A 230,686-nucleotide genomic window follows, 5' to 3' on the forward strand; every position below is an offset into this window, starting at 1 on the left:
CACGTCACCCGCACCCGCGACAAGGGACGCCAGCTGTACCAGCTCAAGGCGGTCAGCGAATCTCACGCTGCGTAGCCGTCTCACCGTCTCGTCTCACCGTCTCACCACCCGCGTACGCGCCCGCGTATGGGCGCTATTTGGCGCACCCGTGAGACGCGTGAGACGCCCGCGTAACCCGCCCCGCCCGTATACGCAACGTGACCACACGGAGGTTACGCATGACCGCGCTCACCCCACGCACCACTAAGCACATTGGACAGACAGCACCTGATCAGACTGTGCCATGGGCGGGCGGGCACCCGCCGTGGTGCGCACGCGATCACCGCTGCACCGCCGCGCACATCACCGGGGGCGAGCACGTCTCCGAACCGGAACGCTGGAAAACCAGCCACGGCACCCTGATCGCCACCCGTTACCACAACGCCCGTGGCGGCTGGGTCGAAATCCGCACCGTCACCGCGCTAGACCCACACGAGCCCATCGCCCAAGCACAGTGCCGCCACCTCATCGCCGTCACCCACACCGTTTTCGACCGCGTACTCCGACCAGGAAAGGACACCAACCACGCATGAGCGACACCAACACNGGCGCCGTNGCACTCCTGGACGCCGCCCNNCACCTANCAGCCGCCGACCTCCGCCCCGTCACCGCATGGCATCTGGACACGCAGCTATGCGGGCTGAGCCAAGGCGCGGAAGCGTTCGCTAAGGCGACTTACCGCTACGCCGAAAACCTCGGCACCGGCATCGATCCGCGCGTGATCTACCACATCGAAGATGCGGCCGAATGCTTCTACGCCGCAAGCGCGGCGTTCCAGTTCGCCGCGAAAAACCTGCGCACCGTCTACGCCGCGCACTTCGAGGCCGCCGAATCCGGGGTACGCCAGCCACGCCCAAACGGCTTCTTCGCAGCCAAGGCGCGCGCTGGTCAAGCAGCAAGCCACACAGCGAACACGGCTAGCTACCCCACGCGGGAGCAGCTGGCCGCGATGACCCTCAAGCAGCTCAAAGACGTAGCCACCGCCTACGGCTACGACGGTTTGAAAGGCACGAAAGCCGACATGGCCCAGCAACTCCATGGGCATTTCACGTTGCGCCGCAACCTGCACAGCCTGCGCTCATCCGACCTAAGGACACAGCTGTGACTGAAACCGCCAGGCCAAACCGGCCGCTTCTGGACGCCGCACACGCCCTATCGGCGTCCGGCCTCACCCCGCACACCGCATGGGAGCTAATCGGGCAGCTGCAAGGCCTCGCCAGCGGCATGAACGCGATAGCCACCGCCGCAGAGGACTACATTGCTGCGCTCAGCGAAGAGAACCTCGACGACCGGGTGCTTGAGTACCTGCCCGGCGCGGTCCTTGAGATCTTCAACGCCTCTATCGCGTTACAGGAAGCCCGCAACACCTTCGAAACCCTCTACACCGCACACCTGGCCACCGCTGAATCCGGCGTACGCCAGCCCACACCGCCCGGATTCTTCGGACAGCCAGGCCAGGCCACCGCTGCGATCAGCTCTGCACGAAGCGCGGCAAGCGGGCTGCCCGCCGATTTCCCTACCCCACAACAAGTTCAGGCGATGACGCTCAAGCATCTGCGCGAGGTCAGCCGAAACATCGGCTTCGCACCCGGTAACCAGAACAAGGCCGACCTCATCGCCAACCTTGAGGCCTACCGCTTCAGCCGCTCACCCGCCGCCCGCCGCACCAGTGCCACGGTCACCGCTGGACGGATGTCGGACAAACCGCTGCTACCCAACGCATGGGAGTTCCCCACGAGCGGCAGCGATATCTGCTTCCACGAAGACGGAGAGATCGGCCAGGCCCTAGCCGCTATGGGCCACGACCGCCGACTCGACATTGATGGCGAGCCGCTGGCAAACGTCATTGGCCGTATCGCCACCGGCCCCGTCAAAGGCCACACCAGCAGCCAAGAAGCACTAGACCAGCTCAAAGGGCTGCGTAACCGGCTGCCCGAAAGCACCCGCGCCCGCAGGGTCATGGACGAATGCATCCAACGGCTCGACGCACCAAACAGCCCCGTGCCGGACGTGCCCGCTGTAACCCCGGAACCGTTGCGGCAACTCATGAAAGACCTGCACGCCATCCCGTGCGTACGGCGTGAACCAGCACGCGAACAGGAACGCCTGCAGGCCATCCTCAGCGATTTTGAGCACGGACAGACCCGCAACTACCGGCTGATCAGCAGCGTGCGGAACCTGACCGGGTTCCGGCACGAGCTTGAAGAGGGATGGTTTGACATCCGCCGCGCCGTCACCAAAGCCGTTGCCGCGCTTGAAGAAGCCCTAGAGAAGAACCGGCGTTCGCTGATCGCGCCGGACCGCAACCAGACCTGACCCGGCTCGCGCCGGTCCCACACACGAAGAGCTGAAAGGGGGCACCTGCGGTGCACTCACTTAAGGCGGCTGCGCTTCGCTACGCCGCCGAATGGCCAGTCTTCATTCTCGGCCGTAACAAACGGCCCGTAGCCAACTGCCCGCCGTGCCGCGCCGCAGACCCCAAACAGCACGATCCACAGGGCTGCCGGTGCCTTACCTGCCACGGGTTTTACGCCGCGACCCGCGACCCGAAAGCCATCGTGCGCATGCTCGCGATGGAGCCAAACGGCATGCTCGCCATCCGCACCGGAGCACCTTCAGGGCTGGTGGTGGTCGATGTAGACCCCCGCAACGGAGGCAGTCAAACCATCAAAACACTGGTAGCACAAGGACTCTTACCGCCTACCCGGTTTGCCGCGACCGGCTCCGGCGGCCTGCACCTGTACTACCGCCACCCCGGCCCGCACACGAAGATCCCTTCCGGGCCAAACGTTCTCGGCCCCGGCATCGACATCAAAGCCGATGGTGGATACGTCATCGCGCCACCCTCGATCCACCCGCACACGCGGCAGCCGTATGTGTGGGCTGATGAGTCCACACCTGTTAGTGAGATGCCCCTCGCGCTGCGCACGGCACTGACTCCAGCAGTCACCGCGGCGAACCCGGCACTCGCCCCAGCTCCCAAGCCCAGATTGGCCCGCGCCGGGGGCATCTCATCACCGGCCGCCCTGCTCGAAGCGCACCTGGCGACCGTGCGCAACGCACCGGAAGGCAAGCGCCGCACCACGCTCTACGGCGCAAGCCGTGGGGTCGCACGCATGGCCGCCAGCGGGGCAATCAGCCCCGCCGACGCACAAGCTGCCCTCATGGCAGTGGGGCTGGCCGCAGGCCAGACCGAACGAGACTCCCGCGCCGCGATCAGCGGCGGCTTCCGAGACGAAGGAGTAACCCTATGACCCGAAAGCCACCGCCCGATGTAGATGGTGCCGAACTGCTCGACCGGGTACACGCCGCGATCCTGCGGTATGTGGTCCTGCCCAACCCGGAGTCGGCCGATGCGGTCACGTTGTGGATCGCCGCGACCCACGCCCAGGCGGCCTGGCAGTACGCGCCGCGCCTGGTGATCCGCGCGCCGGAAAAGCGGTGCGGCAAGTCGCGTTTGCTGGATGTGGTGGATGCGGCCAGTTTCAACCCGATGATGACGGTCAACACCAGCACCGCCGCGATCTACCGCATGATCGGCCAAGGTGATCCGCTGACCCTGCTCATTGATGAGGCAGACACCATCTTCACCAAACCCGGGGACAACGACGATCTGCGCGGCATCCTCAACGCCGGGCACCAGCGCGGCAAACCGGTACGCCGCTACGACGCCAACACCAAAGAAGTCGAGTGCCTCGAAACCTTCTGTATGGCCGCGATGGCCGGTATCGGCATGATGCCCGACACCATCGAGGACCGGGCCGCCATCATCCGCATGCGCCGCCGCGCCAAAGGCGAAAAGGTCGCCCCGTGGCGGATCAAACGCGACCGCCCGATCTTGGTCAAGCTCGGCAGAGAACTCACCGCCTGGCTAGCCGGGCACCTCGCCGAACTGGAGGACTACGAACCGGAAATGCCGGTCGAGGACCGGGCCGCCGACACCTGGGAACCACTGATCGCGGTAGCGGACATCGCTGGCGGACTGTGGCCCGCACGGGCACGGCGAGCCGCTGTCTTCCTTACCGGGGAGGCAGAAAGCGTCTCCATGAACACCGACCGCACAAGGCTTCTGGCTGACTGCCGCACCGCGTTCGGCGCAGACGACATGCTGCCCACCGCCACGCTAATCGACCGGCTCAAAGCAGACCCGGAAGCACCATGGGCAGACCTCACCCCGATCAAACTCGCCACCGCTTTGCGCGAGTTCGATATCAGCAGCACCACCATCCGGTTTCCCTCACCGATCGGGCAAGCCAAGGGCTACCGGGGCGCCGATTTCGGCGACGCCTGGAGCCGCTACTGCCCGCCCGAAGACGACTCACCCCCGGGTAACCCGTACCAGCCGTACCAGCCGTACCAGCCCAGCTCACAGGCGGTACGGCTGGAAAACTGGTACGGCTCAAGCCGTACCACTCAAGATCCCGTACCAGGGCTGACCAGCATTGATACGGCTGGTACGGCTGGTACGGCTACCCCCCTGGTTCCGGGACAGGGACACAAAAACGGCTACCCGAAACTGCGTCTCGTCGGCCCCACCGAATAGCCCGATCGACCATCCAAATCAGACAGTGAACGCCTGTATCCGGGACCGCGCCTAAGTTCCCGTCACGGATGGCGCAGATCTTGGCTTGGAAACGCTCTCAGCGGGTCACCGCAGGCCACCTCAAACGGCCCTGGCGCAAGGCCGCAATCGTGCGCCAGGGCCACTCCCAAACCTCAATCCAGGCAAAGGAGTAGCGCCATCATGGCAAGCGCAACCCAGACCCGAGATCGCCCGGCAGGAAGTCGTCCAAAAACGACACTCAGCCGCACATATATGACCATCGAAGAACTCTGCGCGGATCTCGGGATCTCCCGCTCCACCTATTACGACTGGAGAACCAAAAAGAAGTCGCCCCCGTCAATCAAGCTTCCCAACGGGGAGCTGCGGATTCGCCGGATCGATTACGAACTCTGGCTCGAAACCCTTGCGGAGAGTGCAGCGTGAGCAAAACCAGCTTTGACGTGCAGATATGGAAGACCGACGTCTACCGAGGCAAGACCAAAACAACCTACTGGGTCCAGTGGGCCGTTGCGGGACAACGGCATAAGGAGAAGTTTAAGACCAGTGCCCTTGCGGAGAGCTTCCGCTCTGAGCTGCTGACAGCTGCCCGCAAGGGTGAAGCATTCTATGTGGACAGTGGACTCCCGCTATCCATGCAGCGAGCAGCGGTCGACCTCAACTGGTACGCGTTCGCCTGCAAGTTTGTTGATACGAAATGGGATGGTGCGGCGGGCACGACCCGCCGCACGGTTGCAGAGGCGCTGACTCGGGTGACCGTGAGGATGTTCACCACAGACAAGGGCAAGCCCGATGAAAAGCTTATCCGGCACGCCTTGAATCGCTGGGCGTTCAACAAGGTCAAACGGGACTCGGCCAGCTGTCCGGCAAATGTCGTGAGCACTATTCGCTGGATCGAGAGGAACACCCGCAAGGTGTCCGCAATCAGCATGCCAGAGGTGTTAAGGGGAGTCCTGGACGGGCTGACTAAGAACCTCGACGGAAGCCCAACAGCATCTAGCGTGGTCAGTCGTCACCGGAAGATCCTCAATACCGCAGTTGAGTACGCCGTACGCGAGCTGAAAGCCTTGTCAGCAAACCCGATTCCGGCGCTCAAGTGGACAGCGCCGAAGGTGAGCCACACGGTGGACCGGCGATCAGTTGCCAATCCGACGCAGGCTCGTACCCTCCTCAGGGCCGTACGCCACTACGGACGGATCGGCCCAAGGGTAGAGGCATTCTTCGGATGCCTCTACTTCGCCGCCTTGCGGCCGGAGGAGGCAGTGAGCCTGGCTAAACACAACCTCTCTCTACCTGCTGACGGGTGGGGTGAGCTGTACCTGGAAGTTGCAGAGCCGTTCGCGGGCAAGGAATGGACCGACAACGGAAAGAACCGCGACCGGCGCCAGCTCAAGCAACGCGCGGTAGGAGAGGTCCGCACCGTGCCGTGCCCGCCCGAGCTGACCGCGCTGCTCCATCAGCACATGAAAACCTTCGGAACTACCTCAGACGGCCGGTTGTTCCGGGGCGAGCGAAACCAAGAAGAGCTGCCGAAGGGCACGATCAATCGGGCATGGCGGGAGGCGCGTAAAGCGACTTTCGCCCCGGCCGTGCTCGCCTCGCCCTTGGCTGCGACCCCTTACGACCTGCGGCACGCAGCTGTCTCGACGTGGCTCAACGCGGGCGTTCCGCCAGCTGACGTTGCTAAGTGGGCTGGCCACTCGGTAGAGATCCTGCTCAAGACCTACGCGAAGTGTCTAGACGGGGGCGCCGAGTTACTGCGAAAGCGCGTTCAGGACGCGCTGGGCAACGGTCCCGGGCCATCAGTCGCTATTGAACGATGACGTGGGTTTGCCAGGACCGTCTTGCAGCAATGCTTCTCGGCCCGGTTCGCTGTCGCCGCGTTCGGCGCAGGTGCCGCGCTTGGCTTCGGCTTCGCCTTTGCACTCTCCACACCGTCCCGAATGGACGAGATTGACGCAGTGCTTGCCGGGCGTGCAGGACATGGCCGCTTACGTCGTGACTCGCCCGAGGATGTCGGGGGCGTTGCCAATGTGGATGGAACCGTGTCACCGTGATCAAGAAACTTTCATGTTCAACATCTTGGGGGTAGACGTTGTCGAGCTTCATTACCAATGACAGCGGCATGAGCCAGCTGAACGCACAGCTCAATGCGAAGTTCCGCTTGCTCTCGCAGGATGTAGCTCTCGTTGTGGCGCGGGGGAGCCACAAGACCGAGGTGCAGTTGGTGGTTGACGTAATGTCCGCTGCGAGGCGGCGCTCGGTTCCGATGACCCGCGACGGTGCGGTAAAGCTGGTCCGCCAGTACCGCAAGCCGCGGCGATAAGTGGAGATGCCCGCTCTGTCCAATGTGGACGGAGCGGGCTTCCATGCCGGCTCAACGGGATGCCCTAGCGGCAGTGGCATCGAGCATTCTGCGATGCGCTTGCGCGGTCGCGGCAGACTCGCATGCGGTCGACCGGATCGGCGGTGATTGTGCTGCAAGTTTGTTCCTGCACAGCGCTGCGAAGGAATGGAACCCTGGCAAAGTAGACCGGGTGCGCGACGGCGTCGACGGGCCGTTGCTTGCCCAGAGAGTGCGTATTCGCACGCTGCGGCGAATCCTCCAAGGCGTGGCGGGTGAATTGGTTTGTGCCACGGGATAATGTCTCGCCACAGAACGCTCCTATTTAGAGGGCAGCTGAGGCTGGGGAGCAGGCGCCAGTTGTGAAGACGAAGGCGACCGCCGATCGTGGTCAGCCGGAGGCAGTGGCGAGGCATGCGGTGTAAACGCGTTATACCGGCGCATGCCTGCGGCCCACCACTCCGGCAAGAGTGGTGGGCCCGTGGTTTTTCGGGACAGAGTTACAACTTCGCTTTCACGAGTCCTTAGAACAGTTGCAGCTGGACAACCGTCTTTTCCTCGGGGTCCATCAGGCACACGGAATAACCCTCTTCGATCATTTTCTGCAGGTAGGCATACAGCTGCAGCGACCGGTTGATGGCCTCGGTTTTCGTATCGTGAGTGATCGCGGCTACCTCATCGAGCGCGGCGACTGCACGCGGCACCAGGTTGACTGTGACCTTGGTTAGCTGGCCGCCAGTCTTTGTGCCTTCGTTGCCGTTCGCCGAGGGAGGCGGGGTTTCCGGATGTAGCTCCTCTGCATTGCGTCGTTTGGCTTCAGCAGGTGTAGCCAGCATGGATGGGTGTCCTTTCAGGTGCACTCCGTGGTTGCGACGCAGCACTACAGCGTCGGGAGTGCAACCGCGATATCCAGCATCCGCAGCGTCGCGATTCGCTGTGGCGATCGGTATCTGGATCCGCAGTTACGGCGGGCAGGGTTGTCTCGTTGTGGGATCTCCTGGCAGAACCCAGGTTGGCCGCCCGGGTGCTGCCTTGGCTGCTCATGCTGTGGCCACATCGTGAGCAGCGTGGCGGCTGATCCCCGGTTCCAGCCGGGGGTAAGCCGCATGTCGGTCTCGTTTCGGTCTAGACACTCTTGATCTGTTAGCTCGGTATGGGTAATTGCCGTACCTAACGCGAGCGTCGAACTGGTTATTTGTAGCTACTACGGTAACACGTGTCAACTGCTTGACGCGGTGCGGTGGCGAAAGCAACACGGCGGCGCGCCGAAACCCTGTTGCCTGTCGTCGGGTTTCCGTCTGGTACGGTCTTCACGAAATACCTCTGAAAGCTGTATCTGAGTGCGCCTAGAAAATGTACCGGCCACAACGACGGTCGAGGAGAATACCCTTCGTTTCTTGGGCGAAAGGATTTATGCCCATGCAACCGGTTAACCCCGGTAGGTCGGGTGGCGACCCGGTCCAGATGGACCTGACAGCCACCGAGATCCAGCCGGATCCGTCGGTCCGCGACGGGGGGAAAGCGGCGCTCGTCGTAGCTTGGGGGAAGAGGTTCTTCCTGCGCTATGACAACAGCACGATCCCGCCGTCGACGGCGGTAATCATCTTTGGGTTGGCGTTTACAGCCTTCGTGACGTTGACAGGCGTCGCGGTCGCGAGCTTCAGCCCCGACGCATGGCCCGCTTACGCCGTGCTCTTCTCCCTAGCCGGCATCATCGCCGCGGTCACGCTCTTCGTGACACTCAGGATGATGAAGGCAGAAGAGCGTGCCGGTAGGCGGCTTGAGGTGAACGAGCGGCGCGTCATCGCCGTGGAAATGCCGAAGCGCAGGCGTGAGCCAAAACGCAGAGGCGGACGCCGTAAGGGCGGCCGATAGCGGCCGTGCGGCCTGAGGTCTCGCTGAGACTTCAGGCCGCCGCTGCGGCCCGAGGTTCTTGGCGAACACCCGCTTCATTGTTTCCTCCGCATCGGATGGCCGAATGGAGAATCGGTACGTCCTCGGTAAAACCGGCCGGTGATCACCAGGATTAGCCGGACACAGCCGGACACATGAATTAAGCCCCGCTAGCCGTTTTGGCTGGCCGGTGGCTTCATCTTGCCTGTTCAGTAGATTTCTCGGATTGGTGCCCCCGGCAGGATTCGAACCTGCGCCCCCGCCTCCGGAGGGCGGTGCTCTATCCCCTGAGCTACGGGGGCTCAGCGACCGGGAAAGACTATCAGCCCGGTCGACCGAAGCCGAAATGGGTTACCCGGTCTTGCGGGGGAGCTTTTTCTGCAACTCCTGCATATAGGTGATTTCGGCCTGCTGGTTCGCCTTCATGGTGCTGGCCAGGGCGACCACGTCTGGGTCGTTGGAGAGTTTCAGCACACCGTCGACCATGTGGACGCCGCCGAGGTGGTGTTTGATCATCATCTCGAGGAAGAGCCGGTCGACTTCGGTGCCGGTGGCCTTCTCGAGGGCGTCCATCTCGGCTTGGGTCGCCATGCCGGGCATGAGGCCGTTTTCGAGGGAGCCCATGCCAGCTGGCATCCATGACATCGCGGCCTGAGTGCTGTTTTGGCCGAGACCCCACTGCTCGAGCCACTGGTTCATGCGGCCGATCTGGCCTTGCTGGGTGAGCGCGATGTCGCCACCCATGACGCGGATCTCGCCGTCGAAGCCGTGCTGGTAGGCGATCATGCCCATGGCCACGGCCTGGGCGTGATGCATGGCCATGTCGCGGGCGAAGCCTGCCTCGGCTGAGGTGTCGCCAGGGTTGTTGTCCCGGGTAAGAACTAGACCCGCGGTCAGCCCTAGCACCAGCCCGGCGACCAGGAAGATCGCCAGGCCGGGCCACGAACGCGGGTCTAGTTTATTGCTGCTGGCCACCGAACTTCGCCTGGATCTGCTCTTCGGTCAGCGGCTTGTCGCCGACCGCGGTCACACCGCCACCACAGGTGGCGTTGGGCTCCTTGGTGGCGTTCTTAGCCAGGGCATTGATGAAGTCTGTGATGCGGCCGTCGTTGGGGTCGTCGAGCTTGAGCTGGTATCCCCAAGCCTGCAGGGAGACGGCTTTGTCGAGGCCGGGGTAGGGGCTGAGCATCGTGTAACCCTTGCCCGTGACCTGCTTCTTCAGCGCTTCGACCTGATCGGCCGGAAGGTCGGGGCGGTAAGCCACCCACACGGCGCCGTGCTCAAGGCTGTGCATGGCGTGTTCCTTCGGAATCTGCTCCGTGTAGATGTTGCCCATGCACTGCTGCCAGATCGGGGTGTGGTCACCACCCACCGGCGGAGACTGCTCGTAAGCGAGCGGCCCATAGATGTGGCAGCTCGTTTCCTTGCACTTGACGTCAAAAGTCTGAACGCCGTCAACCCGTGAGATCTTGGTCTGCCACGGGACGGAAGCGCCGTCGGGACCCCAGGCGGCCCAGACACCCCAGCCGACGATCACGACGAAGATCACGCCGACAGCGGCGAACATCGCGATCGGGCCCCAGTTGCGATCCTGGGAGACCTTGACCGGTGCGATCGGTTTGCGAGGGCCGCCGGTGCTCTTGCCCTTGCCACTAGGGGTGGCCGGCTTAGCGCCTGGTTTGGCCGCGGGCTTGCCGGTGACCTTCACCGAGCCGGGGCTCTTCTCATCGCCGCTTGGCGTGCTGATGCTCATGGTTGTCGTCCGTCACATCGAGGGGTGTGGGTACGTCCGTTACCGGGCGCAGAGACGCAGTCTACCCCGCTTTATCATGGCGAGGTGACTCCGGAGAATCTCGCTGACGCCGTCCTGTCTGCCGCCCGCACGGTATTTACCGCCAGAGATCTTGACCTGGCGGCCCTGCCGCAGGCAGCGACAGTCGAGCGTCCGCGCAATCCTGAGCACGGAGATTACGCGACAAATCTTGCGATGCAAGTGTGGAAGAAGGCCGGTGCCGCCAATCCACGGGACCTAGCTGCGGCAATAGCCGAAGAACTCAGCAAAGTCACAGGTGTCGCATCGGTGGAGATCGCTGGACCGGGCTTCCTGAACATCCGCGTGGAGGCGTCGGCCGCGGGCCAGCTCGCCCATACAGTCGTGACGCAAGGCTCGAGCTATGGCCACTCCACGAGCCTGAGCAACATCAAGATGAACCTTGAGTTCGTCTCCGCGAACCCCACCGGCCCCATTCACCTCGGCGGCGTGCGCTGGGCGGCGGTCGGTGACGCGCTGGCGCGGGTGCTCAAAGCCGCCGGCGCTGACGTGACGACGGAGTACTACTTCAACGATGCCGGCGGTCAGATCGACCGGTTCGCACGGTCACTTCTGGCGGCTGCCAACAATGAGCCCGCCCCCGAAGACGGCTACGGCGGTGCCTACATCAACGAGATCGCCGCCACGATCATGGCGAACCACCCGGGCGCGAGTGACCAGGAGACTTTCCGCCGCGAGGGCGTGGAGTTGATGTTCCAGCAGATCAAAGAATCGCTCAACGAGTTCGGCACGCACTTCGACGTGTATTTCAACGAGAAGGATCTGCACACGAAGGGCGAGCTCGACCTGGCGCTGAACCGCTTGGAAAAGCAGGGTCACCTGGAGCACAAGGATGGCGCGGTTTGGCTGCGCACCACCGACTTCGGCGACGACAAGGATCGCGTGCTGCGCAAGAGCGACGGCGACTGGACTTATTTCGCGGCTGACTGTGCGTATTACCTCGACAAGCGGGAACGCGGCGCCGACAAGGTCGTCATCATGCTTGGCGCCGATCACCACGGTTACGTGGGCCGGATGCGGGCGATGGCCGCGTGCTTCGGCGACGACCCCGACACGAACCTTGAGATCCTCATTGGACAGATGGTCAACCTGGTACGAGACGGTCAGCCGCTGCGCATGAGCAAGCGCGCGGGCACGGTCGTGACGATGGAAGACATCGTCGAGGCGATCGGTGTGGACGCGAGCCGCTATGCCCTAGCGCGCTACAGCAGTGACTCCCCGATCGACATCGACATCGAACTGTGGACACGGGCCACTAAGGACAATCCCGTTTACTACGTGCAATACGTTGCCGCGCGGACAGCTGGTGTCGCGCGTAACGCCAAGGACGTGGACCTCACACGCGACACCCATGCGTTTGATCCCGCGAAGCTCTCCCATCCCAAGGAGCTGGACCTGCTCAAGCGGCTCGGTGACTATCCAGCCGTGGTTGAGAAGGCCGCCAAACTGCGCGAGCCACACCACATCGCCCGGTACCTGGAAGACCTCTCCGGGGACTACCACCGCTTCTATGAAAACTGCCGGGTGCTGCCCTACGGCGACGAGACGATCAGTGAGACTCACGTCGCTCGCCTATGGCTCAACGACGCCACACGGACCGTCATGGTCAACGGCCTCGGGCTCCTCGGCGTATCTGCCCCTGAAAGGATGTAAGAGGTTCCATGGCCGGGCGCGCGCACGAAGCCGGAGCTATTCACGGTGACTTTGGGTATCGAGGGCCGGCTTGGCTGCGTACCCCCATTGATGTCAATGCTCTTTTGAAGTCTTTATGGCCCCTCACTGTCCACAAAGGATCCGATGGGGTACTGGAAGCCGGTGGCGTGAAAGCCACTGAGCTGAAGGAACAGTTCGGCACGCCTGCTTACATCTTCGACGAGGACGACTTCCGGGCCAGGTGCCGCGCGTTCAAAGCGGCATTCAAGGGCGCCGACGTTTACTACGCCGGAAAAGCGTTCCTGTGTAAGGCGATTGTGCGCATCCTCGTTGAGGAAGGCTTGAGCCTGGATGTGTGCACGGGCGGTGAACTGAGCACGGCTCTGCAAGCCGGGATGGAACCTCAGCGCATTGGCTTCCACGGCAACAACAAGTCGATGGCCGAACTCCAAAGGGCCGTCGACGCAGGAATAGGCCGCATCATCGTCGACTCCTTCGATGAAATCGAGCGACTCTACAAAATAGGTAAGAACGTCGACGTCATGGTCCGGGTGACCGTTGGCGTCGAGGCGCACACGCACGAGTTCATCGCGACCGCGCACGAGGATCAGAAGTTCGGCTTCGGCTTGGCCGATGGCACCGCGTTCAAGGCGGCCGCGAAGATCATCCGTGACGGCAAGCTGACCCTCAAAGGCTTCCACTCACACATCGGCTCGCAGATCTTTGACGCCTCGGGCTTTGAGATCAGTGCGCGGCGTCTGCTCAAGCTGCACAAGCAGGTCAAGGACGAGCTGGGCGTCGAGCTGCCCGAGATGGATCTCGGCGGCGGTTTCGGCATCGCCTACACCAGCCAGGACGACCCGTCCCCGGCTGACGATCTCGCCCGGCGCATGTTCAAGATCGTTAAAGATGAGTGCGACGCCCTGCAGCTGAATGTTCCGCACCTGAGCGTCGAGCCAGGCCGGGCGATCGTTGGGCCGTCCATGTTCACGCTCTACGAGGTCGGCACGGTCAAGCCGCTCGATGGCATCCGCACTTATGTCAGCGTCGATGGAGGCATGAGCGACAACATCCGCACCGCGCTCTACGACGCTTCCTACTCGGCGACGATCGCCTCCCGGACGAGTGATGCTGATCCCATGCTCGCCCGCGTGGTGGGAAAACATTGTGAGTCCGGGGACGTGGTAGTGAAGGATGAATTCCTGCCCGCCGACACTAAAACAGGAGATCTTCTTGCGGTCCCCGGCACCGGTGCCTATTGCCGGAGCATGGCCAGCAATTACAACCATGTGCCGAGGCCACCGGTGATCGCGGTACGAGACGGGCAAGCACGCGTGATTGTCCGCAGGGAGACCGAAGACGACCTCCTTGCGCTAGATGTGGGGTGAGCATGGCTCTCAAAGTTGCGTTGCTCGGGTGCGGCACGGTGGGCGCCGAGGTGGTCAGGCTTCTGCATGAGCAGGCTGGCGATCTCGAAGCGCGCATTGGTGCGCCGGTGGAGCTGGTCGGGATCGCCGTGCGGCGGCCCAACCGTGTCCGGCCCGGGGTCCCCACGGAGCTGCTGACGACGGATGCCCTTGGCCTGGTCAAGCGCGACGACGTGGATGTGGTCATCGAGGTCGTCGGAGGCATCGAGCCAGCCCGAACCTGGCTCGTCGAGGCTCTGCGTAATGGCAAGAGCGTCATCACTGGCAACAAGGCCTTGCTCGCTGAGGACGGCGGAACGCTGCACGACGCCGCGGCCGAAGGCGGAGCGGACCTCTACTACGAAGCCGCCGTCGCTGGCGCTATCCCACTTCTGCGCCCGCTGCGCGAATCGCTGCACGGCGACCGCATTCAGCAGGTCACCGGAATCGTCAACGGAACGACCAACTTCATTCTGTCCGCAATGGACAGCACGGGTGCCGGCTACAGCGAAGCCCTTGATGAGGCAACGGTTCTCGGCTACGCCGAGCCAGACCCGACCGCCGATGTGGAGGGCTTCGACGCCGCGGCCAAGGCCGCGATCCTTGCGTCCCTTGCTTTCCACACGCGAGTACGAGCAGAGGACGTCTACCGCGAAGGCATCACCGAGGTGTCGGCCAATGACGTGGCCAGCGCCAAGGCGATGGGCTGCATCATCAAGCTCTTGTGCATCGCGGCCCGCACGGAAGATGGCGGCATCTCGGTGCGTGTGCACCCGGCGATGATCCCGCGCTCGCATCCCCTGGCCAGCGTTGGTGATGCGTTCAATGCCGTGTTCGTGGAAGCCGAAGCGGCCGGGCAGCTGATGTTCTACGGCCGTGGCGCCGGTGGTGCCCCCACAGCGAGTGCCGTGCTCGGCGACCTCGTCGCCGTCGGCCGCAACCGGCTGGCCGGTGTGCGGTCGGCCAGCGAATCGGTTTACGCCGACTTGCCTGTCCGCCCTATGGGATTGGTGCGCACCCGCTACCACATCTCTCTGGACGTAGCGGATCGTGCAGGTGTGCTGGCAGCAGTGGCAGGCGTATTCGCCAAACACGATGTCTCGATCGCGACCGTGAATCAATCCGGTCGCGGTGACGATGCGGTCCTTGTCATCGTTACCCACGCGGCAGCAGACTCGGCTCTTGCGGCGACGGTTTCGGAATTGAGGTCACTCGACTTCGTCCGGTCCATCGCGAGCGTTTTACGCGTTGAAGGAGATTGACCATGTGGCGTGGATTGATTGAAGAGTTCCGGGACCGGCTTCCGGTCAGCCCATCCACGCCTGTGGTCACGCTTCACGAAGGCAATACGCCGCTCGTGCCCGCGCCTGCGCTGAGCGACCGCACGGGCTGCGAAGTCTGGCTCAAAGTCGAAGGCGCCAACCCCACGGGATCGTTCAAGGACCGGGGCATGACGGTCGCCGTGTCCAAGGCGGTCGAGCACGGGGCCAAGGCCATCATCTGCGCCTCGACCGGCAACACGTCAGCTTCGGCGGCGGCTTACGCGGCGCGCGCTGGCATCACCTGTGCCGTGCTGGTGCCGCAGGGCAAAATCGCGCTCGGCAAGCTGGCCCAGGCCCTTGTTCACGGGGCGAAACTGCTGCAAGTGAGCGGAAACTTCGACGACTGCCTCGGGCTGGCGGGCAAGCTGTCCCAGGACTATCCGGTCGCCCTCGTGAATTCGGTGAATATCGACCGGCTGCACGGCCAGAAGACAGCCGCGTTCGAAATCGTTGCGGCCCTGGGGGATGCGCCCGACATTCACTGCCTGCCCGTTGGCAACGCAGGAAACATCACCGCGTACTGGATGGGCTATCAAGAAGACGGCAAGGCCCCGCGGATGTTTGGCTTCCAGGCGGCCGGCTCGGCACCGATCGTCAACGGAGCTGTTGTCACCGAACCGTCCACGATCGCGACCGCGATCCGCATCGGCAACCCGGCATCGTGGACGAAGGCACTCGACGCCCGCGATCAGTCCAACGGCATCATCGACGCCGTGACGGACCGGGATATCCTTGCCGCATATAGGATTCTGGCTCGCGAGGTCGGCGTCTTCGTGGAGCTGGGCTCGGCAGCCAGTGTGGCTGGATTGCTGCAAAGTTCCGCGAACGGAAAGCTGGCCCGCGGTCAGCGCGTCGTCTGCACGGTCACCGGACACGGCCTGAAGGACCCGGAGTGGGCGATCTCAACCGCCCCGGCCCCACAGACCATCTCCCTCGACCCGCTCGCCGCCGCCCGCGCGCTGAACCTAGCCTGACGCGCAGTCATACATCGACGGCTTAACGCTGCCAACACATTCGGCGTCCAGTCCTTCGAGCAGGTCTTTGTCATAAACCAGGACAGCGAACTGCTCGAAGTCCTTACGGATGACGGGATTGCCGAACTGCTTGAGGGCAGTGTCCACGTCACCGATCGCCGGACGGGTCGTGTCGATGACGATGAACCGCGCGTCAAACTTCGCCGCGTCGTACCAGTCGGCTCGTGACTCCCACCGCAACCCACGGATCGTGTCGCCACCCGTCACCGGAGCGACAGTCACTTTTCCTTGGGAGATAAGCGTTAGGTCATTGGCGTTCCAATAGCCACCGAGCCCGTGATGCAGACCCTGACCGTCGAGCCACGCGACGAGTTCCCGTTTCGGTTCGTCCCAAGGCTTTCCCGTCGTGTGCCAAACGAACACGCCACCAAAGAAAACAAGAAGTGTGGCCAGGGCAATCTGTGGACGCTTGGTGGCAAAGAGGTGGTCGGCCACGATGCGGCCCGCGAGCGCGGCGCCCATCGGCAGCACAACGGCGACCTGGCGGGCCGACATCAGATCCGTGGGCAACGTGGAGGCGACGAAGGCGCCGAGGTTCACGCCGATGGCGATGGCGAGCACTTGGTTCACCCGATCGCCAAAAGGCTGACGCAGCAAGGAAACGAGCGCCATCCCGAGCGCGATAACGGCCAGGCCCAGCCCGCCGAGCCGGAGCACCCCGACCACGACGTCGACCGGATGGCTCAGATCCGGAAGGTACCCTCCGTAGTTGACCGCGGTGACCTCACCGAGCAGTTTGAGGTGCCCAAGCCACTTGCCCGGGCTGGCGAAGTGCGTTGGCGGCGAGTGCGCGATGAAACCGCCAGCGGCTTCAATACCTTTCAGCACACCCTGTCCAATCGGGACAGACAGCGCGGCGGCAAGTACCAGCCGCGCGTCGGTCCCGAACCACTCCCGCTTACGCACCGTTCGATAAAGAGTCACAAGACCAAGGGGGAGTACTCCGATGAAAAGCACCAGCGGATCGCCGATCTGACCCCAGACAAGTGCCAGGCCCACGGCAACGGGCATCCATCGCTTCTCCTGCGCCCGGTCCAGCAGGAGCCACGTGACCAGCAATGGCACCGCGGTGCCCAGGTGGTTCGGCCCGCCGAAGGCGACCAGGTAACCCGCGCCCGGCATGGGCAGCAGGACGATCGCGGCGGCAAGGCCCATGCGGGCCAACGCTTTGCGGCCCGTCGCGTCACCTTTGGCCAGCGCCACGGTCAGCACGACCAGCAACGTGTAAGTGAGCGCACAGGCGATCCGGAACACATCCTCGTTGAGCCCGTGCACGAGCGTGATGAGCAGATACTCGATCAGCTCTGTCGAGTAGAACGACACATCCGTGACCGTCCACCCCCGAAGGATCGGGTTGCCGTGCCACATCTCCCACGCTTGCAGGGCGTTGCTGGCCCCGTCGGCGTTGATCGGCATGGTCTTAGCCATCTGGAAGTAGCCAACGAAGGTGGCGATGGCTGCGGCGAGGATCAGGGCCGCGCGCGTGGGGGACTTCACGCGATCTTTTTTACCAGGTGCCGGAGGTGTAGCGTACGCATGTGCTTTCGGTCCTTACCCGGAACAAGGACTTCCGGCGTCTCTATTTCTCGCAATTGATCGTCTTCGGCGCTGACTGGTTTGTCATGGTGCCGCTCCTCATCCTGCTCAACGACCTGACCCACAAGGGAATCTGGGGTGGGCTCGTCCTGAGTGTCGAGACCGGTGTCGTGGCGCTGCTGCTGCCCTACGCGGGAACGATCGCTGACCGTTTCGACCGGAAACACATCCTGATCACGACTAACCTCGCTGCCCTGCTGGCCGTGGGAGGTCTGTTCTTCGTGCGCGGCCCAGCGGCCGGTCCCGTCGCTTTGCTCGCTGTCGCTTCGCTCGCCGTCGCCAAAGCGTTCTACTCGCCGGCGTCCAGTTCAGCGGTGCCGAACATGGTCGATCCCCCTGACCTGTCCAACGCGATGGCCGTGGCCGGCACCACGTGGGGCACGATGACCATCGTTGGCTCCTCCGTCGGTGGACTGCTCACGGCCTGGCTGTCGCCCTATTTCTGTTTCGGCATCGTGGGCTTCGCCCTCATCTCGTCAGCCCTGCTGACTTGGGGCATCAAGCGGCCTATGCAGGAAATGGTTGGCCCCCAATCACGCCCAGCCTTCGCGGCGATCAAAGAAGGTTTGCTCTATCTGCAAGGCCAGCCCCGTCTTCGGGCCCTGATCACGGTCAAGTCAGCGGTTGGCCTGGGCAACGGTGTGCTGACTGTTTTCCCGATCCTGGCTATCGCCTGGGGAGTTGACGAGGTCGGCCTTGGCATCATGTTCGCGGCCCGTGGCCTGGGCGCCCTCGTTGGACCGCTTCTGTTCCGCAAGGTGCTCAACCGGCCCGACTGGCTGCTGCCAGGGCTGGCGTTGTCGATGAGTGCCTATGGACTGTTCTATGTGGGCGTCGCGTTCTCGCCGTGGTTCTTCCTGGCCCTGGTCGGCATCTTCTTCGCGCACCTGGCCGGCGGCGGAAACTGGGTCATGTCGAGCTTCGCGATCCAGCAAGCGGTGCCAGACGAGTTGCGCGGCCGCGTCAACGCCGCCGACACGATGGTCGCCATGCTGGCCGTGACGGCATCCCAATTCATCGTGGGGCTGTTCGTCGACTCAGTGTCAGCGACGCTGCTCATCACCCTGTGCGGTCTGACGACGTTGTGTTACGCGATCGGCTGGCGTCTCGTGACTCGCCGCCTGAGCGATTCGCCCCCGACCCCCGCCCTCGCCACCAACTGACCGGCCCGTATTACGCCCGCCCGCCCGCTCACGTCTGATCGCCGGACCGCCCGCGTCTGCTCGCCGGACCGCCTTCGCGTTGCCCGCGCTTGCTCGCCTGGTAGCCGGACCGCCAACGTTTGATGGGCCGCCACGCCCGCCCGCTGGCCGGACCGGCCGCCCGCCCGCACGCGCGTCTGACCGCCCGCCTGCCGTTGCCCGCGTCTGCTCGCCGAACCGCTGCTCGCCGGACCGCCCGCGTCTGCTCGCTTGCCCGCGCTTGCTCGCCTGGTAGCCGGACCGCCAACGTTTGATGGGCCGCCACGCCCGCCCGCTGGCCGGACCGGCCGCTAGCCCGCAGCTGGTTGCCCGAGATCCACATCCCTATCGGTGATCCACATCCTCGCAAACGTGATCAACAGGCGGTTTGATCACGTCCGAAGGGATGTGGATCAGCTTTAGGGATGCCGATCAAGCAGGAGCGGTCAGGAAGCGGACGGGACGCCCCGTGGCGCGGATGTGCACGGTGGGAATGCCGCTCAAGCGGCCGCGTGACTCAGGCCGCGGACAGGGCGATGAGCCCGGCGGCTAGCAGGATGAGTGTGATGGCGATGCCGACGATCAAGGTCGTGCTGCTGCGGCGCTTTAGCTGACGGCCAAACTGGACCATGAGGGGCCTCCGAAAAGCTGACTTGACGAATCCTTGCGCCCTCACGGTAGCATAGTGATATCACATTGATAGAAGGGTGATGTCATGGAGAAAAGGGCGTTCCGGGTTTCCGGTTGGCTGGTCGTGGTCCTGATCCTGGCGATCATCGCGGCCGTGATCAGCTGGGTGGCACTCACCCTGCCCCAAGAAGGTGTCGCGGCGGCAGTGATCGCGGTGTCGGCGGTCGTGGTGACGTTGCTCGCGAGTGGACTGATCGTGATTAGCCCGAATGACGCACGGGTCATTCAGTTCTTCGGCAAATACGCCGGGACGATTGATGAGGCGGGATTCCACGCCACCTGGCCGGTGACGGAGAAGCGCAAGATCTCCAAGCGCATCCGGAACTTCGAAACGGCGCGGCTCAAAGTGTCCGATGCGGACGGTAACCCGGTCGAGATCGCGTCAGTGGTGGTGTGGCGCGTCGTGGACACCTACGCGGCCAAGTTCGCCGTTGATGATTTCGTCAACTTCGTTGAGGTGCAAGCGGAAACGGCGGTCCGTCACCTCGCGACAAGCTACCCCTACGAAGCACACCACAGTGGACGGACGAGCTTGCGAGACAGTGCCGCGGTCAGTGAAGAGCTCACTAACGAGCTCAGTGAACGGGCCGCCCTCGCCGGCATCAACGTCATCGAATCGCGGATCACGCACTTGGCTTATGCTGCGGAGATCGCGCATGCCATGCTGGCGCGTCAGCAGGCGGAAGCCGTGGTGGCGGCGCGATTCAAGATTGTCGAAGGGGCGATCGGCATGGTGACTGGCGCGCTGGAGCAGCTCCAGGATCAAAACGTCGTCAGCCTCGACGAGGAACGCAAAGCCCAGATGGTGTCCAACTTGCTGGTCGTCCTATGTGGAGACCGCGCGGTGCAGCCGGTTGTGAACACAGGAACGATTTACTGAGCTGATGGCTGAGCGCAAGAAGTTGCTGCTGCGCCTGGACCCGGCGGTCCACGACGCGTTAGCGAGGTGGGCCTCCGATGACCTGCGCAGCATCAACGCTCAGATCGAATTCGCCCTGCGGCAAGCGCTGAAGGCCGCAGGGCGGCAGGTTAGTAAACCGGCTGCTGAGGCTGAGGAGCAGGAATAGCCTCGGCGTTGGGCCGCCGCACGAAGATGGCGCCAACGACCAGTCCCAGGCCCACAAGGTAGATAAGCCGCGTGACGATGCTGACGATGGCGAAGACGGTCGTGTACTCCGAGAATCCGCCCTCGCTTAACACCCAGCGGATGCCAAACGTGTACCAGAAAGCCTGGAAGAGCGAGAGCAGCGCCATGATCCCGAGCCCCGAGGCGGCCAGGCCACTTGCTGTTCCCCCGATCCGGCGGCGCTGGACGATGGCGACAATCGTCATCACAAGCAGCACGAGGAACAGCAGCAATTCGGGCACTAGGGCCAGCATCAGTTCAGGCAAGTCATCGGCGTCGAACATGAATTCTCCCAAGGGGTGAGCGGCTCGATCACTCTAGCGGCCGTGCGCACATACCATGGTCCGCGTGACTGCCTTCACCGTCAGGGTGCCCGCGACCAGCGCGAACCTAGGCCCCGGATTCGATGCCCTCGGGCTCGCCCTGTCGCTTTACGACGAAGTGACCGCGCGCGTCACTGCCGAACCGACGACGGTGCGAGTCACGGGTGAAGGCGCCGGGGACCTGGCCAAGGACGAAGAGCACCTCGTCATCAAGGCGATGCGGGAGACGTTCGCCGAAATCGGCGAGCAGCCCGCCGGAATCGAACTCACCTGCGTCAACGCGATCCCGCAAGCCCGTGGGCTGGGGTCGTCGAGTGCGGCCATCGTCGCCGGAGTCACCCTGGCCAATGCGCTCAGCGGCGGGAAACTGAGCCAGGAAGACGAGTTGCGCATCGCGGGCCGTCTCGAGGGCCATCCCGACAATGTGGCGCCGTGTCTGCTGGGCGGCTTCACTATCGCCTGGACCAGCCATGACGGTGCCCGGGCTGTGTCCACTGAAGTCCACCCGGCGGTTCAGCCTGCTTTGTTCGTACCAGCGAATAGGGGTTTAACGAAGGAGGCGAGGGCGGCTTTGCCGGCGAGCGTGCCCCACGCGGACGCTTCTTTTAACGCGGGCCGCAGTGCTTTGCTCGTGTATGCGCTGACCAAGGACCCGAGCCTGCTGTTTGAGGCGACCGAAGACCGGCTGCACCAGGATTACCGGGCGCCGGGAATGCCGGAAAGCGCGGCCCTCGTCAAAAAACTTCGCGGGCGAAAAATCGCCGCTGTCATCAGTGGAGCAGGGCCAACAGTGCTCGCGCTGAGCGGGATTCCCGCTGATTTCGCTGGGGAAAGTGGTTGGGTATGTCACACTCTGGCGCCTGAAAGCGCTGGTGCGAGGGTTCGTCCAGGTAACATTTCAAGCACGTTGGGACACGCCGAATAACCCCGGTGTTGCCGCTGGTGGCAGACGTTGATTACGCTCTAGGTCAGCACAGCCGCGAAGCGCCCGATCCATGCGGGGCGGCGCACCCTTAAGATCGGTTAAGACGGTAACCCCGTCCACCCTCCGTCTTACACGCTCACCCGCAGACCCGATCGCCGCTTCCGTTGCGGTCATTGACGGATGCGTCTGCGCTAAAACTCCTGTTTGCCTTCGTATGGCAGCACAGGTGTATCCGAGGCCGCCCGGCCCACCTGATTTTTCTCGACAGCTTGACCCGGGCAGCCCCGGCCATTCGAGGGAAGGAATCCATTGAGCGACACCACCGACATGACGTCGGATGTCTCCCACGTCGCTGACGACGCCTCCACCGGCCGGCGCCGCCGAACAGCGGGAAGCGGGCTATCTGCGAAGCTGCTACCCGAGCTGCAAACCATGGCGGCTGGCTTGGGCATCACCGGCACCGGGCGGATGCGTAAGGGCGAGCTAATCGCCGCTATTACCGCTGCACAATCCGGGGGAACACCGAGGGTTCGGGCCGCTGCGGCCGCCGCGCCCACACGCGATGAAGTGCGTGCTGAAGTGCCAGCAGAAGAAACAGGCGAGCGCCGTCCGCGGCGCACCAGCCGGGTTTCCGGCGCGTCTGAGCCCGCAGCCACCACTCCGGCCCCAGCTGAGGCTGAGCCGCGTGAGGGCGAAACCCGGGAACGCCGCGAGCCGCGTGAAGGCCGCCGCGAGCGCAACGGAGACCGGCGGGAACGTAACAACGACCGCAATGACCGCAACGATCGCAACACTGAGCGGACCGAACAGCGCGGCAACGACCGCGAGCGGTTCGATGGTGATGGTGACGATGACGGTGATGGCCGCCGCAGCAGGCGCAGCCGTTTCCGGGACCGTCGCCGCGGCCGTGACCGTGGTTCGGAGAACCAGGGCGGTGGTGGCGGTGGAGCCGAGCCGCAGGTCAACGAAGACGACGTGCTCGTGCCCGTGGCTGGCATCGTTGACGTTCTCGACAACTATGCGTTCGTGCGCACCACCGGCTATCTAGCCGGACCAAATGACGTATATGTATCGATGTCCCAAATAAAGAAGTACGGTCTGCGCCGCGGTGACGCGATCACCGGTGCGGTCAGGTCGGCCCGTGAGGGCGAACAGCGCCGGGATAAGTACAACCCACTGGTCCGTTTGGACACCATCAACGGTACCGACCCGGAAGAGGCGCGCAAGCGCCCCGAGTTCTACAAGCTGACTCCGCTCTACCCCCAGGAGCGGTTGCGCCTGGAGACCGATCCGCACATCCTGACGACCCGTGTCATCGACTTGGTGATGCCGATCGGTAAGGGACAGCGTGCGCTGATCGTGTCGCCGCCTAAGGCTGGTAAGACGATGATTCAGCAGGCGATCGCGAATGCCATCGCCCGCAACAACCCCGAGTGCCACTTGATGGTCGTGCTTGTGGATGAGCGTCCCGAAGAGGTCACCGACATGCAGCGTTCGGTGAAGGGTGAGGTCATCGCCTCGACCTTCGACCGTCCGCCGCAGGACCACTGCACCGTCGCCGAGCTCGCCATCGAGCGCGCCAAGCGACTGGTGGAGCTGGGCCACGACGTGGTCGTGCTGCTCGACTCGATCACCCGTCTGGGCCGTGCCTACAACCTCGCCGCTCCGGCGAGTGGCCGGATCCTGTCCGGTGGTATCGACTCGACCGCGCTCTACCCGCCGAAGCGGTTCCTCGGCGCTGCCCGCAACATCGAAGGCGGCGGATCGCTCACCATCATCGCCAATGCGTTGGTGGAGACCGGTTCCATGATGGACACCGTCATCTTCGAAGAGTTCAAGGGCACGGGTAACGCCGAGCTTAAGCTCGACCGCAAAATCGCCGAGAAGCGCGTCTTCCCAGCGATCGACATCGACCCATCCGGCACGCGTAAGGAAGAAATTTTGCTCGCGCCGGAGGAACTGGTCATCGTGCACAAGCTCCGCAAGGTGCTGCACTCACTGGACTCGCAAGCCGCGCTGGATCTGCTGCTCGACAAGCTCAAGCAGACCCGCACGAACATCGAGTTCCTGATGCAGATCGCGAAGACCACTCCAGGGGAGTGACGTTTCAACGGGCCGCCTCACCTGAGGCGGCCCGTTTAGAAATTGCCTTCGGCGACCTGGAAAACGGTTAGGCCGATGGAACGCCACATCTTCACGACCTGGTTGCGGTCATCGAAGACCGCGACCACGTGCCAGTTTTGCGCGATCTCCCGTTCGAAGATCTCCCGCTTGACGATCGAGTCCTTGCGGGAGTCGCCCGTCTTGCGCATGTGCAGCGCCGCATAGGGTACTCCGACATGCTTGTCGAGCCAGTGCTCTGTCGCTTCACGCCCGTCATCGGTTCTGCCGGAGCAGTAGACGATGGTGTGACCGGCTTCGTACATGGCTTTCACCGCTTTGATGACCGGTGCGTTTGGACGGTCAAGGTGCAATCTCGTGACGTCGTAAGGGCTTCGGTTGCCCATCAGCGCCACGGTTCCGTCCAGGTCGACCAGAATGCAGTCGGGCAAGCTTTCGTCTTGGGCCACGGGCTCTGTTCTGATGGGCTCGTCAAGGCTGAGCGTTTGCCGCTTCCCGGCCAGATAACGCTCGTGCATGCGCTGAATCACTTCCGCGCCAACGCTTCCGGGCCGTTGTGCGTCACGTTCGAGACAAACCTCAAGTGGTACGTGGGTGAAGTCCACGATTTCCGCCGTGGCACCGCATTCCGACGCGATGGCAGCCAAGTCCTTGACCGTCTTGCCCCGCAGGTTTGTGTCGTCGCAAATGACGCTCTGGCCCGACTTCAGCAGTGCCTCAACCGCCGCGTGCTGCACCGCGGTCACCTGACGTTCGGCCCAGCCTTCGCCGGTGTGCCCGCCGTGCAGCATCGACCGCAAATCGTCACGGTTGACCCGCACGGTCCCCGGCTGTTGCCGTGCCCAGGTCGACTTTCCTGAGCCCGGCAAGCCACGGGTGATGTAAAGCGTCGCCATGTCACTCATCCTCCCCTGAGCTAAGCCCGTGCGGTGTCTCGTCTGCCGAAGGCTTCACCTGTTCCCAGATCGCCTCGCGGTAGGACTTGCCGTCCAGGTGCGCGAAAAGGTAACCGCGCAGCGGGCTTTTCGCCGCCACGAGGGCGAAGTCCTTGCGGGACCAGCCTTCTGGCAGCGCTGCGATGATCTCGTCGAACGCAGCAGTGACGTCTGCCTCGATCGCTTTTACTTGCGCGTCCAGCCGTGCTGCGAGCGCTCGTACCCACTCGTGGAATTCGTCCGGAAGCGGCGCGGCGATCTCGTCGACCGATGAGCCTGCTCCCATCGCCTCCCACACCCGCCGGGCGGACAGTCCGGTGATGATGCGGTGCAGGTAGACGTACTCCTCGTACTTGATCTTCACGCGAGTGTCGGCGCTGGTGATGTGCACCACCAAGCCCTCCTTACCCGCGCGGGGCGGTGCGCTCAGCGCGGCACCGAACGTCTCATAACGGAATGTTTCCACCACCGGTCCGGGCCAGTCCTTGACGCCGTCGGGCCCGTAAGACTGACCGCTAACGATGTCTACCGCACCCAGGAGCACCAGATCGTTCAGCCCGCCGTAGTCGAGCACGATCCGGTTCGCCGGGTAGATGATCTCCACCAATACGGTCATTCCCGCTGGTGGCGCCCATGATCTGTAGCGCTCGTTGAGCAGCTTCGTCGCGTGCACAGCCTGATCTGAGGCGAACGAGCCCCGCGTAGCCACGGCATAGCCACCCGGAACCGGGTAAATGATGCCCAGTGAGCCGTCCGCCTTGTCCGTCACAGTGACTGGCTCGTCCAGTGCTGGTGCCGGAGCGCCCGTTTGCCCGTAGTTGAAGAACTTCGGCAGCGGCCGGGCCACTACTTCGCCTGCTTGATTGACGATCAAACCTCGGCACGCCAATGTGACCTCGCTCCACGCGTTGGAAAACGCGCAGTGCTCGGTGTAGTTGTAGATCGTCAGCGGGAGCTCCGGGTGCGTTTGCGCACGCACGAGGCCGCCATCGAGAGCTGAAGTCAGGGCATGCTGAGGGAAGAGCTGATCGAGGGGAAACACGGGTAGCAGGGTCGCATGGAATAACTTGCGAGTCGATCCGTTATAGTTACCGATCGGCCACCTGGTACTGGTTCACGCCGCGACAAGGCGACCCAGCGACCGCTTTCTGAGAGGACCCAAGGGCGATGAGATCTGGAATCCACCCGCAGTATGCACCGACGACTGTCACCTGCTCCTGCGGCAACCAATTTGTGACGGGCAGCACCGCTAAGGGTGGTGCGATTCACGTCGAGACCTGCAACGCATGCCACCCGTTCTACACCGGTAAGCAGCGTGTGCTTGACACCGCTGGCCGCGTGGCGAAGTTCCAGGCCAAGTACGCCAAGGTCCAGAAGAAGGACAAGAAGGACGCCAAATAGCTGGCTTCACGGCGCCCGCCCCCATACTTGTGGGGCGGGCGCCGTCGTATGTGGGAGTGTGTCAGGCATGAGCACGGACCGTCTTTCCTCACTACTAGAGGAATATGAGGAGCTGGAGAAGCGGCTCGCCGATCCGGCTATTCACGCCAACCAGGCAGAGGCTCGCCGCGTCGGCCGCCGGTTCGCTGAGCTGACCCCAATTCACAAGACGGCCGGTGAGCTCACGGCACTGCGGGCTGACATCACGGCCGCCCGGGAACTAGCCGCTGCCGAACCAGACTTCGCCGCCGAGGCAGAGTCGCTGGAACAGCAGCTGCCGGTGCTGGAAGAAAAGCTCGCCGAACTGCTCGCGCCGCGTGACCCCAACGATTCCAAGGACGTCATCCTTGAAGTCAAGTCAGGTGAAGGCGGTGAGGAGTCGGCACTTTTCGCTGCCGACCTCCTGCGGATGTACCTGCGTTACGCCGAAAAGCACGGCTGGATAACGGAAGTGCTGGACTCGCAAGAGTCAGACCTCGGCGGGGTCAAGGACGTTTCCGTTGCCATCAAAACAAAAGGCGTGCCCGAGGGCGGCAACGGCGTATGGTCGCGTTTGAAGTGGGAAGGCGGCGTCCACCGGGTGCAGCGTGTCCCCGCAACGGAATCCCAGGGCCGCATCCACACCTCAGCCGCTGGCGTGCTCGTCATGCCGGAAGCCGAAGAGTCCGATGTGGAGCTGGACCTCAACGACGTCCGCGTGGACGTTTACCGTTCACAGGGCGCGGGTGGACAGTCCGTTAACACGACTGACTCGGCTGTTCGGTTGACCCACGTTCCGACGGGAATCGTTGTCACGTGCCAGAATGAGCGGTCCCAGTTGCAGAATAAGGACAAGGCTTTCCGCATGCTCCGCGCCCGGCTCGCCCAGGCGGCGGAGGAGCAAGCCCTTGCTGCCGCGGCGGATGCGCGCAAGTCTCAGATCCGCACCGTCGACCGGTCGGAACGCATCCGCACCTACAACTTCCCGCAAAACCGCATCACCGATCACCGCATCGGCTTCACCGCCTACAACCTCGACCTGGTCATGGGCGGCGAACTCGACCCCACGCTGGACGCCCTAACAACCGCCGACCGCGCGGCCCGTCTAGCAGGCGACGAATCCTTGTCGCGGTAACGCTTTTCTCGCTTTACCTCGCGCCGCGGCCCGCTTCCAGGCCGCGGCGCTTTCCTTTGTCGCGCTTCGCCTTCCGCGCACGCTTTCCTTTTCCGACGCCGCACATGGTTGCGACCGTCCCTCCCGCGAGGACATCCCGGTCCGCGCTTCCCGGGCTCTTTCCCGCCGCCGCCGCGAATCCCTTTGTTGCTGGACATCCCGCTCCGCGCTTCCCAGGCTCTCTCCACGCCGCCGCGAATCCTCACTCCGCATTCGCCATTGCGGCCACGCGCTTCCTGGGCTCTCTCCACGCCGCCGCGAATCCTCACTCCGCATTCGCCATCCTGGCCCGGGCGTCCCAAGCCTTCCTGTAGTCGCCACCCACATTGTTTTGATCCACATCCCTATGCGTGATCCACAGCCTGCGAGACGTGATCAAAAGCCGCTTTGATCACGTCTGAAGGGATGTGGATCAGGATCGGGGTGTGCGGGGGGAGAAAAGGGTCGCGGAGCGAGGGGCGGGTGCGGCGGAGGAAGGCGGGGAGCGAAGGGAGGGAGGGAGCGAAGGGAGCGAAGGGAGCGAAGGGAGCGAAGGGAGCGAAGGGCGGGCTCGCCGGGGCAGGCGGAAAGGAAAGGGGAAGGCGGAGAGGAGGGCGAGGAGGGCGAGGAGGGCGAGGAGGAAGGCGGGGAGGAACTGGGTTAGTGGCCGGAGGACTCGTAGCGCAGGAGACCTCGGCGGAAGGTGAAGCGGGCTAGCCACACGCTCCAGAGGGCGACTACAGGCGTGAGCAGGCCGGCCCAGGCGAACGGTTTGCCGAGCAGCCACACGAGCGGGAAGAAGGTGACGAAAGCAAACGGGACTAGGACGGTGAAGGCCAGCCGCAGTCCCTGACCGTAGATCGTCAACGGATAGCGAACCATGTCTTCGATGTTGTGCATCGTGATCGCCAGGAACGGGTGTGGGCCGGGGATCCAGAACGACGCCAGGTTGAAGATGGTGACAAACGACAGGTGTATCGCCGCGGCGCTGACGAACAGCAACAGTCCAATGGCGACGGTCAGCGGGGTCCACGATACGGAGACTTGGGTGACGGCCCAGCCGGCCATCGAGCCGCCGACGATTAAGTCGCCAACGCCGTGCAGGCCGATGCGGCTGCCGATGACTTGGGCGGCGACCGGGGCCGGGCGGATGAGCGGGTAGTCAAGCTCGCCCTTGTTGATGCGCCACGAAATGCTCCACATGCCCTCGAAGAACAAGGGTGATAGGCCGGCGATGATGCCGTACATCCCGGCCACGAGCACGCATTCGGCGTAGGTCCAGCCGTTGATGTGGGGCACCTGGGCGAAGATGGCGCTCAGGAACACGAGGTTGAGCAACTGAAACAGCAGCCCGGCGACCACCATGATGGCGAAGTCTGCCTCGTATTCCAGGGTGGATCGCAAGTGTGCGCCCAGGATGCGGAAGTAGACGCGCACGATCAGCCTCCGTGAACAGTTAGAGCGCGCAAGGCGACGCGCCACAGGAGCCGGGCCGTGAACCAAAGAAGTATCACCCAGAAAGCCTGTACCACAACGACTTCCAGTCCAGCTTGTCCTAAGTAGACGATCGCTGGTGCGGCGGTGACGCTGGCGAAGGGGAGCACCGCGGCGGGGGTGGCGAGCCAGGTTGGCAAGAGCGACAAGGGAATCAGTCCGCCGGAGAAGAGCATGATGAGCGCGTTCTTCGCCCAGGCGACACCCATGTAGTTGCTTGTCCAGAAGCACAGCATGCACGCGAGGTACATGAACATGAACTTCAGCGGAATGACTAGGAGCATGCTGGCGAAGAACAACAGTGGCTGCTTGGGCGCGGCGAAACCGCCCGTGAGCATGGCAACCAGACTCACGCCGATGGTGATAGCGATCAGTTCAAGAGTCAGCGAACCGAGGTACTCGGCGAATCTAGCCTTTTGATAGTCCACCGGTTTCGTCAGGTCGGTGGCGACTTCGCCCCACAGGATGCGGTCAGCCATCCGCCACTCGAGTCCGGCACCACCGAGTTGCATAGTGGCCCAGCTGATAATCAGATAGGCCTTCATCGACGGCCAGTCGTAGCCACCGATCGAACCGTCGCCCAGGAGCGCTTTCCAAATCGCGAAGGAGGCGATGAGGAATGCGCCCGAGCCAATCCAGCTGACGAGCGCGCTCATCCGATAGGCGAACACGTTGCGCGCCGAGATGAGGAAGAGCCGCTTATACGCTCTCACGGAGCAACTCCCCGGCGTAGACCTTGCGCACTACGTCTTCGATCGCGGGCTCATCGAGATGAAGCTCGCCGACCTCGGTCACTTGGAGCACGGCCGAGACGATCTGTCCGGCGGTGTGTGTGAAGCGGTCAAACGTGATCGTGACGGAATGCGGTCCATCGCCTTGGGCCACTTCGGTTTCCGGGAGCACGGCGGCGACCTGAGCCAGTGGAACGGAGGAAGCCAGCTGCAAGTGCATTCGGCGTACCCTCGCGAATTGGTCTTTCATCTCTTTAAGCGGACCGTCAAAAATCTTGCGGCCTTCGTCGATGATGACAATCCGCTCGCACACATCCTCGATGTCGCCGAGATCGTGGGTGGTCAGCATGAGCGTCGTCCCGTCGGCGCGCAGCTCCCGCAAGAATTGGCGCACCCGGTCTTTGACGGAGATGTCGAGCCCGATGGTGGGCTCATCCAAGTACACAATTTTGGGCTGATGCAAAAGCGCGGCCGCGAGGTCAGCGCGCATCCGTTGCCCTAGCGAGAGTTTGCGCGCGAGCACCGGCATGAGTTCGCCTAAGCCGAGGACGTCGTCGAGCCGTTCGAGGCGCTGTTTGTAGAACGTTGGCGATAGCGAATACATATCGCGCAACAGGGCGAGAGATTCGCGCACGGGCAGGTCCCACCAGAGTTGGGTCCGCTGTCCAAAGAGGACGCCGATATTGCGCGCGTTGACGATCCGCTCCACGTGTGGCTGGTGACCATCGACGGCAACGGTTCCTTTGGTTGGTACCAGAATGCCGGTTAATAATTTGATCGTTGTTGATTTGCCAGCGCCGTTGGGGCCCACATAGGCGACCGCCTCACCGGCCTCAATGGACAGATCGATGCCGTCAACCGCGCGAAAATCCTTGAACCTGCGCTGCACCAGGTGCTTGAGCGCACCGCGAAGGCCCGGATCTTTTTGCGGACGGCGGAAGACTTTCGTCAGCCCGCGGGCCTCCACTAGTGCCATGGCGCTAGCGTGGCTTTCGCGGCTATGAGCGGTCAAACGAGTTATGGCACTAACGTTGGGCCCGTGCGGTTACAGGAGGCGCTGCGAACGGCGGCGCAAAAGCTCGCGGCGGCCGGAGTGCCAACCCCGCGGGTCGATGCCGAGTTGCTTGCTGCCTTCATTTTGGGGGTACCGCGAAGCCGCCTGCTGCTGGTCGAAGGCTTGACCGAGGCGCAGGCCGAGCGGTTCGACGCCCTCGTCGAGCAGCGTGCTGGAAGGATCCCGCTGCAACATCTCACCGGAACGGCACCGTTCCTGGGGCTGGAATTACACGTCGGTCCCGGCGTTTTCATCCCACGACCCGAGACGGAACTTCTGGCGCGCTGGGCGATCGAGCGCGAGCCGCAGGTTGTCGTGGACTTGTGCAGTGGCTCGGGGGCGCTGGCGCTGGCGGTCAAGACGGCGCTGCCTAAGGCACGGGTCTTCGCGGTGGAGCGCAGTCCCGCGGCGCTGGAGTGGCTGCACCGGAACACGGCTGGCACCGGCGTGGAAGTGATCGAGGGCGATATCCGGACCGTCGATCTGGACGTTGTCGCTGATCTTGTGGTGAGTAACCCGCCGTATGTCCCGTCCGGTGTCGAAGTCAACGCCGAGGTTGAGGCGGACCCGGCCGAGGCGGTGTTCGCCGGCGACGACGGGCTCGATCTCATTCCGGCCGTGATCGCGCGGGCGGCCGGGTTACTAGAGCCCGGCGGCTGGTTTGGATTCGAGCACGATGACACCCATATAGGGCTAAAACACCTGCTAGAGCCGGAGTTCGAAGAGATCGAAACCCATGCCGATTTGGCGGGGCGGCCGCGGTACACGACGGCAGTCCGCCGGCGGAGGTAGCGCGGTCTCGCCTCTGGCAGCGAGCCCGTGAGACGGCCGCTGCCCAGAAAATCAGCAAGGCATGTCAAACTGGCACGTTGTGAGGCTCTTTGACTGTCGCAACATCACCGAGCGCGACCGGGGAATCAAGGCTGCTATCGATGCTGTCGGCAGCGGCGACTTGGTTGTTCTGCCGACGGACACGGTCTATGGCATCGGTGCTGATGCCTTCAAGGCGTGGTCGGTGACGAACCTGCTCAACGCCAAGGGCCGTGGCCGTCAGATGCCGCCGCCCGTGCTCGTTGGCTCCCGGCACACTCTCGACGGCTTGGTGACCCGGCTGCCTTCCTCGGCCCGCGATCTGGTCGAGGCGTTCTGGCCCGGCGCCCTCACGATCGTCGTCGAGCAGTCGCCGACCCTGCAGTGGGACCTCGGTGATACCGGCGGCACCGTCGCGGTCCGGATGCCGCTGCACCCGGTGGCCCTCGAGGTGCTGCGTGAGACCGGCCCGATGGCGGTCTCCAGCGCGAACCTGACCGGCGAGCCGGCCGCGTTGACCGCCGCTCAGGCGAGGGATCAGCTCAGCTACAAGGTCAGCGTCTACCTCGAAGCAGGGGAGTGCCCCAGCCCGGTGCCGTCGACCATCGTGGACTGCACGGGCGATCGCGTGAAGCTGTTGCGTGCTGGTGCGGTCAGCATCGACCAGATCCGCGAGGTTGTTGGCACCGTTGAGGAGCCGTCCTGATGCCGCCATTCACTGTCTTGCATATATGCATGGGCAACATTTGCCGGTCGCCTATGGCGGAACGGCTGCTGTCCCTGTCGGCCGGTGACGTGATCTATACGCACTCGGCTGGTACGGGAGGATGGCACGAGGGCGAAGAGATGAATCCGCCAGCGGCCCGTCAGGTCAAGTCCCGCGGCGGCAGCACGGATGGCTTCGCCGCCCGCAAACTCAAGGCCGAGCACATCGATTCGGCCGACTTAGTGCTGACTGCGACGGCTGACCAGTACGAGTACGTGCTGGCTTTGCGTCCCGACGCGGCCGCGAAAACGTTCGTGCTCGGCCAGTTCGGGCGGCTGCTGAAGACCGTGAACACAGACAGTCTGCCCGCCGATCCCTACGATCGTGGCCTGGCCCTGGTCGCTCGCGTGGACGAACTGCGGGCAGGTGCGCCCCCGCTGCGCCAAGACGACCTCGACGACCCGTGGGGCCGTGGTGACCAGGTCTTCAGCCGTGTCGCCGACGAAATCCAAGACACGGTCGTCCCGTTGGCAGACATTCTTAACGGCCGATGAAATCTGCCGCAATTTCGTGTGGGCTTGGGCTGCGACGCGCGTACGCGACCGCAGCCCAAGGGAGACAGGGATTAGCAGATGTATGCCCCACGTGGGTCATACCAGCTTGAACCACTGGTGCGGAACGTTCGGTCGCTCCATGCCGCGATGTTTTGGCAGGCTGGATCTCCCATGAATGGCACGTCTACTGATGCGTTGATGGTGTATCAACAGCTGTTGTGGACGACCGCGTACTTGCTCCAGTTCAGGTCATAGATGTCGATAATCGCGGGTCCACACTCGGCGTATGCCGGGGTGGTCACCGCGACAGCCGCGCCAACGCCGACGAGCATCGCGGTGAGAGTTAGTGAGAGCTTTTTCTTCATTGGTCCTCCTGAACCAGTAGGGATCAGCGGAGGATATCCATGAGATTCGCTATATAAAAGTGATTGATTTGCATATAGGACAATGGCGCTTGACAAGTTTGGGCATGCCTGAACTGGGAGAATGTGACCGGATTCGGCGCACGGATAGGCTAGGCGATTGCGGATTCACGCCGAACTGATGACGAAATGAATGAGAGTTCAATAAGTGCGAGCGTCAATGAAAACAGTGGCGGTTCCGGCCGCGGTTACCGGAGCTCTGGCTCTGGTGTCCGCGATCTTCAACTGGCCGTTCGCGGTTGGGGTGCTGATCGTCCTGGCAAGTTTCGGGCTGTCGAGCCTCGTTATCGCCTGGGCGGCGTCGGTGCACCCCAAGCTGGTTATGTCGGCCGGCCTCGGGACTTACATCCTTAAGATGATTGTGCTTTTCCTGGTCTTCGGGTCGTTCGCGGTGAGTGGCTGGGATGGCCTGCGGCCGGCGGCCTTTGGGGTGCTCGCCGGCACGCTGACATGGATCACCACGCAGGGCATCGCGACGTGGCGGGCTACGTCTTACATGGATCGCGCTTCACGCCACTGACCAGGTTGTCGCCTTCGGTGTCCTTTCTGGACACTCGGCTCCAGTCAACGACCGTACGGAAAGAGCCCAGCGCACAGTCCACTTCGAGCTGCCTGCTCTGGCGGTCGAATCCTGACGCGTGGGTGTCCATGCCCTTAACGGTGTGTGTCGCAGAAGACACGGTGTGCCATTCCTCACCGCTCTTCTTCTCCAGTTTCAGCTTCAGCGTCAGGGTCTCAGCGCCCGGTTTGTCGCAGCTAAATCGTACTCTTGCTTGCATTTTGCCGGATTTTTCTGCCTCATCCGGTGCGTCCACGATGACTTCGCAGTGGACAGGGCGTTCGCTATTGCCTTCCGAGGGTTCACATCCGGCGCTCATCGTTGTGAGCAGGGCAGAAGCGACCAGTAAAGTGGGCATGCGCATGTCGTCACCGCCAGGGGAATGCGTGAGGGGTCCCCTAATGACAGCGTGCCGATGCGGTTTTATCAATCTCGATCTCATAGCCGGCTGGGGTCCCTCAGGACCTCACTCTTGAGACTGATATTGTTCGCCGCATCATGGCCGGTAACCAACCCCCAAAGCGTCCTGACGACGCGTCAGGCGCCAACATGGGCTGGACCGCGCTCGGCTACCTGATCGCTGGAAGCGGCGTGTGGGGAGCGATCGGCTGGGGCATCGATGCCTACTTCGGGGTTCCGAAGCACATCGGTCTCCTAACCGGCATGATCCTTGGGATGTTCCTTGCGGTCTATTTGATCGTCAAGCGAATGGGGACTTGAGAGAGGTGGACGGGTGAGCCAGCTAGCGACGCTGACGACCTCGGATATTCCGTGGCCGCCGAGCACCGGGGATTTCTTTCTACCGGATGTCGCGGGGCCTTGGATCACGAAATTCACCATATTGGTCTGGCTCGCGGTCGCGCTGATCATCGCGTTCTTCATGCTGACCCAGCGCAACGCCAAGATCGTCCCGTCGAAGTCGCAGTGGCTTGGCGAGTCTGTCTACGGTTTCGTGCGTGATGGTGTCGCCAAAGACGTCATCGGCCACGACGGCGCCAAGTTCGCTCCGTATCTGACGACACTGTTCTGCTTCATCGCGGTCACCAACATTTACAGCATCATCCCCACGGCTCAGATCTCGCCGAACTCGCACATCGCTTTCCCGATCGTGCTCGCGGTGATCTCCTGGGTGATCTTCAACGTCGTCGGCATCCGTAAGCACGGGTTCGGCCACTACGTGAAGATGAACCTAGTCCCGCCGGGTGTGCCGAAGCTCTTGCTGCCGTTGCTGATCCCGATCGAATTCATCTCAACGTTCCTGCTGCGCCCGGTGACCCTCTCGGTCCGTCTTTTCGCGAACATGTTCGCCGGCCACCTCATCCTGCTGGTCTTCACGCTCGGCGGCTTCCTCCTCGTTGGTTCCGGCAACATCGGCCTAGCCGTCGCCGGCGTCATCTCCTGGGGCATGGCCATCGCCTTGACCATCTTCGAGGCCGCTATCGCGCTGTTGCAGGCATATGTCTTCGTCATGCTGTCGGCGAGTTACATCGCTGGCGCCATCGCCGACGAACACTGAGATTTCGTTTCACCAGTAAGTAAGACGTCGCGTGAAGATCACGTGCGAAATCAGGAGGAAAACAATGGTTGGCAACATCAACTCGATCGGGTACGGCCTCGCCGCCATCGGTGGCGCTGTCGGTCTGGCGCTGGTCTTCTCTGCCTGGATCCAGGCGACTGCCCGTCAGCCTGAGTCCGCTGGTATCACCCGCCCGATGATGTTCCTTGGCTTCGCTATGGCTGAGGCGCTCGCCCTCTTTGGTCTGGTTCTCGCGTTCGCGCTGCCGGACAAGGTCAGCTGAAGCTAGTCCGTCTCCATTCACGAGCGGAGGTATAGATGTTTCTCGCCGCAGAAGAGCACCACCCGCTTCTCCCGATTTGGCAAGAGATCGTTATCGGTCTCGTCGCGTTCGGGGTGCTGGCTTGGGTGCTGATGAAGTTCGTCTTCCCGAAGATGGACCAGATGTACGAGGCCCGCGTTGACGCGATCGAAGGTGGCCTGCTCCGTGCGGAGAAGGCTCAGGCCGAGGCCAACGAGCTGCTGAACCAGTACAAGGCTCAGCTCGCCGAAGCCCGGACCGAGGCTGCTCGCATCCGCGACGAGGCACGTGCCGACGCTGAGGGCATCCGTCAGGATGTGCTCGCCAAGGCGCGGGAGGAGTCTGACCGCATCATCGCCGCTGGCAAGGACCAGCTAGCTGGTGAGCGTCAGTCGATCGTCCGCGAGCTGCGTACGGAAATGGGCACGTTGGCCGTCGACCTGGCCGGCAAGATCGTTGGCGAATCGCTCGCTGACGAGACCCGCCGCAAGGGCACCGTCGAGCGGTTCCTGGCTGACCTCGAGACAGCCGGAGCTAAGTGATGCAGGCAGCGAGCCGGGAGTCGTACCAGGCAGCCCGCGAGCAGCTGGGATCGGCCACCATCACGGTGGCCGATGAGATCCTGGCGTTCGCTGGCCTGCTGGCGCGCGAGCCACGGTTGCGCCGGGCGCTGTCTGATCCGTCGCGCTCGTCGAGCGAGCGGGCCGAGCTGGCGCGAGGCCTGCTATCCGGCAAGGTGAGCGATGGCGCCCTGGAGCCCATCGGAACGCTTGCGTCAGGGCGCTGGTCGGCTGCTTCCGAGCTGCTGGAAGGCGCGGAGCGGCTGGGCGTGGACGCGCTGTTGTCCAGTGCCGAGCAGTCGGGCGATCTGGCTGAGGTCGAAGACGAGCTGTTCCGCTTTGGACAGATCGTTTCCGGTGACCCGAAGCTGGCCGCCATCCTCGGTGACTCCACTGTGGACACTGGCCGCCGGACGACTGTCGCCCGGGAGTTGCTTGAAGGCAAGGCTAAGCCGGTCACGGTCAAGCTCGCTGAGCTTGCGGTGCGTGGGTTCGGTGGCCGCGGGTTCGCCAACGGGCTCACTCGCCTGGTGGAGCTGGCCGCGGAGCGACGCGAAGCCGAGATCGCCTACGTGACGGTGGCTGAGCCACTGTCTGAGGCGGAGGAAGAACGGCTCGCCGCGACGCTAACGCGCAGGTATGGCAAGCAGATCTCCATCAAGGTCATGGTTGAGCCGGGAGTGCTCGGGGGCATGAGCGTCCGGATCGGTTCTGACCTCTATGACGGCACGGTCGCGCGGCGACTCGCCACAGTCCGTACCGCCCTCGTGGCGCGGTAATCCTGCCGCGCCGGCGGGGCCGGCGCGCGAATTAGTAAGGGAAGTTGAAGATGGCCGAGCTGACCATCTCGTCTGACGAGATCAGAGGAGCGCTTGAGCGCTTCGTCTCCTCGTACACGCCCGAGGTCTCCCGCGAGGAGGTCGGCGTCGTGACCGAGGCTGGCGACGGTATCGCCAAGGTGGAGGGTCTGCCCTCGACCATGGCCAACGAGCTGCTGGAGTTCGAAGACGGCACCCTGGGTGTCGCGCTTAACCTCGACGTGCGCGAGATCGGTGTCGTTGTTCTGGGCCCGTTCGAAGGCATCGAGGAAGGCCAGACCGTTAAGCGGACCGGCCGGGTGCTCTCGGTCCCCGTTGGTGACGCCTTCCTTGGCCGCGTGGTGAACCCGCTTGGCCAGCCGATCGACGGCCTGGGCGAGATCGCCAACGAGGGCTTCCGTGAGCTTGAGCTTCAGGCGCCGAACGTTATGGCCCGTAAGAGCGTGCATGAGCCGCTGGAGACCGGAATCAAGGCGATCGACGCCATGACCCCGATCGGTCGCGGTCAGCGTCAGCTGATCATCGGTGACCGCAAGACGGGTAAGACCTCCGTCGCCCTGGACGCGATCATCAACCAGCGGGACAACTGGAAATCCGGCGACCCGAAGAAGCAGGTTCGCTGCATCTATGTCGCGATTGGACAGAAGGCCTCCACCGTTGCCTCCGTTAAGGGGACGCTGGAGCAAGCGGGCGCGATGGAATACACGACCATCGTTAACTCGCCGGCTTCTGACCCGGCCGGCTTCAAGTACCTCGCGCCTTACGCCGGTTCTTCGATCGGCCAGCACTGGATGTACGCCGGCAAGCACGTCCTGATCGTCTTCGACGACCTGTCGAAGCAGGCCGAGGCTTACCGTGCCGTGTCGCTACTGCTGCGCCGCCCGCCGGGCCGCGAGGCTTACCCGGGTGACGTCTTCTACTTGCACTCACGGTTGCTGGAGCGCTGTGCCAAGCTCTCCGACGAGCTGGGTGCCGGCTCGATGACGGGTCTGCCCATCATCGAGACGAAGGCCGGTGACATCTCCGCCTTCATCCCGACCAACGTCATCTCGATCACCGATGGCCAGATCTTCCTTGAGGAAGGTTTGTTCAACTCCGGTGTACGCCCAGCCATCAACGTTGGTACTTCGGTGTCGCGTGTTGGTGGTGCGGCACAGCCCAAGCCGATGAAGAAGGTCTCTGGCCGTCTGCGCCTGGACCTCGCTCAGTACCGTGAGCTGGAGGCGTTCGCCGCCTTCGCGTCCGACCTGGACAAGGCCTCCCGTGCTCAGCTGGACAAGGGTGTACGTCTGGTCGAGCTGCTCAAGCAGCAGAACTACGCGCCGGTGTCGCCCGCCGAGCAGACTGTTTCGATCTGGATCGGAACCGAGAACAAGCTCGATGACATTCCGGTCAACGAAGTTCGCCGCTTTGAGGCGGAGTTCCTGGGCTACCTGCGTCACTCTCACAAGGGCACGCTGGACTCAATCGCGGCTGGCAACTGGGATGACGACATCGTCGCCACTTTGGACGAGGCCGTCGCCAAGTTCAAGGACATGTTCCTCGCGAACGAAGAGACGGTAACCGTCAAGGAAGCTGACGCCGCACCGCTCGAGGGCGAAGAAAGCGTCGAGACCGTGACGCGCATCAAGAGCGATAAAAAGAAGAAGAAGTAGTCCTATGGCCGGACAAGTCAGAGTTCTTCGACGGCGGATCCGCGCGACCCGTGCGATGAAGAAGATCACCAAGGCGATGGAGCTGGTCGCGACCAGCCGCATCGCCAAGGCCCAGGAGCGGGTGAACGCGTCGCTGCCCTATGCGAACGCGATCACCGGGGTGCTTACTTCATTGGCGTCGAACACGAACGCCAAGCACCCGCTGCTCGTCGCTCGGGAACCCGAGCACCGGGCCGGTGTTCTGCTCATCACGAGTGACCGTGGTCTGTGCGGCGGCTACAACGTCAACGCCATCAAGCTGGCCGAGCAGCTCATTGCCCGGCTCAAGGGTGAGGGCAAGCAGGTCGCGTTGTATGTCGTTGGCCGCAAAGGCATCGCGTACTACAAGTTCCGTGGGCGTGAGCTGGCGGGCAGCTGGAGTGGTTTCTCCGAGCAGCCTCGCTTCTCCGACGCGCGGACCGTGGGCGAGACGCTGATTGAGGCCTTCGTGCACGGTGCCGATGACGGAACCGATCATGCTGGTGAGGACGGCGTGCTGGGCGTCGACGAGTTGCACATCGTCTACACCCAGTTCAAGTCGCTCATGACGCAGGCCCCCGACACGCGGATCTTCGCGCCTATGCAGGTCGAAGAGCGCGAAGCTAACGAGGGCGAACTGCTGCCGGCATACGAGTTTGAGCCCAACCCGGAGGAGTTGCTTGACGCTCTGCTCCCGAAGTACATCAACACGCGCATCTACGCGGCGTTGCTGGACTCGGCGGCAAGCGAAAGCGCTTCTCGCAGAAGGGCTATGAAAGCCGCGACTGACAACGCGGAAGACATGATCAAGCGGTTGACGCGGGAGATGAACTCTTCGCGTCAGGCCGCGATCACCCAGGAAATCAGTGAGATCGTCGGCGGCGTGAACGCGCTCGCGGCGGCGGGGAGTGAATGATGACAACTGCGACCGAAACTAAAACGGGCGTCGGCCGCGTCGTCCGGGTCATCGGCCCGGTCGTCGACGTGGAGTTCCCGCGTGACGCGATGCCCGAGATCTTCAACGCGCTCAAGACAACCGTCACCCTGGCCGAGGGCGACAAGGAACTGACCCTTGAGGTCTCGCAGCACATCGGCGACAACGTGATCCGCGCGATCTCGATGCAGCCGACGGACGGCATGGTCCGCGGCTCTGAGGTGCGTGACACCGGTGCCGCGATCAGCGTGCCGGTGGGCGACGCGACCAAGGGTCACGTCTTCAACGTCATCGGCGAGTGCCTGAACCTCAAGCCGGGCGAGAAGCTCGAAGTCAAGGACCGGTGGGAGATCCACCGCAAGCCTCCGGCGTTCTCGGAGCTTGAGCCGAAGACGGAGATGCTGGAGACCGGTGTCAAGGTTATCGACCTGCTCGCCCCGTACGTTAAGGGTGGCAAGATCGGTCTGTTCGGCGGTGCCGGCGTGGGCAAGACGGTTCTGATCCAGGAAATGATCATCCGCGTGGCCCGGAACTTCGGTGGTACGTCTGTGTTCGCGGGTGTCGGCGAGCGTACCCGTGAGGGTAACGACCTCATCCACGAAATGACCGACGCTGGCGTTATCGGTGACACCGCACTGGTTTACGGCCAGATGGACGAGCCGCCGGGCACGCGTCTTCGCGTCGCCCTGAGCGCGCTGACCATGGCGGAGTACTTCCGTGACGTGCAGAAGCAGGAGGTGCTGCTCTTCATCGACAACATCTTCCGTTTCACGCAGGCCGGTTCCGAGGTGTCCACGCTGCTCGGCCGTATGCCAAGCGCCGTGGGTTACCAGCCGAACCTCGCGGACGAGATGGGTGAGCTCCAGGAGCGCATCACCTCGGTGCGTGGTCAGGCCATCACGTCGCTGCAGGCCATTTACGTGCCCGCTGACGACTACACCGACCCTGCTCCGGCGACCACCTTCGCGCACCTCGACGCGACCACCAACCTCGAGCGGAAGGTGTCCGACAAGGGCATCTATCCGGCCGTGGACCCGCTGGCCTCGTCCAGCCGGATCCTCGCGCCCGAGTACGTTGGCGCCGAGCACTACGCGGTCGCCTCTGAGGTGAAGCGGATTCTGCAGAAGTACAACGACCTGCAGGACATCATCGCCATCCTCGGTATGGACGAGCTGTCGGAAGAGGACAAGGTCGTCGTGGGCCGGGCTCGCCGGATCGAGCGGTTCCTGTCGCAGAACACCTACGCCGCCAAGCAGTTCACCGGCGTCGAAGGCTCCACGGTGCCTGTCAAGGAGACCGTCGAGGCGTTCAAGCGGATCTCGCAGGGCGACTACGACCACGTTCCGGAGCAGGCGTTCTTCATGTGTGGTGGTCTTGATGACCTCGAGAAGAATTACCGCGAGCTCACTAAGTAGTTACTTTTGACAGGGGGCCGCCGGATGGCCGGCGGCCCCCTCAGCAAAGGAGAATGACGTGGCCAAGACCCTGAAGGTCGACCTTGTAGCGGTCGAGGAGAGTGTCTGGTCGGGCGAGGCTGAGATGCTCAGCGCTCGCACCACCGAGGGTGAACTGGGCGTCCTGCCCGGGCACGCGCCGCTTCTGGGCCAGCTGGCCAACCCGGGTCAGGTTCGCATCAAGCTCGCCGACGGCCAGGAACTGGCCTACGACGTCGATGGCGGATTCCTTTCCGTGACGGCAGAGGGCGTAACCGTCCTCGCCGAAAGCGCCACTCCCGCAAGCAACTGACCATGCGGGTACTGGAAGCGATCGCAGTTCTCCTCGTCGCTTGCCTTGCCCTGCTAATCGCCGTCTTCGCCCGCCGCGAATACTTCGCGCGAGTAAGAGGCACCGTAGAGCTTTATTTCCGTTTGAACCAGCGCCCCGGCGGCCGAGGATGGGCCCCGGGGTTCGCCCATTTCCGGGGCGATGACCTCCGCTGGTTCCGCTTGTTCAGCCTGGCGCCGCGCCCGAAGAAAATCCTCACCCGCCGCGACGTCACCGTCCTGAGCCGACGGTCACCCACTCCCGAAGAGGCACAACTGCTTCCGGTCGAGTGGGTCGTGCTTGAATGCAAGGCAGGCGGCTCCATCATCGAGGTAGCCATGCCCCGCCACACCGTCACCGGCTTCCTCTCCTGGCTCGAGTCCGTCACGCCTTACAGCACCTGATTGCTGGGGTTGGTTTCTGCGCCGTCATGGCTATCGCGGTGCCGGCTTTGGTTTAGGCCTGTTCGCTTGCGGCCGCGGTGGGTTGCGGTGCCTATTTCCGACGCCGCACATGGTTGCGACCGTCCCTCCCGTGAGGACCCTCAGGTCCGCGCTTCCCTGGCCCGCAACCTCCGCGCTCCCAACGCTTTCCTCGCGGCCCCGCCCGCCATTTCCCACCCCGCACGATTCCCCGCATCCCATGCGCTGCGCCGCTTTCCCTGTTCGTCGCTTCCCTGGATCCCGCTTTCCTTGCGGTGCGATGCCTTCTTCGGGTCCGCTTCGCTGTCCGTCCTGCCGCCCCGGCTTCCCAACACCGCCGCACCGACATCCTTCGTCTCCGCTTGCCTTGCTTGACGCGGTTTGGGTTACTGCCTTGCTTCTCCTTGCGTTGCTCGGTTTACCCGCTTTCGGGGAGGCCGCTTGGTCGTGATCCACATCCCGAACTGTGATCCACAGCCTCGGAGACGTGATCGAAAGGCGGTTTGATCGCGCCACAAGGGATGTGGATCACCGATGGGTTTGTGCGGGTGACGGTGGCGCGGGTGCGGCGGACGCGCGAGAAGCGGCGGAAGCGGGGCGCGCGGGAAGTGGGTGGCGGCGGGCAGTCGGGGAGTTAGCGGGCGGCGGCTTGGCGGTATTTGGAGATGCTCAGCGGGACGAAGATGATCAGGATGAGTGCGATCCAGCCCAGTGCCAACGGGATGGGGTACTCGCCCGGGATACCTGGCGGGCGGGTCAGTCCAGTGTTGCCCCATAGGTCACGCAACGATAGGACCATCGACGAGATGGGGTTCCAGTTCGCGATCGGCTGCAGGATGGCTGGCAGGGTTTGCGTTGGCACGAAAGCGTTGGACAGGAATGTCAGCGGGAACATCCAGATGAATCCAGCGCTCTGGGCGACCTCGACCGACTTGACGGATAGTCCGATGAGCGCTGAGATCCAGCTCATCGCATAGCCAAACGCGAGCAATAGTGCGAATCCCGCGAGGCCTTTCCACAGTCCGGTGTGGATGCGCCAGCCCACGATGAGGCCCGTTAGCGCCATGATGATGACGACGAACAGGTTGTTGAGCAGATCGGAAGTCGTGCGTCCAATGAGGACAGCGCCACGGGACATGGGCAGGGACCGGAAGCGGTCAACCATGCCCTTCTGTAAGTCGTCGGCGAGCCCGATCGCGGTGATGCCCGCTCCAAAGGCGACGGTCTGCACGAAGATGCCGGGCATCAAGAATTCGCGGTAGTTGCCGCCCGGCACGTTGATAGCGCCACCGAAGACGTAAGCGAACAACAGCACGAACATGATCGGCTGGATCGTCGAGAAGATGAGCAAGTCCGGGATGCGCTTGATTTTGATGAGGTTTCGTTTCGCGACAACCCATCCGTCGTGTAGCGCCAGTGTCAGCGCGCTCATGACGACACCTCCTCGGTCTGCATGGCGGAGGCGTGAGTACCAGTGAGTTTCATGAACACGTCATCAAGGCTGGCCCGGCGGATGCCGATGTCGACCGGCTCGATGCCGGCGGAGTCGAATTGGCGGACCGCCTCAATGAGCGCCCAGGGTCCTTTGGTGATGGGCGCGGCGACACGGTGTGCCTCATCGTCGATGTCAACGTCTCCGGCGCACACCTTGGCCAGGATCTCGGCCGCGGTAGTGGCCTCGGCCCGGTTGCCCAGCACGACTTCGAGCCGTTCGCCGCCGACGTCGCGCTTGAGCTCTTCCGGTGTACCGTGTGCGATGGCTTTGCCTTTATCGATGACGATGATGTCGTCGGCGAGTTGGTCGGCCTCTTCGAGGTATTGCGTGGTGAGCAGAAGCGTCGCTCCGGCACGGACGCGTTCGCTGATGACGTCCCACATGCCGAGCCGCGAGCGGGGATCGAGCCCCGTGGTCGGCTCGTCCAGCACGATCACCGGCGGCGAAATCACGAGCGCCCCGGCCAAGTCCAGTCGCCGTCGCATGCCGCCTGAGTATGTCTTGACCGGACGGTTGGCGGCCTCCGTGAGGTTGAACCGCTCCAGCAGATCGTCGGCTCGCGAGCGCGCTTGACGGCGGCCCAAGTGATAGAGCCGCCCGATCATTTCGAGGTTCTCCATGCCGGTGAGGTATTCGTCGACGGCCGCGTACTGTCCACTCACCCCAATGGTGCGGCGCACCCTGTCGGGATGTGCGAGGACATCGATGCCGTTGATGCTCGCCCGGCCGTGGTCGGGTTTGAGTAGCGTGGTCAGAATGCGCACAGTGGTGGTTTTCCCGGCGCCGTTGGGCCCGAGCAGGCCGAGCACGGTTCCTTCGGGCACTGACAGGTCAATGCCGTTGAGCGCCTTCACGTCCCCGTAGTGCTTGGCCAGCCCTTCAGCGACTATTGCCTCAGCCACGCCCTCACCGTATATGAGGATTTATCGGTTTGCGCCCGGAACCCACTTCACGTCGTTGGTCCCATCGGAATTCGCCACGCGAGCGAGGATGAACAGCAGATCGGAGAGCCGGTTGAGGTACTGTGCGGGAAGCTTGCTGGTGCGATCCGGGTCCGCTTCCATCAGGGCGAACGACGCGCGCTCCGCGCGACGAGCGATGGTTCGCGCCACGTGCAGCAGCGCCGCTCCTGGCGTACCCCCCGGCAGGATAAATGAATCCAATTTGGACAGCCGCGCGTTGAACTCATCGCAGTAGCCCTCAAGGCGGGTGATGTAGTCCTTGGTAACGCGCAGCGGCGGGTATTTCGGGTCGGGAGTGATGGGATTGCACAAGTCGGCGCCCACGTCGAAAAGGTCGTTCTGGATCAGCACTAGCGCATCACGGACATCATCGGCTAAGTTGCCTAGGGCCAATGCGACGCCGATTTGGGCGTTGCATTCGTCTACTTCCGCATACGCGGCTATACGGGGGGCTGTTTTGGGTACACGTTCCCCGTTGCCAAGGGCGGTCGTGCCGGCATCGCCGGTCCTGGTGTAGATGCGAGTGAGGTGAACGGCCATGACTAGTAGCGTACTGATGGAGCCTGGCGCGCCTTCTACGATGTGCGATGTGGACGTCATCAGGGTGACCGGCGGAGTACGGCTGACCGGCGAGGTCGGCGTGGTAGGTGCCAAGAACTCGGCTCTCAAGCTGATGGCGGCAGCGTTGCTCGCCTCGGGTGAATCGGCCGTCACGAACATTCCCCGCATCACCGATATCGCGCTAATGGGTGAGGTGCTGCGGCGGCTGGGCGCTGAGGTGTCGTTCCACGACGACTCCGTCCACATTGGAGTGCCGGAGCGGCTGCATCCTGAGGCGGACTACGATCTCGTGCGCCGGTTGCGTGCCTCGATCTGTGTGCTGGGGCCGCTTCTGGCCCGTTGCGGTGAAGTCCGTGTGGCACACCCCGGCGGTGATGCGATCGGTTCACGGGGCCTTGATATGCACGTCGGCGGTCTGGCGAAGATGGGCGCTGATATCTCCAACGAGCACGGCTTCGTGGTCGCGAGCGCACCAGCAGGGCTGCACGGCGCGAAGATAAGCCTCGATTTCCCTAGCGTTGGGGCAACGGAAAACCTAGTCATGGCAGCGGTTCTCGCTCGCGGAACGACGGTTATCGACAACGTGGCCCGCGAACCCGAAATCGTCGATATCTGCATGATGCTCAACGCGATGGGTGCCCAGATCGAGGGTGCCGGCACTTCTGAGCTCACCATTCACGGCGTCGAGGCGCTCAACCCGGTGACTCACGCGACGATCGGTGACCGGATCGTCGCGGGCACCTGGGCCTTCGGTGCCGCGATGACGTGTGGCGATGTCACCGTCAACGGTTGCGAGCCGCGCTGGCTCGAAATCGCGCTCGACAAGATCGCCCAGGCCGGTGGCCAGGTCGACTACGGCGTGAACAACTTCCGGGTGCGGATGCCACAGCGGCCACAGGCCGTCGATATCCGTACTCTCCCTTATCCCGGATTCGCGACGGACCTGCTGCCGATGGCGATCGGGATGGCCGCGGTGGCCGAGGGCACGTCCCTGATTACCGAGAACATCTTCGATGGCCGGTTCATGTTCGCTGAGGAGCTCAAGCGCCTAGGCGCTGAGATCCGCATCGAGGGGCATCACGCGATGGTCCGCGGCCGGGAACGGTTGTCGAGCGCTGAGGTCACGGCGAGCGACATTCGCGCCGGGGCTGGTCTGGTCATCGCGGGCCTGTGTGGCGACGGCGTCACCAGCGTGCGTGCGGTGCACCACATCGACCGCGGCTACCCCAACTTCGTGGGTGACCTGCGCTCACTAGGCGTTGACGTGGCCCGGGCCGAGGTGCCTTCGGACCCGGAATACACGTTCTAAACGGCACCGCGCGATCAATGGGTTCTAAGCAGCTAGCCGACCAGGCGGCGGGCGCGCACGACCTCATCGCCGAAGACGAGCACCCGGATCTGACCGTCGGGTGCGGTGGCCAGCGTCGAACGGATGCCCGCGGTGCGTAAGTGCTCCTTAACCAGCAGCGCATCCGCCTGCGTGCGGCAGACCGCGGCCGTGGCGAGCAGGCCATAGTCGTCCGTCAGGTTGTCGGTCAGCTGCGTGGGGCGAACCGGCGTGGGCGGGGGCGAAAGTGAAGGGGAGGCAACGGGCAAGAGCGTTTTGCGCCTCAGAGTGCGGTGCATCAGTGCCGCCACCGCCATGATCAGCGCAATCGCGATAAACGGGCCGACGAGCGTCATGGCCACATCTTGACATTCCGAAACGCTTTTGCGAGAAGTTTCACTCTTTCGCAAGTTCACACCCCCAGCGCCTGGTACCTGAAGATTCGTTAGGCTCGCGGCATGGCGAAGAAGCTTTCAGTTATCGGTGCTGGCCTCATGGGTTCCGGGATTGCGCAGGTTGCCGCGCAGGCCGGGTGGGAGGTCACCCTTCGTGATCTTGACGATGCCGCGACAAAGCGCGGGCTCGACGGCATCCGCAAGTCGCTCGAAAAATTCGCCAGCAAGGGCACGATCACCGCGGAGTCGGCCGAGGAAGCTCTGGGCCGCATCGCCACCACGACCGAGCTGGAAGCGTCGGCCGAAGCCGATGTCGTGATCGAGGCGGTCTTCGAGAAGCTGGAAGTCAAGCAGGAGGTCTTCCGCGCGCTCGACCGCATCTGCAAGCCCAGCGCTGTGCTCGGCACCAACACCAGTGCCATCCCCATCACGCAGATCGCCTCGGTGACTGAGCGTCCCGAGCAGATCGTCGGGACCCACTTCTTCTCACCGGTACCCATGATGAAGCTCTGTGAGCTCGTCCGTGGCCACCGCACGAGCGACGAGACGCTCGCCAAGGCGCGCGAGTTCGCTGAGGAGATCGGTAAGACCTGCATCGTGGTCAACCGGGACATCGCCGGCTTCGTGACGACCCGCCTGATCGCCGCCCTCGTGGTCGAGTCGGTCAAGCTGGTGGAGTCTGGAGTGGTCAGCCCCGAGGACCTCGACCTAGCTTGCAAGCTGGGCTTTGGGCACGCGATGGGACCGCTGGCGACCACTGACCTGACCGGCGTCGACATCCTCATGCACGCCGCGAAGAACATCTACACCGACACGGCCGACGCGAAGTTCTTCCCGCCCGAGCTGCTCCAGCGGATGGTGACCGCCGGAGAGCTCGGACGCAAGAGCGGCAAGGGTTTCTACAAGTACTGAACTAGCCGTCGCGGCGCGTGGTCCAGCGGAAGGTCAGCAGGCACAACAGCAGACCGCCGACGCACCACGCGCCCAGCACGAGGGCCGTCTTGCCCAGCTCCCAAGAGCCCGCGACCTCTTGGGAGGCAAACGAATCCGGCAGGAAGACGGACCGCAGCCCCTGGGTCATCCACTTCAACGGGAACAGGGCGGCAAACTGCTGCATCCACGTCGGTAATTTGTCGTACTCAAAGAACACGCCCGAGGTGAACTGAAGAATCAGGGCGATCGGTGTCACGACCGCTGGGGCTGACCGTCCCGTGCGCGCCGCGGACGAGAAGGCTATGCCCAGCAACGTGCACGAGACCAGACCGAGCACGGAAACCCAGCCCAGCGTCCCCCATTTGGCCGGCGTATCCGGCAGCTTGATGCCGTAAAGCAGCACCGCGATCACGAGCAGCAGAACCATGGAAACCAGTGCCAGCACGGCAACCGAGACGGCCTTGCCCGCGAAGTAGACCCACTTGGGCATCGGCGTGCCGCGGTAGCGCTTGAGCACACCGCGGTCGCGCTCGATCGGGATCGTGATGGCGAGGTTCTGAAAGCCGCTCGACAGGATGCCTGAGGCGATCATGCCGGTCACGAAATACTGCGACAGCGTGACTCCTGGGGCGATCTCGACACTCTTGAAGATCGAGCCGAAGATGACCATCAGCATCGCTGGGAAAAGCAACGTGAAGACGAGCGATTCCCTGGTACGGAAGAACTGCAGTAGCTCAATACGGCCTTGTGCGAGGGCGAGACTCATGCCGCCCCTCCGATCATCTTCAGGTAAATGTCTTCAAGGGACGGTCGTTTGACGGTCAGTTCGGGGATTTCGCCGTTGTATTCGGCGGACAGCCGTTGCACCGTCGCGGTTGGAGTGTCGGTCTCTTCGCTGCCGTCGCGCCAGCTGACCGTCGCCTTCGCCGTGTTGCGGCCGCCAAGTTCTTGCGGCGTCGAGATTTCCACGATCGTGCCCTTGGCGATCACGCCTACCCGGTCAGCGAGGTATTCAGCTTCTTCGAGGTAGTGCGTTGTCAGCAAGATGGTGGTGCCAGAGGCGGCTAGTTGCCGGATCAGTTCCCAGAATTCACGCCGTGCGGCGGGGTCGAATCCGGTCGTGGGCTCGTCGAGGAACAGCAGCTCGGGCTGGTTGACGATGCCCAGCGCCACGTCAAGGCGCCGCTTTTGCCCGCCGGACAGGGTGTGGGTGCGGGCGCCAGCCTTTTCGGACAGGCCTACGCGCTCGATCACCTGAGCCGGGTCGGCAGGGTTGTCATAGAACTTGGCGAAGTGCCGGATGACCTCGCCGACGGTCAGCTCATCGAACTCTCCGGTGCCCTGCAGCACGATGCCGATGCGCTGGCGCCAGGCGCTGTCGCTGTGCGCGGGGTCCACGCCGAGAACCGACACGGTGCCTTCGTCACGCTTGCGGAAGCCTTCGAGGACCTCGACCGTGGTCGTCTTGCCAGCCCCGTTCGGGCCAAGAAGGGCGAACACCTCGCCCTTATGCACTTCGAGGTCCACGCCGGCGACGGCGGCAGTACCCCCATAGGTTTTTCTTAATCCCGCGACCTTGATCGCTAAAGCTGTCACACGGCGCAGTATAGGGAGTGAGGATTTTCACCGGTCTAAGTTAACGATCGGTAACCTATCCTCAGGCTATGGAGCACCGTTTGCCCGAGCGCGACCGCCCGTGGGTGATGCGCACGTACGCTGGCCATTCGTCCGCGGCGGCGACCAACGCCTTGTTCCGGCGCAACCTGGGCAAGGGCCAGACAGGGCTCTCCGTCGCCTTCGATCTGCCGACGCAGACGGGTTATGACCCCGACAGCGAGCTCGCGAAAGGCGAAGTAGGCCGCGTTGGCGTGCCGGTGAGTCATATCGGCGATATGCGGGCTCTTTTCGAGGGCATCGATCTCGGTAAAGCCAACACGAGCATGACCATTAACGCGACCGCTATGTGGCTGCTCGGGCTCTACGCCAGCGTCGCCGAGGAGCAGGGCGCGGCGCTGGAAAAGCTGGCCGGGACAACGCAGAACGACATCATCAAGGAATACCTGTCCCGCGGCACCTACATCTTCCCGCCCGGGCCGTCGCTGCGGCTGACCACCGATGTCATCGCGTGGACGGTGCGGAACTGTCCACAGTGGAACCCGGTCAACATCTGCTCCTATCACTTGCAGGAAGCCGGGGCGACCCCGGTGCAAGAGGTCGGATTCGCTTTGGCCACAGCGGTTGCCGTGCTCGACCGGGTGCAGGAGTCAGGTCAGGTCGCGCCCGAGCGTATGGGCGACGTCGTGCAGCGGATCTCCTTCTTCGTCAACGCTGGCGTCCGGTTCATCGAGGAGATGGCCAAGATGCGGGCGTTCGGCCAGCTGTGGGATGAGATCACCCGCGATCGTTATGGCGTAACGGATCCGAAGCAGCGGCGCCTGCGCTACGGCGTTCAGGTCAACTCGCTCGGGCTCACCGAAGCGCAGCCGGAAAACAATGTGCAGCGGATCGTGCTGGAAATGCTGGGCGTCACGCTGTCTCGCGACGCCCGCGCGCGTGCCGTTCAGCTGCCAGCGTGGAACGAGGCTTTGGGGCTTCCCCGCCCGTGGGACCAGCAATGGTCGCTTCGTTTGCAGCAAGTGCTGGCTTACGAGAGCGATCTCCTGGAGTACCCGGATCTCTTTGCTGGTTCTTATGTGGTGGAAGGGCTCGTCCAGTCCATTGTGGATGGTGCCCGGTCGGAGCTAGACCGCGTGCTGGAGATGGGCGGCGCCGTCACGGCGGTCGAAAGTGGCTACCTCAAGAGCGCACTCGTCACCAGCCTCGCCGAGCGACGCAAGCGCATGGAGACGGGAGAAGACACCGTCGTTGGTGTCAACAGGTTCACCGAAACCGAATCGTCGCCGCTGACTGGCGCTAACGCGATCGAGCAAATCGACCCGGCGGTTGAAGAGCACGCTGCCGACGCTGTTAGGCAATGGCGGGCGCAAAGAGAAGACATCACGCCGTTGCTGGAGAAACTGAAAGAAACAGCGCGCACCGAGGCCAACCTGATGCCCGTCACGCTGGAGTGTGTCAAAGCCGGTGTCACGACAGGGGAGTGGGCTGGCGCGCTGCGCGAGGTGTTCGGGGAATACCGGGCGCCCACGGGACTTTCGGCGAGCACGTCACCGAGCGGTGACAAGGCTCTGGCCAACGTGCGCGAAAGGGTGAAGCAGACCGCGCACGACCTCGGCCGTCCGGCATTGCGTTTCCTGGTCGGCAAACCCGGCCTCGACGGGCACTCCAACGGCGCCGAGCAGATCGCGGTGCGCGCGCGTGACGCTGGCTTCGAGGTGGTTTACCAGGGCATTCGGCTGACCCCAGCGCAGATCGTGGCGGCCGCCGTTCAGGAAGACGTCGACCTCGTGGGACTGTCCGTCCTATCCGGAGCACACCTGCTCGCCGTGCCCGCTGTCCTGAGTGGACTGCGTGACGCGGGATTGCCCGATGTGCCCGTGGTGGTTGGCGGCATCATCCCGGACAACGACGCGGTCGCCCTGCGGGAGGCCGGTGTCGCCCGGGTGTTCACGCCAAAGGACTTCGCGCTGACCGACATCATGGATCAGCTTGTCACCGTCGTGCGCGAGTCACGTGAGCTTAAGGGCTGACGGCCCGCGAACGTAACGCTGCCACCGTTTCCGCGTCGGGCCATTGCCTGACGCGGTAGCGCACGGGATAGAGCCCGCGCTCGGGTTCCAGCGTGACGAACTCGGTGAGCATGGGCCACTCGACGAAGAACGAGGCTTCGTCGGCTGCCATCGCGACGAAGTCGGCACGGGGCAGCAACGTGTCCACGCCGTCGGGCCAAGTGGTGTAGGAGAACAGGCTGCTGTCTTCGCGTTGCATCACGGTGCAGCTAGCCGTGAAAACGTCAACTGACTGAGCCTCGTGCCTCTGGTCTAGCCAGTGCTTCTGCGTGGCGTATTCGTTGCCAGCAAGGATCGTCGCCGCACGGTGCACCTTGACGGCATCGTCGCGTCCAGCCAGCTCCGGGTACGGTACGACTCGCCCGTCAGCGTCAACCGTGTAGGCCTGCGGGGAAATGCTGCGCCCCGCTCGGCTGTATTCCTCCTCGGCCATCTCCAGCAATGGCGTGATCGTCGTGGCACCAGGCACCACAACGAGACTCGAGGTGTCGGTGATGAAGGCGACGGGCCGGTCCTGTGGTGTCAAAGCGAAGCTGGCGAGCCAGCCCTCGACGAGAAGCATGGACACGAAATAGCTGTCGCCCGCGTCGACGAACCGCATGATTTGCCGTTCGGCTGGTGCGGAAGGACGGCGGTCAGCCAAGTTGGCGCGCGCGGCGGCGAAAACGTCTTCTTTGGACACTTCCCACGTGACGAGATCGTCTTCGGTCACATAGGACATGGCGGTCGGGGTGTCGATGACGGCCATCTCTGACAGGAACGGCTGCCATGGTCGCGACAGGATGGTCTTCGCCGTGTCTGGCGCGCCAAGCCCAAAGGTCGCGTTGCGGATGACACCGCGCAGGTTTGGCCGTGCCTCGGCCCAGCTTGACGGACGCTCAGGCGGAAAAGCCACCGCCTGCACCAGATTGGCTATCCGCTGGCGGATGTAGTCGTCGTCGGCACCATCGCAATCAGCGAACGTGTTCTGCAGGTAGATATGCCCGCCGCCACCGTCTGACCGCTTGTAGGCGACCGCGAAGTCATCTTCAATGTATGAGCACTCGCTAACGCCACGGTCACGCAAATCGGCGAGAACCATGTTCGCGAATTCTGTCTTCGGGTCACCCTTGAACCTGCGGAACAGTCCCATAACGAACCAACCTAGCCGGTTGCGCTTACGCTTGGGGCGTGAGCGGTAAGCGCAGGGTTGTGCCAGTGGAGCTGCTCGCCCACCTGCGCCGTGCGAAAGACCACGTCGACCGCTATTTTCAAGAAGACCTGGATCTTGAGGAGCTGGCAAAAGTCGCCGGTGTCTCGAAATTTCACTTCGCACGCAGTTTCGAAGCGACCTATGGCGAGACTCCGATCCGCTATCTAACCCGGCGCCGGATCGAACGAGCACAGGATCTTTTGCGGTCAGCCAACTTGACCATCACCGAAATCTGCATGCTCGTCGGCTTCGCCAGCCTGGGTTCGTTCTCCGCGCGGTTCACGCAACTCGTGGGGGAAACACCGACCGCCTACCGCGACCGCTGGGCGGCCCGCGGCGGACCGCACGTTCCCGGCTGCTGGCTGTTCATGCGTGGCGTCAACGACCACCGGGGCACCGCCGGATCGCGCAATCTGAAAGAAGCCGCAGACGGCGAGGCAGGTCTACCGTAAGCGCATGATCACGAATGTTTCCCTAGTCACGGTCTACTGCATGGACCAGACCGTGGCTCGCGACTTTTACGTCGACGTCCTCGGCTTCGAGGCCGCCACCGACATCTCGATGGGCGAAGGCTTCCGCTGGGTGACCGTCAAACACCCCAACCAGCCCGAGCTTGAGGTCACGTTCATGACGCCCGGTCCGCCGCTGTCGCCGGAAATGGCCGACGTGGTTCGCCGGCAGCTGGAGGCCGGTCAAATGGGCGGCCTAGGGCTCAACGTTGACGACTGCCACAAGACGTTCAAGGAACTGAGCGCCAAGGGCGTCCACTTCGTCCAGGAGCCCGAGGACCGTCCCTATGGCGTCGAGGCCGTCATGCGCGATGTCTCCGGCAACTGGCTCGTGCTCGTCGAGCCCAAGGCCTACAAACCAAGCGACTTCGCCTAAAGCGGCTTTGCGTTTAGCGCAGGGTCAGGAAGACCCCGGCGCTAGCGAGCATGCCGCCGATGACGAGCACGCCGATAGCGCCGGGGTCGAGCCGTGCCGCGAAACGGTGATCGACCCAGTGGCGAGCCAGGGGAAGGCCAGCTAGTGGCGCGGGCAGCAGCACCAGCCAGCCGATGAAGACCCCGAGCAGGGCAACCAAAGCAGCGCAACCGGCGCCAAGGAAGAACAACAGTGGCAAAACCATGGGCGGCAACGGTTCTCCACCGCGCCGGGCCCGTTCTACGCGGGTGGATGCGCTGGCGAGCAGGGCCTCCGGGTCCGCCTGAGAAGAACAGGCAGCATCTGGTACTCCGCCGAGCCGTCGCCCACGCCGGCCACGGACGCGTTTGAGTTCGTCCCACACGCCAGCCGCGGCGAGGTCGGTTTGCGCGACGACCCGGTGGGCTTGCGTGACCGTGGCGGAGGCGCTCGACACGGCGTCCTCGGCGGCGGCAAGGTCGTGCTCGACGGCAGCGGCACCGTCGGCATAGGACTCTTGCGCCGTCGCCGTGGCGGCGGTGTGCCGCCGGGACGCGGCTACGAGGTCGGCGACCAGCTCGCGATAGCGAGCCGAAGCTGAGCTCACGTGACCACCTCGTAAGGGATGATGATCTCGGGGCGGTGGTGCACGGAACGGTCGAAGAACAGGGCACGCTGGTGACGCGGGTGCCAGGGCGGTCCGCCTGGCTGTGGGTATAGGGAAGCAAGTTCGGCCCCGTGGACGTCTAGCGCGACCCATGCCCCGATGGCGTCGAAGCGCGCGCCGATCCCACCGAGGTCGTCTCTCAGCCGCGCGACGGTCCGCCACCAGCCCATGAGGTGCACACGCGACTCGGGGCCCTTGTTGAGCAGCCCACGCAACAGTTCGTGCCCGCGTCCACTCAGGACAGACGCGGCCGCGTCGATGGCGAAGCCGAAGACGTAATGCGGTTTGTCAGACTGCCAGTTCTCCAGCAGCTCAAGCACTTCTGACGGTCCGTACATCTCCGCGCCTGGCAACGCTTTGTGTAGTGACTTCGCCGCGGCTGTCGCGTCGTCGTCGAGGCACAGCACGCTGAACCGGGCACTGCCGGGGGAGTGCTGGCGTCCGAGCGTCAGCCCAGCGGAAACCAGGATGGCACAGGCTTCTTCGGCTCGCGTGCCCAGGATCGCCAAGTTGCGTCCTGGAGCGCGGTTGAGCCGCAGGGTGGCTGGCCGTCCCATGACGTCGATCGTTTCGCCGAGCAAGGCCACGGCGCCCAAGCGGGTCAAGGCTTCCGCAGGCGGTGGAGGCGGCAGCAACGGGAACAGCGGTGGCACGTCGCCGTCAAAGAGCCGCGGCGGTTCGGTATCAGCCGGGCGGGCGTGCCACAGCTGCTCCTGCAACGACATCCACGTGTCGCGGTCGCCGGCATCGGGCAGGCGCACCACGGCGTTAGCTGACGGAACACCAGAGTCGGCGTTGACGACCGCGTGACACCGGGGAATGAGCTCTGCGGCAAGGTTTGTCTCGGCCAGTACCCGTCGTGCCTTCGGCAACGCGATGCGCAACGTGAACTGAGCGACCAGTCCCGACTTGCCCCACAGTGCTTCGATCCCGGCGACGTCCTGGCTCGCGAGCACGAGGTGGATGCCCTGGGACCGGCCACGCCGGGCGAGATCCTCCAAAAGCGAAACCGCCTCGTTGGTGACGGCATCGCGGGCACCCAGAAGCACCTGGAATTCGTCAATCACCGCAACGATTCTCGGCCAGTGCCCGGTGGGGTCTTCCTTGCGCAGCTCGGAAAGCTTTGACGCGTCATGCTTTTTGGCCGCCGAAGCACGCCGTTTCAGCTCGACGCTCAGGTGCCGCAGGAGCGCGAGCCCAAACTCACGGTCGCTATTGACGTTGATGCCGACGAGTTTGACCTGCGGCAGCCAGCTCGGGTCACGGGTGCCGGGAGCGAAGCGGGCAAACGATACGCCTTCTTTGAAATCGAGCAGGTGCAGCTCGAGTTCCGTTGGGCTGTAACGGGTCGCCAAGGCGGCCAGCCACGCGTAGATGAGGTTGGTCTTACCTGAGCCCGACGGGCCGCCGATCAAAGCGTGCGGCGGATCGTCGCCGAGCACGAGTTCCACGAGACGGCCATCGGTGCCTTCGCCAACCGGGGCACGCAGAGCCTCGGCGGAACTTTCCGCCCACAGCTGATCGGGAAGCAGCGCGGCGAATGGCACCGGCGGCGGGCCCGCGATCACTTGCTCAGCAAGGGCTTTGCACACCGACGTGAGCAACGTCGGCGTGGGCGGTGAGTCCAGCTTGATCCACAGCTCGCCGGTCAGGCTGCTCTGCGCCCGGTTGTCCCGGCTGACTTGAATGGTCTCCACATAGGACGCTGGCAGCTCCAGCCCACGGGTGATGAGATGCACGCCCGAAGCGATTCCGGTTCTGGCGACCCGGTCAAGCTGCGCTTGCTGTGCGCTTGTCAGCTCTGTCGCCGCGTCGGCGAGCAGCACGGCGATCCGCCATGGTTCGGGCCTGCGCCCGGTGCGGCGAGCCAGCTCTGCCAGATCCGGATACGAACCCGCGAGCACGTTCTCGTTGATCCGGCGGATGTGCTCGACGAGTTCATCGAGCAACGGGGACAGACCGCCCGGCCCTAGGTACGACACGAGCCCGGCCGGAGCGAGCGGAGCGAGCCCGGCCAAGGCACCACCCAGCTGACCCGGGTCGTAGACCGTGACACGGACAGCACCGGGCGGGGCGCAGGTCAGTGCACGCACGAGCAGTCCGCTGATGACACCGTCGACGTTGCCTTCCACACCGGTCAGGCGCAGATGCGACGCGTCCAGCAAGGGCACCAGCGCCGGCAGATCCGTGAGCACGGTTCCGATGCGCAGCAACGTGTTTCCGGCGTCCGACGTGGACTTCTCGCAGGAGCGCCAGCCACTGAAAGGAATGCCAGCGAATCCGGGCGCGGCGGCATCGGCGTGCTCACGCAAGGCCGCCGTGAGCGCAGATGTCTCGCGTTCCCAGCGTGCTTGAGCCGCCTGGCAACTCTCGTCGCGGATAGCGGTCAGCGCATTGCGGCGAGCCGGTGCCGTCTTGCGCACTGACTCCAGTTGGGCAACGGCCGCCTGACGGGCAGCCAGGGCAGCGGTTAACCGAGTGCGGGCAGCGGCCCGTGCTTCGGCAAGCTCACGGCGCACCGCATTGACCAGGCCGCGAGTGGGGGGAAGGTTCTGCTCTGGACCAGACATGTCATGCAGGCCGCAATTCGTCCACAGCGGAGCGACGGCGGGCGTTATCGGTGATGCGCAACTCGGCCCGGTGCGACTTCGCACGCTCCGCGGCCGCCTCGCCTGCGGCTCCAGCAGCCGCGTGCACGCGCTCTTCCAGCTCGGCCAGATCGTCAGCACTACGGCCCGTCGCGCGGAGCAAGCCGGCCACCAGCAGAGCGGAGGTCACGGCGACATCCGCCGGGTGGTTGGGCTGCGACGCCTTGCGCTGTGGCTGCGCATGGCAAACGCGCGCGATCGTCTCCTCAGCCGGGTCTGGCGTCAAGTCGGGCAGCACTTCGGCCGGCAGCGGGAGCGCCGCACGGCGTACCCTCGCGAGGTCTTCAAGACGCGGAGGATGACCCACCAGATCCGTGGCCAAACGGCGTAGCAGGGGCGGGCAAACCGCCGCCAGCCCAAGGCCGACCGCGGGGCCGGCGTTGACGAGCTGGCGGTGCAGGCGCTTGGTGTCGTTGTCCAAAGCGGCGGCGGCGACCTGGCGCAGCAGCTCGGCACTGGTTGGCGCACCGTCGGAACGCGCGTCGGTGGACTGTCCGGTTAGCTCGCTGATGCGCGTGCTCCACCAGTCTGAAAGCTGCGTGTCGACACCGCTGACCCGGTGCACCTGCGTGGGCACGACCGGCGCGGGACCGTCGGAATACATCGAGATCCCGAGAACGCAGCAGTAGTCATCGATCGCGTCTTGGGCCACCCGCAGCGCGGCAGCCGCATGGTCCAGATGACTCGCCGCGACACCGAGCGACGGCGCGACCGTCGGCCCCGATGACTGATGCATCACCCACGCGAGCAAACTGCTGGCGGTGCGCAAACGTTCTGCGGCGCCGGCCACCTCGGCCACCGGGAGATCATCCCGGGTCACGCGAAGACGGTCGGCAAGGTCCTGAACAAGGCTCACGGCATGTCCTTAGAGCGTGGCCACGTAGGTTTCGGCCTGCTCAACGGCGCGCAATGTAGCGGTTAGACAGTCCTGAAGCTCCGATGCCGCCTGAGCGAGTGCCGCTTGCGCGGACTGCACTGACTCGTGTCCGGAGCCCTCAACGGCGGTTGCCAGGTTCAGCTGGGCTTCCCCAAGCTGATCGTTGGCTGACCTGACCGCGATCTGGCCCTCCTGCACGTGCAGCAGCGCGGCATCGATGGCTGCCTTGACCTCGGCGACGCTGGCCAAGCCGGTCCTCCCTCGTGGGTTTGCGGGCGTTATGCCCCCCAGGGAGTATGCCGCTAATGTCCGTTTAGCTGCTTCTCGCCACGCCGCTCGCTACCGTCGCCTTACGCGCCTTGCGCTTGCGCCGCCAGCGGAAGAAGAGGAACACCATCAGGATCAAGACCACGATGATGAGCAATGGGATCAGGATCGCGATGAACGAGATGCCTGTGCTGGTGACGTCTTCAGCCGTGGAGACCACCGGAGCGGCCATGCCCACGGTCGCCACATTGAGCACAGGCCGCGCGGTCGCCTTGCCCGCATGCACCGTGAGTGAGATCAGCGCCCCGATGACCAACGGCACCCACATCTTCTGGGTGAACAGATCGGCCGGGTTGGACACCGTGATGGTCTCCGACCCCGCGCCAGCGGCGAAAGCCATGCCGCCAGCCGTCGGGCGAACCACCGTCTGCACGATGTCGTTCACCGAATCGACCGCCGGGATCTTGTCGGCCACGAACTCGATGAGCAGCAACCCGGCCAGGATCGCGATGACCCAGCCGTTGCTCAGCCAAGCCCACGCTCCGGGCAGATCGATCCAGTTGGTGAACCGGGCGAGCAGCCCGACCACGAGCAACGGGATATAGGCATTGAGCCCGGCCGCTGTGGCCAGCCCGGTGCCCGTCAACGCTTCCAGCACGTCACCAGCATGACACAGCAGGGCTACCCATCGATGGTGGCTAGCAGGTCTTCCCGGGTGAGCAGCTGAAGTTCGTCTCCCGAGGGCATGCGGCCGAGCTGGCGCAACCGCTGGGCCTGTGCCTTGCGCATGCCTTCGAAGAGTTTGCGGGCTTCACGGGCGTTTCCGAAGTTGGGGTCGGCCAGCTTGCCACTGAAATGCCGGGCGACGAGTTCCCCAATGACCGGATCCACCGTGTACTCATTGGTCTCGGCCATGGCCACGAAAATCTCAGCAAGCTCGGCTGGAGCGTAGTTCTCGAACTCGATCGTCTTGCTGAACCGCGATGCCAGACCGGGGTTGGCGTCTAGGAAATCGTGCATGTCGCCGGTGTAACCTGCGACGATGACGGCGATTTCGTGCCGGTGGTCTTCCATCAGCTTCACGAGCGTGTCGATGGCTTCCTGGCCGAAGTCGCTGCCCGAGCCGAACGATCGCGAAAGCGTGTAAGCCTCGTCGATGAAAAGCACCCCGCCCATGGCGGATTCGAAAGCGAGCGAAGTCTTTTCTGCGGTGTGCCCTAGGTATTGCCCCACGAGGTCACGGCGAGCCACCTCTTTGAACTCGCCCTTGGTCAAAAGTCCAAGGGCGGCAAGGATTTGCCCGAAGATGCGGGCAACCGTCGTCTTGCCGGTGCCCGGAGCGCCCGTGAACACCAGGTGATTGCTCGTCGGTGACACGGAAAGCCCACCGCTACGGCGCCATTCGTTGACCTGAATCTCGTCAATGAGCGCCCGGACCTCAGACTTGACGCCGGGGAGCCCAACCAGCCCATCGAGCTCTTCCAGCAGCCGCTCCACCCTGGCCTGGTCGGCCACGATCGGGCGATCGGAAGCACCGACCTGAGCCCGCCGGCGCTTGTCGGTGCTGATGATTTCCGCGCGCGAGCCCGGGGCGATGTAGATGCCGGGCTCGGCGGTCTGTTCGGTGCGGCAGTCGGCCAGTTGCCCGCCGCAGTCGGCCGCGACCGTGATTCCCGGGCCATGCGCTTCGCGCACGACACATCCGTGCAGCGAGGGCGAACTCTGCTGAGCGACCGCGATGCCAACGTCGCCGATGCGGATGACCTCGCAGTTTTCCAGCGTCGGTTTGGAGTATTCGTATATGTAGACCCCGCGGTATCCGCAGCCGGTGATGGTGCAGTTGCGCAGCTGAGGATCTGCCGACCGGATCAGGATGCCATCGGTGAGGACGTCAGAGATCTGGCAGTCAGCCAAGGTGCCGTTGCAGTTGTCGAGGGACAGTCCGACCTGTGAGTGCGAGATCGTCACCCCGGTCAGCGAAAACTCCGCACGCCCTCCAATGTGGACAGCCGATGCCGAAGTGGCGCCAACGGTGCAGCCCTTCATCGTCAGCTCACCGCCAACGACGAGCACGGCCGGGCTGTCCGTGCTCTTCAGCGTCAGATCCCGTAGCTCCACAGTGGAATCACGCGACTCCACGAGCGGCTCGGCCAGCCGGTAAGCCGTGATGGTGACCGTGTCGCGCCCATTGGCAGCCGTGAGCACCAGCCTTTTCCGGGTGATAGCCAGGTTTTCCTGATAGTCGCCAGGAGCGATCGCGATGGTCGCGCCATCGGCAGCGGCCCGCACGGCGTCGGCGATCGTAGGAAAAGCGCCAGGGAGAGTGAGTGAGACCTGAATCAGACTCTGCACAGCGTCATCCTTCCACGCGCCACAAGAGCAAGACATTTTGTGTGTACTCGGTGAGCTCGCCCATGTTCCAGAAGATCTCCACCTGTGGAAAGTCCTCGCCGAGTGCCACCAGATAGCGCTGTGCGCCGACAGCGATGTCCCAGACCGCGGTCTCGGGGGTTGCCTGCGCTAGGTAGACCCGTCGGTCACCGTTTCGCCAAGCGCGCCAGACATTGGTGACTCCCGGCTGCCGAGACAGATAGTCAACCGCGGCACCGTCAATGAGGCTCGACTCGGGACCAGCGCTGGTGAACGTGGCGCGTGGCGCAGCGGCCTCAGTCACCTGTCCAATGGGGACATCACCCGGCCCAAATCCCAGCTCCTGCAGCACTTCCCGCATGAGCGAGGTCTCCGCGGCGGACAATCCGTAGCCGAGCTCCTCCTGCCACGCCACGATCGCGTCAACGGTCTTGGCTAGATCTCCCTCGCCAAGCCAGCCGCGTGCATAGGTGAGATTTTCGGCAGGCAGCCATCCCGCCAGCCTCAGCAGCAATCGGTGCAGCCCAGCGGACAGCACATCCAGATCAGTCATGCTGTCCTCCCTCCGGCGGTGGTTCCACATAGATCACAACGTCAAAGTCGATATCGGTCAACTGCTGTACCTGTTCCCGGATGGTCTGCTCCAGCTCAGGATCACGGACCCGTCGCGTTTGCGATCCCGTCGGGATGATCGCCTCGGCCTGATTCGGGAACGAACTGAACACTGACATGTTGTGCGCCTGATTGCCCGTCAGCTGATACACCACGATAGTCGGGCGGCGGTCGGCTGTATTGGACGTCATGAACCGCACCGCGACGTCGAGTTCGGTGCTCACACTGAGGAAGTCATGTGACGTGCTTCCAGGTAGGAAGCTGAAACCGTAGGCGGGAGACCAGATGCGCGACACCCGGTCACCGCGGAAGGCCAGCACCGGGTTGTCCGGGCTGCCAACGGCCGGCAGTTGATGCAGGGCGTCTTGAAGCATGTCGGCGTGCCAGCGCATTTCTGCGTACACCTCGGGGGTCACATCGCTGATCTGCCGCTGAATGTCCTGCCAGGCGTCCTCACGGTCCATGGCCGCCCGCCGCGCAGCTTGCTCGGCCTGCCGTGCCTCGTCTGCCCGCCCAGCTGCCCGGAACTCGGCCGCCGCCCGCGTGGACCGCTCCATCTGGCCCCCAGCCGCGAACCACCGCTGCGTGACCGGCTGCATCGGTGGGATCGTTCCCCGCGCGCCGTCGCCCGTGAACAGGAGGGATCTGAGCCGCATCGGCAACGGGCTGGCGTTTCCAGTCGCCTCCAATGCCGTGAGCTGATTCCAGACCAGGCTCTCCATCCTGCGGCGAAGCAGATTCTGCACGGCCGTCGCCGAATGCCCTGTCGGAAGCTGATGCCACATCGTGGCGTTGTTGATGAGCACATGACTGTGTCTGGAATAGACGGTCAGCGCCATGATTTGCGCCTCGGACAGCCTGTTGCCAAACGCACGCACCGCATCCGGATCGCTAGGGTCGATGCCGCTATTCTCTAGCCACCGCCGCAGATCCCGGCTCGTGACTTCGCCGGATCGCAGCTGCGGCAGCAGTCTGTCCGCTAGGGTCTGGACATTCTGTTCCGTTTCCGTGAACCCACTCGGGTCCCGTGCCCGGTCGGCGTAGGCCGCTTCATGCGGGAACATCCCGCCCGGAAACTGCGTGCGGATCGCCTCAAGGTCAATCCCCGTCATCGTGCGATACATGTCAACGGGATTGAGCCGCCGGAAGTCCGGCCCGATCCTGTCGAGCCCAGCGATCTGCGCCCCGCGCAGAATCTCCACCAGCGAATGGTCCGGGCCGGGCAGCATCCAGCCCATGAGCGCGTTGAGGAAGTCTTGCTGCATATCCGGATCGAGGCCCAGGAACCGTGCTGCCATCAGCATCCGTGCCGCCGTCATGGACACGCCGTCCACGGTGGGAAAGCCAGCCTGGTTTTGCAGCTGTGTCCACAGATTGTTGGTGTCGTGGATGACGGCACCTTCGTACCAGGACAGTGGGGTATCGGGGTCTAGCGGGCCGCCGTTGAGCAACTCCTGGAACGCCATAGACAACGGCCCGAGCGGTGCCCCGAGTTCCGCGTAGTCCCTTGGCGTGCGCCGCCGTCCCTCAAGCGGGTCCTGCTGACTGTCGCCGCGCCGGTCTGGCTGCCCTTGACGTTTGTTCTCGTTTGCCGCGTCACGGTTTTCGAGATTCTGCCGGTTGCGCTGACTGGCCATCGACTCGGCGGCGTTGTCGATCCTGTGGTCCGAGGTGAACTGAACGTTGCCGGTGCGGAACGGGTCGCGTCCAAACTGGTCCGCGACAAGCGAAAGCAGCCGCCTAAGCGGCGAATCAAGCTGACGTTGCATCCGTTGCAGCAATGCGACATCGAGCCCGAGTTCGGCTGCCAGCCTCCAGCGCCTGTTATCAATGATGTCCAGGAGGGCGGCTTTGAGGGTGTCGGCTGAGGTGCTGAAATATGAGGCGTTGTAGAGTGCGGTCATCAGTTCGCGCAGGTCGCCTTGTTCGAGAAGTTGCTCAAACGTAACGTTGGGGCCGACTTGCCCGGCACTCCTGTGCGACATCGGGTGATCGTTGAAGAACGCCCGCTCGACTCTACGCTCAAAGTCCACATCGGACTCGGCTGGTTCCCTGGGCGTGATAGCCATAAGCACTTCACGCATCCGCACCAGCGCTTGCACCGTCGCCGCTCTCGCGCGCGGACTGTTGAAGTGATACGCCCCCACGCGCCGCTCAAACTCCATGGCGCGGTCCGCCCAGTCCGGGTCGCCGAAGAAGCTCGTGTAATCAAACGGAACCGGCCCCGTGTTCGCCTGGCTCCGTCCCCGCATCACCGACAGCGCATCCTCCCGCCCGCCGCTGTCTTCTTCCCCTTCCTCTTCCCGCTCCCGTCCGTGCTCGCTTTCCTGCTCTTGCTCCCTCGCCTGTTCCTCTTCGCTGGTCTGCTGTTGCTCCCGCTCGCTCTCCTCGTCCTGCTCGCTTTCCTCGCTCTTCTCCTGCTCTTGCCCTTGTTCCCGCTCGCCCGTCTGCTGTTGCTCGCTTCGCCCTTGCTCTTCCTTGCTTCCTTCGCCTTGCTCTCGCTCGCTGCCTTGCTCCCGCTCGTTAGCCGGGTTCTCCTCGGTGGCCTGCTGTTGCGTTTCTTGGCTTTGCTGCTGACCTTGCTCTTGCTCGTGGCTCTGTTCTTGTTGCGTTTCTTGCTGCTTGGCCTCGTCCTGTTCGCTGTCTTGCTCTTGCTGTGTGTCTTGCCCGGTAGCTTGTTTTTGCCGACCGCTCTGTTTCTCGTCGTCGGTCAGGCTGTCTTGCGTGTCTTGGCTTTGGCCTTGTGAATCCTGTTCGGACCGCTGAGTGTCGGTTTCCTGGTCTTGCTGGGTCTCGGATTCTTGTTCGGTGCTCTGGTCTTGCCTGCCGTTCTCGTTCTGCTCCGCGTCTTGGGTCTGTTCGCTGGTGGTGCGGTTGTCTTCACGCGTCTGGTCCGGCGCATCGCGGTCGCTCTGTTGCTTGTTGCTTTGCCTTCGGGTGCCTTGCGCGTTGGGCTCTTGCTCGTCGTTGGAATTCGATTGGTCGTTGTTCCGGTTTTCATCGCCCGGTTGCGAGTCGTCGCTTTCGCTGTCGTCTGGGCCGGGCGGGCTTGGTGGCGGCGGTGGCGGCGGCGGGACCGCTGGAGGTGCTGCCTGTTCTTCGCTCTCTAGCTCGGGTGAAGGTGCCGCCGGTCCGCCGGAGGGAGAAGGTCGCGCTGGGTCACCGGCGTCAGGGTCGTCGTCTGACTCGTTACCGGTGACGTCTTGACCGCCTGGCAGGGTGATGCCTTGGCGCTGGAATCGGTCCTCTGGAAGAGACTGCTCGGTGATGGTGGCGCGGCCCGTGACGCCGACTCTGACGACGAAGGAACGAACCTCACCGCCGTTCGCACCGGTGACAGTGTCTTGAAGGAGCTGACGCAACTCGGGATTTTGCTCCAGCAACGGGCCGAGGACGTTGTCGATCTGCAGCAGATGCCTGATGTATTCCGGGCTTCCTTGTCGCGCCTCGATTTGCGGGCCGCCGTCGGGGTCATCGACTTGCCGTGTTTCGAGTCTCGGATTGCGGCCGCCTTTTTCCTCGACCACGAGCAGTTGCGGCGGTTGTCCTGGCGTGAGCATCACCGCCGTACGGTCAAGGTTGTTCCGGGTGCCGCCGCCCGAACCGTCGCCAGTGAGGACCAGTATCACGGGCGGATCGCCCGGCTGAGGTGCGAGCAGGCGCAGCGCGGCGTCGGGACTCATGTCCGGCCCAAGAGTGAAGATCATTGCGTTCGGAAAGACCTGGCTCAGCCCCGGCAAGGTGCCTTGCCCACCGACCTGCTCGCTTGCTCGGCCGAGCGGTCCGTGATTGTCGCGGTATTGCCTGCCTTGCTCCCAAAGATGTTGCAGCTCCGCAGCGCTGAGCTCGTGATCTCCTGAGTCCGCTGTCGCGGCAAGCCGCCGGAAATACGCTCGGTTGCCCAGGGTGCGGCCGTCAGCGCGTATCCCGGCAGTGTTGAGATCGTCCATATAGGACTGAATGCCTCGCCGGTTCGCCGCCCGTTGCGCGTCAATCTCCGCACGCTGACCTGTCAGATGGACCCGGAACCGCCGCATCGACCCACGGACGGGCACGTTCTCGCGCACATTGGTATTACTTGTACTCTGCGTTTGCCGCGCACGTCGCCTCGTCGCCTGCTGCGCCTGGGTTTGCACGCCGACAGCATCGGTCCGGCCATCCCGCGCCTGATCGTGAGCATTGTCGTCGCTCTGATTGTCGCGTTGGGAATCTTCTCCGCGTCGTGCCTCAGCCTCACGTTGTGCATCGTCATCGCGTTGCTCATCTTGCGCCCGTCGCGCATCGTCGTCTTGCCGCCGGTCCTGCTCGCGCAGTGCGTCATCTTCGCGCTCGCGGTTCTGGTCGCGCTCAGCGTTCGCGTCACGTTGACGGTCCTCGTCCCGGTGCGCGTCATCGTCTTGTTGCCGATCCTGGTCGCGCTGCGCCTCATCATCCCGCTCAACATCGTCGTCCCGCCGTCCGTCTTCCTCGTGCTGGGCGTCATCGACGCGCCGGTCCTGGTCGCGTGGGGATTGGTCCTGCTCATCGTTGGGCGAAGGCTGCTGGTCCTGCGGCTGCTGACCAGGTTGCTGCCCTTGTGGCTGCTGGCCTTGCGGTTGTTGACCGGATTGCTGGCCCTGCGGTTGTTGACCCTGCGGTTGTTGACCCTGCGGTTGTTGAGCCGGCTGCGGGCCTTGAGGTTGCTGGCTTTGTGGCTGGGGGCCGGGCCCGGTGGGGCGCGGCGGGCCGGTGTTGGTGCGATCCGTGTCGTCGCGGTTGCTGTCGTTGGGCTGCGCCGGATTGCGGTCCGTGTTGTCGCGGTCGGTGTCGTCGGGGCGGGTGGGGTCGGGGTTTGTGTCGTCGGTGTCGTTCGGGTTGGGAGGGTCAGTGTCAGTGTCGTTGGGGTTCGGCGGCTGGGGCAGTCCGCGATTGGTTACCGCGTCGAGGCGGTTGTGGTAGAGGTCGCTGGCGCCTTCGCGGAGCCCTTCCGCGGCAACCTTTGTGCCGAACTGGCCGGGTGTCAGGTCGATGTCGAGGTTGCCGGTCCGGGCGAGGTTGATGCCAGCCTCGGTGGCGACGTCCACGGCTGCTTCGTTGGTGCCGTTGACAACCAGCTTTGGCAACACGCCAGCAGGGCCGTCGGGAAGGTTGTCGAGCAGCTTGCTGATCTTCGGCGCGGTAATGCCGCCAAGCAAACCACCCAGCGCGCCACCGGCGAGCGACCACTTTGACTTGTCGAAATCCCACTCCTTGCGCGTGCCCATCGCGAACTGGGCCAGCTGTGCCGCGACATCTGTTGCCAGCTCAGAGATCGCCTCAAACGCGACCTCCTTGATGAGCCCGCGCAGGAAGCCACGCGTGGCGGCGGCGATGAGCTGACGCAGCGCCTGCTGGATCGCCAGCCTCGTGACGGCGATGGGTCCAGCGGCGAAGGAAAGAGCCGCGCCAAAGGAAATGAACGACAGCACGATGATGGCGAAGATAGTGATCATCAGGATGCCGACCTCGATGATCACCGTCAGTTTCTCGTACTCCACTTCCTGCGCGGCCGTTTCATGGCGCGTAGCAAGACTTTCCAAGGTCTGGGTTAGCCCGGGCAAGCCCTCGTCTTGGTAGTAGCGCCAGAGTCGGTGAAACGAGCCGCCCGCTTGACCCTGCCATTCAGTGGCCAGAGAGTTGGCGTGCGTGCTCGCCGTGGACATGTGGTCATCGATGATTTGCCCAGCGTTGCGCCACGCCGCGGCGAGTTCCCGGATGCGGTCTTCGTCGGCTTGAGGAAAGCCTCCACCACCGGTGCCCACCCACACGACGAGATCACGCACGGCATCCCACGGTTGACCCCAGCTTGGCAGGGTGATGGTCATCGCCGGGCAATCAGAGTCTCAGGCCACCCATATGTTTCTCTGACATGTCGTCGATATCGAGGATCTGCTGAATCCCCGACTGCGCGATGTTGCCAAAGCCGGTGATTCCCTCGCCCAGGCCGCGCATCGCGGCGGTGATCTCGCTGGTGTCCCCGAGACTGGCTTGGTAGGTCTGGCCGACTTCGTCGTCACCCCAAGGGTTGGATGCTTGGAGACCCTCTATTTGCGACACCGCGGTGGACACCGCGTCACGCATGCGGTTGCCAGAGGTCGTCAAGCTAGCGGAAGTCGAGAGCGCGGCATCGGGATTAGGCAGGTATGGGTTCGTCACGAGGTCCCCCGGTGAGGCCTTGAGCCAGCGTCTTGTAGTCGTAGGACAGCGCCGCCTGCATCTGGTCGTCAGAGACGAACGGGCGGCACATAGCCATGACCCGTTGCTGCGCCTCAGTCGCCGCGGCGGCGATGGTCTCTTCGATCTCACGCGCTAACTCATCGGGCGTGTGGAAGGTATAGATATCTCTATCCAGTTCCAGCCGGGTCAGCCTGCCTTCTGGCCCAACCGTCGCCCGGATCAGCTGGTCGGCAGATTTAGCGGTCACGCTAACTGCCTTGATCCGGGTTGATACTTCATCGAGCTCGGCGGCGAGCTGATCGACGCGGGCGGTGACTTCAGCCGCCTTCGCGCGCATTCTGATCAGCTCATCCTCCGATACCGTCACGTCATAGAAGCTACGACATCAAGGAATCTCCCGCTACCCTGCACCATGTGAAATGGCGGGGATGGTGTGCGGTCCAAAGTGGAGCTACGGCGATGGTGGCCATCGCGGCCATGCTGCTGTCACCTGTGACACCGGCATCGGCGGCACTACCCGGATGTCCCGAAACACGGGAAGCGGATCTGCGGGCGAAAGGCACCGTGGCGCAAGACTTTGGCTGGTGGTTCAACTGGGTCGCCGCGCCTGAGCTTTGGCACTTGGCCACGGGCAAGGGTGTCAAGGTCGCCGTGGTTGACACGGGCGTCAACGAGCACCGCCAATTGGCGCCAGCGCTTGGCGGCGGCGCGGATCTCGTGAAAGGACTGTCCGGCGGCAGGCTCGACTGCATCGGCCATGGCACGGCCGTCGCCAGCATCATCGCCGCAAGACCTGGCGGTCGCGGGCTCGTGGGCATCGCTCCCGAGGCGGAGATCATCCCGATCCGGGTCGCCGAAGACGGCGGTGGGTTCGTTGTGGACGAAAGGCAGGCGCCAGGGGCACGAGTCGCGGCGGGAATCCGTTCAGCGGCCGATGCCGGTGCACGGATCATCAACGTGTCGCTTGCCTTGAAGGCAGACTTCGGCGATGTGCGCAGCGCGGTGGAGTATGCCCAGGGCAAAGGCGCGATTGTCGTGGCCGCGGTGGGCGGCGAAGGAGCGATCTATCCAGCGGCGTACCCGTCGGTGATTGGTGTTGGCGCGTTTGACCGTCTAGGGCAGCGAGCGCCAGCAATTGAGTCCTATGTGGACGTTTACGCTCCCGGATACGGAGGCATGACAGTGGCCGCCCGGGACACCGACCACTTCGTGGACTGGCAGGGCGGTGCGGACGCGGCGACCGCTGTCGTTAGCGGAACGGCCGCGCTTATCGTGGCCGCTGAGCCGGCGTTGACGAATACCCAAGTCATCACACGGCTTTTGCGGACCGCTCAGGGGAGGACGCTCGACCCCTATCGGGCCGTCACAGAGCTTTTGCCGAACGAAAGCGCTGTGGCGTCACGTTCTCCCGGGCCTCCGCTCACAGCGCCAGTGGTGCCAACGTCAAGCCTGCCGCAGCGTGCGCTGGGCATAGCGGGGCTACTCGGGCTGCTGGTCATCGGGATCGTGGTCATCGCGCGGCTATGGCGCTCACGAAGGCAGGAATCTCAGCGAACCTGAGTTGTCTACGTAGGGGAGCCGCCCTGCCTGCGGCCTCCCTGTCGTGGCAGTCGTTACCGGATCATGCTCTTGATGAGCCCTTCGAGCTCATCTTCACTGTTTTGCATGGCGCGGACGGAATCTGTCATCTTGGTCGAGACTTCACTTCCGGCCTCGGCGACCTTGGCCGCGTCGGCTCGCCACTGTTGCTTGAGCATCTGGTAGGCCTGGTAGGGCGCACCTTTCCAGGTCGCCGCCAAAGCGTCGACGGCGCCCTCCACTTTGGACAGCACGTCGTACATTTCCGCGACGCCATTGTCATAGGCCTTCGCACCCGTGTGGACGGCCTCGCCGAGCATTCTGACTTTGCCGGACATCAGGCACCTCCTCGCATCGCCGAGAGCCGGTTGTTGGTGACCTGGCCGTTGGAGCCGATGTTGTCTCCAGCGAGGTCGAGTCCCGAGAAGTCCATATCCATGATCTTCTCGTTGTGACTGTCAGCGTACTGATGGCCGTCAGCGACGGTGTCGATCAGTGTGCCGACCTTGATGAGCCCTTCAGCGATATTCGTGAAGTGGGTCACGAACTTCTGGTTGACGTTGACGAACATGCCGCCCGCCTTGCCATCCCAGTCGAGGCTCGCTGTTGTCGCTCCGGATTGGATTCCTGGAAGCACCTGGTCAATAAGGTGCTTGGCCAAGCCCCTTACTTCTTCGGCGGTGTCTCGCATCGCCGCGTCGTAAGATTCCATGTCCATTGGCGTTCCCCCTTTCAAACCTGGACAAGCCATGCCGCGCCAGCGTATCCGGGACCATCCACATTGCACTAGTGCTAGCCGAGCCGAGTGCCTGCCATCGTGTGATCCAGAGCTGGCCCGAGCGGCACGCGTGCCACGATCGCCGATGGCAGCTTCAGCCGGGGCGTGTTCTCGTAACCGAGCCGTTTGAGTGCCTCAGGCGTGGGAATGATGTGGGCAACGCCGCGGTCGGTGACCAGCATGATGGTGCCGCTCGTCGCGGTCGCCGACGTCATCGCTTCCACGAGCACGCCGCGACCGGGCTCGACCACCACCGCGTCGGCAGTGTGCACATTGGACACCACGCCCCGTGGCTCCGCGTGCCCCATGGACACGCCATAGCGCACGGCACGCTGATCGCTGGCGTTGTCGCTGACCACGCAAACGCCGGAGTTGGCGGCCAGTGGCACGACTCGCGGGGCGGTTGGCGGGAGCTGTGTTTCCAGAGCGCTGGTGCCGCCGTGACCGATGAGGTCAGTGGTGGTCAGCTCGGCTTTCGGGGCGTTGCCGCCGTAGGCGGCGATCAGCAGGGCCGCCTGCAACTGAGTGATCGCCCGCAGATTTTGCTTGTCCCACACGACGTAGTGCTGTTGACCGACCTGAACGACCTGTCCAATGAGGAGCTTGCCCCACGCGGGCTGCCCCGCTTCGGGAACCGTGATTTTGCCGATCTGCGGGCCCCGGGGCAGGGCGTCGAGCCAGGCAGCGCTCACCGGCATCGTCTGCTGCGGGTCGGCGATGAGCGCTCGCAACACCTCGGTGTCGTCCTTGACCGGGTGCCTGGCTCCCTGCCAAATGAGGTAGCGCGCGCCTGCGGGATCGGCGACCACGAAGGCGGCGCCGTCGGCGTCTTGGCCGCTCGCTTCGGAGTACCCGGCGAAAAGGATTGTTGATGGTTTTCCTTCGGGTGTCAGCCGGTGGCACACCGACCACGCGCCCATGGCCAGCTGCTTGGCGGCGGGCAAGGTGTCTGGCGCGCCCGCGATCCCGATGAGCCCGCCCTTGGGCCAGGTGAGCGATGCCGCCGAAATGCTGTATGCCGCATGGAAATCCGGAGTGAACAAGCGCGCGGAGGAGAAGTTGGCGACCGGGTAGAGCAGGCCCTCTTCGGGCAGGCAGATGAACGTCGCTCCGGTTTCCTTCTCCACGATGGGAGCGTCGCAGGCTTGCCAGCGGGTGTTGCCACCCGGCACGATCAGCGCATAGATGCCCGTCACAGCGAAGGCGATAACCGTAATCATCGCCGCGGCGAAGGCGGCACCGGACATGCGCCGGCCCGACCAGTCCAGCGGATCTGGTTTCTGGGCCACGAGCGCGGCCATCATGCGCTGATACAGGAACTGACGCGAGTGAATGAGATCGCGGCGCGTGAGCATGGCGCGGGTCCCCTCAGCCGTTCAGCATGCCGCGAATCAGGCCGAACAGGCCCATGACCGCGCAGGCCAGAGTGGGTGTGGCGATGACGGCCAGCACCTCCAACACGTCGGCGAGCCGCCCGAGCCCGGGGCTCGGTGGCCGTTTGGCGAAGGTGTTGCCCATGCTGACCGCCGCGCCCATGAGGAGCGACAGGATCGCCAGTGCCGGTGCCAGGTAGGTGGCCCGCTGCGGGGCATCGAAAGACATCCAGGCGAGGACCAGCAGGCTAACGACGCCACCGAGCCCGGCGATCGCCAGCGGCAAGCGGTGCCTTAAAGCGATAAACATGCGGGTACGCAGTGAGCAAATGGCCGTAATCAAACACGCGAGAATGACGGTGGCGGTTTGCCCCGCGACCGCGAGCTTGATGACGCCCGCGAGCAGCACGAGGGACAGTCCGGTCAGGATGCCCGTCAGCAGCTCATCAGACCGCTGCACCAGGGCGGCCAGTTCCGCCTTGGCGGGCAGCGGATCGGGTGTCGTCTGCCCGTGAGCCGGGTTGGGCACCGAAGGCGACGGCAAGCCACCCTGATGCGCCGCATAGCGGGGCAGCAGCGGTGACAGCAGAATCAATGCGGCGACCGTCCCGGCGACTGCTCCGTCCGGAGTGGACAGTGCCGCGAGCAGCGTGCCAAACGCGCCAGCCACGCCAACCGTAGCGCCCGCGTAAAAGATCCAGCGGTACGCGCCTATCCCAGCGAGCGCGGCTATGGCGCCGGAAAGCAGCGCTGTGCTGGACACGAGAAAGTGCCAGTTCGTGCCGCTGGCCGGACCCAGGATGAGCAGTCCACCGGCCGCCAGGTAGACCATCCCAAAGGTGCCGAGCACGGCGGCGAGTTTGGTGTTGCTGAGCCAGCGCGCGAGCAGCGTGCCGAATCCTAATAGGACAGTTCCCGTGGCGACCGCCGTGAACCCGGCCTGTGTCAACGGGGCACTGCTGGTGAAGAGCAGAAACAGCCCAACGGTCAGGATCGAGGCGCCGATGGCCAGACCGGCTGTCGCACTGGTGTTGCCGCGCCACACCGGTCCCAGGCGCGCCGCCTCTTCAGCGATGCCGTCGGCGATGTCGTCGAAGACGGGCTCGGGCCAATGCTGATCGCGGTAGGACAGCATGAGCACGTCACCATGGCGGACCCCAAGCGCGGCGAGCGACTGCCCCGCGTCGAGCACTGTCCCATCTGGACGCCGGACGACCCAGCCGCCCCGGTTCACCGCGTCCTCAACCAGATCTTCGCCCCCGTGCCGCAGCAGGATCGGGTGCAAGTGCGCCAGTGGCAAGTGACCTGGAAGTGATATATCGACGCGCCTCTTAGGCGAAAGCAAGATTACATTAGTCAATCCCGCCGAGGCTGGAGCTGTCATCTCATGTCCTCCCCGCGATACCATCGCGGCCGCATGCTATCGCGGGGAGGACGTTGTTCGCATGGCCACGACTATCCGGAAACGACCGCCACGGCGGCTCGCCCCGCCTTATCCACAAGGCGAGACAGTCCTTGAGCCCTCGCCAGAAATTCCCGCGCCAGGCGGCCGATCGTGGGCTCAGTTCATGTTGGTCATTCCGATGGTCGCCGGGATGGCCGCGATGGGCCTCATTTTCGCGGGAGTGGGCGGCGGCGGTTCCGCGGGCACGTCGTTTCGCTGGATAACCGGTGTGCTGCTAGGCATTTCGATGGTGGGCATCATCGCGGTTCAGTTCACGACGGCCGGCAGTGGTGCCAGCAAACAAGAGATGCAGGCGGGCCGCCGCGAATACCTCTTCGATCTGGCCCAGCAGCGGCGTGAAGTGCGGGCGACCATGCGCAAGCAACGGGCCGCGGAATACTACGCCCACCCCGATCCAGACTCGCTTTGGTCCATGGTCGACGGAGTGCGCCTGTGGGAGCGCCGGTTCAACGATGCTGACTTCGGCCAGATTCGCCTTGGCCTGGGCCCACGGGAGCTCGCGGCCACGCTAACCGTGCCACCGCCGCTGCCGATGGAGAAGGCCGAGCCCGTGAGCGCGATGGCACTGCGCCGCTTCATCGAGGCCTACCGCCACGTGCCTGACCTGCCGGTCATCTTGGCCCTCAACGGTTTCGCAAGGATCTACCTGCGCGGGGACATCCGACAGACCCGTGCCCTCGCGCGCGCGATAGTCGCACAATCGGCCGTCTGGCATGCGCCCGACGACATCATGGTCGCCGCGTGCGCTGGGCCGAAAGCCCGGGTGCAGTGGGAATATCTCAAGTGGCTGCCGCACGCGCTGCATCCGTCTAATGTGGACGCCCTCGGACCGGTGCGTCTGATCACGCCCAGTGTCGTGGCGCTGGAAGCGATTACTGACGACATCTTGGCTGCCCGGCCACGGTTCGATCCCTCCGCTTCGGAGACATCGTTTGACGGTGCGCACCTTGTCGTCATCGTCGACGGGGCGGACCGGGCCGGCTCCGACCATCTGCTCGTCGACGGTGGCGTCGAAGGCGTGACCGTCATCGACCTCGACGGCGACCCACCCCGCAACTTGGACCGGGCCACCGTCGTGCTCGACATTGGACAGTCCGGTGAACTCACCGCCACGAGCTATAGCGGCACGCAGAAGCTCGGCAAAGCTGACAGCCTTGGGCTAGTCGCCGCCGAGGCGCTCGCGCTTCAGCTTTCCCCGTTGCGGCTAGCCAGCGGCGGGGGCAGCGACGATCGCGCCATGAACTCCGAGCACGGGCTGGCCGACCTGTTGCAACTCGGCGATCCTGAGCAGCTCAACCCGGCCATCGGCTGGCAGCCGCGGCCCAACCGCGAGCGGCTGCGGGTGCCGATCGGCGTGGGTGCTGACGGGGCGCGGGTCGAGCTGGACATCAAGGAGTCGGCACAGGACGGGATGGGCCCGCACGGTCTGCTCATTGGTGCCACCGGCTCGGGCAAGTCAGAACTCCTGCGCACGCTTGTGCTCTCGCTGGCGATCACGAACTCGCCCGAGGTACTCAACTTCGTGCTCGTGGACTTCAAAGGTGGGGCGACGTTCGTCAAGCTGGACCGCCTCCCGCACACCAGTGCCGTGATCACGAACCTCGCTGACGAGCTGCCGTTGGTCGACCGCATGACCGATGCCATCAACGGCGAGCTAGTGCGGCGCCAGGAGTTGCTGCGGGCGGCGGGCAATTTCGTGTCGCAGCGCGACTATGAGCGCGCACGAGCGTCCGGTGTGCCGCTTGACCCGCTGCCGACCCTGCTCGTGGTGTGTGACGAGTTCAGTGAGCTCTTGTCCGCCAAGCCCGACTTCATCGACATGTTCGTCCAGATTGGACGGCTAGGCCGGTCGCTTGGTGTGCACCTGTTGCTCGCCAGCCAGCGCCTGGAGGAGGGCCGTCTCCGTGGTCTGGACACCCACTTGTCGTACCGCATTGGCTTGCGGACGTTCTCCCCCATGGAAAGCCGCTCCGTGCTCGGTGTGACCGACGCTTACGAGTTGCCTCGCGCCCCTGGGCACGGCTTCCTCAAGTTCGGCACCGAGCCGCTGGAACGGTTCCGGGCCGCCTACGTTTCCGGTGCCTACCGCAGGCCCGAGGAGCTGACGTCAACGTCGGTCGGTGACGTCATCTACGAATACAGCTCCACCTATGTGGCTGGCCCGGCCAACGCCGCGGAGCCAGCCGCGGCAGATCCCATGGACGACACCGAAGTCGACGGCGACACGCTGCTCGACATCCTGACGTCGCGGCTCACAGGGCACGGGACGCCCGCGCACCGGGTTTGGCTTCCCCCGCTCGGGTCAGCGCCCGCCCTGGGGGAAATCATGGGTGTCGGGCCGTGGCCGCGCGCGGGCGGTGGACTGAAAGCGGTCGCTGGCATCGTGGACAAGCCGTTTGAGCAACGGCGTGATCTGCTCGGTGTTGACCTGTCCGGGGCGGCGGGGCATCTAGTGGCCGTGGGGGCGCCTCAGTCGGGGAAGAGCTCGTTACTGCGTACCCTCGTGATGTCTCTGGCTTTGGCACATAGCCCTGATGAAGTGCAGTTCTACGGACTGGATTTCGGTGGTGGAGCGTTGTCTTCGCTACGAGAGCTGCCCCACTTCGGTGGCATCGCGTCACGGCGGGATGTCAACGAGGTGCGGCGCACGATCGCTGAACTTGAAGGCCTGCTTCATCAGCGCGAACAGTCCTTTGTGGAGCTTGGCATCGACGGGATGGCGACGTTCCGGCGGATCCGGGCGGCAGGTCAGCTCCCGGGCGACCGTTTCGGCGACGTGTTCCTCGTGATCGACGGCTGGGCCACGATCCGCTCAGAGTTCGAAGACCTCGAAGAACGCATCACGATTTTGGCTATGCGTGGCCTTTCCTACGGCATCCACCTGCTGCTAACCGCCGCCCGCTGGCCCGAGGTGCGCGGATCGCTGCGAGACGCCATCGCGTCAAGGCTGGAGCTGCGCCTGGGCGATCCCTCAGACTCGGCGATCGACCGGCGGTCCGCCGCCAATGTGCCGCAAAGCGCGCCGGGGCGGGGCATTACGCCAGACCGGTACCAGTTCCTGGCGGCGCTTCCGCGCATGGACCAAAGTAACGGTCTCGATGACTTGCCCGAGGCGCTGACCGTCCTGATTAAACAGATCAGCGCGGCGTGGCCAGGCAAGGCGGCGCCGAAGGTCCGGCTGCTGCCCCCGATGGTTCCGTTTGAACTGCTGCCACAACTGCGTACGCAGCCTGGCCCGGCGGTCGCGATCGCTGAGCACGATCTCAGCCCAGTCAGCCTCGACTTCTTCACCGATCCACACCTGTACCTCTTCGGCGATGTCGAATCGGGGAAGTCAGCCTTCCTCCGCACACTGGCCAATGGGCTCGCGGCCCGGTTCACTCCGGCTGAGGCAAGGTTCTTCTTCCTTGATTACCGCAGGGCCAACCTCGGTCTGCTGCCACAGGACCACCTGCTGGGCTACGCGACCTCAGCGGCACAGGCGACCGAGTTCGTTCGTGATGTGGTCACGGCCATGAACGAGCGCGTGCCCGGTCCCGACATCACGCCGGAACAGCTGCGCAAACGGGACTGGTGGAAAGGTCCCGACGTGTTCGTCATCGTCGATGACTACGATCTCGTTGCCGGTGACCGCAATCCGGTCGCGCTGCTCGCCGAGCTTCTGCCGCAGGCACGCGAGATCGGCCTGCATCTCATCATCGCCCGCCGAAGCGGTGGCGCCAGCAGATCCTTCTACGATCCGGCCCTGGCGCGGCTGCGGGAGTTGGGATCACCGGCGGCCATCATGTCGGCTGACCGCAACGAAGGGCAGCTCGTGTCCGGCGTGCGGTCTGGTCCTCTTCCTGCTGGGCGGGCTTGGCTGCAGACGCGAAAGGAAGGGTTGAGGCTGGTCCAGTTTGGATGGCTGGAAAACGAGCCCGGAAGCATCTAACCTGGTGACTGCTAGGCAGGGGGAGGGTTATAGGTAGCTGATGGCTGAGTGGGACGTCAAACTCCAGCATCTCAAGGACTATGGCGATGAGATGGTCCAAGCTGGACAGACGTTTGATCGCCAAGCTGACGGTCAAACACGCGCACTCAAAACAGCGGCGAAGGCGATAGCAGCCGATCCGCGCTTTACCGAACTAGCGGCGTTGAAGGCAGGCACGGCGCAAGACGCGGGACAGCTCGGTGCTTTTACCGACGACATGGGTGAAGCTATTCAATCCCATGGTGTCGTGGCACGAGAGAGTCACCGCTTGTATGGCGGAGCTGATAGCTCAAGTTCCGATGAGCTTGAGGCGAGCCTCACCAAGATGATCGACTTGCACACGAAGATGCCATGACCGCCTGGGGAAGCCTTAAGTTCGACGACATTTACACCATCATCAAATCGGTGGACGCTGCCGCCATTTCGGCGCTGGGTTCACGGTGGGAAACTGCCTCCGACCTCATCAGGGGGTACGCCGAGAAGCTCGAAGACGCGACAGAGAAGCTTCGTCCACATTGGACGAGCCCTGCCGCCGCTTCAACGTTTCAGAAGGCGATGGTGAAGTCGGTCAAGAGCATGCGCGAGTGGATGTATGCCGCTGACCGAGGTTCGAGTGGTGCGTGGGGACGCGCTGGCTCGCTGCTGCAGGTGTCTGCCGATGTCACGCGTTCGCAGACGAAAATGGATCAGCTGAAAACCGCTCGTGACGCGGAGATCAAGGCGGCTGCAGATAACGCCGCACTGGTCCTGCGGATCCAAGCGCGCTATGACTTGCTGGCGCGTGCTGTCGGTTCGGAGATCGGCGCCCGGATAAAGGAACTGACGCCGTGGCAGAACCCCGCGCCCTACTCTGGGCTGCACGGGCTGGCGCCCAAGACCGGCCCAGGTGGATTCGTGGAACCCCACGGCCCGGCTCCTCGTGCGAACGACCGCGATACGGGGCCGCAGCTCGTTGATGGTCCTAAGGGCGACCCTGACACACAGGCGGAGATTCCGTTCCAAGACGGAGGTGGGCCCTCGCCTGACGATGGGTTCGACGGCCCGTTTGGCGGTGGCCTTCCCGTTGGCACGCCGCCGGTAAGCGGTCCTGGACCGCTGATTCCGCCTTACGTTCCGCCGTTGATTCCGGTCGGGTTACGTGGCGCGACCGCCGCGGCCGAACCAGCGGCGGCCCGTTCACCGGGCTTGCTCAGCAAGTTACGCGGCGGACCGCTCAACGGCTATGTCGCGAACGGACTGTTCGGCAGGCTGATGGCAGGCTCCGGTCTCGATGGCGCGATGCGTGCTGCCACCACAGGTTCTCCCGCGATGGCCACGCCACCCGTCGTCCCGCCCGGCCCCATGGCCAACGTCGCGGGCCGCCGGCGTCGTCGCCGTCAGAAGGTGGGATACCTGCCCACGGCAGCGCCAGCGGCTCCGGCGGAAGCTGGCCCTCCGGCCATGACTGGTCGCCCAGCGGACCCACACAAGACCGCGCCACCACGTGAAACCGATACAGCAACCGAAGAAGCGACACCGAACCGAGTTCAAAGCGCCTGAGGGGAGAGGCACCATGGTCGAGCCCGGACCAAATCCGTCCGCGGGGGACCCCGACGTCAAAGATGTGTCCAAAAAGGACCTAAGGAAGTCGGCGGCAGGGCTGAGCACGCTGGATCTCGACGTAGATCTCAAAGAGCTGCACGCCTTTGGCGCCAACAACGTCAAGTCTGGCGGCGACTTCACCAAGCGCGCCGGAAAGCCATTTTCAGACCTCAACGACGAGACCGAGGGCAAGGGTGGTCTGGAGTTGCTGGCAAGCGAGGCCGGCACCGTCGCCTCAGCCTTTCCTGAGTTGGCGACGTTCACGAAGAATCTCGGCGGTGATGTGAAGTCTCTCAAGGAGTTCACCGTAGATATGGGAAAGGGGCTGGCGGCCTACGGCAACGCTGCCCTTGACGCCTTTCAGCGCTACGACTCCAATGACCAGCACAGCGCCCGTGAAATCGACAAGGTGGACCTCAGCACTGTTGTTGACAACATCTATGGTGGTTCACAGGTAACGAAGTCCTACCGCCCGAAGGATCAGTAGTCATGCCGGGAAAGCTCGGCGACCTCAAGGGGCTTGACGAGATCTACGACGCGGTGAAAAAGGCTGAGCCCTCGATAAAGCTGCTGCGGGAAATGGTGCCCCGCTGGGACGCCACGCGCCGAGTGATCCACGCGCACTGGGACGAGTTCTTCGGCGACGTGGAAAAGGTCAGCAAGCACTGGAAAGGCAAATCCGCCAAGACGCTGCTCGATAGCGCGCGGAATCTGGCGTTGCCCTCAATGGTCAACTGGTACAACGCGATGGAGTCGCGTAGCTCTGACATGGTCTGGACCGCAAGCACCGTAGAACATTTGCTCAAGTATCTGCAGTGGATGAAGGACAGCCGGGACGAGATCAACGGGTACATGCGCAAACGGGAGTTCTGGGCCGACGATGTGTGGGGCGGCCTGGGCGACCGGGTCACTGGCGGTGTTCTCAACTTCTCAGATGTGTACCGGTTTGAGCTGGGTGGCACTACCTATTCATTCCGGAGCGTAGGACAGGTAAATGACGCCTTCGATAAGCACGCGAAGCAAGTCGCCTACGACAATGGCGGCCAGATAGCGGCGATGTCGACTTGGGATGACAAGCCCAAGTTCTATCGCGGGTTACTCGACTACAAAGCGCCGAAGGAGGTCAAGCCCACGGGGCCAACGGGTCCCGGTGGCGGGCCGCCTGGCGGTGGGCCTCCGCCGGTCAAGAAGCCTGAGATAAAGAAGCCTCCGAAGAAGAAAGACCCACCGCCGAAGAAGAAGGACCCGCCCCCCAAGAAGGACGACCCGCCACCGCCGCCGAAGAAGGATCCGCCGCCTGGGACACAGCCACCGCCGGGAACGCAACCTCCGCCGGGTGTTCAACCACCGCCCGGGGGGACGGTTCCACCACCCCCGGTGCCACCGGTGATCCCTCCACCGCCTGTCTTTCCGGGCCCGGGCACACCTGGTTATCCGGGTGTGCCGGGAACGGGACTGCCGGGATACCCGGGCTATCCGGGCGGGATTCCCGGCAGGTACCCGGGAGGCGTTGGCGGGCCCGGAGGCATCAACGGTGCCAATGGCCCAGGCGGTCCCGGATCGGGGCCGCAAGGGCTCACCGGGAAGATGGCCGAAGGCAGCAACGTCCTCACTGGACGGCCCTCGGCTGCCAATGCCGCCGCCGCCCAGGGTGGGATGCCGCCCGTGTTTCCGCCAGGAGGCGCGGGAGCCGGTGGGGCTGGCGGTGTAGGGGGACGGCAAGCCAGACCGCGCCGCCCCATCACGCTGAGTGGCCCGCGGATCGTGGGCGACGAGCCGGTCGGTGGCGGCAGAACGCTTTCCGGGCGTCCCGTCGACCGGAAGAAGTCGGCGCCTCCACGGCAGGCTGAAGAGCAGCTAACCGGTTACGAGCCCGTGCCCGAAGAGCAGCAGGAGCAAGAAACCAAGCGCGAATACAGATACGGGGTGTGAGCATGGTGAGCTGTTCGTCGTGCGGCGAGGCAAACGAACCGGGACTGTCCTATTGCGGCAACCCGGATTGCGGCGCGGCGCTCGCTATCGCTCTCGCTCCTAAGGAGACGGCGCCGGAACAGCCGGTGAGCGCGGTTCGTTCCGGCGGCCGTCTTGTGCTTCCCATCGTGACGGTCGCCGCTCTTGTCGCGGTCGCCGCTGTGGTGTGGATCGCTGGGAGTGGCAGCGGAAAGGATCCCGCGAGACAGGAGCAGGCTGCCAAGAATCCAAAGTGGACATACGAGGTGGTGTCGTCACCGAGCACATCGCCCACGCCGGATGCGATTCCGAGTCCAACGGAAGCTGTTACTACCCCGCCAGCGACCGGGGGCGGTGGCGGGGCACCAGGTCCAAAGCCCACCACGCCCAAACCCGTGCCAACGACAGCCGGTCCACCGCCGCCACCCGCGCCAGCACTTTCCGCTAGCGGGACGCCGGATTGCCCACCGAACAACGGCTTGAGTGATCCGGCGTGGGGTTTGCGCGTGACAGGATCGGTGTCGAACACGTCGTCGAGCATTTCGAGCGTCACCGTTTACCACGACGCGGTCGGAAGCTTTACGCCGTCGGGTTCTGTATCGGGCTCCGGCAGTGGATCGAGCTTCGGCCCGATCTTCGCGCCGACGTTCGACGGCGACCCTTTCCTGTCTGTCCCGCCTGGCGCGTCCTCGGTGCGCTGGAAAGTGGTTGTCCGCCTGGCAAATGGGACAACGCTTGATAGCGGCTACAGAACTACCCACTACAACTGCTAAGACAGTCCAATGCAGATCGTGTGCCCGGAGTGCGGCGAACAAGACACCGAGGGGGCACCGTATTGCCTGAACCCAGGCTGCGGTGCCCTCCTCGTCAAACTCGAAACACCTCAGCCGCGCCGTTCCGAGCCACCAACCCCGGCTCCAGCGCCGCCGCACTCGGGCCTAATCCAGACCGTGAAGAGATGGCGCACCAAGCGATCTGCCGTCCGAGAACCCCTAGCACAACCCCAAAACCCCAGCGCGCCCTCGTCGCCAACCGTCCCGCTCGCCTCAGCCGAACCCGTCCGGCCCCTTACCCAGCCGTCGCAACCTGTGCCGCACAACGTGCCGCCGAGTAAACCGGCCCTGCCCAGCACTCAGCCGCCGCATAACGTGGTGCCTAGTGAACCGGTCCTGCCCAGCACGCAATCGGCTGAACGAGTCGCTGCGCGTGGCGAGCCAGCTGCGTCCACAGCTCAGCCCGGCGAGTTCATCGCCGCCGTGAAGGCGCCGCCAGGAAAGGTAAATGCCGCCCCGAAGGCAACCGAGCCGGTCGCTCAGCCGAAACATGCGGCCAAGGAAACGACCAAGAGCGCACACGCGGCCATGGAAGTGGTTGCGGCGAAAAGGCCGGCGGGCGGAAGTGCCGGACAGCAGGCAAACCCTGGTCGGCAAGCGGCCCCTGGTAAGGGAGCGGCGCATGGGCGGCAAGTAAACCTTGGATGGGGGGTAGCCGCTGGCCGGGAAGCGGGGCGTGGGCGAGAGGTGGCAGCAGAGGTAACGCGAGGTGCGAGGGTCATGAGGAGGGGAAAGCTTTGGGCACTTGGTGTGGTAGTGCTCGCCGCGATAGGAACCGTTGTCGCGGTTGTTGCTACCCGGCCCACGCGGAACAACACGGCGGCCACGCCGACGGTGAGTCCACAGCCCACGGGCCTTTATCTGTCCGCGACAGCGGTGCCGTTTTGTCGTGAGGGGAGAGTTTGGTCGATTCGGGTGCGGATTCAAGCCTTCGGCGGAACGGTTTCGGAACTGAAGGCCATGCACGTGGCGTCATCGGGCGGCAACGCCTACGCCTACGTGCTCACCGCTAAAGATGGCGTTTACGAAGGCGAGGTGCCGCCGGTATGGGCGCCTGACAAAGGTAAAGAGTTCGTTTTGGACAGTGCCTCAACACGATGGCGTGCTGAAGCGATTGTCGACGGTCAGTCGATCGCGTTCGACGGCGGAACGCTAACGAACCCTTGCTAGAAAAGCGTTAGCTCGTCACGCTCGATGCCGCGCAGGGTGTCGTAGTTGACGACAACGCAGCGGATGCCGCGATCTTCGGCCAGCACACGGGCTTGTGGCTTGATTTCCTGAGCGGCGAAGATGCCAGCGACCGGTGCCAGCAATGGGTCACGGTTCATCAATTCGAGGTACCGGGTTAGCTGTTCCACACCGTCGATCTCGCCACGGCGTTTGACTTCGACGGCGACGTGAGCACCGGCGCTATCACGGCAAAGCAGGTCGACCGGCCCGATGGCGGTCATGTACTCACGGCGTACCAACGTGAAGCCGTCGCCAAACGTCTGCGGCGCCGCGGCTAGCAGTTCCTGCAAATGAGCCTCGACACCATCTTTTTGCAGGCCAGGGTCGATGCCCAACTCGTACGACGTGTCTTGGAAGATCTCCTCAAGGGTGATCCGCAGTTCTTCCCCGGCTTTGTTGACGACCCGCCACACGCCTGGTGATTCCGACAGGCGGCACGGCGGGCTCATCCAGTTCAGCGGCTTGTAAGCCCGGTCGTCGGCGTGAATGGACACACTGCCGTCGGCCTTGACCATGATGAGCCTTGTCGCGACGGGCAAATGTGCCGCCAACCGTCCAACGTAGTCAACCGAACACCGGGCTATAACCAAACGCACCCGGGCAGCCTACCGGCAGCCGGGTGCGGTTTGGTGCAGCGCCCCGCGTCAGGGCTTGGACTCAACGGCCTCGCGAATGGTGACGAACTCGCCTTTCACCTTGCTGACCGTGGTGAAGTACCACATGACCATGCCCATAGAGACATCGTCAGCCCAGGCGCAGACGGCGATTTGCATCGACTGAATGTCGAAGTCGGCGCATTGTTCTGAGCCGCCGAGCTTTCCGGGCTCAACGGTGATCTTGTTGGACATCGTGCCGCCGCTGCCCTCCATGCCCTTGAACATGCCGTCCAGCACGATCTTTGAGTCGAACGCGTCTTCCTGCGGGAAAGCGACGACCATCATCATGTCTTTGCTGCCCGAGGTGCTGTAAACGGCCGCTACCGGCTCGCCGAGGTCAGACAGTCCCTGGAAGTTGGACTTCATGCCTTCCATCGCACCGGTCATCGACGGGTCGGTGCTCTTCTTGCGGTTGCCGATCGTGTCCGGAGTGGACAGTGTGACCTTGGAGGCCTTCGCTGTTGGCGACTTCGTCGGGGCGCTGTTGCTCTTCGACGGCGTCGGCGTCGGGTCCAGGGTGTTCAAAGCTTCCGGCTTGGCGTAGTAGATCGCCGCCGCGATGCCGCCTCCGCAGAGGCAAAAGAGCAGAACGCCAACGATGCCCAGGGTGATCCACAGCGACTTGCGCGACTTCTTCGCCGGCGCTTGCTGAAGGTAACCAGGCTGTCCGTAAGCGAATGTCGGGTCCTGCCCCGGTGCCTGCGGGTAGCCCGGCGTGGCCTGGCCGGGCGCATATCCCGGTTGCTGCGGCTGACCGGGCTGCTGGCCGTAAGAAGCCTGCTGACCGGGCTGCGGGGGATATCCAGGCTGCTGGCCGTGCGGCTGCTGCGGCTGCTGGCCGTAAGGCGGCTGAGGGGCCTGGCCGTAAGAAGGCTGCTGGCCGTAAGGCGGCTGGGCGGGCTGCGGGGGATAGGTCGGGGCCTGCGGCGGAACCACCTGTGTCGGGTCGTTCGACGGTGGCTGCGGAGGTTGATATTGCGGGTATTCCGACGTGGGCGGCAGGTCCGACATCGCGAGACTCCATAGAGGTGAGAGGGGTTGCGGGGGCGAGGCTATCAGGGCACGGCAAATCCCGGCGCCCACAGATTTGTACAAGCGTCTTGTACAAGCGTCTAATACATGTGTATAGTTTCGAGCATGACGCAGAAGATTGAAGAGCAGCGCTACATCACCATCGGTGGCATCGAGCAGTGGATCCAGATCCGCGGCGAGAACCGCGCCAACCCCGTTCTGTTCGTGCTGCACGGCGGCCCCGGATCGCCTTATGCCGTGTTCACACCGCTGATCACGGCTTGGGAGAAGGACTTCACGGTCGTGCACTGGGACCGCCGGGGTGTGGGCAAGACCCGGTCGCGCAGCGGTGCGGCAGGCATGGGGCTCAACACCTACGCTCAGCTGACGCTCGACGCGATCGAGGTTTCTGAGTATCTGCGCGACTATCTGGGCAAGGAACGGCTCGTGTTGCTGGCGGGCTCCATGGGTACCCTCCTGGGATTGCCCTTGGTCAAGCGGCGGCCAGACCTGTTCTCGTCCTTGGTGCTCACGGACATGTATACCGACATGAGAGAAAATGAACTCCGGGGGTACGAAGGCGCGCTCGACCGAGTCCGCGAAGCCGGTGACCAGAAAGCCGTTGCCGCGCTGGAGAAGATCGGCCCGGAACCGTCCACATGGGATCTCAAGGCGTGGCAAGTGAAGATGAACTGGACGATGAAGACCGACCCGGTCACCCCTAACGCGGTCACCAAACTGTTGTTCCCGCTGGTGTTCCGGTCAGGCGGCCGCTATAGCCTGCGCGACAAGTGGCATCTGCTGGCAGGCTTCATGGCGACGCAGAAGGAGATGTTCGCGGAATACATGTCCTACAACGCTTATGACCTCGGCATGACCTTCGACGTGCCGGTGTTCCTGCTCCAGGGTGCCAGCGATGTGCTGACGATGACGAGTCTCGCGGAGGAATACTTCGCGAAAATCGAAGCGCCGCATAAGGAAATCGCTCTCATCGAGAGTGCCAGCCACTTCGCGGCGTTCACTCAACCCGATCGTTTCCACCACGAGCTTGTCACCCGCGTGCTGCCTTACGCCGTGTAACGCGGTGACTCGTGCAGCCACTCGAGATGGCCGCGCGGTGCGCCGAGATAGGTCACGGCGACGCGGCTGAGAGCGCAAGATGTGGCGCGGTCAAGGTTCTGGCGCTCGAATTCCTCAGGCAAGACACGGGCCGCCGCGTGCAGGTCGGCCATCCGGCTGGCGATCCGTTGCCGCACTTGGGCTTCGGCCTCGGCTACGGAACACCGAAGGTGATGAGTCAAGACATGGACGTAGTTGTGCCGCTCTTCGCGGTAGGCGGAGGCGAGATCGTTACACCAGGCGGTGACGTCATTGGCAGCCTGGACCAGCGATCGCCACGGCCGGGATTCGGCTACCGCGGGCGGCACCTCGATCCGCAGCATCGGCTCGAACAGCAAAAAGACGATGGCCCCGTTGGTGATCCGGCGCAGCTGGACAAACTCTTGCGGGGCCGGGATGCGGCCCGAGCGGCGGTTGGCGGCCTCATGCAGACTCCCGTGCCAGTGCAGCAGGAGGTCGCGGCGGAACCGCTGCCGCCAAGCCGGACCGCACCGCGACGCCGTCGCGCGCCACAGCGGGCCGAAGCGTGGGTGCCGGGACTGTCCATCCACAGTGGACAGAAGTTCCTTGTACATGGCGGAAAGCGCGACCGGGCTGGTGCCGAGTCCCGTGTCATCGCGCAGGTCGTCGAAGGCGGCCAGCCAGGAAACCCAGCGGGCGAAAAGGTTTACGGTCGCGACGTCAGATTCGGCGAAGGCGCGCGCCGCGAGCGCACCGAAGCCGGTGAAGGGACCATCCTTACGCCGGCTTGGTGCGTCCAGTCCTTCGATGTCTTCGAGGATCACAGCGGGCCGAAGAGCAGGTTGCCCGGAGCTTGCGGGTCGGGGCTCGTGTAGTACTCACGGGCGGCGTGCACCAGATCGTCCACGCTGATCTGACCGCTGCCCGAGCGGTCCAGCGCCGCGAACGCGGCGTCGATGTCAGGTGACGGCGTGCCGAAGGCGGATTGCAGCGTGCCGAACTCGGGCCGTCCGATCTGACCGTCGCCGTTGGTGTCAGACAGTTTCGCGACGGACTGTGCCAACGGCAGGAACGTCGTGTCGAACCGGCTGCCCTCGATGTATGCCGCGATCATCGCCTCGCGGAACTCAGCCGGGGAGAGAGAACCGCTGCCGTCAGCGTCAGCCGTGCGGGCTAGCTCCTGCCAGAACAGGTCGTAGCCGTCGAGGATTTCCTTGCCCTTGGCCGAAGTCGGGGACTGTCCGAAGCCCAGGATGAGCCGGGAGCCCAGCGCGATCAGATCGTCGCGGTCGAGTTCCCCGTTGCTGCTGACGTCGAGCTGGTCGAAGGCCTTGTCGAGCTTCTGGATCTGCAATTCCGTGGTCATGACACTTAGGTATCACGCGAGGACTTAGGCTGGTGACGAAATGGACCTAAGTGCTTTCTACTCGGTGATATCAGGCATCAACTTCACGCTGCTGGGGTTGTGGTGGGTCGCCGCGCGCGAGCGCAAGGAACTTCGCGACACGGCTGGAAGGCGCACGGCGTACCTCGTGAGTCTCGGTTTTGTTATCCCCGGCACCGTGTCACTGCTCTCGCAGATTTCACCGGAAACGCCGTTCCTGTGGCGAATCTCGTTCGCGGTGGCCGGAATCGCTGGCGCGATAGGCACGTTCCTGCTGTCCTCCGCGATCCTGAAGCATCTTGATGCCCCGATCCTGGGCAACATTCTGCGTTACCTGGCGACGGCGGCTTATGTGCTCGTAACTATCGTCGCGCTGTTCCCGCGCATCGCCCGGCCGCTATCGCTTTCCGGGCTGCAGGCCGAGGCGATCCTGTTGTCGTTGCTGGTGTTCCTTGGCGTGCAAGCGGCCTGGGTGGTGGCGATGACGCCGTCACGCGCCGAGGGGAAAGCCGGACTCGACCACGGCTAGGCAATCGTCGAGCAGGTCGGGCAAGTCAGCCTTGCCGTCACTGGCGACCCAGCGCTCCAGGGCCGGCCACATCGCGCCCACGACCGCGCTGGCGAACACTTGTGCCGCAAGGTCACTGGGTTGCAGGCCGTATCGCTCGGCGACCGCTTCGGCCAGTCTCACGGTGGTGTTGCGCTGATTCGACATCATCCGCGTACGCAATGCGGGGTGTTCAAGCTGAAGTTTGGTGCGCTGAAGCAGTTCGCCGTGATCGGTCTCATAGATCTTGCTGAACGCCTCACGCATGCCGCGCCGCAAAGCCGCCACCGCTGACAGCGAGCGCGGCTGGGCGATGAACGTTTCCATGAGCAGCGGGTCGTAGTCATCGTCGATGACGACGTCTTCCTTGGTGGGGAAGTAGCGGAAGAAGGTGCTCGGCGAGATCTCGGCCGCTTCGGCGATCTGATCGATCGTCGTCGCGTCATATCCACGCAGGGCGAACAGCCGGAACGCCTCCTGCTGGATGAGGCGCCGCGTCTTGGCCTTCTTCCGCTCCCGTAAACCCACGTGCCTACCCTACCGGCGCCGGGCGGGCCTTGAAGAAGGCCGCCACGAGTGCCGCGCCAGCGACAGAACCTATGGCACACACGATAAGCACGACGTCCATTCCCGACACGAAGTTCGCCTGGGCTTGAAACAACACGGCCGGATCGCCGAGCCGTGCCGCGGCGACGATCGACTCCTTTGCCGGACCGGATAGCCCGTTGGAGTAGATGGAGTTCAGCAAGCTGCCCAGCCCAGCCACCGCGAAGGCTCCCGCGACCTGCCGCAGTGTCTGCACCAGACCAGATCCAGCACCGGCTTTCGCCTCAGGCAACGAGGCGAGAACCGTGTCCATCGCCGGCACCATCGCGAGCCCGAGGCCCAGCCCAGCGAGCCCAAGCCAGCTGCCGGTGAGCACAAAGGGGGACGCCGTCGTCGTGAGCGAGCCGAGCGCGAATCCGGCGGCCAGCAGCAGCATGCCCGTGACGATCGCACTCCGGTTCCCCAGGCGAGCCGCTATGCGCGGTGCGAGCTTGCCGGTCACCATCAGGCCGAGGATCAACGGCACCAGACCCCACCCCGTCTGCATCGCGCTGAATCCCTTAACCGCCTGCAAATAAAGGGGTACGACGAAGAGCCCGCCCATAAGTGCCAAAGCGGCGAAGACGGTAGCCACCGTGCCCCACGTGAACGCCGGGCTCCGGAAGAGCCCAAGGTCGACCATGGGTTCACGTCGGCGCAGATTGCGATAGATGAATAGTCCAATGAGGACAGTCGCGGCGCCCAAACTGCCTAGCACACGGGCTGATCCCCAACCCGCCTCCGGCGCGTCGATGACGCCGTAAACGGCTAGCCCGAGCCCGCTAACCGAGAGCACGACACTGAGCGGATCGAGCTTCGCCGACGCGGGATCTTTCGACTCCGGCAGCAAGATGGCCGCCGCGATCAGGGCAATGGCGATCACTGGCAGGTTGATGAGGAAAACCGAACCCCACCAATAGTTTTCCAGCAGCCACCCGCCTACGATCGGCCCCAGAGGCAGTGCGAGTCCCATCCCGACGGTCCAGGTGGAAATCGCCCGTGCGCGTTCTTCCGGCGGGAAGATCACCGGCAGCGTGGACATCGACAACGGGATGATGATGGCCGCGCCAACGCCCATGACGGCACGAGCGGCGACCAGTGTCGCGGTGCTGCCGGCGAAGGCGGCGAACCCACTCGCGGCACCAAAGATCACGAGACCGGCGAGCAGGAGTTTCTTGCGTCCCCAGCGGTCGCCTGCGAGCCCAGCGGGCAGGAGGAACGCGGAGAACGTGATCAGGTAGGAGGAGACGATCCATTGCAGTTCGCCAGTGCTGGCGCCGAGGTCGGCGGCGAGGGTCGCGAGGGCGACGTTCAGCACCGTGCCGTCGAGCCCGATGACGAGCACGCACATGACCAGGGCGGCGAGCGCCAGCCAGCGGTTTTTGAGAGCTACCATAAATTGATAGTAGCTCTCAAAATCTAGTAACCGTCAAATTAGCCGTGCAGGAACTTGACCGCCCGCTCGGCTAACTTCATGCCGCTCTTCGTCCGCCGGAACGTCAGCAGCGCCGGGACACTGGGAAGGCGCCGCTTCGCGATCGCCTTCACGCGGGCGAATTCGCGCAACCCATCTTCGCCGTGAATCCGGCCGAACCCGGAGTTGCCCACGCCCCCGAAGGGAAGCGTTGGCAGCACAGCGAACGAGAACAAGGAGTTGATCGAGGTCATCCCGGTGCGCAGCTGGCGAGCCACTTCAAAGCCCTGTGAACGGGAGAAGACCGCCGAGCCGAGGCCATATTGCGTCCCGTTAGCGAGCCGCACGGCTTCCTCTACGCCGGACACCTTCGCCACCGTGAGCGTTGGCCCAAACGTTTCTTCCTGAACCGTCGTCGAGTCCTCGGGGACACCGACCAGGATGGTTGGCCGCACATAGGCGCCGCGAACCGCGTCTGGCCCGCCGAGCAGCGCCGTGGCGCCGTTGGTCAACGCCTCATCGATGTGCCGTTTGATCAGATCGCGCTGGCCCGGCATGGTGATCGGGCCGATCTGGGAATCGATGTCGATGCGTTTGGTCTCCTCGACGAGCTTGCTGACGAACTTGTCGTAGACGCGCTCGTGCACATAAGCCCGCTCGATGCCGACGCAAGCCTGCCCAGCGTTGAAGTTCGCGCCCCAGGCGACCGCTTCCGCGGCAGCGTCCAGGTCAGCGTCCTCAAGCACGAGCACCGCGTCTTTACCGCCGCCCTCAATGACAACGGGCGTAAGGGTTTCGGCACATGCCGCCATGACCTTCTTGCCTGTCGCCGGCGATCCCGTGAACGAAACTTTGTCCACACCGGAGCGGCACAGCGCCGCGCCCACATCGCCCATGCCGTGCACGATCTGCAGGACCGGATGCTCCGGCACGATCTGCTGGAAGAGATCGACGTAGAACTGTCCGATCGCGGGCGTGTATTCGCTCGGTTTGAAGACGACCGCATTGCCGGCCGCGAGGGCGTAGGCGATCGATCCCATCGGCGTGAAGATGGGGAAGTTCCAGGGACCGATGACGCCAACGACGCCGTATGGCTGGTACTCAAGGTAGCCCGCGTATTCCGGCTGCATCAGCGAACCGCCGACACGCCGCCATCCCAGCGTCTTGCGCGCGTGACGGGCCGCCCAAGCGATGTGATCGACGGAAACGACGACTTCCAGCACGGCTTCTTCGAGTGGCTTACCGCCCTCTTGGTTAATCAGCACCGATAGCTCACCGATGCGGCCAGTGATCGCCTTGCGCCACTTCAGCAAGCGGCGCTTGCGCTCGCGGAAACCGAGCCCGGCCCACCACGCGGCAGCCTCGCGGGCACGTGACACCGCGTCCTTTACATCTTCGGCAGTGGCAACCCGCACACGGCCGACCTCCTGGCCGGTCGCCGGGTTAGTTGAGATCAGCTCGCCGGCGGTCACGCTGCTCGCGCCGGGAATCGTCGTGACGGTCACGGCCGAAGTCTATTCCTACCCGGAAGTAATAAGAAAGATCCTCATTCTTTCTTGTACTGATCGGGGGATCCGAGCGCTCCTCGTAACCGATACTTTGGGGCGCAGTTTCTCGGGAGGAATACCAAATGTTACGTCGGCTTGGCGCAGCTATGTCCCTAATTCTGGTGGGATCGCTGCTCAACGGCATCGCTCAGCCGGTCTCGGCTGGGCCAGCTCTGCCCAGCGGTTTTCAGGAGCACATCGTGTTCGCTGGGCTGACCGACCCCACCAACCTTGAATTCGCGCCCAACGGACTCATCTTCGTCGCCGAAAAGGGCGGCAAGGTGAAGGTTTTTGACAACCTCGGCGACCCCGACCCGACGTTGTTCGCCGACCTATCCGCCAAGGTCTTCAACCTTGGTGACCGTGGCTTGCTCGGCCTCGCGATTCACCCGCAGTTTCCGGTGCAGCCCTGGATCTATGTGCTGTACACATTGGACGCCCCGCCAGGGCAGAGCGCGCCCTACTGGAACGACAACTGCACCTACTGGGATGGCAGCTGCGTCGTGACCGGGCGGTTGTCGCGCCTGCGCGCGGACGCGACCGGCAAGGTGATGACCGGCAGCGAACAGGTGCTTGTCGAAGGCTGGTGCCAGCAATGGATCAGCCACTCGACCGACGATCTGAAATTCGGCGTCGATGGCATGCTCTATGTCACGGGCGGCGATGGCGCCAGCTTCACTCAAGTTGACTATGGACAGGTCGGAAACCCTTGTGGCGACCCGGCTTTCGAAGGCGGCGCGGTGCGCTCGCAGAGCCTTCGCAGCGCCACCGGGCCGGTCCTGCTCAACGGGGCGATCCTGCGGCTGAATCCAGAGAACGGCGCTGCGGCTCCCGGGAATCCGTTCCTCTTCTCGCCAGACCCGAACAAGAGGCTCATCGTGGGCTACGGCTTGCGTAACCCGTATCGCATGACGATGCGTCCAGGGACGAGTGAGGTGTGGATCGGCGATACCGGCTGGAATAGCTGGGAAGATATCGACCGGCTGGTCGACCCGCTCGCCATGACACCACAGAACTTCGGCTGGCCATGTTACGAGGGCAATGGCCAGCAGTCCGAATACGCCAGCAGTGGCATTCCCTTGTGCGGTTCGCTTTACGCCGCCGGAAGTGGTGCGGTCAGCCCGCCATTCCTTAGCTATGACCACGTGCCCACGGGACAGCCGGGGCAAGGTTGCGACAACAACGGCTACTCACCGTCCGGGCTCGTGTTCTACCCGCACAGCGGGGGAGTCTTTCCTGCCGAATATGGCGGCTCACTTTTCATCGCTGACTATTCGCGCAAGTGCATCTATGTCATGAAGACCGCTCAGCAAGGCGGTCTGCCCAGCCCCAGCCTTGTGAGCACCTTCGCCGAAGCGGCCAGCCCGACCGACCTCGAGCTCGGGCCAGACAACGAGCTGTATTACGTGAGCTTGGGCGGAACGGTTCGGGCGATCAGGTATTACTCGTCGAACAGGCCGCCCGTCGCGCACATCGACGCCGGGCCGGTCACCGGGAACCCGCCGCTGACCGTCACGTTCGACGCCTCCGCGTCCAGTGACGCCGACGCGGTCGACCAAGGCCAGCTGACCTATCAATGGGACTTCACCAACAACGGTTCCTTCGACACGACTGGTGTGGCGGTGGAGCACACATACTCCGTCGCGGCCAGCTATACGGCCCGGCTCAAGGTCACGGATCTGGCTGGAGCGTCCTCGGAGACAACCGTGGCGGTGCATGTCAATGGCTTCCCGCCGACCCCCACGATGGACAGCCCGAGCGCGGCCCTGACGTGGAAAGTCGGGCAGACGGTTAGCTTCAGCGGCAGTGCGGCCGACCCCGATGACGGTGTGCTGCCCGCGGCCAGCCTCAAGTGGGAGCTGCGCATGCAGCACTGTGTCGTGAACGGTGGCTGCCACACCCATCCATTGCAGTCGTGGAACGGTGTGGCCAGCGGTTCGTTCACGGCACCTGATCACGAGTTGCCAGCGCACCTTGAACTCGTGCTCACGGCGACGGACTCCAGTGGCCAGACGTCGAGCATCACCCGCCCGCTCAACCCGAAGCCGGTGTCCTGGGCGGTGCAGACCCAGCCTGCGGGGCTTCAGCTCACCACTGACGCGTTCGCCGGGGCGGCACCGTTCACGGTCGATTTGATCGATGGGGCACAGCGCACTGTTTACGCGCCGTCCTCGCAGTTCCTCAATGGGGTGGGCTACCGGTTCATCGGGTGGTCAGATGGCGGCGCCCAGCGGCACACCGTGTCTATCGGGCCGAATGAGCAACCGCTGACAGCGACCTTCCTGCGCTGTTCAGGGTGGATCCACTACCTGGGCCTGCCCGGGTGCACCAAGATCGGCCCCGATACGCCGCGTATGCCAGGTGAGCCCAGCGTCGAAACGCCAGTCATCCGCTTCTGAGCCAAACTTGTGGAACAAACCACAGGCACTGCCGGTTTGGAGCGGATGCCCGCCGTGGCAGACTCGGCTGAACCTGTACTAAGGAGGCCGCGATGGCGCGCGAGATCAATACGGTCGGTGTGGTGGGGCTCGGCACCATGGGCGCCGGAATTGTAGAGGTCTTTGCCCGCAACGGCCTGTCCGTGGTGGCGGTAGAGATCAGTGAGGCGGCGCTGGAGCGCGGCCGGCAAAACCTCGCCGGCTCGACCGGCCGTGCGGTCGCCAAAGGCAAACTGTCGCAAGAGGACAGTGACGCCCTTCTGGCCCGGGTCGACTTCCGCATCGGGCTTGAGGCCCTGAGCGAGGTCGACTTCGTGATCGAGGCCGTTCCCGAGCACCTCGACCTCAAGCAGCGCATCTTCGCCGAGCTTGACCGGGTGTGCGCGCCGCACGCGATTCTTGCCACCAACACGAGCTCCCTGAGCGTCACCGAGATTTCCGTCGCGACGCACCGGCCCAACCAGGTGATCGGGGTCCACTTCTTCAACCCCGCCCCCGTGATGCGTCTCGTCGAGATCATCAAGACCGTGGTGACCGCGCCCGAGGTCGTCGAGGATGTCGAGGCGCTAATGGCGCGCATCGGCAAGACCGACGTGACGATCAGCGACCGGGCCGGGTTCATCGCCAACGCTCTGCTTTTCGGTTACCTGAACCACGCGGTCACCATGTTCGAGGGCAAATACGCCACGCGCGAAGACATCGACGCGGCCATGAAGCTCGGCTGTGGGCTGCCGATGGGCCCGCTCGCGCTGATGGACCTGATCGGCCTCGACACCGCCTACGAAATTCTCGACACGATGTACCGCCGCGGTGGCCGCGATCGCCGGCACGCCCCGGCGCCACTGCTCAAGCAGATGGTCACCGCTGGACTGCTCGGCCGTAAGAGCGGCCGCGGTTTCTACGCCTATGAGAAGGCTGGCTCACCGGTCGTCACCGACGCGGTGTCCAAAGCGGACAGTGAGAACAGTCTGCAAAGGACGATCACGACCGTAGGTGTCGTGGGCTCCGGGACGATGGCCACGGGCATCATCGAAGTCTTCGCCAAGGCGGGATATGAAGTCCTGAGCGTGACCCGCGGCGCGGAAAAGTCCGCGGCGGTCTGCGAATCGGTGAAGACCTCGCTCAACAAGGGCGTCGTGCGAGGCAAGCTCAGCGAGGGTGACCGCGACGCGGCGGTCGGCCGGATCACGTGGTCCACCAACCTCGACCACCTCTCCGACGCCGATCTCGTGGTCGAAGCGGTCGTGGAGGAACTCAGCGTCAAGAAGGCCCTGTTCGCCAGCCTCGACGAGATCTGCAAGCCGGGCGTCGTGCTCGCCACGACCACGTCGAGCCTGCCCGTCATCGAGTGCGCCATGGCCACCCAGCGGCCCGCCGACGTCGTGGGTCTGCACTTCTTCAACCCGGCTCAGGTCATGCCGCTGGTTGAAGTCGTCAAAACGATCCGGACCTCATCAGCGACTCTTGCCACTGCCAACGCGGTCGTCGCCAAGCTCGGCAAGACCGCTGTCGGGTGTGCCGACCGGGCTGGCTTCATCGTCAACGCCCTGTTGTTCCCGTACCTAAACGACGCGGTCAAGATGCTGGAAGCCAGCTACGCCAGCGCCGACGACATCGACGCGGCTATGAAACTCGGCTGTGGGTACCCGATGGGCCCGTTCGAGTTGCTTGATGTGGTGGGCCTGGACGTCTCGCTAGCCATTCAGCGCGAGCTTTACCTCGAGTTGCGTGAGCCCGGGTTCTCGCCCGCCCCGCTGCTGGAGCACCTGGTGACCGCGGGCTATCTCGGGCGCAAGGCCGGCCGCGGATTCCGTGATCACACGCATCGCTAAGTTTTATTTGTGCCACGCAAGAACAGACGGCGTGATGAGCCGGGCCGCCCTGATCCGGGGCCGGTCCGGCATGAGCGCATTGAGGGCGAATTCCGGGTCCGGGCGTTAACCGGCGAGTCGAGCACCAAGACTTACCGCTGCCCCGGCTGCGACCAGGAGATCAAGCCAGGGGTCCCGCATGTCGTGGTCTGGCCCCATGAGGACTTCGGTGACGTCTCCGATCGTCGGCATTGGCACACCAGCTGCTGGAACGCCCGTCACCGCCGCACCCCCACGACCCGCGGCTGAAATAGGGAGAGGGAGGAAGCCAGCCTTTAGCTGAACAGGCTGGCTACCGGAACTTCCACGGTCAGTGGCTCCTGTGCTCTGACGAGATCGCCTGAGCCATAAACCTTTTCGAGGGTGTAGCCGTTGGGAGTCGGTCCTGTCAGGACGGTGACGGTTTGCGTGCGCGGGTCAACGATCCAGAACTCCTTGACACCAGTGGTCGCATAGCCGTTGCGCTTGATCACGTGATCGTTGGCGGGATTGCCGGGCGAGACGACCTCGATGGCCAAGCTGACGGTCGAGGGTGGCAGTGCGGGAAGGGCCGACTCCAGCATCTCGGCATCGAAGATGGTGAGGTCGGGAACGAAATAGCTGCGATGGTCCTGCTTGAGCACACCGAAGTTTTCACCCGCCTTCAGCGACTCTGGGAGCTGCTTGAGCAGGATATCCCGAAGCCTGACGACAACACTCCCATGTGGAATGGGTGGAATCGGCGACACGAGCAGCGTCCCTTCGAAAAGCTCGAACCGCCAGCCTTCGGCATCGGGCAGCACCAGCAGATCCTCGAAAGTCCATGGACGGGTGGGATCGATGCCGGTCAGTGGTTTTTCCTGGGTCACGGTCATGCCTCCTGTTCTACTCCTCCACTCTGACACTATTCGGCTTCAGTTGGGGAAGGTCCAGGTGTCGACGCGAAGGTCGATCTTGCCGTCGGAACGCAGCTCGACGACTTCCAAGAGGACGACCTTGCGGCTGTCCGTTAACGCAGGAACCAAGCCCAACGGCGAGGGCGAGCCGGGTTGGCTTGAGCCGTGTTCACGGTGTCGCCCAAGGATTTTGCGGACAGGCCGAGCGAAGCGAGGCCGGAAAGCAAGAGTTCGGCGAGTTTTCCCCGATCCACGGTGGGTGCTGGGCCATCGTCCACACCGACGTCGGCTCCCGCGAACGCGTCGTGGGCAAGGATGATTTCGCCTGCCTGAGCCGAGCCCAATGCGGCCTGTGCCATCTCTTCTTCCGGCAGCTGAACCCAGTCGCGGGCGGTGGGTCCCCACGCGACGGGTTCCATGCCGGAGCGCCGCACGGCTGTCCAATGTGGAAGGAGAATCGCTCCGTAGGGCGCGCGGAACCAGCGGACCTCAACGCCCGCAATGTCTTCCAGGATCGCCTTGCCCTCGCGGCACCGGCGCAGCACTTCGGCGGACGAATATTGGGTGAGCCTGGTGTGGTCGATGCCGTGCAGCGCGATCTCATGCCCGGCCGAGACAATCTCGTGCACCAAAGACTTGTTGGCGACCGCTCGCGGCGTCAGCATGAAGAACGTGGCGGTGGCGTTGTGCGCGCGCAGGGCTTCGAGCACGGCTGGCGTCGTCACCGGATCGGGGCCGTCGTCGTAGGTGAGCACGACGTCGGGCTGGGTGGTCGCGATTGCCCTGACTGAGCCGACCGGGCGAGTGATCCAGCGCCACACCGGCCGCACCAAAGATCCAGGACTCACGGCACCAAACAGTAGCCCCAGTCACATCGCGTGGCGGTGTCGGGTTATTGACGCTCAGGCACGGGAAGATAGTTAGCGTGACGTCGAAGCCGATCCGCGCCAACTCGATCCTTCCTGGCCGCCGCGAAGACATTGAACTGCACACGGCAGATGGCCTGACCCTGGTCGGGGAGCTCGCCGTACCAGAAGATCGTGACCCGGTCGCGACGCTCATCTGCCTGCACCCGCTGCCCACGCACGGCGGCATGATGGACAGCCACATCTTCCGCAAAGCCGCGTGGCGCCTGCCCGCGCTCGCGGGACTGGCCGTGCTGCGCTTCAACTCCCGCGGCACGAGCAGTGTCAGGGGCACCAGCGAGGGCGTGTTCGATAGTGGCAACGGCGAGCGGTTCGACGTGGCCGCCGCGATCGAGTTCGCCGAGTTTCAGCACCTGCCCCGGCTATGGATCGTCGGCTGGTCGTTTGGCACCGATCTGACGCTGCGCTACGGGCTCGAGCCGTCGGTGGAAGGCGCGATATTGCTGTCGCCGCCTTTGCGGACGTCGTCAGAAGAAGACCTTGCCGCCTGGGCGGTTAACGGCAAGCCACTGACCGCTCTGGTCCCGGAGTTTGACGATTACCTGCGCCCGGTGGAGGCCAAGGCACGCTTTTCGGTGATTCCGCAGGCAGAGGTCGTTGCGGTGCCCGGCGGGAAACATCTGTGGGTCGGTGACGCCGAGACCGTGCTCGACGAGATCGTCAAGCGCATCGTGCCTGATGTGCCCACACCACTACCGTCCACTTGGGACGGTCCGATGACTTTTGGCGACGCGAGCGCCTATGCCGATCGAACCGTTGCGGCATTTAAACATCTCGATTAAGTCAGATTCTGTACAGCGGCGCCCCTCGTGCCTGAGCAGGCTTGCGTCGGTAGCCTGGGGCCGTGCAGATAGCCGACCAAGCCGTAGTGGTGTCAGTGCCAGGTGAGGCGCTCCATGTCTCCGGCACGGGCGCTGGTGCGACGGCTCTCTGCCGTGGAGTCATTGACGAGTCGGGATCGCCTCTGGCGGCCGGCTCGCTGACAGAACGGCTGCGTGACCAAGACCGGCTTGAGCGCCTAGGTGCCCCCTTCGCGGCCCTTCTCATCGAGGGTAACGAGGCGACCATCGCGGCGGACCATGTCGGGTTCCGTCACGTCTACGGAGCGGCCCGTTCGGGCTGGGCCGCGGCCGGCACCTCAGCCCGGACACTGGCCAAACAGTCGGGCGCGAGCATCGACATCACAGCACTGAGCGTGTTCCGGCTGGCCGGGCACTACCTCGATGACGACACCGCTTACGCGGGCGTGCACAAACTTCCGGCGGCCCACTTCTGGAAGCTTTCCGATGGGAAGCTACGGCTCAGCCGGTACCAGCGAATGGAAAGCCCGGGCACAAAGGACGCGGCGCCGGCCCACGCGGCCCGGTTGCGCGATCTGGTCGCAGGTTTTCTCGACCACCATGACGAAGTGATGCTGGAGCTTTCCGGCGGGCTGGACAGCCGGCTCGTCCTCGCGGCCGTGCCGCCGGAGCGGCGCCGCAAACTGACCGCTTTCACCATCGTGACGGCGGGCAGCAAGGACGGTGCCGTCGCGGCAAGGCTCGCTGAGCGTTACGGCATGCGATTCGAGGTCGTCAATGTGGCCGGGCTGCGGGATTTCGGCCCGCAAGCCGCTTGGGAAATGGCTCACGCGGCGGCTGTGCGCCAAGACGGCCTTGGCCGGCCTCTGTCGGCGGCGGCGTTCGACTGGGCTGAATCCAAAGTGCGCCAAGGACCGCGGCTGTCCGGGCACGGCGGCGAACTCGCACGGGCGATCTTCGAGTTTGAACGTCCACATCCGACGGTGCGGCAGGAATCGGTCGACAACTACATCCGCCGCTGGATCATTTCCAACGACGCGGTCAAAGACCAGGTTCTAACCCGTGACTTCGCGGCCGAGTCGCAAACGCTGGCGATGAAGCGCCTGCGGGAAGTCTTTCAGCGGGAGAAGACCGATTGGCTCAGCGCCGTCGGGCGGTTCTACTTGCGGCAGAGAATGCAGAGGTGGGCCGGTATCACCATCACCGATGGGTGCCGCAATAGGGTCACGCTAAACCCGCTCACCGATGCCGAGGTCGTTAGCTACGCCCAAGCCGTGCCCACTCGCCTGCGATCGGGATCCCGTTATGTGGTAAGGGTTCTCGACCGTCTCGACCCTGAGCTCGCCCGCATTCCGCTGGGCTCGGGGCTGCGCCCGGTCGCGCTCGATCGCCAGATCACGCTGACCCGACGGCTCGGCGAGAACTCGTGGAAGGGCTTCCTCGCCAAGGCGGGGAGCAAAGTGATTCGCACCATAAGCGCACAGCGCCGCGCTGCCGCGGGCGCACCGTTGTTAGCCGAGCTTGTTGTCGCCCACTGGCGCAATAATCCGGATTTGCTCGACGTCGCCGCGAAATCTGGGTTAATAAACGAAGACTGGCTAGGGCAGCTTCTTGACGGCACGATCCAAACTGATGCCACCACAGTCGACTTTCTGATAAACCTTGGCGTGATTGCTAGCTAACCTGGCCGGATGTCATATCACGGCTGGCAGTCCGGAAAGGAGCGACTGGTCCGCTTGGACCAGCCCGGTCTGCTGCCTGACGCCTCAGTAGTGCTTGCGCATGACGGCTTCCGGGCTGTCGCGCTCAGTCAAGGTTTCGCTTGCGTCGCTGGTGCCGCAGCGGTCCGGGCTGGGCACTACCGGTTCTGCTCTTATCCCCTTCTCGGGGACCCTTCAAGTGTCGCTGAACTCGCGCAGGATCTGCGCACCTTCATAACGGACTTTCCCCTCTCGCCCGACCGCTTCGCCTCGTGTGTGGTGTCGTTCCAGGAACCAACGGGCATTGGCCCGGTCGAGTTCGAGAAACTGCTTTGGCAAACCTTGCAAGGCCTGCACGACCTCGACGAAATGCCCTGGGATCCAACGGTTTCATCCGATCCCGATGAGAACAGCTTTTCCTTCAGTTTTCACGGGCGTTCATTCTTTGTCGTTGGTATGCACTCTGGCTCGCAACGGTGGACGCGGCGCCTGGCGTGGCCGACGCTCATCTTCAACGCGCACGCGCAATTTGAGGAGCTGCGCCACGCCGAGCGGTTCGTTTCGATGCAGCGCACGATCCGGCGGCGAGATGAGCGGCTGCAAGGCAACTTCAACCCCGCGCTGCAGGACTACGGCAACCAGTCCGAGGCCAAGCAGTATGGTGGCCGAGTTGTCGAACCGGACTGGCAATGCCCCTTCCACGTGAGGAATGCGACATGAGAATCGAGCGGCAGTCGGGCGCCGCGGTCGTGCTGCCCAAAGGCGCCACCTTGCGGCTGATCGACCCCTTTGGCGAACAAGTGGCCGACCTCTACGCGGTCGCTGTGGGCGATCCCACTCATGCGCTTTCATCCGGCCGTTCACTCGACTACGCGGAAAGGATTTGGCTGACGACGGGCGACATCCTTTACAGCAACCGTTCTGTGCCGATGTTGCGCATTGGCACCGACCTCGTCGGCCGCCACGACTTCCTGCTCACCCCGTGCAGCCAGGAGACATTTGACCTGCTCTACCCGGATTGGGAGGGCTACCACCCCAGCTGTTTTGAGAACCTCTGCAAAGCCATGGCGCCGCACGGCGTTCAGCCGTCACACATCGGGACCACGTTTAACACCTTCATGAACGTGGTCGTCACCGAAACGGGTGCGCTGGACATCAGACCGCCACTTTCCCAGGCCGGGGACTACATTGAGCTGCACGCGGAGATGGATTTGGTCGTCGGCCTGACGGCGTGTTCGGCCGAGATGTCCAATAATGGGACGCTCAAACCGATCGACTATGAAGTTGTCGGGTTGTCTACAGTGCGTGACGGCACCCAAGACGCATAACCTGAGTCGGTGCAGAGCAATGATCGCCCGCTGGTTGTCTCAACCGCGGGTGAACCCCTCAGAACCTTCGGTCTAGCCGACGGTGTGAACCTGTTGTGCCGGGGCGCGGTCGACGCGTTTGGCGCTCCGGTAAGCCTGGACGAGCTGGGCCGCCAGCTGCGTAGCGGTGAAGGGCTGGACCGTCTCGGTGCGCCCAGCGCGGCGTTGCTGATCGATGGGGATCAGGCGGTGATCGCTGCCGACCACGTTGGCTTCCGGCATCTCTACGGATCGCAGCAGGCCGGGTGGGCGGCGGCAGGCACGTCGGCTCGCGTTGTGGCCGCGCGCATCGGTGCGAAGCTCAATTTCGAAGCCCTTGCCGTGCAGCGGATGGTGGGTCACCACCTCAATGAGGACACCCCATTTTTGGGTGTACGCAAGCTGCCCGCGGCCCACTACTGGAAGCTCACCGAAGGCGAGCTGTCGGCAGAGCCCTACCCTGCACTGAACAAGGTGCCGTTTACCCACGACCTCGTTGGCGTGCACGCGGCCCGTTTGCGCGAGCTGGTGTGCGGCTTCCTAGACCAGCACGACGATGTCGTCCTGGAGCTGTCGGGCGGGATGGACAGCCGCCTGATCCTGGCCGCCGTCCCCGCCGACCGCCGCAAGGAAATCACGGGGTTCACGATTGTCCACAGTGGATCGGCCGACGGCCCGGTCGCCAAGCGGATCGCGGAACGCTACGGCATGCGTCACGTCGAGGCAGACCTGGACGAGATCGCCGCGTTCGATCCTGAGATCGCCTATCAGCTCGCTCACGCCGCCGCTCTGCGTCAAGACGGCATGGGTGCGCCGCTATCGGCCGCGGTCTTCGAGTGGGCCGAGCGTGAAGTCGCTGACAGTCCAAGACTTTCCGGCCACGGTGGCGAGCTGGCCCGGGTGGGCTATTACTTGCTCCAGCCCAACCGGCCAAGGCAGACGCCACAGCTGGCGGACCGTTTCTTCAACATGTGGTTCGCCAACAACTACGGTGTGCCGGACAGTTCGCTGTCTGACGAGTTCGCCGCCGAGTCCCGTGAGATCGGCTATCGCCGGGTTCGCGAAACCTTCGCCGCCTATGAAGGTTTCGACTGGATGTCGTCGATGGACCAGTTCTTCTTGAAGGAGCGGTTGCATCGCTGGGGTGGTGCGACCATCACCGCGGCGGTCAACGAACGCGTCACGCTGAACCCGTTGCTGGACCGCGAAGTCCTCACCATCATGATGTCGCTGCCGCACCGGCGCCGCTGGAGTTCACAGCAAGCCGTGGACGTGATGTCGCACCTGGACAACGAACTCGCCGAGATGCCCCTGGGCTCTGGCATGCGGCCGAGTGTGCTGCGCCGCCCGCCAGCTGTCACGCGGATGATTGGTGAGACACCGATTCATAAGTTCGCCGGGCGCGCTGGGCGTAAAGTCCTGCGGCACCGCCGGGGTCTGCGCCGCTACGCGGCTGGTGCCCCGGTCATGGCCGACCTTGTCGTGCAGCACTGGCGGGAGAACCCCGAACTTCTAGAGCCAGCCGCCAATTCCGGTCTGATTAATCAGTCCTGGCTTGACCGGCTGCTCAACGGAATGGCTGAGGCCGAAGCCGCTAGCGTCGACTTCATCCTTAACCTGTCGGTGTTGCTGACCTCACTCTGAGCTGCACAAATGATGTCGGGTTTGGGCATTGGCTATGTCACGGACATAATGCCAACGTAGCCTTACCAAGGCCCGGGTCGGGGCAGAGACTAAGGAGAAAAGCAATGCTGGGACTGGAAGCAAAGCTGATGAAGGCGTACGAGGGCAAGAGTGCTCAGGAACTCGCCGACGCGCCGGTGACCGCGATCGCGGGCGTGTCCGAAGGCGACGCTGAGCTGCTGCTCAAGGCGTTCAACATCAAGACTGTCCGTGACCTCGGCACGAACAAGTTCTTCCGCTGGGCACAGAGCATCACCAACCTGGCTGACTAATCACGCACCGCAACTTCGGCCGCCTCCGCGTTATTGACCTGCGGAGGCGGCCTTCTCTGTCCTAGGGTCTCGCGCATGTCCACTCTCAAGGTCACCGCGGAAAGTCTTGTCGTTCACCCGCATCCCAACGCCGACGCGCTCGAACTCGCGCAGGTTGGGCTCTACCGTGCGGTCGTGGCCAAGGGTGCCTATCAGACCGGGGACTATGCGATTTACCTGCCGGAGGGGTCGGTGTTGCCGGAGGCGCTCATCGGCGAACTCGGGCTGACCGGCAAGCTCGCGGGAGCGGCACACAACCGGGTCAAGGCGGTGCGGCTGCGCGGTGAGTTGTCACAGGGCATCGTGTGCACGCCGAAAGCGCTTGGGGGCGTTGACCTTTCGCTAGCCGACGACACTGACTTCGCTGAGCTGCTCGGCGTGACGAAGTGGGTGCCGCCGATTCCGGTGCACCTTTCCGGCGACATCGCCGCGGCGCCCGATCTGCTGCCGTGGGTCGAAATCGAGAACATCAAGCGTTACCCGGGCATCTTCACGGCCGGGGAACCCGTTATCGCGACGGAGAAAATCCACGGGACAGCGTGCTTGTTCACCTACGTCGCGGAGACGGGGGATCGTTTCGTTTCGTCAAAGGGCTTCGGCAAGCAGCGGCTCGCGCTGAAGGAGAGCGTTAGCAACCTTTACTGGCGTGCTGTGCTAGCCCATGGCGTGCCGGCGGTCGCGGAGAAGCTTGCCGCGGAACTGGGCGCGACGAGGGTCGGCATCTTCGGCGAGGTCTACGGCAAAGGTGTGCAGGACTTGGCCTACGGAACGGAAGGTCCCGTGAACTACGCGGCCTTCGACGTCGCCGCTGAGATTGACGGTCAGGTGCGCTGGCTTGCGGTGCCTCAGGGCGAGCTGCCCTGCGCCCCGGTGCTCTACGAGGGCCCGTATGACGAGACTGTCCTCATAGGACTCGCCAGTGGCCGGGAAACGTTGTCGGGCAAGGAGCTCAACATCCGTGAGGGGATCGTCATCCGTCCCGCGGCGGAACGTTACAGCGAAGTCCTTGGCGGCCGGGCGATCGGCAAGCTCGTGTCCGACGCGTACCTAACGCGTAAGGGTGGCACCGAGTTCGAATAGCTAGACGGCGGGCCAGCCGTTGCGCCACGCACGGCGGGTCCGCCAAACGGAGCGCCATGGCTCTTTGCCGGCGATCGCACGAACGAATACACCGGTCATCAGCAGGGCCTTGATGAGGCGCGGGCGCTGGTGCTTGGCGAGGAAAGTTATCTTCCCGCGCATCAGCATCTCCACTTTGCCCGCTGAGCTTGAGGACTTTCCTCCTAAGTGGATGATCCGTGCCGCTGGCACCAGCGTGGGCTGAGCGCCCGACCGCGTGGCCCGGTAACACAGGTCCATGTCTTCGCCGTACATGAAAAATCGCGGATCGAAGCCACCGTGCTGCAGGAACAGCTCAAGGTCGGCCAGCAACAGGCAACCTGACAGCGCGGGCACCGGGACCGGTTCGGAGCGGTCGAGTCCAGGCAGCTCTTCGGGGTTGAACAGCCGGCTCTGGCGGGCGAACGTGGACATCAGCGTCGCGAAACAGAACGCCGACCAGACGGTCGGGAAACCGTAGCCGGCCAGGAAGTCACTGCCATCCTCGCGCACGGTGCGCCCGCCGTAGATGCCACGTTCCGGATGCTTGCCGGCGAACTCCACCAACTCGGCGATGAACGCTCCGCCCGGTACCGTATCGGGGTTGAGGAGCAGCAAATAGCGGCCTTGCGCTTGCGACGCGGCCAGATTGACCGCTTGCGCGAACCCAAGGTTGGTCTTGCTTCTGGCCACCGACACGTTGGGGAAGGCGGCGCAGATCGCGTCGGCCGATCCGTCGGAGGAGGCGTTGTCGACGACGATCGTTTCCAGAGCGAAGTCACCCGCGCAAGACGCCAGCGAGGCAAGCGTTTTCAGCGTCAGATCACGCGTGTTGTAGGAAACGACCACTACCGTTACGTCGATCACGAATGCCCCCACGTCAGGTTTTCGCGGCGCGACATCCGCTCAGCGGCGAGCGTGACAGCGGCATAGCAAAGCCCGGCTGGCCAAAGCCACGGCCGGGGCAGCACGACGTGACGAAGCCACGAGGTGTTAGAAGCGGCACGGGCTTTCGAGACTTGCCGCATAGCGCGGTTGCCAGCGCGCACGCGAGCCAGGCGCCGTACTAATTGGACAGTGCGCTGCGGCGCCGTCACCTTGGTCACGACGTCGTCGAGGTGGTGCTTCTCGTGCGCGTCAAACAGTGAGTCGAGGAAAAGGTCATCGGCGACCATCGCCGGGAAGACCTCGAACCGTGAGCGTCCTGCCGCGCTGAGCGCGATGACGCCCCGGCCGAACAGGCCGTCGCGGAACACGGGCAGCCGGCGGTGCACGGCGTAGTAACCGCGCACGGCCAGAGCCGAGCCACGCGTAACGACAAGCCGCTGGCCCGTCGCCGCCAGCACCCCGGGCAATGCGACGGCAGCGGCTAGGGCGCGGGCCTCGGAGGCGGCTAGTGGAATGTCCGCGTCGAGATAGATGCGCGCGAGCCGTTGTGCCGCTTCGTCTCCGGCGCGCAGGGCGCCAGCTTTGCCCGGCTCTTCGAGCTCGATGACGAAAACGCCAGGAATCGACTTGGCGATGTCGACGGTGTTATCGGTGCAGCCGTTGGCGACCACGATGATTTCGAACTCACCCGGCGACATGCCTTCGGTGAGCAGCGTCAGGTTGGCCCCGAGCCGCCCGCCCTCGTTATGTGCCGGGATGATGATGCTGATCACAGCTTTGCCCGCTCTTTACGGCCCGGCTTACGCGAGCCCTGGCGCGGTGCCGGAATCGACGCCGGGGGAAGGCGCTTGGCGAGCAGGCGCTGCCACGTTTGCAGGTAGGGCACGGCTTGATGGTCCCACGCCAGCTTGCTGGTGAACCGTTCGAGCCCGAGCCGGCTCATTTCTTCCCGCTGTGCCTCATCGCGCAGCAGCTCGTCGAGCGCCTTGGCGAACTCGGACGGGTCGCCCGTGGGCACATACATCGCCGCGCCGGCCGCGGTCCGGCGGGTTTCCAGCAGGTCCACCGCGACGACCGGAACCCCACGGCCCAGGTACTCCACCGTTTTAGCCATCGTCGACAACTGATTCATGCGGGTCGCCAGGTCGGGCTGGATCGCACACGTCGCCTGCTGCAGCAGCTCGTCGACCCCCTGCGGGCCAAGCCAGCCGGTGAACTCGACGACATCTTCGAGCGCGCGTTCTTTGACCAGAGCCTTGAGGTTGAGGAACTCTTCGCCGTCGCCAGCGATGATGAGCCGCCAGCCGTCGCGGCCACGCAACCGGGTCAGCTCGTCGGCGGCCAGCACGGCACCGCGTACGTTGTCCTGCGGGCCGAGCACGCCGAGGTAGACAATGCGTTGCAGCCCATCGGGTTTAGCCGGCTTGGCGACCAGCTCGGTCAGGGCCGGGCCGTTGCGCACGACGGAAACCTTGTGCGGCTTGACTCCCCGCCGCAAAGCAATGTCGCGAAAGGACTCGTTGGTGGAAAAGACGGCCGTGGCGGTCCGCATGGTGAGCCATTCGAGCATTTCAAGGGCCCGGTAGACGATGCGCTTCGGGTTCCCGCCGGACCGGGTCGCGTAGACCTCGGGGCACAGGTCGTGGTGGTCAAACACCCACGGGCGCCCCATCATCCGCATCAGCAAAGCCAGCGGCCAGTAAACATCCGGCGGGTTGCACACCTGCACGGCATGCGCCCGCCCGGCGAGCACCTCACCGAGCAGCCGGAAAGCTATGCACATAAACGACCACGCGAATTCAAAACCAAAAGACAAAATTCCAGACCCCAGCACGGGTACTGGATAAGGCCGCAGACGGGTGCCACGACTTCCGGGAAGGACAGTCAAGCCACGGTCACCGCGCGGGGCGATGACCGTGACCTCGAAGCCAGCCTGCTCTAAGGACAGGCATTGGCGGATGACACGGCGGTCTTTTTCGGCGGGCAAGTTCGCAATGAGGATCGTGACATGCGCTGACACCGCACTATTCGCTCACGTGCAGCTACAGCGGGCAAGGCGGTGTGGCGTGTCTACATGTCGCGTTACCGACTGGCCTCATCCGTTCGGCCAGGTAGAGACCGCGCTAATGGCCTCTCTTGCTGCTCTTTCCCATGAATAGTGACTTTGGATGAGGGCAGCGTCCGTTCCGCATCGTTCATAAAGGGCGTCATCGGCTAGGGCGTCGCTGATGAGATCGGCGAGTTCCTGCGGATCGTCCTCGTTGAGCAAACGTCCATAACGCGGCGCCTGGATGATCTCCGGCATGGCGAAGTTGTTGCGCCCGATGCACGGCAGCCCCCGCGAGAGCGCCTCGGTGAAGACGATCCCAAATCCCTCAATGCGCGTGGGCAGCACGAACAGATCGTGCTCGTCGTAAAGTTTCGCGACTTCGCTGCCCGGGATCGCCCCGAGGAAGGTGACGCCATCGGGCACGTTGTCGAGCGTTGGCGGGCCAGCGATCGTCAGGGTCACGCCATCTTTACGCAGCTTCTCAAACGCCTTGAGCACCAGGTCGCCGCCCTTGGAGGCAAACGTGCGCCCGACGAAGAGCAGCCTGTGTCTCCTTTTTGGACGTTCTCTGACCGGACCGCCAGCTGAAGCCACCCGGCCGGGATGCACGACGTGCACCTTCTCCGGCGGCAATCCCGAGTCCTTGACCAGGCTTTCGGCGAGCCAGTGGCTCATCGCGATCACGCCGGCGGCCTTTTCATATACAGCACGCTGACGTTCGTGGCGGCGCTTCATCTCACTCGTCGTGAGCACACGAAAGACGTCCAAGCCGGACTCACGCAACTTGAGCAACGCGTCGAAGCTCATGTCCTGGTACACGAAGAAGGGTTTTTCGGTGATCGCCAAGTCCTGAATTTGCAACACGACGTCACAGTCAGCCGAGCGGCGGTTAAGTTGGCCCCGGCAAAAGCGATCCGTCAACGCGCCCTGTTCCCAGAGGGTGATAAGTTCACGGTTGCGAATCTTCAAGTGAGCTGTCTGCAGGGCACGCCGCATGAGAATCGGAACGTCGACACCCACATCAACCACATCAGCCTGATCCTGCATGGCCTTGCGCAACTCCCAAGGGGTACGCGACCAGGTCGACGGGGCATCCCGGTCCCACAAGCAGGCAAATCCAATTCGCACGACGGCTAGACTCTCATTCTTCAAAGCTTTCCTGGCCGTCATGTTCCCGACAACCAGGCCTGCCAAGCTGCTAGAACTCGTTTGACCAGGCATCATAATCAGCACGTCGGCCGGTTGCCTTATGTCGGCAGGCGGCGTAAGACTCTAGGGCGGAAATACCCGCGAGAGAAGGGCGACATGGATCTCTGGGATGTCGCGAAGGTAATGTGGCGGCGCCGTTGGGTTGCGGTGCCGCTGTTGCTGCTCGCCATGGTGGCAGCAGTGTTCGCACTGCTAACGGTGCCACCGGACTACAACATCAAAGGCCAGCTGGCCGTCACCTCACCCACGGTGGTTAACAACGACGCTAAGGGGACGACGCCCGTCAACCCCTTCAGCCCGAACACCCTCGCTGAGTACACCGTCATTCGAGGCAACGGTGCCGAAGTCCACAACATGCTGAAGGCCGAAGGGCTCTCGCCCGAGTTCGAGTTAACGGCCAAGACTTTCGGCCTGACGGTGATCGAGATCAACGTCCTAGCCAAATCCGAAGCATCCGCCCGCGCCACGCTCGACCGGCTGATCCAGCTGATTCAGAGCGAGTTCGAACAACGTCAGTCCGGATTCAACTTGCCCAAGGGCGGAACGATCCAGACCGAGGTGCTCGATCCGGGTGAGAAGGTCGAAGTCGTCCGCACGGTGGGTAAGCGCACGCTGATTGTGATTGTGGGCGTTGGCATCCTGGTTACCGTCGCGGTGTCGCTGTGGGTGGACGCCCTCGTCCGCCGGCGTTACCTGCGCGTGCCAGAGTCACCCGAAGCCCGCGCTGTCGTTCCGGTCAGCCCGGCGATCATCATGCCGCCTCCGCCGGTCAGTTATGCCGGGCCGAACGCGGCCAACGCGGAGACCGTCTCTTTAGCTGACGATCGCGACGACAACGACAGCACCGTGGTGCTGCCGCTGGCCGGCGTTTCGTGGTCGGGTGGGCCGAAGAACAAGCGAAACACCGGCAACAACGGCAAGAAGTAGCAGCCGATGTCCGATCAGGCGTACTCTCCCCGGTTTCTAGAGGGGGCCATTTACGCCACCCAGCAGCGCCGGTACCTGATGGACATCGGGTTCTTGGTCAGCATCATGGTGATGATGCTGAGCCTTATCCCGGCTCCCCTAGCGGTTCCGGCGCTTAGCGACCTGGGGCACCCGGCGACGCTTATGGGGCTGCTGCTTTTCGGCATCTGGGTGCTCTCGCGCATGCACCCGCGTCTGGTGACCCGTGGGCCACAGCCCATGCGGTGGATCATCGGGTTCTTCTTCACCACAATCCTTGCCTCATATGCGGCCGGGCTGATGCGTGGCATGCCGACCCTCGAAGACAACGGTGCCGTCCGCTTCATCATCGGCACGCTCGCCTTCTTCGGTGCCGTGCTCGCCGTCGCCGACGGGGTTCCGCGCAAGGAGCGTGTCGAGGGCCTCATCCGGGTCATGCTCGTCGGCGGCTCCATCATCGGCTTCATCGGCATCATGCAGTCGGTGATGCAGTTCGACATCACGGCCTACATCCAGATCCCCGGGCTCGTCTATCACGGCAACTTGAACGGGCTGGAAGCCCGCGGCGCCGGACATCTGCGGGTCAACGGCACGACCGGCCACTACATCGAGTTCAGCACGGTGATGGCGATGCTGCTGCCGTTTGCTGTCCACATGGGACGGTTCTCCCCGACGCGCGCGATGCGCCAGTGGTCGGCGATCGCTGGCGCCATCATGTTCCTCGCCCTGCCGATGGCCTTGTCCCGCACGGGAATCGTCGCGCTCGCGGTGGCGATGCTCGTCATGATTCCGGCGTGGAACTGGCGACTGCGGTTCAACCTTGTCGTACCAACCGTTGTCCTTATGATCATGCTGATCTTCGCCATGCCTGGTCTGCTCGGCACGATCCTCGGCCTGTTCCAAGGCTGGGAAGACGACGCCAGTGTGCAGGGCCGGGCCGAAGACTGGGATCTGATCGAAGAGCAGGGCTGGATGGACGGGCACTGGCTCTTTGGCCGTGGCCACGGCACCTTCATCCCGACCGAATACACCTGGCTCGACAGTCAGTGGCTGCAGTCCCTCGTCGGCGGTGGTGTGATCGGCGTCGTCGCGCTGGCACTGGTCCACTTAGGAGCGATCACGCTCGCGGCGATCGCCTACAAGCGTTCCACCAGCCTCGCCGACCGTCACCTGTGCGCCTGCCTCATCTCCGTGCAGATGCTCGCGATCGCGGTCGGATTCACCTTTGACTCCATGGGTTTCCGGACCTACGCCATGTTCCTCGGCGTGCTCACCGGAGCGGCCGCCGTCATGTGGCGCCTCACTCGCCCCACCCGCGCGCCCGAGCTGCCACCACACCCCACCGTGCCGCTGCCGCCACTGTTCACTCCCCGGCCCAAGCCCCGCGTCTCCGCCTAGGAGGGATCGTTAAGGGTCTGCACAATCTGATCGGTGGTTTCGTCGGTCGTGCTGAAGGTGGCGTTGATCGCTTGGGTGCGGCGTAGCCAGCTTGGAGCGCGAGAGGGTAGCCGGTCAGCTCCGACGAGAACCGGGATGATCAATCTGTCCGACCGCCGGTCCAAGGTGTGGCGCAGGAAAGTCTCTACGTCTTCAAGCTGACTGGCTGAATATTCCGGCCCTGTCACGATGACCATGTGATGCGCCTGCTCCAGCGCATCGGTCATCACGGTCCGGGAGTCGGCTCCAATCGGGATATCCCAGGTATCTAGGAAAACCCTAAGTCGCTTGGCCTTGAGACTTCCGGCGAGTGCCTCGGCGGCGTTCTTTTGCTCAGGGCTGTAGCTGATAAAGACGTCGTACTCATACCGGCTGGCGCCAGAGGAAGCTTGAGCCGCAGCGACGTAAGAATCGCGGTTGCGGGCGAAAAGATCGGTGCGGTCAAGCTTATGAGCGATCAGGGCTGAGAGGGACTGCAGGGGATAGCTGATCTGATCAGGGGAAGGGTCGGGCTCTTTGGCGATCGCGATTTCCTCGCCGAAGCTCCAGTAGCCCACATAGGGAAGCGTGATGTGCCCGAGCACTTTTTGCAGCGGCGCCTCACGTGAGAGCCAGGGTTGGAACAGAGGGGCGAGGTCAGTTACGAAGGTATCGCGCCATGCCTGGGCGTTGCGATATTCCTCTCTAGCGTCGATCCGCGAGGGGACAGCCAGCACCAAGACCGGGGATCTGTCGTACGGCAGCCTGTCCCGCGCCTCTTGCGCGCGTTGTGCGACATCCAGGGTTCCCACGAGGCTCTGCTCATTGGCTGTAAAGAGCATGGCGAGGATGTCTGGCATCTGGGCCGTGCAGATGCCGCCAACATCGGTGATGCCGGTGCGGCTGTCGATGAGCACAAAGTCGTAGTCCTCGACCCAGCTGGCCCGGATGGTCTCCAGGAAGTCGCCGAGACCCTTGTCGAGGTAAAGCCGGGCCCAGTCGATCGATTGCGCCATCTGGGGATAGCCGCGGCCCTGGGCGCCAGCCGAGAGCAAGCTGAGCCGTCCACCCGACGGGTGGCTGAAGACAGGCTGCTGGTACTTGCGGAACCGTGGTGTCCCCCCGGCCCCGAAAGCAGAGATCAAGTCGACGAGACCCGTTTCGGTCTTAGCTATCCAGGGCTGGAAGTAGTAAGACAAGCCGGGAGCGTCGAGATCCCAGTCGACACAAAGCACGCGGTTGCCCCACTGGGCCAACTGCCACGCCACATTGGCGAGTGCGAAGCTGCGGCCGACGCCGCCTTTGTAGGAGTAGAACGTGACTACTGTCCCTGGCATGCGATCACAGCCTCGGCAGCGCTGGTGCGCCAAGGTCTTTGGCGGCTGGGCGGATGACTGTCCAATGTGGTTCCCAGGCTGGCACTTGCCTTAGCCGTCGCGCGAGATCTTCGGCGATGCCGGCGACCTTCTCCTCAAACTCCAGGAATTTCACGCTCTGCTGGAAGACGGGCGATGAATAAGCCCAAGGCTTCATGTCGAGGTACTGCGTCTCTCGCGCTTCCTTCGGGAAGCTTTCGCCATCCTTAAGGCGGATCGGGTAGACGAGACCACCGGGCGCTTGACGGTTTGCCATGCCTAGCGCCTGCTCACGCAACTTCATACTTTCCCACTCCGCGAGGCACCAGTCTGAGCCAAAATACGACGGGGTCCACACGCACAACATGATCCGCGACCGCAGGAGCGCGTATTCGAGTCGCTCAGGCCAACGATCACCAACATCTTGCTCGGTGTCCAAATAGATCTCTGGCCGGTAGTTCAACTCGTCGGTCAGCGACTCGACGAGTTTGGGATAGAAGTGGTTGTGCATCCAGCCATTGACCGAGCCGGCCCGGCGGTAACTAAGGAAGACGTCGTACTCGTAGTCCGCCAAAGGATCCGCTCCTTCCCATCGAGGAAAGCAGCGTATCAACCACTGTGGATCAATAGGTGCTGAAGCTGGCGTGGGCAGGACGCCCACGCCAGCTAGCGGTGCTATTTGTGGACGGGGCTCCGCCAGACGAAAGGTGCTGCGCTCTTGAGAGCGGTTCCCGGGCAGAGCGAGGTCAGGAGCAGTTCACCGGTCGCTTCGCCGATCGGGTCCGGCAACGACGGGTCGGCGTAGTGGGTCATGTTCTGGCCGATGGTGATCTGGCGGTCCGCTGACTCGCTGTGCAGCGAGATGGCGGAATGCCCGAGCACGAGCCCATCGTGACCCCAGATCATGCCGCAGGGCGAGGCGATCGAGTAGAGACCGAGACCGTAGCCGCCCGCCTCAGGGTAGGCCGGGTCCCAGGGCACGGTGGTCTTCATCTCGGCCAGCAAAGCGGGGGATAGCAAGCGGCCGGTCAGCAGCGCGCGGTAGAACACGTTGAGATCGCGGCTGGTGGAGACAACGTCACCGACCATCCAGCCCCACGACATGTTGTAAACGCTGAAGTCCATCAACTTGCCGTCGAGCCAAGGGATGTAGGCCTTCGCGTGCGGGCCGGCGATGTGCGACGACGGTGCGGCGAAGTAGGTGCGCCACAAGCCAAGCGGCAGGATGACGCGCCGGTACATCTCGAGCACGGCTGGCCGCCGCGTGACCTTCTCGATGATCAGGCCGGCCAGGACGTAGTTGGTGTTGGAGTACAGGTGCGGCCCGCCCGGTGGGCTGGTGCGCGGGGCGTCCAGGCCAAAGCGTGCGAGCTGATCCGGGGTGAACGTGGTGGTGCGGTGCCGCAGGATGTCGTCTGGTGTGGCGAAGATGATGTGGTCGTAGTCAGAGATGCCACTAGTGTGGTTCAGCAGCATCCGGACCGTGATGCCGGTGGTGTCGTACTGCGGAAGGTATCTCGAAACCGGTGCGTCCAAAGCGATCCGGCCCTCACCAACGAGCTGGAGGATCACCGTCGCGGTGAAGGTCTTCGTGATGCTCCCCACACGGTGGCTGAAGGCGGAACCCACCTTGCGCTGTGTGTCCACATCGGCCACTCCGCTCGCGGCCGACTCGCGGCGGCCGTCAGCGCGCGTTTCCGCTAGAACACCAGGCATTCCGGCTGCCGTGATCTTGTCCAATGCGGACTTGAGCCCGGAAGATGGGGCCGCGATCGCGGGCACTGAGGGAGCCAGGAGAACAGAGACGGCTATCAAACCGCCAAGTGCACGTTTCCACATGGCTTACACGGTTACCCATGACGGCAGCGCAAAACTCATCCCCATTGATGAATGATGCCTGGACCTGAAGGAGTAGTCAGGCGACGACGACTTCCGCCCTAATGCCGAGAGACGCCACTTCAGCTGCGATTTCCTTGACGTAGCTGGGGTTGGTGAGGATAACCAGATCCGGCCGAATCTCCGTCAGGTCAGCCGGCGCCAGCACCCGGTGCCCCGTGATGGGCAAGAATCGGTTGTGCTTGGCCGGATTGCGGTCAACGACACCGGCGATGAGTTGTGCGCGCGGGTCGACGCGATTGCAGAACATCGTGCCTCTCGTGCCCGCTCCCCAGACGACAGCGTTTTTCCCGGCGAGCCCGTCGCGCCACTGAGCCGTCGCGGCGTCAAACGAAGGCGAATAGACCGCTGGCACCGGGTCCACCGTCAACGGTTCAGCCCGCTCGGCGATCGCCCAGAGATACTGATCGCTAAACGCGGTGCCGATCTCCAGCACACGCCAGCCAGCCCGGGCCGCGATGGCATTCAGCGACGCGGCGCTGAAATATCCGACGTGCGGATAGATGCAGTCCCAGCCGGCCGTCGTTAGGTCATAACCAGCATCTGGTACTTCGAAGAAAGCGCGCGTGGCCACTTTGCGCAGCGAGGTCAGCAGTTTGAACGGGTCAGCCATGTGCTCCAGCACGAACCTGGCGAGCACCAGATCGTAGGAACCCGACTTCACGACAGCGTCTGGCACACCCGTGGCGGAAACTCCCAGTGACTCCAAATGTGACGTGAGCACGTGACTGCCAGAGGCGACCTCTAGCACGCAAGACGGTGAGAACTCCTTGACGAGCCGGTCCACCACCCCGGTCGCATAGTCGGTGTAGGTCGGGGAGTGGAACAGGGCCGCCTCAAACGAGGCGTCAAACGGCGCGAGCTTGGGGTCGAAGGCCGTGTTGGCGACGTGCCCACAGCGCGGGCAGGAGGCCAGCTGCATGCGCCCCTTGGGCGACAGCCGGGCAGCGGCCGGCCCGGGGAAGGTCATCCCACAGGCGACGGGCATTTCGCCCAGGTCAGCCAGGGGAGCGAGGGTGTCGAGGGCGCACGCGGGGCACATCACGCGCGCCACCATAGTCTTCTGTCGAGAATCAAGCCGTCGCTTAGCCGACACATGCGATGACCAGGAACAAGCAAAACCCCTAGGTTGTGCGCTGTGGAGACCGCGAACGAGATCGTTGAACAAGACCTGGCCTACATCACCAGCACGCTTAAGGAAGAATTCGCCAAACTGCAGGGCGAAAAACTTCTGATCGTCGGTGGGGCTGGCTTCCTCGGCTATTACCTGGTGCAGTCGGCATTGAAGGCCGGCGTGGACGTCACCGTCTACGACAACTTCATGCGGGGCATCCCGGACTGGCTGCTGGGCCTGGAAGGCAACGCCAAGCTGACCGTGACCAAGCACGACATCACGCAACCGCTGCCGGCCGACGCGGACTTCACCTACCTGATCCACGCGGGCTCCATCGCCTCGCCGACGTTCTACCGCAACTACCCGATCGAGACGATGGACGCGAACGTCAACGGCCTTCGCAACCTCCTCGAATACGGCAAAGCCAACCCCATCAAGGGTTTCCTGTTCTACTCCAGCAGCGAGATCTACGGCGATCCAGACCCGGCGTTCATCCCGACGCCCGAGGACTACCGCGGTTACGTCAGCTGCACCGGGCCGCGTGCCTGTTACGACGAAGCCAAGCGCTACGGCGAGACGCTGTGTGTCAACTTCGCCCGCGTGCACAACCTGCCGGTGACAGTGGCCCGGCCGTTCAACAACTACGGCCCAGGGCTGAAAATCACTGACCGCCGCGTCATCCCCGACTTCGTGCGCGACGTGATGAACGGGCGCGACATCGTGATGCTCTCCGACGGTTCGCCGATGCGGACGTTCTGCTATGTCGCCGACGCGGTCATCGGTTACTACAAGGTGCTCGTGAATGGCCGCCCCGGTGAGGCTTACAACATCGGGGTCGAGACGCCCGAGATCTCGATGGCCGAGCTCGCTGAGCGGATTGTCGTGCTGGGCAAGGAACTGTTCGGCTACGAAGGCAAGGTCGTGCGGCAAGAGAGCACGGACGCCGAATATCTCATCGACAACCCGAACCGCCGCTGCCCGATCATCACCAAGGCGCGCGAACAGGTTGGCTACGACCCACAGATCGGCATCGAAGAAGGTCTCCGCCGCTCGATGTTGTGGTACAACGGCAACCGCGTCGCTGAGGACGCCTGATGCGCGTCAGTGTTGTTGGCACCGGCTACGTAGGCCTTGTCACGGGCGCCTGCCTGGCTGAGGCTGGGCATGCCGTGGTTTGCGTTGACGCCTCCCCGGAACGCGTCGCGATGGTCAACGCCGGCCAGGCACCGTTTCATGAGCCTGGGCTGCCCGAGATGCTGGCCGGAGTGAAGCTCACGGCGACGCTCGATCTCGCGGATGCCGTGCAGAACAGCGACCTGACCCTGATCGCGGTCGGCACTCCCTTTGACGGAAGCCAGATCGATCTGTCCTATGTGGAGACTGTCGCCGCTCAGATCGGCGGCGCGCTCAAGGACAAAGATGGCTATCACGTCGTGGTCGTCAAGTCGACGGTCGTTCCTGGTACCACGGAAAAAGTGGTTTTGCCTTTGCTGGAGAAGCACTCTGGCAAACAAGCCGGCGCCGACTTCGGTGTTGGCATGAACCCAGAATTCCTTTCCGAGGGGACCGCGGTGCACGATGCCCGTTTCCCGGATCGCGTCGTGATCGGCGGCATCGACGCCCGCACCCTGGGCGCGCTTGCGGCGCTTTACTCGTCTTGGCAAGACACGCCCGTGCTCATGACCGGCGTCGCCGCGGCGGAAATGATGAAGTATGTCTCCAACGCGTTCCAGGCGACTCTGATCTCGTTCTCCAACGAGATGGCCAACCTGGCAAGCACGATCGGCGGCGTTGACATCGTTGATGTCGAGCGGGGACTGCACGCCTCCGGCTTACTCAAGGACGCGCCCGTCACGTCCTTCCTCAAAGCTGGCTGTGGTTTCGGCGGCAGCTGCTTCCCGAAGGACCTGGCGGCGCTGGCGTCGTTTGGCAAGACTCAGGGCGTGCCGATGGCGCTGACGGAATCGGTGCTCGACATCAACCGTGCGCAGCCACTCAAGCTCGTGAGCCTGCTCGGCAACGTGACCGGCAAGCGGGTTGCCGTGCTGGGCCTGGCGTTCAAGCCCGGCACCGATGACATCCGTGAGTCACCGGCGTTCCCTGTCATCGCGGCCCTGAAGGAACGTGGTGCCGACATCGTCGCCTTCGACCCCGTCGCGCGAGTCGACACCGTCACGATGGCGGAAACTCTCGAATCCGCTTTGGACGGTGCCGACGCTATCGTCCTGGTGACCTCGTGGCCGCAGTTCGCTGAGGTGCCAACGCTTGTGGCCAACCGCGTTCCGCAGCCTCTGGTCGCCGACGGCCGCCGGTTCTGGGATCCCGGTTCGTTCACCCACTACCGCGCGATCGGCCTGTCCTAGCTACTTGATGACCGCGTCGGCCGGGATCTTTTGCCAGCGCGGCAAGAACTCCAAGCCCAGCTTGTTCACCAGGCCGATCGCCTCACGTTCCGTTGGCGCGACGGCGAAGGCCAAGCAGAGCAGGTTGCCCCGCGCCATCACCGTGGTGCATTGGAACCGTTGGCGGCCTCGCGATTGGTGACTATGGGCCCGGTGCGGCAGGCGTTTTGATGCTCGAATAGGGACCGTCGCCCGAATCGCGAGCTATCACATAGTCCGTGGCTGATCCTGAAGTCAGCGGACCGGGAAGCGGAGCGACACTCGCCGACGGTGATGCGGAGGGCCAATCTGCTATAGACATATGTCTATAGACGTGGCCACCGGGCGAGACCTAGCATTGGCGCCAATCAATAGAAAGGCCAACCAGTAGGGAGCAGTTCATGAGCGCAACGAAGCGCCTCCTTGGCGCGGCCGCGGCCGGGATTCTCGCGGCTGTCCTGCTCGCGGCGCCCGCCCACGCGACACCAACGCTTGAGTTATATGGCCCGGCGGCGGTTGAGACCTCCGGCAACCACACCTACACGGCTGTCTTCGGAGTGCCTTATGTCGACTTCACGTGGTCAACGCGCACCTGCCCACAACAGACAGTCGAGGCCTGCACCGTGACCTGGAGCATGGCAAATGGGGTCTACATGAACCCCATGGCCGAGACGCTCACGGTCTATCTCAACCGCACCTGTTCCGGTCTGCCCAAGGGATCGCCCACGTTCCAAGTGCGCGTGGTCGGCACCGGGTTCGGCGTCGGGGCGCAGACCAAATACAAAGTGACCAGTTTGTGTGGCGCTGAACCGCTATGACGTGACGAGGGACCGGCTAGACGCGGCCGGTCCCTCGCTCTGGCTTAACTAGTCAAGCCAGACGTAATGCCAGGTCCAGCCGGACAGGGTGCCGCTGGCCGTTTTGCTGCGCACACTGACCAGGAAGTAGTAACCCCCTGGGGGTGTGTAGTTGATCGTCGCGGTGCCTTCCGGGCCAACGGCGATGGCCTGGAGTGGTCCGTCATTGATCTTGTATTCGAACTCGGTGCTGTTCGCCAGAGCGGCCGTGAGCGTCAGCGTCACTGGTTGCCCGACGGTGCTGCCCGAGTGTGTTACGCCGGGTTGCTTACCGTCCACTTGGAACGAGTAGTAGGCAAGGTCGGAAACCAAACCGTCGGCGCTGTAAGAGCGGACGGTCAGCTGGTTCCAGCCGCCCCATTCGGAGTTGAAGACCTCAGGGGTCCATTCGATCGTGGCAATTCCGTCAGAGCCGGCCTGGACGGTCCGCGTGGGTTCGTCGCGGAAGGTGTAGGCATAGGTCACCACGTTGGCCGCTGCCGGGCTGAACGTGAACGTGCCCGTGGTGCCGGGTCCGCCGCCTTTTTGGTCGCGCGGGTAGACAGCCGAGTTCACGGTTGGGGCGATCGAGGCGGGGCTAAATGACCAGCCAGCCTCCTCCGACTCGAACCCGTCCGCGGTGCGGCTGAACACGTGGATCGAGTTGTAGCCGATTCCCGTTGCGGTGTAAGGAACCGTAGCCGTGCCGTCGGGGCCGGCCGCGACCGTCTGCACCGGACGCTCGTTTTCCTGATACCGGTTGAACTGGTACACATACTCGGTGACGCCGCGCATACCGGGTGAGAACGTGAAGGAGCCTGGCGTGCCGACAGGAACGCCTTGGCTGCCATCTAGCCGAAACTCTTGCGACGTGACGGTGACCCAGGTGCTCACCATGACGCTGTGCCAGTTCCATCCGGAGTGCAAACCCGAGGCGGTGGTGCTGCGCAGCCGCACCGTGACGCCACTAAGCGTTGGTGTAACAGTGATCTGAGCGGTGCCGTCCGCATCGGCGGCGATTTCCTGCTCCGGGCCTTCGTCGATCTGATACGTGTAGGAGACGACATTGTCCATGCGCGGCAAGAACTTCAGCAGGTGCGGATCGGGGAACAGCGCCGTGGGGGTCAGATCTTCCACGAGCGGTGCTGTCGAGCGAACATAGATCCAGTAGGACGTCTGGCTGGAGTAGTTGCCTGCCCGGTCAATGCTGTAGACCACAAGATAATGCGGTCCGTCCCGGCTCGGCGTGATGACGACCGACGCCGAACCGTCAGGCCCGTTCGCGGCGGCATATTGTGTGGCGTCCCAGAACCCGTAGCGGTATCCAGCGACGTCTGTCGCACCGTTGGGAGTGAAGGTGAAGGTGCCCGCGATCCCAGGCCCGCCATGCCATTCACCGTCGTCGGGATAGTCCGCCGAAGTGACGACCGGAGGCTGCTGTGGGCCGACCGTATCAACCGTGAAGCGGCATTCCGTGCTCCATGGCGAGACGTCGTCACCGTCAGAACTTCTCACCTGAAACACATACGTCCCGTTCTCGGACAGCACACCCGAGGGGATCGTGGAATAGACGGTGGTGGGCGAGTAACCGGCCCAGCCGCCCTGCCAGGTGGCTTTTTGCTCCGGCTGGCCTTCCGGCCACACGGCGTATTCCGGGTGCACCGGGTCGCCGCCGCCGGTCTCGTTGACGTCGGGATCGGTGACGAACGCGCGCACGGATGGCGTCAGACTCCCGACCCACAACGGAACGCTTCCATCACACGTAACGCCATCAACGGTCACAGCGGTTGGTGCGTTGGGCGTGCTGTTGGCGTCGATGGTGATGCCCGGATCGCGCCGCATCTGGCGTCCTAACGCGACGTTTCCTTCCGCGTCGTCGGGCACCCGCACCGCGATCGTGAGCGATTCCTGTCCACTGGACAAGGCTTGACGGACCACCTCGGTGAAGTCGGTCTCCAGGTAGCTCGCGGGGCACCCGTACCCATAAAGCGGTCCTAGGTTTTGCTGTTCTGCTGGTGCGTTTTGCCAGCTGGTAGTAGCGGTAATCGGTGAGGTGCGCCAGATCTCCAGCATGCGTGGCTTGGTGCAGTCGTTGGCCGCCGTTTCAGCCGTGATGAAGCCCGCTGACTTGATCCGCTTGCCGGCGAAGGGACGCAAGTCGAAGGTGTAGTAGGCCCTTGACTTGTGATGCTTGCCGTCGGCGTCGCGCCAGGAGCCGACCGGGAGATTCCCCTGACCGTCCACATAGGACGCGTCCTTGTCCCGGGAATCGGTGTAAGCCCACTTGACGGGCTTGACGAATTTTCGCAGCGATGCCGAGGCTGGTGTGGCGATGGCTACCGCCGCACCGCCTGCCATGAGCGACGCGGCCGCGATAGCGAGCAAGCGCCGCACACCCCCGTGCGTTGTCTTCACTTATGTCCTCCAAGGAAGGGTGTGAGGTACGCATCGTAATCACACCTGGCGATCCCTTGGGGGTCAGCTTTCGCGTGGCTCCACTTTGCGCAGCCACGTTTCCCGCCAATAGGGCAAACCGCCGCGCGGGCAGAATTTGTGATAGATGCCCTCGCACACGACATCCTCTAGTACCAGGCAATCCCGCAGTTTGATCATGCGTCCTGTGGGCTCGTCGATGATCTGCTCGATCTTGCGCTCGACCCGGGCCTGACGGCCGCAGAACGGGAGTTGCTCAGAGTCGAAGAGCATGCCGCCGTTTTTGTTGGCGGAGTTGAGTGTCGCCATGATCTCTTGCTTGCTGCGCACCTCGACCAGATCGCCGGGCTGAAGCTCGCCAGAGGGGACGCGCTTGCCGTCACCGGTGCCGCCGTAGAACGGATAACGCTTGCCGCCCGCGATCGTGAGCCACTTCGGCAGTTTTCCGTACGTCTTCCATTGGTACACATTGAAGAACGTGATCAGGATGCCCTTGAGTAGCTTGAACGGGTTGCGCACGTTGCCGCTGCGGAAGTCGGTGACGTATTGCGAGAGGTTTCCGGCACGCAGGATCGTCGAGCCTTGGGCGAGCGCTGTCGCCTGGCAGTGATAGATGTCACCGGCCCGCTGGGTCTGCTCGCTGAGGTCCTCGACGGTCACCTTTGGCGCCGATGGCTCCAGGGGCCCAGTCGTCAGCCACTCCTCGCGCCAGAACAGCAGGCACGCGGCTTGACATCCACCATGGGCGGCACCGTCGCATCGGGCCCCACTCAAGTGCACGGTCGCTTCCAGACCCCGTGTCCCCCCAAGGTTATCGACCGTGTCGCAAGCTTTATGCGCGCTGGCGAACACCTTGAGTTCCTGACCGGCGAACTTCAGCATTTCCGGCATAAAGGGCATACCACGCGTAGTGCCATCTTTATCCAAAGTGGATAGTATTTCCGCGACGCTGCGGACTCTGACAGTCTCCCCACGGCGCAAATTCACAGCTGAATTCCTATCAGCGTCTAAGTTCAAACCTGGGTGCCCGGTCGTCTTCCAGACAGATGAGCTTGTAGGGTCGGGCACCTCCCTAGCATTACGGGGTCTGCCGAGGAGGGGCGTTGTGGCATTTGATCGTGATGTGGTGATTGTTGGTGGTGGCGGACGGGTTGGCCTGCCGCTCGGGATCGCATTTGCGATGCGCGGGCTGTCGGTCACGCTCTACGACATCAACACCGCCGTCGTCGACCGCATCAACGCGGGCGAGCTTCCGTTCGCCGAGGCGGGCGCGGAGAAGCCTTTCGCTGAGGCCATCGCCAACGGCAAGCTAGTCGCCACCGCCGATCCCGCCTCGGTCGCGGCCGCGGAACACGTAGTTGTCATCGTGGGTACTCCGGTGGACGCGCACCTGAACCCCGATCCCGCCGTGGTCCCCAAGGCCGTCGAGCAGATCGCGACACACCTGCGCCCCGGGCAGCTGCTCGTGCTGCGCTCCACGGTGCACCCAGGCGTCACGCAGCTGACCGAAAAGACACTCGCTCAGCTCGGCCTCGTCGTCGACGTGGCGTTCTGCCCGGAGCGCATCGCTGAAGGCCACGCGATGACCGAGATCTTCGACCTGCCGCAGATCATCGCTGGCCGCACGGAGAAGGCATCTGAGCGGGCCGAGAAGCTGTTCAGCAACCTCGCGAGCACGATGGTCAAGGTGACGCCCGAAGAGGCCGAGCTGGCCAAGCTGTTCACGAACACCTGGCGTTACGTCAAGTTCGCCACGGCCAACCAGTTCTGGATGATGGCCAACGACGCGGGTGTCGACTTCGCCCGTGTGCGCCAGGCGATCACACAGGACTACCCGCGCGCGTCTGATCTGCCGATGCCCGGCTTCGCCGCTGGCCCGTGCCTGTTCAAAGACACGATGCAGCTGGCCGCGTTCAACAAGAACAACTTCGTGCTCGGCCACTCCGCGATGCTGATCAATGAGGGCCTGCCGAACTACGTCGTGTCCCGCTTGGAACAGCGCTTCAACCTCAGTGAGCTGACAGTCGGCATCCTGGGCATGGCGTTCAAGGGTGGCAGCGACGATATCCGCGAATCACTCGCGTTTAAGCTCCGCAAACTTCTGCAGGTCAAGGCTGCCGAGGTGCTGTGCGCCGATCCTTATGTCGTCGATGCCCGGCTCACTCCGCAGGAGGACGTTCTGTCCCGGGCCGACCTGCTTATCATTGGTGCGCCGCACGCTCCCTACCGCTCGCTTGACGTGAAGCAGCCGGTCATCGACATGTGGGGCATCCGCGGCGAAGGAGTGCTCATCTAAATGAACCCGCGCGTTTCGGTCGTCATCCCGGTCTACAACGAAGGTGCCAACATCGTCCGGTGCCTAGACCGGATTCTGCGCGAGGTCATGCTCCCGTGCGAGGTCCTCATCGTGCACGACATGCCTGAGGACACGACCGTGCCGTTCGCGCAGGAGATCGCCTCAGCTGACCGTCGCGTGCGGACGGTTCTGAACACTTACGGCCGCGGCCCGTCCAACGCGATCCGCTTCGGCATTCATGCCGCCGTCGCCCCGGTCGTCGTCGTGACGATGGCTGACGGTTCTGACGATCCGCGGCAGATCGACGACCTTGCCCGCCTAGTCGACCGTGGTGTCGTGGTCGCGGCGGCGTCGCGGTACATGCCTGGTGGCCAGCAGGTCGGCGGCCCACGCTTCAAGCGCATGCTCTCGCGCACGGCCGGGCGCGTCCTGTACTGGTTCACAAAGGTCGGCACCCGTGACGCTACGAACAGCTTCAAGGCCTACGATGCGGAGTTTGTAAGGCAGGTAGGGATCGAATCCCGGGCCGGCTTCGAGATCGGGCTTGAACTGACCGCCAAGGCGACGCGGCTGCGGCTGCCGGTGGCGGAGATTCCGACCATCTGGCTTGACCGTCAGCTTGGTGAGTCCAATTTCGACGTTGGCCGCTTCCTTCCCAGCTATCTGCGCTGGTTCCGGTTCGCCTTCGGGCGGCGCCTCAAACTCGAGCAAATCCAAGCCAGACTCCCGAAGCAGCGGGTTGAAGAAAAGGAACATTCGTGGCAAAAGTAATGGTCACCGGTTCGGCCGGGTTCATCGGTGGATACGTCGTTGAGGAGCTGCTCAAGCGCGGCCACAGCGTGGTCGGGCTGGACAACTTCTCCAAATACGGCCCGGTGTCGCACAGCTACGACGACAACCCCAACTACCACTTCGTTGAAGGCGACGCCCGGGACACCGAGCTGCTCAAGAGCCTGCTGATGGACTGCGACCACTTCATCGTCGGCGCGGCGATGATCGGTGGCATTTCCTACTTCCACGCGTACGCCTACGACCTGCTCGCGACCAACGAGCGCATCATGGCTGCCTCTTGTGACGCCGCTATCGCCGCGCACCGTGACGGCAAGCTGAAGAAGGCGACCTACCTGTCTTCCTCGATGGTCTTCGAGTCCACCGAGCACTGGCCCTCCAAGGAAGGCGACGAGCGCAAGATTCCGCCGCCGCTGTCGTCCTACGGCTTCCAGAAGCTCGCGGTGGAGTACTACGCCCACGCCGCCTGGGACCAGTACAAGCTGCCCTTCACGATCGTGCGCCCGTTCAACTGTGTTGGCGTCGGCGAAGGCCGTGCCCTCGGTGAGGCCGAAGTGCTGTCGGGCAACGTCAAGCTCGCCATGTCGCACGTCGTGCCCGACATCGTGCAAAAGATCGTCAAGGGCCAGGACCCGCTGCACATCCTCGGCGCTGGTGACCAGGTGCGCCACTACACCTACGGTGGCGACCTCGCCCGCGGCATCGTTGTCGCGATGGAGCACGAGGCGGCGACCAACGAAGACTTCAACATCTCGACCGCTGAGTCGACGACCGTTCTTGAACTCGCCGAAGTGATCTGGCGCAAAATCAAGGGCGACGACGTCCCGTTCCGTTACGTGAGCGACGACCCGTTCGAATACGACGTGCAGAAGCGGGTTCCCGACGTGACCAAGGCCCGCGAGGTGCTTGGCTTCGAAGCCACGACCAGCCTGGACGAAATGCTAGATGAGGTGATCCCATGGGTCAGCCAGGCGGTACGCGAAGGCCGGCTCTAGCACTTCTCGCAGTCGTTGCTGCCGCAGGAGTTTCGCTCCTGCGGCAGACCGGCGCCGGGGCCCTCGACACGGTCTATGCCGAAGACGGGGCTGTTTTCCTTGCCGCGTCTTATAACTCTCCCGAGGCGGGCAACTTCTTCTCGCCGTACGCCGGGTATCTTCACTTAGGACCCCGGCTCATCACGGCGCTCGTGTCGTTGTTCCCGGTCGCTTGGGCCGCCTGGGCTTTGGCCGTTTCCGCCGCTGTCGTCACGGGCCTGCTTTCCGTTTTGGTGTTCTTCGCCAGCTCACGGTTGGCGTCTCTACCGGCGCGGCTGCTCGTCTCCGCCGTCGTGGTTTTCGTGCCGGTCGGTCAAGACGAGCTTCCCAATTCCATCGCCAACCTGCATTGGCCAGCTTTATATGCCCTTTTCTGGGTACTGGTATGGAAGCCCCGTTCTCGGTGGGCTTCCGTGGTCGCGGCCGGGTCGGTGCTGCTGATCGCGATGAGCGACTTGCTCGTGCTGGTCTTTGTGCCGCTGGCGTTGTGGCTCTGGTGGCGCCGGCGCAACGGTCAGTCGCTTTCGGTTCTTTTGGCTCTGGGGACGGGCCTGGTCGCTCAAGCCTTGACCGTGCTTCTCGGCCCAGGCGGCCGTGAGCTCAACCCCGAACCGGTGAAGTGGGCGCCCTGGTGGGCGATCCGGGCCGTGCCCACGAGCACGCTGGGTCAGCGCTGGTTCCCGTCCGATGTGGACGTTCGCTGGCTCGCGCTCGCCGCCGTCGCGTGGATCCTGGTCGGCCTGTTCGTCTTCTTCACCTTCAAGCGCACCTTGACGGACCGCTGGCAGCTCGCGTTGCTGGCAGGCGCTCACTGCGTCGCCGTCTACGCGCTGCCCGTCATGCTCAGCGGCCAAGCCACACCCCGTTACGCCGCGGCCCCGGCCATGCTTCTCGTGACCGCTTTAGTCGCGCTAACGGTCGCTTCCCGCCCACTTCCCCCTTACCCTCTTCCCGCCCAATCCACGGGCACAATCCCTGCTTCCGCTTCCGCGCTCGGCTCCGCTTCCCCCGCTTCGGCTTCCGGTGTCGCTTCCGCTTCTCCTCCCGCTGCGTCCGCTTCCGGCTTGGGTTCGGCTTCCGGGTTGGATCCGCTTCCCGCAGCGGGCTCGGCTTCCGCTGCTTCCGTTTCGGCGGCCGGTGTCGTTTCGGCTTCGCTCCCCGGCTCAGCTTCGCTTTCGGGTGCTGCGACGGTTGGTGGGCCGGGGGCTGGGCTGGATGAAGGGGCGGCGAGGTCGGGTTTGAGTGCCGGTGCCGTAGGGGACCGGAGCACGGATGAGCACGGGGCGAAGGACACGGCCGGTGATGCTGAGGCCGAAGGACACCGTGACAGTTTGCGTGCCTGGCGCGAGTGGGCGCGGGACGCTAGCAAGCCGTGGTGGGAGAACAAGGACAAGTGGGCCTTCGGCCTACTTGCTGGATTCTGTGCGGTGGTCTGGATCGTCAACCTGCGCGTGCCAAACGAGCGGTCGCTCGGTCCAACGTGGACAGAACAGGTGACCAAGGCTGAGCAGATGTGCCAGCTGGCGCAAACCGCTCAGATTCAGCTCGCTTCGCCCGGCTGGACGATGACGGTCGACTGTGACGAGGTGCCGTCGTGGCGATAGGTGGCTGGGCACGTAAGGCCATCGCGGCTCGGCAGAAGGCCGCCGACCTGCGCTGGCGCAGGCCGCCTGAGCTGAAAGTCCTTCCCGCTCAGGGGACTCCCGCTGTCTACTACTTGGCACCTCACTTGGCCGAACCGGCCGGTGGTGTCAAAGTCATGTACCGGCACGTGGACTTGCTCAATGAGATGGGCATCCCCGCCGCGATCCTGCACGAGCCAACGGGATTCCGGGCGGCGTGGTTCGACAACACGACCCGGATCGAGTCGGCGGAGTCGATTCGCTTGCATAGCAACGACATTCTGGTGATACCGGAGTGTTACGGCCCGGGGCTTTCGCTTTTGCCAGACGTGCGGACGTACATCTTCAACCAGGGCGCGTATCACACCTTCGATCTGATCGACCTGGGCACGCCGGGGGCGCCATATTCGGCTGTGCCGCAGTTGCAGGGCATTCTCACGGTTTCGCAAGACAGTCAGGAGCTACTGGAGTTTTCGTTTCCGGGGGTGGGCTTATGGCGTACCAGACCGGTAATTGATGAAAAGGTGTTCCACCGCGGACCGGAACCGGGCCGCAAAGCGCTGGCCTTCTTGCCCGAGCGGCGACGCGAAGAGCGGCACCAGTTAATGCACATGCTTCAGGCACGTGGCGTCGATTGGGATCTGGTGCCGATCGCTGGCGTCACCGAGACCGGTGTCGCGGAACTGATGCGTGGGTCAGCCGTGTTCCTGAGTTTCAGTGAACGGGAAGGCTTCGGGCTTCCGCCGGCGGAGGCGATGGCGAGCGGTTGCTACGTCATTGGCTACCCGGGCGGGGGAGGGCGCGAGTTCTTCGACCCGGCCTATAGTGCGCCCGTGACCGATCAGACATCGTTTGCCAAAACGGTGCTTCATGCGCTCAACCGTCCGCTCGACGAGCTGATTTGGCTTGGTGCGAAGGCTTCTGAGCAAGTGCTCGGCACCTACAACGTCGAAGGGCTGCGGTCTGACCTGGCGGCCGTGTTCGGAGACCTAACGTGAGCAAACTCAAGGCTGCCGTGCTGTGGTCCTACCTGCTGAGCACTGGCAGCATGGCCATCACCGGCATCCTGACGTTCGTCCTGGCTGCCATCCTCGACCCGGAAAGCTTTGGGGTGCTTGCCCTTGGCGTGCTCTGGGTCGGGTTTGGACAGATGCTCCTGCAGCACGGGCCGACGCTAGCCATTATCCAGCTTGAAGAAGTCTCCGACGAACAAGCCAACGCGGCCTTCTGGACGGTCATCACGGGAGCGGCGACGTTCTGCGGGCTGTTCGCTTTGCTCGTTCCGGCGTGGGCTTCGTACAACGGATTGCCGTTGCTCAAACCGGTTTCGTGGGCACTGCTTTTCGTCACCATGCTGACGTCGATCAGCGTCATCCCCGATGCGTTGATGCGCCGGCAAATGAAGTTCAAAGGCATAGCTGTTCGTACGCTGGCGGGCGCGGCCGCGGGCGGCATCGCCGGCGTGACCGGAGCGTTGCTCGGCTGGGGCGTCTGGGCTCTGGTCGCCCAGCAGCTGGTGTCGGTGTTCGTCTACGCCATGACAGTGTGGACAGTCACGCCGTGGCGGCCGTCGTTCCCTCGCCCACGCGCGATTATCCGTGGGATGAAAGGCATGCGGCGGCAGTCCGTGCAGACACTCGGTGGGGCGCTGGGCGTGTTCCTGTCGAGCCGGATGGACGTGCTCATGATGAGCGCCTTCTTCGGTCCGGTGATGATTGGTGTCTACCGGTTCTCACTGCGGCTCGCCGAAATGGTCGTCGACGTGACTTCCCGTGGGCTGCAACATGTTTCGCTCCCGGAGCTGGCGCAATACCAGTCGGACCGCGAGCTGCTCGGCCGTCGGCTGGCCAACCTGGTTCACGTCGCTGTGGTGATGAGCGTGCCGGCGCTGGCCGTGCTCGCCGCCGTCGCGCAGCCGCTCGTGCTAACGATTGGCCCGCAATGGGAAATGGCCGGGCGGCCGCTGCAGATCCTCTGTGTCGTGAGCGCTTTAGGCACCGTGAACTCACTGCTCGGCCCGGCCATGCAAGCCGTGCAGCGAGCGTCCGTTCCGGCGATCCTGACGTGGGTGTCGACCGCCTTTTCCGCCGCCGGTCTCGGTTTCGCGGCGTGGGTCAGCCGTTCTGACGGCGTGTTTGGCCAACTGCAAGCGGTCGCGATCGCGGCGCTTTTCGTGCAGGCGCTGAACCTTTCTGTGACCGCGTTCCTGGCTTACCGTGTCGTGCTTCGCATCTCCATCTGGCCGACCGTCCGCGCGATCCTGCCCGCACTGGCTTCTGCCGCCCTCGGCTTCGCCGCCGCCTGGGGAGTCGAACGCCTGCACCTGGAACCGTTGCCCACTTTCCTCCTAGGCGGCGCACTCGGCGGAACTGTCGCGCTAGGACTCCTCGTTCTCCTAGACACCCGCACCCGCGACCAGGGCCTCCGCCTCATCCGCCGCATCCTGCGCCGTGGTGCCGCAGCCCCCATCCCACCCCAGCCAGCCCCCGCCGATTCCCCAGCCTCCGTCTCAACTCCCTAACCCGCTCTCGCCCCACCTCCCCACTTTCCCGTTTGGCGCCGTGCCGTTTCGCGCCTCTGCCGTTTCGCGCTTTCCCGCGTCGCGCTTTCCCGCCTCGTGCCTTTCCGCGTCGCGCTTTCCCGCCTCGTGCCTTTCCGCGTCGCGCTTTCCCGCCTCGTGCCTTTCCGCGTCGCGCTTTCCCGCCTCGTGCCTTTCCGCGTCGCGCTTTCCCGCCTCGTGCCTTTCCGCGTCGCGCTTTCCCGCGTCGCGCCTTTCCCGTTCCGTGCCTCTGCTGTTTCGCGCTTTCCCCGCTTCCTCGTTCCGCGTCGACGCCGTTTCCGCCCTCTGCATTTGCGGGCAAGCGTTTGCGCTTCGCGCCTTTCTCGTCGACCGTTTCGCGGGTTTGCCGCTTCGCGGGTTGCGGATTTCGCCGACCTGCAGGCGCGCCGATCTTGAGGTGTGATCCACAGCCCGAAAAGGGTGATCAGCAGGCGGTTTGGCCACACCTTTCGGGCTGTGGATCAGGGGCAGTGATCGTTAGCTGCTTCGTGCGCGACGTTTGCCGACGGCATCGTCGGCGTAGTCGTGATCGGCATCCCTAAGTGTGATCCACATCCCCGGAGACGTGATCAAAAGGCGGTTTGATCACGTCCCAACGGATGTGGATCACGAAACAGCCCGGTGGATCACGAAACAGCCCGGTGGGGCAACGCTGGGCCGGGCGGGGCGGCGAGCTAAGAGCGAAGCGAGGAAGGGGGCAAGAGCGGGGGTCAAGGCAGGACGGGGCGGGGCGGGGGAAGGGGCGGTTGGCAGGGGGTGGGGAGTGCGCTAGGTTGTCAACCAATCGATTGGTTGGGGGGACGGTGCCGGAGCTGAGGTGGGATCCGCGGCGGCTGAATGCGGTTGCGGTGGAGTTGCCTGATGGGGGCACGCCGCCGGGAACGCGTGGGCGGATTTTGCTTGCGGCACTTCAGCTGTTCGCGGAGTACGGGTTTCACGGGACGTCTATTCGCGATCTAGCAAACGTCGCGGGGATCAATTCGGCGACGTTGTATGCGCACTATCCGAGCAAGGAACAGGTGCTCACGGAGCTTGTCCTATTAGGACACCAGGAGCTGCACAGAAAGCTTGAGGAAGCGACGGCGAAAGCGGGGCCGGCGCCGGCCGAGCAGTTAACGGCACTGGTCAAAGCGCAGGTCTACGCCCACGCCGACTTCCCCCTGCTGGCACTGGTCGCCAACGCTGAGTTGCACGCCCTCGCCCCTGAGCGGGCCGCACCCGCGTTGAAGATTCGCGAGCAGTCCCGCAACATGCTCATTAGCGTGCTCCAACAAGGAGAAGAAGACGGGTCGTTCGCCATAGCGGACGTCAACCTCACCGCCATCGCCATTGGTTCGCTCGGATTGCGGGTGGCGCATTGGTTCGGGCCAGACCAGCCGTATTCACGCGAGCAAGTCGCGGATTCGTTCGCCACGTTTGCCCAACAGATCGCCGGAGTCCAGAAAGGCTGACATGCAAGCAATCGAGATCCCCCTCGCAGACGGCTCGCTAAACGCACTGCGTTTCGGTGATGGACCGAAGATAGTCCTTGCCGCGCATGGCATTACGGCCTCGGCTATGGCGTTCGCCGTCGTGGCCCGGCACCTGCCCAGCGACTACAGTCTCATCGGGCTCGACCTGCGGGGGCGGGGCGGTTCGAACACGCTGGCCGGACCGTACGGAATGAGCGCACACGCGGCCGACATCGCCGCGGCGGCTGAGCATTTCGGTGCGCCCGTTGTCCTAACAGGACACTCGATGGGTGCCTATGCCGCGCTGCGGGCCGCTGTGACCCGGCCAGAGTTGTTCACCAAGGTGGTACTAGTCGATGGCGCCCTGCCCTTGCCAGTGCCCGACGGCTTCGAGCCGGATGCGTTGCTAGAGGCCACCGTCGGCCCCGCGATCGCCCGGTTGAAGCAGACCTTCGAGTCTGAAGAAGCCTACGTGGCCTTCTTCCAGCAGCATCCAGCGCTGGCCGACGAGTGGAATGATGATCTGACCGCCTACGTGCGTTATGACGCGATGGGAGAGCCAGGGGCGATCCGGTCACGGGCCAATGCTGAGGCGGTCTATGCGGATGGCCGTGACTTGCTCGTCAACGCCGCCTCGTTTGGCGACGATCTCAAGAAGCTAAACGTTCCGGCGACGCTGCTCTACGCACCGCGAGGGATGTTTGGTGCCGAGCCGGGCATGCTCCCGGAACCGATCGTGCGGCACTGGGGGAGTGAGGCTCCGGCGCTGACGGTCGAATTGGTGCCCGACACGAATCACTACACGATCCTTATGAAGGACAGCGCGGCAAGCCTTATCGCCGGACGGATTCAATGACGAAACGGGCCGCGGAGCGCGCGAAGTTACGCGTGTTCCGCAACGTCCAGCGGGAGTAAGCCCTCTGCGCGCGCGAAACGTCGGCGGGGCTCAACGGTGCGTTGCGGATCGCCCGGCGCAAATGTGACGCGTAGTGGAACGTGATGGCTTTGGTGGGCGCCTTCTTGCCGTAGTAACTATTGCTGCGGCCCTTGCCATGGGTGATGCGCCCGGCGTGGTCACGGTTGCGGAAGTAGCGCTCCGGGGCGATGGCGGTCGGGCCGTGCAACGCCAGCTCCGCCAGCATCACGCGATCGCTGCCCCAGCAGGTGCACATCGGCTCGACAGCGGCGAGCGTCGATCGCCTGTAGACGGAGAAGATGCTCTGGCACGCGTGACCGAAGCCAATCATGTCCAGCATCCGCTCACCCGGATCGGGGTGCGACCACCGAATGCTGGGCAGCTCATCGCGTACCCACTGATTGTGGTCGTCAATCATCTCGACGGCCGTGAAGCCGCCGATGGCGCCGGGAAGCGCGTCGAGCGCGCGCACCGACGCGGCGAAGAAGTCTGGGTGATGCAGGTCATCGGCGGCACACCACGCGAACAGTTCGTTGTCCATGCGGTTGAAGACATCGTTGAAGTTTTGTGGCCCGCCGGTCGTTTCGGGCTTGCGTTCGTAGCGGAAGCGCGAATCGGCCGCCACGACGGCACGAGCGATGTCGCCGGAACTGTCCGTCGAGGCGTTGTCGAGGATGAGAACCTCGAAATCGGGGTAGGTCTGCGCCCGAAGCGAGTCGAGCGTTTGGGCGAGGTAGCGCTCGCCGTTGTAGACCGGTAGCCCGATCCCCAGCCGTGCAGTCACGCCCCCCAACATAGAACAACCAGGGCATCTGCGACTGACGGGTTTCTTACTCACGGTTGGCTGATCGTGGGCCGAGCCTGGAAGCTGTGACGGTGTCTGCTGTGCCGTGCCGTCTGTGTGGCGAACCCCTGTCCCGCACCTTCGTTGACCTGGGAATGTCGCCGCTGTGCGAAAACTTCCTGCGTAAAGATCAATTAGATCAGCGCGAGTCGTTTTATCCGCTGCACGTGCGCATCTGCGATAGCTGCCTGCTGGTGCAGCTGCCTGCCTATGTGCCCGGCGAGGAGATCTTCTCCGATTACGCCTACTTCTCGTCCTATTCGGACAGTTACGTTGAGCACCAGCGCGTCTACGCCACCCGGATGGTTTCAGAGCTGAAGCTGGATCCCGGGTCGCTGGTGACCGAGGTCGCCTCCAACGATGGCTACTTGCTGCAGCATTTCGTGGCCGCAGGAGTTCCCGTGCTCGGCGTGGAGCCGGCCGCGAACATCGTGGAAGTGGCTCGCGCCAAGGGAATCCGCACCGAGTGCGAGTTCCTGTCGGAGGAAACGGGTCTGGCCCTGGCGGAAAAGTACGGCCGGGCGGATCTGGTGGCGGCCAACAACGTCTTCGCCCACATCCCCGACATCGTGGGCTTCAGCAAGGGTCTTGCCGCGCTCGTGAAGCCCGAGGGTCTGGTGACCATCGAGGTGCAGCACCTGCTGACGATGATGCGCGGTAAGCAGTACGACACCATCTATCACGAGCACTATCAATACCTGACACTGCTGACGGCCTCGCGTGCCCTGGCGGAAGCCGGGCTGACCGTCGTCGACGTCGAACTCATCGGCACCCACGGCGGATCGTTGCGGGTCTTCGCCCGCCATTCTGAATCAGCTGGCGCGCCGAGTGCCCGGGTCAAGGAAGTGCTCGAACTCGAATCTTCTCTGCACACGGTCGAGGGACATCTTGGATTCGCCTCCGCTGTGTTCGACATCAAGCGGGATCTGCTGTCGTTCTTGCTGTCCGCTAAGGCCGAGGGCAAGAAGGTCGTCGGCTATGGCGCTCCAGGTAAAGGCAACACGCTGCTGAATCACTGCGGCATCCGGGGCGATCTGCTTGAGTACACCGTTGACCGCAACCCTTACAAGCACGGGATGTTCTTGCCTGGCACGCACATCCCGATCCACGACCCGTCCCGTATCGCCATCGACAAGCCCGACTATGTGCTCGTGCTGCCGTGGAACCTGCGCAAGGAGCTGACCGCTCAGCTGGCCTATGTGCGCGAATGGGGCGGCAAACTCGTCTTCCCGATTCCAGCTCTGGAGATCGTATGAAGGTAACTCGTGCTTCGCGCTCACTGCCGCCCCACCTTGCGGGTGGTGAGGGCCGAAAATGAAGGTAGTGCTTTTCTGCGGTGGGTTCGGGCTGCGGATGCGTGACGGGCAAGGCAGTGCGCCCAAACCGATGTCGATGATCGGTGACCGGCCGTTGTTGTGGCACGTCATGCGTTACTACGCCCACTTCGGGCACACCGATTTCATTCTTTGCCTGGGGTACGGCGCTGCCGCTGTCAAAGACTATTTCCTCAAATACGACGAGACGCTGTCGAACGACTTCACGCTGGCCTCAGGTGGCCGTGAGCTTCAGTTGCACTCCACTGACATCACCGACTGGAAGATCACGTTCATCGACACCGGGTTGCGGGCTTCTATCGGCGAACGCCTCTCCCGGGTCAAGGCGCACGTCGCTGGTGAAGAAATGTTCCTCGCCAACTATGCGGACACTTTGACGGACGCTCCGCTGCCCTCGCTGATCGAACGTTTCGGGGCCTCGGACGCGACCGTCAGCATGCTGGCTGTGCCGCCGCCGTCCACACATCACGTCGTTGATATCGCTGAGGACGGCATCGTCACGGGAGTCCGCGAGTTGCGCGACGGCCAGTGGGAAAACGGCGGCTATTTCGTTATGCGCCAAGGCATCTTCGACGAGTTGCGCGACGGCGAAGACATGGTGCCGCACGCGTTCTCCCGGCTGGCCGCTCGTGGTGGCCTTCTCGCCCAGCGTTACGACGGGTTCTGGCGGGCCGCGGACACGTTCAAGGACCGGGCTGAACTGGAAGAGATGTACGACAGGGCACAGAGCCCGTGGATGCTTTGGGACCCGAACCGATGCGGCTAAACCTGTCCGGCGTGGAGCGCGTCGTCGTTCTCGGCGCGCACTGCGACGACATCGAGATCGCGGCCGGGGCAACATTGCTTTCCCTGGCGTCGCCTTCTTTGAGAGTGCACTACGTCGTGTGCGCGGGCGCTCCGGCACGGCAAGCCGAAGCGGTCACCGCCGCGCACGCGTTCCTTCCCGGGGCGCAGCTTTCCTTTGCCCTGCACGACTTGCCCGATGGGCGGCTGCCCGGCCACTGGAGCGAGGTCAAGCAGATCATCCAGGACGCGGCGTCCACTTTGGACGCCGATCTGGTGCTGTCGCCGTGGCGTGGAGATTTTCATCAAGACCACCGCTTGCTGGGCGAACTAGCCCCGACAGCGTTCCGCAACGCCTTGCACCTTCAATACGAGATCCCCAAGTGGGACGGTGACTTGGGACGGCCGTCTTTCTACATTCCGGTGAGCCGCGAGCTCGCGGAACGCAAAGTCGAGCTGCTCAACAAGTGCTTCCCCTCGCAGCACTCACGCGACTGGTGGACCGACGAAACGTTCCTGAGCCTGATGAAGCTGCGGGGCATCGAGTGCCGCTCGCCTTATGCCGAGGCGTTCCACGTCAATAAAGCGGTCGTCTCGATCTGACGCAGTGGTTAGCATGCCGCCATGCTCACGATCAGGCAGGCTGTTTCCGACGCGGACTACAGCGCATACCGCGAGGTCCGCATCGCTTTGGAGCCGGGACAGCGCATCCCGACTATCGAGGACCTGCGTTCGTTTGAACGCCCGGGACGCCACACCGTGCTCGCTGAAGTTGACGGGCAGGTGGTCGGCTGTGGCATCGCCGACCGGTCCGACTCGGTGGGCCGTGCCCACGTACAGCCCCGGATCGCGCCGCAGTTCCAGCGCCGTGGCTACGGTACAGAACTGCTTTACAAGCTCTGTGAATTGGCTGAGCCGCTGGGCTTTCCCACCGCTGGCGCGCTAGCCGACGATCCGGGTTCGGTGGCCTTCGGGCTGCGGCACGGCTTCACCGAGGTCGACCGTCAGGTGGAACAAGTTCGCCCGATCGAGGACGAGCTACCGGTGTCGGCTCCAGACGGTGTCGAGATCGTCAGCATCGCCCAGCGACCCGAGCTTTGGCTCCCGGCCTATGACGCCGTTGGTGCGCCCGGGTTCGCCGACATGGCCGCGTCCCGTGAAGTCAAAATCTCCCGTGAGCAATGGGAAAAGTACGAGATGAACGAACCCGCCGCGACCTTCCTCGCGTTACGGGGCGAGAGCATCATCGGCGTCGCGTCACTGCTTACCGATGAAGACAATCCCGCGCGCGCCGAACACGGCCTAACCGCGGTCGTGCGCGAGGAACGCGGACGGGGCATCGCCTCCGCCCTCAAACGCCAATGCCTGCACTGGGCGGCCAGTAACGGCATCAGCGAGGTCTACACCTGGACGCAGCAATACAACGAAGACATGCGCCGTCTCAACGAACGCCTTGGCTTCAGTTATGGACTGGTCAGTGTGACGCTGGAGGCTCCGCTGCCACTTCTTCGTCGTCCTTCTTAGCCTTAGCTTCGGCCTCGGCTTCGGCTTCGGCTTCGGCCTTGTCCTCGGCTGACTTGACGATCTGCTGCTCGGCGGTGGGCACGGAAGCGGTCGCGCGAATGGTGCCTGTCTCCGGCTCAGCGACTTCGGCAGGGCCGTCGTTGTCTTCCTCAGACGTGGGGGCGTCGTCCTCGGCAGCGGCTGGCTCAACCGGCCGCTGCAGCTCGGCGCGGTGACGCTCGGCGTCTTCGGCATCCTTTTGCGCCTTGCCCAGCCGGCTGACCTCGGTGGCCAGCTGCGCACGCAGCTCGGTGATGCGCTGCTCTAGCTGGCGCAAACCTTCCTGCGCGGCCGAAATCGCTTGCTGCGTCTCAGAAAGCTCCTGTTGCGCGGTCGCCGCGGCGGCGCGCTCCTGGTCGGCGAGCTGCTTGGCGGTGGCGAGGTCCTCTTGACCCTGAGCGTTGGTCTGCGCGACGAGCTGCTGTGCGGCAGCAGCGAGACGCTCGGCTTCTGCCTTCGCCGTGGCGACCAATTGCTCGGCTTCTTGCTGCGCCGTGGCAACGCGGTGGCGGGCCTCGGCCTCGGCGCGGGCCAGCCTGTTCTGCGCGTTGGTCGCGACTTGTTCCATCTCGGCCATCGCGGTCGCCATGTTCTGGTCGGCCTCAGCCTTGCGCTTGGCGATTTCTTCCTCAGCCTCGGCGCGCAACGTCGTGATGTCTTTCTCGGCCTGCATTCTGCGCCCAGCGACCTCATTGGCGGCAAGCGTCTTGAGGGCCTGCGCCTCCTGCTGCGCGTGCGCGAGCAAGTCGCGTGCTTCGGCCCGCATCCGTTGCGTCTCTTCAGCAACGGCCAGCCTGCGCTGCTCGTCAGACTTCTGCTCTTCTTTGCGGCGTGAGGCCAGAGCCACGTCGAAGTCGCGCACAGCGAGCGCCGTGCGCTCGCGGGCGTCAGCCAGCAGCCGCTCGGCTTCACTGCGCTGATCGTGGATCTCCTGCTGCGCCTGCGCGATGATCTCGGAGGCCTGATCTTCAGCCAGCGCCAGGATCTGCTCGACGCGACCACCCAGGTGGCGGAACGAGACCCTCGACGGGACTGCCCGGCGGTGAGCGTCGGCAAGCTCGGTCTGAAGCTGCTGCACCTGACCAGCGAGCGCCTGCAACTGCGCGAACGTCTGATCACGTTCGGCAGCGAGATTCGCTATGTCTGACTCAACCTGAGTGACATACCGATCTACCTGACGCTTGTCGTAGCCGCGGAGGGCGACGTCGAAACTGGGTTCAGATGCCACGCCCTCGCCGAGCGCAAAGATGTCTCCGCCATGTGACATGCCGTCCATCTTCACATAAAAAGACCTGGTCCGCCTGAGCAGGGTGTCAGGCAGGAACCAGGTCTTTTGAATCAACGCTTACTTAGCGTCGCCTTTGCCCTTGTCAGCAGCAGGTGCACCAGGGACGATGCCAGCCAGGCCGGACAGCATCTGTCCAAGCTGGGCAGTCACGGCGTCCTTCTGGCGGGTCAGGTCCTCGACCTCACGGCGGGCCGCGCTGGTGGTCAGCTCGGCTTCGTTCCTCGCCTCGCTCACCAGACGGTGGGCCTCGGCCTTGGCGTCGTTGACCATCTTCTCGGCGGAGCTGCGTGCCTTGTCGACCGTGTCGGTCGCGGTGCGCTCGGACTCGATGCGGCGAGCCTCGGCCCGCTGTTCGATCTCCTTCGCGCGGTCTTCGGCGGCACGTGCCCGCTCCTCGGCTTCGCCGACGAGCTTCTGCGTGGCGGCGACAGCGGCGGAGTGCCGCTGGCCCTCTTCGCGCTCGGCCTTCTCGCGGCGCTCCGCGAGCTCGAGAGCAAGGGCCTGCAAGTCCTTGTCCCGCTTGTCGCGAGCGTCAGCGAGCAATTTGGACGCTTCGGCGCGCTTCTCCTCGGCCTCACGGGCCGCCTTGGCGCGCAGCTGGGTGATCTCACGCTCAGCGGTCGCCCGCAGCGTGGCAACTTCCCGTTCGACCGTCGCCTTGAGCTCAGCCACCTCGTGTGACGTCGCGGTGCGCAGCTGCTTGGTCTCGCGGTCGGCGTCGGCACGCAGGGTGTCGGCCTCACGACGAGCCTGAACGCGAACCTCGGCCGCCTCGCGCTCCGCCGCGGTGCGCAGGTTGCCCGCCTCGCGTTCGGCGGTTGCCTTCATCGCGGCCGCTTCGGCACGCGCCTTGTCGGTGATCTCACGGGCCTCGAGCCGGGCCCCGGACAGAATGCCCTCGGACTCGCGCTTGGACTCACCGCGGTGATCGTTGGCCTGTTCCTCCGCGAGGCGAAGGATTTGCTCGACGCGAGTGCCGAGACCCGACAGGGTCGGACGGCTGTTCTCCTCAAGCTGCTTGCTGGCATCGGTGAGCTTCTGCTCCACCGAGGCGAGCCGCTGCTCCGCCTGACGCAGTCGCCGCTGAGCATCGTTCATCCGGTGCTCAGCCTCATTGCGTGCCTGCTCGGACTGAGCGAGCTGGGCGTTCAGCCGGTCAAGATAAGTCTTGACCTGTTCACGGTCGAAGCCCCGCAGCACGACCGTGAAGTCGTGCTGGGTGCCTGAACTTTCAAAGAAATCCATGTTGGGGGAAGTTTGCTGCTGGGGCATTGGCACATACTCCCAGATACACCCGGGTCTTTCGCAATAGCACCGGGCCAGTTTTGCGCCGGGAATCTGTGCCGATGCTCTACACTCCGCTGAATCTCTTGATCGCTGAAAGGTGCTGCGCCCGCTTCTGCGGATTACGCACACCGAGGCCCTCTTGCGGGGCAAGGCACAGAACGCCGACTTTGCCTTGGTGCGTATTGCGATGCACCTCGTAAGCGGCCTGTCCCGTCTCGGCGAGCGGGAAACTCTTAGATAGAGTCGGGTGGATTTGACCAAGATCAATCAACCGGTTCGCTTCCCAAGCTTCGCGATAGTTGGCGAAATGGCTGCCGATAATCCGTTTGAGTGACATCCACAAGTAACGGTTGTCGTACTGGTGTTCATAGCCGCTAGTGGACGCGCACGTGACGATCGTGCCGCCCTTCTTGGCGACGAAAACGCTGGCACCAAAGGTTTCCCGGCCCGGGTGCTCGAAGACGATGTCCGGATCTTCGCCACCGGTGAGCTCGCGGATCCTTGCGCCAAAACGTTTCCACTCGGACGGGTCTTGATTGTGCTCGTCGGCCCAGAACTTGTAGCCCTCAGCCGCGCGGTCGATGACCAGCTCAGCGCCCATGGCCCGGCACAGGTCAGCTTTGTCCTGACTGGACACAACGCAGACCGGAATCGCGCCACCGTTGAGCGCCATCTGGGTGGCGTAGGACCCGAGGCCACCGCTGGCACCCCAGATCAGCACGACATCGCCCTGCTTCATGTTGGCGCCGTTGTGTGACACCAGCTGCCGGTAGGCGGTGGAGTTCACGAGGCCTGGGCTCGCCGCCTCTTCCCAGGTCAGGTGACCTGGCTTGGGCATGAGCTGGTTGGCCTTCACGATCGCGAGCTGCGCCAGCCCGCCGAAGTTGGTTTCGAAGCCCCAGATCCGCTGCTGCGGGTCGAGCATCGTGTCGTCATGCCCGGCCGCGTCTTCAAGTTCGACGCTCAGACAGTGCGCCACGACCTGGTCGCCGGCTTTCCACTTGCTGACGCCGACGCCAACCTGGAGCACCACGCCGGCCGCGTCCGAACCAACCACGTGGTAGGGCAGATCGTGCCGTTTGGCCAGGGGAGAGGAATTGCCGTACCGCTTAAGGAAGCCGAACGTCGACATAGGCTCGAAGATCGACGTCCAGACGGTGTTGTAGTTGACCGCACTCGCCATGACGGCGATCAGCGCTTCGCCTGGCCCCAGCTCTGGGGTAGGCACCTCCTGCAAGTGCAGTGCCTTGCGAGGATCTTTTTCCCGCGTCGGAAGGCCATCGAACATGGCTGTCTCCTCAGCGCGCACCACCATTCCCTGGTAGCTGCTGGGGACATCGATGTCAGAGAGCTTTCGCAGCTCAGCAGCTGGGTCTGCGGCGTTTTCCGCCTGCATGATCACGTCGAGGATTGCGTCCATGAGCCGGACGTTACTTAACGGTAGTAAATGTGGGGAACGGATCTGTGAAAAAGTCCACCTGTGCGGTCAGGTAGCTGACAGCGTTCCTGCGGCCGGATGACCAGAGTGTTGCCCGTGACTGTCGTGTACTTTGACTCGCCCCTTACTGACGATGAACGCCGGGCCCGGCTGTTTTCCGGTGACATCTTCGTCTTCAGCGCCACCCCCGGCACGAAAGCGCTGGTGGAATTCGCGCGGGGCATGGCTGAAGAGGCGTTCGCGCCACACTTCCCGCCGGACGCGCAACACCAGATGGGCGCGCAGGAGTATGTCGACGTCCTCGCCCGTCTCAAGCCGGCGTTCATCAATCACCCCCGATGTAAGGAACTCCTCCGGCAGATCTTCGAAGACCTCGGTGTCGATGTCGGGCAGACGCACTTTGACGTCCCCCGCCTGCGCACGATGACCAGTGACTACCTCAACGCCGGGCTGACCTACCAGTTCCACGCGCACCGCGACACCTGGTTCTCGGCGCCGTTCTGCCAGCTCAACTGGTGGCTGCCGGTCTATGAGGTGGCCGAGTCCAACGTGATGGCGTTCCACCCCGCCTACTTTGGGCAGCCGGTGAAGAACAGCTCGGCTGGATACGACTACGGCGAATGGGTCGCCAACGGCAGGCAGATGGCCGCGGCACAGGTCGACATGGACACGCGGGAACAGCCCAAGGCGCTTGAGGAGATCAACCCCGAGCCGGAGATCCGGGTCGTGATGCCGCCCGGCGGATTCATGATCTTCTCCGGGGCGCAATTGCACTCGACCGTGCCCAACCATTCTGGACAGACACGATTCTCTATCGATTTCCGGACCGTTCACCGGGCTGATGTACAGGGCCGGGGCGGGGCGCGAAACGTCGATTCCGCTTGCACTGGAACGAATTTGGGCGACTTCCTGCGGGCCACCGACTTGACCCAGTTGCCGGCCGATCTTATCGAGAGTTACGCCTGAGTGAGCGACGGCAGGGGTGGCGGGAAACGCTGAGCTTGAGAATACTTCCCGAACATGGAGTCTGTGCGTGCGGAGACTCTGCGCCGCGATTTAGCTCATGCGGTGCGGACTGGGCCCTTTTCGGCCGTGCTGCACCTCGCCATAGAAGCAAGCGGTCTGCGGCTGGAAGAGATCCAGGAACGGCTTAACGCCCAGGGGATCTCGGTCAGCCTCACGACTTTGAGTTATTGGCGACGGGGGAGAAGCCGGCCCGAGCGGCCGGATTCATTGCGCGCGGTGCGGCTGATGGAAGACATCTTGTCGTTGCCCGCCGATGCGCTGACCTCGCAGTTGGGGCCGCGAAGACCCAGGGGCCGCTGGCTTAGCCATCCGCCCGGATTCCTTGACATCGACCGGCTTTTCGAAGATCCGGCCAGCGCCAGCGTCGAGAAGATGCTCGGCGAGCTCGACAACCGGATGAATCAGGAACTCACGAGGGTCAGCCTGCATGACCTTTACGTCGTGGGGGCGAACCGGCAGGAGATCAGCCTGACCACACGCCAGGTGCTAAGGGCCAATGTGGACCGAGTCTCGCGAGCGGTGGGAGTTTTCCGCACAGACGACTTGAGCCAGCCGCAGATGCGGATCAACACCATCCGCAATTGCCGCACCGGCCGCATTAGAGCCGATGTGGACAGTGGCCTGCTCGCGGCGGAGCTGATCTTCGACCGGGTGCTCTCGGTCGGGGAAACCGCGGTCGTCGAGTATGAGATTCTCACCGCTTCCGAGCAGCCCACCGACAACTACTACCGGGCTTTCGCCAGCCCCGTCGGTGAATTTGTGTGCCAGGTGCAGTTTGACCCGACGGCGGTTCCGGCCCGCTGCTATCGCTTTGAGAAACGCTCCGTCGCAGCGCCGGAACAGGGCGTCCGCGAGATTTGGATCGGCAACACCCATGGCGCTCACGTCGTGGCTAACGAGGTGCCGCCGGGCATCGTCGGTATGCGATGGGAATGGCAGTGAGTGGCCTGAGCCTGCGGATGCTGGCAAATGCCAGATCCGTTGACCACTCACTGCCATAGCCGCGCTCCTCCCCAGGAACGATGCTGTGTTGTTGGGGGTTCATCCGCCTCCCAGCCGGGCTCAGTCAGCTCCGGCCGGAAGGGGCGTTGTTATGACAGTAAGTCGCTAAATCCATGCCCCGATAGATCGCTTAACAGGTCAGCGAGCATTCGCTGTTTAAAACTGTTTATGAGACTTATGCCACAACAGTGGGCTCAACCAGCTCAACTAATACCCCACCGGCATCCTTCGGATGTACGAAGTTAATCCGCGATCCAGCGGTGCCCCGTTTAGGAGCTTCATAGAGCAGACGCACTCCACGCTCGCGGAGTTCCGCGCACGTCGCATCGATATTGGCCACCGTATAGGCGACCTGCTGGACGCCGGGACCGTTGCGGTCGAGGAACTTGCCGATGGGCGAATCCGCCCGCAGCGGCGCTAGCAGCTGGACGTGCCCACCGGACGGCTCTGGTCCTACCTGGAGCATGGCCTCCCGCACGCCCTGCTCCTCGTTTTCTTCGACGTGAGTGCAGGTCATTCCGAACGTACGCTGGTAGAAGTCGATTGCCGCGTCGAGGTCGGGCACAGCGACGCCGACGTGGTCAATGCGCAGCAGGCCGATCGGTGTGACATGGTTCCTAGTCAGGTCGGAGCTCATGCCGGTTAGTCTGACCGAACCATCGTTCAGGAACGAGAGGGTCCTCTTATGACATCGGTCATCGTCGCCGGCGCGCGTACCCCCATGGGGCGATTGCTCGGCAACCTCAAGGACCAGCAGGCCACCCAGCTGGGCGCGGCGGCCATCAAGGCAGCGCTTGAGCGCGCCGGGGTCTCGCCCGAGCAGGTGCAATACGTGATCATGGGACAGGTGCTGCAGGCCGGCGCGGGGCAGATCCCCGCTCGCCAGGCCGCTGTCGGCGCTGGCATCCCGATGACGGTTCCCGCCCTGACGATCAACAAGGTGTGCCTTTCCGGGCTGAACGCGATCGCCCTGGCCGACCAGCTCATCCGGGCCGGTGAGGCCGACATCGTCGTGGCTGGTGGCATGGAGTCCATGACCAACGCACCGCACCTGCTGATCGGACAGCGCTCGGGATACAAGTACGGCGATGTGGTGATCAAGGACCACATGGCCCTCGACGGGCTGACCGATCCGTGGGACAAGATCGCCATGGGTGAGTCGACGGAGAAGGCCGGCACCAAGCACGGCATCTCCCGCGAGGAGCAGGACGCGTTCTCGGCCGCCTCGCACCAGAAGGCCGCCGCCGCGCAGAAGAACGGCGCGTTCGCCGAGGAAATCGCTCCGCTGACGCTGCCGCAGCGCAAGGGAGACCCGATCGTCCTGTCCGAGGATGAGGGTGTGCGCGCGGACACGACCGTGGAAACACTGAGCAAGCTGCGCCCGGCCTTCACGAAGGACGGTTCGATCACGGCTGGGTCGTCGTCGCCGATCTCGGATGGCGCTGCCGCCGTTGTCGTGATGCGCAAGGAAAAGGCTGAGGAGCTGGGCCTGACCTGGCTCGCTGAGATCGGTGCGCATGGCAACGTGGCCGGTCCGGACAACTCACTGCACTCGCAGCCGTCCAACGCGATCCTGCACGCCCTGGGCAAGGAAGGTCTGTCCACAAAGGACCTCGACCTGGTCGAGATCAACGAGGCCTTCGCGGCCGTGGGCATTCAGTCCACCAAGGAACTCGGCATCGACCCCGAGATCGTCAACGTCAACGGTGGTGCGATCGCCCTCGGTCACCCGATCGGCATGTCGGGCGCGCGGCTCGTGCTCACACTGGCGCTGGAGCTCAAGCGGCGTGGTGGCGGGCTCGGAGCCGCGGCACTGTGTGGCGGCGGCGGTCAGGGTGACGCCCTGCTGATCCGGGTTCCCCGGCAGTGATCGCTGATCTCGTCGAGAGGGCGCGCGGGGGAGACCCGCGCGCCGTCGCTCGCCTGATCACGATGGTCGAATCCGGCGACCAGTCCCTTCCGGAAATCGCTGCCGCTCTAGGCGAGCAGGCCGTCAAGGCTGAGGTCATCGGCATCACCGGCTCGCCCGGCGTGGGCAAGTCGACGACTACGAACGAACTCGTCCGTGCGCTGCGTAAACGTGGTAAGCGGGTTGGTGTGCTCGCGGTGGATCCCTCGAGTCCCTTCACGGGTGGCGCGATTCTCGGCGACCGCGTGCGCATGCAGGACCACGCCACCGATCCAGGCGTGTTCATCCGCAGCATGTCGAGCCGGGGTCACCTGGGCGGGCTGGCCGCCGCGACACCTGCCGCCGTCAGGGTTCTGGCCGGCGCGGGCTGCGACATCGTGCTCGTGGAGACCGTCGGGGTTGGACAGGCCGAGGTGGAGATCGCCAGCTTGGCTGACACCACGCTCGTGCTGCTGGCTCCCGGCATGGGTGACGCGATCCAGGCCGTCAAGGCGGGAATCCTTGAGATCGCCGACATCTTCGTGGTGAACAAGGCTGACCGTGATGGCGCTGACAACACCTATCGCGACATCCAAGGCATGATCGCGCTGGGCGGCAGCGGCGAGCGTGAGCCGGGGGCTTGGCGGCCCCGGGTGCTCAAGACGGTGAGTGCCCGTTCCGAGGGCATTGATGAGCTTCTGGACGCCATGACGGAGCACCGCGACTGGCTAGTGCAAACCGGCCAGTTAGGACAAAGACGGCGGCTGCGCGCGAGTGCCGAAATCGAGGCGCTCGCCCTGGCTGAGCTGCGCTCACGCTTCAGTGACCTGCCCGGGGAGAGTCTGGAAACCCTCGCCGCGGAAGTGGCAGAGGGGCGGCTCGATCCTTACGCTGCGGCCACAAAACTGCTGTCCTCCCTCGACTGATCGACAGGAGCCTGGCTAGGGTGGGGCGTCCCGCTCCGTAAGACCACCCCTCAGGAGGCACCCGTGACCGGTTGGTCCGTCATGCTGCGAGGCATTCGGTACCGGCCGGGCCGGTCGTTAGCCGTGTTGCTTTTAGCGGCTTTCGCGACCACGTCGGCGGTGCTGATTCCCGTTTATGGGCGTGCGGCGGAACAGTCGGTGCTGACAGATGGCCTGCGCTCGGCTCCCGCAGTGTCAGCCGCGCTGACCGTGCGCGCCGAGAACATGGACGAGCCGAGCGTCGGCGAGGTCAAGGCCTCCACGGAACGCGCGCTGCGGGAGGCGCCGCACCTGCAGCAGGTGCTCGACCGCGCGGTGACGTCGATCGAGTCCGACATCGTCCACAATGGACTGCGCGCGAAGGTCGCCTGGCGGCAAGGTGCGTGCACCCAGCTGAAAGTCACGGGCACCTGCGCGATCGACGCCGAGCAAGCGGTGGTCAGCGAGCGGTCCGCCGCTGCGGCCGGCCTGAAGATCGGTGACAAGCTCACGGTCGCGCCCGGCAAGCAGGTGGAGATCACGGGTCTTTACGTGCCCATCGATGCTTCAGCCGTGTACTGGGGAAACAGTGTCTACTTCGCACACTCCACCGAGCGGCTGGACGCGATTATCACCGGCGCGGAGTCTGACGTCCCGGTCGCTAAAAGCACGGTGAACATCACGTATCCGGTGAAGCCAGAGGCAGTCCGGCTCGACGACGCCTCGCAGATTCGCCTGGAGCTCGGAACGCTCGGCATCGCGTTGAGTAACGCCAATCTTCAGGTCGAGACGGCCCTGCTCAGCATCGTGGACAACGTGTCTCGCGATCAGGCCGTGCTGAGCCGTGCGGTGCCAGTGATCGCTGTGCCGCTGCTGATTCTGGCGCTAGTCGTCCTGGTCATGACCGTCGTTTCGGTCGCCGCCGAAAGATCACCCGAGCTGGCGCTCGCCCGGTTGCGTGGATTCCCGCAGGGCAGGGCAGCCGGATTCGGGCTCAACGAAACGCTTTTCCTCATCGTGCTCAGCGCGCCGCTGGGGCTGGCCGCCGCTCTTGCCGCGGTGGAGCTCACCGCGCGAACCGTGATGGCCGAAGGCATTCACGCCGAGCTGACCTGGCAAGCGGGTGCGGCAGCGGTCGCCGCCGTCATCGTCGCGGTCACGGCGGCGTGGCTCGCCACCCGGCGGACCTTCGCTCAGGGTGTGCTGACCTTGCTCAGGCGGGTTCCGCAGCGTACGCGTAAGCGCGTCGCCATCTTCGAAGCGATCGCCGTGACGGTCGCCCTGATAGGTGTCGCGGCGGCCTGGCGTGACCGCAGCGCCCCCGAGGCACTGCTCGCTCCGCCCGCCCTCGCGCTCGTGGCGGGCATTATCGCGGGCCGCCTGCTTCAGCTGTGGGCCGGTGTGCGCTTGCGCCTGGCTCGCCGCAAAGGCCGTATCCCAGCCCTGCTCGCGGGCGCTCAGCTGTCACGCCGGCCAGGCCCAGCACGCACGGCGATGGTGCTGACGGCAGCGGTTGCCTTGCTGGCGTTTTCGGCCGCGACATGGGATGCCGCTCAGGCTGCCCGTGCCCGGTACGCCGATGAAAGCCTAGGCGCCTCAACGGTTTACCAGGTCATGGCGGCGCATCCGGAAGCGCTGGAGGCGGCTGTCGCCAAGGCTGACCCGAGCGGGCGTTCGATGGCGGTCGTGCGCACCGACGAACAGTACGGTCAGGGCCGCGTGGAGCTGATCGGGGTGCAGTCAGCCAAACTCAGCCAGGTCGCGATCTGGAAGGGCATGAGCCAGGAGCGGCTGGCAGCGTTGACAACGGAACTGCAAGCGGGAGCGGGCAAGCCGGCTGCTGTCGGAGAAAGCCTGACGCTAAAGGTAAACGCCTCGGGTCTGAGCGAGATCCCGCTACGCCTTGGCGCTCTGGTGACCGTGCCCGGACAGGCGGCCACTGTGGTGTGGCTCGGCGACCTCAAAGCCGGCCCGCGCGACTACAGCGGCCCGGTGCCTGGATGCACCAACGGATCGGGCTGCCGGTTCAGCGGTGTCGTCATTGGACGCTCGGGCGGGCTCACGGGCGCGATCCGCGCGACGCTGGCCATCAGCGAGGCGGCGCCAGGGGCACGGCTCGATCAGGCGAGCGCCTGGAAAGCGGCAACGGACCGCAACCCCACCGCCCGGGTCAACATCTCAGCCGGGACTCCGCTAAACCTGACCGTGGAATCAAATGGCGCCGGCGATGTCGTGGTGTCCTATCTCGACACTCCGGCCAGTTTGCCGGTGGTGCTCGCGGGCAAGGTTCCGGGCGACGGGGACACGTTCACGTTCCCCAGCCTGGCGGAGGTTTCCCAGAGCTTCACCGTCATCGAACGCTCCGGCAGACTGCCGCGCGCGGGATCGCACGCGCTCTTGTTCGACCTCGGCCTCGCGTCCCGCTCGGCCTCGCTGTCCACGTCGCTGGCTGACGCGACCGACCTGCGCTACGAGGTGTGGGCGGCACCGGATGCCCCGGCTGACCTGGCTTCGAAACTCACCGATCAAGGGGTGCGCTTACTGAGTACCCTCACGGTGGAAAAAGAGCTGGACCAGCTCGGACGTCGCGCCCCGGCGCTGGCCTGGAGGCTCTATCTGCTGGCCGGAATAGCCGCCGCGCTGCTGGGCGTGGGCGTGTTGTGGCTGAGCCGCCGGCTGGGTGCGGCGGAGCGGCGAGCCGAGCTAGCGGCGCTGCGGGCGACGGGTGTTCGCCCGAAAACCCTGCGTAGGGCGGTCCGCCGGGAACGGCTGACCTCGCTGGTGCTGCCGCTGGTGCTGGGGCTGGCCGCGGGAACGGCGGCCGCGGTGCTGATGCTGACAGGGGTTCCGCTCGTGACTCCCGGATCGGTGTCCACCCTGGACGTGTGGGCGGATCTGGCGCCGAAGGCTGAGTTGGCGGCGATTCCGGTGATGCTGGCCGCGGTGGTGCTGACCGTGCTGGCTGGAGCGAGGGGACGGTTGCGGTGACAGCGTCGGTGACGTGCCGTGGGCTGGTCTATATCTACCGGCTCGAAGGCTATGACGTGGTGGCGCTCGGCGGGGTCGATCTCGACATCACCCCGGGCGAATCCGTTGCGCTGCTTGGGCCTTCGGGGTCGGGCAAGTCCACTTTGCTGAGTCTGCTCGCGGGGCTGCTGCGTCCGGCGGCCGGCCGGGCGATGATCGACGACATCGATCTGTCCAAAGCAGACGATGCTGAACTCGCCCGCATGCGGGCGACACGTGTCGGCGTCGTGCTGCAAGGGGCATCGCGAAACCTGTTGCCCTACTTGACGTCTGAGCAGAACGTTCGCTTCGCGCAGAAGGCCGCGATCGCGCACGGGGCCACGGATTTGGCCGGGCCACGCGATGTGCTTAGCCTGGTGGGCCTGACGGTCCGTGGCTTCTTGAGGCAGCGCCCCTCCGATTTGAGCCCTGGCGATCAGCAAAGGCTTGCGCTAGCGGTCGCGATGGCGAGCCGCCCGCGCCTGTTGCTGGTTGACGAGCCGACAAGCCAGCTGGACACGTCATCCCGCGACGAGATCATCAACGCTCTCGCGGCCGTGAACGCCCAAGGCACCACCGTCGTCGTGGTAACGCACGATCCCGAGGTCGGATCGCGAATGGGCCGCCAGGTCACCATTCGTGACGGCCGTGTGGGGGCCGAAGGCAGCCTGGGTGAGGAATTCGCGCTCGTCGGGCGCGATGGGTCGGTCCACTTGCCGCCCGAGGTCCTCGCTGTCGTTCCACCTGGTACTCGGCTGAAGGTGCACGTCGCGACAGACGGCACGGTGACGCTGGTTCCCGCACGGTCCAGAGTGGAGGCGGCATGACCCTCGTCGTGGAATCGCTAACGGTGGCCTACGGCAAGAACAGGCCGGCGCTGCAAGGGGTTTCGGTCAATGTGGCGCCGGGCAAGATTCTCGCCGTGACCGGTGCCTCCGGCGCCGGCAAGACCACGCTCCTGTCCGCCATCGCCGGTCTCGTGCCCGCTGCCGCCGGTTCGGTGACCCTCAACGGTGTCACGCTGCGGGACAGGGAGCACGCGGTCGATCAGCGTGTCGTGCTCATGCCGCAAAACAACGGGCTCGCCCCGATCCTGACCGCGTTTGAAAACGTGCAGGTGGCTTTGCTCGCCTCCGGGCTGCCCAACGGGGAAGCCCGCCGGATTAGCGATGTCGCGCTCAAAGCCCTCGGCCTAGAAGGCCAAGCTGACCAGCTCGTCGAGGAACTGTCCGGCGGACAGCAGCAGCGCACAGCCATCGCCCGTGGGCTGGCCCTGCGCGGAGCCGTGGTCGTCGCCGATGAGGTCACCAGCGAACTCGACGCGGGCAACCGGCAGACCGTCCTGCGGCTGCTGCGTTCTGAAGCTGACCGTGGCGCGATCGTCGTTTTCGCCACCCACGACCCCCAAGCGGCAGCCTTTTGCGATGCCGAGCTGCATTTGATCGACGGCTTCGCCGTCGCGCGTCCCGCTGATTACCTGCGGGTATAGCTAACCGGCGCTTCACGCTCAATGTCCGCCTCCTTCGCGACCTGCGGCCAAGAAAGGCACCCGGGCCTTACCGATCGTTCAGGTAAGGCGTCTACTATTCGGGGCATGACCCCTGAGGAGATACAGGCCGGACGGGAACGCTGGCAGCGCCGCTACGAGCAGGCGCACAAGCGCAACGCTGACTTTACGACGCTCAGCGGTGTCGAGGTTGAGCCGCTTTACGGTCCGCCACCGGGGGTTTCGTACCCGGGGTTCGACAAGATCGGCTGGCCGGGGGAGTACCCGTTCACACGCGGTCTCTACCCCACGGGCTACCGCGGCCGGACGTGGACGATCCGTCAGTTCGCCGGATTCGGCAACGCCGTGCAGACCAACGAGCGCTACAAGATGATCCTGTCGTCCGGCGGTGGCGGGCTGTCAGTCGCCTTCGACATGCCGACCCTCATGGGACGCGACAGCGATGACCCGCGCAGTCTGGGCGAGGTCGGCCACTGCGGCGTCGCCATCGACTCGGCGGCTGACATGGACATCCTCTTCGACGGGATCAAACTTCAGGACGTCACGACGTCGATGACGATCAGTGGCCCAGCTGTCCCCGTGTTCTGCATGTACCTCGTCGCGGCGGAACGTCAGGGTGCCGATCTGTCCAAGTTGGACGGAACGCTGCAGACGGACATCTTCAAGGAATACATCGCGCAAAAGGAGTGGCTGTTCGACCCCGAACCGCACCTGCGCCTCATCGGTGACCTGATGGAGTACTGCGCGTCGAATATCCCGCGCTACAAACCACTTTCCGTCAGCGGCTACCACATCCGTGAAGCGGGTTCGACCGCCGCGCAGGAGCTGGCCTACACCCTGGCCGACGGCTTCGGTTACGTCGAGCTCGGCCTGTCTCGTGGGCTCGACGTCAACACGTTCGCCCCTGGGCTGAGCTTCTTCTTCGACGCGCACATCGACTTCTTCGAAGAGATCGCCAAGTTCCGTGCCGCACGGCGGATCTGGGCCCGCTGGATGCGCGACGTCTACGGAGCGACCAGTGAGAAGGCGCAGTGGCTGCGCTTCCACACGCAAACGGCTGGTGTGTCACTGACCGCCCAGCAGCCGGTGAACAACGTCGTGCGGACCGCCGTCGAAGCGTTGAGCGCCATCCTCGGTGGCACGAACTCGTTGCACACCAACGCTTTGGACGAGACCCTGGCGTTGCCGACGGACGAAAGCGCCGAGATCGCGCTGCGGACACAAACCGTGCTGATGGAAGAAACCGGCGTCGTCAACGTCGCCGACCCGCTCGGCGGCAGCTGGTATGTCGAAGCCCTAACCGACAAGATCGAAGCAGAAGCCGAGGCGATCTTCGCCCGCATCCGCGACCTGGGCCACGACGGCACCATCACCAGCGGCATCCTCAAGGGCATCGAAGACGGCTGGTTCACCTCAGCGATCGCCGACAGCGCGTACATCTACCAGAAAGCCTTGGAAGACAACAGCAAGCGGATCGTTGGCGTGAACGTGCACACGAGCACGATCGCCAAGGACCTGGAAATCCTGCGCGTGTCCCACGAGGTCGAGACCGAACAGGTCCGGGCCCTCAAGGGCCGCCGCGAAAAGCGCGACGAGTCCAAAGTGACCGATGCGATCAAGCGCATGGTGCAAGCGGCACACGGCGGTGAGAACATGATCCCGTCCATGCTCGACGCCTGCCGCGCCGAAGCCACCCTCGGCGAAATCTGCGACGCCCTCCGCGAAGAGTGGGGCGTCTACCGCGAGCCCGCTCGCTTCTGATATTCCGCCTTCTCGTCTAGGGCCGGGTTGCTTCACCGCGACCCGGCCCTTCGCGTGGCAGGCCGTGTTAGCTCCTTCATTTTTGGTTCGCCGGTCCGCCGTGGTGCTGGCCGCAAGCTCCCGCGCGGCACGCCACCTCCGCGCATCCCCGGCCCGCGAAGCCGTTTCCCCGCAACCTTTGCCAGCGGCTCTAGGTCGGGCTTCGCCGCAAACCCTGCCCACATCGCTTCCGCGCCAACGCATTCGGCGATGCCGCTTCTCCTACGGTTTAACGCTGCCGCTTTCATCGCCGCTCGTGCATCGCGATGCTTTCGCCGCCGCACCCCCGGGTGCCCTAGCTTTGCTCTCCGCTTCACCGCCGCACCCCCGGTGCCCCGCCCTTTGCTCGGCGCTTCGCCGATAGCTTCCCCGCCGAAGCTTCATCGCGGCCGCACGCTCGTGAGTCCCGGGTTTGCGAAGGCTGCTTCGTTGCCGCATTGCTCGCGCATTCGGCGAGGCCGCTTCTCCGGCCGCTTCTCCGGCCGCTTGGCCGGCGGCGGAAGGCGGGAGCTTCATCGTGATCCACAGCCAAAGGTGAGATCCACATCCCTTGGGACGTGATCAACAGGCGATTTGATCACGTCCCAAGGGATGTGGATCAGGAAAGGGCCGGCGCAGCGGCGGGAAAGGGCCGGCGCAGCGGCGGGAAAGGGCCGGCGCAGGGGGCGGGAAGGGGAGGCGAGGCAAGCGAGGCGAGGCACGGGAAGCGGCGGGGAAGGGATGTGGATCAGGGAAGAGGGCGCAGGGCAAGGCGAGGCGGGGCGGGGCAGGGCAGGGGACGTCGGGGGCAGGGGCCGACGGGCGGGTTGGTGTCAGCGATAAGCTGAGGAACCATGAGTGAGCAGCGACCGGGACAGTCGATTTTCACCCGTGGTGCGGTGGATCTGAGCGCGCTGGCCAGTAGGCCCGCGCCGGCTAGTGCGCAGCCGGAAGAGGCGGCGGCGCCGAGGCCAGCGGACGCCACGTGGGTTGATGTCACGGAGGCCAATGTTCAGGCGGAAGTGCTTGAGCGCTCTCTGCAAACCCCCGTCGTGGTGGCGTTTGTCGTCGACCACCCCGAGGTGAATCCCTACTTCGACGATCTAGCTAAGCAAAATGCCGACGATGGTGGCACCTGGATTCTTGCCCGCGTCGATCTGCAGTCGCAGCCGCGGTTGGCGCAGATGTTCCGGGTGCAGTCCGTTCCGATGGTGTTCGCGATCGTTGGCGGTCAGCCGGTTGATGCCGTACCGGGGCTGTTGCCGCCTAGTGACCTGCGCAAGTGGCTCGATGCGGTGCTGAAGGCCGGCGGGGTTGAGGTCGAGGTGCCCGAGGATCCGCGGCTGGCTGAGGCTGACGAGCACTTGATGATGGGCGAGCTTGACGAAGCCGAAGCCGCCTACAAGAAGATCCTCTCGGACTCCCCGCGCAACGAAGGTGCTGAAGCGGGTCTCGCGCATGTGACGCTCGCCAAGCGGGTCAAGGGGGCTGACCCGGCCGACGCTTTGGCAAAAGCGCAGGCCGCGCCCGATGACTTGAAGGCGCAGATGCTCGCCGCCGACGTTGAGGTGCTGGCCGGTCAGGCGGAACAGGCCTATCAAAGACTGGTGAATCTGGTTCGCCGTGTTTATGGTGACGATCGGGAGGCTGTGCGCCAGCACCTGCTGTCGCTCTTCGCCGTTGCCGGACCGGACGATCCGGCCGTCGCCACGGCCCGGCGATCCCTGGCGAGCGCATTGTTCTAAACGACTCGGGGAGGGGTGGGTGTGCGCCGTATAGCGGTGCTTGACGCACCCACCAACCTGGGGCTTCGCCCGCCTACGGCGACGTCTGTTCCCGGCTGTGCCAAAGCGCCAGGTGCGTTGCGGGACAGGGGTTTGCTGACTCGGCTCAATGCCCGCGACGCGGGCTGCCTGACGCCGCCTCGGTATGACCCGGGCGACTGGCGGCCCGGCGATGGTGTTTCACACGCGGCGCAAATCCACTCGTACTCACTGCGTCTAGCCGACCGCATCGGCGCCATTGTGGACAATGACGAATTCCCGTTGGTCCTGGGCGGCGACTGTTCCGTGCTGCTGGGCTCTGGCCTGGCGATGCGCCGTCTGGGAGCGGAAATCGATGGACGGATCGGGCTTGTGTTCGTCGATGGGCACTCGGATTTCCGGCATCCAGGCAACGCGGCTTACGTCGGTGCGGCCGCGGGCGAGGATCTCGCGCTCGTGACTGGACGTGGACAGGCCGACTTAGCTGGGATAGAAGGCCGCCGCCCGTATTTCCGGGACTCTGACGTCGTGGTTCTGGGCATCCGCGAAAACGACGAGTACCGCCTCGATCTGCAAGCAGCGGGATTTTCCGTGCGCCCGGCTCCTGTCGTGCGCGCCGAAGGTGGCGCCCGCACCGCTCAGTGGGCCCGTGAGCAACTAGCGGACTGCGCGGGTTACTGGCTGCACGTGGACGCCGACGTGCTCGACGCGACGATTATGCCGGCCGTGGACGCGCCGTCACCGGGTGGCATCGCCTTCGCTGAGCTTGAGTTGCTCATCTCGGGTCTCGTGGGCACGCCGCACTGCCTCGGGATGGAACTCACGATCTTCGATCCTGATCACGACCCGCAGGGCACTTACGCTTCTGAACTGGTGTCCACCCTGGCCGCCGGGCTGTCGCCGTTGCTGCCCCAGCGTGGTGCGCCTAACGTTCCGCTGCCCCGCGCGGCGAGTGACCCCAAGCTGATTCGCTAGTCTGCTCGGCATGTCAGCAGTGGTGACCGTCTGCGCGTTCGTGCTCGCGGCGATCGGGCTCGTTGAGTTCGCCCTGCGCCGCCCACCCGGCAAGGTGCAGTTCATGGGCACTGTCGTCGTGGGCCTGGCGGCGCTCGCGCTAGTCATCTTCACCATCGCTTCGGGCGCCCCCAAAGAGCCAATAACCTTTTGGGGGTACTCCATAAGCCTGCTCCTGCTCCCCCCGGCGGCCTGGGTCCTGGCGCGGATGGAGCCGACGAGGTTTGGCAGCCTGATCGTGGGCTGCGGTGCGCTGATTGTTCCGGTGCTGGTGCTGCGATTGGGGCAAACGTGGGGCGTGCATTAACCTTCATCTATGGTGTCTTCGCTCTGTCGGCGACCGCTAGAGCGTCCGTTCAGATCGCGGCGAAGTTCTCCCAAGCCCCCGTGGCCTACCTGTTGTCACTGCTGGCAGGTCTGATCTACATCCTCGCCACGATCGGTCTCGCGCGCGGATACCGCAAGCTGGCCCTCGCGTGTGTCTCGTTCGAGCTCGTGGGCGTGCTCACGGTCGGCACGGCCAGCCTGCTGTGGCCATCGTCGTTTCCAGACGCGACAGTCTGGTCGAAGTTTGGCATCGGCTATGCCTTCGTCCCGCTGATCCTGCCGTTCCTGGGCTTGGCCTACCTCCTGCGCACTAAGCCTGCGCCCGCGTAGGAATCTCGACCTCACCGTTTGCCAGCAGCGACAACCGGCTTAACAGTGCTGGGACATAGCTGCCGTCACGCAGGTGGTAAATCTCGACCTGCGCATCCTCACGGTTGGCTGGAATTTCGTCGATGATCCAGTATTCCGGGATGCCTGCAGACGCATACTCGTGCATCTTGGTTTCCCGATCACGCTTCACTGCCGCTTTGTCTGCATGCCGGTCGGTGTCATGTGAAATCACCTCAACGGCCAGCTCGATCATGTCTGCGGTCAAGCCTTTTTCGAGTGACTGCTTCAAGAACTGGCGGCTTAATGAGAGCGCGACGATGTCGGGCCGGCGGCCGTTGTCGCCGACGGACACCGGAACATCGCCGGTCACTGTCGGATAGCGCCGCTTCAGAACCTCTTGAACGTCGTCAACGGTTAGTTGATGCCAGACGCTCGGAGGGGTCATGATCTCCAGCTTTCCGTCGCTGATTTCGAACGGCGTGTCTTCTAGGTCGATGCGGAACATGTCATCGGCCCTAAGTGGACGTGCTGGTAGTAAAGCCCGGACCATAACGTCAGCCATATCGGCCAGTCTACGTGCGTGAGTCGGCTCGCGCAGCGTCCCAACAGCTCAGAGAGCCCGGAGGAAGGCCTCCGTGATTGGCAGGGCGGTTTCGGCTGGCTTGACACCCTGCTCGACGAACACGGCGAAGGCGATGTCTCCGGACCAGCCGATGAACCAGGCGTGCGTCTTGGACGGGTCGCCGGTGACGTATTCGGCCGTGCCCGTCTTGCCGGACACGTTGCCGGGCACGTCGGCCAGTGACGTGGCCGTGCCGTCGGTGACGACCTGGCGCATCATCACGCGCAGCGGGTCCACAGTGGACGCTTTCAGGACGGGGCCGTCCGGCGCCGGTTTCGCGGGGGCGGGATCGAGCAGCAGCACCGGCTGCTTCCACTGGCCACGGGCGATGGCGGCGGCGACGCCAGCCATCGCGACTGGGCTGACGACAGTTGTGCCCTGGCCGAACGCGGCAGCGGCCTGCTCGCCCGCGTCACCGTTCTGCGACACCTTGCCCGAGGATGCCTCCGTGCCGAGGTCCCACTGCTGTCCTAAGCCGACGGTCGCGCCAGCCTGGGCCAGCCCTGTCGGGCCGAGCAGCGGCGCGAGAGAAGCGAACGCCGTGTTGCAGGAGCGGTAGAAATCGACGCGGAACGGCGGGTTGCCCGGGATGTCGAAGTTCCCAGAGTTGTGGATCGGCGGACGGCCAGCCACGTTGAAGACGCCCGGGCACGCCACGCCCTGCTCCGAGGTCACCTTGCCGGCGTCCAAAAGACCAAGGGCGGTAACGGCTTTGAACGTCGAACCGGGCGGCACACTAGCCGTGAACGCCATGTTGTAGTCGATGCCCTTGTTGGCCACGGCGAGAATCTGGCCGTCGGAGACGCGGATCGCGACGAGAGCGGCGTTGCGGTTTCCCGCGCTGGCAAGTGACGCCTCGGCCGCACGCTGCGCTTTGCTGTCGATGGTGGTCTTGAGGGGCTGACCGTTCACGGTCTCCACCGTGTGCAGCAACGTGTCCTGAGTCGTGCCGTCGGGGGCTTTGCGCGCCACGACGATCTTCAGCCCGGCCTTGCCGCGCAGGCGCTCGTCATATTGGCGCTGCAGGCCGCTCAGCCCGGCCTGGTCGCCGATGCCATAAGCGCCCGGGCTCTTGTCCATGATCTCTTTGGTCACGGGACCGGCGCGCCCGAGCAGCTGGCTGGCAAACGTTGAGCTTTCGGCCAGCATCCAGTTCGCTTCGGTGAACCGCATGCCGGTCAGCCCTTGCAGCTGCGAGCGCACCTGGTCATAGACCTCGCGGCGCAAGGTCACGACCTCGATCAGCAGACCGGCGTTGGCCGGGTTCTTCACGCGCGTGGCCAGATCAGCGGGATTTTCCACTTTGTAGACCGGTGCCAGGACCGCGACGAGGTCGCTGATGAGCTTGTCCTTGTCGCCGTGAATTTGGGCGGGCCAGATGTTCACCGTGACCACGGGGCGGGGCTTGATGAGCTCTTCACCGTTGGCGCCGGTAATTCCGCCACGGGTTTGCGCCACCCGCCGGATCGCGAGCTGATCGTTTTCTTTGAGCTGTGGATGAATAGCCGAGGGTTCCCAGACGATCTGCCAAGCGTCCTTGGCTTTCTTCAGCTTGATCGTCGTCTTGTAGTCCCAGGTGCCCCCACCTGGCAGTGGCTGTGCAACGTCAACGTCAACCGTGGCGTCCTGCTCACCGCTGACGTTTTCTCCCGTGCGCTTCAGCGTGGGCTTGGCGTCGCCGAACGCCGTGGTGAGCGTCTTGATTTGGTCCTTGACCGCTTGCGGCTCAACGCGTTCACCAGTCGGTTTAACGATCACGGCGTCGCCGAAATCGCCGGTAGACCAGCCGTTCAGGAACTTTTCGGCGAAATGACCGGGTCCGTCATCCTTCGAGCAGGCCACGATCGCTGGTGTCAGTAACGCGACTAGAGAAAGGCACAGCACAACTTTTCGCATGGGGGACACGCGAACAGGTTACCGGTTAGTCCATCCCCCGGCTGCCTACAGCCGCGACGCTGGCTAGGCTCAAGGAGAGTCCCACAGCGTGGTGGGCGAGGGGAGTTTGGCGATGACGGCGCACAAGCCGGAGGAAACGCAGCTTGGCACCCAATCCGGGGCCAGCGTCGACACTGTGCAGCGCGATGGCTTAGGTGGCCCGCTGCCGCTGTCGGATGATCTTGACGATGGCGATTTCGATGATGCCCTGCCTAATGGGGAAAGCCTCATCGCGGCGGCAGTCGCGCTAGCCGCAGCTGACCCCTCAGCGCAAGGGCTGGCCAACGCCCAGCTTGTGCAGCGCTACTGGCGCTTCGCACCCGATGAAGAACTGGTCGATCTCACGCCTGAAGAGTTGCTGGAGGCCGCGCGTAAACATCAAGCGCTGGCCGCCAAGCGGCAGCCGGGTGAGCTGAAAATCCAGCTAAGCCTGACTCCTGAGCAGTCCCACAGCGTCGTGGAACTCGTGACGGATGACATGCCATTCCTGGTCGACTCGGTGACTGGCGCGCTGATGGCGCGCAATCTCGATGTTCATCTGCTCGTGCACCCGGTCGTGGTGGTCCGGCGCTCTGCCGATGGTGAGCTAGAAGAGGTCTGTGCCGAGGTCGAGCCAGACGACGCGATCGATGGTGACATCGTCGAGAGCTGGATGCGGGTCGAGATCGATCCCGTGCGCGACCCGGCCGAGCAGGCTGTGCTCGCCGAAGACTTGCGGCGGGTGCTCGAAGACGTGCGTGGTGCCGTGAACGATTGGCCCGCGATGCGCCAGCGGGCGCTGGCGCTGGCCGACGAGATCGCCAGCGGTGAGCTGCCGGTGCCTGATCGTGACATCACGGACTCTGTTGAGCTGTTGCGCTGGCTCACCGAAGATCACTTCACATTCCTTGGCTATCGCGAATATGTGCTGTCCTATGTGGACGGTCAACCGGTGATTCAGGCCAAACCCGGGACCGGCCTTGGCATTCTGCGCGGAGACCAAGACTCCGCCCGCACCCTGAGCTCAATGACCCCCGAGGCACACGCCAAAGCACTGGAAAAGCGGCTGCTCATCATCACCAAGGCCAACTCCCGGGCCACCGTGCACCGCAACGCCTATTTGGACTACGTCGGTTTCAAGACGTTTGACGCTGACGGCAACGTGGTGGGGGAGCGCCGTTTCCTGGGCCTGTTCTCCTCGGCCGCTTACCGCACGAGTGTCCGCGATCTGCCTGTCGTCAAGCGTAAAGTGGCCAGCGTCCTGGAGCGCTCCGGGCTGAGCCCGCGCAGCCACTCCGGCAAGGACCTACTGGAAATCCTCGAGACCTATCCCCGCGACGAGCTGTTCCAGATCACCACCGACGACCTCTACCAGGCCGCGACCGGGGTGCTGCGGATGGCCGGGCGGCGGCAGCTGCGGTTGTTCATGCGGCGCGATACGTTCGGGCGCTTCATTTCCTGCCTCGTCTATCTGCCCCGCGACCGGTTCACGACGGCGCATCGCCTTGGTATGCAAGAGATTCTGCTCCGCGAACTCAACGGCATCGGGGTGGACTACACGACCCGGGTCAGCGAGAGCAGCCTCGCGCGTGTGCACTTCATCGTGCGGACCGATCCGCACAACCCACCGCACGAGGTCGACCCCGACGCGCTGGCCGAGATGCTCGGTGACGCGACCCGCAACTGGGACGACGACTTCCGGCTCGTGCTGGAGCGCAAGCTCGGTGATGAGCAGGCCAAGCGGTTGTCCACGCGTTACATGGAAGCGTTGCCCGAGACCTACAAAGACGGTCACCTGCCCTTCGAGGCGGTGCAGGACCTGGCCAAGCTGGAGCTGCTCGAAGAGCCCGGCCAGCTGGAAATGCACCTGTACCGCAAGAAGAACGGTGACAACAGCGTCCGGTTCAAGGTCTACCGGCACACGTCACCCATGCAGCTGTCGGCTGTGTTGCCGGTGCTGCATTCCCTTGGCGTCAAGGTGACTGACGAACGGCCCTATGAGGTTCGCAGAGCCGACGGCACCATCTTCCTCTACGACTTCGGCCTGGAGTTGCCGCAAGGCGCCCGGGAACTGGCCGAGGTGCGGGCGCACGTGGAGAACGCGTTCGCCGCCGCCTGGCGCACCGAAGCCGAAGTGGACGGCTTCAACGAGCTGGTGCTGCGGGCCGGGCTGACCTGGCGGCAAGCCGTGGTGCTGCGCGCTTACGCCAAATACCTGCGTCAGGCAGGGACCGTCTTTTCGCAGGAATCGATGGAGTCAGCGCTCACGGCGTACCCCCAAATCGGTTCTTTGCTGGTGGCTCTTTTTGAAACCCGCTTCGATCCACGGCTGCAGCTAAGCGATGCTGAACGGGCGGTGCAGGCCAAGGAACTCGTCAGTTCCATCGGGCGGCAGCTGGACAATGTGGACAGTCTCGACCAGGACCGCATTCTGCGGAACTACTTGACGCTGATTCAGGCGACCCTGCGCACGAGTTTCTTCCAGCGCAGCATCGACGGGCGCCCCAAGTCCTACATCGCCATCAAGCTCAACCCACAGGCGATCCCAGAGCTGCCGCAGCCCCGGCCCAAGTTCGAGATTTTCGTTTACTCGCCCCGGTTTGAAGGTGTGCACCTGCGCTTTGGCGCGGTGGCGCGCGGTGGGCTGCGCTGGTCGGACCGGCGCGACGATTTCCGGACCGAGATCCTGGGCTTGGTCAAGGCGCAGATGGTGAAGAACGCCGTCATCGTCCCGGTGGGATCCAAGGGCGGGTTCGTTCTCAAGCAGGCACCCTCCACATCGGACCGTGACGCGTACCAGGCTGAAGGCGTGAACTGCTATCGCATGTTCATTTCCGCGCTGCTGGACGTGACCGACAACCTCGACTCGGGCAAGATCGTGCCGCCGGCGGACGTGGTCCGGCACGACGGCGACGACCCCTATCTCGTTGTCGCGGCGGATAAAGGCACGGCGACGTTCTCGGATATCGCTAACGAGATCTCGAAGTCTTACGGGTTCTGGCTCGGCGACGCGTTCGCCAGCGGTGGTTCCGCGGGTTACGACCACAAGAAGATGGGCATCACGGCCCGTGGCGCCTGGGAGTCGGTGAAGCGGCACTTCAGGGACATGGGCGTTAACACCCAAACCCAGGACTTCACCGTCGTCGGCGTCGGGGACATGTCGGGTGACGTGTTCGGCAACGGCATGCTGCTTTCGCCGCACATCGCTTTGGTGGCCGCGTTTGACCACCGGCACATCTTCCTGGATCCAACCCCTGATCCGGCAAGGACTTTCGCGGAGCGCCAGCGGATGTTCGACTTGCCACGCAGCTCCTGGGACGACTATGACAAGTCGCTGATCTCCGCTGGCGGTGGGGTTTTCCCGCGGTCGGCGAAGTCGATTCCGCTATCGGAACAGGTTCGCAAAGCGCTGGGAATCCCTGGCAGCACAGCATCGATGAGCCCTGCCGAACTGATGAAAGCGATCCTGCTGGCGCCGGTGGATCTGTTGTGGAACGGCGGTATCGGCACCTACGTCAAGGCATCGCACGAGTCACACAGCGAAGTCGGTGACAAGGCCAACGATGCCATCCGCGTCAACGGAAAACACTTGCGCGCCAAGGTTGTTGGCGAAGGCGGAAACCTCGGCTGCACCCAGGCCGGGCGGGTGGAGTTCGCTCAAGCGGGCGGCCGCATTTACACCGACTTCATCGACAACTCGGCCGGTGTGGACTGTTCCGACCACGAGGTCAACATCAAGATCCTGCTCGGGTCCACGGTGGAGGATCGCGACGCCCTGCTCGCGTCGATGACCGATGAGGTCGCCGCGCTCGTGCTGAACGACAACTACCAGCAGGCAACCGCGCTGGGCGTCTCGCAAGCCCAGTCGCTGTCGCTGCTTCCCGTGCACCGCCGCCTCATCTCCGAGCTGGAGCGCGACGGCAAAATCAACCGTGCGCTGGAAGCTTTGCCAACCGACGAGGAACTCGTCGTGCGAGGCGAAGCGGGACAAGGGCTCTACGCGCCAGAGTTCGCGGTGCTGCTCGCCTACACGAAGATCGTGCTGGAAGAGGAGATCGTCGCCTCCGACCTGCCCGACGAGACCTGGACGCACCAGATCCTGACCGACTATTTCCCCACGCCATTGCGCGCCATGACCCAGCAGATGACACAGCATCCGCTGCGGCGCGAGATCGTGACCACGGTGCTGGTCAACGAAATCGTCAACCGCGGTGGCATCACGTTCGTGCACCGGGCTGTCGAGGAAACCGGGTCACCGGCAGCCGATGTGCTGCGGGCATATGTCGTGGTGCGGGATGTCTTTGACCTGCCAGCCCTGTGGGCGTCGGTGGAAGCAAGCGACAACGTGGTGCCTTCCGTCGCCCAAACGGCAGTGCTCCTCCAGGCTCGCCGCCTCATGGACCGTGCGGTGCGGTGGCTGCTGCAGAACCGCCGCTCGCCGATGGACGTCGCGGGCGAAATCGTGAAGCTGCGGCCCGGCGTCGTTTCGCTGATGCCCAAACTCGAATCGCTGTTCCTGGGAGACGAGCGATCCGCGATCAAGGAGCAGACGGAGCGCCTGCTTTCGCTTGGAGCCTCGCCGGAACTGGCCGCGCACGGGACGCGGATGCTCTACAGCTTCGGTCTGCTCGACGTGGTCGAGGTCGCCCTGAACACCGGGCGCGACATCGACGAGGTGGCCGGGGTCTACTTCGTGCTCTCGGAACGGTTCCAGGTCGACGATCTGCTCACCCGGATCTCGCAACTGCCCCGCAACGACCGGTGGCAAACGCTGGCGCGCATGGCGTTGCGCTACGACCTCTACGCCGCGCTGGCCGCGCTCACCAACGAGGTGCTGGCGGCTACTCCCGCACCGGCCACGCCAACCGAGCGGGTCGCGATGTGGGAGCAGAACAACACTTCCGCGATCGCGCAAGCCACCAAGGCCATGGGGGAGATGGACGGCTCCCGTGCCGACCTCGCCGCCTTGTCCGTCCTACTGCGGCAGATCCGCACGCTCGTGCGGACCGCCGCCGCCTAGCGCAGGCTCAGCACCGCGTCAGCGAAAGCTCGCGGTGCTTCCTGCGGAACGTTGTGCCCTACGGCCGCCAGATGAAGGTGGCCGTAGGGACCCGTGAAGAAATCGCGGTCACCGGCCGCGCTAGGCCCGCCCACGCCATCGGCGCCAGCTTCAATAACCACAGTGGGTACTGAGATGAGCGGTCCCCAGCGATGAGGTCCTCAAGCGGCTGATAGCGCGGGTCCCCAGGAGCGAGGCCAAACCGGTGCCGGTGCGAGTGGATGACGACCTCGACGAAGTCGGGGTTGTGCAGACTCGGGGCACTGGCGCGAAAAGCTTCCGCCGCACCGTCCCATCGCGGTGACCACGTGCGCCACAACAGTTCACAGAGCTCTTCGCGGTTGCGTTGCAGCCCAAGGCGTCCGCGCTCGGAGTGGAAGTAGTACTGGTACCAGTACGTGCGCTCCCACTCCGGTTTCGTGGGCTCGCCGGCGTAGGCGAGGTTCTGCACGTTGTATCCGTCGACGGTTACCAGCCCGTGCACGCGTTCGGGCCACAGCGCTGACACGATGCAGGCCGCACGGCCACCCCAGTCGTATCCGGCCACGATCGCCTTTTCGAGGCCAAGGGCATCCATGAAGTCGAGCAAGTCTTGTGCTAGCGCGGCCTGCTGTCCACTTCGGACGGTGCCTTCGGAGCGAAACCGGGTGGCCCCGAAGCCACGCAGATAAGGCACCAGCACACGCGCGTCACTGAGGAGAGCGGCGACTTCGTCGTAGGCACGCACGTCGTAGGGAAAGCCGTGGAGCAGAATCACCGGCAAACCATCGGGATTCCCGGATTCCTCATAGGCGATGTCGAGAACCGCAGTGGCGACCTGAGGCATGAGGCGATCATTTCACAAGCACGTGCGCAGCCGCTTTGACCGCGGTGGTGAGGTCTTGCAGCATCGCTGAGCCAAGTCTCCAGTACTGCCAGTAGAGCGGAACGTCGAGGTGATGCGAGCGTGCGATCCTTTTCCAGCGGCCAGCTTTTACTTCGGCGTTAGCTTCGCCTTCCGGCGCCATCGCCCAGCCCAGGCCGAGGCGGATCGCCGCGGTGAAGGCGGCCACCGACGGGATGTAGTGCACGGGTGGGTCGAGGTGCCGCCGGGTGACCGAGCGCATGAACCGGTGCTGGTGCTGGTCTTTGCGGTTGAAGACAATCACCGGGGTGGTGACGAAGTCGTGGTCGAGCTCAGGGGAGCACACCGCGACGTAACGCATCGCGCCCAGCCGCTCCACCCGGCACCCTTGCACCGCGACGTTTTGCGTCGTCACCGCGGCCATCACCGAACCGTCACGCAGCCAGTCGAGCGTGTGGTCTTCATCGTCCTCGCGGATGTCGAAAAGGTAAGGCAAACCCTGCAGCGCTGGCATGAACCACGTCGCCAGGGAGTCTGAGTTCACCACGATCGTGGCGCGCGCGAGCGGATCCTGCACCGCCTCTTGCTCCAGCAACGCGATCTGGCCCGCGAGCCTGAGCAGCGGCTGGCCCGCTTCCGTTGCCGCGCATGGCTTCGTGCGCTTGACGAGGATCTGCCCGGCTGTCTCCTCAAGTGCCTTGACGCGCTGACTCACCGCGCTCGGGGTCACACGCAGCGCGCGGGCCGCCGCCTCGAAGCTGCCCTCCCGCACCACGGACGCCAGGGTGGCCAGCTGCTGGGAGTCGAATCTCATGTTAAGCAACTCTAATCGTACTCAAGAAAGATTAGCTGGATGAAACACGGTCCGAAACGTAGCGTCGAAGCATGTTCCCCTCGCTGATCGCTGGTTTTACGGCGTCCCTTGGCCTGATCGCCGCCATCGGCGCGCAGAATGCCTTTGTCCTCAAGCAGGGGCTGCGCCGTGAACACGTGCTCGCCATCGTGGTCGTGTGCGCCGCGTCAGACGCGCTGCTGATCGCGGCCGGAATCGCGGGCCTGGGAACGCTTGTCCAGGCGCACCCGCAGGTGGTCACCGGTCTGCGGTGGGCCGGAGCGGCGTTCCTGCTGGGATACGCGTTTCTGGCCGCGCGCCGGGCGTTGAAGCCTTCTGCCCTGACCGCGTCGGACCAGCCGGCGGCGAGATTGTGGCCTACCTTGCTGACCTGTCTCGCGTTCACCTACCTGAATCCGCACGTTTACATCGACACCGTATTGCTGCTCGGTGCGATCGCCAATCAGCAGCAGTCCCAATGGCTTTTCGGCCTTGGCGCCGCGGCCGCTAGCGCGGTCTGGTTCACGGCGCTCGGTTTGGGTGCCCGCAAACTGGCCCCAGCGCTGTCCCGGCCGGTGACATGGCGGTTCATTGATGGCGCGATCGCCGTCATCATGACGGCGATCGCGATGATGCTAGTTGTTGTTCCAGTCGCCGGTGACCGGGCGGTCGCCGCCGTTGCCAAAGACGAACGAGTGGTCGGCTCCAGCGCCAAAGCTGTCGCGCAGCAAATACTGCCCGTTGGCGGAGTTGTAGAAACCAATGGTGGTCTTACCATCGGCGTTCCAGTCGCCGGTGATCGGTGACATGCCCGTCTGCCGCCACGTGAAGTTGTGGTCGGCTGGGCCGGCGTTGAGCGTGTCGCGTAACTGCCAGTTGCCGTTGGCCGGGTTGTAGAAACCGATGGTGGTCTTGCCGTCGTTGTTCCAGTCACCCGTGACCGGGACCATGTTGGCTGGCCCAAACGGGATAACGTGATCGGCTGGACCAGCGGACAGCGAGTTGCGCAGGTAGAACGTGCCGTTGCCCGGGTTGTAGTACCCGACCGTGGTCTTACCGTCGTTGTTCCAGTCACCCGTCACGGGAATCATGTTGGCGGGACCGAACTGGAAACTGAAGTCGTCGGCACCTCCGGACAAACTGTTGCGCAGGTGCCAAGTGCCGTTGGTGGGCTGGTAATAGCCGACGGTGGTTTTGCCGTCGTTGTTCCAGTCCCCCGATACCGGCCGGGCGTTGGCGGCACCGTACACAAACGACACATCCGAAGCCCCGCCAGCGTGCGTGTTCTTCAAGTGCCAGCTTTGCCCTGTCGGCTGGTAGAAACCGACCGTCTGCTTGCCCGTGACCAGATCCTTGGCTTGCGTGATGAGGTTGCGGGCCGTCCCTTCCGCCTGGTCGTAGCGCGACGGGAAGGCAGAGCGCTGCACGGCCTGAGCGATCTGTCCCGCTGACCACGAGGGGTTCGCGTCGGCGACCGGGATCGCCCGGCTGAAAAACGAGTTGGCGGCGTAGGAAACGTTGAGGATCTGCTCCGGCGTGCCCCAGCCCTGCGACGGGCGCTGCTGGAAGACACCAAGCGAATCCCGGTCACCGCAAGGCAGGTTGTTCATGTGTGACTCAACCCAGCCCGCCTCGAAACCGGCGAGCATGACCTTGTCGTTGACGTGCAGCCCGCGCCCGGTGCGGTAGACCGTTTCGAGCACGGCCGGGTCCGCGGTGGACGGGATGGACTGGCACTCGGCGTAGGCGGCCGAAAACACCGGCGCCGTAAGGACATCAGCGATGACACCGCCGGAGGTGACGGTGCCGGCCGCGGCGAGGGCGGCGACGAAACGCTTGCGTGAACGTCGCATCTCAGGCCTTGTTCCAGTCGCCAGCCACCGGGATCATCCCGCCGGGCCCGAAGGTGAAGCTGTGCTCTGGGCTGCCCGCGTCGTTGGTGTTGCGCAGGTGGAAACCGGCCGTGCTCGGGTTGTAGTAGCCAATGGAGGTCTTGCCATTGGCGTTCCAGTCGCCCGTGATCGGCCGCATTCCGGGTGGGCCATAACGGAACGCGTAGTTCGACGAACCCGCGTCGTTGGTGTCCCGCAGGTGGTACGTGCCGTCGCCCGGGTTGTAGTAACCGATGGAGGTCTTGCCGTCGTTGTTCCAGTCGCCGGTGACGGGAACCATGTTGGTCGGCCCGAAGCGGAAGCTGGTGTCGGCCGGCCCGGCGTTGAGGGTGTTGCGCAGGTTGAAGGTTCCGCTGCCGGGGTTGTAGTAACCGACGGTCGTCTTGCCGTCGTTGTTCCAGTCGCCCGCGATCGGGACCATGTTGGGCGGGCCGAACTGGAAGCTCACTTCAGGGGCACCTGCGCTGTTGCTGTTGCGCAGGTGGAACGTCCCGTTCGAGGGCTGGTAATAGCCGACAGTGGTCTTGCCGTCAGCGTTCCAGTCACCCGCGATCGGCTTGGCCCCAGCGGCGCCATAGGCGAACGTGATGTCTGAACTGCCGCCGCTGTGCGTGTTGCGCAGGTGCCACGTGCTGTTGGAGGGCTGGTAGTAGCCGACCGTGGACTTGCCGAACGAGCCGCCAGCCCACCACGTCGTCTGCTTGTTCGCGCCCGGCCAGCCGAAGCTGAAGTGGACGTGATCGGTGTGCGGGTTCTCCCCGGTGTAGGGACGCCAGCCGGCGTCGGGATCGTAGGCACGCCACACCTGGCGGTTCCAGATGATGTACATGATGCCGAAGCGGCGGGCCAGCGCGTGCTTGTTGCCGAACTTGTCCGTGGCCAGCAGCCAGTTCAGCGCGTCGTTGGCGATGTGCCCCTGGCTGGTCGCCGAGACTCGCCAGTCCCAGGCGCGCCCTTCCTTGTGTTCGCTTTGCCCGCCAACGTTGCAGGCGCGGCCGATGCCGGAGTCCCCCGTGCCCGGGTAGGCGGCCAGAAGCATGTCCCGGAACTCAGCCACGCCTGGTTTTGGCGTGGCGTCGCAAGTGGACTGTCCGACGTAGGACTGGTACCCGTCGATGAGTGGGCCGAGGTTCTTGCCCGGAGGAGCCGCTTGCACCGGCTGCGCTCCCGTGACAACCGTTGCCAGCACAGCGCCGGCGAAGACGCCTGAGCGCCCTAGTATTGTTTTGGTAGTCATGCGTTTCACGGTCGCGTGAGCGGGTCACCCAGACCGCACACGCGAGGTCATACGTCCAGTTCACTGAGCTTCGTGGCGAGCTTAACGGCGTCTTCGTGACCGAGCTCCTGCAAGATGTGCAGGCTTTCCTTCCACGCTTGGCGCGCCAATTCTGGTTCCACCGCGGCGAAGTGCGCGTCGCCAAGGTGGGTCAGCGCGATGGCTTCGAAATAGCGATCGCCTGTCTCACCGAGCATGTGAGCGGATTCGCGATAGTAGGCCGCGGCCCTTGGATAATCGCCGAGTTGATAGGTCGCGTAACCGAGACTGTCTAAAGTGTGCGCCGCGCCGTGCCGGTCGCCCAGTTCCCGGTGCAGCTCAAGGGCCTGCTCACAGTGGTCTACCGCTTCCTGGAGCTGGCCGAGCTGGGCGTGGTACCAGCCCATCGTGTTCAGTGCCTGGGCCCGCCCCGCGTCATGGCACGAAAGCCGGTACAGCTCAAGGGCTTTACTCGCGTGATCCAGGGCTTCACGTGGCTTGCCCCAGCCGTCGTACACGGAGGTGAGGCGCAAGTGCGTGTAGGCCTGGCCAAGCCGGTCGCCGAGCTGAGCGAGCAGGTCGAGCGCCGCGTGCAGATGGCGGTGCGCGTTGCTGTAGTCCCGCTGGCGGCTATAGGCCAGGCCCAGTCCGCTGTGGGTCCAGGCTTGCCCGTCGAGGTCGGCGTGAGTCTCGGCTGCCGCTAGCGCGACCCGCTGTGTTTGCGCCCAGTCGTGCCAATGTCCTTGCCTGTCAAGGTATCCAGCGATGGTGAAGGCCAGCTGCCAGGTCTGCATGCTGAAACCGGCCTGAGCGGCGACGTCCACCATGGACACCAGCGTGGGATGCGCCATGGTGAACCAGTGCAGCGCGCTGGCATGGGTGGTCAGCTCTTCCAGAATCACGCCAGAACCCACCGGCACCAGGCTGATCTGGTGCCGGTGCGGATACACGAGCAGGGCCGCCTGATTGGCGGTATGCAGATAGTGTCCCGTGAGCCGCATGATGACAGCGCGCCGTTGTGCCTCGCTATCGTTGGCGTGCACCAGTTCCCGGGCATATTCGCGTAGCAGCGCGTGCAGGCTGAACCAGCCCGGCGAGCGTTCCGTGATGAGGTGGGTGTACGCCAGCTCGGTCAGCAAACGGCGGGCTTCCGCGAGCGGCACTCCGGCGAGGCTCGCAGCGGCGGCGACTGACACCTCCGGCCCGGGGTGCAGGCTGAGCAAGCGGAAAAGGCTTGCGGCGACGGGACTTAGCTGATCGTAGGACCACGAGAAGACACTGTGGACATTCGCGGCTGACCCGTCACCGGCCAAGACCTGTGCGAGTTCGCTCGACAGCGCCGACAACGGAAAGTCGGGGTGTATGGAGGCCCGCGCGGACACCATCGCCAGAGCCAGCGGCAGGCGTGCGCACAGGTTGACTATTTGCGCGACGGCGGCTTCGTCTTGGCGGATCCGCTCTTCGCCGAGCCGGGCTAGCAACAGGTGCCGGGCGTCGGCGTCGGACATCAGCCCGAGCGTGAGTGGGTAAGCGCCTTCGGTACCAACGAGGCCACTGAGCCGGTTGCGGCTCGTGACAAGCACAAGGCACCCGGGCGTACCAGGCAACAGCGGCCGCACCTGCTCCGCGCTGAGGGCATTGTCAAGCAGGATCAGCATTTTGCGGCCCGCGATCAGGCTGCGGTAGAGCGCGGTCTGCGCGGGCAGTCCGTCCGGAATGCGGCTGGGGTCGATCGCGAAGGCGTCGAGGAAGCAGCGGATCGCGTCGGCTGGCGCCATGCTCGACCCCTCGTCTCCGAACCCGCGCAGGTCCACGTAGAGCTGACCGTCGGGGAACTGTGCTTTCACTCGATGTGCCCAATGCAGGGCCAAAGCGGTTTTGCCCACGCCCGCTGTCCCGAGCACGGCGGTGATCCCGACGGTCCGGGCACTGAGTTTGGCTAGCTCGTCGGCGCGGCCCGCGAAACCGTGCGGTTCCATCGGCAGCTGGGCTGGCACGAGGGTGGGCGCGGGACTGTCCAATGAGGAGTCGCCGGAAAGGATGAGCCGCTCCAAGTCCCGCAGCTTCTGGCCTGGTTCCAGACCGTATTCCTCGACGAGCGTCTCGCGTGTGCGGCGGTAGAGACTCAGGGCGTCGGTCGTGCGGCCACTGCGGTAAAGGCACGTCATCAGCTGTGCGACGAGGCGTTCCCGGGCCGGGTGAGCCGTCACCGCGTCGGTCAGTTCGGCGACGATGTCGCTGTGGCGGCCGCATTCCAGCTCGGCTTCGAACAGCGCCTCCAGCGCGGTGAGGCGCTGTTCTCCTAGGTGAGCACGGGCCGCGTCGGCGAAGTTGGCGCGCACCCCGGCCAGGGCGTGATCACCATGCCAGAGCGCGAGCGCTTGCCGGAGCAGCGCGGCGGATTCCGCGGGGTCGTCGGTGCCGCGCGCTTGCGCGGTCAGCTTGGTAAACGTGGTGAGATCCAACGCGCCTTCGGCGACGGTCAGGCGGTATCCGGCACGGTCGCGATCTAGCGAAGCTGTGTCCGGCAGTGCGTTGCGCAGGGCCGACACCATGTTCTTGATTTGCGACGCGGCTGTTCGCGGTGTCGCGCCGCCCCACATCAAGTCGATGATCCGGTCGACGGTAAGGACTTGGCCAGCGTGCACGAGCAGCAACGCGAGCAAGTCAGACTGCTGCCGGCGCGCCAGAATAACTGCCGTGGCCTGCACCGGCCCTAGCACACGAAACGCATGTCCATCACTATTCACGGTCATCGCTTCGAAGCGTAGGTCGGCCGGGCAGGCCACGAAAGGCGACTGAATGAAGACTTTACGTAGAGCTGTCCAAACCGACGTGCCGTGGATAGATCGCGCACAGGTACCGGTCCCAGTAACGCCCGGCGTAAAACTCGTGATCGCGCATGACTCCCTCGGTCTCGAAGTGCCGGTCTTCGCCGCTGGAGATCTGTTCCCAGTTGAACCCGGGCACCTCGACATAAAGCTTGCGCATCGGGAACGTGTGGAACAGGTAGCGCACGAACATCGTGAACGCCTGAGCGCCGAGGCCGGAGCCGGTGAAGTCCGACCGGAACACCGCACCCGCGTAGGCGTAACGCTGTCCCATGTCCGCCCCGTAGGCCACGACATGCCCAATGGGCTCACCGTCGGGCAACCGCACCACGAACTGCACGAGCACCTGGTGCCACAGATCGGCGGCGAAGCGGTCGGCCGGTGGTGGCGCGCCACGATAACGCCACCTGAACGCGGTCTCCGGATGGATCGACATCGAGTAGAGGAACCGCAGATCCTCCGGCTCGACCGGTGTCAGCCGAAGCTCGCGATTGGACAGCGTCGGCGCCAGCGGATGCTGCTCCGGTGGGGGAGCCAAGTGTGCGGGGCCGATCACGTCGCCGTTGATGCGTACTGTCACGGTGGGCTTGCGGGGTTCGGCGACCAAGGCGAGCACGTCGCCCACGGTGGCTGGAGGTTCGCGGAACAATGCCGCGGAGACTCCCTTGCCCTGCAGCCATGCTGTCAGCCCCATCATGCCCAGGCTGTCGAGGCACAACTGGTCGCTGAACCGCGCGCTGTCCACCAATTCCTCGATGTCACGATCGATCACTGCCGCTAGTTCGTTCCGAAAGTCCGTCATCGCGTTTGCCTCCCAGCGAATTCGCCTGCTAGATATTTGCGCCGGGTTTCGGCCCGGCGGAGCTTGCCTGAGGTTGTTTTGGGCAACTGTCCATAGGAGACGACCACGACGTCCTTGGGCGTCAGTCCCACTTCGGCCCGGATGCGTTCGGAGACTTGACGTTTGACCTCTGCCGGGTCGCTGTTGCGCGACTCGACGGCCACGACCAACCGGTCGCCGCTGTCGTCGGTGAGCCCGAACGCGGCCGCGCCACCTGGCCGCACACCAGGAGCTTCCTGGGCGGCCGCTTCCACATCCTGCGGAAAAATGTTGCGGCCAGCCGCGAACACCACGTCCTTATGCCTGCCGCACACGATCAGCTCGCCCTCGGCGGTGAGGTAGCCCAGATCGCCCGTGCGCATCCAGGTCCCTTGCGGCAGTTCAGGTTCGCCCCAATAGCGCCCGATGACGGAAGAGCCGCGCAACTCGATGTGGCCCACACGCCTTGGTCCTGTCTCCAGCCCGGTCGCGCGGTCGGTGATGCGGATGTCCACACCCGGCACCGCGAAACCGGCACTCACCAGCTTGCGGCCGGTCCCCGGCTGGGCGATGCCCGCTGACTCCAGCAACACCGGGTCCACGAGATCGGTGCGCAATCCGGCGTCGGCCGGGGTCATGCTGGCCGCTAGCGTGGCCTCAGCCAGCCCGTAGGCGGGCAGCAGGGCACGCTCGTCCAAGCCGAGAGACGTTGCGGCGCAGGCGAATTTGGCCATCATCTCGGCGTCGATCGGCTCGCCGCCACTGACGAGGAACCGCATGCCGCTCAGGTCGATCCCTTCGGAGAACCGGCCGGTGGCGAGCAGCCGTGACAGCAGCCCGTAGGCGAAGTTTGGGGCGCCCGAGATGATGGCCCGGTACTTGGACATGCCCGTGAGCCAGCCAATCGGGTTACGCACGAACGCTTCCGGTGGCGAGATCGCCAGCGGGCAGCCACAGCTCATCGGCAGGATGAAGAAGGCGATCAGCCCGAGGTCGTGATACAGCGGCAACCAGCTCAGCCATTGGCCGGGGTGCCATTCGTCGTGCTTCAACGATGCCCTGATTCCCTCCACATTGGATATCAGATGCCCGTGTGTTACCGGAACCCCTTGCGGCGTACGGGTGGAGCCACTGGTGTATTGCAGGACCGCGAGGTCACTGCTCGCCGGGCGATACACCGGTGCCGCCGGCGACGCTTTCGCTTCAGCCAGAAGCTTTTCCAGCCGCAGCACCCGCGTTCCCGGCATCGCGCTTTCGAGGTCATCGGCGCCGTCGGTGGTAAGGACCGCGGTCAGCCCGGCGTCCGCCGCGATCCTTCTCGCATTCTCTTTGCGGGTACGCGATGAGCCGTCCTCGGCCGGCGGCAGCACCGTGAGACACCCGCCAGACAGCCAGATCGACTGCAACGCGAGAGCGATCGTGGTGCTGGTCCGCCCCGCCAGGCCGACGTGGGAGCCTGGTCCCACGTCATAGCGGCCGAGCACGCCTGACATGCGGCGCGCCAGATCATGCACTTCATGCCAAGCGAGCGCCTCGGTGGCGTTCGCCTTCTCGTCCAGGAGCGTGAGGGTGCCGGGCCCGCCGCCACCGCCCGTTATCGCATCGACAACTGTCTGCATGCCGCCGAGCGTCGCAACGGGCCGTCATCACAACGGCATCCGTCCGGTCATACGGACGCTCTTAGTGAGCTATCCCGAGCACCTCAGCGGCCGCGCGGCCGTTAGCGTGCGACGCGCCAAACGTGGTCAGGAACGCCTTGACGCCAGCGGGACGCCACGACGACGGCCAGCCCATTTCGACGATGGCGACCGGGTGTGCCGCGGCCAGTTTCTCCGCTAGCTCACGGGCGGCCGCGTTGCGGTGCGTGTGCCTTCCCACGAGGACGATCGGCCTGCCCTGAGCGGCCTCAACAAGCGTGGCGACCGAGCTTTCGGCGGCCACGACGGACAGCTGCGGGGTGCCATTCATGTGCGGCGTGAGTCCCCACGGCACGGCCCCTTCCGCGATCGTGTAGCCAGCGCGCAGGTGCACCACGAACGGGTGCTCGAACCCGGCGAGGCTGCCTTCGACCTTCACGGCACGGCGTGCGGCGTCGTAGCCAATCCGGGGAGCCGGGTCGGCGAGGCTGCCCTGCGGGATGACCGCGAGCGCGTCACAGCGGTCCGCCGCCTCTTCCACCCTGGCGCGATCCAGCGAACCGTCCTGAATGGCGTCCACAATGGACTGTGCGACCTGTTCGGTTAGCTCAAGGTCGACGTCGGCTCCGATGCAAAGCAGATCGGCGCCCGCCCTCAGCGCCAGCACGGCTGCCGGGCCAACGCCTCCGGCGATGATGCTGGAGCCCTTCATTTCCAAGGCATCCGTGACCACGGCACCGGTGAAGCCGAGCTCCTCGCGCAGCAGACCGGTCAGCACGTCCCGGCTAAACGTCGAGGGCAAATCGCCGGTGATCGCGGGGACCCGGATGTGAGCGGTCATGATGGCACGGGTGCCCGCCTCGATCACGGCCCGGAACGGGGGAAGCTCATGCTCACGCAGCTGGGCCGCGGACATCTCCACGACCGGCAGCTCCAGGTGGGAATCCGTGACCGTGGCCCCGTGGCCGGGGAAGTGCTTGGCGCACGCGGCGACACCGGCGAGCTGAAGGCCGGAGACCGCGGCGGCGGCATGCTGGGCGACTTTGTGGGGATCGGCGCCGAATGACCGCGTACCAATGATGGGGTTGTCGGTTGCGGTATTGATGTCGACCGTCGGCGCCAGGTTGAGGTTGAACCCGGCGAGGCTGAGGTCGGTGCCGATGGAGTGGTACACCTTGCGCGTGAGGTCCAGATCGTCGATCGCGCCGAGTGCGGCGTTGCCGGGATAGGGGCTACCCGTGCGGTGCGCGAGCCGGGTGACATCCCCACCTTCCTCGTCGATCGCCAGCAACACGCCCGGGCGAGCGGCGCGCAATTCCCCCGTTAGGGCGGTGATCTGCGTGGTGTCCGAGATGTTGTACCCGAATATGGTGTACCCGGCGAGACCTTGGGTAACTAAATCTATGGCCCATTCGGGTGCGGTATGCCCCGGAAAAGCTGCCAGGAGCGTTCGCATGGCCAATCGGCGCAGACCCGGATCGATGGTCACGTCGACTCCTTAAGACCTGTAGGCTACGGCGGTATCGGTAAGGGTACCCAATTTAATAAGAAACTTTACTAAAAGCTAGAGCCAAGGATGAGCAATGGCTGTATCCCAACCTGGCACCCCGAGACTACTGCGTGCGCTCAACGACCGCGCAGCCCTGGAGCTGCTGCTGACCCGGGGGCCGCTCACACGCTCTCAGCTCGGCGAGATGACAGGTCTATCCAAGGTCACCGCCTCCCAGCTAGTGGAACGGCTGGAAGAACGGGGCCTGGTTCAGCGTGTCGGGGAGCAGGCCGGTGGCCGGGGCCCCAACGCCCAGCTGTACTCGGTGCGCCCCGCTAGTGCCTACGTCGTCGGTGTGGACGTAGGTCCCGACCATGTCGTCGCCGCGTGCGCCGACATCACAGGCACCATCATCGGCCGGGTGGAGCACTCCACCCACGACACTGATGATCCGGTAGGTGTCGTCCACAATGCCGTGCTCGACGCGGTGAAGCAGGCCGAAGCCCCGATGGGCGACGTCCGCCGGATCGTTCTCGGCACACCGGGTCTGGTTGACCCGGGGACCGGAGACATCGTCTTCGCGTGGAACCTTCCTCGCTGGCATCGCGGCCTGGCGGCCGCTCTTCGCGATGACTTGCACACGAAGATCATCTTTGAGAACGACGTGAACCTGGCAGCGGTGGCCGAGGCACACACCGGCGCGGCCAAGGGAATCGACGACTTCCTGCTCATCTGGGTCGGTGGCGGTCTTGGTCTCGCGGTCGTCCTCAATGGACGGTTGCACCGTGGCTTCTCCGGAGCCGCGGGTGAGATCGGTTATCTGCCCGTGCCGGGCGCGGAAATCACCCGCGAGGTGAGCCGCCGCGGTAAGGGCGCGTTCCAGCAGATCGCCGCGGCCGACGCGGCCAGGGCCGTGGCGCGGGAGCACGGCTTCAGGGCGGGCACCGCGGCTGAAGCGGTTCGCAACGCGATCGCGGCGGGCACCAAGGGCGGTCCGGTTCTCGACGAACTCGCACGGCGGTTGGCGCTCGGTGTCGCCTCGTGCTGCCTCGTCCTTGATCCACCTCTGGTGGTGCTCTCGGGCGAGATCGGCGCGGCAGGCGGCACGCCACTGGCCGAGCGTGTGCAGCACGAAGTCGCCGCTATCACCCCGGTGAGCCCGAAGGTCGTGGTCACCGGAGTGGAAGAAGAACCCGTCTTGCGTGGTGCCTTGCTGACCGCGCTCGACACCGTTCGCGATGAGGTGTTCGGCTCGACAACCGACTGAACCAGCAAGAGCGTCCTCACCCTTGTGACAGGTTGGACAGTGCTTTGGCGCGGCGTGCGCTACCGCGCGGGACGCTCGCTGGTCGTATTGCTGCTGGCGGCGGTGGCCACCACCGCCGCGGCGGTGACTCCCGCTTATGTGCTGGCCGCACAGGAGTCAGTACAGCGAGATCTGCTCGTGCTGAACCCGGGCCAGGAAACCACGATCAGCGTGCAGAACGTGCTGTCCCCGCAGATTCCGCAGTCGAGCCGCCTGACGCATGAGCAGGCTGTGGCGCGGGCCAAGGAGGAATTCGCGGCCTTGCCTGAGCTGCAGCGGCTGGTGACCGAGAGCACCGCGCACGTGGAGACCAACCTCAAGCTCGCGCTGCAGCGGCCGGGCACCATCGTCACCGGGCACCTGGCCTACCGCACCGGCGTCTGCGATCACGTTGTCGTCACCGGCGCTTGCCCCGCGAGGCCCGGCGAAGTCATGGTGAGCGCACGCTCGGCCGAGCTGCACAAGATTAAGCTCGGCGAGCCACTGCCGATTTCGGTTGGGCCAGAAGCAGATGAGGGCCGCACAGCCGAGATGGGCGGATCGCCACAAGCACCGTCGCCCCAGGCCGCGGCACCCATCGTCACGGGGCTTTACACACCAAAGGATCCGGGCGCGCGCTACTGGAATCACGGCAGCCTGCTTGGTTTCTCAAATGTCGCCGACATCCATTTGCGGGGCACATTCTGGTCGCTGGACGCGGTCTTCGCCGGTGTGCCGCAAGACGTTGAAGCCGTGCCACGGGGGATCAGCCGCAGTTACCTGAAGTACTGGCTGGATCTCGACTCGGTCCGCATCGCCGGTGCCGCACAACTCGAAGCCGACATTCTCGATTACGTCAAGTCGCTTGAGGGCCGGATGAACGTCAGTTCACCGCTGCCGTCACTGCTGGCCGAAATCATCAAGGACCAGAAGGAAATCGCCTCGACTGTCCCCATTGGAGCGGTGCCGCTGCTCGTGCTGGCGCTGGCCGTGCTCATGGTGCTCGTCGCCGCGCTGACCGAAGAACGCGGCCCGGAAATCGCGCTGGCGAAACTGCATGGCTACCACACGCTGCGCGTGGGTGGCTTTGGCTTGGGCGAGGTGCTGTTCCTCGTCACGCTCGCGGCACCGGCCGGGATCGTGCTCGGCTGGCTCGCCCTGTTCACGATGGCCAGACTCTGGCTGTCCCAAGGCATTCCGGTGACGTTGCCGTGGCAATCTTTCGCCGCCGTCGGCATCTGTCTCCTCGTGACCTATGTCGCCGCGGTGGTCGCGTCTCGTCGCGTCATCGGCACCCGCATCATCAACCTGCTGCGGCGTGTGCCCCAGCGGGCGACCTGGAAGGCGAGCGCTCTCGAGGGCGCCGCGGCGGCTCTTGCCATCGCCGCCCTGGTGACCGCGGTGCAGGATCGCGGGTCAGGGCTCGCCCTGCTCGCCCCGCCCTTGCTCGCCATCGTCGTCGGCATCGTCGGTGGGCGTCTGCTCAGCTTGCGTTCGGCCGGTTCCCTGCGCAGAGCCAAACGCAAAGGTGACGTCGCGGGAATGATTACAGGATCGGCACTTTCGCGCCGGCCGGGCCGCGTGCGCATCATCGTGGTGGTGGCTGTGGCCACGGCACTGATGGGATTCTCGGCGGCGGTGTGGGACGCCTCCAGCCAAGCACGGGCGGAAAACGCTGGCTCGATGGTCGGTGCGCACACGGTGTATTCGGTGACCGCGACCGGAGCCGACCGTCTCGTGGCCGCGGTCAACGACGTGACACCCGACGGGTCAGCGATGGCTGTGGTGCGGCGCCAGGAGTTCTACGGCGGCGACACGATTCAGGTTGTCGGCGTGCAAAGTGGACGGCTCGCGACAGCCGCGTCCTGGTACGGGCACACGGCGCAGGATCTGTCCAATGTGGCCACCAAGCTTCAGCCAGCGGTGCCCCCACCGGCCGCGGTCGGCGGGAAATTCACCCTCAACGCCGAAGCCAACGGATTTGGCACCTTCCCGCTGGACCTGATCGCGGAAGTTCGCGTCGGCGGTGACATCGCGCGCGTCAAGCTGGGCCGGATCAAACAAGGATCAGCCGACTACACGGCGACGGTCCCGGACGGACTGCTGACCGCCCTCGTGCTGGAACGTCCACCGGCCGATCCCGTGCTCATCAAGGGATCGTTCGTGGTGCAGAGCATCACCTCGGACAAGGGATCGCTGGACATCGGTGACGCTTCCTTCTGGCAGCCCATCGTCGTGGGTGGCAGCAAGGCTGGCGTCATCGGCAACGGCACGCTGCGCCTCGACCTGGAAGCCTCCGGCAACGGCGACATTCGCCTCGTCCGGTTGCGTTCGCCCAAGGCGCTGCCGGTCGTGCTGACGGGTTCGGCTCCCACGCAAAACGGCGATCCGCTGGCGCCCTGGAACTTCATGGCCTTCGCTAACCAGCCGCAGCCGTTCGAGGTCGTGCAGCGGGAGAAGAACATTCCCGGCGGCTACGGGCACGGATACCTGACCGATCTCGAGACCGGTATCAATCACGCGATGGACACCTCCAGGGCCGACCCGCGGTTCGTTTACTACGAGGTCTGGGCGAACGCCAACGCGCCCAAGGACTTGGCGGAACGCCTTTCCGGTCAAGGAATTCAGGTCTACCGCACGCAAACCCTCGATGCCTTCTCGGCACAGCTGTCGCGCCGGGCACCCGCGCTGGCGCTGAGCTTCTATGGCCTCGCCGGGCTGGTGGCGGTGCTCTTGGCACTTGGCATCGTCGTGCTGGCCGCTCGCATCGGTGCCGATCAGCGCCGGTACGAACTCGCCTCGCTGCGGGTGACAGGTGTGCCCGAGCGCGTGCTGCGGCGCGGCATCCGCCGCGAATACCTGACCCTGCTGGGCTGGCCGTCGATCACCGGTCTGCTGGCTGGCGTGGCGAGTGCCCTGTTCATGCTGCCCGCCATCCCGCTAGTGCGCAGTGGGGTGACGTCCGAAGTGGACTGGCGGCCTACGCCGCTAGCCATCGGTGTCGTCCTGGCGGCCGGGCTGGCATGTCTGGCCGTCGCGCTGCCGATCGCGGTGCGGCTGGTTCGGCAGGCCTCGCCTGATCTGCTGCGCGACACGTACTGATTGACACCGCGCCCTTCGGGGAAATACTGGCGCCATGGCGCGTAAAAGTGATCGTGGCGTGGTTTACCGCGAACGGCTGACCAGACTGCTCGCTCGCGGCCCCCGGCGTCCCTCAGAGCTGAGCGGGCGGGCGTTCTTGCGGGTGACTGGCCGCACGTTCCGTGAGTTGCTCGACGATGACTTGACGGACCGTGCGGCGACCCTGACCTATTACGGCATCATGTCCATCTTTCCGGGGATGCTGGTTTTGGTCGCGGGAGTGGGGTTGCTCGGCGACGCGGCCACTCAGTCGGTGGTGGAAGGCATTCGCGAGCTGACCTTCGGGCCGGCCCAGCAGTTCATTCGCGATGGCATCGACCGGCTGCAGGACAACCGCAATGAGGCCGGGATCGTGGCCATCGTGGGTCTGGTGGTCGCGTTCTATTCGGCCAGCGGTTACGTCGGGGCCTTCATCAGGGCGGCCAACGACATCTATGACGTGCCTGAGGGCCGTCCACTGTGGAAAACGTTGCCCCTGCGCCTAATGATCACCGTCGTCACCGGCCTCTTTCTCGCCGTGAGCGTGCTTGCCGTGGTGTTCACCGGCCGGATCGCCGACGCCGCCGGAACCATGCTCGGCATGCAGAAGGGCACGATCCAGACCTTCGACGTCCTGAAGTGGCCGTTCCTGATTCTCGCTTTTGGACTGTTGCTTGCGATGCTCTACTGGGCCGCACCCAACGCGCGCCAAGGCGGCTTCCGCTGGATCACCCCTGGCAGCATTCTGGCCACGCTGCTATGGATCGCGGCTTCGGGAGGATTCGCCTACTACGTGTCGCATTACGGTTCCTACGACCGGATCTACGGCACGCTCGGTGGCGTCATCGTGTTCCTGGTGTGGATGTGGATAACGAACGTAGCCGTCCTTCTCGGCGCGGAGTTCGACGCCGAGCTAGCCCGTGAGCGCGCCATCGCGGCAGGCCTGCCCAAGCACGCCCAGCCCTACTTGCCGCTGCGGGATGTGCCCAGTGAACACATCCCGCAACAGCTGGAGCTAAGCGATATCCCGGCGCTTGAAGCTGGTGAAAGCCAGGAGGGCGAACAAAAGCGCGACGGCTCCTAGGGTGAGGCCGCTTTCGGTCAGGTCAAGGAAGTGCTGTCGGCCATCGATCCGGTCCCAATAGTCGAACCCGCCAACGAGCCATGCGGCGATGTGGCTCGACAGGTACCACGTGTATTCGGAGATCTCTGGGAAAACGATGCTGAGCACGACGCGGGCGCCGCCTTCCCACACCACGATGTAACCCATGAGCGCGCCCAGGGCGGCCGCGGTGTGCCGGCCGATCGTGGCGATGGAGAACGCTACGACACTGCCCACCAAGGTCAGCCCAATAATGCGTAAGGCGAGTTCAGTGAGGTCTTCCCAGAACACATCGGGCAGGTAACCCACCCACCCCGTCGTTGCCGCGATGCCGTAGAACATGCCTACGTAGATGACCGTGAATACCGCTGATATCAGCGTTATCGCCGCGAGGGCGACGCCCAGTTTGGTCCCGAGCACCTTGAGCCGTTCCGGGCGCCACAACAGCAAGTTGGTCATCCCGCCACTGTGTAACTCGGACCCGATGAACGAAGCCGTGACCAGATAGCCAAACAGCGCAAGGAATGCGGCGAGCACGAACATCAGGCCGTTGATGGAGCGCCGGAAGTTGAACGTGCCGTAGATGAAGTCCTCGGTCTCGACATGCGCCGGGTTCAAGTCATCACACCGGCTCGGGGTCAAAACCTCCAGGCAATTCTGGTACTTGATCGTGGTGTCGGCCCGCACGCGGTCGGCCTCTTCACGGGCATACGACCAAGCCTCGGCGGAGGGCGTCTCGGAGGCGGACATGACGGTGAGCACCGTGAGGCCAAAGGCCGCCACGAGCGCGATCATCATCACCATGATGAACCGGCGCGAGAAGAACCGGTTTGCCTCGGTCTTGATTAGTCTCACCGGGTCACCTCGATGTTGATGTCGGGCTGTGGCGCGGCCGAGGCCGGGGGCAGCACGGTGTCGTCCACTTGCAGCGGCTGGCCGGGCACCGGACGGGTGCCGGTCAGGTCGAGGAAGACGCTCTCCAGGTCGGGGGCGAGCGGTGTTAGCTCGGTGAGCCAGATGCCTTGGCGCCCAAGGGTTTCGGTGATCTGTGCCGGATCATCGATGCCGGCCACGATCAGGCTGCCCTCGGCCTCGCGCACGTTGCGGGAGATCGCCCCAAGCGCGGCCTTCGCCTCGTCGAGGGCGGCAGCCCGGACCCGGAACTCACCTTTGTCGTGGCCGGCCAGCACATCGGTGACCGGGCCATGGGTGACGCGGCGTCCCCTGGAGATGATCGTGACCGAGTCGCAGACCTGCTCGATCTCGGACAGCAGGTGGCTGGAGATCAGGACGGTGATGCCCTCGGCCGCCAGCGTGCGCACCAAAACACGCATTTCGTGAATTCCCGCCGGATCCAATCCGTTGGCGGGCTCATCAAGGATCAGGAGACTGGGCTTCTTCAGCAGCGCCGAGGCCACGGCGAGCCGCTGCTTCATGCCCAGTGAATAGCTTTTGACCAGATCTTTGCCCCGGTCGCGCAGGCCAACCGTCGTCAGCACCTCATCAACGCGCGATGCTGGAACGCCGCCAGCCGTCGCCAGCAGGCGCAGCGTCTTGGCGCCGGAGAAGTTGCCGAAGAAGGCGGGACTTTCCACGATCGCCCCGACCCGGTGGGCCACCGTGCGGTAAGCGGAACTGGGCGCGCCCAGGATGCGCATGTCACCCGCGTCCGCCCGGACCAGGCCAAGCAGGCATCGCAGAGTGGTTGTCTTGCCTGAACCATTGGGACCGAGGAACCCGTGCACCTGCCCAGGCTGGACTGACATATTGAAGCCATCCAGCGCAACCTTGGAACCACGGCGAAGGCTGACGAATCGCTTTCGCAGCCCGGTGATTTCGATTACGGCGCTCATCCCGGTCACTTTAAGGGCACCTTGTCCATCTGTGTGTCCCCGCGAAGGCAACCAGTCGGCAGGCCTTCGGCGTTCCTGATGTTGGTGTGTTCGGCAATAGGGAAAGGACGGCACGGTGACGGGCTGGACTGTGCTGTGGCGCGGGGTCAAATACCGGGCGACGCGGTCGTGGGTAGTGCTGCTGCTGGCGGCGGTCGCGACAACGTCGGCGGCGGTTCTGCCGGCCTATGTGCGAGGTGCGCAGCAGTCGATTTTGCGAGACATGATCCAGAGCGCGACCGCGGATCAGACCGCTATGCATGTCACCGTCGCGGCCGGGCCGGGGCAGTTGCAAGCTCCCGGGGTGAAGACCGCTCAAGCCACCGTTGAGTCGGTGATCAAGGGTGAGCCGGAGCTGCATAGCCGGACGAGTGGCTTCACGTCACAGGTCGACGCCCGGCTGCGCTTGCGGGGCAAGGCTCCAGCGACTGTCGTGAATGGACGGTTCGCCTATCGCGACGACTTCTGTGCGCACGTGAGCATCGAAGGCCGGTGCGCGGGTGCTGAGGGCGAAGTCATGGTCAGCGCGCGGACCGCCCAGTTGCATGGGATCAAAGTGGGCGATGAGATCGACCTTGAGGCCGGTCAGGCCGCCGAGATCCAGACCCGCAAGCCCAAGGTGACCGGGCTTTACACGGCCAAGGACACGTCGTCGTCCTATTGGCACGGAACAGGCTTGCTGGCGTTCGGTGCCATTCCCGAGGTGACGCCGAGTGGGTCAGAGATCTTCACGATCGACGCGGTGATGGTGCACGCGCCCCTTGAGGTGGAGAGTTTGCGAGGCGAGCTTCGCCGCAAGGTGACCGCCTGGATCGCCCTCGACGACGTCGATATGAATCAGATGGAGCAGGTTTCCGCGGCGCTGACGGCGTCCGTGGAACGCATCAATGACATGGCGATGCTCGCTGATTCCAGGCTGGCCTTGCTGATCGATCACGCCCGCGTTGATCAGGACGCCATCGCCAGGACTGTCCCCATTGGAGCGGTGCCCTTGCTGGTGCTGGCCCTGTTCGTGCTCATGGTGCTGGTCGCCGCGCTCGCTGAAGAACGCGGCCCGGAAATCGCTTTGGCGAAGCTGCATGGCTATGCCGCCTCGCGCGTGGGGCAATTTGGTCTGGGCGAAGTGCTGTTCCTCATCACCTTGGCGGCGCCGGCTGGCTTGGCGCTCGCGTGGGCCGTGATGCTCGCGGTCAAGCTGCTCTGGTTCGCCGAAGGCACACCGCTTGAACTGATGTGGCAGCCCTTCGCCGCCGTCGCGGCAGCGGTTGTCCTCACTTATCTGTCAGCGATCGCGGCCTCCCGCCGGATCTTCTCGACGCGCATCATTCAGTTGCTGCGCAAGGTTCCGCAGCGCACCACGTGGAAGGCTGGCGCGCTCGAAGGAGCGATCGTCGCCCTCACCTTGGCCGCGCTCGCCGCCGCCGTGCAGGACCGGTCATCTGGCCTCGGGCTCGTCGTCGCACCACTGGTCGCCGTCGTGGGTGGCCTCATCGGCGGGCGGATCCTGAGCTTCCTGTCAAAGACACGTCTTCCCCGCGCCCGGCGGGTGGCTGACGTTTCCGGTCTCCTTGCCTCAGCACAGCTTTCCCGCCGGCCGGGCCGTCAGCGCATCATCGTGGTCATCGCGATCGCGACCTCACTGATGGGCTTCGCCGCGACCGCCTGGGATGTGGCATCACAGGCAAGAGCGGCCGCCGCCAACGGGGAAGTGGGCGCACAGAAGGTTTACCGGGCCACGGCACCGGACGCGCAACGGCTTCTCGCCGCGGTGCAGACCGCCGTTCCGGACGGGTCAGCGATGGCGGTCGCCCGCCGCGAGGAGTACTACGACGGCCGGGTCATCCGGGTCCTTGGCGTGCAGTCAGATCGCCTGGCCGGTGCCGCGACCTGGCTCGGGCACACGAACGCCGATCTGCTGGAAGCGGCCAAGAAACTCAAGCCGCCGGTCGCCGAGCCTTACCTGGTGTCCGGAACGGTGACGGCACAGATCACGGCAGACGGTTTCGCCGGTGTTCCGCTGGAGCTGGAAGCGCAGGTCGAGCTGGAAGGTGGCGGCATCAAGCGGGTCAAGCTGGGGACGCTGAAGACCGGCACACATGACTACAGCGCTGCCGCGCCCTCGGGAACGCTGCTGTCATTTCAGCTTTCGCGGCGGCCAGCCGACTTCGGCAAGACCACCGGCGTGCTCATCCTGCGTTCCCTTAGCTCCAATAGCGGCCCGCTTGTGATCGGTGGAGAGCAACACTGGAGTGCGCCAGTGAACGCTGACGTCAAGGTCGGCCTGCTCGGCACGGACGAGCTGGAAGCCCGGATCGAGTCGCAGGGCAACCGCGATATCCACCTTGGACACTTGCGTACGCCAAAAGCCTTGCCAGCGCTGCTAACCGGATCCGCGCCCGTCCAGCGCGGGCCGGCCGAAACGTGGACGTTCCCCGCGCTGGGAATCCAGCCACAGCTGTTCACCGTGGCCCAGCAGGTGACGGCGTTGCCCGGGGCGGGATCGGGAACGGGCTTCCTCGTCGACCTCGCTTATGCCGCACAGTCCGCTGTGGACAGTGAGGGTCTCGCGCGCGACCAGGTCGCGTTCGAAGTCTGGGCTGGGCCAGACGCTCCCGCTGACTTACGGCAGCGGCTGTCCGCGCAAGGTGTTGAGCTGCAACAGGTGCAGACCCTCACCGCATACGCTGATCAGCTTGGCCGGCGTGCCCCAGCGCTCGCCTTGCGGATCTACGCCCTGGCCGGTCTGGTCGCGGTGTTGCTGTCGCTGGGCATTGTGGTGCTGGTGGCCCGGATCGGTGCCGAGCAAAGGGCCTTTGAGCTCGCCGCCCTGCGGGTGGCAGGTGTCCCCGTGAAATCACTGCGGCGCGCGCTGCGCCGCGAATACCTGACGTTGCTCGGCTGGCCTTCGCTCATTGGCTTCGCCGCTGGCATCGGCAGTTCTTTGTTCATGCTCCCCGCGATTCCCTTGGTGACCGTCGGGGTTACCACCGCGGTGCAATGGCAACCTGCTCCCGGAGCGCTCGCGGCTTTGGCCGCGGCCGCGATCGGCTGCTTGCTTGTCGCACTGCCGGTGTCGGTGCGCTTGGTCCGTGCGGCCAAGCCGGAACTACTCCGTGGTGAGGCGTAGATGACTGTCGTGATGCAACGATCCGTGACCAATCGGGGACCTGAACAGCCGATCGGCGTCACATGCCGCGGGCTGGTGTCGATTTACCGGCTCGAAGGATATGAAGTGGTGGCGCTCGCTGGCGTCGACCTCGACATATCACCGGGCGAATCCGTTGCGCTGCTTGGGCCCTCGGGGTCGGGAAAGTCCACTTTGCTTAGTGTGCTGGCGGGCTTGATGCGTCCGTCGGCGGGCCGTGTGCACGTGGGCGAAACCGACATGGTGAAGGCGACCGAGGCGGAGCTGGCGCAGCTGCGCTCCTCTGACGTCGGGGTGTCGCTGCAGGGCGCGCAACGCAGCCTGTTGCCTTATCTGACCGCGGAGCAAAACGTCGCGTTCGCTCAGCGTGCCGCGGTCGGCCGCGATCTGTTGCCGGTGCGGCACGTTTTGGAACTCGTCGGGCTTCGCGACACGAGCCGCACCAAGCTGGAGCCCAAGCACCTTGCTCCCGGCGAGCGCCAGCGCCTGGCACTGGCTGTCGCGCTCGCCCGCCGGCCCGGGCTGCTCCTAGCCGACGAGCCGACGAGCCAGCTCGACCCGGACGCCCGCGACGAGGTGCTCGATGCCCTGCAAGCCGTCAACGGCACGGGAACGACGGTTATCGTCGTCACCCACGACCCCGATGTCGGCGAGCGCATGGGCCGCACGGTAACCATCCGCGATGGCCGCGTTGGGGCGCAGGGGCGCCGTGGCGAAGAGTTCGCGGTTGTCGGTCGCGACGGCTCGATCCACTTGCCACACGGGCTGCTCGACCGGATGCCCCCGGGCACTCACCTCAGAATCATCGACCAGCCCGACGGCAGTGCCCTGCTAGTCCCGGCCGTTACGGAGAAGCCATGACCATCGAAGCTGACCAGATCACGGTCGCCTACGGTGCCCGCACGGTGCTGAAAGACGTTTCCGCGCATACGTTTTCGGGCAAGGTCCTAGCCGTGACCGGACCGTCCGGTGTGGGCAAGACCACGCTGTTGTGGACGCTCGCGGGGCTTATCCGGCCAAAGAGCGGCGAAGTGCGCGTGAATGGGGAACGTCTCGGCAGTCACGACGAGGCGATCCGGCGGGGTGTCGTGCTGATTCCGCAGAACAACGGGCTGGCCGCGACATTGACCGCTAGCGAGAACGTCCACATTGCACTGATCGCTAACGGCGTACCCCCTGAGGAAGCTGAAGTAAGAACGGCCGATGTCCTGGAGAAACTAGGTCTTAGCGACCAGGCCGATCAGCTCGTTGAGGAATTGTCCGGTGGCCAGCAGCAGCGGACCGCCGTGGCCCGTGGCCTGGCCATGCGGGCCAATGTCCTGCTGGCTGACGAGGTGACAAGCGAGCTGGACGCGGTGAACCGGGAGCGTGTGGTCGACTTGCTGCTCGCTGAAAGCAGGCGGGGAGCGGCAGTGGTGTTCGCCACGCACGACCCTCAAGCGGCCGAGCAATGCCACGCGGAAATACATCTTGACCAGTCGCACCATTAGTATGGCCCGGTGCATCCCGATCTGGTTATCGCCGCTGAACAGGTAAATGTCATCAGGTCCGGCAAGATGCTGTTGCAGGGCATAACGTGGCAGGTCGAGCTCGACGAACGCTGGGTCATCCTCGGGCCCAATGGTGCTGGCAAGACCACTCTGCTCAGCCTTGCCGCCGCGCGCACCCACCCGACCAGCGGGACCGTGCACGTGCTCGGCGAAAAGATCGGCCGGACCGATATGCAGGAGTTGCGTACGCGTGTCGGCTTTTCCACGTCGGCACTGGCTGAACGCATTCCCGGTACCGAGAAAGTCCGTGACGTGGTCCTAACCGCATCGTGGTCGGTCGTCGGCCGGTTCCGCGAGGCGTATGACCAGCTCGACACGTCCCGGGCCGACCGGCTGCTCAGCGACTGGGGCATGGGCTCGCTGGCCGACCGTGAATACGGCACGTTGTCAGAGGGCGAGCGCAAGCGGACGCAGATCGCCCGTGCGCTGATGGTCGATCCGGAGTTGCTGCTGCTCGACGAGCCGGCTGCCGGGCTTGACCTCGGCGGCAGGGAAGACCTCGTTGGCCGGCTCAGCGATCTGGCCCTCGATCCGGATGCCCCGGCGATGGTTCTGGTGACCCATCACGTCGAGGAGATCCCGCCCGGCTTCACGCACGGGATGCTGCTGCGCGAGGGTGCGATCGTGTCGGCGGGACCGTTGCCGCAGGTGATGACGTCTGACAACCTTTCTGCGACCTTCGGCGTGAAGTTGCGCGTGTCCTATGAGGAGGGCCGCTATGCGGCTGTTTCAGCCCGGTGAGACGGTAGTCCGCCGCGAGATCATGCGCGGTGAGCCGTGGTTCGCCTACCCCTCAGTGTGCGTGCGGGATGACGGAGATCAGCTCGTCACGTTCCTGCCTGCGGGAACGCACTTTGGCTTTCCGTCCACGGGCGACTTCCCGGCCGGGGAGCACCCGTGGAAAGCGGCCGGTCACCAGTTCTGGAACGGCCACGGCCTGCTCGCGATCCACTGGGCCGACGTTGACCACGCTGTCTTCGTCTTCTGGCGGGGCGAGAAAAGGGAACGCGACTGCTGGTATTTCAACCTGCAGGACGCTCCACGCCGCACCGAGATCGGCTTCGACACCCTCGATCACGAGCTAGACCTGGTGTGGAAGGCGGGCGCTCCCAGCTGGGAGTGGAAGGACGTCGACGAGTTCGCCGCGACGGGGGAGTCGCGTTACCCCGGCCGGGTGCACGAGATCCAAGCCGAAGGCGATCGTGTAGCCAAAGCGCTCGACGCCGGCGAACGCTGGTGGGACGAAGCGTGGGAGCACTGGACTCCCGATCCGGCCTGGCCCGTTCCCGTCCTCCCGGCGAACTGGCAGGACGTCCCCTTCACCGTTCGCTAAGAGTCCCGATATAGGCGTCAACCATGGTGGTCAGGCGCGACGGTGGGAAAGCAGCTGGGTCGAAGAGGGCCTGGACCACCAGGCCGTGGGCGAAGGCCGCGGCTGTCGCCACCGCATCGTCCACATTGGTCTGCGCGGGCAACTCACCCTTGGCGACGGCATCCACGATGTGCGGCCGGAGCATGCCGCGCCACCGGTCATAGCGCCAGCGCTCCGCCTCGGACAGTTCCTCATCGGCCAGCGCGGCGTCCCAGAAGCTGACCCACACCCGGCTCATCGCGACCGCGGCGGGCGTCATCGGCATGACATCGAGCAGGGCTGACCGCAGGGCTTGCAGGCCCGTGCCGCTGATGGGGAGCCGGTCGCGCGTATCCGTGTGCGCGTGGGCCAGCGACAGAGCGTGCCGGATTAGGGCCTGCTTGCTCGGAAAGTAGTGCGTGACCAGGCCGGTCGACGCCCCCATCTGGGCGGCGACGGCGCGCATCGTGAGACCGCCAAAGCCTTTCGCGGCGAGCACCTCCCACACCGCGGCCGAAACGTCCTGGCGGCGGGCATCGTGGTCACCTTTGGCGGGCATGGTGTTAGAGTACATAACAAACGTTTGGTACGCACGCGGAGGCCATGATGCTCAGCTATCCCCTCACCGAAACAGCCGAACTCAGAGCGCTGGAGCCGTGGCGTGCTGAGGAGTTCGCCGCGTTCATCGCCGGCAACCGGGAACATCTGGCGCAGTGGCTGCCCTGGGCGGCGAGACTGACCGATGTCGAGATGACCCGGGCGTGGCTCCAGCGCTATGCCGAGGATCTGGCGGCCGACGGTGGCCGCATCTATGGCATCTGGCAAGACGATGTCATGGTCGGCGGCACGCTCTATCGCGTGTTCGAGCCGCGTTTCCAGGCCTGTGAGATCGGCGTTTGGCTTGCGCCACAAGCACAAGGACAGGGTCTCATCACGAAGGCGGCGCAACGCATGATCGACTGGGCGGTCCGGGAACGGGGCATGAACCGGGTCGAGTGGCGGGTGGCCAATGGAAACGACCGCAGCATCGCGGTGGCCAAACGGCTCGGCATGCGCCTCGACGGTGTGCTCCGGGAAGCCTTTCCCTACAACGGAATCAACCACGACATTCAGGTGTGGTCGATCCTCGCCAGCGAGGTCAGCTGACGCTCGTGGCCGGGATAACGGTGCGGTCCGGTCAGTTCCACCCGCACCGTGTGCCGGATGTCGCGGCTCGAAGCGCCAAACCACAGCTGAATCTCGCCCGGCTCGACGACGCGGCGCCCGTCGCGCCCGGTGAAGGACGCCAGATCGGCGTGGAACATAAAGCTCACGCGCGCACTGCGTCCCGGCTCGAGCGGGACGCGGGCATAACCGGTCAGCCGCGCCACGGGCCGCGTCACGCTCGCCACGGGATCGTGCAGGTAAAGCTGCACGATTTCCGTGCCAGCGCGCTCGCCGGTGTTGCGGATCGTCACTCCACATTGGAGGGAGCCGTCGGTCGCGCACTCCAATTCGCTTACGTCGCCTTCCCAGGCGAAAGTCGTGTAGGACAACCCGTGCCCGAAGACAAACAGCGGCGCCGGGTCGACGGAGCTAACATCGCTCGTGTGCCCCAGCACCGGGCTCAGATAGGTGAACGGTTGCGCCCCAGCGGTTTTCGGTATGCTCACCGGCAGCCGGCCGGAGGGATTGGCTTGCCCGGTCAGGACATCGGCGACCGCGGGCCCGCCCTCCTCGCCCGGGAAGAAAGCCTGAACGATGGCCGAAACCCGGTCGGCATAAGCGCCGACGGCATAGGGCCTTCCAGACAACAAGACCAACACTATGGGGGTACTAAGTGAGCACACCCGGGCCAGGAATTCCTCCTGAACACCCGGCAGGCTCAGGTCACTGACGTCGCAACCTTCCCCTGACGTCCCGTTGCCGAAAAGCCCCGCGTGATCGCCGAGCACCACAACGCACACGTCGGCGTCTCGTGCCAAGTCGAAAGCCTCCTCAAAACGGTCCGTCTCGCTGCCGGTCACGGTGCACCCCGGCGCGGAGTTCACCGCTGGCAACCGTTCCCGCAACGCGTCAGCCAGCGTGGGGATGACAACGCCCGGCTCCTCAAGGCGCAGATGCCGCGGAAACGTATAGCAGCCAAGCATTCCGTTGTGATCGTCAGCCAGTGGCCCGATGACAGCAACGCGCGCGTGTGGCGACAACGGCAACGTCCCGTCATTCGACAACAGCACGATGGACTCGGCCGCCAATCGCCTTGCCACCTCCCGGTTCCGCGCACTATCCAGCTCAATCGGTGCGGCGCTAACGGGAGCCGTTGCGGGCGAAGCCAAGCGGTGCGGGGCTCCGGCCGCGGGCGCAGGAGCGAGGCGAGCGTCGAGCAGGCCGAGTTCGCACTTTTGCAGCAGCACACGGCGGCAGGCGCGGTCGATGAGGTCTTCGCTGACCGTTCCCGATTCCACCAGTGCCAGCAACGGATCGCTGTAGCAGTGCACGCTTGGCAGTTCGACGTCGACTCCCGCGGTGAGAGCCTGTGCCGCGGCGTCGCCCAGGCTGGCGGCCACCTTGTGCAGCGTGTGCAGGAACGCGACCCCGAAGTAGTCGGCGACAACGGTTCCTTCGAACCCCCACTCGCCCCGCAAGAGGTCCGTCAGCAAGGACACATCAGCCGCCGCTGGCACACCGTCGATCTCGGTGTAAGCGTGCATCACCGACTTGGCCTGGCCGTCACGGACCGCCATCTCAAACGGGAGCAGCATGACGTCACGGAACTCCCGCTGGCCCATGCTCACCGGAGCGAAGTTGCGCCCGGCGCGCGAAGCCGAGTACCCGGCGAAATGTTTAAGCGTGGCAATGATTCCAGCTGATTGCAGCCCGCGGACATAGGCGGTCGCGATGGTCGCGGTTAGGTAGGGATCTTCGCCGATCGTCTCCTCGGCGCGCCCCCAGCGGGCATCCCGCACGACGTCGAGCACGGGCGCGAGTCCTTGGTGGACACCGCAGCGTCGCATGTCTTCGCCGATGAGCCGCGCGGCTTCGCCGACGAGGCCGGGATCGAAGGTCGCGCCCCACGCCAATGGCGCCGGGTAGATCGTGGCGCCCAGCGCGGCGAGGCCGTTGAGACATTCCTCGTGCGCGATGGCCGGAATGCCGAACCGGCTCGCCTTGACGATGGCGTCCTGAAGCTCGGCGAGCTTTCTCGCCCCATCGCCCGCGCTGATCGGTGCCGTGCCGAGGATCCGGGTCAGCTGGCCCAGCCCGGCCGAGATTTGCTTTTGCCAGTCCACTTCGGACACTAGCTCGTGCTGAAGCGGGGCGACGTCGTGACTGGACGCCGAGCCGGCGAGCCAGATGCTGGTGAGCTGTGCGGCCTTCTCGGCCAGGGTCATTTGCCGCATCAAATCATCGACGCGGGCAGCAGCAGGCTGAGCCGGGTCGCGCCACAGGGGTGTCACCAAAGCATCCTTCCGAGAGTCCAGGAGGGAGTTCCGGAATTTTTCCGGTAGTTTCTCGAACGGTAAAGCGCCCGGGGGCAGCGGTCAAGCGTGCGCGAACGGCGTAACGTTCCGTAAACTTCCGGTCGAGGGCAAAGGAGCAGCCAGTGGCTATTGATGAAGATCGCAAAGTGACGATCGCGGCGATCGCCCAGGAGGCGGGAGTCTCGGTGCCGACCGTTTCGCGCGTCATCAACGGTCGGTCCGACGTCGCACCAGCGACCCGTCAGCGGATCGAGGAGCTGCTCAGCCAGCACGACTACCGCCGCCGGGGCGCGCGGGGTGGCATGGGGGCCAGCCTGATCGACCTCGTGTTCAACGACCTCGATAGCCCGTGGGCGGTCGAGATCATCCGCGGTGTGGAAGAGGTCGCTCACGCGTCTGGCATGGGCACCGTGGTCTCAGCTATCCACCGGCGCACCGCGCCGACCAGGCAATGGCTGCAAAATCTGCGGGCGCGCGCCAGCGACGGCGTGATCCTGGTGACCTCGGATCTGGCGCCCGGCCTGCATGCCGAGCTCCGGCGGCTCAATGTGCCCGTGGTCGTCGTCGACCCGGCCGGCGTGCCGTCCCTGGATGTGCCCACGATCGGGGCCACGAACTGGACCGGCGGCCTGCGCGCGACCGAATACTTGATCTCATTGGGACACCGGCGGATCGGCTTCATCGCTGGCCCGGCTAGCCTGATGTGCAGCCGGGCGCGGCTCGATGGCTACCGTGCGGCCCTTGAAGCAGCTGGCATCCCCGTCGTCGACGAGCTGATCCAGCCCGGAAACTTCTATCACGAGGCCGGGTTCACCGGCGGAATGTCGTTGCTGGACTTGAAGGAACCACCGACGGCCATCTTCGCGGCCAGTGATCAGATGGCTCTCGGTGTCTACGAGGCGGTAAGGCAAAAGGGGCTGCGCGTTCCCGGCGACGTCAGCGTGGTCGGCTTCGACGATCTTCCCGAGGTGCGCTGGTCCAGCCCTCCACTCACGACAGTCCGCCAGCCGCTGGTGGAGATGGGCATCCTGGCTGCCCGCACGGTCATGCGGCTAGCCCAGGGCGAGAAGGTGGAAAGTCCACGGGTGGAGCTGGCGACCGAACTCGTGATCAGAGATAGCACTTCATCACTTTCTCGGTAATTTTCGAACTTGGACATTGACGTGCTCGTGCGCGGACCCCAGAATTGGGAGCGCTTCCATTGATGTGCGCTTCTGCCTGAGGTGCCCGCCACTGACGGATGCCACATCGCTCCCGTCATAGGAGGTCCCAACCATGTCCGTCCCAACCAGACGGTCAGCTGTGCTGTCCGTCCTTACCCTGATCGGCACGCTCGCTGTGCCGATCATGGCGGCAGAGCCCGCCTTCGCCTCCGGTCCACTTCGGACACACGCCGCGGCCCGGGGCAAGTTCATCGGCTATGCCGCCGCCAACGGCCCACTGTCGAGCGAAGCCGCCTACCGCAACATCGCCGCGACCGAGTTCAACCAGGTCACGGCGGAAAACGCGATGAAGTGGGACGCCACGGAACCGTCGGACAACAACTACACGTTCAGCAACGCTGACGCGATCGTCTCGTTCGCGCAGGCCAACAACCAGGCCATCCATGGGCACACCCTCGTGTGGCACAGCCAAACCCCCAGCTGGGTGCAGGGACTTGGTGCCAGTGCTATGCGGACCGCCATGCAAGACCACATCTCGCGCGTCGTCGGCCGTTACGCCAACAGCGTCGCGACCTGGGACGTGGTGAACGAGGTCTTCAACGAGGACGGTACCTTCCGGAGCAGCTTCTGGTACAACACACTCGGCCAGAGCTTCATCGCCGACGCGTTTCGCTACGCGCGGGCCGCTGACGCCGACGCCAAGCTGTGCATCAACGACTACAACGTTGAGGGCATCAACGCGAAGAGCACCGCTATGTACAACCTGGTCGTCTCGTTGCGCAATCAGGGCGTACCCATTGATTGCGTGGGGTTCCAAGCGCATCTAGCCGTGCAATATGGCTTCCCGAACCTGCAGGCGAACATAGAACGGTTCGCTGCCCTGGGCGTGGATGTCCGGATCACCGAGCTAGACGTGCGAATCCCGTTGCCTGCTGACTCCAACGAGATCACGGCACAGAACACCTACTACCGCAACGTGATCACGGCTTGCAACAACGTCGCACGCTGCACCGGCGTCACGATCTGGGGCTTCACCGACAAGCACTCCTGGGTCCCAGGCACGTTCCCCAACGAGGGCCAGGCCCTGATTTACGACGCCAACTACGGCGTGAAGCCGGCCTACACGGCGGTGCACGACGCGCTGGCGGGCGGGCCGCCGCCAGTGGACACCACGCCGCCGACCACCCCGGGAACCTTGACTGCTTCCGGAGTTACCTCGAGCAGCGTGACCCTGAGCTGGGGTGCCTCGACGGACAACGTCGCGGTGACCGGCTACGACATCCTCCAAAATGGAGCCGTCCGCACGACCGTCTCCGGAACGTCGGCGACCGTGAGCGGACTGTCCAGCTCTACCGCGTACCAGTTCGCGGTCAGGGCGCGGGACGCGGCTGGAAACACGTCGGCGAACTCCAACACCGTCAGCATCACCACGCTCCCGGGCGGTGGTGGCGGTGGTTGCTCGGCCGTAGCGACCGTGCAAACCCAGTGGAGTGGCGGTTACGTGATTCAGCCGGTGACCGTGACGAACACGGGAACTTCGCAGACCACGTCGTGGACCGTGACCTTCACGCTCCCGTCCGGGCACGCCATCGTGGGCTCGTGGAACGCGGCTCTCACGGTGAGCGGGCAGACCGTCACGGCACGAAACATGCCCTATAACGGAACGCTCGGCCCGAATGCCAGCACGACGTTTGGCTTCCAGGTCAGCCGTCCTACCGGGTCAACGTCGGTTCCTTCCGGCTACACCTGCGCTGTCTGAGCGCGGTGGGAGGGCTTCCTTTGGGGCCCTCCCACCCTGTAACGTGCGCAGCATCCTCCGATAATTCTCGGCAATGCATAGAAACTTTCGGAAGGGACGTCCCATGAACCCCCCTCTGTCACGCAGATCGTTGCTTGCCCTGTCTGGGCTCTCGCTGCTTAGCGCCTGTTCCGGTGAGAACGGCGAATCCAGCGCGAGCACGATCGACTGGTGGCACATCTCGACCACCGATCCGATGCTGAGCCTGTGGGCCACGCTCGCCAAGGAGTTCGAGACCGCTCACGCCGGCGCCAAAGTCACGATCACACCGCTGGAAAACGAGGCATTCAAGGCCAAACTCACTACGGTGACGCAAGCCGGAAACCCGCCGCACCTGTTCCACTCCTGGGGTGGTGGCGTGCTCAAGCAACAGGTCCAGGCCGGTCTCGTCAAGGAGCTGCCGCTGTCGCTGGGCGACGGCCTGACTCCTGCCGCGCTCGATCCCTACAAAGTGGACGGAAAGCTTTACGGCCTGCCGTTCGACATTGGCATGGTCGGCTTCTGGTACAACAAGGAACTCTTCGCCAAGGCTGGTGCTGATATTCCGGCCACCTGGGCTGACCTGCTCGCCGCCGTGCAGAAGCTGAAGACCGCTGGCGTCACGCCGATCGCGCTCGCCGGTGCCGACAAATGGCCGGCTCACTTCTACTGGTCCTACTTGGCCATGCGCATCGGTGGCCTCGACGCGCTGAAGCAGGCGGAGAAGGACGGCAATTTCGACACGCCCGACTTCGTCGCCGCGGGCCAGCGATTCAAGGAACTCATTGACCTGCAACCGTTCCAAAAAGGATTCCTCGGCGCTAAATACGACGCGCCCGATGGCCAGGCGGCCGCGATCGGCAACGGTCAAGCGGCGATGGAACTGATGGGCCAGTGGGGACCGTCGGTGCAGAACTCGTCATCAGCGAGCAAGAACGGGCTGGGCGACAAGCTCGGGTTCTTCCCGTTTCCTGCGGTGGACGGGGGCAAGGGCAAGGCGGCCGACGCCTTCGGCGGTGGCAACGGCTTCGCCTTGGGCCACAACGCTCCGGCCATCACCAGCGACTTCGTCAAGTTCCTCGTTGACCCCGCGAACCAGCGTCGTGAGGCCGCGACCGGAGCCGTCCTGCCGGTCGCCAAGGGTGCCGATGACGCGATCAAAGACGCCAACATGGCCACCGTGGCGAAGTCACTGTCGTCAGCCACGGGCTTCCAGCTCTACCTTGATCAGGCCTACGCACCGGCGGTCGGCCAGCAAGTCAACGACAGTGTCGCCGAACTGGTCGCTGGAACCGTTACGCCGCAACAGGTCGCACAGGCCATCACCGAAACGGCGAAGAACCAGTAGGACCAGCTATTCGTGCTGCTGCGGTTACGTGACCGGCCCTTCCATGGCGCGCTGGATAGAGCGGTAGATCTGGCCAAACTTGGTCTCATCCGCGATCCGCAGCAGCATGATCTCCTTTCCCTGCCAGACGGCCCAGATCTCGTGCACCTTCGCGCCAATGTCGTAGCTGTGATCGAGCCGGTGCAGCGTCCACTCCAGAAACGGGCCGGACAGCGCGACCAGCAAGACGACAACCACCAAGGGCAGCAACACCGAAGCCGCTGCCGCGCGATCGAAGAAAGCCGTATACAGCAGGTAAATTGCGCCCAGTATGCCAATGATCGCGGCTACTACCAGACCGATTCTCAGCGCTCCGCGCCGGGCAACGCGCCGGCGGACGTCCGGGTTCGGGCCGATCTCGCGATGCCACACGTATTCCAGCTCATCGAGGGGAAACTCCCGGCCGTGAATACTAAGGGCAAGCGAGGTCACCTCCACCGTCCGGTCACGGTAATAGGTGAACACGCGCCAACCGTAGAGTCGCTGTTAATAAGTCTCAATGAGGAGGACGGGCAGTGGGCGAGTTTGTGAACCTGCAGATCAAGGACGGAATCGGTGTCATCCAGCTAGAACGGCCACCGATGAACGCCCTCAATGCCCAAGTTCAGGAGGAGCTGCGTGCCGCGGCGCACGCGGCGACCGACGACGATTCGGTTTACGCGGTGATCGTTTACGGTGGGCCCAAAGTCTTCGCGGCTGGAGCCGACATCAAGGAAATGGCCGAGATGTCCTATGTGCAGATGGCGGCGCGCGCCGGTGCTCTGTCGAGCGCCTTCGACGCCATCGCCCGCATTCCCAAGCCCGTCGTGGCCGCGATTACCGGGTACGCCCTGGGTGGTGGGTGTGAGCTGGCCTTGGCTTGCGACTGGCGCGTGGTCGCCGAAGACGCCAAGCTCGGGCAGCCGGAGATCAAGCTGGGCATCATCCCGGGAGCTGGCGGAACGCAGCGGCTCGCGCGGCTGGTCGGCCCGGCCAAGGCTAAGGACCTCATCTTCTCGGGCCGCATGGTCGACGCGGCCGAGGCGCTCACCATCGGGCTCGCCGATCGGGTGGTCCCGGCGGAGAAGGTGTTTGACGAGGCCATGGCGCTGGTACAGCCCTATGTGAACGGGCCGGCCCAGGCGATCCGGGCGGCCAAGGTGGCCATCGACGGTGGTCTCGACCGCGACCTCGCCGGTGGTCTGGCCTGGGAGTCTCAGCTGTTCGCCGCCCTGTTCGCGACGACGGATAAAGCAGAGGGTATGTCCGCGTTTGTGGAGAAGCGGAAGCCCAACTTCAGCGGAAAATGAGTCCTCTTCACATTTCTAGAACCGATCGGTAGGCTTCCCGCATGATCTCTGGCCACGGTGGACAGTTAGCTCTTGCTGCCCTGAAGGCAGCTGGCGTCCAGGAGATGTTCACGCTCTCGGGCGGGCATGTGTTCCCGCTCTACGACGCGGCACATCAAGAGGGTTTCCCCCTTTACGACGTGCGGCATGAACAGACCGCCGTGTTCGCGGCCGAAGCCGTGGCCAAACTGCAGCGACGGCCCGGGGTCGCGGTCCTGACCGCCGGTCCCGGCGTCACCAACGGCATCTCGGGCCTCACGAGCGCGTTCTTCAACGCCGCTCCGGTGCTCGTGCTTGGCGGGCGCGCCCCGCAGTTCCGCTGGGGTTCTGGCTCGCTGCAGGAGATGGATCACCTCCCGATCGTCAGTTCCATCACCAAGCACGCCTCGACCGTGTTCGGCACCGATGAGATTCCCGCTCAGCTGGCTAAGGCGCTCTCGGCCTCGCTGTCCGGGCACCGCGGACCGTCCTTTGTGGACTTTCCGTTGGAGATCATCTTTGGTTCGGGCGAGGCTGAGGCTGTGGCGCCGTCGGTGCTTTCAGCCGAACCTGACCCAGCTGATGTGGAGAAGGCCGCGCAACTGATCGCCGCCGCGCAGAAGCCCGTCATCATCGCCGGGTCCGATGTGTACGGTGGCCGGGCCGAAGAAGCGTTGCGCGCCATGGCCGAAGCGCTCACGGTTCCTGTTTTCGCCAACGGCATGGGCCGCGGCGTCATGGGTGGGGGACACCCGCTCGCGTTCGCCAAGACCCGTGGACTCGCGCTGAGCCAAGCCGACCTGGTCGTGGTGATCGGCACCGCGCTGGACTTCCGGCTCGGGTTCGGCGACTTCGGCGCGGCACAGGTCGTGCACATCGTTGACGATCCGTCGCAGCGAGCGACACATGCCTCGGTGGCGGTCAGCCCGGCAGGCGAGCTGCGGGCGATCCTCAGTGGACTGGCCGGTTACAACGGCGGCCGCGTCGACCGCACCGAATGGGTCGCCACGCTTCGTGCGGCCGAAGTCAAAGCGGCTGAGAAGCACGCTGCCGAGATGGCGGTGTCCGCTGACGTGATCAAGCCCGCGAATGTCTACGGTGAGCTGCGCAAGGTGCTCGCTTCGGACGCGGTCACGATCGGCGATGGTGGCGACTTCGTTTCCTACGCGGGGCGCTACCTTGAGCCGCAGCAGCCCGGCACGTGGCTCGACCCGGGACCCTATGGTTGCCTGGGCACGGGCATGGGATACGCCATGGGATCGCGCGTCACCTACCCGGACCGCCAGATCTGTGTCCTCATGGGCGACGGCGCCGCCGGGTTCTCGCTGATGGACGTCGAGTCGCTCGTGCGCCAGAACCTGCCGGTCGTGATCGTCGTCGGCAACAACGGCATCTGGGGCCTGGAAAAGCACCCGATGCAGGCGATGTATGGCTACGACGTGGCCGCCGACCTGCAGCCCGGTCTGCGCTACGACGAAGTCGTCAAGGCGATGGGTGGCGCGGGCGAGACTGTCAGCGACGCGAGCCAGCTGTCAGCGGCCTTCACCAGGGCTTTCGAGTCGGGCGTGCCCTATCTCGTCAATGTCTTGACCGACCCCACTGACGCCTATCCACGCTCGGCGAATCTGGCTTAATCGCTGGTCACAGGTCTGTGCACCAGCTGAGTCGGCAGCGGCTTGCTTTGCGTCGCGGCTGACGGGAAATGCTGCCTGACATCGGCCTGTAAGTGAAGTGTCAGGGGGCTAGGGCAACCTAGCTCCTATGTCACACGCGATCGTTGCCGAAAGACTGGTCAAGCACTTTGGCCAGACCAAAGCGCTCGACGGCGTCGACCTCACCCTCGAATCCGGAACTGTGCTCGGGGTGCTTGGCCCGAACGGGGCCGGCAAGACCACCGCGGTGCGGATCTTGGCTACGTTGCTGCGCCCAGATGGCGGATCAGCGCGTGTGGGTGGGCTCGACGTCATCAAAGACGCGCACAAGGTCCGGGCGCTCGTTGGCCTGACGGGGCAATACGCCTCGGTTGACGAGGCGCTGACCGGCTCGGAGAACCTGCGTCTCATCGGGCGGCTGCTGGGCATGTCCCGCGCCGATTCCCGGGCTCGTGCGGCAGAGCTGCTCGCGAGTTTCCACCTCGAGGACGCTGCTGACCGGGCGGCCAAGACCTACTCCGGTGGCATGCGGCGGCGGCTAGACCTCGCCGCTTCGCTGATTGGCCGGCCCAAGGTGCTGTTCCTTGACGAGCCGACCACGGGACTCGACCCCCGCGCGCGAAACGAGGTGTGGGAGATCGTGCGGGAGCTGGTCTCCGACGGCACTTCGGTGCTGCTCACCACGCAATATCTTGACGAAGCCGATCAGCTGGCCGACCGCATCTCCGTGATCGATCACGGCAAGGTGATCGCGCACGGCACGCCCGATGAGCTGAAGCGGCAGACGGGTTCCCAGGCGCTCGCGGTGCGGCCGGTTCAGGAGTCCGATGTGGACAAGGTGCTGGCCGTGATTAGCGAAGTCGCGGCAGGGCCAGAGCTGTCCAACGGCACGGTCACGGCACGGGTCACCGACCCGGCGGTGCTGCCCGCCGTGGTGCGGCGCCTCGATGACGCCGGGGTCGCCATCGCTGAGCTAGCCCTGCGCACGTCCACTCTGGACGAAGTGTTCCTTGCCCTGACCGGGCACCGTGCGGAAGAGGAGGCCAAGGCATGACAACCCTTACCGTGCCGCGGCAGAGCCCGGGCGCCGGGCTGCGGCAGACGTTTTCACTGGCGTGGCGTGGGCTGGTGCAGATCCGGCACAACCCGATGGAGCTTGGCGATCTGAGCTTCCAGCCCATCATGTTCGTGCTGCTGTTCACTTATTTGTTTGGCGGCGCCATTTCTGGCGATCCGGTGGCCTATCTGCAGTTCATGCTGCCCGGCATCATTGTCCAATCCGGACTGATGGCGACGATGAACTCCGGCATGGGCCTTAGCGTCGACCTGTCCAAGGGCTTCTTCGACCGGCTCCAGGCGCTGCCGATCGCCCGCTGGGCTCCGCTTGCCGGGCGCATCCTGTCCGACAGCGTCAAGCAGGGCTGGTCGATGTTCATTTTGATGGCCACCGGGTACGCCATCGGCTTCCGCGCCACCGAAGGAGTCGTCGGTGTTCTCGGTGCCTTCGGGCTGATGCTGCTGTTCACATTCCTGGTGTCGTGGTTCGCCGTCTTCGTTGGCAGCATCGCTGACGAGCCGGAAAAGGTGATGATGTATGGCTTCACGGTCATCTTCCCGCTGAGCTTCCTGAGCAACGCCTTCGTGCGCACCGACACGTTGCCAGGCTGGCTGCAGGCGTTCGTGAAGGTAAACCCGGTGACGCACATGAGCGACGCGTTGCGCGGCATGCTCACGGGAGGGCCGGTGCTCACGAACACGTTGTGGGGACTGCTCGGTGCTCTAGCGATCGCGCTCATCTTCGCGCCGCTCGCGCTGGCGAAGATCAAGCGCCGCTAACGAGCGCCGGAACGTTGTCGATCGTGGCGGCCCGCCCGAGCTGGTAGGCCGCCGCGAAACGTTCCGGCGACAGGGCTTCCTGGACGGCGGCGGTGATCCGGGGGAGGTCCATAATGGAGTGATCCACCGTCCCGGCGAACTTTTCCGAAGCGCCGAGCAGGCGAGCGGCGAGATCCGGATTCCCTTCGCGCAACACGAGATCAGCGCAGCCGACCAGCGACAGTGCCACGACGGGATAGTCCCCTGAAGACAGCGCGTACTCGACGGCTTCAGTGTGCGCTTGCCTGGCCGTTTCCAGCTGCCCTTCGGCTCCAGCAAGCAGGCCCTTCGTGTGCGCGGCGAACGCGCGGAATTGAGGAGCCACCGAGACATCCGCGACCAGATCGCTGGCGACGGTCAGCCGCCTCCACGCTGCGGCGTAGTTGCCGCGGGCACGCTCGACTTCGGCCCACACGGCTTCGACCATTGCCTGCATGAACGTGATGCCGAGTTGCTCGGCCAGATGCTGCGCTTCGGTCAGCGTGGCGATGGCCTCGGCCTCGTGGCCGGTCATCCAAAGGGCTTGCGTCAGGCGCATTCTCAGCTGGAGAAGGTCTTCGCTAGTCCCCAGAACAGCGAGAAGGCTGATGGCTTCCCTGGCATGCGCTGCCGCTCCCGCGAAATCGCCCCGCTGAGCCGAGGCCGCGGAAAGAGCTTCCAGAGCGAGCGCCATGCCCCACCGGTCACCCAGGTCGCGATACCCCTCAAGCGCTTGCTCGAACTCGTGCACCACCTTGTGCGCGGCTTGACCGAGGTTCACCATCGCGTGCGCGTGGAAGGTGCGGGCGGTCGCCACGACCCATGGATCGTCGTCGTTGAAAAGCTTGGCATAGACGGGATCGGGCGCCAGGCCGATGCCGTCGACGGCCCAGCTCGCCAGCAACGCCATCGGCGGTGCCAGTTTCAGCATCGGATGCCGGGCACCCGTGTCCGCAACGATTTCGGCGGCCTTGGTAAACCACTCGATCGCCAGCGGGATGTCGCCGCGCCCGTCGAGCGTGTTGATAGCGGAAAGGGAATAGGCACGTGCCCGGATGTCGTCAGGCACGGCCATCGGCATCTCCAGCACCTCCGCGGCGAGGCGGCTGCCCTCGGCGCGATAGCCTGCGAGCCACCAGTACCAGCCGAGCGCCGCGACCAGGCGGGTACCCATGGTGACATCACCGGCCGTGATGCGGTCCCTTAGCGCCGTGTCGAAGTTGTCGTGATCGGCCCGAAGGACCCGCAGCCACGGCAGTTGCTCGCCGCCGCGCAAGAAAGTCTCAGCCCGCTCGGCGAGTTCGGTGAAGTAAGCCGCATGCCTTGGGGCATAAGCGGTTTGTCCCGTCTTCTCCAAGCCGTATTCACGGATCGTCTCCAGCACGTGATAGCGGTCGCCATCGACGCGTACGAGCGACTTCTCGGCCAGCCCACTGACGGCCTCCCACGCGTTAGGTCCTGGTGCCTGAGGGCGTTGATGACGCGCTCATCAGTACCCTCGGGTTGCCCGATTTGCTTTAGCAGCAGGTGTTCCCAGGCTCGCCAGCACGGCAGGGGCGATCTGCTCCGGTTCGGTGAGCGCGGCGAGTTCCACGAGTTTGACGTCGGGCAGGCCGCGTGCCGACTCGATGGCCAGGCGGGTCTTGCCCGCTCCACCCGGACCGGTCAGCGTCACCAGCCGCGACTTGCCGAGCAGCTGCCGGACGCGTCGCAGGTCTATTTGGCGGCCAATGAAACTCGTCAAGCTGAGCGGAAGGCTTTGCGGCTCTTGGCCTTGCAGGATTTCCAAGTGCAGGCGACTCAGGCCAGCGCTCGGGTCTGCCCCCAGCGCGTCGGCCACCGAGCGGCGGAACCGCTCGTAGGCGGCCAGTGCCTCGGCCGGGCGGCCCTGCGCCCAGAGTGCCCGCATCAGCAGCTCCACCGGGCGCTCGCGCAACGGATGCTTGGTCACGAGCGCTTCTAGTTCGGGCACACCGCTCGCGGCATCCTCCTCGGCTGCCGTGCGCAGTTCGTTGAGCCGGGTGAGGTGTGGCGCGGCGAACGGGCGGTCCGCGACCTCGGCTAAGGCTGGCCCGCGCCACGGATCGCCGGCGTCAGGCCCAAAGATGTCAACGTCTTGTTCGCTGACGTCAAGCCGGTAGCCACCGGGCTCGCCGGTGATGGGCAGACCGCGCCGTCGTAGCCGGGAAATGAGCTGCTGCAAGGCATTCGCCGCGTTGCCAGGTGGATCGTCGACCCAGACGGCGTCCACGAGCGCATCCAGGCTGACCGTCCGGCCCGGCTCCAGCGCCAGGCGGATCAGCAAGGTCCGCACCCGTGCGCCACCGAGGTCGACGAGCGTGCCGTCATCGGCACGCACCTCGGCCGGCCCCAGCAGCGAGATCTTCACCCGCCCCATTCTGCCCGCTGGCAAAGGCGTGCGGGCAGGCAGAGGGTGTGTGCCTCTGCCTGCCCGCACGCGGGGATGGGTGTAGGGGTCTTTAGGTAGCTGGAGCAGCCTCCGGCGCAGGGGCCGAGGCGGATCGCCGCCGGGCGATGATGACGGCGCCCAGGGCCCACGGAATCCAGATCAGTTCCAGGATGATGCGCACGAGCGCGGGCGACACCGCGATCCACGGGATCATGATGAGACCGTGGTCGATCGCTCCGAGGAGGGCGAACGCGGCGATCAGCAGGGTGAGCATGCCGAGTTTGCGCGTGCCGGACTTGCGTAGCGCCAGTCCAAACAGGACCATTCCCACGCCATAGACGGCAAGCCCGATCGGGTGCCAGATGCTGCCCATCTGCCACGTGCCCACGACGCCGATAACGAGCCCGGCCAGTGTCACGGCCAGTGCGGGCAAGCCGCGTGGAGCGTTGCGCAGACGGCGGAAGAACAAGCCCGCGGCGATCAGTCCAATGAGGACAGCGCCGATGGTGGCGTCGCGCACCTCAACCCGGCTGAAGCCAGAGGCGCCGAATTCGCCGTACCAGTCACAGCCGCCCGGGATGATCTGGCCGCCCGCGCTGTAGGACGCGCACTCCAGCATCTTCATCGTGTGCGCTGGCTCGCCGAAGTAGCGGTGCGTGCCCAGCGCTGGCAGGTCATCGGAACCACAGGCAGGCATCGTGCGGATCAGGGTGTTGTCCATCGGCGTCCAGCAAGAGCCGCGCCCCTGGCCGTCCCACCAGAAGTTGAGGCCGTTGGGTTTGGACTCGCCCTTCTCGGTGACGCCCATCTTGTTGTTCAGGTAACGGTTGTGGTGCGACGTGTCGAACCAGTATTTGAAGTCGTCGTCGTTACGCACGAAGCCCGGCACATAACTGGTCACGAAACCGGCGTAGTTGTTGCCGTAAATGAAGTTGTCGCGCCAGATGTTGTAGTTGCCGCCCGGGTTGATGACACCGCCGCCCAGTGGGACGCCGACCGCTGGGCAGACCACGCCCTTTTCTGGTGGCAGTTGGTCATAACCACGTTCCGCGAACGGTTTCTTGCACGTGCCGTCCTTGATGTACTTGTAGTACGACACGTTGTTGTCGCGGATGATGTTGTTTTCAAACTTGGAGTGGTTCTGCGGCATGCCCGGGTGATCGGGGAACGCGCTGTCCGTCGCGATGCCGGTGGTGTTGTTTTCGAAGATGCTGTCGTGCACCCAAACCGAGTCACCAGCCGTTCCGGAGTAGCCGAGGGTGTTGTGGTGCCCCCAGCAGTTGCGGATCTCGACGGCATAGCGCGGGACGTCGTGTCCCCTGTCCTTGTTGATGTTTGAGGCCGCGCCCGGGTAGAACGCGGAGTCACCGTTGCCGTAACCTTCGCAGTCGGTGTAGAGACCGTGGTCGACGGCGAAGGTGAGGAATCCGTATTCGTCGTTCCAGCGGCCGAGCATGTCGTCAATGACGAAACCATCGGTCTCGATGACGTAGACCGCGTTGAATTCCGTGCGCTGCGCGGTGAAGTTCTTCATGTAGATGCCGTCAGCGTTGTCCGCCCGGATCCCGTTGAGCTTCTTGAACTGACCGTCAATGATCACGTCTTCGCGATGGTTGCCTGTTCCCTCGATCTGCAGATTCTTCTTGCCCAGGATGGACACGAGGTTCTGGATGTTCGGGCAGGCGACTTGCTGATCGAAGGTCAGGATCGCGAACTCTTCGTACACCTTGCCTTTGGGTGCGTTGTCATATACGCGCTGGCACGCGGCGCTTAGCGGGGCAAGCGACGGCTCTTCGTAGTAGATGCCAGGGAGAATCTTGATGATGCTGTCGGGAACCTTCGCCGCGTCAACGGCGGCCTGCAGGTGGCGGTAGCCGTTGGTCTGGCATTCCTGCCAGAGCTTCTCGTTTTCGGCTTTCAGGGCCGCGGGGTAGGCGGCGATCCGCTTGTCGAAGTCGGCCTTATCGGTCTTGCAGACCAGCAGCGTCGGCCCGGACGTGCGATAGACCGGCACGCTTCCTGTGCCCGCCAGCTCACGGGTCTGGCGCTCGTCGTGCGCTGACGCGACAGGCGCGGCGCCGAAGACTCCAAACGCCACAATCGCGAGCACGCCGAGCACGCGTGTGATTCTCCTCATGGCGGCGGAGCTTAGAATAAGTTTCAGGTTTTGGCCAGAGCGGCTAGCCGTCCGGATTGTCCCGTTTCCTGATCTCGTCCTCACGGCGCTTCAGATCCTCTTCCCACTTGCGGAGCATCTCGCGTTCTTGCTCAGTCTGCTCCGCCGCTTCGAGTTCGGCGCGCTGTCGGTCAAGGTTGCGCAGGAAGTCAGGATTGTCGTCGGGCGCGACCGTCCGGCCTGGCCGGGCCGCCTCGGGGAACCCGCCGCCGGCTCGCCACGTGCCCGCCTTTGGGCTCACGCGTGCCTTGCCTGCGGCGAACCACACGATGGCGCCGATGGGCGAGAACAGCAGGATGATGATCACCCAGACGATGCGGGGCAGCGCCCTAATGTCTTCCTCTTCAGTGGACAGACAACTGATGAGGGCAGCCGCCGTCACGATGATGTCGGCGATGAAGAAGAACAGCCAGAAGCGTCCCATGCCGTAGAAGGGTAAGCCCTACCGCAGGACGGCAACGACCCCGAGCACCGCGAAACCGAGACACCCGGCCGTGGTCAGGGCAAGAAGGCGAAATCGCAGCCGCGGGGGATCGGTGAGCACACGAATCCGCCGCTGGATGAAGGCCAATAGCAGAGCCCAAAGCAGCGCGCCCATCGCCATCACGAACCAGGCGCGTTCCAGCAGGCCGAGCCGGGCGAGCAGGATCGCGGTCGCCGTGACGGCGAGCGTAGTCCGCCGCCAGGCTAGGCGAGTCCGTTCCAGCGCCTTGCCGCTATCGGGAGCGGGTGCCTCGCGCGCGGGCGGCTCATTGGATCGTTGAGGCTCAGCGGGTGGCGGCATCGAAGATCACATAGACGAGACCGAGCAGCGCGCTCATCGTGACGACCAGCGCCAGAAAGCCGGGAAAGCGAGAGGGCGGGAGCGGTTCGCCTTTGCGCATGGCGACCTCGCAACGAATCCAATGGTCGATCGCCCGCAGGGCACATCCGGCGCCGAGGATGATGGGCACGATCGAGAGCACCTCACGCAGGTGTGGCACCGGCAACGGCTCGAGAAACTGTGCCACCGCAAGGCCTCCGGCGATCAGGGCGAGGCCGGTGCGGATCCACGCCAGGAAGGTGCGCTCGTTGGCGAGAGAGAACCGGTAGTCCGGGGTGGTGCCCACGGAACGCGTCTCGTGGGGATCAAACCAGTTGCGAAACCTGTTGAGCACGTTCCTAGTATGGCCCCGATGACTAACTCACTTGATCCAAAAGAGCTTCTTGCCGAGTACGACGCACAGGCGCGGGTCTTCGAGGCCTTTGGCCCGGTTGGCGCGACGGTGCACTGGGACGGCCCGCTCAAGCGGACGTCGGGAATGGCCAGCGGCGGGTTCATCACCTACCGCGATCTCGCCGGTCTCCAAGGCGATGACCTAGACGCGCTTATCGCTAGGCAGGTCGCGTTCTTCCGCGAGCGCGGCGAGAAGTTCGAGTGGAAGACCCGTGGCCACGATCTGCCCGCTGACCTGACGGACCGTCTTCTCGCGCATGGCTTTGCCGCTGAGGACCCGGAGACCGTCGTGGTTGGACTCGCCGCTCCCTATGCCACCGAGGCCCCCGCGCTTCCCGCCGACGTGACGATCCGGCAGACCGCCGACCGCGACGACTACCGCAAAATCGCCGACCTCAACACGGCGGCTTGGGGGCAGGACTTGTCGTGGCTGGAAACGATGCTCGCCGAAGAGTCCACTCCGGACAGTCTCGACGTCTTCGTCGCCGAAGCTGACGGCAAGGTCGTGAGCGCGGCATGGATCAGGTATCTGCCAGGGTCGCAGTTCGCCGGGCTCAACGGTGGCACGACGCTCGCCGAGTATCGCGGCCGTGGGATCTACAAGGCACTTGTCGCCGTTCGCGCGGCTAAGGCCATCGAGCGCGGCTACAAGTATCTGCACGTCGACTGCACCGAGGACAGCCGCCCGATCCTGCAGCGCCTCGGATTCGTCGCGATCACCACGACGACGCCTTACGTCTGGCGCCCCTGATCGCCGGTCCAGATCGAGCGGACCGTGTCGCGGACACAGTCTTCACGGAGGCGGCCGCACGTGCATAAGTGCTCGTGCGGTGCCGGGCGAGCATGGTGCGTTTCGAGGGGTAGGGGCGCGGTTTGAGTGGACATATCAGGACACCTCCTACCTATGCTGACTCTACGCGCTTCCAGGAATGACGAATGTCTCAGCAGAAACTTCGCCGACCTTACTCACTGGTAACGTCGGCGCTGGATATCGTGTGCACTATTAAACGCACGTTCAATAGGAGGGTCCTGCTCCGCGATGAAGATCGTCGTACTTGTCAAGCAGGTGCCAGACTCAGGCGCCGAGCGCAACCTGCGCGCTGAGGACAACACCGTAGACCGCGCCTCGGCCAACAACGTGATCAACGAGATGGATGAGTACGCCATTGAGGAAGCCCTGCGCTTGCAGGAAGCTCACGGCGGCGAGGTGACCGTCCTGACCATGGGGCCGCAACGGGCCACCGAGTCCATTCGCAAGGCGCTGTCCATGGGTCCCGATGGTGCTGTGCACGTCGTCGACGACGCACTGTCCGGAACGGACGCTCTCGGCACGTCAAAGGTCCTGGCCAAGGCGCTCGAACGCCTTAACGCCGACGTCATCATCTGTGGTGCGGAGTCGACTGACGCCCGCGGCCAGGTGCTGCCGCACATGCTGGCGGAGCGTCTCGGCGTCGCCGCGCTGACCGGCGCCCGCAAACTGACCGTCGACGGCAGCCAGCTGACCATCGAGCGGCAGACCGAAGAAGGCTACGAGGTCGTGACCGCCGCGACGCCCGCGATCGTGAGCGTCTGGGACACCATCAACGAGCCGCGTTACCCGTCGTTCAAGGGCATCATGGCCGCCAAGAAGAAGCCGGTGGAGACGTTGTCCATCGCCGACCTTGGCGTCGACGCCGGTGAGGTCGGCTGGGCCGGTGCTCAGACCACGGTCAAGGAGCACACCAAGCGGCCGCCTCGCAGCGCTGGCCAGAAGGTCACCGACTCCGGTGAGGGTGGCGTCGCGCTCGTGGATTACCTGTCGTCCGAGAAGTTTGTGTGAGAGGCGGACTTTCCAATGGCTGAAGTCTTGGTTGTTGTTGAAGCCGCTGGTGGAGCGGTCAAGAAGGTCACCCTGGAGATGCTGACCATGGCACGCTCACTGGGTACCCCCGCCGCGGTTGTCTTTGGTGACGCGGAGCCGCTGGTGGCGAAGCTGGGCGAGTTCGGCGCGGAGAAGGTTTATGTCGCCGCTGGCGACGACATCGCCAACTACCTCGTCGCTCCAAAGGCGACTGTCCTGGCAAGCCTGGTCAAGGACGTGCAGCCGGCGGCTGTGCTCATCGGCTCGACCCAGGAGGGCAAGGAGATCGCGGGACGCCTCGCGGTCAAGCTCGACAACGGTGTGCTCACGGATGTCGTTTCGCTCGACGCTGACGGCACGGCGACACAGGTCATCTTCGCTGGCTCCACGATCGTCAAGTCGGCGGTCAAGGGCAGCGTGCCGATCGTGACGGTCCGGCCGAACTCGCTGACCCCGGCTCCGCAGGCCGGTGCCGCCGCGGTGTCCACTGTGGACGTCGCTGTGGGTGACAAGGACAAGCTCGCCACCGTGGTGAACCGCGTGGCCGAAGCCAAGGGCGCCCGTCCCGAGCTGACCGAGGCCTCGATCGTCGTGTCCGGTGGACGTGGCGTCGGGTCCGCGGAGAATTTCAAGCTCGTCGAGGAGCTGGCCGATCTGCTCGGCGCCGCCGTTGGCGCTTCGCGCGCCGCGACGGACTCCGGCTTCTACCCGCACGCGTTCCAGGTGGGCCAGACCGGTAAGACGGTTTCGCCGCAGCTCTACATCGCGCTCGGGATCTCCGGTGCCATCCAGCACCGGGCCGGCATGCAGACGTCGAAGACCATCGTCGCGGTAAACAAGGACACCGAGGCGCCGATCTTCGAACTGGCCGACTTTGGCGTCGTGGGCGACCTATTCCAGGTCGTGCCTCAAGCCGCCGAGGAAATCCGCAAACGTAAATAGGTATGTGACGGAAGCCGCTAGGCATTTGCCTAGCGGCTTCAAGTATTAGGCTTAGCGGCGAGATGGCATACCTTGATCACGCTGCGACCACGCCGATGCTGCCCCAGGCGCTGGACGCCTATATAGCGGCCGCACGGGAAGTGGGCAACGCCTCTTCATTGCATGGTCCAGGCAGGCTCGCCCGCAAACGCGTGGAGGAGTCCCGCGAGCGCATCGCCGCGGCGCTAGGTGCCCGCCCATCCGAAGTGATCTTCACCAGTGGTGGGACCGAGAGCGACAATCTTGCCGTCAAAGGTCTGTTCTGGGCTCGTCGTGACGTGGGCAAATCCCGGATTCTGGCCAGCGCCGCCGAGCACCATGCCGTGCTCGACGCCGTGCACTGGCTGGAGAAACACGAAGACGCCGAGGTCACTTGGCTGCCGGTTGACGCTACGGGGCGGGTGGACACCGACATCGATTTCGGTGACGACGTCGCCCTGATGACGGTCATGTGGGCCAACAACGAGGTCGGCACCCTGCAGCCCATCACGGAACTGGCCGCCCTAGCGAAAGCCAGCGGCGTGCCCATGCACACCGATGCCATCCAGGCGATCGGGCATGTGCCGGTGAGCTTTGGCGCCAGCGGGGTGTCGGCGATGAGTGTCACCGGGCACAAACTCGGTGGGCCGCAGGGGGTTGGGGCGCTCCTGTTAGGACGGGACGTCAAGGTGACGCCGCTGTTGCACGGCGGCGGCCAGGAACGCGACGTGCGCTCGGGCACGCTCGACGTCGCGGGCATCGCTTCGTTCGCCACCGCTGTCGAGGTTGTCGTGCAAACGCAGCAGGCTGAGGCCGCCCGGCTCACGATCTTGCGGGATGAGCTGGTCAAGCGGGTGTTTGAGACGATCCCCGACGCCGTGCTGAACGGATCTCCCGACAACCGGCTGCCCAACAACGCTCACTTCAGTTTCCCGGGCTGTGAAGGGGACGCCCTGCTGCTCCTGCTCGACGCGGCCAAGATCGCCGTGTCGACCGGGTCGGCGTGCTCGGCCGGTGTGGCGCAGCCCTCACATGTGCTGCTCGCCATGGGGACCGACCCGTTGCTGGCCCGCAGTTCGCTGCGCTTCACGCTGGGCCACACGAGCACGTCGCAAGACATCGACGCGCTCATCGCCGCCCTCCCGGCCGCGGTCGAGCGGGCCAAACGAGCCGGTCAGCGCTAAAACCCCGGGCCGAGGAAACCGTGAAGGGCTCCGCGGCGAGCGCGGGTAGACTTCTCGGGTGCGTGTTTTGGCGGCGATGTCTGGTGGAGTGGACTCAGCGGTAGCGGCGGCCCGGGCGGTAGAAGCGGGCTATGACGTGACCGGGGTCCATCTTGCGCTGTCGAAGAACGCCCAGACGCATCGCACCGGAGCCCGGGGCTGCTGCACGATCGAGGATTCCCATGACGCCCGGCGCGCCGCCGATGTGCTCGGGATTCCGTTCTACATCTGGGATATGGCCGACCGGTTCCACGAAGACGTGATCGACGACTTCGTCGCTGAATACGCGGCGGGCCGCACCCCTAACCCTTGTCTGCGCTGCAACGAAAAGATCAAGTTCGCCGCCGTGCTCGACCGGGCCATCGCGCTCGGGTTCGACGCGGTTGTCACGGGGCACTACGCGCAGATCATCGACGGCAAGCTCGCCCGCAGCGTGGACCTGGGCAAGGACCAGTCCTATGTGCTCGCGGTGCTCACGCAGGAACAGATCGACAAGTCGATGTTCCCGCTGGGCGACTCGACCAAGGAGCAGGTGCGCGCCGAGGCTGCCGAGCGTGGCCTGAGCGTGGCGCAAAAGCCCGACTCCCATGACATTTGCTTCATCGCCGACGGCGACACGCAGAAGTTCCTCCGCGAGCGGATCGGTTCCGTGCCGGGGGACATCGTCGACGGGTCGACCGGGCAAGTCCTCGGGCAGCACGAGGGCGCTTTCGCGTACACCATTGGGCAAAGAAAGGGCCTGGCGCTGACCCGGCCCGCAGCCGATGGGCGGCCTCGCTACGTGCTGTCGATTACGCCAGTGAACAACACCGTCACCGTGGGGCCGGCCGAAGCGCTGGAAGTGTCCACAGTGGAGGGCGCGCGTCCCATCGGGACTTTCCCGGCGGGTCCCCTTGAAGGCCTGGTTCAGATGCGAGCACATGGCAAGGCAGTCCCAGCGGTCGTTGAGGTCGCTGATGGTGTGCTCACGGCACAGTTGCGCCAGCCCGAGCGGGGAATCGCCCCGGGCCAGGCGATTGTCGTCTACCAAGGCGACATCGTCTTGGGCAGCGCGACGATCACGAGCGCGCGGTGAAAACGACCGGGATTGGTTCACTGCCCGGGACTTCGATCGCCGAGGCGGTCAACGAGACTTTTGGCGAGCTCGACTTTCCTTATCTGCCAGAGCTTCCCGCCCGCGGTCCGGGTGCCGACCTGATCGGCCGGTCCGCGGGCTTTCTCGTGGACATGCCGGTCGAGATCTACGCCGGGCGCTGGCAGATCGCCCCGCGCCCCGGCGCGGACATGCGCCGCACGCGTGACTTTCTGGCCCGCGACCTCGACGCGTTGACCGAGCGCGCTGAGGGCTACACCGGGCCACTGAAAATCCAGTCCGCCGGGCCGTGGACACTCGCGGCCAGCCTGCAACTTCCGATCGGTGGGGCCATTCTCAAAGATCACGGGGGAGTACGCGATACCGCCGCCTCGCTCGCCGAAGGTCTTAAGGCGCATGTCGCTGAGGTTCGCCGCCGGGTGCCAGGCGCCTCTGTGGTCTTGCAGCTTGACGAGCCCTCGCTGCCGGTTGTGCTCACGGGACGGGTGCCGACGGAAAGTGGCCTGCACACCTACCGTGCCGTTTCCACAGCTGTAGCAAGGGAAACGCTGGTGTCCATTGTGGACACCGTTGGGGTGCCGGTCGTGTTCCACTGCTGTGCCGCCGATGCCCCGATCGCGTTGTTCCGTGAAGCCAAGGCGGCCGGAGTTTCGCTGGACCTGTCGCTCGTGAAGCACCTTGACCCCATTGGGGAGTGGATAGACGCGGGCTTGACGCTCTATGCCGGAGTCGCGCCCACGACGGGCACTCAGGCACCCAAGTCACCTGAGCTAGCAGACCGCGTCCTCAAGCTCTGGAACGATTTGGGCTTCCCACAGTCACAGCTTGCTGAGCAAGTCGTGCTCACTCCGGCTTGTGGCTTGGCGGGAGCGACGCCAGCTTTCGCCCGGTCAGTGCTCGCGGCTTGCCGTGAAGCAGCGCGCAGACTGTCAGAGGTCTGATTTAGGCTGACTCCTGTGAGCAGCATGGAGAAGGTTCAAAAGCGCTACGCCGAGCTTGTCGCCCAGATCGATGAGGCGCAGCAGCGATACTACGTTGAAGATGCGCCAACGCTGTCTGACGCGGAATATGACGCGCTGCTCCACGAGCTGCAAAAGATCGAAGAAGACCACCCTGAGCTGGTGTCGGCCGACTCCCCGACGCAGCGGGTGGGTGCTGGCCGCGGCTCATCCTTCGCCGCTGTCCGCCACGCGGAGAAGATGCTCAGCCTCGACAACGTCTTCAACGAAGACGAGCTGATGGCGTGGGCCAAGCGGGTCGAGCGCGACGCGGGCGCTCCCGTGCACTACCTGTGCGAGCTGAAGATTGATGGGCTCGCCATCAACCTGACCTACGAGAAGGGCCGGCTCGTGCGGGCCGCTACTCGCGGCGATGGCCAGACCGGTGAAGATGTGACCGCCAATGTCATGGGCATCAAACGCATTCCGCATCGCCTGACCGGCAAACCGATTCCAGACCTCGTTGAGATCCGGGGCGAAATCTTCTTCCCCACCGAGGGTTTCCTTGACCTCAACGCCTCTCTCGTCGCGGCGGGCGAGCGTCCCTTCGCCAATCCGCGCAACGCCGCTTCCGGTTCGCTGCGCATGAAAGACGCCACCGTGACAGCCAAGCGGCCGCTGCGGCTGATCGTGCACGGCATCGGTGCGCGCACCGGGTTTGATCCTGACCGGCAGTCCGAAGCCTATGAGCTGCTTAAGGAATGGGGCCTGCCGACGAGCGACCGGTGGAAGGTCGTCAAGACGATCGACGAGGTTCGTAAGCAGATCGCTTACTACGCCGAGCATCGCCACGACCTGGAGCACGACATCGATGGCGTCGTGATCAAAGTGGACGAGGTCGCGCTGCAGCGCAAGCTGGGCTCGACATCGCGGGCGCCGCGCTGGGCCATCGCCTATAAGTACCCGCCAGAGGAAGCCAACACGAAGCTGCTCGGCGTCTCGGTCAACGTCGGGCGGACCGGCCGAGTGACCCCCTTCGCACAGCTTGAGGCCGTTCAGGTTTCGGGTGTGACGGTCACCAGCGCGACCCTGCACAACCAGCAAGAGGTCAAGCGCAAGGGTGTCCTGATTGGAGACACGGTCGTCATCCGCCGAGCGGGCGACGTGATCCCGGAAATCCTTGGGCCCGTGGTGGATCTGCGCGACGGCAGCGAGACCGAGTTCGTGATGCCGACGCACTGCCCGAGCTGCAACACGAAACTGGCTCCTGCCAAGGAAGCCGATGTCGACCTGCGTTGCCCCAACACGCAGCAGTGCCCGGCTCAGCTCGTCGAGCGCATCTTCTACCTAGCGGGCCGTGACGGTTTTGACATCGAAGGGCTCGGTTACAAAGGCGCGCAAGGGTTGCTGGAGTCCGGGATCATCACTGACGAGGGTGACCTCTTCTCCCTCGATGAGGAGAAGCTGGGCAAGACCTCGTTCTATACCAACAAAAACGGCGCCATCTCCAGCAACGGCCGCAAGTTCCTGGAGAACCTGGAGGCCTCCAAGCAGCAGCCGTTGTGGCGGGTCATCGTTTCGCTGTCGATTCGGCACGTCGGGCCGACCGCCGCGATCGCGCTGGCCGACCAGTTCGGCTCGATGGAAGCCATCGAAAACGCGACGGTCGAGCAGATGGCAGCGGCCGAAGGCGTCGGCAACATCATCGCGGTGTCGCTGAAGGAATGGTTCACCGTGCCGTGGCACCGCGAGGTCGTGCGCAAGTGGGCCGAGGCAGGCGTGCGCATGGTCGATGACGCCAAGCCCGCCAAGCCGGCCGGTCCGCAGCCCCTGGCCGGGATGACGGCGGTGGTGACGGGCACGCTGACCCTGGGCACCCGTGACGAGATTCAGGACATGCTCGTCGATCTCGGTGCCAAGATCGCAGGCTCGGTGTCGAAGAAGACGTCCTTCGTCGTGGTCGGGGAGAACGCGGGCTCCAAACTCACGAAAGCCGAGTCTCTAGGCGTGCCCACACTGGACGAAGAGGCCCTAAATAAGCTGCTCAAGGACGGTCCGGCCGCAGTCGGGCTATAGGGCTTTTCCGGCATTTCGGGGAAACGTTAGTCCTCTTCGCCTTAAGTTGTCGGTAAGACAACGAAGGGGACGTAATGCTTACGAAGGCACTTGCCACTGCGGCATGCGGAGCCGCCCTGGGCGCGATCATGCTGCCCGGCGCGGCCCTCGCCAACACCAGCGTGAGCCCCGGCGTCACGCAGCCGGGCGGGATGGTGACGATCACCGTCGCCTGTAACCAGAACACACAGGCTTCCGCTGAGGTGATTGGCCCGTCGAAGATGCAGACCTTTGACGTGAAGCTGCACGCGCAGGGCGGCACGAACAAGGCGACGTTCACCGTGCCCGGCGGGACGGCCTCGATTGGCAAGTGGACCGTCAACGGCCTGTGTGCTGGCGGAGCGGCCGGATCGACGAGCTTTACGGTGTCGCCGGGTGGCGGGCCGCCCAGTGGCGATGGCGGCAGCTCTCAGAACGGAATGCTCCTCGGCACCGGCGTGACTCTCCTTGCCGCGGCTGCCGGTGGTTTCGTGTTGCTGCGGCGTCGCGTCACCGTCTAACAGCCCGCCGATGACTCGCCGCTGTCACCGTGGTGCTCTGGCCACAGGCTACGCGGGCACGCGCAGGACCATGTGACGCGGGAACGGATCCACTGCCGTCCCGCAAGCGGTTGTGCGGGAACGGAAAGCGCGGTAGCGGCGAACCGCGGTGGCACAGGGATGTCGTGATGGGGGTCAAGGGGCGACGCGGCACGGGGGTGAGGGCGGGGTGAGTAAGCGGAGCAGCGGGGGACGGGTCGTCCTGAGTGGAATGCTCGCGATCGTGGCGGCCGCCGGGGCGGGTTTGCTGACCGCGGCACTCACGCTTGGACCCGCCAAACCGCCTGCGCCCAAGGCGATGCCTGAGGTCGCTTATGACCCAAGCATGCGTACGTTTCCGGCCTCCGAACCGGTGAAGGTTGAGATCCCGGCGATCCAAGTCAGGGCCGACGTCATGTCGGTAGGCACCACGCCAACAGCTGAGCTGGAGGTGCCTGACGTCATCAAACAGCCAATGCTCGCCGGGTGGTACCGGCTCGGCCCGACCCCGGGGGAGGCTGGCAGCTCGGTGATCGTCGGGCACGTGGACTCTGAGTCCACAGGACCGGCCGTGTTCTTCAACCTCGGCAAGCTCGTGCCCGGTGACGTGATTTCCGTGCTGCGTAAGGACGGTCTGCTCGCGGTATTCAAGGTGAACGAAGTGAAGCTGTTCCCGAAGACCCAGTTTCCGCATGACCGTGTTTACGGCGAGGCGGACACAGCTCAGCTCAGGCTGATCACGTGCGGTGGCGAGCTGGATAAAAAGAACCGGAACTACTTGAGCAATGTCGTGGTTTTCGCCTCACTGGCTGCGTAGACAGGAGATCGTCACGGATCTGGCCATCGGCCTGGTCCTGACGATCTATCTCATGTCGGCGACCACGTTGTCCAACAACGAGACCACGGCGGATTTGCTGCGCGATATCGCCGAGGGCTGCGGGGTGGCGATGCGTCGCGTGTGGACCATCGTCGCCTTCTTCGTGGTAACCGCCGCAACGCTTTTCAACGATCTGGCCACATGGCCTTATCCGCTCGGCCTGGCCATCATCTTGTACACCATGGCGGACAGTGACTTCCCGCGCTGGGCCTGCTGGGTGGGCGCCGCCGTCAGCGTGGTGGTGCTGTTGCTGCCGTGGCCGTCGCAGATCGACCTCGCCCCTAACGTGCTGACCTACCTCATCCCGGAAATCATTCTGTTCACGGTCGCGCCGGTGCTCACGGGCCTCTACTCGAGGGCACGAAGAACGTTGCTGCAGACCTACGCGGAACGGTCAGCGGACGAGGAACGGGCGCGGCGCCTGGAAGCGGAACGCATTCGTGCCGACGAACGCAACCGGCTCGCTAACGAGATCCATGACGTGGTCGCGCACCGGGTGAGTCTCATGGTCGTGCACAGTGGCGCGCTCAAGCTCGCCGCGGCCGACGAGCGCACGCGCGAGACCGCTGAGACGGTCCGCTCACTCGGGCGGATGGCGCTCGAAGAGCTACGGGAAGTCGTTGGCGTGCTTCGTTCTGACGAGTCAGCGCCCCTGGCGCCGACGGCCAACTTGGCCAACCTTGAAGCCCTGCTCGGCGACTCACGCAAGGCCGGCGATGACGTCACCTTCCACCAGGCCGGTACGCCGAGGAAGCTCGCCGCGACCGTAGAACGCACCGCCTATCGCGTCGTGCAGGAGTCGCTGACCAACGCCCGTAAGCACGCGCCAGGTGCCGCGATCATGGTGCAGCTCGTGTGGGGAACGTCCACTTTGGACGTGACAGTCATCAACGAGGCACCAGCGCGGGACACGGCCGTGTTTCCCCAGTCGGGTCACGGGCTCAAGAGTTTGCGTGAGCGCACAGCGCTCGTGTCGGGCCGCATCGAGGCCGGCCCGATGGCTGGCGGCGGCTGGGCCGTTCGCGCGACGTTGCCTTACGGGACAGCCGAGATGAGAGGGGTCAGCAAATGATCCGGGTCGTGATTGTCGATGACGAGCACCTGATGCGCTCAGGGCTGCGCATGATGATGGAAAGCGCCGGGGACATCGAAGTCGTGGGGGAGGCCGGCGACGGCGATGAGGCACTGGAGCTCATTGAGCGGACGCGGCCTCACGTAGTACTCATGGATATTCGAATGCCTGGCAAGGATGGCCTGAAAGCCACCGAGGAGCTGACGGCGCACGAAGATGGGCCGAAAGTCATTGTCCTGACGACTTTTGGTGAGGACACGTATATCTACCGGGCGCTGAGCGCTGGTGCCGTGGGCTTTCTGCTCAAGGACACGCCACCCGAAGACCTCGTCGCGGCGGTGCGCAAAGCTCACCTGGGGCAGGCGGTGCTCGATCCCGCGATCACGCGGTCGGTCATCGCGCACTTCACCGATCAGGCGCCCGGCCATGGCAGGCAAGAAGCGCGCGACAAACTCGACGTCCTCACCGGCCGCGAGATGGAAGTGCTGGCCTGTCTTGGCGAAGGAATGTCCAATGCGGAGATTGGCCAGCGGCTGCGCCTGAGTGAGACGACCGTCAAGAGCCACGTCTCGCGTGTGATGGAGAAGCTGCACTGCGCGAACCGCACCCAGGCGGCGATCCTGGCCTACGAAGCGGGCCTCGTCACCAAGTGACGAGGCCCGCTTTCTTGTGAACGCTTACGGGTAACTGAACCCCGGTGTGTTCGGTGAAGTTCCCGCTCGCAGCACCTGTGCGGCCGCCGCGATCGGGTTCTGGGAGTTGCCGAACCCGACGTGATTGAAGATGTAGTCCGGGTCGGCCATGAACGAGGCGACGGACAGCTGCGGCGTGTAGCCAACGAACCAGGCGGTGCGGTCGCTGTCTGTCGTACCGGTCTTGCCTGCCACCGGCCGCCCGACCATGCCCGCCACGCTCGAAGCCGTGGACCAGCCGCCACAGCTGGCGCCGGCCGCGCCATATCCGGTGACACAGCGGCCCGCGTCCGTCGCGGCACGGGCGACGTGTGGGGCGACTTCCTGGCGGCAGCGCGGGTCGGCGACGTTGCGCACGTTGCCTTCCGGATCCTTGACGGTCACGGGACTGCCGTCGGGGTGGTTGATAGCCAGCACCGGAAGTGCTTCGCAGTAAACACCATCGGCGGCGGCCACCGCGTAGGCGTTAGCCATCTCCAGCGGCGTCGTGTCAGCGGTGCCGAGCGTGAACGAACCCCAGCCCGCGGCCAGTTCCGGCGTCGAGGACAGGTGACGGTCCGTTTCGGAGCGCCAGCGCAAGCCGAGACGTTCCGCCATCTTCACGGCTTTGTCCGCGCCGACGAGTTGCTCCAGTTGTACGAAGTAGGTGTTGACCGACATGCCGAACCCGGTCCACATGTTGCGCACGCCGGCCATGGCACCGCTCGCGTTGGCGGGACACCACTGCGTGCCGCAAGTGCTTGGCTCGCCTGGGGATCCGGGATAGATGGACACGAGCCGGTTCGGGGAACTGATGCTGGTGTTCGGTGAGAACCCGGCGTCAAGCGCCGCCATCATCACGAAGTACTTGAACGTCGATCCGGCTTGATAGCCCGGCAAGTCGCCTCCGCCGAGCAACGGGTTGACCGTGTTCGGGTAGTTGCCCGGGATCTCATCGCGTTTGCTCCAGTCGGAGTGTGGCCCGTTGCCCGACTGGTCCAGCGAGTAGTTCCGGTTGACCGCCATGGCGTGTACGCGTCCCGTGCCCGGCTGCACGGCCACGAGGCCGTGGGCGTAGGAGCTGCCGATGCGTACCCGGGAGGTCACCGCGTCCATCGACGTTTCCTGGAGATTGGCGTCCAGCGAGGTCGTGATCCGGTACCCACCGCGGCGCAGGTTATCGAGCCGCTGCCGTGGGTTAGCCCCGAACGCGGGCTGCTCCATCCACCAGTTCTTGAAGAAGTCGCAGAAGAAGCCCCAGCTGTTGTGATCAGGCGAGACCGAGATGCAGTCGTTCGGCGGCTCATAAACGTTGAGGGCCAACGGTTGTTCCTTGGCCACGGCCGCCTCTTCGGCTGTCACCTGGTTTGTCTTGACCATCTGCTCGATGACCCAGTTGCGGCGGTCGAGTGCGGAGGTGGAGTCGTGGCTCGCCGGGTCGTAGGCACTGGGCGCCTTCACGAGCCCGGCCAGCGTTGCCGCCTCAACGAGAGTCAAGTCAGAGGGCAGTTTGGAGAAGAAGATCTGTGCGGCGGCGAAGATGCCGTAGGCGCGATGCCCGTAGTAGGCGATGTTGAGATACCGCTCCAGGATGTCTTGCTTGGGCACGGTCTTTTCCAGCTCCAGGGCGAGCCGGATCTCCCGGATCTTGCGCATGCTCGTCTGCTCGGTGGCGCTGAGCACCTCGTCGGGTTTCACGGCCGCGTCACGCAGCGCCATGCGGACATATTGCATGGTCAAAGTGGATGCACCCTGTGACACCTCGCCCGCGGTCTGGTTGGCCACGAAGGCTCGGGCGACGCCCTTGAAGTCGACGCCCTTGTGGTCGTAGTAGCGGGCGTCTTCGGCCGCGACGATCGCCTGCGTGACATAGGGGGACATCTCGTTGAGCGGGATGTACTTGCGGTACTCCTCATAGAACATCGTGATGGGAGTGACGCCATCGCTGGCGTAGACATAACTCGTCTGTCCCGCCGGCACCGGATTGAGCTCGTTCTGGAGCCCGAGGAACAGCTCCGAACCGCTCTTGACGGTCTTGCCGGCGGCCATGGCCACGGGGAGCCCGACAGCGCCAACGATGATGCCCGCGATCAGCCCGAGGCGGAGCAGCTGGGGAGCCCTGCGAAGGGCTTTCGTAATATTTCGTGCCACGAAGCGACGTTATCGAGGGAACTTCTTGTTTGTGGGCTGAATAGACATATTTGGAGCTAATCTCGCTTTTATGAGCGAGGGCTCGCCCGAGCGAATCGGGGTGGCAGGGTGCGTAGTGCCTCGCGGCGAATGCGACCGGAGGGAGTGTTCGGCGTGAGCTGGCGCAGACAGGTGCCCCGATTCTTCGCCGTACTACTGACCGTAGTAGCGGTGCTCTGTGCCTTGGCGGCGTTGCGGTTCGGGCACGGACAGCAGCCGGTTCGCCACTTCATCGACGAGGTCATCGTGCCCGCGCCGGCGAACCTCGCCTACGCGGCCTTCGTCGGGCTGCTCGCCGCGGCGACGGCACGCCGCAAGAAGATGGCCTGGTGGATCATGATGATCTACTTCGGACTCCAGATGATCGCCGACATTATCGTGTTCACGGTCTATGTCGTGGACAGGGCGGAGCTCGAAGGGTACCCACTCGGGTTTATCGTCTCTTCGACCGTGATCACCGTGGCCTTTCTGCTGGCGCTCATCCTGGCGCGCAAAGAGTTCTACGCGAAGGTTCAGAAATCCAGCCTGCCCAAGGCGATCGGGGTTTTGCTCCTTGGCCTCGCGATTTCCGTTGGCCTGGGCTATCTGCTCGTGCGCTGGTTCCCGAACACGCTGACTCCCAGCGACTATCTGCCTTACACGCTGGAGAAGGTGCTCGGTGGCTTGCGCGTGCGCACGGGCGATCGCACGCACAGCTATCGCTGGGTCAGTTTCGTGCTCGGGCTCTTCGGTGCGCTTTCTCTTCTCGCCGCTTCCTTCACCCTATTTCGTACGCAACGAAAAGCCGCTGTCCTGCAAAACGACGACGAAGTCCACGTCCGGCGACTGCTGCGCGACTACGGCGAGCGTGATTCGCTGGGCTATTTCGCGACGCGCCGCGACAAGTCAGTCGCCTTCGCTCCCAACGGAAAGGCTGGTGTCACCTATCGTCCCGTCAACGGCGTAAGTCTCGCGTCCGGTGACCCCGTCGGCGATCCCGAGGCATGGGGACCGGCGATTGACGAGTGGCTGCGTTACTCGCGTGAATACGGCTGGCGGCCCGCTGTGATGGGTGCGTCGGAAGAGGGCGCGACTGCTTATGCCAAGCACGGGCTGAAGGTCATCGAGCTTGGCGACGAAGCGATCGTGCACGTGCGTGATTTTCAGCTTGAGGGACGCGACATGCGCCCGGTGCGGCAGGCTGTGACACGCATCGAGCGCCTGGGCTATACCGCTCGCGTACGCCGGCATTCCGCCGTGCCACCAGAGGAGATGAAGGCGGCGGCGGAACTGGCCGAGAAGTGGCGCGACACCGACGACGAGCGCGGATTCTCCATGGCACTGTCGCGGTTGGACGATCCGTGGGACGGCGACTGCGTGCTCGTCGAGGCTCTTCACGCTGACGGTGAACCGGCGGCGGTCCTGTCGTTTGTGCCGTGGGGCCGCAAAGGGCTCTCGCTCGACCTGATGCGCCGGGATCGTAAGGCCGACAACGGCTTGATGGAATTCATGGTCTCGGAACTCGTGAGCGAGGCGCCACGCCTTGGCGTTGAACGCATCTCACTGAACTTCGCCGTCTTCCGTTCCGTGTTCGAGGACGGCGCCCGGATCGGGGCCGGGCCGGTGCTGCGGGCCTGGCGCCGGCTGCTGTTGTTCTTCTCTCGCTGGTGGCAGCTGGAGTCGCTGTACCGGTCGAACGTCAAGTATCACCCCGAGTGGGTGCCACGGTTCCTGTGCTTTGGTGAACGGCGGGAGTTGGCTGCCGTCGGCGTGGCAGCCGCGATCGCCGAAGGATTCCTGGTGCTGCCGTGGCAGCGCGGGCACTTGACGCCACCGCCTCCGCCACCGGGCGAACCCGTGTCGTTGCTGACTGCTCCGGCCGTTGAATTGAAACGGCCCGAGCAGGTGCGTGTCCGGCTGTCCAAACTGGAGGGTCTGACCGACCCGTATCCTGTGACGTTTCCGCGCACGCACACCATCGGTTCAGTGGCCGATGGGCAGCAGGTCGCGATCGCTGGACGGGTCATGCTGCTTCGCGATCACGGCGGCATCGTCTTCGCGACGGTCCGCGACTGGAGCGGCGACATCCAGGTCATCGCGCCGTCTCTGGACGCTGACGTGGGCGACCACATCGGCGTCATCGGCAAGGTCGGCCGCTCTGACAAGGGTGAGCTGTCCGTCTTCGCTACATCCTGGCAACTGACCGCCAAGTGCCTGCATCCGTTGCCTAACAAGCATCTCGGGCTGACCGACCCGGAAGCCAAAGTCCGCCAGCGTTACCTGGATCTGATCACTTCAGACGAGGCTCGTACGACGCTGAAAGCGCGCAGCGCGGTCATCTACTCGTTGCGGCAGTCTCTGTTCAGCCGTGACTACATCGAAGTCGAAACACCGATGCTGCAACCCGTGCACGGTGGGGCCAACGCGCGGCCCTTCATCACCCACATCAACGCCTATGACATGCGGCTGTATTTACGCATCGCCCCTGAGCTTTACCTCAAACGGCTGTGCGTCGGTGGCGTGGAGAAGGTCTTCGAGCTGGGCCGGACTTTCCGCAACGAGGGCGTTTCCTTCAAGCACAACCCCGAATTCACGATGCTTGAGGCGTACGAGGCGTATGCCGACTACCTGTCGATGCTGGACCTGTGCCGCACCCTCATCCAGAACGCCGCTCAAGCCGCCTCGGGCTCGCAAGCGCTCGTGCACGACGGTGTGGAATATGACCTCGGTGGACAGTGGCCGGTCTATTCCATCAACGAAGCCATCTCCCATGCGCTCGGCGAGGAGGTAACGCCGTCGTCGACCGTCGCCGAGTTGCACAAGCTGGCTGGGAAGGCGAGCGTGCCGTTTGATCCCACGTGGGGCCAAGGCGAGCTGATCCTCGAACTCTACGAACGGCTCGTCGAGCACTCCACCCTGGCACCAACGTTTTACAAGGACTTCCCAACGGACGTCTCGCCACTGACCCGTGAGCACCGCGACGATCCGCGGCTAGCCGAGCGCTGGGACCTCGTCGCCTTCGGCACCGAACTGGGCACGGCCTATAGCGAACTCGTTGACCCGGTCGAACAGCGCCGCCGCCTGACCGCCCAGTCGCTCAAAGCCGCCGGCGGTGATCCGGAAGCCATGGAGCTGGACGAGGATTTCCTTCAGGCACTGGAATATGCCATGCCACCGAGCGGGGGACTCGGGATCGGTGTCGACCGGGTCGTCATGCTGCTGACCGGTAAAACGATCCGGGAAACGTTGCCTTTCCCCTTGGTACGGCCAAATAATTGAGGGACTCGCATGCATGGCCATAATTACACTCTCCGGCATGATCCCCGTGCTCTGGATTTGCGGACCGTCCGGCATCGGCAAGACCACCGTCGCCTGGGAGCTGTTCACGCGAACCCCGGGCGTGGCCTACGTCGATATCGACCAGCTCGGAATGTGTTACACCCCATCGTTTTCCAATGCCGGCCTGCACACGATGAAGGCCCGCAATCTGGCCGCGATCCTTCCGCACTACGCGGCGGCCGGAGCACGCGGTCTCATCGTTTCCGGTGTCGTGGATGTCGTTGACGGCATCCCACGCGAGCTGCTGCCCACGGTGCGCCTGTGCCGGCTAACGGTTTCGCACGCGGAACTACAGCAGCGGTATCAGGCTCGCGGGGTGCGGCTCGAATCGCTCGCGCAAGCACTCGACGACGCCGAGGTCATGGACCGGGGCACCTTTGCCGAGGAAATCGTTGACACCACAGGGCTTTCCGTCGCCGAGGTCTGCGCTCAGATCTCCGCTCCGCAGTGGCACGACGGACCGTCCTATCCGGAGCCATCCCCGGTGCCAGCCGGTGGCACCGTGACGTGGCTGTGCGGTCCGCAGGCGGTCGGCAAGTCCTCCATCGGCTTCGCTGTTTACCTAAAGCTGCGCAGCGCTGGATTGAGCGCGTTCGCCGATCTGGAACAGCTCGGCTTCGCCGGATCGGACCACCGGCTGCGAGCGCGCAACGTGGCGGCGTTGTGGCGAACGTTCCGGTCCTACGGCGCCGAACATCTCGTCATGGTGGGCCCCGCGGACAGTCAGGAAACGGTCGATGTCTACGCCCGTGAACTGATGGGCGCTTCGCTGACGGTGTGGCGCCTGGACGCCGATGAGGCCGCGCTCACGCAACGGTTCCTGGCGCGGGGCGCGGGCGCTGGCCCCGGGATCCCGGGCGACACCTTGGCCGGACAACCCGGGGAGGCGCTCCGCCTAGGCGCAATAGCCGCCGCGAGTGAGGGCGAAAGGCTGCGCCAAGCCAATGTTGGCGACTTGTCCATCGATACTTCGCGACTGTCCGTTGCGGACAGTGCCGCGTTCATCCTAGGCTCAGCCGTTTGACCATGAGATTTAGCCTTAAGAATGAACGCGCTCCCAATGAGTCGAGATGGGGGCCGTTCGTATGGCACATTGTGGCCGAACGAGCACGGTGAGCAATCAAAGAAATGCCTGAAAATGGCTTATATCAGTCACACGCCCTCGCGGAACGTGTCGTGTCGGCAATCGGGGCATACAGTAGTGTGACCTAACGCACGCCCCGCGTTAGGTTCCCCGTCCCATGCGGAGGGTTCCATGGTGGCCACGTCGCTCGCCCAGCAGATGTTGCGCAATCGCGTGCCTGCTGAGCGTCGGACCGCCTTTGGTGTCTACGTCGCGGGCGTGATCGTGGCAGCCCTCGTGCTGTCCGTCCCCGACTTCCTCAGCCTCCCGCGACACAGCCTGTTGCAAGGCGTGTCCATCTCGACCGTCGGCTTCCTCATGACCGCGGCACTTGCCGTGCTTGCCGATTCCGTCCCGGTGACGCTGCCCGGCCGGTGGAACACAGCCGCGGTCTTCCCGTCCGTGGCGTTCACGTTCGGCATCATGCTGGGCTACGGCCTCGCGCCAGCGATCATCGTCCAAGGCTGCGCGGTCGTGCTCTCCTCGTGGCGCCTTGGCCACGCCCCTTGGCGCGCCGCCTTCAACATCGGGCAATACGCGCTGGCCTTCGCGCTCGCCAACCTGGTCTTTGAGCAGCTCAGAGCGAGTCTCCCCGGCGAACGCCGGATTATTTTCGCCGTCGTCGCCTCAGCCCTGGTGTGGTTCCTGGTCAAGTACCTCACGACGGCCGTGGCGATCTGGCTCAAAGACGATGTCGCTTGGTGGCCCATGGTTCGCGGTCCGTTTGGGGCCGAGCTGCTCACCACCGGCGGACTGCTCATGCTGGCGCCCACGGTGATGATGCTGTCGATGCGGCGGCCCGAGTTCATCCCCGCTTTCCTGCTTCCGCTAATCGCTGTGCGCAAGCTGGCCATCATCACGGCGCACCAGCGTCATCTGGCCAATGTGGACCCGCTGACCGGGCTGGCTAACCGCAAGGCTCTCGTCACGGAAGTCGCCGGAGTCGCGGCCAATCACGCGCATCGCGCGGTGCAAGGCGACCCACGCGGATTCGCGTTGCTCCTGCTCGACCTTGACCGCTTCAAAAACGTCAACGACGCGCTCGGTCACGAGGTGGGCGACCGGCTTCTCGTCGCCGTGGCAGACCGGCTCGCGAGCGCGGCCCGTCCCGGAGACCTCGTCGCCCGGCTCGGGGGCGATGAGTTCGCCATCGTCGCCAAGCGTCTAGACCACCCGGAGCAAGCACGCGCGTTGGCTGAACGCATCGAGCAGGCGCTCGTGAATCCCGTTGTGCTCGATGGCCTTCCCCTTGACGTCGGTGGCTCGATCGGCGTCGCCATCTTCCCTGAGCACGGCTCAGACTTCGCGACATTGCTGCGCCGTGCCGACGTCGCGATGTATTCGGCCAAGCACAGCGGCGATGGCATCGCTGTCTACTCGGCTGACGCCGACCAGAATTCACCGCAGCGCCTGCTGCTCCTGGGCGACCTGCGGGCCGCGCTGGCTTCGCCAGACGGTGGCGGTCTCGCGCTGGCCTACCAGCCCCAGATCGAAATCAGCACCGGCCGCGTGGTCGGCATCGAAGCCTTGCTCCGCTGGAACCACCCGTCCCGTGGGTGGGTCGGCCCCGACGAAATCATTAAAGTCGCTGAGCCGAGTTCTGTGATGCGGCTACTCACCAAGTGGGTCCTGGAGCAGGCTGTCGAGCGGCTGGCGATCTGGTCGGCTCGCGGCGTCAAGCTTCGCGTCGCCGTCAACGTGAGCGTGCGCGATCTGCACTCGGGCGAAATCGTTGAGCTGATTGAATCCCTGTTGCGTGCCCACTCCGTCGCGCCACAACAGCTTCAGCTTGAGATCACCGAGAGCGCCCTGATGGCCGATCCGCACCGGGTCGTTGCCACGCTGACGAAACTGCACCAGCTCGGCATCGGCATCGCGCTCGACGACTTCGGCACCGGCTACTCGTCGATGCAGCACCTGCGCCGGCTTCCGCTAAGCGAAGTCAAAATCGACCGTTCCTTCGTGCTGAGCATGCCCGAAGACGCAGATGACCGCGCCATCGTCCGCTCCATCATCGAGCTCGCGGGAGCCCTTGGCCTGCGCGTCGTGGCCGAAGGCGTCGAGGACGAGCGCGCCTGGCGTCTGCTCAACGTGCTCGGTTGCGATGTGGCCCAAGGCTATTTCTACTCACAGCCCCTAACCGCCGCCGAACTGCCCGAGTGGCTAGCCACCAGCAGCCCCCGCGTCCCCGGTGCCATGCTCCCCACGCCCTCCCGCTGACGGGGTTATCCACAGAACATAGTCGATTGCGTTGCTGCACTCCCACTGTCCTGTGTAGACAGTCCACTGTGCACCTTCACACCGCGGTGAACCGGTTGCGGGGCACAGAAAAAGACCAGGCCCCGGGTCATGCTTTCGCAGAGGACTACCGGGGCTTTCATGAAGGAGCTTACCGGGTAAATGGCGGCAAAAACAATCATCAACCTAGTCACGATCAGGCAACGGCTCTCTCCTGAGCGGATGGGCAGGTATGAGGCGGACACGTCCGGTCTTTCCCAGGAATTCGATCTCTACGAATGGAACATGGACGCTAGTGCGGCTTTTCACGGCCTGCTGCACGGTGTTGAAGTGCTGCTTCGCAACGCGATCCATGAACAGATGTCGTTGTGGAACGCATCCGCGGCCAGCAGCGGAACATGGTTCGATGATCCGATTGGGGTTCTCGGTCCCAGGCTGATCGAGACATCGCAGATGCGTCTTCACGCATTCAGGCTCAGCGGCGGTCGGTTACGCCGAGCGCTCTCGTCTCGGAACTGACGTTCGGGTTCTGGCGATACATGCTGTCGTCGTCCTTCGAGCAGACACTCTGGACCCCTGTATTGCGGCACGCTTTCCCCGGGCTCGTATCGCGAAGACGGTCGGACATTGGGAAGCGAGTGGAACGGCTCCATCACTTGCGGAATCGGATCGCGCATTATGAGCCGATCTATCCGCGGCGGCTGGAGCTGGATCAGCAGGATGCCGCGTTCGTGGTGAGTGCGATCTGTGCTGAGTCCGGGGCATGGCTTGAGCAGACGAGTTTGGTGACGGGGACGCTACGCCGGCGGCCGGCGATCTAGAGGGTGCGGAAGCCATGATCAAGTTGGGGGATAGACTTCGTCTTCATGGCAACTATCTCGCGCGAGGAGGTCGCGCACTTGGCGCGGCTGGCCCGGCTCGCGGTCACGGACGCTGAAATCGATCTGTTCGCGGGGCAGCTGGACGGGATTCTGCAGGCCGTCGCCCGGGTTGGCGAGGTCGTGGCCGACGATATCCCGCCGATGTCGCACTCGGTGCCGCTGGTCAATGTCCTGCGTGAAGACGTGATTAAGCCAAGTCTGACCCCGGCTGAGGCGCTTGCCGGGGCGCCCGACGCGTTTGAGAACCGCTTCCGCGTACCGCAGATTCTGGCTGAAGAGGAGTAGGACAGTGATCAAGGAAACTGCCGCTGCTCTTGGGGCGAAAATCGCGGCAAGGGAAGTGTCCGCCGTTGAGGTCGCTCAGGCGCACCTGGACCGGATCTCCGAAGTGGACGGACGCGTGCACGCGTTCCTGCATGTTGACGCGGAGGGCGCGCTCAAGGCCGCCCGTGAAGTCGACGCGAAGCTGGACAAGGGCGAGAAGCTTGGGCCGCTGGCCGGGGTGCCGATCGCTGTCAAGGACGTCATCGCCACCAAGGGTGTGCCGACCACCGCGGGATCGAAGATCCTGGAAGGCTGGAAGCCGCCTTACGACGCCACGATCATGAGCCGGATGCGGGAAGCTGGGCTCGTCATGGTGGGCAAGACCAACATGGACGAGTTCGCCATGGGGTCGAGCACTGAATACTCGGCTTATGGACCGTCGTTCAACCCGTGGGACCTGACGCGCATCCCGGGTGGCTCCGGCGGTGGCAGCGCGGCCGCGCTCGCGGCCTATGAGGCGCCGCTCGCGATCGGCACCGACACTGGTGGCTCGATCCGCCAGCCGGGTGCCGTGACCGGAACCGTTGGTGCTAAACCAACCTACGGCGGCACGTCCCGTTACGGGCTCATCGCCTTCTCGTCCTCATTGGACACTCCCGGGCCCTGCGCGCGGACCGTCAAGGACACCGCCCTGCTGCACACCGTGATCGCTGGGCACGACCCGATGGACTCGACCTCGATCCCGCAGCCGGTTCCCGATGTGGTCGCCGCCGCGCGGCTTGGTGCCACGGGCGATCTGACCGGTGTGAAGATCGGTCTGGTGCGCGAGTTCTCGGGCGAAGGTGCCGAACCTGGTGTCATGGCAGCGTTCCGCGACACCGTCGAGGCGCTGACGAAGCTCGGTGCCGAGGTCGTGGAGATCAGCGCGCCGCACTTCCTCTACGCCCTCCCGGCCTACTACCTGATCGCGCCAAGTGAGTGTTCGTCAAACCTCGCGCGCTTTGACGGTGTGCGGTTTGGGCTGCGCGTGGGTGATGACGGCAAGCGGTCCCTCGAAGACGTCATGTCGATGACCCGGGAAGCCGGATTCGGCAACGAGGTCAAGCGCCGGATTATCGTTGGGACATATGCCCTTTCCAGCGGGTACTACGACGCCTACTACGGCCAGGCGCAAAAGGTCCGCACGCTGATCGCACGGGACTTCGCCGCCGCGTTCGAGCAGGTTGACGTGCTCGTCTCGCCGACGACGCCGTTCACGGCTTTCCTGCTCGGTTCACGGACGTCCGACCCGTACCAGATGTACCTCGCTGACCTGTACACCATCCCGACGAACCTCTACGGTGGTCCCGCGATCTCTGTCCCTTGTGGACTGTCAGAGGGGCTGCCCGTCGGGTTCCAGGTGATGGCTCCCACGATGGCCGACGACAGGATGTACCGGGTCGCCGCCGCCGTTGAGTCGGTAGCGGGAACCCTTACTCCTCCTGCGCTTTAGACGCGTTCCACAGCGGGTAGAGCAGCCCGGCCAGGGCTGCTCCCAGCACCCCCGCGACCGCGTAGACCCAGATCTGGGGCCACTCGGTGAACCCGTCGGCGAAGGTCAGCGCGACTTCGGGCCCGAGGGTCCGCGCGAAGTTCATGGACGCGCCGGTGACATCGCTTATGGCGAGTGTCCCGGCGGCGTAGGCCAGGCCCATGCCAACGCCGAGCAGGTTTGACTTCTCCTGTGCGAAGACGACGCACGCGAGCACGAAGATGACGAGGGTTTCGGCGAGCAATGCCGCGATCAAGCCGGTGCCGGTTGACGCCTCGGCCGCCAGACGGGTGGTGCCGAGCCCGCGCATCGCCCCGTTGCTGAACACCCCGAGCACGAGCAGCCCGCCGAGGATGCCGCCGGTGAGTTGCGCGGCGACGATGATGCCGGCACTCGCCCAGCCGGTGGTCCCCCTGATGGCGGTCGCGATCGTCACCCATGGGTTGAAATGGGACCCGGCGAAGATCCAGCTGAGCAGAACCGTCGTGCAGAGCACCGCGATCGCGGTGGCAAGCGTGTCCCTGGTGGCGAACAAAGCACTGACGCTGAAGCAGACCAGCAGCGCCGTGCCCAGCAGTTCACCGATCACGCGGGGAGAAGTAACCGAACCCATGGGCATGAGCATGGCCCGACCGGAACTGAGGATCAATACGCTACTAAGCTGTCGTCGTGAGTATCACTGCGCTGAGCTTCGACGACGCCATCGGCCGCTACGAGCCGGTGATCGGCCTGGAGACCCACGTTGAGCTGGGAACGCAGACCAAGATGTTCTGCGGTTGCCCCACGGTTTTCGGTGCCGACCCGAACACACAGATCTGCCCGGTCTGTCTTGGCCTGCCCGGCAGCCTGCCGGTCGCGAACAAGGCGGCGATCGAGGCCACGATCCGGATCGGTCTCGCGCTGAATTGCTCCATCGCGCAGTGGTGCCGCTTTGCCCGGAAGAACTACTTCTATCCGGACATGCCCAAGAACTATCAAATCAGCCAGTACGACGAGCCGCTCTGTGTGGACGGCTATCTCGACGTGACCGTCAACGGTGAGATCGTGCGCGTCGAGATCGAGCGCGTTCACCTGGAAGAGGACACGGGAAAGACACTGCACGTGGGCGGCGCGACCGGCCGCATTCACGGTGCCACCGAGTCGCTCGTGGACTACAACCGCGCCGGCATCCCGCTCGTGGAGATCGTCACGAAGCCGGTCGTCGGAACGGGACGCATGGCTCCCGAGGTCGCCAAGGCCTACGTCGCCGAACTGCGTGACGTGATCCGCACGCTGGGCGTTTCTGACGTGCGCATGGAGCAGGGCTCAATGCGTTGTGACGTCAACACTTCGCTGAATCTGCCGGGCGAAGAGTGGGGCACGCGCACCGAGACGAAGAACGTCAACTCGCTGCGCAGCGTGGAGCGCGCTGTCCGCACCGAGATCGTGCGCCAGTCCAACGTCTTGTCCGGTGGCGGCCACATCACGCAGGAGACGCGGCACTTCCACGAGGACACCGGCGAAACGACGTCGGGCCGGTCCAAGGAGACCGCGACCGACTACCGCTACTTCCCCGAGCCCGACCTCGTGCCGCTGGCGCCGGACGCCGCTTGGGTTCAGGAACTCAAGGCCGCCCTTCCCGAGCTGCCGCGCGTGCACCGGGCACGGCTCCAGAAAGACTGGGGACTGTCCGATCTGGACATGCAGTCGATCCTCAACGCTGGCGCGGTCGAGCTGATCGAGCAGACCATCGCCGCCGGGACAAACGCTGAGACGGCACGCAAGTGGTGGCTCGGCGAGCTGTCTCGCAAGGCTAACGAGACCGGTGTCGACCTCGCTGCCGTGGGCGCGACGCCCAAGCAGGTCGCTGAGCTTCAGTCCCTTGTGGACAGTGGCAAGCTCACCGACAAGCTGGCCCGGCAGGTGCTCGAAGGCGTCCTGAACGGCGAGGGTGACCCGGCCGCCATCATGGCCGCCCGTGGCATCGAAGTCGTCTCGGACACCGGTGCGCTGACCGCCGCCATCGACGAGGCCATCGCCGCCAACCCGGAGGTCGCCGAGAAGATCCGGGGCGGAAACCAAGCCGCCGCAGGCGTTCTCATCGGTGCCGTCATGAAGACGACCAAGGGCCAGGCTGACGCCAAGACGGTCCGGGAACTCGTGCTTCAGCGCCTCAGCTAGCAGACGGCGACGGGTTTGGCAGGGGTTCCCGGGCGATGATGTGACGCTTGAGGGACACCTCCGCCAGACCTGTGCCGCCAACGGAAATGTCGTCGTAGGCGACGAGTTCGTGCGCGGGATCGAAATACAGCACCGACATGGCGAGCGGGTTGGGTTCGTCGTGCTCTAGCCCGCGCAGGCCAGCGCCACCCGTTGACCCTTGCACCATCAGCCTCGTGGTCTTGCCGTCACCTTCCAGGGAAGTCACGGACCGTCCATGTGCGTGTCCGGCAAGCACTGTGGGCACCAGGCCTGCCAGCGGCGGCGCCGACTCCGGGTCGTGAACCAAGGCAAGGTCGACCTTGTTTCCATAACCGGAAATCGTCTTGGCCAGTGCTTCCCCGGCGAGTTTGACTTCGGAACCGTCGGTGGCCGGCCCGCCCTTGTCTGGCGTGAACCGTGGATCGCCAATGCCAGCAATGGTTAGCCCATTCACGACTGCGACCTGATTGTCGAGCACGATCGCGTTGGGCTGCGCGGCGACAGCGGCCTGGGTGATTGCCGAGTCATGGTTGCCGCGCACGTAAACGTAAGGCACACCAAGCAAAGCGATCGAGGCGACGAAGCTGGCCTCCATCTCGGTGCCCCAGTCGTTGATGTCACCGGTGTCCACGACGACGTTGATGTGGAACTGCTCGACAGCTGAGCGGATCACCGACCAGGCGGCCGGGTTCAGATGCAGATCCGACACGTGCAGCACCCGGATCGTGCCGTCATCGGGCGTGTAGACCGGCAGGTTCGACACCGTGTTGTAGAGCGTGCCGACGTTGACGACCATCTTTTCGAGCTGGGCGGCGTACTCGTCGTATTTGTCGGCCAAGCGCTGGGCGTCACCGACGATGGCGGGAGCGTTCGCGAGCAGACCGTCATAGCGGGGCTCTTGCAAAGCCTTGGGGTTAAAGGAAAGTGCCGCTGATCCCAAACTTGCCGTGAGCACGGCTAGCGCTAGGCCGCCGGCCCAGGCGACGGGGCGCGTCCTTCGGTACATGAGAGCGGCGGCGAGCATGGCGCCAAGCACGCCAACGCCGACGGTCCGCAGCACGAGCCGGTTGATGCCGGCGCGGGCTTCTTCAGCGACGCCTTGGGAAGCACGCCGGATAGAGGCGGGATCGTTGATGAGAGCTTCGGTCCGGGTGCGATCGAGCCCATCGAGGCGGACCTGCAAGTGCGCTGGGCCCTCATGGGTGTCGAGTTGCAGCGACCCGAGCGGCGGCAGCAGGACTTGCGTATCCCCAGCTAACGAAGGCTGCAAGCTAAACGTCATGCGGAACGGCCCGAGATCGACCGC

At 64.4% G+C, this 230,686-nt stretch carries 203 protein-coding genes, 1 tRNA gene and 1 pseudogene (1 of these 205 cut by a window edge); 122 read left to right on the forward strand and 83 right to left on the reverse strand.

Annotated elements, in window-relative coordinates:
* Positions 1-218 precede the first annotated feature (218 nt).
* From A3E1_RS0122650 to A3E1_RS0122685, 6 genes are all read left to right on the forward strand, one after another.
* The gene (locus tag A3E1_RS0122650; RefSeq protein ID WP_020520052.1) at positions 219-572 is read left to right on the forward strand and encodes a hypothetical protein; all 354 of its coding nucleotides are present in this window, start codon (positions 219-221) and stop codon (positions 570-572) included.
* 568 nt (positions 573-1,140) lie between these two features.
* Entirely contained in the window at positions 1,141-2,355 is a 1,215-nt protein-coding gene (locus tag A3E1_RS0122660) for a hypothetical protein (protein ID WP_020523073.1), read from the forward strand.
* Positions 2,356-2,405: 50 nt separating this feature from the next.
* On the forward strand, positions 2,406-3,293 hold the full coding sequence (locus A3E1_RS0122665) for a bifunctional DNA primase/polymerase (protein WP_020523074.1): 888 nt from the start codon (positions 2,406-2,408) through the stop codon (positions 3,291-3,293).
* Positions 3,290-4,582, forward strand: coding sequence for a DUF3631 domain-containing protein (locus tag A3E1_RS41580; RefSeq protein WP_020523075.1), 1,293 nt, complete (start codon positions 3,290-3,292; stop codon positions 4,580-4,582). Before A3E1_RS0122665 ends, A3E1_RS41580 begins: the two co-directional genes overlap by 4 nt.
* Positions 4,583-4,783: 201 nt before the next feature.
* Positions 4,784-5,026 carry a helix-turn-helix transcriptional regulator gene (locus tag A3E1_RS0122680; protein WP_157631692.1) on the forward strand — a complete coding sequence of 81 codons (243 nt, stop codon included), beginning with the start codon at positions 4,784-4,786 and terminating at the stop codon, positions 5,024-5,026.
* Positions 5,023-6,423: a tyrosine-type recombinase/integrase gene (locus A3E1_RS0122685; protein ID WP_020523077.1), complete on the forward strand. Its 1,401-nt coding sequence runs from the start codon at positions 5,023-5,025 to the stop codon at positions 6,421-6,423. Before A3E1_RS0122680 ends, A3E1_RS0122685 begins: the two co-directional genes overlap by 4 nt.
* A gap of 1,045 nt (positions 6,424-7,468) precedes the next feature.
* On the opposite strand, the gene A3E1_RS48000 is transcribed toward A3E1_RS0122685, so the two are convergent.
* The gene (locus A3E1_RS48000; protein WP_020523080.1) at positions 7,469-7,780 is read right to left on the reverse strand and encodes a hypothetical protein; all 312 of its coding nucleotides are present in this window, start codon (positions 7,778-7,780) and stop codon (positions 7,469-7,471) included.
* 583 nt (positions 7,781-8,363) lie between these two features.
* On the opposite strand from A3E1_RS48000, the gene A3E1_RS0122705 reads away from it, so the two are divergent.
* On the forward strand, positions 8,364-8,819 hold the full coding sequence (locus A3E1_RS0122705) for a hypothetical protein (RefSeq protein ID WP_020523081.1): 456 nt from the start codon (positions 8,364-8,366) through the stop codon (positions 8,817-8,819).
* Between the two features lie 245 nt (positions 8,820-9,064).
* Here the strand turns inward: A3E1_RS0122705 and A3E1_RS0122710 are convergent.
* The 3 genes from A3E1_RS0122710 to A3E1_RS0122720 all read right to left on the reverse strand — a co-directional run bounded on the left by A3E1_RS0122710 (position 9,065) and on the right by A3E1_RS0122720 (position 10,590).
* Positions 9,065-9,139, reverse strand: a tRNA-Arg gene (locus A3E1_RS0122710).
* Between the two features lie 49 nt (positions 9,140-9,188).
* A complete protein-coding gene (locus A3E1_RS0122715; RefSeq protein ID WP_020523082.1) occupies positions 9,189-9,812 on the reverse strand; it encodes a DUF305 domain-containing protein in 624 nt (207 codons plus the stop codon).
* Positions 9,796-10,590, reverse strand: a complete 795-nt coding sequence (locus A3E1_RS0122720) for a DUF3105 domain-containing protein (protein WP_020523083.1) — start codon at positions 10,588-10,590, stop codon at positions 9,796-9,798. Before A3E1_RS0122720 ends, A3E1_RS0122715 begins: the two co-directional genes overlap by 17 nt.
* Positions 10,591-10,674: 84 nt before the next feature.
* On the opposite strand from A3E1_RS0122720, the gene argS reads away from it, so the two are divergent.
* From argS to thrC, 4 genes are read left to right on the forward strand one after another with little or no spacing between them, the layout of a single operon-like run.
* Positions 10,675-12,321 carry an arginine--tRNA ligase gene (argS, locus tag A3E1_RS0122725; RefSeq protein ID WP_020523084.1) on the forward strand — a complete coding sequence of 549 codons (1,647 nt, stop codon included), beginning with the start codon at positions 10,675-10,677 and terminating at the stop codon, positions 12,319-12,321.
* A gap of 8 nt (positions 12,322-12,329) precedes the next feature.
* Entirely contained in the window at positions 12,330-13,709 is a 1,380-nt protein-coding gene (gene lysA / locus A3E1_RS0122730) for a diaminopimelate decarboxylase (protein WP_026208729.1), read from the forward strand.
* Between the two features lie 2 nt (positions 13,710-13,711).
* A complete protein-coding gene (locus A3E1_RS0122735) occupies positions 13,712-14,989 on the forward strand; it encodes a homoserine dehydrogenase (protein WP_169454441.1) in 1,278 nt (425 codons plus the stop codon).
* 2 nt (positions 14,990-14,991) lie between these two features.
* Entirely contained in the window at positions 14,992-16,023 is a 1,032-nt protein-coding gene (gene thrC, locus A3E1_RS0122740; RefSeq protein ID WP_020523087.1) for a threonine synthase, read from the forward strand.
* Here the strand turns inward: thrC and A3E1_RS0122745 are convergent.
* Entirely contained in the window at positions 16,015-17,580 is a 1,566-nt protein-coding gene (locus A3E1_RS0122745; RefSeq protein WP_020523088.1) for a hypothetical protein, read from the reverse strand. The two genes, thrC and A3E1_RS0122745, sit on opposite strands and share 9 nt — an antisense overlap.
* Before the next feature lie 41 nt (positions 17,581-17,621).
* On the opposite strand from A3E1_RS0122745, the gene A3E1_RS0122750 reads away from it, so the two are divergent.
* The 3 genes from A3E1_RS0122750 (at position 17,622) to A3E1_RS46285 (ending at position 20,617) form a co-directional block, all read left to right on the forward strand.
* A complete protein-coding gene (locus A3E1_RS0122750) occupies positions 17,622-18,842 on the forward strand; it encodes an MFS transporter (RefSeq protein WP_020523089.1) in 1,221 nt (406 codons plus the stop codon).
* A gap of 733 nt (positions 18,843-19,575) precedes the next feature.
* Entirely contained in the window at positions 19,576-20,430 is an 855-nt protein-coding gene (locus A3E1_RS0122760) for an SPFH domain-containing protein (RefSeq protein WP_020523091.1), read from the forward strand.
* Positions 20,431-20,434: 4 nt separating this feature from the next.
* Positions 20,435-20,617 (forward strand): hypothetical protein, encoded by a 183-nt coding sequence (locus A3E1_RS46285; RefSeq protein WP_020523092.1) that lies wholly within the window; start codon positions 20,435-20,437, stop codon positions 20,615-20,617.
* On the opposite strand, the gene A3E1_RS0122770 is transcribed toward A3E1_RS46285, so the two are convergent.
* Positions 20,580-20,960, reverse strand: a complete 381-nt coding sequence (locus A3E1_RS0122770) for a hypothetical protein (protein WP_020523093.1) — start codon at positions 20,958-20,960, stop codon at positions 20,580-20,582. The genes A3E1_RS46285 and A3E1_RS0122770 overlap by 38 nt on opposite strands.
* A 55-nt stretch (positions 20,961-21,015) precedes the next feature.
* Here A3E1_RS0122770 and thrB point away from each other — a divergent pair, with 55 nt between their 5' ends.
* Complete coding sequence (gene thrB, locus A3E1_RS0122775) at positions 21,016-21,924, forward strand: homoserine kinase (RefSeq protein ID WP_020523094.1); 909 nt, start codon at positions 21,016-21,018, stop codon at positions 21,922-21,924.
* A gap of 309 nt (positions 21,925-22,233) precedes the next feature.
* The gene (gene rho / locus A3E1_RS0122780; protein ID WP_020523095.1) at positions 22,234-24,027 is read left to right on the forward strand and encodes a transcription termination factor Rho; all 1,794 of its coding nucleotides are present in this window, start codon (positions 22,234-22,236) and stop codon (positions 24,025-24,027) included.
* A gap of 35 nt (positions 24,028-24,062) precedes the next feature.
* Here rho and A3E1_RS0122785 read toward each other — a convergent pair whose 3' ends face one another.
* Together A3E1_RS0122785 and A3E1_RS0122790 are read right to left on the reverse strand one after the other, a co-directional pair.
* Entirely contained in the window at positions 24,063-24,941 is an 879-nt protein-coding gene (locus A3E1_RS0122785; RefSeq protein WP_020523096.1) for a phosphatase domain-containing protein, read from the reverse strand.
* Position 24,942: 1 nt separating this feature from the next.
* A complete protein-coding gene (locus A3E1_RS0122790; RefSeq protein ID WP_020523097.1) occupies positions 24,943-26,022 on the reverse strand; it encodes an RNA ligase in 1,080 nt (359 codons plus the stop codon).
* Positions 26,023-26,147: 125 nt separating this feature from the next.
* Between A3E1_RS0122790 and rpmE the strand changes: the two genes are divergently transcribed.
* Complete coding sequence (gene rpmE, locus A3E1_RS0122795; RefSeq protein ID WP_020523098.1) at positions 26,148-26,381, forward strand: 50S ribosomal protein L31; 234 nt, start codon at positions 26,148-26,150, stop codon at positions 26,379-26,381.
* A 67-nt stretch (positions 26,382-26,448) separates the two neighbouring features.
* A complete protein-coding gene (prfA, locus tag A3E1_RS0122800; RefSeq protein ID WP_020523099.1) occupies positions 26,449-27,534 on the forward strand; it encodes a peptide chain release factor 1 in 1,086 nt (361 codons plus the stop codon).
* Between the two features lie 678 nt (positions 27,535-28,212).
* On the opposite strand, the gene A3E1_RS0122805 is transcribed toward prfA, so the two are convergent.
* The 3 genes from A3E1_RS0122805 to A3E1_RS0122815 are packed head-to-tail and all read right to left on the reverse strand — an operon-like array spanning position 28,213 to position 30,753.
* On the reverse strand, positions 28,213-28,989 hold the full coding sequence (locus tag A3E1_RS0122805) for an ABC transporter permease (RefSeq protein ID WP_020523100.1): 777 nt from the start codon (positions 28,987-28,989) through the stop codon (positions 28,213-28,215).
* Positions 28,990-28,991: 2 nt separating this feature from the next.
* The gene (locus tag A3E1_RS0122810) at positions 28,992-29,759 is read right to left on the reverse strand and encodes an ABC transporter permease (protein ID WP_020523101.1); all 768 of its coding nucleotides are present in this window, start codon (positions 29,757-29,759) and stop codon (positions 28,992-28,994) included.
* Positions 29,746-30,753, reverse strand: coding sequence for an ABC transporter ATP-binding protein (locus A3E1_RS0122815; RefSeq protein ID WP_026208731.1), 1,008 nt, complete (start codon positions 30,751-30,753; stop codon positions 29,746-29,748). The genes A3E1_RS0122810 and A3E1_RS0122815 overlap by 14 nt, the downstream gene beginning before the upstream one ends.
* 24 nt (positions 30,754-30,777) lie before the next feature.
* Here A3E1_RS0122815 and prmC point away from each other — a divergent pair, with 24 nt between their 5' ends.
* The 3 genes from prmC (at position 30,778) to A3E1_RS0122830 (ending at position 32,901) form a co-directional block, all read left to right on the forward strand.
* Positions 30,778-31,623 (forward strand): peptide chain release factor N(5)-glutamine methyltransferase, encoded by an 846-nt coding sequence (gene prmC / locus A3E1_RS0122820; protein ID WP_026208732.1) that lies wholly within the window; start codon positions 30,778-30,780, stop codon positions 31,621-31,623.
* A 61-nt stretch (positions 31,624-31,684) separates the two neighbouring features.
* Positions 31,685-32,347: an L-threonylcarbamoyladenylate synthase gene (locus A3E1_RS0122825; RefSeq protein WP_020523104.1), complete on the forward strand. Its 663-nt coding sequence runs from the start codon at positions 31,685-31,687 to the stop codon at positions 32,345-32,347.
* Positions 32,347-32,901, forward strand: coding sequence for an arsenate reductase/protein-tyrosine-phosphatase family protein (locus A3E1_RS0122830; RefSeq protein WP_026208733.1), 555 nt, complete (start codon positions 32,347-32,349; stop codon positions 32,899-32,901). The genes A3E1_RS0122825 and A3E1_RS0122830 overlap by 1 nt, the downstream gene beginning before the upstream one ends.
* Before the next feature lie 206 nt (positions 32,902-33,107).
* Here the strand turns inward: A3E1_RS0122830 and A3E1_RS47340 are convergent, their stop codons facing one another.
* A complete protein-coding gene (locus tag A3E1_RS47340; protein ID WP_020523106.1) occupies positions 33,108-33,266 on the reverse strand; it encodes a hypothetical protein in 159 nt (52 codons plus the stop codon).
* A gap of 217 nt (positions 33,267-33,483) precedes the next feature.
* Between A3E1_RS47340 and A3E1_RS41585 the strand changes: the two genes are divergently transcribed.
* Positions 33,484-33,843, forward strand: coding sequence for a hypothetical protein (locus A3E1_RS41585; protein ID WP_020523107.1), 360 nt, complete (start codon positions 33,484-33,486; stop codon positions 33,841-33,843).
* Here A3E1_RS41585 and A3E1_RS47345 read toward each other — a convergent pair.
* On the reverse strand, positions 33,809-34,246 hold the full coding sequence (locus A3E1_RS47345) for a hypothetical protein (protein ID WP_157631693.1): 438 nt from the start codon (positions 34,244-34,246) through the stop codon (positions 33,809-33,811). The genes A3E1_RS41585 and A3E1_RS47345 overlap by 35 nt on opposite strands.
* Before the next feature lie 134 nt (positions 34,247-34,380).
* On the opposite strand from A3E1_RS47345, the gene A3E1_RS0122845 reads away from it, so the two are divergent.
* From A3E1_RS0122845 to A3E1_RS41595, 10 genes are all read left to right on the forward strand, one after another.
* On the forward strand, positions 34,381-34,602 hold the full coding sequence (locus A3E1_RS0122845) for an AtpZ/AtpI family protein (protein WP_020523109.1): 222 nt from the start codon (positions 34,381-34,383) through the stop codon (positions 34,600-34,602).
* Between the two features lie 13 nt (positions 34,603-34,615).
* The gene (atpB, locus tag A3E1_RS0122850) at positions 34,616-35,398 is read left to right on the forward strand and encodes a F0F1 ATP synthase subunit A (RefSeq protein WP_020523110.1); all 783 of its coding nucleotides are present in this window, start codon (positions 34,616-34,618) and stop codon (positions 35,396-35,398) included.
* Positions 35,399-35,462: 64 nt separating this feature from the next.
* Complete coding sequence (gene atpE, locus A3E1_RS0122855; RefSeq protein ID WP_020523111.1) at positions 35,463-35,681, forward strand: ATP synthase F0 subunit C; 219 nt, start codon at positions 35,463-35,465, stop codon at positions 35,679-35,681.
* A gap of 35 nt (positions 35,682-35,716) precedes the next feature.
* Positions 35,717-36,241 carry a F0F1 ATP synthase subunit B gene (locus A3E1_RS0122860; RefSeq protein ID WP_020523112.1) on the forward strand — a complete coding sequence of 175 codons (525 nt, stop codon included), beginning with the start codon at positions 35,717-35,719 and terminating at the stop codon, positions 36,239-36,241.
* On the forward strand, positions 36,241-37,038 hold the full coding sequence (locus A3E1_RS0122865; RefSeq protein WP_020523113.1) for a F0F1 ATP synthase subunit delta: 798 nt from the start codon (positions 36,241-36,243) through the stop codon (positions 37,036-37,038). Before A3E1_RS0122860 ends, A3E1_RS0122865 begins: the two co-directional genes overlap by 1 nt.
* Before the next feature lie 50 nt (positions 37,039-37,088).
* Positions 37,089-38,732, forward strand: a complete 1,644-nt coding sequence (gene atpA / locus A3E1_RS0122870; RefSeq protein ID WP_020523114.1) for a F0F1 ATP synthase subunit alpha — start codon at positions 37,089-37,091, stop codon at positions 38,730-38,732.
* A 4-nt stretch (positions 38,733-38,736) separates the two neighbouring features.
* Positions 38,737-39,666 (forward strand): F0F1 ATP synthase subunit gamma, encoded by a 930-nt coding sequence (locus tag A3E1_RS0122875; protein WP_026208735.1) that lies wholly within the window; start codon positions 38,737-38,739, stop codon positions 39,664-39,666.
* Positions 39,666-41,099: a F0F1 ATP synthase subunit beta gene (atpD, locus tag A3E1_RS0122880; RefSeq protein ID WP_020523116.1), complete on the forward strand. Its 1,434-nt coding sequence runs from the start codon at positions 39,666-39,668 to the stop codon at positions 41,097-41,099. The genes A3E1_RS0122875 and atpD overlap by 1 nt, the downstream gene beginning before the upstream one ends.
* Positions 41,100-41,157: 58 nt before the next feature.
* A complete protein-coding gene (locus A3E1_RS0122885) occupies positions 41,158-41,430 on the forward strand; it encodes a F0F1 ATP synthase subunit epsilon (protein WP_020523117.1) in 273 nt (90 codons plus the stop codon).
* Between the two features lie 2 nt (positions 41,431-41,432).
* The gene (locus tag A3E1_RS41595; protein WP_020523118.1) at positions 41,433-41,852 is read left to right on the forward strand and encodes a DUF2550 domain-containing protein; all 420 of its coding nucleotides are present in this window, start codon (positions 41,433-41,435) and stop codon (positions 41,850-41,852) included.
* A 652-nt stretch (positions 41,853-42,504) separates the two neighbouring features.
* Here the strand turns inward: A3E1_RS41595 and A3E1_RS0122900 are convergent.
* Genes A3E1_RS0122900 through A3E1_RS0122910 form a run of 3 tightly spaced genes read right to left on the reverse strand, consistent with a single transcriptional unit; the run spans position 42,505 to position 44,867 of the window.
* Positions 42,505-43,302 (reverse strand): ABC transporter permease, encoded by a 798-nt coding sequence (locus tag A3E1_RS0122900; protein WP_020523120.1) that lies wholly within the window; start codon positions 43,300-43,302, stop codon positions 42,505-42,507.
* On the reverse strand, positions 43,299-44,267 hold the full coding sequence (locus A3E1_RS0122905; RefSeq protein ID WP_020523121.1) for a daunorubicin resistance protein DrrA family ABC transporter ATP-binding protein: 969 nt from the start codon (positions 44,265-44,267) through the stop codon (positions 43,299-43,301). Before A3E1_RS0122905 ends, A3E1_RS0122900 begins: the two co-directional genes overlap by 4 nt.
* Positions 44,268-44,288: 21 nt before the next feature.
* Positions 44,289-44,867: a cob(I)yrinic acid a,c-diamide adenosyltransferase gene (locus A3E1_RS0122910; protein WP_020523122.1), complete on the reverse strand. Its 579-nt coding sequence runs from the start codon at positions 44,865-44,867 to the stop codon at positions 44,289-44,291.
* 16 nt (positions 44,868-44,883) lie between these two features.
* Here A3E1_RS0122910 and murA point away from each other — a divergent pair, with 16 nt between their 5' ends.
* The gene (murA, locus tag A3E1_RS0122915) at positions 44,884-46,197 is read left to right on the forward strand and encodes a UDP-N-acetylglucosamine 1-carboxyvinyltransferase (protein ID WP_026208736.1); all 1,314 of its coding nucleotides are present in this window, start codon (positions 44,884-44,886) and stop codon (positions 46,195-46,197) included.
* Between the two features lie 32 nt (positions 46,198-46,229).
* Here murA and A3E1_RS44985 read toward each other — a convergent pair whose 3' ends face one another.
* The gene (locus A3E1_RS44985) at positions 46,230-46,571 is read right to left on the reverse strand and encodes a hypothetical protein (RefSeq protein WP_020523124.1); all 342 of its coding nucleotides are present in this window, start codon (positions 46,569-46,571) and stop codon (positions 46,230-46,232) included.
* Between the two features lie 102 nt (positions 46,572-46,673).
* Between A3E1_RS44985 and A3E1_RS0122925 the strand changes: the two genes are divergently transcribed.
* Positions 46,674-47,522, forward strand: coding sequence for a 3-hydroxyacyl-CoA dehydrogenase family protein (locus A3E1_RS0122925; protein ID WP_020523125.1), 849 nt, complete (start codon positions 46,674-46,676; stop codon positions 47,520-47,522).
* A 1-nt stretch (position 47,523) separates the two neighbouring features.
* On the opposite strand, the gene A3E1_RS0122930 is transcribed toward A3E1_RS0122925, so the two are convergent.
* Together A3E1_RS0122930 and A3E1_RS0122935 are read right to left on the reverse strand one after the other, a co-directional pair.
* Complete coding sequence (locus A3E1_RS0122930; protein WP_020523126.1) at positions 47,524-48,309, reverse strand: ABC transporter permease; 786 nt, start codon at positions 48,307-48,309, stop codon at positions 47,524-47,526.
* Entirely contained in the window at positions 48,306-49,139 is an 834-nt protein-coding gene (locus tag A3E1_RS0122935) for an ABC transporter ATP-binding protein (RefSeq protein WP_040391571.1), read from the reverse strand. The genes A3E1_RS0122930 and A3E1_RS0122935 overlap by 4 nt, the downstream gene beginning before the upstream one ends.
* A 68-nt stretch (positions 49,140-49,207) precedes the next feature.
* Between A3E1_RS0122935 and A3E1_RS0122940 the strand changes: the two genes are divergently transcribed.
* On the forward strand, positions 49,208-51,190 hold the full coding sequence (locus A3E1_RS0122940) for a protein meaA (RefSeq protein ID WP_020523128.1): 1,983 nt from the start codon (positions 49,208-49,210) through the stop codon (positions 51,188-51,190).
* Here the strand turns inward: A3E1_RS0122940 and A3E1_RS44990 are convergent.
* Positions 51,180-52,361 carry a hypothetical protein gene (locus tag A3E1_RS44990; protein ID WP_020523129.1) on the reverse strand — a complete coding sequence of 394 codons (1,182 nt, stop codon included), beginning with the start codon at positions 52,359-52,361 and terminating at the stop codon, positions 51,180-51,182. The two genes, A3E1_RS0122940 and A3E1_RS44990, sit on opposite strands and share 11 nt — an antisense overlap.
* A gap of 38 nt (positions 52,362-52,399) precedes the next feature.
* Between A3E1_RS44990 and A3E1_RS41610 the strand changes: the two genes are divergently transcribed.
* Complete coding sequence (locus A3E1_RS41610; protein WP_040391572.1) at positions 52,400-52,873, forward strand: helix-turn-helix transcriptional regulator; 474 nt, start codon at positions 52,400-52,402, stop codon at positions 52,871-52,873.
* 4 nt (positions 52,874-52,877) lie between these two features.
* Entirely contained in the window at positions 52,878-53,306 is a 429-nt protein-coding gene (locus A3E1_RS0122955; RefSeq protein WP_020523131.1) for a VOC family protein, read from the forward strand.
* A gap of 13 nt (positions 53,307-53,319) precedes the next feature.
* Here A3E1_RS0122955 and A3E1_RS0122960 read toward each other — a convergent pair whose 3' ends face one another.
* From A3E1_RS0122960 to A3E1_RS41615, 10 genes are all read right to left on the reverse strand, one after another.
* Positions 53,320-53,931, reverse strand: a complete 612-nt coding sequence (locus A3E1_RS0122960) for a hypothetical protein (RefSeq protein ID WP_020523132.1) — start codon at positions 53,929-53,931, stop codon at positions 53,320-53,322.
* A complete protein-coding gene (locus A3E1_RS0122965) occupies positions 53,928-56,561 on the reverse strand; it encodes an FtsK/SpoIIIE domain-containing protein (RefSeq protein WP_020523133.1) in 2,634 nt (877 codons plus the stop codon). Before A3E1_RS0122965 ends, A3E1_RS0122960 begins: the two co-directional genes overlap by 4 nt.
* A gap of 1 nt (position 56,562) precedes the next feature.
* Entirely contained in the window at positions 56,563-57,495 is a 933-nt protein-coding gene (locus A3E1_RS0122970) for a hypothetical protein (protein ID WP_020523134.1), read from the reverse strand.
* 9 nt (positions 57,496-57,504) lie between these two features.
* Positions 57,505-57,765 (reverse strand): hypothetical protein, encoded by a 261-nt coding sequence (locus A3E1_RS0122975; protein WP_020523135.1) that lies wholly within the window; start codon positions 57,763-57,765, stop codon positions 57,505-57,507.
* 64 nt (positions 57,766-57,829) lie between these two features.
* Positions 57,830-58,441: a DUF4126 domain-containing protein gene (locus A3E1_RS0122980; protein ID WP_020523136.1), complete on the reverse strand. Its 612-nt coding sequence runs from the start codon at positions 58,439-58,441 to the stop codon at positions 57,830-57,832.
* Positions 58,442-58,464: 23 nt separating this feature from the next.
* Positions 58,465-60,135, reverse strand: coding sequence for a right-handed parallel beta-helix repeat-containing protein (locus A3E1_RS0122985; protein WP_020523137.1), 1,671 nt, complete (start codon positions 60,133-60,135; stop codon positions 58,465-58,467).
* Between the two features lie 4 nt (positions 60,136-60,139).
* Positions 60,140-60,706, reverse strand: a complete 567-nt coding sequence (locus A3E1_RS0122990) for a hypothetical protein (protein ID WP_020523138.1) — start codon at positions 60,704-60,706, stop codon at positions 60,140-60,142.
* A complete protein-coding gene (locus tag A3E1_RS0122995) occupies positions 60,699-66,608 on the reverse strand; it encodes a WXG100-like domain-containing protein (protein ID WP_020523139.1) in 5,910 nt (1,969 codons plus the stop codon). Before A3E1_RS0122995 ends, A3E1_RS0122990 begins: the two co-directional genes overlap by 8 nt.
* A 10-nt stretch (positions 66,609-66,618) precedes the next feature.
* Positions 66,619-66,939, reverse strand: a complete 321-nt coding sequence (locus A3E1_RS0123000) for a hypothetical protein (RefSeq protein ID WP_157631694.1) — start codon at positions 66,937-66,939, stop codon at positions 66,619-66,621.
* A complete protein-coding gene (locus A3E1_RS41615; RefSeq protein ID WP_051105131.1) occupies positions 66,917-67,327 on the reverse strand; it encodes a YbaB/EbfC family nucleoid-associated protein in 411 nt (136 codons plus the stop codon). The genes A3E1_RS0123000 and A3E1_RS41615 overlap by 23 nt, the downstream gene beginning before the upstream one ends.
* A gap of 47 nt (positions 67,328-67,374) precedes the next feature.
* On the opposite strand from A3E1_RS41615, the gene A3E1_RS41620 reads away from it, so the two are divergent.
* Positions 67,375-68,520: a S8 family serine peptidase gene (locus A3E1_RS41620; protein WP_157631695.1), complete on the forward strand. Its 1,146-nt coding sequence runs from the start codon at positions 67,375-67,377 to the stop codon at positions 68,518-68,520.
* Positions 68,521-68,573: 53 nt separating this feature from the next.
* Here A3E1_RS41620 and A3E1_RS0123015 read toward each other — a convergent pair whose 3' ends face one another.
* The 4 genes from A3E1_RS0123015 to eccD all read right to left on the reverse strand — a co-directional run bounded on the left by A3E1_RS0123015 (position 68,574) and on the right by eccD (position 72,049).
* Positions 68,574-68,876, reverse strand: a complete 303-nt coding sequence (locus tag A3E1_RS0123015) for a WXG100 family type VII secretion target (protein ID WP_020523143.1) — start codon at positions 68,874-68,876, stop codon at positions 68,574-68,576.
* Entirely contained in the window at positions 68,876-69,256 is a 381-nt protein-coding gene (locus A3E1_RS0123020) for a WXG100 family type VII secretion target (protein ID WP_026208740.1), read from the reverse strand. Before A3E1_RS0123020 ends, A3E1_RS0123015 begins: the two co-directional genes overlap by 1 nt.
* 74 nt (positions 69,257-69,330) lie before the next feature.
* Positions 69,331-70,671 (reverse strand): type VII secretion protein EccB, encoded by a 1,341-nt coding sequence (gene eccB / locus A3E1_RS0123025; RefSeq protein ID WP_020523145.1) that lies wholly within the window; start codon positions 70,669-70,671, stop codon positions 69,331-69,333.
* Positions 70,672-70,684: 13 nt separating this feature from the next.
* A complete protein-coding gene (gene eccD / locus A3E1_RS0123030; RefSeq protein WP_157631696.1) occupies positions 70,685-72,049 on the reverse strand; it encodes a type VII secretion integral membrane protein EccD in 1,365 nt (454 codons plus the stop codon).
* A gap of 85 nt (positions 72,050-72,134) precedes the next feature.
* Between eccD and eccCa the strand changes: the two genes are divergently transcribed.
* From eccCa to A3E1_RS0123065, 7 genes are all read left to right on the forward strand, one after another.
* Entirely contained in the window at positions 72,135-76,085 is a 3,951-nt protein-coding gene (eccCa, locus tag A3E1_RS0123035; protein WP_020523147.1) for a type VII secretion protein EccCa, read from the forward strand.
* Positions 76,086-76,125: 40 nt separating this feature from the next.
* A complete protein-coding gene (locus A3E1_RS0123040; RefSeq protein WP_020523148.1) occupies positions 76,126-76,479 on the forward strand; it encodes a hypothetical protein in 354 nt (117 codons plus the stop codon).
* Positions 76,476-77,663, forward strand: a complete 1,188-nt coding sequence (locus A3E1_RS0123045; protein WP_020523149.1) for a WXG100 family type VII secretion target — start codon at positions 76,476-76,478, stop codon at positions 77,661-77,663. Before A3E1_RS0123040 ends, A3E1_RS0123045 begins: the two co-directional genes overlap by 4 nt.
* 13 nt (positions 77,664-77,676) lie before the next feature.
* On the forward strand, positions 77,677-78,192 hold the full coding sequence (locus A3E1_RS0123050; protein WP_020523150.1) for a hypothetical protein: 516 nt from the start codon (positions 77,677-77,679) through the stop codon (positions 78,190-78,192).
* A 2-nt stretch (positions 78,193-78,194) separates the two neighbouring features.
* The gene (locus A3E1_RS0123055; RefSeq protein WP_026208741.1) at positions 78,195-79,637 is read left to right on the forward strand and encodes a hypothetical protein; all 1,443 of its coding nucleotides are present in this window, start codon (positions 78,195-78,197) and stop codon (positions 79,635-79,637) included.
* 2 nt (positions 79,638-79,639) lie between these two features.
* Positions 79,640-80,428, forward strand: a complete 789-nt coding sequence (locus tag A3E1_RS47350) for a hypothetical protein (protein ID WP_157631697.1) — start codon at positions 79,640-79,642, stop codon at positions 80,426-80,428.
* A gap of 780 nt (positions 80,429-81,208) precedes the next feature.
* Complete coding sequence (locus A3E1_RS0123065; protein WP_157631698.1) at positions 81,209-81,658, forward strand: hypothetical protein; 450 nt, start codon at positions 81,209-81,211, stop codon at positions 81,656-81,658.
* On the opposite strand, the gene nucS is transcribed toward A3E1_RS0123065, so the two are convergent.
* Entirely contained in the window at positions 81,655-82,314 is a 660-nt protein-coding gene (gene nucS / locus A3E1_RS0123070) for an endonuclease NucS (protein ID WP_026208742.1), read from the reverse strand. The genes A3E1_RS0123065 and nucS overlap by 4 nt on opposite strands.
* Before the next feature lie 48 nt (positions 82,315-82,362).
* On the reverse strand, positions 82,363-83,385 hold the full coding sequence (locus tag A3E1_RS44995; RefSeq protein ID WP_020523154.1) for a hypothetical protein: 1,023 nt from the start codon (positions 83,383-83,385) through the stop codon (positions 82,363-82,365).
* Positions 83,386-83,511: 126 nt separating this feature from the next.
* Here A3E1_RS44995 and A3E1_RS0123080 point away from each other — a divergent pair, with 126 nt between their 5' ends.
* Positions 83,512-84,465: an alpha/beta fold hydrolase gene (locus A3E1_RS0123080; protein ID WP_020523155.1), complete on the forward strand. Its 954-nt coding sequence runs from the start codon at positions 83,512-83,514 to the stop codon at positions 84,463-84,465.
* Here the strand turns inward: A3E1_RS0123080 and A3E1_RS41630 are convergent.
* The gene (locus A3E1_RS41630; protein WP_020523156.1) at positions 84,453-85,289 is read right to left on the reverse strand and encodes a terpene synthase family protein; all 837 of its coding nucleotides are present in this window, start codon (positions 85,287-85,289) and stop codon (positions 84,453-84,455) included. The two genes, A3E1_RS0123080 and A3E1_RS41630, sit on opposite strands and share 13 nt — an antisense overlap.
* A complete protein-coding gene (locus A3E1_RS0123090; RefSeq protein ID WP_020523157.1) occupies positions 85,286-85,831 on the reverse strand; it encodes an EF-hand domain-containing protein in 546 nt (181 codons plus the stop codon). The genes A3E1_RS41630 and A3E1_RS0123090 overlap by 4 nt, the downstream gene beginning before the upstream one ends.
* A 40-nt stretch (positions 85,832-85,871) precedes the next feature.
* Here A3E1_RS0123090 and A3E1_RS0123095 point away from each other — a divergent pair, with 40 nt between their 5' ends.
* A complete protein-coding gene (locus A3E1_RS0123095; RefSeq protein ID WP_020523158.1) occupies positions 85,872-86,378 on the forward strand; it encodes a hypothetical protein in 507 nt (168 codons plus the stop codon).
* Here the strand turns inward: A3E1_RS0123095 and A3E1_RS0123100 are convergent.
* From A3E1_RS0123100 to A3E1_RS0123110, 3 genes are read right to left on the reverse strand one after another with little or no spacing between them, the layout of a single operon-like run.
* Positions 86,340-86,924, reverse strand: a complete 585-nt coding sequence (locus tag A3E1_RS0123100) for an acyl-CoA-like ligand-binding transcription factor (RefSeq protein ID WP_020523159.1) — start codon at positions 86,922-86,924, stop codon at positions 86,340-86,342. The genes A3E1_RS0123095 and A3E1_RS0123100 overlap by 39 nt on opposite strands.
* A 4-nt stretch (positions 86,925-86,928) precedes the next feature.
* Positions 86,929-88,377 (reverse strand): DHA2 family efflux MFS transporter permease subunit, encoded by a 1,449-nt coding sequence (locus A3E1_RS0123105; protein WP_020523160.1) that lies wholly within the window; start codon positions 88,375-88,377, stop codon positions 86,929-86,931.
* A gap of 38 nt (positions 88,378-88,415) precedes the next feature.
* Positions 88,416-89,900, reverse strand: coding sequence for an aldehyde dehydrogenase family protein (locus A3E1_RS0123110; protein ID WP_020523161.1), 1,485 nt, complete (start codon positions 89,898-89,900; stop codon positions 88,416-88,418).
* Between the two features lie 149 nt (positions 89,901-90,049).
* Here A3E1_RS0123110 and A3E1_RS41635 point away from each other — a divergent pair, with 149 nt between their 5' ends.
* The 3 genes from A3E1_RS41635 to A3E1_RS46290 all read left to right on the forward strand — a co-directional run bounded on the left by A3E1_RS41635 (position 90,050) and on the right by A3E1_RS46290 (position 94,500).
* Positions 90,050-92,341: a PQQ-dependent sugar dehydrogenase gene (locus A3E1_RS41635; RefSeq protein WP_020523162.1), complete on the forward strand. Its 2,292-nt coding sequence runs from the start codon at positions 90,050-90,052 to the stop codon at positions 92,339-92,341.
* Between the two features lie 92 nt (positions 92,342-92,433).
* On the forward strand, positions 92,434-94,212 hold the full coding sequence (locus A3E1_RS0123120) for a 3-hydroxyacyl-CoA dehydrogenase family protein (RefSeq protein ID WP_020523163.1): 1,779 nt from the start codon (positions 92,434-92,436) through the stop codon (positions 94,210-94,212).
* A gap of 78 nt (positions 94,213-94,290) precedes the next feature.
* Positions 94,291-94,500, forward strand: a complete 210-nt coding sequence (locus tag A3E1_RS46290; RefSeq protein WP_211215980.1) for a hypothetical protein — start codon at positions 94,291-94,293, stop codon at positions 94,498-94,500.
* A 26-nt stretch (positions 94,501-94,526) separates the two neighbouring features.
* Here A3E1_RS46290 and A3E1_RS0123125 read toward each other — a convergent pair whose 3' ends face one another.
* Complete coding sequence (locus tag A3E1_RS0123125; protein WP_020523164.1) at positions 94,527-95,105, reverse strand: Uma2 family endonuclease; 579 nt, start codon at positions 95,103-95,105, stop codon at positions 94,527-94,529.
* Between the two features lie 134 nt (positions 95,106-95,239).
* Positions 95,240-95,974 (reverse strand): polysaccharide deacetylase family protein, encoded by a 735-nt coding sequence (locus A3E1_RS0123135; protein WP_063825149.1) that lies wholly within the window; start codon positions 95,972-95,974, stop codon positions 95,240-95,242.
* Positions 95,975-96,051: 77 nt separating this feature from the next.
* Here A3E1_RS0123135 and A3E1_RS0123140 point away from each other — a divergent pair, with 77 nt between their 5' ends.
* From A3E1_RS0123140 to A3E1_RS0123170, 7 genes are all read left to right on the forward strand, one after another.
* Complete coding sequence (locus tag A3E1_RS0123140) at positions 96,052-96,834, forward strand: alpha/beta hydrolase (protein WP_020523166.1); 783 nt, start codon at positions 96,052-96,054, stop codon at positions 96,832-96,834.
* Between the two features lie 62 nt (positions 96,835-96,896).
* The gene (locus A3E1_RS0123145; RefSeq protein WP_020523167.1) at positions 96,897-98,534 is read left to right on the forward strand and encodes an asparagine synthase-related protein; all 1,638 of its coding nucleotides are present in this window, start codon (positions 96,897-96,899) and stop codon (positions 98,532-98,534) included.
* Positions 98,535-98,543: 9 nt separating this feature from the next.
* A complete protein-coding gene (gene gntA / locus A3E1_RS41640) occupies positions 98,544-99,272 on the forward strand; it encodes a guanitoxin biosynthesis heme-dependent pre-guanitoxin N-hydroxylase GntA (protein WP_020523168.1) in 729 nt (242 codons plus the stop codon).
* Positions 99,269-99,880: a DUF1989 domain-containing protein gene (locus A3E1_RS41645; RefSeq protein ID WP_020523169.1), complete on the forward strand. Its 612-nt coding sequence runs from the start codon at positions 99,269-99,271 to the stop codon at positions 99,878-99,880. The genes gntA and A3E1_RS41645 overlap by 4 nt, the downstream gene beginning before the upstream one ends.
* Before the next feature lie 9 nt (positions 99,881-99,889).
* Positions 99,890-101,542, forward strand: coding sequence for an asparagine synthase-related protein (locus A3E1_RS0123160; protein ID WP_020523170.1), 1,653 nt, complete (start codon positions 99,890-99,892; stop codon positions 101,540-101,542).
* Positions 101,543-101,646: 104 nt separating this feature from the next.
* A complete protein-coding gene (locus A3E1_RS0123165) occupies positions 101,647-101,853 on the forward strand; it encodes a hypothetical protein (protein WP_020523171.1) in 207 nt (68 codons plus the stop codon).
* Positions 101,854-101,928: 75 nt separating this feature from the next.
* The gene (locus A3E1_RS0123170) at positions 101,929-102,972 is read left to right on the forward strand and encodes an RNA ligase (ATP) (protein ID WP_020523172.1); all 1,044 of its coding nucleotides are present in this window, start codon (positions 101,929-101,931) and stop codon (positions 102,970-102,972) included.
* On the opposite strand, the gene A3E1_RS41650 is transcribed toward A3E1_RS0123170, so the two are convergent.
* From A3E1_RS41650 to A3E1_RS0123190, 4 genes are all read right to left on the reverse strand, one after another.
* Positions 102,973-103,857: a glycosyltransferase family 2 protein gene (locus tag A3E1_RS41650; RefSeq protein WP_020523173.1), complete on the reverse strand. Its 885-nt coding sequence runs from the start codon at positions 103,855-103,857 to the stop codon at positions 102,973-102,975. It abuts the gene before it with no gap.
* Positions 103,854-104,651: a glycosyltransferase gene (locus A3E1_RS41655; RefSeq protein ID WP_020523174.1), complete on the reverse strand. Its 798-nt coding sequence runs from the start codon at positions 104,649-104,651 to the stop codon at positions 103,854-103,856. Before A3E1_RS41655 ends, A3E1_RS41650 begins: the two co-directional genes overlap by 4 nt.
* Positions 104,648-105,898, reverse strand: coding sequence for a glycosyltransferase family 4 protein (locus A3E1_RS0123185; protein WP_026208744.1), 1,251 nt, complete (start codon positions 105,896-105,898; stop codon positions 104,648-104,650). The genes A3E1_RS41655 and A3E1_RS0123185 overlap by 4 nt, the downstream gene beginning before the upstream one ends.
* Before the next feature lie 75 nt (positions 105,899-105,973).
* Positions 105,974-107,056 carry a glycosyltransferase family 4 protein gene (locus A3E1_RS0123190; protein ID WP_157631701.1) on the reverse strand — a complete coding sequence of 361 codons (1,083 nt, stop codon included), beginning with the start codon at positions 107,054-107,056 and terminating at the stop codon, positions 105,974-105,976.
* A 177-nt stretch (positions 107,057-107,233) separates the two neighbouring features.
* Between A3E1_RS0123190 and A3E1_RS0123195 the strand changes: the two genes are divergently transcribed.
* On the forward strand, positions 107,234-108,064 hold the full coding sequence (locus tag A3E1_RS0123195; protein WP_020523177.1) for a hypothetical protein: 831 nt from the start codon (positions 107,234-107,236) through the stop codon (positions 108,062-108,064).
* 6 nt (positions 108,065-108,070) lie between these two features.
* Complete coding sequence (locus A3E1_RS0123200; RefSeq protein ID WP_020523178.1) at positions 108,071-109,480, forward strand: O-antigen ligase family protein; 1,410 nt, start codon at positions 108,071-108,073, stop codon at positions 109,478-109,480.
* Here the strand turns inward: A3E1_RS0123200 and A3E1_RS41660 are convergent.
* From A3E1_RS41660 to A3E1_RS0123220, 4 genes are all read right to left on the reverse strand, one after another.
* Positions 109,477-110,835 carry a KGGVGR-motif variant AAA ATPase gene (locus A3E1_RS41660; RefSeq protein ID WP_020523179.1) on the reverse strand — a complete coding sequence of 453 codons (1,359 nt, stop codon included), beginning with the start codon at positions 110,833-110,835 and terminating at the stop codon, positions 109,477-109,479. The two genes, A3E1_RS0123200 and A3E1_RS41660, sit on opposite strands and share 4 nt — an antisense overlap.
* Positions 110,836-110,839: 4 nt before the next feature.
* Positions 110,840-111,427, reverse strand: coding sequence for a toll/interleukin-1 receptor domain-containing protein (locus A3E1_RS0123210; protein ID WP_020523180.1), 588 nt, complete (start codon positions 111,425-111,427; stop codon positions 110,840-110,842).
* 101 nt (positions 111,428-111,528) lie between these two features.
* Entirely contained in the window at positions 111,529-112,692 is a 1,164-nt protein-coding gene (locus tag A3E1_RS41665; RefSeq protein WP_083929607.1) for a serine hydrolase domain-containing protein, read from the reverse strand.
* Between the two features lie 76 nt (positions 112,693-112,768).
* Positions 112,769-113,791, reverse strand: coding sequence for a class I SAM-dependent methyltransferase (locus A3E1_RS0123220; protein ID WP_245571365.1), 1,023 nt, complete (start codon positions 113,789-113,791; stop codon positions 112,769-112,771).
* 96 nt (positions 113,792-113,887) lie between these two features.
* Between A3E1_RS0123220 and A3E1_RS0123225 the strand changes: the two genes are divergently transcribed.
* On the forward strand, positions 113,888-114,958 hold the full coding sequence (locus A3E1_RS0123225) for an NAD-dependent epimerase/dehydratase family protein (protein WP_020523183.1): 1,071 nt from the start codon (positions 113,888-113,890) through the stop codon (positions 114,956-114,958).
* Complete coding sequence (locus A3E1_RS0123230; protein WP_020523184.1) at positions 114,958-116,226, forward strand: UDP-glucose dehydrogenase family protein; 1,269 nt, start codon at positions 114,958-114,960, stop codon at positions 116,224-116,226. The genes A3E1_RS0123225 and A3E1_RS0123230 overlap by 1 nt, the downstream gene beginning before the upstream one ends.
* Here the strand turns inward: A3E1_RS0123230 and A3E1_RS47355 are convergent, their stop codons facing one another.
* Positions 116,227-116,364 carry a hypothetical protein gene (locus A3E1_RS47355; RefSeq protein WP_020523185.1) on the reverse strand — a complete coding sequence of 46 codons (138 nt, stop codon included), beginning with the start codon at positions 116,362-116,364 and terminating at the stop codon, positions 116,227-116,229.
* A 281-nt stretch (positions 116,365-116,645) separates the two neighbouring features.
* On the opposite strand from A3E1_RS47355, the gene A3E1_RS0123240 reads away from it, so the two are divergent.
* Positions 116,646-117,062, forward strand: coding sequence for a hypothetical protein (locus tag A3E1_RS0123240; RefSeq protein WP_020523186.1), 417 nt, complete (start codon positions 116,646-116,648; stop codon positions 117,060-117,062).
* Positions 117,063-117,110: 48 nt separating this feature from the next.
* On the opposite strand, the gene A3E1_RS45000 is transcribed toward A3E1_RS0123240, so the two are convergent.
* Entirely contained in the window at positions 117,111-119,495 is a 2,385-nt protein-coding gene (locus tag A3E1_RS45000) for a hypothetical protein (RefSeq protein ID WP_020523187.1), read from the reverse strand.
* 63 nt (positions 119,496-119,558) lie between these two features.
* Positions 119,559-120,404 (reverse strand): hypothetical protein, encoded by an 846-nt coding sequence (locus tag A3E1_RS0123250; RefSeq protein WP_020523188.1) that lies wholly within the window; start codon positions 120,402-120,404, stop codon positions 119,559-119,561.
* A 214-nt stretch (positions 120,405-120,618) separates the two neighbouring features.
* On the opposite strand from A3E1_RS0123250, the gene A3E1_RS0123255 reads away from it, so the two are divergent.
* The 8 genes from A3E1_RS0123255 to A3E1_RS0123295 all read left to right on the forward strand — a co-directional run bounded on the left by A3E1_RS0123255 (position 120,619) and on the right by A3E1_RS0123295 (position 130,121).
* Positions 120,619-121,809 (forward strand): nucleotide sugar dehydrogenase, encoded by a 1,191-nt coding sequence (locus tag A3E1_RS0123255; protein WP_020523189.1) that lies wholly within the window; start codon positions 120,619-120,621, stop codon positions 121,807-121,809.
* A complete protein-coding gene (locus A3E1_RS0123260) occupies positions 121,810-122,580 on the forward strand; it encodes a glycosyltransferase family 2 protein (RefSeq protein ID WP_020523190.1) in 771 nt (256 codons plus the stop codon).
* The gene (locus A3E1_RS0123265; RefSeq protein ID WP_026208746.1) at positions 122,568-123,593 is read left to right on the forward strand and encodes an NAD-dependent epimerase/dehydratase family protein; all 1,026 of its coding nucleotides are present in this window, start codon (positions 122,568-122,570) and stop codon (positions 123,591-123,593) included. The genes A3E1_RS0123260 and A3E1_RS0123265 overlap by 13 nt, the downstream gene beginning before the upstream one ends.
* Positions 123,557-125,236, forward strand: coding sequence for a hypothetical protein (locus tag A3E1_RS45005; RefSeq protein ID WP_020523192.1), 1,680 nt, complete (start codon positions 123,557-123,559; stop codon positions 125,234-125,236). Before A3E1_RS0123265 ends, A3E1_RS45005 begins: the two co-directional genes overlap by 37 nt.
* The gene (locus A3E1_RS0123275) at positions 125,227-126,252 is read left to right on the forward strand and encodes a glycosyltransferase (protein WP_020523193.1); all 1,026 of its coding nucleotides are present in this window, start codon (positions 125,227-125,229) and stop codon (positions 126,250-126,252) included. The genes A3E1_RS45005 and A3E1_RS0123275 overlap by 10 nt, the downstream gene beginning before the upstream one ends.
* Entirely contained in the window at positions 126,249-127,775 is a 1,527-nt protein-coding gene (locus A3E1_RS0123280) for an oligosaccharide flippase family protein (RefSeq protein WP_020523194.1), read from the forward strand. Before A3E1_RS0123275 ends, A3E1_RS0123280 begins: the two co-directional genes overlap by 4 nt.
* Positions 127,776-128,662: 887 nt before the next feature.
* On the forward strand, positions 128,663-129,265 hold the full coding sequence (locus tag A3E1_RS0123290; RefSeq protein ID WP_020523196.1) for a TetR/AcrR family transcriptional regulator: 603 nt from the start codon (positions 128,663-128,665) through the stop codon (positions 129,263-129,265).
* Position 129,266: 1 nt separating this feature from the next.
* A complete protein-coding gene (locus A3E1_RS0123295; protein ID WP_020523197.1) occupies positions 129,267-130,121 on the forward strand; it encodes an alpha/beta hydrolase in 855 nt (284 codons plus the stop codon).
* Here A3E1_RS0123295 and A3E1_RS41680 read toward each other — a convergent pair.
* Entirely contained in the window at positions 130,099-130,965 is an 867-nt protein-coding gene (locus tag A3E1_RS41680) for a glycosyltransferase family 2 protein (RefSeq protein WP_157631702.1), read from the reverse strand. The genes A3E1_RS0123295 and A3E1_RS41680 overlap by 23 nt on opposite strands.
* Before the next feature lie 86 nt (positions 130,966-131,051).
* Here A3E1_RS41680 and A3E1_RS0123305 point away from each other — a divergent pair, with 86 nt between their 5' ends.
* Genes A3E1_RS0123305 through A3E1_RS0123320 form a run of 4 tightly spaced genes read left to right on the forward strand, consistent with a single transcriptional unit; the run spans position 131,052 to position 134,666 of the window.
* Positions 131,052-132,281, forward strand: coding sequence for a class I SAM-dependent methyltransferase (locus tag A3E1_RS0123305; protein ID WP_026208748.1), 1,230 nt, complete (start codon positions 131,052-131,054; stop codon positions 132,279-132,281).
* Between the two features lie 58 nt (positions 132,282-132,339).
* Positions 132,340-133,125, forward strand: coding sequence for a glycosyltransferase family protein (locus A3E1_RS0123310; RefSeq protein ID WP_020523199.1), 786 nt, complete (start codon positions 132,340-132,342; stop codon positions 133,123-133,125).
* 11 nt (positions 133,126-133,136) lie between these two features.
* Positions 133,137-133,745, forward strand: coding sequence for a PIG-L deacetylase family protein (locus A3E1_RS0123315; RefSeq protein ID WP_245571333.1), 609 nt, complete (start codon positions 133,137-133,139; stop codon positions 133,743-133,745).
* Positions 133,746-133,766: 21 nt separating this feature from the next.
* Positions 133,767-134,666, forward strand: coding sequence for a GNAT family N-acetyltransferase (locus tag A3E1_RS0123320; RefSeq protein ID WP_020523201.1), 900 nt, complete (start codon positions 133,767-133,769; stop codon positions 134,664-134,666).
* Here the strand turns inward: A3E1_RS0123320 and A3E1_RS41685 are convergent.
* The 3 genes from A3E1_RS41685 to ccrA all read right to left on the reverse strand — a co-directional run bounded on the left by A3E1_RS41685 (position 134,617) and on the right by ccrA (position 138,700).
* Positions 134,617-135,972 carry a coiled-coil domain-containing protein gene (locus A3E1_RS41685; RefSeq protein WP_157631703.1) on the reverse strand — a complete coding sequence of 452 codons (1,356 nt, stop codon included), beginning with the start codon at positions 135,970-135,972 and terminating at the stop codon, positions 134,617-134,619. The two genes, A3E1_RS0123320 and A3E1_RS41685, sit on opposite strands and share 50 nt — an antisense overlap.
* A 78-nt stretch (positions 135,973-136,050) precedes the next feature.
* The gene (locus A3E1_RS0123335; RefSeq protein WP_020523203.1) at positions 136,051-137,265 is read right to left on the reverse strand and encodes a DivIVA domain-containing protein; all 1,215 of its coding nucleotides are present in this window, start codon (positions 137,263-137,265) and stop codon (positions 136,051-136,053) included.
* 79 nt (positions 137,266-137,344) lie between these two features.
* The gene (gene ccrA / locus A3E1_RS0123340) at positions 137,345-138,700 is read right to left on the reverse strand and encodes a crotonyl-CoA carboxylase/reductase (protein ID WP_020523204.1); all 1,356 of its coding nucleotides are present in this window, start codon (positions 138,698-138,700) and stop codon (positions 137,345-137,347) included.
* A 114-nt stretch (positions 138,701-138,814) separates the two neighbouring features.
* On the opposite strand from ccrA, the gene A3E1_RS0123345 reads away from it, so the two are divergent.
* Both A3E1_RS0123345 and A3E1_RS0123350 read left to right on the forward strand, forming a co-directional pair.
* Positions 138,815-139,684: a phytanoyl-CoA dioxygenase family protein gene (locus tag A3E1_RS0123345; RefSeq protein WP_026208749.1), complete on the forward strand. Its 870-nt coding sequence runs from the start codon at positions 138,815-138,817 to the stop codon at positions 139,682-139,684.
* Positions 139,685-139,738: 54 nt separating this feature from the next.
* The gene (locus A3E1_RS0123350) at positions 139,739-140,686 is read left to right on the forward strand and encodes a hypothetical protein (RefSeq protein WP_020523206.1); all 948 of its coding nucleotides are present in this window, start codon (positions 139,739-139,741) and stop codon (positions 140,684-140,686) included.
* Between the two features lie 235 nt (positions 140,687-140,921).
* On the opposite strand, the gene mce is transcribed toward A3E1_RS0123350, so the two are convergent.
* Complete coding sequence (gene mce / locus A3E1_RS0123355; protein WP_020523207.1) at positions 140,922-141,383, reverse strand: methylmalonyl-CoA epimerase; 462 nt, start codon at positions 141,381-141,383, stop codon at positions 140,922-140,924.
* Positions 141,384-141,431: 48 nt separating this feature from the next.
* Between mce and A3E1_RS0123360 the strand changes: the two genes are divergently transcribed.
* From A3E1_RS0123360 to A3E1_RS0123405, 10 genes are all read left to right on the forward strand, one after another.
* The gene (locus tag A3E1_RS0123360) at positions 141,432-142,616 is read left to right on the forward strand and encodes an acetyl-CoA C-acetyltransferase (protein ID WP_020523208.1); all 1,185 of its coding nucleotides are present in this window, start codon (positions 141,432-141,434) and stop codon (positions 142,614-142,616) included.
* Positions 142,613-143,560 carry a methylmalonyl Co-A mutase-associated GTPase MeaB gene (gene meaB, locus A3E1_RS0123365; protein WP_020523209.1) on the forward strand — a complete coding sequence of 316 codons (948 nt, stop codon included), beginning with the start codon at positions 142,613-142,615 and terminating at the stop codon, positions 143,558-143,560. The genes A3E1_RS0123360 and meaB overlap by 4 nt, the downstream gene beginning before the upstream one ends.
* Before the next feature lie 63 nt (positions 143,561-143,623).
* Positions 143,624-146,566 (forward strand): FtsX-like permease family protein, encoded by a 2,943-nt coding sequence (locus A3E1_RS0123370; protein ID WP_020523210.1) that lies wholly within the window; start codon positions 143,624-143,626, stop codon positions 146,564-146,566.
* Positions 146,563-147,411 (forward strand): ABC transporter ATP-binding protein, encoded by an 849-nt coding sequence (locus tag A3E1_RS0123375; RefSeq protein WP_020523211.1) that lies wholly within the window; start codon positions 146,563-146,565, stop codon positions 147,409-147,411. Before A3E1_RS0123370 ends, A3E1_RS0123375 begins: the two co-directional genes overlap by 4 nt.
* Complete coding sequence (locus tag A3E1_RS0123380) at positions 147,408-148,073, forward strand: ATP-binding cassette domain-containing protein (RefSeq protein ID WP_020523212.1); 666 nt, start codon at positions 147,408-147,410, stop codon at positions 148,071-148,073. Before A3E1_RS0123375 ends, A3E1_RS0123380 begins: the two co-directional genes overlap by 4 nt.
* A 105-nt stretch (positions 148,074-148,178) precedes the next feature.
* The gene (locus A3E1_RS0123385; RefSeq protein ID WP_020523213.1) at positions 148,179-149,852 is read left to right on the forward strand and encodes an acyl-CoA mutase large subunit family protein; all 1,674 of its coding nucleotides are present in this window, start codon (positions 148,179-148,181) and stop codon (positions 149,850-149,852) included.
* An 872-nt stretch (positions 149,853-150,724) separates the two neighbouring features.
* A complete protein-coding gene (locus A3E1_RS0123390; RefSeq protein WP_020523214.1) occupies positions 150,725-151,615 on the forward strand; it encodes a tetratricopeptide repeat protein in 891 nt (296 codons plus the stop codon).
* A 21-nt stretch (positions 151,616-151,636) separates the two neighbouring features.
* On the forward strand, positions 151,637-152,608 hold the full coding sequence (locus tag A3E1_RS41690) for an arginase family protein (RefSeq protein ID WP_083929627.1): 972 nt from the start codon (positions 151,637-151,639) through the stop codon (positions 152,606-152,608).
* 10 nt (positions 152,609-152,618) lie between these two features.
* Positions 152,619-152,954 carry a hypothetical protein gene (locus tag A3E1_RS41695; RefSeq protein ID WP_020523216.1) on the forward strand — a complete coding sequence of 112 codons (336 nt, stop codon included), beginning with the start codon at positions 152,619-152,621 and terminating at the stop codon, positions 152,952-152,954.
* Positions 152,939-153,304: a hypothetical protein gene (locus tag A3E1_RS0123405; RefSeq protein ID WP_020523217.1), complete on the forward strand. Its 366-nt coding sequence runs from the start codon at positions 152,939-152,941 to the stop codon at positions 153,302-153,304. The genes A3E1_RS41695 and A3E1_RS0123405 overlap by 16 nt, the downstream gene beginning before the upstream one ends.
* On the opposite strand, the gene A3E1_RS0123410 is transcribed toward A3E1_RS0123405, so the two are convergent.
* Both A3E1_RS0123410 and A3E1_RS0123415 read right to left on the reverse strand, forming a co-directional pair.
* Positions 153,285-153,809: a Uma2 family endonuclease gene (locus tag A3E1_RS0123410; protein ID WP_020523218.1), complete on the reverse strand. Its 525-nt coding sequence runs from the start codon at positions 153,807-153,809 to the stop codon at positions 153,285-153,287. The genes A3E1_RS0123405 and A3E1_RS0123410 overlap by 20 nt on opposite strands.
* Positions 153,810-153,914: 105 nt before the next feature.
* The gene (locus A3E1_RS0123415; RefSeq protein WP_020523219.1) at positions 153,915-155,822 is read right to left on the reverse strand and encodes a penicillin-binding transpeptidase domain-containing protein; all 1,908 of its coding nucleotides are present in this window, start codon (positions 155,820-155,822) and stop codon (positions 153,915-153,917) included.
* Between the two features lie 112 nt (positions 155,823-155,934).
* On the opposite strand from A3E1_RS0123415, the gene A3E1_RS0123420 reads away from it, so the two are divergent.
* On the forward strand, positions 155,935-160,860 hold the full coding sequence (locus A3E1_RS0123420) for an NAD-glutamate dehydrogenase (RefSeq protein ID WP_020523220.1): 4,926 nt from the start codon (positions 155,935-155,937) through the stop codon (positions 160,858-160,860).
* A gap of 58 nt (positions 160,861-160,918) precedes the next feature.
* Here A3E1_RS0123420 and A3E1_RS41700 read toward each other — a convergent pair whose 3' ends face one another.
* On the reverse strand, positions 160,919-161,725 hold the full coding sequence (locus A3E1_RS41700) for an alpha/beta fold hydrolase (protein WP_245571335.1): 807 nt from the start codon (positions 161,723-161,725) through the stop codon (positions 160,919-160,921).
* 7 nt (positions 161,726-161,732) lie between these two features.
* Positions 161,733-162,557, reverse strand: coding sequence for a LysR family transcriptional regulator ArgP (locus tag A3E1_RS0123430; RefSeq protein WP_020523221.1), 825 nt, complete (start codon positions 162,555-162,557; stop codon positions 161,733-161,735).
* A gap of 71 nt (positions 162,558-162,628) precedes the next feature.
* Between A3E1_RS0123430 and A3E1_RS46295 the strand changes: the two are divergent.
* Positions 162,629-163,222 (forward strand): annotated as a pseudogene (locus tag A3E1_RS46295) (LysE/ArgO family amino acid transporter); the annotation flags it as partial.
* Here the strand turns inward: A3E1_RS46295 and A3E1_RS49200 are convergent.
* From A3E1_RS49200 to A3E1_RS0123465, 6 genes are all read right to left on the reverse strand, one after another.
* The gene (locus tag A3E1_RS49200; RefSeq protein WP_020523223.1) at positions 163,211-164,428 is read right to left on the reverse strand and encodes a hypothetical protein; all 1,218 of its coding nucleotides are present in this window, start codon (positions 164,426-164,428) and stop codon (positions 163,211-163,213) included. The pseudogene A3E1_RS46295 and the gene A3E1_RS49200 sit on opposite strands and share 12 nt — an antisense overlap.
* 1 nt (position 164,429) lies before the next feature.
* Complete coding sequence (locus A3E1_RS0123445; RefSeq protein WP_157631704.1) at positions 164,430-165,704, reverse strand: hypothetical protein; 1,275 nt, start codon at positions 165,702-165,704, stop codon at positions 164,430-164,432.
* 47 nt (positions 165,705-165,751) lie between these two features.
* On the reverse strand, positions 165,752-168,478 hold the full coding sequence (locus tag A3E1_RS0123450) for an AfsR/SARP family transcriptional regulator (RefSeq protein ID WP_051105147.1): 2,727 nt from the start codon (positions 168,476-168,478) through the stop codon (positions 165,752-165,754).
* 55 nt (positions 168,479-168,533) lie between these two features.
* Positions 168,534-169,355, reverse strand: coding sequence for a GNAT family N-acetyltransferase (locus tag A3E1_RS0123455; protein WP_020523226.1), 822 nt, complete (start codon positions 169,353-169,355; stop codon positions 168,534-168,536).
* Positions 169,352-170,992, reverse strand: coding sequence for an AMP-binding protein (locus tag A3E1_RS41710; RefSeq protein ID WP_020523227.1), 1,641 nt, complete (start codon positions 170,990-170,992; stop codon positions 169,352-169,354). The genes A3E1_RS0123455 and A3E1_RS41710 overlap by 4 nt, the downstream gene beginning before the upstream one ends.
* A 61-nt stretch (positions 170,993-171,053) precedes the next feature.
* Positions 171,054-172,499 carry a glycoside hydrolase family 3 protein gene (locus A3E1_RS0123465; protein ID WP_020523228.1) on the reverse strand — a complete coding sequence of 482 codons (1,446 nt, stop codon included), beginning with the start codon at positions 172,497-172,499 and terminating at the stop codon, positions 171,054-171,056.
* Positions 172,500-172,593: 94 nt separating this feature from the next.
* On the opposite strand from A3E1_RS0123465, the gene A3E1_RS0123470 reads away from it, so the two are divergent.
* Genes A3E1_RS0123470 through A3E1_RS0123480 form a run of 3 tightly spaced genes read left to right on the forward strand, consistent with a single transcriptional unit; the run spans position 172,594 to position 177,988 of the window.
* On the forward strand, positions 172,594-173,766 hold the full coding sequence (locus A3E1_RS0123470) for an ROK family transcriptional regulator (protein WP_020523229.1): 1,173 nt from the start codon (positions 172,594-172,596) through the stop codon (positions 173,764-173,766).
* 24 nt (positions 173,767-173,790) lie between these two features.
* Positions 173,791-176,886: an FtsX-like permease family protein gene (locus tag A3E1_RS0123475; RefSeq protein ID WP_157631705.1), complete on the forward strand. Its 3,096-nt coding sequence runs from the start codon at positions 173,791-173,793 to the stop codon at positions 176,884-176,886.
* Between the two features lie 34 nt (positions 176,887-176,920).
* Positions 176,921-177,988, forward strand: a complete 1,068-nt coding sequence (locus A3E1_RS0123480; RefSeq protein WP_020523231.1) for a YihY/virulence factor BrkB family protein — start codon at positions 176,921-176,923, stop codon at positions 177,986-177,988.
* Here A3E1_RS0123480 and A3E1_RS45015 read toward each other — a convergent pair.
* Positions 177,920-178,861: an ABC transporter permease subunit gene (locus A3E1_RS45015; RefSeq protein WP_020523232.1), complete on the reverse strand. Its 942-nt coding sequence runs from the start codon at positions 178,859-178,861 to the stop codon at positions 177,920-177,922. The genes A3E1_RS0123480 and A3E1_RS45015 overlap by 69 nt on opposite strands.
* Positions 178,858-179,859 carry an ATP-binding cassette domain-containing protein gene (locus A3E1_RS0123490; RefSeq protein WP_020523233.1) on the reverse strand — a complete coding sequence of 334 codons (1,002 nt, stop codon included), beginning with the start codon at positions 179,857-179,859 and terminating at the stop codon, positions 178,858-178,860. The genes A3E1_RS45015 and A3E1_RS0123490 overlap by 4 nt, the downstream gene beginning before the upstream one ends.
* Before the next feature lie 115 nt (positions 179,860-179,974).
* On the opposite strand from A3E1_RS0123490, the gene A3E1_RS0123495 reads away from it, so the two are divergent.
* From A3E1_RS0123495 to A3E1_RS0123515, 5 genes are read left to right on the forward strand one after another with little or no spacing between them, the layout of a single operon-like run.
* The gene (locus A3E1_RS0123495) at positions 179,975-183,025 is read left to right on the forward strand and encodes an FtsX-like permease family protein (protein ID WP_020523234.1); all 3,051 of its coding nucleotides are present in this window, start codon (positions 179,975-179,977) and stop codon (positions 183,023-183,025) included.
* Complete coding sequence (locus A3E1_RS0123500) at positions 183,026-183,904, forward strand: ABC transporter ATP-binding protein (protein ID WP_020523235.1); 879 nt, start codon at positions 183,026-183,028, stop codon at positions 183,902-183,904.
* On the forward strand, positions 183,901-184,533 hold the full coding sequence (locus tag A3E1_RS0123505; protein WP_020523236.1) for an ABC transporter ATP-binding protein: 633 nt from the start codon (positions 183,901-183,903) through the stop codon (positions 184,531-184,533). The genes A3E1_RS0123500 and A3E1_RS0123505 overlap by 4 nt, the downstream gene beginning before the upstream one ends.
* A gap of 9 nt (positions 184,534-184,542) precedes the next feature.
* Complete coding sequence (locus tag A3E1_RS0123510; RefSeq protein WP_020523237.1) at positions 184,543-185,334, forward strand: ABC transporter ATP-binding protein; 792 nt, start codon at positions 184,543-184,545, stop codon at positions 185,332-185,334.
* Positions 185,312-185,926, forward strand: coding sequence for a DUF402 domain-containing protein (locus tag A3E1_RS0123515; RefSeq protein ID WP_020523238.1), 615 nt, complete (start codon positions 185,312-185,314; stop codon positions 185,924-185,926). The genes A3E1_RS0123510 and A3E1_RS0123515 overlap by 23 nt, the downstream gene beginning before the upstream one ends.
* On the opposite strand, the gene A3E1_RS0123520 is transcribed toward A3E1_RS0123515, so the two are convergent.
* Complete coding sequence (locus tag A3E1_RS0123520) at positions 185,913-186,503, reverse strand: TetR/AcrR family transcriptional regulator (protein WP_040391683.1); 591 nt, start codon at positions 186,501-186,503, stop codon at positions 185,913-185,915. The two genes, A3E1_RS0123515 and A3E1_RS0123520, sit on opposite strands and share 14 nt — an antisense overlap.
* 47 nt (positions 186,504-186,550) lie before the next feature.
* On the opposite strand from A3E1_RS0123520, the gene A3E1_RS0123525 reads away from it, so the two are divergent.
* A complete protein-coding gene (locus tag A3E1_RS0123525; protein WP_026208755.1) occupies positions 186,551-187,090 on the forward strand; it encodes a GNAT family N-acetyltransferase in 540 nt (179 codons plus the stop codon).
* Here the strand turns inward: A3E1_RS0123525 and A3E1_RS0123530 are convergent.
* Positions 187,054-189,381 (reverse strand): beta-xylosidase/alpha-l-arabinosidase, encoded by a 2,328-nt coding sequence (locus A3E1_RS0123530; RefSeq protein WP_020523241.1) that lies wholly within the window; start codon positions 189,379-189,381, stop codon positions 187,054-187,056. The two genes, A3E1_RS0123525 and A3E1_RS0123530, sit on opposite strands and share 37 nt — an antisense overlap.
* A gap of 146 nt (positions 189,382-189,527) precedes the next feature.
* Here A3E1_RS0123530 and A3E1_RS0123535 point away from each other — a divergent pair, with 146 nt between their 5' ends.
* The 3 genes from A3E1_RS0123535 (at position 189,528) to A3E1_RS0123545 (ending at position 193,693) form a co-directional block, all read left to right on the forward strand.
* Positions 189,528-190,547, forward strand: a complete 1,020-nt coding sequence (locus tag A3E1_RS0123535; RefSeq protein ID WP_020523242.1) for a LacI family DNA-binding transcriptional regulator — start codon at positions 189,528-189,530, stop codon at positions 190,545-190,547.
* A 133-nt stretch (positions 190,548-190,680) separates the two neighbouring features.
* On the forward strand, positions 190,681-192,327 hold the full coding sequence (locus tag A3E1_RS0123540; RefSeq protein ID WP_026208756.1) for an endo-1,4-beta-xylanase: 1,647 nt from the start codon (positions 190,681-190,683) through the stop codon (positions 192,325-192,327).
* Positions 192,328-192,430: 103 nt separating this feature from the next.
* Positions 192,431-193,693 carry an extracellular solute-binding protein gene (locus A3E1_RS0123545; RefSeq protein WP_020523244.1) on the forward strand — a complete coding sequence of 421 codons (1,263 nt, stop codon included), beginning with the start codon at positions 192,431-192,433 and terminating at the stop codon, positions 193,691-193,693.
* A gap of 24 nt (positions 193,694-193,717) precedes the next feature.
* Here A3E1_RS0123545 and A3E1_RS0123550 read toward each other — a convergent pair whose 3' ends face one another.
* Positions 193,718-194,197, reverse strand: a complete 480-nt coding sequence (locus A3E1_RS0123550; RefSeq protein WP_020523245.1) for a DUF6232 family protein — start codon at positions 194,195-194,197, stop codon at positions 193,718-193,720.
* 50 nt (positions 194,198-194,247) lie between these two features.
* Here A3E1_RS0123550 and A3E1_RS0123555 point away from each other — a divergent pair, with 50 nt between their 5' ends.
* From A3E1_RS0123555 to A3E1_RS0123570, 4 genes are all read left to right on the forward strand, one after another.
* Entirely contained in the window at positions 194,248-195,021 is a 774-nt protein-coding gene (locus tag A3E1_RS0123555) for an enoyl-CoA hydratase/isomerase family protein (protein ID WP_020523246.1), read from the forward strand.
* Positions 195,022-195,062: 41 nt separating this feature from the next.
* On the forward strand, positions 195,063-196,673 hold the full coding sequence (locus A3E1_RS0123560) for an acetolactate synthase (RefSeq protein ID WP_020523247.1): 1,611 nt from the start codon (positions 195,063-195,065) through the stop codon (positions 196,671-196,673).
* A 127-nt stretch (positions 196,674-196,800) separates the two neighbouring features.
* Complete coding sequence (locus tag A3E1_RS0123565) at positions 196,801-197,745, forward strand: daunorubicin resistance protein DrrA family ABC transporter ATP-binding protein (protein ID WP_020523248.1); 945 nt, start codon at positions 196,801-196,803, stop codon at positions 197,743-197,745.
* Positions 197,742-198,527 (forward strand): ABC transporter permease, encoded by a 786-nt coding sequence (locus A3E1_RS0123570; RefSeq protein WP_020523249.1) that lies wholly within the window; start codon positions 197,742-197,744, stop codon positions 198,525-198,527. The genes A3E1_RS0123565 and A3E1_RS0123570 overlap by 4 nt, the downstream gene beginning before the upstream one ends.
* Here A3E1_RS0123570 and A3E1_RS0123575 read toward each other — a convergent pair.
* The 6 genes from A3E1_RS0123575 to A3E1_RS0123600 all read right to left on the reverse strand — a co-directional run bounded on the left by A3E1_RS0123575 (position 198,514) and on the right by A3E1_RS0123600 (position 204,288).
* Positions 198,514-199,929, reverse strand: a complete 1,416-nt coding sequence (locus A3E1_RS0123575; RefSeq protein WP_020523250.1) for a hypothetical protein — start codon at positions 199,927-199,929, stop codon at positions 198,514-198,516. The two genes, A3E1_RS0123570 and A3E1_RS0123575, sit on opposite strands and share 14 nt — an antisense overlap.
* A gap of 105 nt (positions 199,930-200,034) precedes the next feature.
* Entirely contained in the window at positions 200,035-200,934 is a 900-nt protein-coding gene (locus A3E1_RS0123580) for an AfsR/SARP family transcriptional regulator (RefSeq protein ID WP_020523251.1), read from the reverse strand.
* Between the two features lie 91 nt (positions 200,935-201,025).
* Positions 201,026-203,092, reverse strand: a complete 2,067-nt coding sequence (locus A3E1_RS41720) for a hypothetical protein (protein WP_040391590.1) — start codon at positions 203,090-203,092, stop codon at positions 201,026-201,028.
* Positions 203,093-203,135: 43 nt separating this feature from the next.
* The gene (locus A3E1_RS0123590; protein WP_020523253.1) at positions 203,136-203,555 is read right to left on the reverse strand and encodes a PLD nuclease N-terminal domain-containing protein; all 420 of its coding nucleotides are present in this window, start codon (positions 203,553-203,555) and stop codon (positions 203,136-203,138) included.
* An 18-nt stretch (positions 203,556-203,573) separates the two neighbouring features.
* Positions 203,574-203,915 carry a DUF202 domain-containing protein gene (locus A3E1_RS41725; RefSeq protein ID WP_020523254.1) on the reverse strand — a complete coding sequence of 114 codons (342 nt, stop codon included), beginning with the start codon at positions 203,913-203,915 and terminating at the stop codon, positions 203,574-203,576.
* Positions 203,899-204,288: a YidH family protein gene (locus A3E1_RS0123600; protein WP_020523255.1), complete on the reverse strand. Its 390-nt coding sequence runs from the start codon at positions 204,286-204,288 to the stop codon at positions 203,899-203,901. Before A3E1_RS0123600 ends, A3E1_RS41725 begins: the two co-directional genes overlap by 17 nt.
* An 18-nt stretch (positions 204,289-204,306) precedes the next feature.
* Between A3E1_RS0123600 and A3E1_RS0123605 the strand changes: the two genes are divergently transcribed.
* From A3E1_RS0123605 to A3E1_RS0123655, 11 genes are all read left to right on the forward strand, one after another.
* Positions 204,307-205,098: a GNAT family N-acetyltransferase gene (locus tag A3E1_RS0123605; protein WP_020523256.1), complete on the forward strand. Its 792-nt coding sequence runs from the start codon at positions 204,307-204,309 to the stop codon at positions 205,096-205,098.
* A gap of 288 nt (positions 205,099-205,386) precedes the next feature.
* Complete coding sequence (locus A3E1_RS0123610; RefSeq protein WP_020523257.1) at positions 205,387-206,166, forward strand: electron transfer flavoprotein subunit beta/FixA family protein; 780 nt, start codon at positions 205,387-205,389, stop codon at positions 206,164-206,166.
* A gap of 15 nt (positions 206,167-206,181) precedes the next feature.
* Entirely contained in the window at positions 206,182-207,129 is a 948-nt protein-coding gene (locus A3E1_RS0123615; protein ID WP_020523258.1) for an electron transfer flavoprotein subunit alpha/FixB family protein, read from the forward strand.
* Positions 207,130-207,191: 62 nt separating this feature from the next.
* Complete coding sequence (locus A3E1_RS0123620) at positions 207,192-208,331, forward strand: cysteine desulfurase family protein (RefSeq protein WP_020523259.1); 1,140 nt, start codon at positions 207,192-207,194, stop codon at positions 208,329-208,331.
* A 58-nt stretch (positions 208,332-208,389) separates the two neighbouring features.
* Entirely contained in the window at positions 208,390-209,445 is a 1,056-nt protein-coding gene (mnmA, locus tag A3E1_RS0123625) for a tRNA 2-thiouridine(34) synthase MnmA (protein ID WP_026208758.1), read from the forward strand.
* Positions 209,442-210,404, forward strand: coding sequence for a uroporphyrinogen decarboxylase/cobalamine-independent methonine synthase family protein (locus A3E1_RS0123630; protein ID WP_020523261.1), 963 nt, complete (start codon positions 209,442-209,444; stop codon positions 210,402-210,404). The genes mnmA and A3E1_RS0123630 overlap by 4 nt, the downstream gene beginning before the upstream one ends.
* 24 nt (positions 210,405-210,428) lie before the next feature.
* Positions 210,429-212,477, forward strand: a complete 2,049-nt coding sequence (gene ligA, locus A3E1_RS41730) for an NAD-dependent DNA ligase LigA (protein WP_083929629.1) — start codon at positions 210,429-210,431, stop codon at positions 212,475-212,477.
* A gap of 74 nt (positions 212,478-212,551) precedes the next feature.
* The gene (locus A3E1_RS0123640; RefSeq protein WP_020523263.1) at positions 212,552-213,016 is read left to right on the forward strand and encodes a hypothetical protein; all 465 of its coding nucleotides are present in this window, start codon (positions 212,552-212,554) and stop codon (positions 213,014-213,016) included.
* Positions 213,017-213,224: 208 nt separating this feature from the next.
* Positions 213,225-213,851 (forward strand): class F sortase, encoded by a 627-nt coding sequence (locus tag A3E1_RS0123645; protein WP_026208759.1) that lies wholly within the window; start codon positions 213,225-213,227, stop codon positions 213,849-213,851.
* A complete protein-coding gene (locus A3E1_RS41735) occupies positions 213,820-214,983 on the forward strand; it encodes a sensor histidine kinase (protein ID WP_020523265.1) in 1,164 nt (387 codons plus the stop codon). Before A3E1_RS0123645 ends, A3E1_RS41735 begins: the two co-directional genes overlap by 32 nt.
* Entirely contained in the window at positions 214,980-215,636 is a 657-nt protein-coding gene (locus A3E1_RS0123655) for a response regulator transcription factor (RefSeq protein WP_020523266.1), read from the forward strand. The genes A3E1_RS41735 and A3E1_RS0123655 overlap by 4 nt, the downstream gene beginning before the upstream one ends.
* A 24-nt stretch (positions 215,637-215,660) precedes the next feature.
* Here the strand turns inward: A3E1_RS0123655 and A3E1_RS0123660 are convergent, their stop codons facing one another.
* On the reverse strand, positions 215,661-217,805 hold the full coding sequence (locus A3E1_RS0123660; RefSeq protein WP_020523267.1) for a transglycosylase domain-containing protein: 2,145 nt from the start codon (positions 217,803-217,805) through the stop codon (positions 215,661-215,663).
* Between the two features lie 153 nt (positions 217,806-217,958).
* Between A3E1_RS0123660 and lysX the strand changes: the two genes are divergently transcribed.
* The 6 genes from lysX to gatA all read left to right on the forward strand — a co-directional run bounded on the left by lysX (position 217,959) and on the right by gatA (position 227,160).
* Positions 217,959-221,102, forward strand: a complete 3,144-nt coding sequence (gene lysX / locus A3E1_RS0123665; RefSeq protein WP_245571345.1) for a bifunctional lysylphosphatidylglycerol synthetase/lysine--tRNA ligase LysX — start codon at positions 217,959-217,961, stop codon at positions 221,100-221,102.
* Positions 221,103-221,139: 37 nt separating this feature from the next.
* Complete coding sequence (locus tag A3E1_RS0123670) at positions 221,140-222,186, forward strand: hypothetical protein (protein ID WP_020523269.1); 1,047 nt, start codon at positions 221,140-221,142, stop codon at positions 222,184-222,186.
* 231 nt (positions 222,187-222,417) lie between these two features.
* A complete protein-coding gene (locus A3E1_RS41740) occupies positions 222,418-224,505 on the forward strand; it encodes a putative bifunctional diguanylate cyclase/phosphodiesterase (RefSeq protein ID WP_020523270.1) in 2,088 nt (695 codons plus the stop codon).
* A gap of 180 nt (positions 224,506-224,685) precedes the next feature.
* Entirely contained in the window at positions 224,686-225,042 is a 357-nt protein-coding gene (locus A3E1_RS41745) for a hypothetical protein (RefSeq protein ID WP_026208762.1), read from the forward strand.
* A 347-nt stretch (positions 225,043-225,389) separates the two neighbouring features.
* Positions 225,390-225,689, forward strand: a complete 300-nt coding sequence (gatC, locus tag A3E1_RS0123690; RefSeq protein WP_020523272.1) for an Asp-tRNA(Asn)/Glu-tRNA(Gln) amidotransferase subunit GatC — start codon at positions 225,390-225,392, stop codon at positions 225,687-225,689.
* A 4-nt stretch (positions 225,690-225,693) separates the two neighbouring features.
* Positions 225,694-227,160, forward strand: coding sequence for an Asp-tRNA(Asn)/Glu-tRNA(Gln) amidotransferase subunit GatA (gatA, locus tag A3E1_RS0123695; RefSeq protein ID WP_020523273.1), 1,467 nt, complete (start codon positions 225,694-225,696; stop codon positions 227,158-227,160).
* On the opposite strand, the gene A3E1_RS45025 is transcribed toward gatA, so the two are convergent.
* Positions 227,141-227,812, reverse strand: a complete 672-nt coding sequence (locus tag A3E1_RS45025) for an aquaporin (protein WP_157631706.1) — start codon at positions 227,810-227,812, stop codon at positions 227,141-227,143. The genes gatA and A3E1_RS45025 overlap by 20 nt on opposite strands.
* Positions 227,813-227,868: 56 nt before the next feature.
* Between A3E1_RS45025 and gatB the strand changes: the two genes are divergently transcribed.
* Entirely contained in the window at positions 227,869-229,359 is a 1,491-nt protein-coding gene (gene gatB, locus A3E1_RS0123705; protein WP_020523275.1) for an Asp-tRNA(Asn)/Glu-tRNA(Gln) amidotransferase subunit GatB, read from the forward strand.
* Here gatB and A3E1_RS41755 read toward each other — a convergent pair.
* Positions 229,352-230,686 carry the 3' portion of a metallophosphoesterase family protein gene (locus tag A3E1_RS41755; protein WP_020523276.1) on the reverse strand. 102 nt of this gene lie beyond the right edge of the window, so 1,335 of the gene's 1,437 nt are visible here — the last part of the coding sequence; its start codon lies beyond the right edge, outside the window — the gene reads right to left on this strand; the stop codon is at positions 229,352-229,354. The two genes, gatB and A3E1_RS41755, sit on opposite strands and share 8 nt — an antisense overlap.

The organism is Catelliglobosispora koreensis DSM 44566, from assembly GCF_000379685.1.
Classification (GTDB): domain Bacteria; phylum Actinomycetota; class Actinomycetes; order Mycobacteriales; family Micromonosporaceae; genus Catelliglobosispora; species Catelliglobosispora koreensis.

Bases quoted from the DNA above. Each gene is read 5' to 3' on its own strand.
- A3E1_RS0122650 (WP_020520052.1), top strand. From the start codon at position 219: ATGACCGCGCTCACCCCACGCACCACTAAGCACATTGGACAGACAGCA.
- A3E1_RS41580 (WP_020523075.1), top strand. From the start codon at position 3,290: ATGACCCGAAAGCCACCGCCCGATGTAGATGGTGCCGAACTGCTCGAC.
- A3E1_RS0122680 (WP_157631692.1), top strand. From the start codon at position 4,784: ATGGCAAGCGCAACCCAGACCCGAGATCGCCCGGCAGGAAGTCGTCCA.
- A3E1_RS48000 (WP_020523080.1), bottom strand. From the start codon at position 7,780: ATGCTGGCTACACCTGCTGAAGCCAAACGACGCAATGCAGAGGAGCTA.
- A3E1_RS0122705 (WP_020523081.1), top strand. From the start codon at position 8,364: ATGCAACCGGTTAACCCCGGTAGGTCGGGTGGCGACCCGGTCCAGATG.
- A3E1_RS0122720 (WP_020523083.1), bottom strand. From the start codon at position 10,590: ATGAGCATCAGCACGCCAAGCGGCGATGAGAAGAGCCCCGGCTCGGTG.
- lysA (WP_026208729.1), top strand. From the start codon at position 12,330: ATGGCCGGGCGCGCGCACGAAGCCGGAGCTATTCACGGTGACTTTGGG.
- A3E1_RS0122735 (WP_169454441.1), top strand. From the start codon at position 13,712: ATGGCTCTCAAAGTTGCGTTGCTCGGGTGCGGCACGGTGGGCGCCGAG.
- thrC (WP_020523087.1), top strand. From the start codon at position 14,992: ATGTGGCGTGGATTGATTGAAGAGTTCCGGGACCGGCTTCCGGTCAGC.
- A3E1_RS0122760 (WP_020523091.1), top strand. From the start codon at position 19,576: ATGGAGAAAAGGGCGTTCCGGGTTTCCGGTTGGCTGGTCGTGGTCCTG.
- A3E1_RS46285 (WP_020523092.1), top strand. From the start codon at position 20,435: ATGGCTGAGCGCAAGAAGTTGCTGCTGCGCCTGGACCCGGCGGTCCAC.
- A3E1_RS0122770 (WP_020523093.1), bottom strand. From the start codon at position 20,960: ATGTTCGACGCCGATGACTTGCCTGAACTGATGCTGGCCCTAGTGCCC.
- thrB (WP_020523094.1), top strand. From the start codon at position 21,016: ATGGTCCGCGTGACTGCCTTCACCGTCAGGGTGCCCGCGACCAGCGCG.
- A3E1_RS0122785 (WP_020523096.1), bottom strand. From the start codon at position 24,941: ATGGCGACGCTTTACATCACCCGTGGCTTGCCGGGCTCAGGAAAGTCG.
- rpmE (WP_020523098.1), top strand. From the start codon at position 26,148: ATGAGATCTGGAATCCACCCGCAGTATGCACCGACGACTGTCACCTGC.
- prfA (WP_020523099.1), top strand. From the start codon at position 26,449: ATGAGCACGGACCGTCTTTCCTCACTACTAGAGGAATATGAGGAGCTG.
- A3E1_RS0122815 (WP_026208731.1), bottom strand. From the start codon at position 30,753: ATGGCACTAGTGGAGGCCCGCGGGCTGACGAAAGTCTTCCGCCGTCCG.
- prmC (WP_026208732.1), top strand. From the start codon at position 30,778: ATGAGCGGTCAAACGAGTTATGGCACTAACGTTGGGCCCGTGCGGTTA.
- A3E1_RS0122825 (WP_020523104.1), top strand. From the start codon at position 31,685: ATGTCAAACTGGCACGTTGTGAGGCTCTTTGACTGTCGCAACATCACC.
- A3E1_RS0122830 (WP_026208733.1), top strand. From the start codon at position 32,347: ATGCCGCCATTCACTGTCTTGCATATATGCATGGGCAACATTTGCCGG.
- A3E1_RS47340 (WP_020523106.1), bottom strand. From the start codon at position 33,266: ATGAAGAAAAAGCTCTCACTAACTCTCACCGCGATGCTCGTCGGCGTT.
- A3E1_RS41585 (WP_020523107.1), top strand. From the start codon at position 33,484: ATGAAAACAGTGGCGGTTCCGGCCGCGGTTACCGGAGCTCTGGCTCTG.
- A3E1_RS47345 (WP_157631693.1), bottom strand. From the start codon at position 34,246: ATGCGCATGCCCACTTTACTGGTCGCTTCTGCCCTGCTCACAACGATG.
- A3E1_RS0122845 (WP_020523109.1), top strand. From the start codon at position 34,381: ATGGCCGGTAACCAACCCCCAAAGCGTCCTGACGACGCGTCAGGCGCC.
- atpE (WP_020523111.1), top strand. From the start codon at position 35,463: ATGGTTGGCAACATCAACTCGATCGGGTACGGCCTCGCCGCCATCGGT.
- A3E1_RS0122860 (WP_020523112.1), top strand. From the start codon at position 35,717: ATGTTTCTCGCCGCAGAAGAGCACCACCCGCTTCTCCCGATTTGGCAA.
- A3E1_RS0122865 (WP_020523113.1), top strand. From the start codon at position 36,241: ATGCAGGCAGCGAGCCGGGAGTCGTACCAGGCAGCCCGCGAGCAGCTG.
- atpA (WP_020523114.1), top strand. From the start codon at position 37,089: ATGGCCGAGCTGACCATCTCGTCTGACGAGATCAGAGGAGCGCTTGAG.
- A3E1_RS0122875 (WP_026208735.1), top strand. From the start codon at position 38,737: ATGGCCGGACAAGTCAGAGTTCTTCGACGGCGGATCCGCGCGACCCGT.
- atpD (WP_020523116.1), top strand. From the start codon at position 39,666: ATGACAACTGCGACCGAAACTAAAACGGGCGTCGGCCGCGTCGTCCGG.
- A3E1_RS41595 (WP_020523118.1), top strand. From the start codon at position 41,433: ATGCGGGTACTGGAAGCGATCGCAGTTCTCCTCGTCGCTTGCCTTGCC.
- A3E1_RS0122900 (WP_020523120.1), bottom strand. From the start codon at position 43,302: ATGAGCGCGCTGACACTGGCGCTACACGACGGATGGGTTGTCGCGAAA.
- A3E1_RS0122910 (WP_020523122.1), bottom strand. From the start codon at position 44,867: ATGGCCGTTCACCTCACTCGCATCTACACCAGGACCGGCGATGCCGGC.
- murA (WP_026208736.1), top strand. From the start codon at position 44,884: ATGGAGCCTGGCGCGCCTTCTACGATGTGCGATGTGGACGTCATCAGG.
- A3E1_RS44985 (WP_020523124.1), bottom strand. From the start codon at position 46,571: ATGACGCTCGTCGGCCCGTTTATCGCGATTGCGCTGATCATGGCGGTG.
- A3E1_RS0122925 (WP_020523125.1), top strand. From the start codon at position 46,674: ATGGCGAAGAAGCTTTCAGTTATCGGTGCTGGCCTCATGGGTTCCGGG.
- A3E1_RS0122930 (WP_020523126.1), bottom strand. From the start codon at position 48,309: ATGAGTCTCGCCCTCGCACAAGGCCGTATTGAGCTACTGCAGTTCTTC.
- A3E1_RS0122940 (WP_020523128.1), top strand. From the start codon at position 49,208: ATGGAGCACCGTTTGCCCGAGCGCGACCGCCCGTGGGTGATGCGCACG.
- A3E1_RS44990 (WP_020523129.1), bottom strand. From the start codon at position 52,361: ATGGGACTGTTCCGCAGGTTCAAGGGTGACCCGAAGACAGAATTCGCG.
- A3E1_RS0122955 (WP_020523131.1), top strand. From the start codon at position 52,878: ATGATCACGAATGTTTCCCTAGTCACGGTCTACTGCATGGACCAGACC.
- A3E1_RS0122965 (WP_020523133.1), bottom strand. From the start codon at position 56,561: ATGTCTGGTCCAGAGCAGAACCTTCCCCCCACTCGCGGCCTGGTCAAT.
- A3E1_RS0122990 (WP_020523138.1), bottom strand. From the start codon at position 60,706: ATGACTGATCTGGATGTGCTGTCCGCTGGGCTGCACCGATTGCTGCTG.
- A3E1_RS0122995 (WP_020523139.1), bottom strand. From the start codon at position 66,608: ATGACCATCACCCTGCCAAGCTGGGGTCAACCGTGGGATGCCGTGCGT.
- A3E1_RS0123015 (WP_020523143.1), bottom strand. From the start codon at position 68,876: ATGTCCGGCAAAGTCAGAATGCTCGGCGAGGCCGTCCACACGGGTGCG.
- A3E1_RS0123020 (WP_026208740.1), bottom strand. From the start codon at position 69,256: ATGGACATGGAATCTTACGACGCGGCGATGCGAGACACCGCCGAAGAA.
- eccB (WP_020523145.1), bottom strand. From the start codon at position 70,671: ATGCTCACGCGCCGCGATCTCATTCACTCGCGTCAGTTCCTGTATCAG.
- eccCa (WP_020523147.1), top strand. From the start codon at position 72,135: ATGGCCACGACTATCCGGAAACGACCGCCACGGCGGCTCGCCCCGCCT.
- A3E1_RS0123040 (WP_020523148.1), top strand. From the start codon at position 76,126: ATGGCTGAGTGGGACGTCAAACTCCAGCATCTCAAGGACTATGGCGAT.
- A3E1_RS0123045 (WP_020523149.1), top strand. From the start codon at position 76,476: ATGACCGCCTGGGGAAGCCTTAAGTTCGACGACATTTACACCATCATC.
- A3E1_RS0123050 (WP_020523150.1), top strand. From the start codon at position 77,677: ATGGTCGAGCCCGGACCAAATCCGTCCGCGGGGGACCCCGACGTCAAA.
- A3E1_RS0123055 (WP_026208741.1), top strand. From the start codon at position 78,195: ATGCCGGGAAAGCTCGGCGACCTCAAGGGGCTTGACGAGATCTACGAC.
- A3E1_RS47350 (WP_157631697.1), top strand. From the start codon at position 79,640: ATGGTGAGCTGTTCGTCGTGCGGCGAGGCAAACGAACCGGGACTGTCC.
- A3E1_RS0123065 (WP_157631698.1), top strand. From the start codon at position 81,209: ATGAGGAGGGGAAAGCTTTGGGCACTTGGTGTGGTAGTGCTCGCCGCG.
- A3E1_RS44995 (WP_020523154.1), bottom strand. From the start codon at position 83,385: ATGTCGGACCTGCCGCCCACGTCGGAATACCCGCAATATCAACCTCCG.
- A3E1_RS0123080 (WP_020523155.1), top strand. From the start codon at position 83,512: ATGACGCAGAAGATTGAAGAGCAGCGCTACATCACCATCGGTGGCATC.
- A3E1_RS0123090 (WP_020523157.1), bottom strand. From the start codon at position 85,831: ATGACCACGGAATTGCAGATCCAGAAGCTCGACAAGGCCTTCGACCAG.
- A3E1_RS0123095 (WP_020523158.1), top strand. From the start codon at position 85,872: ATGGACCTAAGTGCTTTCTACTCGGTGATATCAGGCATCAACTTCACG.
- A3E1_RS0123105 (WP_020523160.1), bottom strand. From the start codon at position 88,377: ATGGTAGCTCTCAAAAACCGCTGGCTGGCGCTCGCCGCCCTGGTCATG.
- A3E1_RS41635 (WP_020523162.1), top strand. From the start codon at position 90,050: ATGTCCCTAATTCTGGTGGGATCGCTGCTCAACGGCATCGCTCAGCCG.
- A3E1_RS0123120 (WP_020523163.1), top strand. From the start codon at position 92,434: ATGGCGCGCGAGATCAATACGGTCGGTGTGGTGGGGCTCGGCACCATG.
- A3E1_RS0123125 (WP_020523164.1), bottom strand. From the start codon at position 95,105: ATGACCGTGACCCAGGAAAAACCACTGACCGGCATCGATCCCACCCGT.
- gntA (WP_020523168.1), top strand. From the start codon at position 98,544: ATGTCATATCACGGCTGGCAGTCCGGAAAGGAGCGACTGGTCCGCTTG.
- A3E1_RS41645 (WP_020523169.1), top strand. From the start codon at position 99,269: ATGAGAATCGAGCGGCAGTCGGGCGCCGCGGTCGTGCTGCCCAAAGGC.
- A3E1_RS0123165 (WP_020523171.1), top strand. From the start codon at position 101,647: ATGCTGGGACTGGAAGCAAAGCTGATGAAGGCGTACGAGGGCAAGAGT.
- A3E1_RS0123170 (WP_020523172.1), top strand. From the start codon at position 101,929: ATGTCCACTCTCAAGGTCACCGCGGAAAGTCTTGTCGTTCACCCGCAT.
- A3E1_RS0123195 (WP_020523177.1), top strand. From the start codon at position 107,234: ATGGATCTCTGGGATGTCGCGAAGGTAATGTGGCGGCGCCGTTGGGTT.
- A3E1_RS0123200 (WP_020523178.1), top strand. From the start codon at position 108,071: ATGTCCGATCAGGCGTACTCTCCCCGGTTTCTAGAGGGGGCCATTTAC.
- A3E1_RS41660 (WP_020523179.1), bottom strand. From the start codon at position 110,835: ATGCCAGGGACAGTAGTCACGTTCTACTCCTACAAAGGCGGCGTCGGC.
- A3E1_RS41665 (WP_083929607.1), bottom strand. From the start codon at position 112,692: ATGTGGAAACGTGCACTTGGCGGTTTGATAGCCGTCTCTGTTCTCCTG.
- A3E1_RS0123220 (WP_245571365.1), bottom strand. From the start codon at position 113,791: ATGTGCCCCGCGTGCGCCCTCGACACCCTCGCTCCCCTGGCTGACCTG.
- A3E1_RS0123230 (WP_020523184.1), top strand. From the start codon at position 114,958: ATGCGCGTCAGTGTTGTTGGCACCGGCTACGTAGGCCTTGTCACGGGC.
- A3E1_RS47355 (WP_020523185.1), bottom strand. From the start codon at position 116,364: ATGGCGCGGGGCAACCTGCTCTGCTTGGCCTTCGCCGTCGCGCCAACG.
- A3E1_RS0123240 (WP_020523186.1), top strand. From the start codon at position 116,646: ATGAGCGCAACGAAGCGCCTCCTTGGCGCGGCCGCGGCCGGGATTCTC.
- A3E1_RS0123250 (WP_020523188.1), bottom strand. From the start codon at position 120,404: ATGCCGGAAATGCTGAAGTTCGCCGGTCAGGAACTCAAGGTGTTCGCC.
- A3E1_RS0123260 (WP_020523190.1), top strand. From the start codon at position 121,810: ATGAACCCGCGCGTTTCGGTCGTCATCCCGGTCTACAACGAAGGTGCC.
- A3E1_RS45005 (WP_020523192.1), top strand. From the start codon at position 123,557: ATGGGTCAGCCAGGCGGTACGCGAAGGCCGGCTCTAGCACTTCTCGCA.
- A3E1_RS0123295 (WP_020523197.1), top strand. From the start codon at position 129,267: ATGCAAGCAATCGAGATCCCCCTCGCAGACGGCTCGCTAAACGCACTG.
- A3E1_RS0123310 (WP_020523199.1), top strand. From the start codon at position 132,340: ATGAAGGTAGTGCTTTTCTGCGGTGGGTTCGGGCTGCGGATGCGTGAC.
- A3E1_RS0123320 (WP_020523201.1), top strand. From the start codon at position 133,767: ATGCTCACGATCAGGCAGGCTGTTTCCGACGCGGACTACAGCGCATAC.
- A3E1_RS41685 (WP_157631703.1), bottom strand. From the start codon at position 135,972: ATGTCACATGGCGGAGACATCTTTGCGCTCGGCGAGGGCGTGGCATCT.
- A3E1_RS0123335 (WP_020523203.1), bottom strand. From the start codon at position 137,265: ATGCCCCAGCAGCAAACTTCCCCCAACATGGATTTCTTTGAAAGTTCA.
- ccrA (WP_020523204.1), bottom strand. From the start codon at position 138,700: ATGGACGCAATCCTCGACGTGATCATGCAGGCGGAAAACGCCGCAGAC.
- A3E1_RS0123350 (WP_020523206.1), top strand. From the start codon at position 139,739: ATGGAGTCTGTGCGTGCGGAGACTCTGCGCCGCGATTTAGCTCATGCG.
- mce (WP_020523207.1), bottom strand. From the start codon at position 141,383: ATGAGCTCCGACCTGACTAGGAACCATGTCACACCGATCGGCCTGCTG.
- A3E1_RS0123360 (WP_020523208.1), top strand. From the start codon at position 141,432: ATGACATCGGTCATCGTCGCCGGCGCGCGTACCCCCATGGGGCGATTG.
- A3E1_RS0123380 (WP_020523212.1), top strand. From the start codon at position 147,408: ATGACCCTCGTCGTGGAATCGCTAACGGTGGCCTACGGCAAGAACAGG.
- A3E1_RS0123385 (WP_020523213.1), top strand. From the start codon at position 148,179: ATGACCCCTGAGGAGATACAGGCCGGACGGGAACGCTGGCAGCGCCGC.
- A3E1_RS0123390 (WP_020523214.1), top strand. From the start codon at position 150,725: ATGAGTGAGCAGCGACCGGGACAGTCGATTTTCACCCGTGGTGCGGTG.
- A3E1_RS41695 (WP_020523216.1), top strand. From the start codon at position 152,619: ATGTCAGCAGTGGTGACCGTCTGCGCGTTCGTGCTCGCGGCGATCGGG.
- A3E1_RS0123410 (WP_020523218.1), bottom strand. From the start codon at position 153,809: ATGTTCCGCATCGACCTAGAAGACACGCCGTTCGAAATCAGCGACGGA.
- A3E1_RS0123415 (WP_020523219.1), bottom strand. From the start codon at position 155,822: ATGCGAAAAGTTGTGCTGTGCCTTTCTCTAGTCGCGTTACTGACACCA.
- A3E1_RS0123420 (WP_020523220.1), top strand. From the start codon at position 155,935: ATGACGGCGCACAAGCCGGAGGAAACGCAGCTTGGCACCCAATCCGGG.
- A3E1_RS41700 (WP_245571335.1), bottom strand. From the start codon at position 161,725: ATGCCTCAGGTCGCCACTGCGGTTCTCGACATCGCCTATGAGGAATCC.
- A3E1_RS0123430 (WP_020523221.1), bottom strand. From the start codon at position 162,557: ATGAGATTCGACTCCCAGCAGCTGGCCACCCTGGCGTCCGTGGTGCGG.
- A3E1_RS49200 (WP_020523223.1), bottom strand. From the start codon at position 164,428: ATGCGACGTTCACGCAAGCGTTTCGTCGCCGCCCTCGCCGCGGCCGGC.
- A3E1_RS0123445 (WP_157631704.1), bottom strand. From the start codon at position 165,704: ATGACTACCAAAACAATACTAGGGCGCTCAGGCGTCTTCGCCGGCGCT.
- A3E1_RS0123450 (WP_051105147.1), bottom strand. From the start codon at position 168,478: ATGACCGTGAATAGTGATGGACATGCGTTTCGTGTGCTAGGGCCGGTG.
- A3E1_RS0123455 (WP_020523226.1), bottom strand. From the start codon at position 169,355: ATGACGGACTTTCGGAACGAACTAGCGGCAGTGATCGATCGTGACATC.
- A3E1_RS41710 (WP_020523227.1), bottom strand. From the start codon at position 170,992: ATGCAGACAGTTGTCGATGCGATAACGGGCGGTGGCGGCGGGCCCGGC.
- A3E1_RS0123470 (WP_020523229.1), top strand. From the start codon at position 172,594: ATGGCTGTATCCCAACCTGGCACCCCGAGACTACTGCGTGCGCTCAAC.
- A3E1_RS0123480 (WP_020523231.1), top strand. From the start codon at position 176,921: ATGGCGCGTAAAAGTGATCGTGGCGTGGTTTACCGCGAACGGCTGACC.
- A3E1_RS0123490 (WP_020523233.1), bottom strand. From the start codon at position 179,859: ATGAGCGCCGTAATCGAAATCACCGGGCTGCGAAAGCGATTCGTCAGC.
- A3E1_RS0123500 (WP_020523235.1), top strand. From the start codon at position 183,026: ATGACTGTCGTGATGCAACGATCCGTGACCAATCGGGGACCTGAACAG.
- A3E1_RS0123505 (WP_020523236.1), top strand. From the start codon at position 183,901: ATGACCATCGAAGCTGACCAGATCACGGTCGCCTACGGTGCCCGCACG.
- A3E1_RS0123515 (WP_020523238.1), top strand. From the start codon at position 185,312: ATGCGGCTGTTTCAGCCCGGTGAGACGGTAGTCCGCCGCGAGATCATG.
- A3E1_RS0123520 (WP_040391683.1), bottom strand. From the start codon at position 186,503: ATGCCCGCCAAAGGTGACCACGATGCCCGCCGCCAGGACGTTTCGGCC.
- A3E1_RS0123525 (WP_026208755.1), top strand. From the start codon at position 186,551: ATGCTCAGCTATCCCCTCACCGAAACAGCCGAACTCAGAGCGCTGGAG.
- A3E1_RS0123540 (WP_026208756.1), top strand. From the start codon at position 190,681: ATGTCCGTCCCAACCAGACGGTCAGCTGTGCTGTCCGTCCTTACCCTG.
- A3E1_RS0123545 (WP_020523244.1), top strand. From the start codon at position 192,431: ATGAACCCCCCTCTGTCACGCAGATCGTTGCTTGCCCTGTCTGGGCTC.
- A3E1_RS0123560 (WP_020523247.1), top strand. From the start codon at position 195,063: ATGATCTCTGGCCACGGTGGACAGTTAGCTCTTGCTGCCCTGAAGGCA.
- A3E1_RS0123565 (WP_020523248.1), top strand. From the start codon at position 196,801: ATGTCACACGCGATCGTTGCCGAAAGACTGGTCAAGCACTTTGGCCAG.
- A3E1_RS0123570 (WP_020523249.1), top strand. From the start codon at position 197,742: ATGACAACCCTTACCGTGCCGCGGCAGAGCCCGGGCGCCGGGCTGCGG.
- A3E1_RS41720 (WP_040391590.1), bottom strand. From the start codon at position 203,092: ATGAGGAGAATCACACGCGTGCTCGGCGTGCTCGCGATTGTGGCGTTT.
- A3E1_RS0123590 (WP_020523253.1), bottom strand. From the start codon at position 203,555: ATGGGACGCTTCTGGCTGTTCTTCTTCATCGCCGACATCATCGTGACG.
- A3E1_RS41725 (WP_020523254.1), bottom strand. From the start codon at position 203,915: ATGCCGCCACCCGCTGAGCCTCAACGATCCAATGAGCCGCCCGCGCGC.
- A3E1_RS0123605 (WP_020523256.1), top strand. From the start codon at position 204,307: ATGACTAACTCACTTGATCCAAAAGAGCTTCTTGCCGAGTACGACGCA.
- A3E1_RS0123610 (WP_020523257.1), top strand. From the start codon at position 205,387: ATGAAGATCGTCGTACTTGTCAAGCAGGTGCCAGACTCAGGCGCCGAG.
- A3E1_RS0123615 (WP_020523258.1), top strand. From the start codon at position 206,182: ATGGCTGAAGTCTTGGTTGTTGTTGAAGCCGCTGGTGGAGCGGTCAAG.
- A3E1_RS0123620 (WP_020523259.1), top strand. From the start codon at position 207,192: ATGGCATACCTTGATCACGCTGCGACCACGCCGATGCTGCCCCAGGCG.
- ligA (WP_083929629.1), top strand. From the start codon at position 210,429: ATGGAGAAGGTTCAAAAGCGCTACGCCGAGCTTGTCGCCCAGATCGAT.
- A3E1_RS0123640 (WP_020523263.1), top strand. From the start codon at position 212,552: ATGCTTACGAAGGCACTTGCCACTGCGGCATGCGGAGCCGCCCTGGGC.
- A3E1_RS41735 (WP_020523265.1), top strand. From the start codon at position 213,820: ATGTCGTGGTTTTCGCCTCACTGGCTGCGTAGACAGGAGATCGTCACG.
- A3E1_RS0123655 (WP_020523266.1), top strand. From the start codon at position 214,980: ATGATCCGGGTCGTGATTGTCGATGACGAGCACCTGATGCGCTCAGGG.
- A3E1_RS0123670 (WP_020523269.1), top strand. From the start codon at position 221,140: ATGATCCCCGTGCTCTGGATTTGCGGACCGTCCGGCATCGGCAAGACC.
- A3E1_RS41740 (WP_020523270.1), top strand. From the start codon at position 222,418: ATGGTGGCCACGTCGCTCGCCCAGCAGATGTTGCGCAATCGCGTGCCT.
- A3E1_RS41745 (WP_026208762.1), top strand. From the start codon at position 224,686: ATGGCGGCAAAAACAATCATCAACCTAGTCACGATCAGGCAACGGCTC.
- gatC (WP_020523272.1), top strand. From the start codon at position 225,390: ATGGCAACTATCTCGCGCGAGGAGGTCGCGCACTTGGCGCGGCTGGCC.
- A3E1_RS45025 (WP_157631706.1), bottom strand. From the start codon at position 227,812: ATGGGTTCGGTTACTTCTCCCCGCGTGATCGGTGAACTGCTGGGCACG.